Source organism: Paraburkholderia sediminicola, assembly GCF_046027355.1.
In the GTDB taxonomy this organism is placed as follows: domain Bacteria; phylum Pseudomonadota; class Gammaproteobacteria; order Burkholderiales; family Burkholderiaceae; genus Paraburkholderia; species Paraburkholderia sediminicola_B.
The window spans coordinates 1-227051 of the sequence record NZ_JAQQEK010000012.1 but is presented as its reverse complement, the minus strand read 5'-3'; the positions used below and the strand labels follow the sequence as shown (position 1 = coordinate 227051).

At 63.6% G+C, this 227051-nt stretch carries 199 protein-coding genes, 1 pseudogene and 2 riboswitches; of the genes and pseudogenes, 98 read left to right on the top strand and 102 right to left on the bottom strand.

Annotated elements, in window-relative coordinates; genetic code table 11:
• Positions 1-261 precede the first annotated feature (261 nt).
• Together PQR42_RS21890 and PQR42_RS21885 are read left to right on the top strand one after the other, a co-directional pair.
• Entirely contained in the window at positions 262-555 is a 294-nt protein-coding gene (locus PQR42_RS21890) for a type II toxin-antitoxin system Phd/YefM family antitoxin (protein ID WP_408206108.1), read from the top strand.
• 10 nt (positions 556-565) lie between these two features.
• Positions 566-817 carry a Txe/YoeB family addiction module toxin gene (locus tag PQR42_RS21885; protein WP_408387920.1) on the top strand — a complete coding sequence of 84 codons (252 nt, stop codon included), beginning with the start codon at positions 566-568 and terminating at the stop codon, positions 815-817.
• Between the two features lie 66 nt (positions 818-883).
• Here the strand turns inward: PQR42_RS21885 and PQR42_RS21880 are convergent, their stop codons facing one another.
• Positions 884-1804 (bottom strand): DMT family transporter, encoded by a 921-nt coding sequence (locus PQR42_RS21880; RefSeq protein ID WP_408387922.1) that lies wholly within the window; start codon positions 1802-1804, stop codon positions 884-886.
• A 114-nt stretch (positions 1805-1918) separates the two neighbouring features.
• On the opposite strand from PQR42_RS21880, the gene PQR42_RS21875 reads away from it, so the two are divergent.
• On the top strand, positions 1919-2797 hold the full coding sequence (locus PQR42_RS21875; RefSeq protein WP_408206101.1) for a LysR substrate-binding domain-containing protein: 879 nt from the start codon (positions 1919-1921) through the stop codon (positions 2795-2797).
• Here the strand turns inward: PQR42_RS21875 and PQR42_RS21870 are convergent.
• From PQR42_RS21870 to PQR42_RS21845, 6 genes are all read right to left on the bottom strand, one after another.
• Positions 2782-3840: an ABC transporter ATP-binding protein gene (locus tag PQR42_RS21870; protein WP_408387924.1), complete on the bottom strand. Its 1059-nt coding sequence runs from the start codon at positions 3838-3840 to the stop codon at positions 2782-2784. The genes PQR42_RS21875 and PQR42_RS21870 overlap by 16 nt on opposite strands.
• Positions 3841-3868: 28 nt before the next feature.
• Positions 3869-5473, bottom strand: a complete 1605-nt coding sequence (locus tag PQR42_RS21865) for an ABC transporter permease (RefSeq protein WP_408206097.1) — start codon at positions 5471-5473, stop codon at positions 3869-3871.
• Positions 5473-6504 carry an iron ABC transporter substrate-binding protein gene (locus PQR42_RS21860; protein ID WP_408206095.1) on the bottom strand — a complete coding sequence of 344 codons (1032 nt, stop codon included), beginning with the start codon at positions 6502-6504 and terminating at the stop codon, positions 5473-5475. Before PQR42_RS21860 ends, PQR42_RS21865 begins: the two co-directional genes overlap by 1 nt.
• A gap of 60 nt (positions 6505-6564) precedes the next feature.
• The gene (efeB, locus tag PQR42_RS21855) at positions 6565-7869 is read right to left on the bottom strand and encodes an iron uptake transporter deferrochelatase/peroxidase subunit (RefSeq protein ID WP_408387926.1); all 1305 of its coding nucleotides are present in this window, start codon (positions 7867-7869) and stop codon (positions 6565-6567) included.
• 37 nt (positions 7870-7906) lie between these two features.
• The gene (locus PQR42_RS21850; RefSeq protein ID WP_408493724.1) at positions 7907-9058 is read right to left on the bottom strand and encodes an NHL repeat-containing protein; all 1152 of its coding nucleotides are present in this window, start codon (positions 9056-9058) and stop codon (positions 7907-7909) included.
• 101 nt (positions 9059-9159) lie between these two features.
• A complete protein-coding gene (locus tag PQR42_RS21845) occupies positions 9160-10683 on the bottom strand; it encodes a carbohydrate porin (protein WP_408206089.1) in 1524 nt (507 codons plus the stop codon).
• Between PQR42_RS21845 and PQR42_RS21840 the strand changes: the two genes are divergently transcribed.
• The 10 genes from PQR42_RS21840 to hutC (PQR42_RS21795) all read left to right on the top strand — a co-directional run bounded on the left by PQR42_RS21840 (position 10583) and on the right by hutC (PQR42_RS21795) (position 19532).
• Positions 10583-10855: a hypothetical protein gene (locus PQR42_RS21840; RefSeq protein ID WP_408206193.1), complete on the top strand. Its 273-nt coding sequence runs from the start codon at positions 10583-10585 to the stop codon at positions 10853-10855. The genes PQR42_RS21845 and PQR42_RS21840 overlap by 101 nt on opposite strands.
• Positions 10856-11019: 164 nt before the next feature.
• Positions 11020-11703 (top strand): hypothetical protein, encoded by a 684-nt coding sequence (locus tag PQR42_RS21835; protein WP_408387932.1) that lies wholly within the window; start codon positions 11020-11022, stop codon positions 11701-11703.
• Between the two features lie 184 nt (positions 11704-11887).
• Positions 11888-12724, top strand: coding sequence for an arylamine N-acetyltransferase family protein (locus tag PQR42_RS21830; protein WP_408206085.1), 837 nt, complete (start codon positions 11888-11890; stop codon positions 12722-12724).
• Between the two features lie 12 nt (positions 12725-12736).
• Positions 12737-13417: a methyltransferase family protein gene (locus PQR42_RS21825; protein WP_408206083.1), complete on the top strand. Its 681-nt coding sequence runs from the start codon at positions 12737-12739 to the stop codon at positions 13415-13417.
• A gap of 291 nt (positions 13418-13708) precedes the next feature.
• The gene (locus PQR42_RS21820; RefSeq protein WP_408206081.1) at positions 13709-14569 is read left to right on the top strand and encodes a transporter substrate-binding domain-containing protein; all 861 of its coding nucleotides are present in this window, start codon (positions 13709-13711) and stop codon (positions 14567-14569) included.
• 101 nt (positions 14570-14670) lie between these two features.
• Positions 14671-15393, top strand: coding sequence for an ABC transporter permease (locus tag PQR42_RS21815; protein WP_106280532.1), 723 nt, complete (start codon positions 14671-14673; stop codon positions 15391-15393).
• 14 nt (positions 15394-15407) lie between these two features.
• Positions 15408-16163, top strand: a complete 756-nt coding sequence (locus tag PQR42_RS21810; protein WP_106280534.1) for an ABC transporter permease — start codon at positions 15408-15410, stop codon at positions 16161-16163.
• 35 nt (positions 16164-16198) lie between these two features.
• Positions 16199-16990 (top strand): ABC transporter ATP-binding protein, encoded by a 792-nt coding sequence (locus PQR42_RS21805; protein WP_012426714.1) that lies wholly within the window; start codon positions 16199-16201, stop codon positions 16988-16990.
• 38 nt (positions 16991-17028) lie between these two features.
• Entirely contained in the window at positions 17029-18678 is a 1650-nt protein-coding gene (locus PQR42_RS21800; protein WP_408206078.1) for an HAL/PAL/TAL family ammonia-lyase, read from the top strand.
• A 92-nt stretch (positions 18679-18770) separates the two neighbouring features.
• Positions 18771-19532, top strand: a complete 762-nt coding sequence (gene hutC / locus PQR42_RS21795) for a histidine utilization transcriptional repressor HutC (RefSeq protein WP_408206075.1) — start codon at positions 18771-18773, stop codon at positions 19530-19532.
• Between the two features lie 24 nt (positions 19533-19556).
• On the opposite strand, the gene hutC (PQR42_RS21790) is transcribed toward hutC (PQR42_RS21795), so the two are convergent.
• The 5 genes from hutC (PQR42_RS21790) to PQR42_RS21770 form a co-directional block, all read right to left on the bottom strand.
• Positions 19557-20360 carry a histidine utilization transcriptional repressor HutC gene (hutC, locus tag PQR42_RS21790; RefSeq protein WP_408387936.1) on the bottom strand — a complete coding sequence of 268 codons (804 nt, stop codon included), beginning with the start codon at positions 20358-20360 and terminating at the stop codon, positions 19557-19559.
• Between the two features lie 52 nt (positions 20361-20412).
• Positions 20413-21282, bottom strand: a complete 870-nt coding sequence (locus PQR42_RS21785; RefSeq protein WP_408206071.1) for an amino acid ABC transporter ATP-binding protein — start codon at positions 21280-21282, stop codon at positions 20413-20415.
• Positions 21283-21301: 19 nt separating this feature from the next.
• Positions 21302-21964, bottom strand: a complete 663-nt coding sequence (locus tag PQR42_RS21780; protein ID WP_132382801.1) for an amino acid ABC transporter permease — start codon at positions 21962-21964, stop codon at positions 21302-21304.
• Between the two features lie 21 nt (positions 21965-21985).
• On the bottom strand, positions 21986-22636 hold the full coding sequence (locus PQR42_RS21775; protein WP_408387938.1) for an amino acid ABC transporter permease: 651 nt from the start codon (positions 22634-22636) through the stop codon (positions 21986-21988).
• An 89-nt stretch (positions 22637-22725) separates the two neighbouring features.
• Positions 22726-23553: a transporter substrate-binding domain-containing protein gene (locus PQR42_RS21770; protein ID WP_408206066.1), complete on the bottom strand. Its 828-nt coding sequence runs from the start codon at positions 23551-23553 to the stop codon at positions 22726-22728.
• A 277-nt stretch (positions 23554-23830) separates the two neighbouring features.
• Here PQR42_RS21770 and PQR42_RS21765 point away from each other — a divergent pair, with 277 nt between their 5' ends.
• Positions 23831-24820 carry an isopenicillin N synthase family dioxygenase gene (locus tag PQR42_RS21765; RefSeq protein WP_408388076.1) on the top strand — a complete coding sequence of 330 codons (990 nt, stop codon included), beginning with the start codon at positions 23831-23833 and terminating at the stop codon, positions 24818-24820.
• Positions 24817-26229, top strand: coding sequence for an FAD-binding oxidoreductase (locus PQR42_RS21760; RefSeq protein ID WP_408387940.1), 1413 nt, complete (start codon positions 24817-24819; stop codon positions 26227-26229). The genes PQR42_RS21765 and PQR42_RS21760 overlap by 4 nt, the downstream gene beginning before the upstream one ends.
• 22 nt (positions 26230-26251) lie before the next feature.
• Here the strand turns inward: PQR42_RS21760 and PQR42_RS21755 are convergent, their stop codons facing one another.
• The 3 genes from PQR42_RS21755 to PQR42_RS21745 form a co-directional block, all read right to left on the bottom strand.
• On the bottom strand, positions 26252-27034 hold the full coding sequence (locus PQR42_RS21755; protein WP_408387942.1) for a substrate-binding domain-containing protein: 783 nt from the start codon (positions 27032-27034) through the stop codon (positions 26252-26254).
• A gap of 178 nt (positions 27035-27212) precedes the next feature.
• Complete coding sequence (locus PQR42_RS21750; protein ID WP_408387944.1) at positions 27213-30671, bottom strand: alpha/beta fold hydrolase; 3459 nt, start codon at positions 30669-30671, stop codon at positions 27213-27215.
• Positions 30672-30875: 204 nt separating this feature from the next.
• Positions 30876-31667, bottom strand: coding sequence for a hypothetical protein (locus tag PQR42_RS21745; protein WP_408206058.1), 792 nt, complete (start codon positions 31665-31667; stop codon positions 30876-30878).
• Positions 31668-32033: 366 nt separating this feature from the next.
• Between PQR42_RS21745 and PQR42_RS21740 the strand changes: the two genes are divergently transcribed.
• Positions 32034-34001, top strand: a complete 1968-nt coding sequence (locus PQR42_RS21740; RefSeq protein ID WP_408387946.1) for an ATP-binding response regulator — start codon at positions 32034-32036, stop codon at positions 33999-34001.
• Positions 34002-34200: 199 nt separating this feature from the next.
• Here the strand turns inward: PQR42_RS21740 and PQR42_RS21735 are convergent, their stop codons facing one another.
• The 4 genes from PQR42_RS21735 to PQR42_RS21720 all read right to left on the bottom strand — a co-directional run bounded on the left by PQR42_RS21735 (position 34201) and on the right by PQR42_RS21720 (position 37926).
• Complete coding sequence (locus tag PQR42_RS21735; protein ID WP_408206054.1) at positions 34201-34971, bottom strand: response regulator; 771 nt, start codon at positions 34969-34971, stop codon at positions 34201-34203.
• Positions 34972-35301: 330 nt separating this feature from the next.
• On the bottom strand, positions 35302-35493 hold the full coding sequence (locus PQR42_RS21730) for a hypothetical protein (RefSeq protein WP_408206052.1): 192 nt from the start codon (positions 35491-35493) through the stop codon (positions 35302-35304).
• Complete coding sequence (gene cydB / locus PQR42_RS21725) at positions 35468-36472, bottom strand: cytochrome d ubiquinol oxidase subunit II (RefSeq protein ID WP_408387948.1); 1005 nt, start codon at positions 36470-36472, stop codon at positions 35468-35470. Before cydB ends, PQR42_RS21730 begins: the two co-directional genes overlap by 26 nt.
• A 41-nt stretch (positions 36473-36513) precedes the next feature.
• Entirely contained in the window at positions 36514-37926 is a 1413-nt protein-coding gene (locus PQR42_RS21720; protein ID WP_408206048.1) for a cytochrome ubiquinol oxidase subunit I, read from the bottom strand.
• Between the two features lie 767 nt (positions 37927-38693).
• Here PQR42_RS21720 and PQR42_RS21715 point away from each other — a divergent pair.
• On the top strand, positions 38694-39515 hold the full coding sequence (locus PQR42_RS21715; RefSeq protein ID WP_408206046.1) for an alpha/beta fold hydrolase: 822 nt from the start codon (positions 38694-38696) through the stop codon (positions 39513-39515).
• 126 nt (positions 39516-39641) lie between these two features.
• Here PQR42_RS21715 and PQR42_RS21710 read toward each other — a convergent pair whose 3' ends face one another.
• On the bottom strand, positions 39642-40184 hold the full coding sequence (locus PQR42_RS21710; RefSeq protein ID WP_408387950.1) for a DUF2867 domain-containing protein: 543 nt from the start codon (positions 40182-40184) through the stop codon (positions 39642-39644).
• Between the two features lie 394 nt (positions 40185-40578).
• Between PQR42_RS21710 and PQR42_RS21705 the strand changes: the two genes are divergently transcribed.
• Both PQR42_RS21705 and PQR42_RS21700 read left to right on the top strand, forming a co-directional pair.
• A complete protein-coding gene (locus PQR42_RS21705; RefSeq protein WP_408206042.1) occupies positions 40579-41415 on the top strand; it encodes an NAD-dependent epimerase/dehydratase family protein in 837 nt (278 codons plus the stop codon).
• Between the two features lie 29 nt (positions 41416-41444).
• Complete coding sequence (locus PQR42_RS21700; protein ID WP_408206040.1) at positions 41445-42737, top strand: MFS transporter; 1293 nt, start codon at positions 41445-41447, stop codon at positions 42735-42737.
• Positions 42738-42895: 158 nt separating this feature from the next.
• Here PQR42_RS21700 and PQR42_RS21695 read toward each other — a convergent pair.
• The 3 genes and pseudogenes from PQR42_RS21695 to garL form a co-directional block, all read right to left on the bottom strand.
• Positions 42896-44910: pseudogene (locus PQR42_RS21695) on the bottom strand (glycoside hydrolase family 28 protein).
• Between the two features lie 240 nt (positions 44911-45150).
• Positions 45151-46044: a 2-hydroxy-3-oxopropionate reductase gene (locus PQR42_RS21690; protein ID WP_408206039.1), complete on the bottom strand. Its 894-nt coding sequence runs from the start codon at positions 46042-46044 to the stop codon at positions 45151-45153.
• A gap of 31 nt (positions 46045-46075) precedes the next feature.
• On the bottom strand, positions 46076-46876 hold the full coding sequence (gene garL / locus PQR42_RS21685) for a 2-dehydro-3-deoxyglucarate aldolase (RefSeq protein ID WP_408206037.1): 801 nt from the start codon (positions 46874-46876) through the stop codon (positions 46076-46078).
• Between the two features lie 222 nt (positions 46877-47098).
• Between garL and PQR42_RS21680 the strand changes: the two genes are divergently transcribed.
• Positions 47099-48682 carry an aldehyde dehydrogenase (NADP(+)) gene (locus PQR42_RS21680; protein ID WP_408206035.1) on the top strand — a complete coding sequence of 528 codons (1584 nt, stop codon included), beginning with the start codon at positions 47099-47101 and terminating at the stop codon, positions 48680-48682.
• A gap of 98 nt (positions 48683-48780) precedes the next feature.
• Here PQR42_RS21680 and PQR42_RS21675 read toward each other — a convergent pair whose 3' ends face one another.
• The 3 genes from PQR42_RS21675 to kdgD all read right to left on the bottom strand — a co-directional run bounded on the left by PQR42_RS21675 (position 48781) and on the right by kdgD (position 52201).
• Entirely contained in the window at positions 48781-49524 is a 744-nt protein-coding gene (locus tag PQR42_RS21675) for a FadR/GntR family transcriptional regulator (protein WP_054040224.1), read from the bottom strand.
• Between the two features lie 201 nt (positions 49525-49725).
• Positions 49726-51078, bottom strand: a complete 1353-nt coding sequence (locus PQR42_RS21670; RefSeq protein WP_408206032.1) for an MFS transporter — start codon at positions 51076-51078, stop codon at positions 49726-49728.
• 205 nt (positions 51079-51283) lie between these two features.
• A complete protein-coding gene (gene kdgD / locus PQR42_RS21665; protein ID WP_408206030.1) occupies positions 51284-52201 on the bottom strand; it encodes a 5-dehydro-4-deoxyglucarate dehydratase in 918 nt (305 codons plus the stop codon).
• 225 nt (positions 52202-52426) lie between these two features.
• Between kdgD and garD the strand changes: the two genes are divergently transcribed.
• From garD to PQR42_RS21630, 7 genes are all read left to right on the top strand, one after another.
• On the top strand, positions 52427-54016 hold the full coding sequence (gene garD, locus PQR42_RS21660; RefSeq protein WP_408387954.1) for a galactarate dehydratase: 1590 nt from the start codon (positions 52427-52429) through the stop codon (positions 54014-54016).
• A 51-nt stretch (positions 54017-54067) separates the two neighbouring features.
• Positions 54068-54910 carry an NAD-dependent epimerase/dehydratase family protein gene (locus PQR42_RS21655; RefSeq protein WP_408206026.1) on the top strand — a complete coding sequence of 281 codons (843 nt, stop codon included), beginning with the start codon at positions 54068-54070 and terminating at the stop codon, positions 54908-54910.
• Positions 54907-55836, top strand: a complete 930-nt coding sequence (locus PQR42_RS21650; RefSeq protein WP_408387956.1) for an SMP-30/gluconolactonase/LRE family protein — start codon at positions 54907-54909, stop codon at positions 55834-55836. The genes PQR42_RS21655 and PQR42_RS21650 overlap by 4 nt, the downstream gene beginning before the upstream one ends.
• A gap of 626 nt (positions 55837-56462) precedes the next feature.
• On the top strand, positions 56463-57455 hold the full coding sequence (locus PQR42_RS21645) for a TRAP transporter substrate-binding protein (RefSeq protein ID WP_408206022.1): 993 nt from the start codon (positions 56463-56465) through the stop codon (positions 57453-57455).
• Between the two features lie 147 nt (positions 57456-57602).
• On the top strand, positions 57603-58082 hold the full coding sequence (locus PQR42_RS21640) for a TRAP transporter small permease (RefSeq protein ID WP_408387958.1): 480 nt from the start codon (positions 57603-57605) through the stop codon (positions 58080-58082).
• A gap of 7 nt (positions 58083-58089) precedes the next feature.
• Positions 58090-59442 (top strand): TRAP transporter large permease, encoded by a 1353-nt coding sequence (locus PQR42_RS21635; RefSeq protein ID WP_095420608.1) that lies wholly within the window; start codon positions 58090-58092, stop codon positions 59440-59442.
• A gap of 98 nt (positions 59443-59540) precedes the next feature.
• Complete coding sequence (locus tag PQR42_RS21630; protein ID WP_408206017.1) at positions 59541-60740, top strand: porin; 1200 nt, start codon at positions 59541-59543, stop codon at positions 60738-60740.
• Between the two features lie 26 nt (positions 60741-60766).
• Here the strand turns inward: PQR42_RS21630 and PQR42_RS21625 are convergent, their stop codons facing one another.
• The gene (locus tag PQR42_RS21625; RefSeq protein ID WP_408387960.1) at positions 60767-61402 is read right to left on the bottom strand and encodes a TetR/AcrR family transcriptional regulator; all 636 of its coding nucleotides are present in this window, start codon (positions 61400-61402) and stop codon (positions 60767-60769) included.
• A 69-nt stretch (positions 61403-61471) separates the two neighbouring features.
• Here PQR42_RS21625 and PQR42_RS21620 point away from each other — a divergent pair, with 69 nt between their 5' ends.
• Positions 61472-62206 (top strand): SDR family oxidoreductase, encoded by a 735-nt coding sequence (locus PQR42_RS21620; protein WP_408387962.1) that lies wholly within the window; start codon positions 61472-61474, stop codon positions 62204-62206.
• 59 nt (positions 62207-62265) lie between these two features.
• Here the strand turns inward: PQR42_RS21620 and PQR42_RS21615 are convergent, their stop codons facing one another.
• The 3 genes from PQR42_RS21615 to PQR42_RS21605 all read right to left on the bottom strand — a co-directional run bounded on the left by PQR42_RS21615 (position 62266) and on the right by PQR42_RS21605 (position 64307).
• The gene (locus tag PQR42_RS21615; protein WP_106280598.1) at positions 62266-62451 is read right to left on the bottom strand and encodes a 4-oxalocrotonate tautomerase; all 186 of its coding nucleotides are present in this window, start codon (positions 62449-62451) and stop codon (positions 62266-62268) included.
• Positions 62452-62503: 52 nt separating this feature from the next.
• Positions 62504-63280, bottom strand: coding sequence for a class II aldolase/adducin family protein (locus tag PQR42_RS21610; protein ID WP_408387964.1), 777 nt, complete (start codon positions 63278-63280; stop codon positions 62504-62506).
• A 76-nt stretch (positions 63281-63356) separates the two neighbouring features.
• Positions 63357-64307, bottom strand: coding sequence for an urea transporter (locus PQR42_RS21605; protein ID WP_408387966.1), 951 nt, complete (start codon positions 64305-64307; stop codon positions 63357-63359).
• Positions 64308-64573: 266 nt separating this feature from the next.
• Here PQR42_RS21605 and PQR42_RS21600 point away from each other — a divergent pair, with 266 nt between their 5' ends.
• Positions 64574-65128: a putative glycolipid-binding domain-containing protein gene (locus PQR42_RS21600; RefSeq protein ID WP_408387968.1), complete on the top strand. Its 555-nt coding sequence runs from the start codon at positions 64574-64576 to the stop codon at positions 65126-65128.
• Here PQR42_RS21600 and PQR42_RS21595 read toward each other — a convergent pair.
• The 11 genes from PQR42_RS21595 to PQR42_RS21545 all read right to left on the bottom strand — a co-directional run bounded on the left by PQR42_RS21595 (position 65103) and on the right by PQR42_RS21545 (position 75475).
• The gene (locus PQR42_RS21595; RefSeq protein ID WP_408387970.1) at positions 65103-66068 is read right to left on the bottom strand and encodes an alpha/beta fold hydrolase; all 966 of its coding nucleotides are present in this window, start codon (positions 66066-66068) and stop codon (positions 65103-65105) included. The two genes, PQR42_RS21600 and PQR42_RS21595, sit on opposite strands and share 26 nt — an antisense overlap.
• Entirely contained in the window at positions 66065-66946 is an 882-nt protein-coding gene (locus PQR42_RS21590) for a metal-dependent hydrolase (RefSeq protein WP_408206003.1), read from the bottom strand. The genes PQR42_RS21595 and PQR42_RS21590 overlap by 4 nt, the downstream gene beginning before the upstream one ends.
• 81 nt (positions 66947-67027) lie before the next feature.
• Positions 67028-67936 carry an SDR family NAD(P)-dependent oxidoreductase gene (locus tag PQR42_RS21585; protein ID WP_408387972.1) on the bottom strand — a complete coding sequence of 303 codons (909 nt, stop codon included), beginning with the start codon at positions 67934-67936 and terminating at the stop codon, positions 67028-67030.
• 54 nt (positions 67937-67990) lie between these two features.
• Positions 67991-69592 (bottom strand): flavin-containing monooxygenase, encoded by a 1602-nt coding sequence (locus PQR42_RS21580; protein ID WP_408387974.1) that lies wholly within the window; start codon positions 69590-69592, stop codon positions 67991-67993.
• 124 nt (positions 69593-69716) lie between these two features.
• Complete coding sequence (locus tag PQR42_RS21575; RefSeq protein WP_408205997.1) at positions 69717-70712, bottom strand: sulfonate ABC transporter substrate-binding protein; 996 nt, start codon at positions 70710-70712, stop codon at positions 69717-69719.
• A gap of 255 nt (positions 70713-70967) precedes the next feature.
• Positions 70968-71825 carry a MerR family transcriptional regulator gene (locus PQR42_RS21570; RefSeq protein ID WP_408387976.1) on the bottom strand — a complete coding sequence of 286 codons (858 nt, stop codon included), beginning with the start codon at positions 71823-71825 and terminating at the stop codon, positions 70968-70970.
• Positions 71826-71835: 10 nt separating this feature from the next.
• On the bottom strand, positions 71836-72423 hold the full coding sequence (locus PQR42_RS21565; RefSeq protein ID WP_408387978.1) for a GNAT family N-acetyltransferase: 588 nt from the start codon (positions 72421-72423) through the stop codon (positions 71836-71838).
• A 176-nt stretch (positions 72424-72599) separates the two neighbouring features.
• Positions 72600-72878 carry a hypothetical protein gene (locus PQR42_RS21560; RefSeq protein ID WP_408205991.1) on the bottom strand — a complete coding sequence of 93 codons (279 nt, stop codon included), beginning with the start codon at positions 72876-72878 and terminating at the stop codon, positions 72600-72602.
• A gap of 56 nt (positions 72879-72934) precedes the next feature.
• Positions 72935-73498 (bottom strand): D-alanyl-D-alanine dipeptidase, encoded by a 564-nt coding sequence (gene ddpX / locus PQR42_RS21555; protein ID WP_408387980.1) that lies wholly within the window; start codon positions 73496-73498, stop codon positions 72935-72937.
• A 22-nt stretch (positions 73499-73520) separates the two neighbouring features.
• On the bottom strand, positions 73521-74417 hold the full coding sequence (sapR, locus tag PQR42_RS21550) for a sap1 transcriptional regulator SapR (protein WP_408205987.1): 897 nt from the start codon (positions 74415-74417) through the stop codon (positions 73521-73523).
• Positions 74418-74584: 167 nt separating this feature from the next.
• The gene (locus tag PQR42_RS21545) at positions 74585-75475 is read right to left on the bottom strand and encodes a DMT family transporter (RefSeq protein WP_408387982.1); all 891 of its coding nucleotides are present in this window, start codon (positions 75473-75475) and stop codon (positions 74585-74587) included.
• A gap of 285 nt (positions 75476-75760) precedes the next feature.
• Between PQR42_RS21545 and PQR42_RS21540 the strand changes: the two genes are divergently transcribed.
• Both PQR42_RS21540 and PQR42_RS21535 read left to right on the top strand, forming a co-directional pair.
• Positions 75761-79210, top strand: coding sequence for an autotransporter outer membrane beta-barrel domain-containing protein (locus tag PQR42_RS21540; protein WP_408493723.1), 3450 nt, complete (start codon positions 75761-75763; stop codon positions 79208-79210).
• Between the two features lie 128 nt (positions 79211-79338).
• The gene (locus PQR42_RS21535) at positions 79339-79866 is read left to right on the top strand and encodes a hypothetical protein (protein ID WP_408387986.1); all 528 of its coding nucleotides are present in this window, start codon (positions 79339-79341) and stop codon (positions 79864-79866) included.
• Between the two features lie 52 nt (positions 79867-79918).
• On the opposite strand, the gene PQR42_RS21530 is transcribed toward PQR42_RS21535, so the two are convergent.
• From PQR42_RS21530 to PQR42_RS21520, 3 genes are all read right to left on the bottom strand, one after another.
• Positions 79919-80995 (bottom strand): TAXI family TRAP transporter solute-binding subunit, encoded by a 1077-nt coding sequence (locus PQR42_RS21530; RefSeq protein WP_408205979.1) that lies wholly within the window; start codon positions 80993-80995, stop codon positions 79919-79921.
• A gap of 193 nt (positions 80996-81188) precedes the next feature.
• Positions 81189-82463 (bottom strand): hypothetical protein, encoded by a 1275-nt coding sequence (locus PQR42_RS21525; protein ID WP_408493722.1) that lies wholly within the window; start codon positions 82461-82463, stop codon positions 81189-81191.
• Positions 82464-82838: 375 nt separating this feature from the next.
• Positions 82839-84374 (bottom strand): MDR family MFS transporter, encoded by a 1536-nt coding sequence (locus tag PQR42_RS21520; RefSeq protein ID WP_408387988.1) that lies wholly within the window; start codon positions 84372-84374, stop codon positions 82839-82841.
• Between the two features lie 74 nt (positions 84375-84448).
• On the opposite strand from PQR42_RS21520, the gene PQR42_RS21515 reads away from it, so the two are divergent.
• Positions 84449-85243 (top strand): TetR/AcrR family transcriptional regulator, encoded by a 795-nt coding sequence (locus tag PQR42_RS21515; RefSeq protein ID WP_408387990.1) that lies wholly within the window; start codon positions 84449-84451, stop codon positions 85241-85243.
• A gap of 74 nt (positions 85244-85317) precedes the next feature.
• Here the strand turns inward: PQR42_RS21515 and PQR42_RS21510 are convergent, their stop codons facing one another.
• Positions 85318-86037, bottom strand: coding sequence for a ribonuclease activity regulator RraA (locus tag PQR42_RS21510; protein ID WP_408387992.1), 720 nt, complete (start codon positions 86035-86037; stop codon positions 85318-85320).
• 433 nt (positions 86038-86470) lie between these two features.
• On the opposite strand from PQR42_RS21510, the gene PQR42_RS21505 reads away from it, so the two are divergent.
• A complete protein-coding gene (locus PQR42_RS21505) occupies positions 86471-86983 on the top strand; it encodes a response regulator (protein ID WP_408387994.1) in 513 nt (170 codons plus the stop codon).
• A 124-nt stretch (positions 86984-87107) separates the two neighbouring features.
• Here the strand turns inward: PQR42_RS21505 and PQR42_RS21500 are convergent, their stop codons facing one another.
• Both PQR42_RS21500 and PQR42_RS21495 read right to left on the bottom strand, forming a co-directional pair.
• On the bottom strand, positions 87108-87683 hold the full coding sequence (locus tag PQR42_RS21500) for a Fur family transcriptional regulator (RefSeq protein ID WP_408387996.1): 576 nt from the start codon (positions 87681-87683) through the stop codon (positions 87108-87110).
• A gap of 132 nt (positions 87684-87815) precedes the next feature.
• The gene (locus tag PQR42_RS21495) at positions 87816-88442 is read right to left on the bottom strand and encodes a glutathione S-transferase family protein (RefSeq protein WP_408206183.1); all 627 of its coding nucleotides are present in this window, start codon (positions 88440-88442) and stop codon (positions 87816-87818) included.
• A gap of 215 nt (positions 88443-88657) precedes the next feature.
• Here PQR42_RS21495 and PQR42_RS21490 point away from each other — a divergent pair, with 215 nt between their 5' ends.
• On the top strand, positions 88658-90343 hold the full coding sequence (locus PQR42_RS21490) for an ATP-binding domain-containing protein (RefSeq protein ID WP_408387998.1): 1686 nt from the start codon (positions 88658-88660) through the stop codon (positions 90341-90343).
• Here the strand turns inward: PQR42_RS21490 and PQR42_RS21485 are convergent.
• Entirely contained in the window at positions 90340-91302 is a 963-nt protein-coding gene (locus PQR42_RS21485) for a phosphoribosyltransferase (RefSeq protein WP_408388000.1), read from the bottom strand. The two genes, PQR42_RS21490 and PQR42_RS21485, sit on opposite strands and share 4 nt — an antisense overlap.
• A gap of 274 nt (positions 91303-91576) precedes the next feature.
• Between PQR42_RS21485 and PQR42_RS21480 the strand changes: the two genes are divergently transcribed.
• Positions 91577-92119 carry a putative pterin-binding protein gene (locus PQR42_RS21480; protein WP_408205765.1) on the top strand — a complete coding sequence of 181 codons (543 nt, stop codon included), beginning with the start codon at positions 91577-91579 and terminating at the stop codon, positions 92117-92119.
• The gene (locus PQR42_RS21475) at positions 92089-93933 is read left to right on the top strand and encodes an ATP-binding protein (RefSeq protein WP_408388002.1); all 1845 of its coding nucleotides are present in this window, start codon (positions 92089-92091) and stop codon (positions 93931-93933) included. The genes PQR42_RS21480 and PQR42_RS21475 overlap by 31 nt, the downstream gene beginning before the upstream one ends.
• Before the next feature lie 82 nt (positions 93934-94015).
• Here the strand turns inward: PQR42_RS21475 and PQR42_RS21470 are convergent, their stop codons facing one another.
• From PQR42_RS21470 to PQR42_RS21460, 3 genes are all read right to left on the bottom strand, one after another.
• A complete protein-coding gene (locus tag PQR42_RS21470; RefSeq protein ID WP_408388004.1) occupies positions 94016-94870 on the bottom strand; it encodes a helix-turn-helix domain-containing protein in 855 nt (284 codons plus the stop codon).
• Between the two features lie 294 nt (positions 94871-95164).
• Positions 95165-96505: a type II toxin-antitoxin system HipA family toxin gene (locus PQR42_RS21465; protein WP_408442716.1), complete on the bottom strand. Its 1341-nt coding sequence runs from the start codon at positions 96503-96505 to the stop codon at positions 95165-95167.
• Positions 96506-96507: 2 nt separating this feature from the next.
• Entirely contained in the window at positions 96508-96762 is a 255-nt protein-coding gene (locus PQR42_RS21460) for a helix-turn-helix domain-containing protein (protein WP_408493721.1), read from the bottom strand.
• Between the two features lie 261 nt (positions 96763-97023).
• Here PQR42_RS21460 and PQR42_RS21455 point away from each other — a divergent pair, with 261 nt between their 5' ends.
• The 6 genes from PQR42_RS21455 to zwf all read left to right on the top strand — a co-directional run bounded on the left by PQR42_RS21455 (position 97024) and on the right by zwf (position 103446).
• The gene (locus PQR42_RS21455; protein ID WP_408205755.1) at positions 97024-98364 is read left to right on the top strand and encodes an NAD(P)/FAD-dependent oxidoreductase; all 1341 of its coding nucleotides are present in this window, start codon (positions 97024-97026) and stop codon (positions 98362-98364) included.
• A gap of 35 nt (positions 98365-98399) precedes the next feature.
• Complete coding sequence (locus PQR42_RS21450) at positions 98400-99032, top strand: C39 family peptidase (protein WP_408388008.1); 633 nt, start codon at positions 98400-98402, stop codon at positions 99030-99032.
• 96 nt (positions 99033-99128) lie between these two features.
• Positions 99129-99380 carry a hypothetical protein gene (locus tag PQR42_RS21445; RefSeq protein WP_408205751.1) on the top strand — a complete coding sequence of 84 codons (252 nt, stop codon included), beginning with the start codon at positions 99129-99131 and terminating at the stop codon, positions 99378-99380.
• Positions 99381-99600: 220 nt separating this feature from the next.
• Entirely contained in the window at positions 99601-100707 is a 1107-nt protein-coding gene (locus PQR42_RS21440) for a potassium channel family protein (protein WP_408205749.1), read from the top strand.
• Between the two features lie 45 nt (positions 100708-100752).
• The gene (lhpI, locus tag PQR42_RS21435; RefSeq protein ID WP_408388010.1) at positions 100753-101688 is read left to right on the top strand and encodes a bifunctional Delta(1)-pyrroline-2-carboxylate/Delta(1)-piperideine-2-carboxylate reductase; all 936 of its coding nucleotides are present in this window, start codon (positions 100753-100755) and stop codon (positions 101686-101688) included.
• 276 nt (positions 101689-101964) lie between these two features.
• Positions 101965-103446, top strand: a complete 1482-nt coding sequence (gene zwf / locus PQR42_RS21430; protein ID WP_408205745.1) for a glucose-6-phosphate dehydrogenase — start codon at positions 101965-101967, stop codon at positions 103444-103446.
• Between the two features lie 73 nt (positions 103447-103519).
• On the opposite strand, the gene icmH is transcribed toward zwf, so the two are convergent.
• The 3 genes from icmH to tssJ all read right to left on the bottom strand — a co-directional run bounded on the left by icmH (position 103520) and on the right by tssJ (position 106377).
• Positions 103520-104299 (bottom strand): type IVB secretion system protein IcmH/DotU, encoded by a 780-nt coding sequence (gene icmH, locus PQR42_RS21425; RefSeq protein ID WP_408388012.1) that lies wholly within the window; start codon positions 104297-104299, stop codon positions 103520-103522.
• Entirely contained in the window at positions 104296-105642 is a 1347-nt protein-coding gene (gene tssK / locus PQR42_RS21420; RefSeq protein WP_408388014.1) for a type VI secretion system baseplate subunit TssK, read from the bottom strand. Before tssK ends, icmH begins: the two co-directional genes overlap by 4 nt.
• 108 nt (positions 105643-105750) lie before the next feature.
• Complete coding sequence (gene tssJ, locus PQR42_RS21415) at positions 105751-106377, bottom strand: type VI secretion system lipoprotein TssJ (protein WP_408388080.1); 627 nt, start codon at positions 106375-106377, stop codon at positions 105751-105753.
• Positions 106378-106740: 363 nt separating this feature from the next.
• Between tssJ and PQR42_RS21410 the strand changes: the two genes are divergently transcribed.
• From PQR42_RS21410 to tssA, 9 genes are all read left to right on the top strand, one after another.
• A complete protein-coding gene (locus PQR42_RS21410) occupies positions 106741-107421 on the top strand; it encodes a tetratricopeptide repeat protein (protein ID WP_408205737.1) in 681 nt (226 codons plus the stop codon).
• A gap of 36 nt (positions 107422-107457) precedes the next feature.
• Positions 107458-108006: a type VI secretion system contractile sheath small subunit gene (tssB, locus tag PQR42_RS21405; protein ID WP_106280696.1), complete on the top strand. Its 549-nt coding sequence runs from the start codon at positions 107458-107460 to the stop codon at positions 108004-108006.
• A gap of 14 nt (positions 108007-108020) precedes the next feature.
• On the top strand, positions 108021-109511 hold the full coding sequence (gene tssC / locus PQR42_RS21400) for a type VI secretion system contractile sheath large subunit (RefSeq protein WP_408388016.1): 1491 nt from the start codon (positions 108021-108023) through the stop codon (positions 109509-109511).
• Positions 109512-109588: 77 nt separating this feature from the next.
• Positions 109589-110092, top strand: a complete 504-nt coding sequence (locus PQR42_RS21395) for an Hcp family type VI secretion system effector (RefSeq protein ID WP_020070381.1) — start codon at positions 109589-109591, stop codon at positions 110090-110092.
• Positions 110093-110177: 85 nt separating this feature from the next.
• Entirely contained in the window at positions 110178-110657 is a 480-nt protein-coding gene (gene tssE / locus PQR42_RS21390; protein ID WP_007176945.1) for a type VI secretion system baseplate subunit TssE, read from the top strand.
• Between the two features lie 135 nt (positions 110658-110792).
• Positions 110793-112631 carry a type VI secretion system baseplate subunit TssF gene (gene tssF / locus PQR42_RS21385; protein ID WP_408388018.1) on the top strand — a complete coding sequence of 613 codons (1839 nt, stop codon included), beginning with the start codon at positions 110793-110795 and terminating at the stop codon, positions 112629-112631.
• Positions 112595-113689 (top strand): type VI secretion system baseplate subunit TssG, encoded by a 1095-nt coding sequence (gene tssG, locus PQR42_RS21380; RefSeq protein WP_408388020.1) that lies wholly within the window; start codon positions 112595-112597, stop codon positions 113687-113689. Before tssF ends, tssG begins: the two co-directional genes overlap by 37 nt.
• 35 nt (positions 113690-113724) lie before the next feature.
• The gene (gene tssH, locus PQR42_RS21375; RefSeq protein ID WP_408388022.1) at positions 113725-116400 is read left to right on the top strand and encodes a type VI secretion system ATPase TssH; all 2676 of its coding nucleotides are present in this window, start codon (positions 113725-113727) and stop codon (positions 116398-116400) included.
• Between the two features lie 53 nt (positions 116401-116453).
• Positions 116454-117560, top strand: a complete 1107-nt coding sequence (tssA, locus tag PQR42_RS21370) for a type VI secretion system protein TssA (protein WP_408388024.1) — start codon at positions 116454-116456, stop codon at positions 117558-117560.
• A gap of 99 nt (positions 117561-117659) precedes the next feature.
• Here the strand turns inward: tssA and PQR42_RS21365 are convergent, their stop codons facing one another.
• The 4 genes from PQR42_RS21365 to PQR42_RS21350 form a co-directional block, all read right to left on the bottom strand.
• Positions 117660-118622 carry an OmpA family protein gene (locus tag PQR42_RS21365; protein WP_408388026.1) on the bottom strand — a complete coding sequence of 321 codons (963 nt, stop codon included), beginning with the start codon at positions 118620-118622 and terminating at the stop codon, positions 117660-117662.
• Positions 118623-118626: 4 nt separating this feature from the next.
• Complete coding sequence (gene tagF, locus PQR42_RS21360; protein ID WP_408205722.1) at positions 118627-119619, bottom strand: type VI secretion system-associated protein TagF; 993 nt, start codon at positions 119617-119619, stop codon at positions 118627-118629.
• A complete protein-coding gene (gene tssM, locus PQR42_RS21355) occupies positions 119616-123497 on the bottom strand; it encodes a type VI secretion system membrane subunit TssM (RefSeq protein ID WP_408388028.1) in 3882 nt (1293 codons plus the stop codon). The genes tagF and tssM overlap by 4 nt, the downstream gene beginning before the upstream one ends.
• Positions 123498-123756: 259 nt before the next feature.
• Positions 123757-124602: a M15 family metallopeptidase gene (locus tag PQR42_RS21350; RefSeq protein WP_408205718.1), complete on the bottom strand. Its 846-nt coding sequence runs from the start codon at positions 124600-124602 to the stop codon at positions 123757-123759.
• A 124-nt stretch (positions 124603-124726) separates the two neighbouring features.
• Here PQR42_RS21350 and PQR42_RS21345 point away from each other — a divergent pair, with 124 nt between their 5' ends.
• The gene (locus PQR42_RS21345; protein ID WP_408493720.1) at positions 124727-125665 is read left to right on the top strand and encodes a hypothetical protein; all 939 of its coding nucleotides are present in this window, start codon (positions 124727-124729) and stop codon (positions 125663-125665) included.
• A gap of 231 nt (positions 125666-125896) precedes the next feature.
• The gene (locus tag PQR42_RS21340) at positions 125897-127039 is read left to right on the top strand and encodes a nucleoside hydrolase (RefSeq protein ID WP_408493719.1); all 1143 of its coding nucleotides are present in this window, start codon (positions 125897-125899) and stop codon (positions 127037-127039) included.
• A gap of 41 nt (positions 127040-127080) precedes the next feature.
• On the opposite strand, the gene PQR42_RS21335 is transcribed toward PQR42_RS21340, so the two are convergent.
• Positions 127081-128037, bottom strand: coding sequence for a LysR family transcriptional regulator (locus PQR42_RS21335; RefSeq protein ID WP_408205712.1), 957 nt, complete (start codon positions 128035-128037; stop codon positions 127081-127083).
• 737 nt (positions 128038-128774) lie between these two features.
• Positions 128775-129827, bottom strand: coding sequence for an NAD(P)-dependent alcohol dehydrogenase (locus PQR42_RS21330; RefSeq protein ID WP_408217241.1), 1053 nt, complete (start codon positions 129825-129827; stop codon positions 128775-128777).
• 318 nt (positions 129828-130145) lie between these two features.
• On the opposite strand from PQR42_RS21330, the gene PQR42_RS21325 reads away from it, so the two are divergent.
• Positions 130146-131114 (top strand): AraC family transcriptional regulator, encoded by a 969-nt coding sequence (locus tag PQR42_RS21325; RefSeq protein WP_408217244.1) that lies wholly within the window; start codon positions 130146-130148, stop codon positions 131112-131114.
• An 18-nt stretch (positions 131115-131132) separates the two neighbouring features.
• On the opposite strand, the gene PQR42_RS21320 is transcribed toward PQR42_RS21325, so the two are convergent.
• From PQR42_RS21320 to PQR42_RS21310, 3 genes are all read right to left on the bottom strand, one after another.
• The gene (locus tag PQR42_RS21320) at positions 131133-131909 is read right to left on the bottom strand and encodes a molybdopterin-dependent oxidoreductase (RefSeq protein WP_408388034.1); all 777 of its coding nucleotides are present in this window, start codon (positions 131907-131909) and stop codon (positions 131133-131135) included.
• Positions 131906-132538: a cytochrome b/b6 domain-containing protein gene (locus PQR42_RS21315; RefSeq protein WP_408388036.1), complete on the bottom strand. Its 633-nt coding sequence runs from the start codon at positions 132536-132538 to the stop codon at positions 131906-131908. The genes PQR42_RS21320 and PQR42_RS21315 overlap by 4 nt, the downstream gene beginning before the upstream one ends.
• Before the next feature lie 92 nt (positions 132539-132630).
• Entirely contained in the window at positions 132631-133263 is a 633-nt protein-coding gene (locus tag PQR42_RS21310) for a hypothetical protein (protein ID WP_408217252.1), read from the bottom strand.
• Between the two features lie 193 nt (positions 133264-133456).
• On the opposite strand from PQR42_RS21310, the gene PQR42_RS21305 reads away from it, so the two are divergent.
• Positions 133457-134128, top strand: a complete 672-nt coding sequence (locus tag PQR42_RS21305) for a heavy metal response regulator transcription factor (protein WP_168790805.1) — start codon at positions 133457-133459, stop codon at positions 134126-134128.
• Complete coding sequence (locus PQR42_RS21300) at positions 134125-135525, top strand: heavy metal sensor histidine kinase (protein WP_408388038.1); 1401 nt, start codon at positions 134125-134127, stop codon at positions 135523-135525. The genes PQR42_RS21305 and PQR42_RS21300 overlap by 4 nt, the downstream gene beginning before the upstream one ends.
• Here the strand turns inward: PQR42_RS21300 and PQR42_RS21295 are convergent.
• Together PQR42_RS21295 and PQR42_RS21290 are read right to left on the bottom strand one after the other, a co-directional pair.
• Positions 135522-135938, bottom strand: a complete 417-nt coding sequence (locus PQR42_RS21295; RefSeq protein ID WP_408388040.1) for a VOC family protein — start codon at positions 135936-135938, stop codon at positions 135522-135524. The genes PQR42_RS21300 and PQR42_RS21295 overlap by 4 nt on opposite strands.
• A gap of 54 nt (positions 135939-135992) precedes the next feature.
• Positions 135993-136334 (bottom strand): zinc ribbon domain-containing protein YjdM, encoded by a 342-nt coding sequence (locus tag PQR42_RS21290; protein ID WP_408217261.1) that lies wholly within the window; start codon positions 136332-136334, stop codon positions 135993-135995.
• A 269-nt stretch (positions 136335-136603) separates the two neighbouring features.
• On the opposite strand from PQR42_RS21290, the gene PQR42_RS21285 reads away from it, so the two are divergent.
• Positions 136604-136906 carry a putative quinol monooxygenase gene (locus tag PQR42_RS21285; RefSeq protein WP_408388042.1) on the top strand — a complete coding sequence of 101 codons (303 nt, stop codon included), beginning with the start codon at positions 136604-136606 and terminating at the stop codon, positions 136904-136906.
• A gap of 125 nt (positions 136907-137031) precedes the next feature.
• Here the strand turns inward: PQR42_RS21285 and PQR42_RS21280 are convergent, their stop codons facing one another.
• Positions 137032-138519, bottom strand: coding sequence for a sensor domain-containing diguanylate cyclase (locus PQR42_RS21280; protein ID WP_408388044.1), 1488 nt, complete (start codon positions 138517-138519; stop codon positions 137032-137034).
• A gap of 257 nt (positions 138520-138776) precedes the next feature.
• Between PQR42_RS21280 and PQR42_RS21275 the strand changes: the two genes are divergently transcribed.
• The gene (locus tag PQR42_RS21275; RefSeq protein WP_408388046.1) at positions 138777-139709 is read left to right on the top strand and encodes a 2-hydroxyacid dehydrogenase; all 933 of its coding nucleotides are present in this window, start codon (positions 138777-138779) and stop codon (positions 139707-139709) included.
• Between the two features lie 21 nt (positions 139710-139730).
• Here PQR42_RS21275 and PQR42_RS21270 read toward each other — a convergent pair whose 3' ends face one another.
• Positions 139731-140489, bottom strand: a complete 759-nt coding sequence (locus PQR42_RS21270; protein WP_408388048.1) for a GntR family transcriptional regulator — start codon at positions 140487-140489, stop codon at positions 139731-139733.
• 256 nt (positions 140490-140745) lie between these two features.
• Between PQR42_RS21270 and PQR42_RS21265 the strand changes: the two genes are divergently transcribed.
• The 7 genes from PQR42_RS21265 (at position 140746) to PQR42_RS21235 (ending at position 149923) form a co-directional block, all read left to right on the top strand.
• Positions 140746-141090, top strand: coding sequence for a UxaA family hydrolase (locus tag PQR42_RS21265; protein ID WP_240975458.1), 345 nt, complete (start codon positions 140746-140748; stop codon positions 141088-141090).
• Positions 141091-141149: 59 nt separating this feature from the next.
• The gene (locus PQR42_RS21260; RefSeq protein WP_408217276.1) at positions 141150-142325 is read left to right on the top strand and encodes a UxaA family hydrolase; all 1176 of its coding nucleotides are present in this window, start codon (positions 141150-141152) and stop codon (positions 142323-142325) included.
• A gap of 185 nt (positions 142326-142510) precedes the next feature.
• Positions 142511-143881 carry a C4-dicarboxylate transporter DctA gene (gene dctA / locus PQR42_RS21255; protein WP_408388052.1) on the top strand — a complete coding sequence of 457 codons (1371 nt, stop codon included), beginning with the start codon at positions 142511-142513 and terminating at the stop codon, positions 143879-143881.
• 187 nt (positions 143882-144068) lie between these two features.
• Entirely contained in the window at positions 144069-145067 is a 999-nt protein-coding gene (locus PQR42_RS21250; RefSeq protein ID WP_408388054.1) for an Ldh family oxidoreductase, read from the top strand.
• Positions 145068-145244: 177 nt separating this feature from the next.
• Positions 145245-148169 carry a molybdopterin-dependent oxidoreductase gene (locus tag PQR42_RS21245; RefSeq protein WP_408388056.1) on the top strand — a complete coding sequence of 975 codons (2925 nt, stop codon included), beginning with the start codon at positions 145245-145247 and terminating at the stop codon, positions 148167-148169.
• 27 nt (positions 148170-148196) lie between these two features.
• On the top strand, positions 148197-148952 hold the full coding sequence (locus PQR42_RS21240) for a 4Fe-4S dicluster domain-containing protein (RefSeq protein ID WP_408388058.1): 756 nt from the start codon (positions 148197-148199) through the stop codon (positions 148950-148952).
• Positions 148953-148972: 20 nt separating this feature from the next.
• Positions 148973-149923: a dimethyl sulfoxide reductase anchor subunit family protein gene (locus PQR42_RS21235; protein ID WP_408388060.1), complete on the top strand. Its 951-nt coding sequence runs from the start codon at positions 148973-148975 to the stop codon at positions 149921-149923.
• Positions 149924-150079: 156 nt separating this feature from the next.
• Here PQR42_RS21235 and PQR42_RS21230 read toward each other — a convergent pair whose 3' ends face one another.
• Positions 150080-152656, bottom strand: coding sequence for an adenosylcobalamin-dependent ribonucleoside-diphosphate reductase (locus PQR42_RS21230; protein WP_408388062.1), 2577 nt, complete (start codon positions 152654-152656; stop codon positions 150080-150082).
• 275 nt (positions 152657-152931) lie between these two features.
• Entirely contained in the window at positions 152932-153213 is a 282-nt protein-coding gene (locus PQR42_RS21225; protein WP_012426819.1) for a DUF3331 domain-containing protein, read from the bottom strand.
• A 372-nt stretch (positions 153214-153585) separates the two neighbouring features.
• On the opposite strand from PQR42_RS21225, the gene PQR42_RS21220 reads away from it, so the two are divergent.
• A complete protein-coding gene (locus tag PQR42_RS21220; protein WP_408217297.1) occupies positions 153586-154668 on the top strand; it encodes an AI-2E family transporter in 1083 nt (360 codons plus the stop codon).
• A gap of 51 nt (positions 154669-154719) precedes the next feature.
• Here PQR42_RS21220 and PQR42_RS21215 read toward each other — a convergent pair whose 3' ends face one another.
• Positions 154720-155610: an alpha/beta hydrolase gene (locus tag PQR42_RS21215; protein WP_408217300.1), complete on the bottom strand. Its 891-nt coding sequence runs from the start codon at positions 155608-155610 to the stop codon at positions 154720-154722.
• A 176-nt stretch (positions 155611-155786) separates the two neighbouring features.
• Positions 155787-156896 carry an OpgC domain-containing protein gene (locus tag PQR42_RS21210; RefSeq protein ID WP_408388064.1) on the bottom strand — a complete coding sequence of 370 codons (1110 nt, stop codon included), beginning with the start codon at positions 156894-156896 and terminating at the stop codon, positions 155787-155789.
• A gap of 522 nt (positions 156897-157418) precedes the next feature.
• Here PQR42_RS21210 and PQR42_RS21205 point away from each other — a divergent pair.
• A complete protein-coding gene (locus PQR42_RS21205) occupies positions 157419-158579 on the top strand; it encodes a porin (protein ID WP_408217306.1) in 1161 nt (386 codons plus the stop codon).
• Between the two features lie 12 nt (positions 158580-158591).
• On the opposite strand, the gene PQR42_RS21200 is transcribed toward PQR42_RS21205, so the two are convergent.
• Complete coding sequence (locus tag PQR42_RS21200) at positions 158592-159539, bottom strand: LysR family transcriptional regulator (RefSeq protein ID WP_408217309.1); 948 nt, start codon at positions 159537-159539, stop codon at positions 158592-158594.
• A 229-nt stretch (positions 159540-159768) separates the two neighbouring features.
• On the opposite strand from PQR42_RS21200, the gene PQR42_RS21195 reads away from it, so the two are divergent.
• Positions 159769-160770: an aldo/keto reductase gene (locus PQR42_RS21195; RefSeq protein WP_408388066.1), complete on the top strand. Its 1002-nt coding sequence runs from the start codon at positions 159769-159771 to the stop codon at positions 160768-160770.
• Positions 160771-160912: 142 nt separating this feature from the next.
• Here the strand turns inward: PQR42_RS21195 and PQR42_RS21190 are convergent, their stop codons facing one another.
• On the bottom strand, positions 160913-161242 hold the full coding sequence (locus PQR42_RS21190; RefSeq protein ID WP_408388068.1) for a hypothetical protein: 330 nt from the start codon (positions 161240-161242) through the stop codon (positions 160913-160915).
• Between the two features lie 222 nt (positions 161243-161464).
• Positions 161465-162061: an NUDIX domain-containing protein gene (locus PQR42_RS21185; protein ID WP_408493718.1), complete on the bottom strand. Its 597-nt coding sequence runs from the start codon at positions 162059-162061 to the stop codon at positions 161465-161467.
• Positions 162062-162174: 113 nt separating this feature from the next.
• Here PQR42_RS21185 and PQR42_RS21180 point away from each other — a divergent pair, with 113 nt between their 5' ends.
• The 4 genes from PQR42_RS21180 (at position 162175) to PQR42_RS21165 (ending at position 168256) form a co-directional block, all read left to right on the top strand.
• On the top strand, positions 162175-162930 hold the full coding sequence (locus PQR42_RS21180; RefSeq protein ID WP_408388072.1) for a DeoR/GlpR family DNA-binding transcription regulator: 756 nt from the start codon (positions 162175-162177) through the stop codon (positions 162928-162930).
• Between the two features lie 459 nt (positions 162931-163389).
• On the top strand, positions 163390-166218 hold the full coding sequence (locus PQR42_RS21175) for a xanthine dehydrogenase family protein molybdopterin-binding subunit (protein ID WP_408391630.1): 2829 nt from the start codon (positions 163390-163392) through the stop codon (positions 166216-166218).
• Positions 166215-166997, top strand: coding sequence for a (2Fe-2S)-binding protein (locus PQR42_RS21170; protein WP_408217326.1), 783 nt, complete (start codon positions 166215-166217; stop codon positions 166995-166997). Before PQR42_RS21175 ends, PQR42_RS21170 begins: the two co-directional genes overlap by 4 nt.
• On the top strand, positions 166994-168256 hold the full coding sequence (locus PQR42_RS21165) for a c-type cytochrome (protein ID WP_408391627.1): 1263 nt from the start codon (positions 166994-166996) through the stop codon (positions 168254-168256). The genes PQR42_RS21170 and PQR42_RS21165 overlap by 4 nt, the downstream gene beginning before the upstream one ends.
• Positions 168257-168412: 156 nt before the next feature.
• Here the strand turns inward: PQR42_RS21165 and PQR42_RS21160 are convergent, their stop codons facing one another.
• Positions 168413-168820 carry an SRPBCC family protein gene (locus PQR42_RS21160; protein WP_408391625.1) on the bottom strand — a complete coding sequence of 136 codons (408 nt, stop codon included), beginning with the start codon at positions 168818-168820 and terminating at the stop codon, positions 168413-168415.
• A 131-nt stretch (positions 168821-168951) separates the two neighbouring features.
• Here PQR42_RS21160 and PQR42_RS21155 point away from each other — a divergent pair, with 131 nt between their 5' ends.
• Entirely contained in the window at positions 168952-169368 is a 417-nt protein-coding gene (locus PQR42_RS21155; protein WP_408391622.1) for a hypothetical protein, read from the top strand.
• A 626-nt stretch (positions 169369-169994) separates the two neighbouring features.
• Positions 169995-170963, top strand: a complete 969-nt coding sequence (locus tag PQR42_RS21150; protein WP_408391620.1) for a peptidoglycan DD-metalloendopeptidase family protein — start codon at positions 169995-169997, stop codon at positions 170961-170963.
• A 10-nt stretch (positions 170964-170973) separates the two neighbouring features.
• Here PQR42_RS21150 and PQR42_RS21145 read toward each other — a convergent pair whose 3' ends face one another.
• Both PQR42_RS21145 and PQR42_RS21140 read right to left on the bottom strand, forming a co-directional pair.
• Positions 170974-171792, bottom strand: a complete 819-nt coding sequence (locus PQR42_RS21145) for an alpha/beta fold hydrolase (protein WP_408391618.1) — start codon at positions 171790-171792, stop codon at positions 170974-170976.
• Between the two features lie 480 nt (positions 171793-172272).
• Positions 172273-172671 carry a hypothetical protein gene (locus tag PQR42_RS21140; RefSeq protein WP_132383021.1) on the bottom strand — a complete coding sequence of 133 codons (399 nt, stop codon included), beginning with the start codon at positions 172669-172671 and terminating at the stop codon, positions 172273-172275.
• Positions 172672-173081: 410 nt separating this feature from the next.
• On the opposite strand from PQR42_RS21140, the gene PQR42_RS21135 reads away from it, so the two are divergent.
• From PQR42_RS21135 to PQR42_RS21125, 3 genes are read left to right on the top strand one after another with little or no spacing between them, the layout of a single operon-like run.
• A complete protein-coding gene (locus PQR42_RS21135) occupies positions 173082-173537 on the top strand; it encodes a (2Fe-2S)-binding protein (protein WP_408391616.1) in 456 nt (151 codons plus the stop codon).
• Position 173538: 1 nt separating this feature from the next.
• A complete protein-coding gene (locus PQR42_RS21130) occupies positions 173539-175770 on the top strand; it encodes a xanthine dehydrogenase family protein molybdopterin-binding subunit (RefSeq protein ID WP_408391614.1) in 2232 nt (743 codons plus the stop codon).
• 12 nt (positions 175771-175782) lie between these two features.
• Positions 175783-177063, top strand: coding sequence for a c-type cytochrome (locus tag PQR42_RS21125; protein WP_408391612.1), 1281 nt, complete (start codon positions 175783-175785; stop codon positions 177061-177063).
• Positions 177064-177144: 81 nt separating this feature from the next.
• Here PQR42_RS21125 and PQR42_RS21120 read toward each other — a convergent pair whose 3' ends face one another.
• The 7 genes from PQR42_RS21120 to PQR42_RS21090 all read right to left on the bottom strand — a co-directional run bounded on the left by PQR42_RS21120 (position 177145) and on the right by PQR42_RS21090 (position 183562).
• The gene (locus PQR42_RS21120; protein ID WP_310815525.1) at positions 177145-177801 is read right to left on the bottom strand and encodes an amino acid ABC transporter permease; all 657 of its coding nucleotides are present in this window, start codon (positions 177799-177801) and stop codon (positions 177145-177147) included.
• Positions 177802-177803: 2 nt separating this feature from the next.
• On the bottom strand, positions 177804-178550 hold the full coding sequence (locus PQR42_RS21115) for an amino acid ABC transporter permease (protein WP_106277825.1): 747 nt from the start codon (positions 178548-178550) through the stop codon (positions 177804-177806).
• 67 nt (positions 178551-178617) lie between these two features.
• Complete coding sequence (locus tag PQR42_RS21110) at positions 178618-179442, bottom strand: transporter substrate-binding domain-containing protein (protein ID WP_408391610.1); 825 nt, start codon at positions 179440-179442, stop codon at positions 178618-178620.
• 65 nt (positions 179443-179507) lie between these two features.
• Positions 179508-180581 (bottom strand): ABC transporter ATP-binding protein, encoded by a 1074-nt coding sequence (locus tag PQR42_RS21105; protein ID WP_408391608.1) that lies wholly within the window; start codon positions 180579-180581, stop codon positions 179508-179510.
• Between the two features lie 49 nt (positions 180582-180630).
• Positions 180631-181512, bottom strand: coding sequence for an ABC transporter permease (locus tag PQR42_RS21100; RefSeq protein ID WP_408217355.1), 882 nt, complete (start codon positions 181510-181512; stop codon positions 180631-180633).
• The gene (locus tag PQR42_RS21095; RefSeq protein ID WP_408391606.1) at positions 181509-182471 is read right to left on the bottom strand and encodes an ABC transporter permease; all 963 of its coding nucleotides are present in this window, start codon (positions 182469-182471) and stop codon (positions 181509-181511) included. Before PQR42_RS21095 ends, PQR42_RS21100 begins: the two co-directional genes overlap by 4 nt.
• Positions 182468-183562, bottom strand: a complete 1095-nt coding sequence (locus tag PQR42_RS21090) for an ABC transporter substrate-binding protein (RefSeq protein WP_408391604.1) — start codon at positions 183560-183562, stop codon at positions 182468-182470. Before PQR42_RS21090 ends, PQR42_RS21095 begins: the two co-directional genes overlap by 4 nt.
• Before the next feature lie 533 nt (positions 183563-184095).
• On the opposite strand from PQR42_RS21090, the gene PQR42_RS21085 reads away from it, so the two are divergent.
• The gene (locus tag PQR42_RS21085) at positions 184096-184989 is read left to right on the top strand and encodes a LysR substrate-binding domain-containing protein (RefSeq protein ID WP_408217362.1); all 894 of its coding nucleotides are present in this window, start codon (positions 184096-184098) and stop codon (positions 184987-184989) included.
• 65 nt (positions 184990-185054) lie between these two features.
• Here PQR42_RS21085 and PQR42_RS21080 read toward each other — a convergent pair whose 3' ends face one another.
• A complete protein-coding gene (locus PQR42_RS21080; protein ID WP_408217365.1) occupies positions 185055-186137 on the bottom strand; it encodes a calcium:cation antiporter in 1083 nt (360 codons plus the stop codon).
• A 472-nt stretch (positions 186138-186609) separates the two neighbouring features.
• Complete coding sequence (locus tag PQR42_RS21075; RefSeq protein ID WP_408217367.1) at positions 186610-186960, bottom strand: BON domain-containing protein; 351 nt, start codon at positions 186958-186960, stop codon at positions 186610-186612.
• Between the two features lie 405 nt (positions 186961-187365).
• On the opposite strand from PQR42_RS21075, the gene PQR42_RS21070 reads away from it, so the two are divergent.
• Together PQR42_RS21070 and PQR42_RS21065 are read left to right on the top strand one after the other, a co-directional pair.
• Positions 187366-188007: a DNA-3-methyladenine glycosylase gene (locus tag PQR42_RS21070; RefSeq protein ID WP_408391602.1), complete on the top strand. Its 642-nt coding sequence runs from the start codon at positions 187366-187368 to the stop codon at positions 188005-188007.
• Positions 188008-188289: 282 nt separating this feature from the next.
• Positions 188290-188634, top strand: a complete 345-nt coding sequence (locus PQR42_RS21065) for a DUF4148 domain-containing protein (RefSeq protein WP_408217373.1) — start codon at positions 188290-188292, stop codon at positions 188632-188634.
• A 31-nt stretch (positions 188635-188665) separates the two neighbouring features.
• Here PQR42_RS21065 and PQR42_RS21060 read toward each other — a convergent pair whose 3' ends face one another.
• Together PQR42_RS21060 and PQR42_RS21055 are read right to left on the bottom strand one after the other, a co-directional pair.
• Positions 188666-188875 carry a hypothetical protein gene (locus PQR42_RS21060; RefSeq protein ID WP_408217376.1) on the bottom strand — a complete coding sequence of 70 codons (210 nt, stop codon included), beginning with the start codon at positions 188873-188875 and terminating at the stop codon, positions 188666-188668.
• 130 nt (positions 188876-189005) lie between these two features.
• Complete coding sequence (locus PQR42_RS21055) at positions 189006-189449, bottom strand: CBS domain-containing protein (protein ID WP_012426849.1); 444 nt, start codon at positions 189447-189449, stop codon at positions 189006-189008.
• Positions 189450-189719: 270 nt separating this feature from the next.
• Between PQR42_RS21055 and ribA the strand changes: the two genes are divergently transcribed.
• Complete coding sequence (gene ribA / locus PQR42_RS21050; protein ID WP_116121574.1) at positions 189720-190370, top strand: GTP cyclohydrolase II; 651 nt, start codon at positions 189720-189722, stop codon at positions 190368-190370.
• A gap of 133 nt (positions 190371-190503) precedes the next feature.
• Here the strand turns inward: ribA and PQR42_RS21045 are convergent, their stop codons facing one another.
• Positions 190504-190707: a hypothetical protein gene (locus PQR42_RS21045; protein WP_408217379.1), complete on the bottom strand. Its 204-nt coding sequence runs from the start codon at positions 190705-190707 to the stop codon at positions 190504-190506.
• A 14-nt stretch (positions 190708-190721) separates the two neighbouring features.
• Positions 190722-191645, bottom strand: a complete 924-nt coding sequence (locus tag PQR42_RS21040) for an NmrA family NAD(P)-binding protein (RefSeq protein WP_408391599.1) — start codon at positions 191643-191645, stop codon at positions 190722-190724.
• A 208-nt stretch (positions 191646-191853) separates the two neighbouring features.
• Between PQR42_RS21040 and PQR42_RS21035 the strand changes: the two genes are divergently transcribed.
• Positions 191854-192792, top strand: a complete 939-nt coding sequence (locus tag PQR42_RS21035) for a helix-turn-helix domain-containing protein (protein WP_408391597.1) — start codon at positions 191854-191856, stop codon at positions 192790-192792.
• Positions 192793-192880: 88 nt separating this feature from the next.
• Here the strand turns inward: PQR42_RS21035 and PQR42_RS21030 are convergent, their stop codons facing one another.
• From PQR42_RS21030 to PQR42_RS21020, 3 genes are all read right to left on the bottom strand, one after another.
• Positions 192881-193708, bottom strand: coding sequence for an anti-sigma factor family protein (locus PQR42_RS21030; protein WP_408391595.1), 828 nt, complete (start codon positions 193706-193708; stop codon positions 192881-192883).
• Positions 193705-194223: a sigma-70 family RNA polymerase sigma factor gene (locus tag PQR42_RS21025; protein WP_408217391.1), complete on the bottom strand. Its 519-nt coding sequence runs from the start codon at positions 194221-194223 to the stop codon at positions 193705-193707. Before PQR42_RS21025 ends, PQR42_RS21030 begins: the two co-directional genes overlap by 4 nt.
• A 149-nt stretch (positions 194224-194372) precedes the next feature.
• Positions 194373-195095: an anti-sigma factor family protein gene (locus tag PQR42_RS21020; RefSeq protein WP_408391592.1), complete on the bottom strand. Its 723-nt coding sequence runs from the start codon at positions 195093-195095 to the stop codon at positions 194373-194375.
• Between the two features lie 280 nt (positions 195096-195375).
• Between PQR42_RS21020 and PQR42_RS21015 the strand changes: the two genes are divergently transcribed.
• From PQR42_RS21015 to PQR42_RS21005, 3 genes are all read left to right on the top strand, one after another.
• Positions 195376-195645: a DUF4148 domain-containing protein gene (locus tag PQR42_RS21015; RefSeq protein ID WP_408391590.1), complete on the top strand. Its 270-nt coding sequence runs from the start codon at positions 195376-195378 to the stop codon at positions 195643-195645.
• Between the two features lie 111 nt (positions 195646-195756).
• On the top strand, positions 195757-196848 hold the full coding sequence (locus tag PQR42_RS21010) for a catalase family peroxidase (RefSeq protein ID WP_408391588.1): 1092 nt from the start codon (positions 195757-195759) through the stop codon (positions 196846-196848).
• Positions 196845-197384, top strand: coding sequence for a cytochrome b (locus PQR42_RS21005; RefSeq protein WP_408217403.1), 540 nt, complete (start codon positions 196845-196847; stop codon positions 197382-197384). Before PQR42_RS21010 ends, PQR42_RS21005 begins: the two co-directional genes overlap by 4 nt.
• A 4-nt stretch (positions 197385-197388) precedes the next feature.
• On the opposite strand, the gene PQR42_RS21000 is transcribed toward PQR42_RS21005, so the two are convergent.
• Positions 197389-199884, bottom strand: a complete 2496-nt coding sequence (locus PQR42_RS21000) for a GcvT family protein (protein WP_408391586.1) — start codon at positions 199882-199884, stop codon at positions 197389-197391.
• Between the two features lie 283 nt (positions 199885-200167).
• On the opposite strand from PQR42_RS21000, the gene PQR42_RS20995 reads away from it, so the two are divergent.
• The 3 genes from PQR42_RS20995 (at position 200168) to PQR42_RS20985 (ending at position 206216) form a co-directional block, all read left to right on the top strand.
• Positions 200168-200950, top strand: a complete 783-nt coding sequence (locus PQR42_RS20995; protein ID WP_408391584.1) for a DeoR/GlpR family DNA-binding transcription regulator — start codon at positions 200168-200170, stop codon at positions 200948-200950.
• A 124-nt stretch (positions 200951-201074) separates the two neighbouring features.
• Entirely contained in the window at positions 201075-204524 is a 3450-nt protein-coding gene (locus PQR42_RS20990) for a DEAD/DEAH box helicase (protein WP_408391582.1), read from the top strand.
• A 372-nt stretch (positions 204525-204896) separates the two neighbouring features.
• Positions 204897-206216: a DUF1996 domain-containing protein gene (locus PQR42_RS20985; protein WP_408391580.1), complete on the top strand. Its 1320-nt coding sequence runs from the start codon at positions 204897-204899 to the stop codon at positions 206214-206216.
• Positions 206217-206570: 354 nt separating this feature from the next.
• Here the strand turns inward: PQR42_RS20985 and PQR42_RS20980 are convergent, their stop codons facing one another.
• The gene (locus PQR42_RS20980; RefSeq protein ID WP_408391578.1) at positions 206571-206918 is read right to left on the bottom strand and encodes a hypothetical protein; all 348 of its coding nucleotides are present in this window, start codon (positions 206916-206918) and stop codon (positions 206571-206573) included.
• Here PQR42_RS20980 and PQR42_RS20975 point away from each other — a divergent pair.
• The 6 genes from PQR42_RS20975 to PQR42_RS20950 all read left to right on the top strand — a co-directional run bounded on the left by PQR42_RS20975 (position 206893) and on the right by PQR42_RS20950 (position 214188).
• Positions 206893-207228 (top strand): murein hydrolase activator EnvC family protein, encoded by a 336-nt coding sequence (locus tag PQR42_RS20975; protein ID WP_408391576.1) that lies wholly within the window; start codon positions 206893-206895, stop codon positions 207226-207228. The two genes, PQR42_RS20980 and PQR42_RS20975, sit on opposite strands and share 26 nt — an antisense overlap.
• Positions 207229-207334: 106 nt before the next feature.
• Positions 207335-207952 carry a septal ring lytic transglycosylase RlpA family protein gene (locus PQR42_RS20970; protein ID WP_408493717.1) on the top strand — a complete coding sequence of 206 codons (618 nt, stop codon included), beginning with the start codon at positions 207335-207337 and terminating at the stop codon, positions 207950-207952.
• Positions 207953-208805: 853 nt separating this feature from the next.
• The gene (locus tag PQR42_RS20965; RefSeq protein ID WP_408217423.1) at positions 208806-209543 is read left to right on the top strand and encodes a response regulator transcription factor; all 738 of its coding nucleotides are present in this window, start codon (positions 208806-208808) and stop codon (positions 209541-209543) included.
• Positions 209540-210994, top strand: a complete 1455-nt coding sequence (locus PQR42_RS20960) for a FecR family protein (protein WP_408391572.1) — start codon at positions 209540-209542, stop codon at positions 210992-210994. The genes PQR42_RS20965 and PQR42_RS20960 overlap by 4 nt, the downstream gene beginning before the upstream one ends.
• Before the next feature lie 66 nt (positions 210995-211060).
• Complete coding sequence (locus PQR42_RS20955; RefSeq protein ID WP_408391570.1) at positions 211061-213547, top strand: CHASE2 domain-containing protein; 2487 nt, start codon at positions 211061-211063, stop codon at positions 213545-213547.
• On the top strand, positions 213544-214188 hold the full coding sequence (locus PQR42_RS20950) for a DUF4136 domain-containing protein (RefSeq protein WP_408391568.1): 645 nt from the start codon (positions 213544-213546) through the stop codon (positions 214186-214188). The genes PQR42_RS20955 and PQR42_RS20950 overlap by 4 nt, the downstream gene beginning before the upstream one ends.
• A 10-nt stretch (positions 214189-214198) precedes the next feature.
• On the opposite strand, the gene bluB is transcribed toward PQR42_RS20950, so the two are convergent.
• Genes bluB through cobA form a run of 5 tightly spaced genes read right to left on the bottom strand, consistent with a single transcriptional unit; the run spans position 214199 to position 217973 of the window.
• Positions 214199-214858, bottom strand: a complete 660-nt coding sequence (gene bluB / locus PQR42_RS20945) for a 5,6-dimethylbenzimidazole synthase (RefSeq protein WP_408391566.1) — start codon at positions 214856-214858, stop codon at positions 214199-214201.
• Positions 214842-216140 carry a cobyrinic acid a,c-diamide synthase CobB gene (locus PQR42_RS20940; RefSeq protein WP_408391564.1) on the bottom strand — a complete coding sequence of 433 codons (1299 nt, stop codon included), beginning with the start codon at positions 216138-216140 and terminating at the stop codon, positions 214842-214844. The genes bluB and PQR42_RS20940 overlap by 17 nt, the downstream gene beginning before the upstream one ends.
• A 2-nt stretch (positions 216141-216142) precedes the next feature.
• Positions 216143-216745, bottom strand: coding sequence for a cob(I)yrinic acid a,c-diamide adenosyltransferase (gene cobO / locus PQR42_RS20935; protein ID WP_408391562.1), 603 nt, complete (start codon positions 216743-216745; stop codon positions 216143-216145).
• Entirely contained in the window at positions 216742-217200 is a 459-nt protein-coding gene (locus PQR42_RS20930) for a cobalamin biosynthesis protein (RefSeq protein WP_408391560.1), read from the bottom strand. Before PQR42_RS20930 ends, cobO begins: the two co-directional genes overlap by 4 nt.
• Positions 217197-217973, bottom strand: a complete 777-nt coding sequence (gene cobA, locus PQR42_RS20925) for a uroporphyrinogen-III C-methyltransferase (protein ID WP_408217460.1) — start codon at positions 217971-217973, stop codon at positions 217197-217199. The genes PQR42_RS20930 and cobA overlap by 4 nt, the downstream gene beginning before the upstream one ends.
• 227 nt (positions 217974-218200) lie before the next feature.
• A riboswitch (cobalamin riboswitch) is annotated at positions 218201-218453 on the bottom strand.
• Positions 218454-218520: 67 nt separating this feature from the next.
• Positions 218521-218801: riboswitch (cobalamin riboswitch) on the top strand.
• 199 nt (positions 218802-219000) lie between these two features.
• Here cobA and cobW point away from each other — a divergent pair.
• The 4 genes from cobW to PQR42_RS20905 all read left to right on the top strand — a co-directional run bounded on the left by cobW (position 219001) and on the right by PQR42_RS20905 (position 225643).
• Entirely contained in the window at positions 219001-220092 is a 1092-nt protein-coding gene (cobW, locus tag PQR42_RS20920; RefSeq protein ID WP_408391558.1) for a cobalamin biosynthesis protein CobW, read from the top strand.
• Positions 220093-220098: 6 nt separating this feature from the next.
• Positions 220099-223905, top strand: coding sequence for a cobaltochelatase subunit CobN (gene cobN / locus PQR42_RS20915; RefSeq protein WP_408391556.1), 3807 nt, complete (start codon positions 220099-220101; stop codon positions 223903-223905).
• Positions 223902-224972, top strand: a complete 1071-nt coding sequence (locus PQR42_RS20910; protein ID WP_408391553.1) for a magnesium chelatase ATPase subunit I — start codon at positions 223902-223904, stop codon at positions 224970-224972. The genes cobN and PQR42_RS20910 overlap by 4 nt, the downstream gene beginning before the upstream one ends.
• Before the next feature lie 131 nt (positions 224973-225103).
• Positions 225104-225643 carry a vWA domain-containing protein gene (locus PQR42_RS20905; protein WP_408391633.1) on the top strand — a complete coding sequence of 180 codons (540 nt, stop codon included), beginning with the start codon at positions 225104-225106 and terminating at the stop codon, positions 225641-225643.
• 35 nt (positions 225644-225678) lie between these two features.
• Here the strand turns inward: PQR42_RS20905 and PQR42_RS20900 are convergent, their stop codons facing one another.
• Positions 225679-226623: a flagellar brake protein gene (locus tag PQR42_RS20900; RefSeq protein ID WP_408217456.1), complete on the bottom strand. Its 945-nt coding sequence runs from the start codon at positions 226621-226623 to the stop codon at positions 225679-225681.
• A gap of 239 nt (positions 226624-226862) precedes the next feature.
• A partial coding sequence (locus PQR42_RS20895; RefSeq protein ID WP_408493716.1) for a hypothetical protein occupies positions 226863-227051 on the bottom strand: 189 nt, incomplete at its 5' end.

Genomic DNA, 227051 nt, shown 5'->3' with positions numbered 1-227051 from the left:
GGTTGGCCGTTTGGCTGAGTGGCGGGTGAGGCGACGAGCGGGCATCCTTTCTATCCGTTAGATGACGTATTTTTCCGCCGTTTCGAGTTTGCCGGTTTGTACAGAACTCCGTACAATGATTGCCGATGGCTCAGAGGCGTTTCCGCTCTGGGCCATCGGCTCACCCCGCGGTCCCGCAGTGCGGCCATCCGTTCGGCGGTGGAATCGTCCCTAACTTTTGACAGGAGCGACTGGAGGGCAACCTCTCAGGTCGAGAAACGAATGAACGTCCTTACTTACAGCGAGGCGCGTGCCGGCTTTAAGCAAGCGATGGACGACGTCTGCCGCGATCACACACCCATGCTGATCACGAGGCAGACCGGCGAAAACGTGGTCATGGTTTCGCTCGAGGATTTCAATGCGATGCAGGAGACCTTGTATCTATTGAGTTCGTCGAAGAATGCCCAGCGGCTCGCCAGGTCTATCGCCCAGTTGAATGCCGGCAGTGCGACTGCGCGCGAACTGCTGACCGATGAACAGACAGAAAAGCCGCAACGAGGAGGCCGCAAAGGCTGACAGTATTTTTATGTTCACCGACGACGCGTGGGACGACTACCTGTATTGGCAGGAGACCGACCGAAAGGTCTTGCGCAAGATCAATACGCTGCTGGAGGAATGCCGGCGCGATCCTTATCGCGGCACGGGGAAACCGGAGGCGCTGCTTGGGAGTTTGAGCGGATTGTGGTCGCGCCGTATCACGCTTGCCGACCGCCTCGTCTACTTGCCGCGAGACGGAAAGATCTACGTGATCGCCTGTCGCTTCCACTACGACCGCTGAGAGAAACCGGGCGCATGCGCCCGGTTTTGTTCAACGTTTCGACTTACGGCCGGGTGCTCCGAACTCTCAATCCACCTGCCGTCGCACCCGCCCGCCTGGCCGCAGCACCGAAAGCAACGGCCACCCGAGATTCACCCCCAGACTCGCAACCACGATCAGCACCATGCCCGCCAGTTGCGGCATCGACAGCGCCCGTCCATACACGAGCGCATCGACCACGATCGCCGTCAGCGGATACACGAACAGCAACACGGCGATGATCGGCGTGCTCAGCTTGGGCAACGCGCCGTAGATCAGCACATACGACAGCCCCGTATGCAGCACGCCCATGCCAACCAGCCAGAACCACTGCATCGGGCCGATATGTACGGCGGTGAGCGGCGCGATGAACGGCAGGCAGACCACACCGACCGCGCACTGCGCGAGCGTCAGCAGATGCGGGCGCAAATTGCCGAGCCCTTTGGCGATCAACGTGACGCTTGCATACAGCACCGAGCCCACCAGCGCTTCGCCGATGCCGATCAGATAGCTCGTATGGCCCTGTAAATTCTCCGTCGCCGCGACGCCCGACGCGAGCACGAGTCCCACGAAAGCGGTCGCAATCCAGCCGAGCCGGTCCACGCCGAGCCGCTCGTTGAACAACGCCGCGCCGATCAGCACGACCCAGAACGGCTGCACATGAAACACCACGGTTGCAACCGCGATGCTGGTGCGATGAATCGCATCGAAGAAACCGACCCACTGCGTGACCATCAGCACGCCTGTGATCAGCGCCAGCGTGACGGTGCGTCGCGTGAAATGCGCGCGCGTGAAGAAGCCTTTCCACGCGCAATACGCGGCGAGCGAGAGAAAGCCGAACAGGCAGCGAAAGAACACGAGCGTCAGCGCGCCGAGCCGCGCTTCCTCGACGAAGACCCCGAGCGTGCCCATCAAAAGCCCGCCGCTGGCCAGCGTGATGGCGCCTTGTTGACGTTGGGTGAGGGACATGCGCAACGGCTCCGCGAATTGACGTGATGAGGTGATGTCCCAAGTATTGCGCGGCTTGCACGGCACCGACAAACGAATTAAATTGAGCAATTCCATAAGCTGGATTGATAAATCATGCACCCCGAATTCGACGTCGATCTGCTGCGCACCTTCGTCGCGGTGGTGGAAACGGGCAGCTTCACGAAGGCGTCGGCGACCGTGCATCGGTCGCAGGCGGCGGTCAGCATGCAGATCAAGCGGCTCGAAACCATGCTCGGCACGACGCTGTTCGCCCGCAACACGCGCAATCTGTCGCTCACGCGGCCGGGCAATACGTTGCTCGAATACGCGCGGCGTGTGCTGGCGTTGCATGAGGAGGCGTGGTCGGCGATCGTGCGGCCGGAGGTCACCGGGCGCGTTGTGCTCGGCGCACCGGACGATTACGTGTCCTCGCTGTTGTCGCCCGTGTTGCGGCGCTTCTCGAATCTGTATCCGCACGTGGAGATCGAAATCGTCTGCGCGCAGAGCACGTCGCTCGCGCCGATGCTGGCCGACAACAAGATCGATCTCGCCTTCGTCACACGCGACCGCAAGCTGCGCGGCGAATTCGTGCGCAGCGAGCCCATGGTGTGGGTGGGCGCGTCGGTGGATACGCCGGTGCTGGCGGCGTCGCCGCTGCCGGTGGGACTCTATGAGCCGGGTTGCGTGGCCCGCCAGCATACGCTGGCCGCGCTCGACGGCGCGCGGATCCGCTATCGCGCGGCGTTCAGCAGCGCAAGCCTGATGGGACTGGTGGCGACCGTGGATGCAGGGTTGTCGGTGATTGCGCTCACGCGTTGCAGCGTGCCGCCGCGGCTTACGATTCTCGGTGAAGCGCAAGGCTTGCCGAAGATCGCGCCGCTGGAAATCGTGGTGGCGCGCAGCGCCAAATCGGATCGTCCGACCTGCGACTATCTGGCCGCGCAGATGATGCAGGATCTGTCGCTGCGGCCTCAGGCTCAACCGCGAGCGTAAGCCGTCACCTCGCCATCCACCGCGAGCCGCACCTGCTCGCCTGGTCGCGGGCAAAGGTAACCCGGCACGCGCGCGCGCACCATCGTCCGCGTGTCGGAACGCAATTGCAGCGCGACGCCCGCGTCCTGCCCCTGAAAAATCACTTCCGTGACGACAGCGTCATAGGCCGCCGCGCCGTTGGGCATCGTTTCTTCGGCGCGCAACAGACGGATCTGCTCGGGCCGCACCATCACATCGACAGCGCCCTGGCCCATCGGCCCGGACAACGGCAACTCGCCCAGTTCGCAACGCACGCGATCCTGCGTGGCCATGCCCGGCAACAGCACCGCCTCGCCGACGAACGATGCCAGCTCACGCGTCACCGGCCGGCGATAGAGCGTCTCCGGCGTCGCCGTCTGGATCAGCCGGCCGTTCCACAACACCGCCACTTCGTGCCCGAGCGACAACGCCTCGGATTGATCGTGCGTGACCAGCACGGCCGTCGCGCCGGTCGCGGCCAGCGCGCTGGCCACGGCTTGCCGGGTTTCGAGCCGCAACGCGGCGTCGAGCGACGAGAAGGGTTCGTCGAGCATCACCAGCGTCGGCGACGGCGCGAGCGCGCGCGCCAGCGCGACGCGCTGCTGCTGCCCGCCCGACAACTGCTGCGGCGCGCGTTCGCCGAAGTTCGCCGGCAAGCCGACCAGCTCCAGCAATTCGGCCACGCGATGCCGCGCGCGGCGCTGCGCGCGCGGCAAGCCGAACACGATGTTGTCCGCCACGGAGAGATGCGGAAACAGCGCGCCTTCCTGCGGCACATAGCCGATACGGCGCTGTTCGGACGGCACATGCAGATCGTCGCCGGCCACGCGCCGGCCGTCGATTTCCACACTGCCGCTATCGGCGCGTTCGAAACCGCATAGGAGACGCAGCAGCGTGGTCTTGCCGCTGCCCGACGGACCCAGCAACGCCAGCAGCGTGCCGCGTTCGACGGACAGATCGATACCGTGCAGCACGGGCGTGCCGTCGAATGATTTTTGCAGCCCGCGGATACGAAGTTCGCTCATGAAAATCCGATGGTGAAAGCGCGGCGCGTCAGCTGCGTTCGCCGAGTAGCGCCGATTTGCCGAGCAGTGCGAACAGGAGGCCCGAGGCGAACAGCGAAATGCCGGTCAGCAACGCCGCGTAGGGCGCCGCCGCGGCGAACGCCATCGTCGAAGTATCGGCCCAGACCTGGGTGGCGAGTGTTTGCGTGTCGAGCGGGGAGAGCAGCAGCGTTGCGTTCAGTTCGGTGACGACCGAGATGAACACCATCGCCGCGGCCGCGCCGAGTCCAGGTCCGGCGAGCGGCAACACCACGCGGAACAGCGTCTGCGACCAGCTCAGGCCGAGCGCGCGCGCGGTCTCCTCGAGGCGCGGCTGCGCCTGCATGAAGGCGGCGCGCACGCTGACCAGCGCTAGCGGCATGAACAGCATCGCATAGGCGATCACCAGCAGCGTCGCGCTCTGATAAAGCGGTTGCAGCGCGTGCACCGCGAGCGACACGATCGCCAGTGCGATGACCAGACCCGGCACGCCTTGCGCGAGAAACACGGTGCGTTCGAACAACGTCGCGAAACGCGTCGGATAGCGTACCAGCAGAAACGCGAGCGGCACGACCAGCAGCGTGGTCAGCAGTGCGGCGGCGAGGCCGAAACCGAGCGACGAGAGCGTGGCGTTGAACAGCAGTTCGGGCGACACATCAGCCGGTGTGACGGCCGCCGCACCCGGTTGCGTGAGCCAGTAGCCAATCATGCCGAGCGGTACGCCGAGCGTCGTGATCGACAGCAGCGCAAAACCGGCGACGACGATCCAGCGCCACACGCCGAGGTCGTAGCGCAAAACCGCGCGACGTGTGCCGCGATCGACGCGTTCATAACGCGCCGCGCCGCGCACGCGAAACTCGAATGCCAGCACGATCAGACAGATCACGATCAGCAGGCACGCGAGCAACGAGGCGCCGCCGCCATCGAAACTGGTGCGGAATTCCGCGTAAATCTGCGTGGTGAACGTGCGAAAACGCAGCAGCGTGAACGCGCCGAACTCGGACAGCACGCCGAGCGCCACTAGCAGCATGCCACCGAGCAACGCGGGACGCAGTTGCGGCAGCACCACGCGAATGAACGTGGTCCAACGGTTGCAACCCAGTGCGCGCGCGCTTTCTTCGAGCGCCGGATCCATGCCGCGCAGCGCGGCGGCGACCGGCAGATAGACGAGCGGAAAATACGCGCAGGTGAGCACGAGCAACGCACCCGTGAAGTCCTGCAAATCCTGACTCAACGACACCCACGCATAGCTCGAAATGAAAGCCGGCATGGCGAGCGGCGCGGCGCTCAATACGGCCCACGTGCGGCGTCCCGGCAAATGCGTGCGTTCGACGAACCACGCGGCAGCCGTGCCGATCACGGCCGACACCAGCGTGGTCGAGACGGTGATCATCAACGTGTTGATCAGCAGTTCGCCGACGAGCGGCCGGAAGATCAGGTCGACCGCCTCGCCGACGCCGAAGCTCGCGGCGCGCCAGAACGTAAACGCAATCGGCAGCAACACCAGCAATGCGCTGAGTGCTGCTGCCGCGAACAGACCGCGCGGCGCGCGCGAACGGGTGCGCGCCGGGACGGTGGGGACAGCCGGTGGTCCGGCTGACAAAGCTTCACTCATTACAGCAGGCCTGCCTGACGCAGCAGCTTGCCGGCCTGGCTGTCGTCGCCGAGTTGCTGGATCGTCAGCGGCGGCGGGCTCAGTTCGGCGAACGGCTTGAGGATCGGGTCCGGTGCGACGCCTGCGTGCAGCGGATACTCGAACATCACGTGGCTCTTCGCCATCAGCTCCTGCGCGCGGTCGCTGACCAGGTACGCGAGAAACTTCTGTGCGCCGTCCGTGTTGTGCGCGGACTTCAGCACCGCGGCGCCCGACACGTTCACGGCCGCGCCGGCGTCGCCGTTGCCGAAGTGATAGATCGCGCTGCGGGTTTTGCCGTCGCCGAGTTCGGCGTGCAGACGCGCCCAGTAGTAGTTGTTGATCAGACCCGTTGCGACACCGCCGCGGTTCACGGCGGCGACCACGCCTTCGTCGTCGTCGAAGATCTGCGCGTTGGCTTTGAGGCCCTTGAGCCATTGCACGGTTTGCGCTTCGCCCTTCAGCGCGAGCACGGCGCTCACGAGCGGCAGGAAGTCGCCGTCGCTCGGGGCAATGCCGATCTTGCCTTTCCATTCCGGCTTGGCGAGATCGAACAGCGATTGCGGCAGTTGCGACGCCTGGACCTTGGTGGTGTTGTAGGCGAGCACGTTTTCACGCGCGGTCACCGCGACCCATGCGCCGGTCGGCGAGTTGAAGCGCGCCGGCACGGTGGCGAGCGTCGAGCTGTCCACTTTGTTCAGCAGGCCTTTCTCTTCGAGCAGCATCAGCTCCGGCGAGTTTTCCGTGAAGTACACGTCGGCTGGCGTGGCGGCGCCTTCGGCGACGATCTGCGCGGCCATCGCCGGGCCTTCGCCGTTGCGGATCTTCACCGAGATGCCCGACTGCTTTTCGAAGTCCTTGGCGAGCAGATTGACGACCTGCTCATGCTGCGCGTTATACAGCGTGATCGACGCGGCCTGAGCCGCCGACGGCACCGTCGCGAAAGCGGCCAGCGTGAGGGCGACCGCGCTGCCCAGAAGACGCAGACGAGTGCCAAACGAGTTGTAAGCCATGATCCAAAGTCCGTTGTGGTGTTGTAGTTGATTTGTGTTTTGTTGACTGCGTGGCCTGCTTTACGTCTCGAACAATCCCGCGCCGATATACGAACCCGGCTTCGCGCCCGGCGGCACGGCGAAAATCGCGCTGCCGACGTGCGTCGTGAACTGGTTCATCATGTCGAACTTCGCGAGCCTGTCGTTGATCGGAATGAAGCCGCTGCGCGGGTCGCCCTGATGCGCGATGAAGATGAGCCCCGCGTCGTACTCCGTTTCCTGGCGCCATGGCGGCCAACGCTCGATGTAGAAGTTCGTGCCGTCGTTATACGAATACGAACGGCGCAGGATCTGCGCGCCGTTGTTGCTCGCCTGATTCGACAGACGCACATGCGAGTTCTCCGGAATCACCGGATTGCCGTCCTTGTCCTCTTCCTTCAGGTCCACGGCGTCGAACTCGTTCTTCTTGCCGATCGGCGCGCCGCTGTACTTGTGGCGTCCGAACACCTGTTCCTGGAAGTCCAGTTCGGTGTTGTCCCAGTGCTCCAGCGTGATGCGAATGCGCCGCACGACGGTATAGGTGCCGCCTTCCATCCACGGTGCGTCGGCGCTCGCGCCGGCCCACACGAACTGATTCATCAACGGCGGCTTCGCGGTGGACGGATTGTTGGTGCCGTCCTTGAAGCCCATCAGATTGCGCGGCGTCTGTCCGCGCGGACCCGACAGGAAACCGGACTGGCCCCAGCGCATCGCCGCCGTGCCGTACGCGAGGCGCGACAGTTGCCGGACCGCGTGAAACGCGACCTGCTGATCGTTCGCGCAAGCCTGGATGTACAGGTCGCCGCCGGTTTTTTCCTTGATCAACTGGTCGCCGTTAAAGCGCGGCAGATCGACGAGCGCGGCGGGGCGGCGCGCGGCGAGGCCGTAGCGATCCTTGCCTTCATGCGTGAAGAGACCGGGACCGAAGCCGAAGGTGATCGTCAGCCCGCAGGGGCCGAGGCCGAGCACGTCGCCGGAATCGGGCGCGGCCTTGTTGTCGCCGGCGGTGCCGGTCGGCAGCGGCGCAGCCGTGCCGCCTTGCGTGAGACGCGCGGCCGCATCGGTCCATGCGCGCAGCAGCGCGATCACGTCCTCGCGCTTCTCGGTGGTGAGATCGAGCGCGGCGACGTAAGTGTGACTTTGCTGCGGCGTGACGATGCCGCCTTGATGCGCGCCGTAGAACGGCTCGACGGCCGTCTGCGGATCGGCGGCATGCGCCTGCGTTTTGCCGAGCGCGTTCTGGGACGTCGCCAGACCCGAGCCGAGGCTCGCGCCCGCCGCGACCGCGGCGCCGCCCGCCTTGAGAAACCCGCGCCGTGACGGCCGTGGGGGTTGATCGTTTGCCATGGTTACTTCACCTTCGTTCGGCTTTGGAATATGCAACTTACTTCGCGAGCACCAGCGTGTTCACGTCGTCCTGCACGTAATAGAAACCGTCGCCTTCTGGGGTCATCGCGAGGCCGAACAGGTCGCCGTTGCCCGGGGGCGATTGCGCCTTGTCGGTGTCGATCCAGCGCGCGTAGATCTGCTTGCCGCTGGCCGGATCGATTTCGACGATCTGGCCATTCAGCGCGTTGGTGACGAGCAGGTGGCCGTTGGGAGCGGTCACCATCGCGAGCGGCCGGTGCAGCAGGCCGTCGGCGGTCAGTTGACGGCCGACGCCCGCGCTGGTGTCGCGCGTCATCGGGTCGTCGATTTCGGTGATGCGATTGCCGATCGCGTCGGACACGTACAGCAGTTTCTGATCGGGCGAGAGTGCGAGTCCGGTCGGGCCGACGAGGAACACGCCCTTGTCCGCCTGCGCGCCGAAGCCGCTGCCCACCACCGTTTCCTTCTTCACGACCGGCGGCTTGCCGGCCGGCACGTCGAGGTCCAGGCGCAGCACGGTGGCCTGTTTGAACACGGGCGGATTGCCGTCCGCGCCGCCCACGCCGAAGCCGGCGTTGCTGACGAACAGCGTCGCGCTATTGCCGTTGTCGACGACCGCCATGTTGCCCCACGGATCGTTGATGTTCGGGCTGCTGATGGTCGACGCGACCTTGCCTTGCGGATCGATCACGATCAGGCAGCCGGCGCCCTTGGTGCCGGTGGTGCCGTCGTTGCTCGGCGTGCTGCCGACGATCACGTAGCCGGACTTGAGCATCGTCATCGCGGTCGACAGGCCGATGCCGCCCGGGCATTCCTTCAGATCGCGCGGCACCGTCGCGAACACCGTCATCTCCCTGGTATCCGGGTGATAGTTGATGATCGTGCTGCCGGTGCCTTGCAGATTGGTCGAGTTATTGAAGTTGCCGACCAGCACGTCGCCTTGCTTGACCGTGCCGGCCGTGACCGGCGCGACCACCACCGCGTACGGATTCTGGTCGCCGTTGCCCGGCACCGTGTTGATCAGCGTGGTGTGGTGCTTGACGGTTTCGAGGAAACCTTGCGGATCGGCGTGCGCGCTTCCGGCGGTCGCGAGTGCGGCCGCGCTGATGGCGGCGGCGATCAGGGCCCGCGCGGCGCGCGGCGAAAACTGGCGCGTGGGAGTGTTCACGATTGAGCCTCCGTGCCTGCGCACAAAGCGGTGGTTGCGGTCATGATCGAAAGCATGGGATTCGATTGGGTCGGTAGCGTGTGAGTTGGGCGCGAACGTCATCAGAAGTTGATGTTGGTCCGCACGCCGATGACGAACGTGTTGCGCAGCGGCTGCGTCGGATCGTTCGGATTCTGGCCGGCGCCGGCGTTGAACGTGTATTGCGCGTCGGCTTGCAGTTGCCACCACGGATTGACCTGGTACTGGTAGGTCGCCTCGAGCGTGGTTTCGCTGGTGCGTATGCCGTACGGGCTGTTGCTGAATGCCCGCGCATCTGTATCGAGGCCGTTCACGTGATTGCCGACCTTGATGTAGGTCAGCGCGAGGCCGACGCTGTCGTTGTCGCGGCCGGCGAACGGCGCTTTCATCACGACGCCGAGGTTGGCGGCGAGGCTCACCAGGTTGCGGTCGCCGGGCGCGCCCATCACGCGCGCGAACACGCCGATGCTGCGCGGCTCGTCCGGGTCCGGACGCCAGATCATCTGGTCGGCCACGGCGTAGAAGCTGTAGTCGCCGTGATGATTCTGGGCGATGCCGCTGGTGGCCGGATTGGCGAGCGACAAGCCCGTGTTGTCGTAGCGCTGATCCGCGAAGCTGCCGTTGTTGTACCAGACGCCGAGCTTGTAGGTGCCGGGCAAACCGCCGCCGCCCGCGCCGACCATTTCGCCGTCGGCCGGCTGGTTGATCGCATACTGCAATTCGCCGATGAACAGCGTGCCGTTGTGCAGATTGAAGTTGGTGCCGCTCTTGTTGTCCGGGTTGTTGCCGAGCGGATCGCCGTCGAATACGCCGGCCAACGCTGTCAACGAAGGCGTGATCTGGCCGCGCACGCGCACGCCGAGGTCGGACAGCGGATACGCCGGCCCGCCCGACGGCATGTCGTATGAGGGCAGGGCAGGCCAGCCGAACATCGTGTTGACGAACAGCGCCGAGTACTGGCTCGTGATGAATTCCTGGTCGATACTTTGCTGACCGATTTTCACGTCGATGCGCTTGTTCAGGAACGACTGCTGATACCACAATTCCCACAGACGGGTCGTGTCATCCGCTTCGATGCCGCTCGCCGTATTCAGCGTGCCGAGCTTGTTGGCGCTGAGATTGGCGCCGTGGATCTGCAACGCGCTCACGTTGAACAGGCCGCCCGGCAGGCCGAACGCTTTTTGCGTGTCCAATTGCACGGTGCCGGTGGTCAGGCCGTCGTAATCGGCGCCGTGCGCGAGACCGCCGCGCAGGTTGGCGAGCACTTCGCTGGTTTCGGTGAGCGTGAAGGTCACGCCGTATTTGCCGAGCCAGGGGCGCAGCCCGCCGATGTCGCCGAGCATCTGCTGTCGATTCCAGAAGCCGGTCCACTGGTTCGTCTGGGTCGCCTGGATTTTCAGGTCGGCCTCGGGCGCTTCCGGCGCGGCGTCGGGATTGGCTTCGGCCATGGCGGCGCCGGCTGTCAGCGACGCCCACGCGAACGCCGTGCAAAGCGCGGCACGTCGCATGGAGGGCAAACGCGAACGGCGCGTGGTGTTGGCGCGCGGCGCGGAATCGCGAAACGGACGCGCTGTTGCGCCAGGTCCGTTGAAATGGGCGAACTTCATCGAAATCCTTATTGGTGTTGTATCGACTGATTTGAACCATCGCGGCGCGTCGCCGCATGCGCGCGATTTGCTGCGTCGGTTCGCGACGCCAACTGCAGCAGATGGCGAGATCGTACGCATGCGGAATTGGTGCGTCAACACAAATGAGAACGATTCGCATCAATATTACTGACATATAACTTTGCTCTTTACGTACTGCTACCAAAGGGCATTTGCACGTAATTCGCAGCGAATGTGAACGTAATGAAACTGTATGGTGGTGGTCATATGAACGCGTTCGGAGGCGAGGTGTCGAACTCGCACGAATAACCCGAAACGCCCATTCAGGAGAGGGATATGAACAAACGCAGAGTATTGATTTCGTTGCTGGCGAGCGGCGGTTTGCTGGTGAGTGGCGTCTCGAATGCGCAGTTGAATCTCAAACAGTTCGGCATAGGCGGCGACGACAGTTCCGCGGGCGCCGGGGCGACGGCGTCGTCCGGCGGCGTGTCGCAGTTGTTGCAGACCTACGTGGGCGCGAACCAGCAGGTGCTCAGCGGCCAGTCGAGTCTGGCCGCTGCGATGGGGATGAGCAGCGCGGCGGGGCAGGCGCAGCAGGCAGCGGGCTTGCTGAGCGGCGGCACGCCCTCGGTGAGTCAACTGACGCAGGCGGGCAGCACGCAGCAGTCGCTGTCGCAAACGCTGACCCAAGCCTTCGCGAGCCGCGCGAACGGCGGTGCGTCGGCTACGCCGATCAACAAGGAGGCTTTTACGGACGGCCTGTCGTCGCTGGGTAAAGGCGTGAGCCAGTATTCGAACCTGCAGTCGGGGCTCGGCAGCATCGGGCAGATGAACCCGTCGTCGCTGCTGCAGGCCGGCATGAATCCGCAGACGGCGCAGAGCGCGTCGTACATCGCGCAATCGGCGCCGGGCCAGTTGCAATCGTTGATGTCGACGCTGAGTTCGGCCGTGCAGTTCGCGTCGAGCCACGGCATCAGCGTGCCGTCGATTGCGACGTCGGCGCTGAAGGGCGGTCAATAAGAAGTGGCATGGGCGAGGAGCGCCGTCCTCGCACGAGGCGGCGTCTCGAGCGCCGACTACGAAAACAGGTAAAGGCCGCCGCAGCGAACGGACCACAAAAGCGGCTATGATCGATTTCCAAAACCGCACGGCCGCACATCATCAATAAGCGTCCAGCGCCCAAAACCATACCGGAACCCTGCTGATGTCTCACACAGTGAATCTGGACAACTACTTCGCCCGCATAGGCTACGAAGGTCCTCGCGCTGCAACGCTGGAAGTCCTACAGGCGCTTCACCGGTTGCACCCGCGCGCGATTCCGTTCGAGAACCTGAACCCGCTCACGCGGCGTCCGGTGAAACTGGATCTCGAATCGGTCGAGCGCAAACTCGTCACCGAGCACCGCGGCGGCTACTGTTTCGAGCAGAACGCGCTGTTCGCCGACGTGCTGATGCAGTTGGGCTTCACGGTCACACCCTTGCTCGGGCGCGTGCTCTGGGGCCGCGATTCGGACAGCCCGCCGCCGCGCACGCATATGGTGTTGCGCCTCGACATCGATAAAGAAGCCTGGATTGCCGACGTCGGCTTCGGCAGCGTGACGCTGACCGCGCCGCTGCGCCTGACCGCGGGCCTCGCGCAGCCCACCGAACTCGGCACGTTCCGTCTCGCCGACGCATCGCGCGACGCGCTTTACCTCGAAGTGCAGGCGCGCGACGAAAGCTGGGCGCGGGTCTACCGTTTCGACCTGCAGCCGGTCGAGTGGATCGATTACGAAACCTCGAACTGGTATACGTCGACCTCGCCGGAAGCGATTTTTGCGAACACGCTGATCGTATGCCGTGTGTTGCCCGAAGCGCGGCTCGCGCTGCTCAACGATCAACTGAGTGAACGCGCAGCCGATGGCCGGCTCATCAGCGAACGGCAACTCAAGAGCGCCAGCGAACTGGCGGCGTGCCTGCGCGATCAGTTCGGCTTGAACACCGGCGACATCGACATCGCCGAAATATTCGACCGCGTGCGCACGCCGGCGAAAACCGCGTAGCAACGAACCGCCATGGTCGCGCGCCTCATCTTTCAAACGGTGGTCTGGCTGGTGGGCATGGGCGCGCTGCTGTTCGGCGCGGCGGGCACTTTCGCATGGCCGGCCGCGTGGTGGTATGTGATCGAATTGGGCGTGCTGAGCCTATGGATCGGTTTGTGGCTGGCGCGCCATGATCCCGGCCTGCTCGCCGAGCGACTGTCGCCATTCGTGCAGGCGCAGCAAAGCCGCTGGGACCGCATTTTCATGGTGAGCGTTTCAGTGGCGTGGTGCGGCTGGCTCGTCCTGATGGCGTTCGACGCCATGCGCTTTCACTGGACCGCGCCATTGCCGGTCGCGCTGGTCAGCCTCGGCTCGCTCTGCGTGTTCCTCTGCCTCTTCATGTGCCGCTTCGTGTTCCAGGCCAATAGCTATGCCGCGCCGGTCGTGAAGATCCAGGCGAGCCGCGGGCATAAAGTGATCGACACCGGTCTTTACGCGCATGTCCGTCATCCCATGTATTCCGCCGCGCTGCTGCTGTTCGTCGGCACGCCCTTGCTGCTCGGATCGTGGTGGGGCCTCGCCTTCGTGCCGGTCATGGTGATCGGCATCGGCTGGCGCGCGGTGCGCGAAGAGCGCGTGCTGGCCGCGCAACTCGACGGTTACACGGACTACATGGCGCGCGTGCGCTATCGCTTCCTGCCGTTCATCTGGTAGGGCGCATCGAGCCGCCGTCTGCGCGAGCGTTTGCTCAGCTTGCATCAACCTGTCTAGACAAAACGAAATGCGCTTGCCCGTCGGGCGGCGTAGGTCATGCGTCGTTCACGCATTAAGAGCTCCCCGCAAAGCCGTGCTGCACGGCAACGTCTAGGGGCTTACCCGATGATTCCGTTAATTTCTCACAAATTCTCTTGCGACCGCTTTTTGACTCATGCAGACTTGTCTATACAAATTAAGCGGCGGTTAAACATTCGGCTCGACGGTTTCCTCAATCAAAGGAGTTTCGACGTGAAAGTGAAGCGCACGACGGCAGCAAAAGCATTGATCGGCGCCGTTCTCGGCGCCGCGGCGATTTTCGCGGCACCGGTGCAGGCCAAAGACTGGAAGACGGTGACCATCGCGCTCGAAGGCGGCTACGCCCCCTGGAATCTGACCTTGCCGGGCGGCAAGCTGGGCGGCTTCGAACCCGAACTGGTCGCCAACCTGTGCGAGCGCATCAAGCTGCAATGCAATCTGGTGGCGCAAGACTGGGACGGCATGATTCCCGGTTTGCAAGCGGGCAAGTTCGATGTCCTGATGGACGCGATCTCGATCACGCCGGAGCGTGAAAAGATCATCGCTTTCTCGAAACCGTACGCTGCCACGCCCGCCACGTTCGCCGTGGCTGATGCGAAAGTGCTGCCCAAGGCCGCGCCGGGCGCGAGCGTCGTCAAGCTGTCGGGCGACCCGAAGGCCGACCAGCCGACCGTCGACGCTTTGCGCAAGCAGTTGAAAGGCAAGACCATCGGCATCCAGTCGGGCACGGTCTACACCAAGTTCATCAATGACGGCTTCAAGGACATTGCCACGATCCGCGTCTACAAGACATCGCCCGAGCGCGATCTGGATCTGGCCAATGGACGCATCGACGCCTCGTTCGACGACGTGACCTACTACGCCGCCAACATCGACAAGAAAGAAACCGCCTCGATCGTAATGGCCGGCCCGAAGATCGGCGGTCCGATCTGGGGCCCGGGCGAAGGCCTCGCGTTCCGCAAGCAGGACGCCGACCTGAAAGCGAAGTTCGACACCGCGATCAGCGCCGCGCTTGCCGACGGCACCGTCAAGAAGCTCTCCGACAAGTGGTTCAAGACCGACGTCACGCCTTGATTCGCCTTCACGTCGAGAGGTAACGGCAGGCGCGCGCGGCGAAAACCTGCACGCGCCGGCCGGTTCGATCCGCCGTAACGGATGAAGATGAGAGGTAAGGAATGGCTCTGATACAGATGCTCGGCTTCGGGCCGGAAGGCTGGGGCGGCGTATTGCTGCTCGCGGCGTTAATGACGGTGGCGCTCACGCTCGCGGCGCTCGCGGTCGGCGCCGTGTTCGGCGCGCTGGTGGCGGCGGCCAAGCTGTCGCGTTTTCGTACGCTGCGTGTGATCGGCGATATCTACACCACCGTGTTTCGCGGCGTGCCTGAATTGCTCGTGATCTATCTGTTCTATTTCGGCGGCTCGACGCTCGTCACGACCGTCGGCCAGTGGTTCGGCGCGGAGGGTTTCGTCGGCGTGCCGCCGTTCGTGGTCGGCGCGCTGGCCGTGGGCATGATTTCAGGCGCCTATCAGGCCGAGGTGTACCGCTCGGCGGTGCTGGCGGTGTCGCGCGGCGAACTCGAAGCCGCGCGCTCGATCGGCATGCCGACGCTGACCATGGCGCGCCGCATCCTGATTCCGCAAGTGCTGCGTTTCGCGTTGCCCGGCATCGGCAACGTCTGGCAATTGAGCCTGAAGGATTCGGCGTTGATCTCCGTGACGGGGCTCGCCGAATTGCTGCGCACGAGCCAGGTGGCGGCGGGTTCCACGCATCAGTACTTCACGTTCTTCGTAGTGGGCGGCGCGCTCTATCTGCTCATGACCAGCATCTCGAACCGGGTCTTCAACCGTGCCGAAGCGCACGTGGGCCGGTCCTTCAAGCGCAACTTCGCGCGTAACTGACGAGGGCGGCCATCATGCATTTCGACTTCGACTTTCTGTTCGACACGATCAAGCAACTGCTCGGGGCCGTGCCCACCACGCTCGGCCTGTTCTTCTGCTCGCTGATTCTCGGCGGCCTGCTTTCGCTCGTGATCGTCACGATGCGCGTGTCGCCGCATTGGCTGCCGAATCGCTTCGCACGCGCTTATATCCTCGTGTTTCGCGGTTCGCCGCTGCTGATCCAGATGTTCCTCGTGTACTACGGCATGGGCCAGTTCGGCGTGATCCGCGAGAGTTTCCTGTGGCCGGTGCTGCGCGAGCCCTACATGTGCGCGGTGTTGTCGCTCGCGCTATGCACGGCCGGCTATACCGCCGAGATTATCCGCGGCGGGTTGATGGCCGTGCCGGTCGGTCAGATCGAGGCAGGTTATTCGATCGGCCTGTCGGGCTTCGCGCTGCTGCGCCGCGTGATCGGTCCGATCGCCTTGCGCCAGTGTTTGCCGGCGTATTCGACTGAAGCGGTGCTGCTCGTCAAATCGACGGCGCTCGCGAGCCTCGTCACCGTGTGGGAAGTGACCGGCGTCGCGCAGCAGATCATCCAGCAAACCTATCGCACGACGGAAGTCTTCATCTGCGCCGCGCTGATCTATCTGTTCCTGAATTTCGTCATCGTGCGGCTGCTCGGCATGCTCGAAACGCGTCTGTCGCGCCATCTGCGCGCGGCGCGCCCGCAGGCCGCGGCGAACCGCCCGGTTTCCGCCACCACCGAAGCACGCCGCGCCGCGCCTTGAACGGCCGCCCATCCTGGATGAATCTGGAGAATCCCATGAACGCTACGGCACCCGTTGCACTGTCGGTCAAGAACATTCACAAATCGTTCGGCGATCACCACGTGCTCAAAGGCATTTCGCTCGACGCCCATCAAGGCGACGTGATCTCGATTCTCGGCGCGAGCGGTTCGGGCAAGAGCACGTTTCTGCGCTGCCTGAACCTGCTCGAAACGCCCGATGACGGCTCGGTCTCGCTGGCCGGCGAAGAGTTGAAAATGAAGCGCCGCGGCGACGGCAAGCTGCAACCGAGCGACCGCCGCCAGGTGGATCGGGTGCGCTCGCAACTCGGCATGGTGTTCCAGAACTTCAATCTCTGGTCGCATATGACGGTGCTGGAGAATCTGATCGAAGGGCCGATGCGCGTGCAAAAACGCAGCCGCGCCGAATCGGTTGAAGAGGCGGAAGCGCTGCTGGCCAAAGTCGGTCTCGCGGAAAAGCGCGGCCACTATCCGGCGCATCTTTCAGGCGGTCAGCAACAACGCGTGGCGATTGCGCGCGCACTGGCGATGCATCCGAAAGTCATGCTGTTCGACGAGCCGACCTCGGCGCTCGATCCCGAACTGGTGGGCGAAGTGCTGCGCGTGATGCGCTCGCTGGCCGAAGAGGGCCGCACTATGCTGGTGGTCACGCACGAGATGGGTTTCGCGCGCCATGTGTCCAATCGTGTGATGTTCCTGCACCAGGGGCAAGTGGAAGCCGACGGCACGCCCGACGAAGTGTTCGTCGAATGCAAGTCGGATCGCTTCCGGCAATTCGTTTCGAGCCATCAGGACCGCACCACCAACTGATCAGCATCACCAGGTAATCTACTAAGCAGAGCACTGACATGGCCGTGATCCGTTCCAATCGTCCTCTCGACTGGGCTCAGGTGGCAGCGGTTGCCGCCGGCGAGCCGCTCGAACTTTCCGCCGACGCCCGTGCGCGCATCGCCGCGGCGCGCGTGCTCGTCGAACAGATCGTCGAGCGAGGGATTCGCGCGTATGGCGTGAATACTGGCGTAGGCGCGCTGTGCGACGTAATCGTCTCGCCGGGCGAACAGCGTACGTTGTCGCGCAACATCCTGATGAGCCACGCGGTCGGCGTCGGCGCGCCGCTCGGTGCCGCCGAAACGCGCGCGGTCATGGCCGCGGCCGTCAATAACTTCGCGCACGGCCACTCGGGTATTCGCCTCGAAGTCGCGGACCAACTGGTGGCGCTGCTCAATGCGGATTGCCTGCCGGAAGTGCCGGCGTTCGGTTCGGTCGGTTATCTGAGCCATATGGCGCATATCGCGCTCGTCTGCATCGGTGAGGGCTACGTGCGCTTTCGCGGCGAGCGGCTCAAAGGACGCGACGCGCTGCAACGCCTTGGGCTCGAACCGCTCGTACTCGAAGCCAAGGAAGGGCTGAGTCTCGTCAACGGCACGCCGTGCGTCACGGGCCTCGCCGCGTTGGCGCTCGCGCGTGCCGAACGCCTGCTCGATTGGACCGATATGGTCGCCTCGATGAGCTTCGAGAATCTGCGCGGTCAGCTTGCGGCTTTCGACGAAGATTCGCTGGCCTTGCGTATCTCGCCGGGCCTGAACCTGGTCGGCGGGCGGATGCGCGCCGCGCTGGCCGACAGCGGTATTCTCGCGGCGGTGGTCGGTCAACGCACGCAGGACCCGCTGAGCATGCGGACCATTCCGCACGTGCACGGCGCGGCGCGCGACGTGCTCACCGCGACCGCCGACGTGGTCAATCGCGAACTCGCATCGATTACCGACAACCCGATCGTCGCCGGCACGCCGGAAGAGCCGCGCGTGTATTCGCAGGCGCACGCCGTGGGCGCCTCGATCGCGCTGGCAATGGACAGCCTCGCCACCGCGATCGCACAAGTCGCCGCAATGGCCGAGCGGCGCCTCGACCGTCTGGTCAATCCGCTGGTGAGCGGCCTGCCGGCGTTTCTCGCCGAGCCGGGCGGCACCTGTTCCGGCTTCATGATCGCGCAGTACACGGCGGCGTCGCTGGTCGCGCAGAACCGGCGGCTCGCGCTGCCCGCGAGTCTCGACGGCGGCATCACCTCGGCCTTGCAGGAAGATCACCTGTGCCACGCGACGCCCGCCGCGCTGAAGGCGCTGGAAATCATCGACAACGCCGGGCGCATTGTCGCGATCGAATTGCTGGCGGCCGCGCAAGCCTACGACCTGCAAAGTATCGACGCGCCACGCGCACCGCACACCGGAGCGCTGTGGCAGCGCGTGCGCCGCGTCGTGCCGACTTACCGCGACGACCGTCCACTCGCGGACGATATGAGCGTCGCCTTTCGCATGATCGCCGACGAAGCGCCGCCGCCGTTGCCGAACCCTGGTAACATTGGCCCTCGGCCGCTCACGTCCGTCGACGGCGCGGACATGGTGGCACCCGCAACGCTCACGAATCTGGCGGCTGCGGGCCACGTTCGCGCAGCCGCGAGCATCGCCGTCAATGACGGGCAGGCCGCCGCGCACATGGCATGACACGGACAATGCCGGTGAGCGGGCTTACCCGCCGGCGAGCCGGCCAAGGTGTACCCACCAAGTACAACCCGCGTACCACCCACGAGGTCGGAGTGAACACAACTACAAACGCGCGAACCGCAGAGACACAGGACCGCCCTGATCGCGGCCAGGAGACACCCGCGAAAGCCATGCCTGCCTATGAGCAGATCAAACGCTACGTGATCAGGCGTATCAGTGAAGGGGACTGGAAGCCCGGCGGGTTGATCCCTTCCGAAACAGAACTGGTGAAGGAATTCGGCGTCGCGCGCATGACGGTGTCGCGCGCGCTGCGCGAATTGACCACCGAGCGCGTGCTCACGCGTGTGCAAGGCTCCGGCACGTTCGTCGCGCCGCAGCGCTACGAATCGACGGTGCTGGAAATCCGCAATATCGCCGACGAAATCGCCGCGCGCGGTCACCGCCATTCGGCGCGTGTGCTGACGCTCGAGCCGAGCGACGATCCGCAGGCGCTCGAAGCGCTCGGTCTCGCCAGCGGGCCGGCCTTTCACTCGTGCATCGTGCACAGCGAGGAGGGCGAGCCGATCCAGTACGAGGACCGCTACGTCAACCCGAAGGTGTTCCCCGATTATCTGGAGCAGGACTTCACGATCGAGACGCCGAATCACTACATGGTGCGGCTCGCGCCGATTCAGCGCGCCGAGTTTCGCATCTATGCGCAGAAGCCTGACGCCTATGTGCGCCGGCATCTGCTGATGGATATCGGCGAGCCGTGCCTGCAACTCTGGCGCCGTACGTGGGTGGGTGATGACGTGGCGACGTCGGTGCAGTTGTGGCACCCGGCGTCGCGGTTTCATCTCGCAGGCAACGTCTAACGCAGTACAACGCGAGCCGCGTTTTCAACCCTGGCGTTGCGACAGATCCGGCGAGAAGCGGCAGCCTAGCCGGTAACGCGAGCCAGGGTGCACGAAGCGCGCGAACGTGACCGCCACGCCGCTCGTCCACGTGCGGCGCATCAGCGTGAGGCACGGTTCTTCCGCGCGAATTTCGAGCAGTTCGGCTTCGGCGCGCGTGGGCAGGCCGGCGTCGACCACATGCTCGACGTCGTGCGCCGGCACGATCTCGAACAGATATTCCGACGGCCTCACCGCGGAAAAGTCCTGCAGCAGAAAATCCGGAGCGATAGCCGGATTCACATAGCGATCCTCGAGCTGCACCGGCAAGCCGTTTTCCCGATGCACGCAGATCACATGAAATACCGAAGCACCCGGCGCGAGCCCCAACGCGTTCGACACCATCACGGACGCCGTTTCGCGTTGCGACAGGACCGTGTCGCAGCGATATTCGTGGCCCCGCGAGCGGATCTCGTCGCCGATATGGGCGATCATCAGCAGCGTCGATTGCGGCTTGCTTTGCGCGACAAAGGTGCCGACACCCGAGACGCGCGTCACCAGTCCCTCTTCGGCAAGCTCACGCAGCGCGCGATTGACCGTCATGCGCGACACGCCGAGCGTCGCAACCAGATCGAGTTCGGACGGCAGACGGTCGCCCGCGCGGCGCTCGCCCGATTCGATGATGTGACGGATGTGGCTCTTGACCTGTTCGTAGCGCGCGGCCGGCGCGTCGGCCGCGGCGCGCGCGGCTTTCAGCGCCGACGCGGAAGGCGGCTTGTCGTGAGTGCGGCTGCGAACGGTGGAGGACATCGGCGGCCTTTGCGTCAGTGGCCGCGTGAGGCAGGCGGAATTCGGCGCGCTTTCATAGCGGCTGCGCGTCGTCGGGACCGCGCGTCCAGAACGCGTTGCGGTCGAAGTAGTTTTGCAGGAATTGCCGCAAGCGCGGCTGTCCGGCATCGTGAAAGACATCGCGTGGATTACCTTGCACGGCGATGCGGCCCTGGTCGATGAACATGACCTTGTCCGCGACCTGCGCGGCAAAGCCCATTTCGTGCGTGACCACCGCCATCGTCATGCCGTCGCGTGCGAGTTGCTTCATCACTTGCAGCACTTCGCCGACCAGTTCCGGATCGAGCGCCGAGGTGGGCTCGTCGAACAGCATGATGTGCGGCTCCATGGCGAGCGCTCGCGCAATCGCCACGCGCTGTTGCTGGCCGCCCGAGAGCTTGGCCGGATACGCGTCGCCTTTATGCGCGAGGCCGACTGTTTCGAGCATCGCGTTGGCGCGGCGGCGCGCTTCATCGCGTGATAGATGCCGTACGCGCAGCAGCGATTCCATCACGTTGCCGAGCGCTGTCATGTGCGGCCACAGATTGAACTGCTGAAACACCATGCCGACGTTGCGCCGCACGCGGTTGATTTCGCCTTGCGACGCGCGCACGCGTTTGCCGTTGCGCTCGCTGTAGCCGAGCAGTTCGCCTTCGATGCGCACGTCGCCGTGATCGTAGGTTTCGAGCGCGGCGAGGCAGCGCAGCAGCGTGCTTTTGCCCGAGCCCGATGGCCCGATGATGCACACCACTTCCGAGCGCGCGATCTCGAGATCGACGCCGCGCAGCACTTCGACTTCACCGAAGCGTTTGCGCAAATCGCGCACTTCGATCAGCGGCGCGGCGGCCGAGGGGCCGACGGTAGCAGTGGACGCGGAGGAGGGCATGTCGGCGATGGCGTTCATAAGAGGGTCCCGTTTCCGTTCATGCCATGAAGCGCGCGATGCGGGCCTCGGCCCACATGCCCGCCCGCGAAGTCAGCTCGACCAGCGCGAGATAGCACACGCACAGCACCAGCAGCGTTTCGACGAAAGCAAAGGTGGCCGAGCCGATGCCGGTCAGCACGAACGTGAGTTCGGGCACGGTGACGATGGACAAGACGGCCGTTTCCTTGCTCAGCACGATGATCAGATTGGTCAGCGCGGGCACGATCAGCACGAGCATTTGCGGCACCTGAATCCGCACGACCGCCTGCCAGCGCGTGAGGCCAAGACACGACGCCGCTTCCAGATGACCCGGCGGCACGGATTGAAAGCCGGAGCGAAAGGCTTCGGCGAAATACGCGCTGCCGTAAAGTCCCAGACCGAGCACGCCGGCGGTCATCGGTTCGAGCGTGAGACCGAAGGACGGTCCACCGTAATACAGCAAAAAGAGTTGCACGAGAAACGGCGTGCCGCGAAACAGTTCGATATAGAAGCGCAATATGCCGCGCACCCAGCGTCCGCAAAAGAGTTGCAGCACGGCAATCAGAAAGCCGATCAGGATACCGATCGCGACGCCCGCGGCCCAGGTGCCGAGCGTGGTGGCGAGCCCCGCGGCGATCGGCTGCAGGTTGTGGGTGATGACGGTGGGATCGAGCTTTTGCATGGCGTGGTGTCGATGTCGAACTCAGGCGTGCTGCAAGCGGTATTCGGCGGCGTGCGCGACGAGCGCGAGCGCACCGCAGATCACGAAGTAGATCAGCCCGGCCGCGACGTACGCTTCGAGCGGCCGATAGGTGCTGGCCGCGATGTTCTGCGCGGTGCGCGTCAACTCGGCCACGCCCACCACCGAGATCAGCGACGAAGCCTTGATCAACAGCACCATTTCATTGACGAGCGAGGGCAGCGTCAAACGGAACGCTTGCGGCACGAGAATGCGGCGCAGCATGTCGAACGGCGAAAGCCCGAGCATGCGCGCGGCTTCGAGATGGCCCGGTGGAACGCTGAGAAAACCGCCGCGCAATATTTCGGCGATATACGACGCGGAGCACAGCGACACAGCGCTGAGCGCCGCCACGATCGGCGACACGTTGATGCCCGCGAACGGCAACAGGTAATACACGAGCAGCAACTGCACCAGCATCGGCACGCCGCGAAAGAAGAACACATAGGCGCCGCCGAACACGCGTGCCGCGCGGTCCGGCGAGAGCCGTGCCGCGCACACGCCGATCGCGACGAAGAAACCGATCAGGAGACCCGTCAGCGAAATGCCGATGGTGGCGAGCGCCGCATGCAGTAGCAGTGGCAAGCCCTGGAGGAAGACGGTCGTGCTGAACATAAGCGTCGCACTCGCTGGAACGGGGAGGGCGATGCGGCTCGTTGCAAAGGCGGCATCGCGTGCATCAAGACACGTGCAACATCAGTCGCTCAATAGTTCGGCGCGGGCATGGTTGTCGGTGCATCCATCGCGACGCCGAACCATTTTTTCTGCAAGGCGGCGAGACGTCCGTCGTTATGCATTTTCACGAGCGCGGCGTTGAAGGCATCGGCGAGCGGTTTGCTGTCCGCATCTTTACGCAGGCAGTAGGCGAAGTACACCTTCGCGCCGAACGGCGGCTGCACCACCGCGAACGTTTCCGGGCGCTGCTTGGCCACGTACGCGATGTTGGTCATGGAGTTCGCGACCGCCGCGATCCGGCCGGCGGCAAGATCGGCGTAAGCCTGATTGTTGTCGACGTATTCGCGGATTTCAGGCGGCTTCGGCAACGTGGCGACGTAGGCCTTCAACTGATCGAGCTGCGCTGAGCCCTTGCCCGCGCCGACCGTCTTGCCCGCGATATCCGACGATTGCTTGACGGACGAATCGTTCGCGCGTTTGAGCAGCGCGTCGGTGGCGTCCGCGATCGGCAGCGTGTACGTGTAGCGCTCCATGCGCGCCTTGGTGACGGTGAGCGGGCCGCCCACCATGTCGAACTTGCCGGCTTCGAGACCCGGCAGCACGCTCGGCCACGGCAAGTCGATAAAGCGCACCTTCACGCCCATTTCCTTGCCGACCTCGGCGAACAGATCCTTGTTGAAGCCCGCTTGCTGACCGTTCTCGAGGAAGTCGAAGGGCGCGAACTGCATCTCGGTGCCGACCACCAGTTCGCCGGCTTTCTTCACTTTGGCGAGCTGGTCTTCCGCGTGGGCGGTGACGCTTGCCGCGCACAACGCCAGCATGACCAAACGACACTTCCAGCCTGCAAGGATGCTCATGGGATTCTCCGGTTGGCAAAGCGGTGTCGCGCGCAAGTGGTGCACGAAACGGATTCGGCGCGAGTCATGCGAGGCAGTATATACCGCAGTTTTCGCGCGAAATAAATAAACACGCGAGTAGAGAAAAGCCCTTATGCGAAGCGCTGCGAAGCAACTTGCGGGTGCGCTTTTGGCGGTATATACAACTGCAATGCATGAGGCGCGAATGCGTCTTCCCACAGACGATTCGAGCGCCACTTTCATCAGCCGATTCAGCCGCACCCTCAGGAGCAGCGCGATGCCCGTGACCCGCATTCCGATCATCGATCTCGCCGGCGTTCGCGCGGGCGACCCGCAGGCTTTACAGCGCGTGGCACAGGAAATCCGTGAAGCGTGCACGACGATCGGCTTCTTCTACATCATCAATCACGGTGTGCCGCAAGCGTCGATCGATGCCGCCGCGCTGGCCGCGCGCAACTTCTTCGCGTTTCCGGTGGAGACCAAGCGGCGCGCCGCGGTGAATCAGCGGCATCGCGGCTTCAATGCGCTCGGCGATGCGACCATGTACCAGGCCAAACGTCCGGACTACAAGGAGTTCTTCAGCATCGGCCTCGAGCTGCCGGAGGACGATCCCGACGTGCTGGCCGGCCAGGCGCTGCGCGGACCGAACAACTGGCCGGACTTCATGCCGGAGTTGCGTCCCGCGCTGTATGGCTACTACGAGGCGGTCGCCGCATGCGGCGCCGATCTGCTGCGCGCGGTGGCGGAAAGCCTCGGCGTCGATGAGCACTTCTTCGCGCCGCGCTACACGAAGCGGATGCAGCGCACGCAGATGGTCTACTATCCGCCGCAGCCGCCCCAATCGGACGACGATCAGTTCGGCGTCGCGCCGCATACCGACTACGGCTGCATCACGCTGTTGTGGCAGGATCAGGTGGGCGGCCTGCAGGTGCGCGAAATCGCCAACGATACGTGGGTGGATGCGCCGCCGGTCGACGGCAGCTTCGTGGTCAACGTCGGCGATCTGCTCGCGCGCTGGACCAACGACCGCTTCCGCTCCACCTTGCATCGTGTGATCAACACGTCGGGACGCGAGCGCTATTCGATCGCGACGTTTTATGATCCGACTTACGGCGCGCTGGTCGATCCGCGCGATCTCGGCACGAGCGACGCCGATCTCAAGTATCAGCCGGTCGCCGCGGGCGACTATATCCTCGGGCGTATCAACGACTCGATGGGCTATCGGAAGAAACGCGCCGTTGAAGGCGCGCAAGGAACCACTGCATGACAGATAACACGACGGCGAATCACGCAGCGCCGCTTTCGGCGACGCTCGACGCGCTGCGCGCCGCGCTCGGTGAAGACGGGGTACGCGTGGGCGAGCAGATCGGCGAACGCGCCATGACCGACTGGACGCGTCACGAACCGACGCGACCCGCCGCCTTGCTGCTGCCGCGCACCACGGAACAGGTGTCGCGCGCGCTCGCTATTTGCCACGCGGCTCATCAGCCGGTGGTGCCGCAGGGCGGCATGACCGGCCTCGCGGGCGGCGCGATTGCGCGCGCCACGGATATTGCGCTGTCGCTCGAACGGTTGGACGGCGTCGAAGAAGTGGATACCGCGTCGGCCACGCTGACCGTGCGCGCCGGCACTACGTTGCAAACCGCGCAGGAAGCCGCCGCTGAAGCCGGCTTCGAACTCGCGCTCGATCTCGGCGCGCGCGGTTCCTGCCAGATCGGCGGCAATCTCGCGACCAACGCGGGCGGCAACCGGGTGATCCAGTCGGGCACCGCGCGCGACCAGGTGCTCGGTCTCGAGGTCGTGCTGGCCAATGGCGACGTGCTCACGTCGCTCGGCAAGATGGTCAAGAACAACACCGGCTATGACCTGAAGCACTGGTTCATCGGCTCGGAGGGCACGCTCGGCGTGATCACGCGCGCGGTGCTGCGACTGCATCCGCAGCGCGCCGCGCGCCATACGGCGCTGGTCGCGCTCGACGGCTACGACGCCGCCGTGAGTCTGCTGCGCCGTTTGTCGACGCGCTTCGGCAACGATATCGGCGCGTTCGAAATCATGTGGCCGGACTTCTATGACTTCGGCGTGAAGCTGACGGGCACGCGCTCGCCGTTCGCCGACGCGCATCCGCTCTATGCACTGATCGAACACGCCAGCTTCGATTCGGCCGACGACGGCGAACGTTTCTCCGCCGCGCTGACCGAAGCGCTCGACGCGGGCGCGATCCGCGACGCGGTGATCGCGCAGTCGGTGGCCGACGTGCGCGCGCTATGGGCGATTCGCGAATGCACCGCGGAATTTCCGGTACGGCTCGACGCGATCAATTTCGACGTGAGCCTGCCGATCGGCGAGATCGGCGTCTTCGTTGACCGCTGTCGCGCGGCGCTCGATCAGCGCTGGCCGGGCAACGCGTCGTATTTCTTCGGGCACATCGGCGATTCGAATCTGCATGTCACCGTGGACGGCCATTCGATTCCTGGCGTCGATCATCATGCGGTGTACGCGTTCGTCTATGACATGCTCGGACCGTTGCACGGTTCGGTGTCGGCGGAACACGGCATAGGTTTGCTCAAGCGCGAGTTCTTGCCGATTTCGCGCTCGCCGGCGGAGCTGGCGGCGATGGCCGCAATCAAACATGCGCTCGACCCGCACGGCATTCTGAATCCGGGCAAGCTGTTCTGATCGCGCTACGCCACCACAAGCTTCAATGCGCGGCGACGGAATCCAGCCCGGTCGATCTGACCGCGGCTTGAGCGTCGGGCGAGGCGAGGTAGTCGAGTAGCGCTTTCGCTTCTTCCGGATGCTGTGCGCCGACCGGAATCCCCGCGGCATAGCGCGTGACCGATTGCACCGACTCCGGAATCTTGCCGACGAAGCTGGCGCCCGCGACCGGCAGCAATTCACTGACCTGCTGGAATCCCACTTCGTAATCGCCATTGGCCACGACCGAGGCGACCGGGATTTTCGGCACCATCTTCGCCTTGGCCTTGATCTGATCTTCGATGCCGAGCCGCTTGAAGAGCTCGCGCTCGATATAGACGCCGCTGGCGCTGTCCGAGTAAGCGATGGATTTCGTGTGCAGCAACGTCTCTTTCAGCGCATCGACTGAGCCGATGTCCGGCTTCGGCGCACCGTCGCGCACGGCCATGCCGATGCGCGAGTCCGCCAGCTCGACGCGCGAGCCGGGCATTACTTTGCCTTGCTTGATCAGATCGTCAAGCGCGTAGCCGACCATGATGACCACGTCCGCGTGTTCGCCGCGTTCGAGGCGCTTCGGAATGGCTTCCGGCGCTTGACCCATCGACGGCCCGAGTATGGTGTCGAGCGTATTGCCCGTCGACGCCGTGAACTTGGGACCGAGCAGTTTATAGGCGGCGGTGAAGCCACCCGAACTCATGACATGAAGCTCCGCCGCCTGCACAGGCGAGGCGGCAACCGTGCTGCCCAGCAAGCCGGCAGTCAACACGGACAGAAGCAAGGTTTTCATTGGCGTAAGCATTGAAGGTCTAACGTGCGCGATGGCGTGGCAGGTTATAGACCATACATGAACGGCGGCCAAACGAGAACCCGCCGAATGCTATTGAAACCCGGCGTGTGAGCGAGACGAAAGGAAGGAAGGCGCGCGAGGCTCGCGCGCGCCTTTCAGGTACCGCCAACGCGCTACCTCAATGCGCGTCCAGATACTTCACGATCACCGGATAGACATCCACGGCGGCATTCTTCCCGAAGATGCAGTCGATGTGTCCATAGCCGGGAATGATGGTCCGCTCGTAAGGTTGCTCGGGGAAATGCTCGACCAGCATCTCGTACGTGCGCTGCGTGCTGATAGGCAGATAGGTTTCGTTTTTATCGCCGTGGATGAACCCGATCGGCCGGCGCATGCCCTCCAGTCCTTTCATACCGTCCGCGCCGGTTAGATAGACATCCTTGCCTTCGGCATCGACCACCTTGTGTGCTCTCACCATCGCGGCCAGATGCTTGAATACGCCGACGTCGTGCACACCGAGGATTTCCTGCAGGTTCGAGTGAAGCGTCTGGTTCAACTGCTCATGTTCGTAGAGCAGGCCATACAGGAAGGTCGCGCGATGGCAGATCGGATTGCCGCAACCTTCCTTGTGATTGAGCGGGTAGAACTTGAGCGCTTCATCGAGCAGGTTCTGCGGCCACGACTTGTGTTCCGTATAGGCGGTCACGTCGAGCAGGCCAAGATGTTCCATGAAGTCTGGAATATGCAGGCCGGCCTTGATCTTCTCCAGCGTGCCCGGCACCGGATGCGCCGATACCTGCGAAATGAACACCGAGCGCACGCCCTCGAGTCCATACAGCAGCGACATGGTCAGCGCCACGCCGCCCATGCAGTGCCCGAGCGCCTGAATCTCCGGTGCGCCGGTCAGCTCGCGGATTTTGGCGACTGCCGACGGAATGTCCTCGCGTGCCACCTTATCGACGTTGGTCGGCACGAAGACGCTCGGCATTTCGATGCTGACGCGCAGATCCACGAGCCACACGTCATAGCCCGCCGCGTAAAGATACTCGACCATGTTGGTCGCGATCAGGTCGGTGGAGTAGATGCGGCTCGATACGCCCGAACCGTGAATCAGCAACACCGGGCGCGCCGCTTGGCGCGCGGGGTCGTGATAGCGGGTGAGCCTGAGCTTGGTGCCATCGGGCGTATCGAAGAAGACGATTTGCGGCGCCGGCGCGCGCAACGCACGCTTCAGACGCGGCTCCGCTTTCGGGTCGAAATACTGCAAGGGCGCGGCCACGCCGCCGTATTCGGTAAACAGCACGCCCGCGAAAAACTTGCCGAACTTCAGGGTCCATTCGAGACGCGTCTTCAGATCGGGCGCGTGGGTGACTTCGAGCGTGCGTTGCTGCTTGAGGAAATTCTCGGGCGTGATGATCAGCGTCGCCTTGCCGAGCAGCGGCGCATCGGCTTGCGCCGACTCGCGAACCTCCGCGTAGAGCGTGTTGGTCTGCTCCCACAGATTGACCGGCGAAGTGCGCGTGATGATCTTCTTGCCGTTCAGGAAGTACGTCTTGCCTTCAGTGGCGTTGAGCGTCATGCGGTAATTCATGTTGCGCTCGTCGACGTCCGACTCGTTGACCACGAACAGACTGAAGGTGCCGTCGGAGATCGTCATCGGCTGCGCGGAGAGCGCGGGGCAGGTCAGCGTGCCGGCCGTCTGCGCCAGATGCTGCGGATTGCTGATCATGTCGGCGAGATCTTCCGATTCGACGGTCAGCGTGAACTCCATCGGGCTCGTGGCCGCTTCGCCCGCCACGATCGGCGTATAGGTGCCGATCATCGTTTCGGTGAAATGCAGGCCGATCTTCTGCGGCGAGGACGGCGTCAGGGACGAGGACGCGGCCTGCGGCGTCGGCGCAGGCGGCAAGCTCGGCGTGGCGGCCGCGCCTTCAGCCGGCGCGGCGTTCAGCGGATGCGTGGCCACCAGCAGCTCGCAATTGCGTTCGGCCAGCGCGGAAATCGTCAGCAGCGGATTGACGCCGAGCGACATCGGCATGACGGCGCCGTCCATCACATACAGGCCCTCGTGCACCGCGTTGCCCGTGGCGCCGCTGAACACGCGGCCCATGTGGTCGACCACGCCGTGCTCGGCGTCCTCGCCCATGCCGCAGCCGCCGAGCGGATGCACGGTGACGGTGCGGTTGCCGAGAATATCGGTGGAAATCGGATTGCGCATGTATTTGCCGCCGAGCGGCACGGTCGCCTGCTTGAGCACTTCTTCGACCGCCAGGAAGATCGGCTGCTTGCCGGCGTTCTCCCACACGATGCGCGGCTGGCCTTTGTCGTCCACGTCGATCTCGCCGTTTTCGTCGTCATGCGCCATGACGAGGTAGCTTTGGGTGTGATGGAGCGCGCCGTGATACGGGCCGCGCAGAAAGCTGGTGGCCACGCGGGCGTCGTAAGCAAGTTGTTCCTCGAAAGAGCGCGGCGCGACATCCACGCCTTCGATCGGCGCGACGGCGCCGAGCAGGCCGACCAGCGCCGCGCCCACCGATCCGGCAAGCGAGCCTTCTTCGATCACGTAGCCGTCTCTGACGTTGGCGGTGTTGCGATGATCGATGAGGCCGGTAATGGTCGGCCCGACCGGAGGAATCTCGCCCTTCTCGTGCGCGCCCCAGCCGACGCCATTGATCACCGGCTCGGTGTTGTAGGCGAAGGCGAGCACGTCGCCATTGCCGGTGAAGTGCTTGCCGAGCATGCCGGAGACGCTCAACCCCTGCTTGCGTGAGCGCAACAGCAACGCGGTCGAGCCGATCGTGCCGGCCGACACGATGACGATATCGGTGCTCACGAACAGATCGGGCGCGCCAAAGCTTTCGCGGCCGAGGCTCACCAACTGGTAACCCACGACCCATTTCTGCGTGGCGGCGTCGCGCAGGACCGAATGAACGGCGGTACCCGTGAAAATCTGCGCACCGTGCGCGACGGCGTCGGGCAGATAGTTCATGTGCGTCGAATTCTTCGCGTCGTAATTGCAGCCGGAATTGCAGTCGCCGCAGCCAACGCAAGCCTTCTGCTCGACGCCCGCGGCATTCGTGCGGTCCTCGAAGGTGACGGTGATGTCCGGGCGCGAGAACTGGTCTTTCATGCCGAGCGCCTGCGCCGACAGTTCGAGTGCCTGCAGTTTCGGCAGTGTCGGATAGCTCTCGGGCACCGGCGACGGTTGCAGCATCGCACGCGCAAGCGCATAGCCTTTGTCCCGGCCCGCCTTGTCGGCGCGCAACGCGGCCGGCCAACGTGGGTCGTCCCACAGGCGCGGATCGGCTTCGAGCGCGACGTTCGCGTTAATCAGCGAGGTGCCGCCGAGACCGCAGCCGACTACCGCGTTCACATCGTCGTTCACATGCACTTCGAGCAGCGCCAGCGGTGAGCCGATATGCGCCAGCGCCGTGTTGTATTGCACCTCCTCGGTGCCCTGAAACGGCGTGCGGGGAAATTCCCCGGCCATGAATTCGCGCCCGCGTTCGAGCACGCACACCCGGCGCCTGGCACGCGCCATGCGGCTTGCAGCAATCGCGCCGCCGTAGCCGGAACCCACCACAACCACGTCGTAATGCGCCTGGATTGCAGTCACGGCGCTTGATAAGCGGTTCATCACGACCACCTCGTCTGGAATGGAATGCGGGGAGAGACAACCAGGACTTCGGAAGCAAGACGGCGTGCGGCGACGGCTTTTTTATCCTAGGCGGTGCGCGCTCACAAAAAAAGGCGCATCGTATGTGGCGCGCGGACCGGCCGTGCCGCGTCCGCGGCGTCGTGAGGGGGTGCCCAGGTCCGGAGGGCGCCCGGCCGCGGGTTATTACGCGGCCGCTTCATTCATTTCGCTGTCGCTCGATTCGGCGGCGAGCAGGTTCAGCGCGAGCAGAATCGCCGGGCGATTGTCGACGTCGATCTCGATGCCGAGCACGTCCGTGAGCCAGCGGCCGATCTTGGTATTGGAAAAATCTTCGGCGCCGGCCGTCTTCTTCATGGTGACGCCGAGCTTGACGGCGCGATAGTGATACGAGGGCACACGATGCTGCGCTGCGACTGCCGACAGACCGCCTTTACCTTCCGAGCACCAGCCGAGGCTGCCGGCCAGCACGATACGCTCCGGTTCGTCGAGGCTTTCGATAAAGGCGCGCGCCGAGAGCCGCACGCGTTGTTCGTCGAGGCCGTATTGCAGCAGCACGCTTTCCACCGGATCTTCCAGCGCTTGCGCGTGCAGATCGATTTCCTGCGCCATGCCGTCGTTTTCCATCGATACGTTGCGCTGATGGCCGGCGCTGCGCAGGCAGTCGATCAGGTAGCGGCGGAAATACGCGCACAGTGCGTAGCCGTTGGACGGCGCGCTGTCGGCGCAGGCGTGGGTTTCGGTATGGCCGGGCGCGAGGCGCAGCACCTTCGCGTAGATGAACTGGGCGACCAGTTCTTCCTTGTCCTCGCCGAGCGCCTGCAGTTCGAGCGGGTGATAGGTCCGCAAGGCCCGCTTGACCAGTTCGACCATCGACACCATTTCGTCGCCGGACAACCGGGTACGCCGGCGCCACAAATCCGGCAGGATTGCATCGTCGAGATTGCGGACGAACTCGTGGCTCGGAACTGCGCCCATGAAAACCTCCATAAGGGGAAAGGCAAGGAGCGCGGTGAGCCTGAAGTGCAGGCGGGGTGTGGATGTTGAAGATTTAAGGCCGCGCTGGAATGTGAACCCAGTATGGTTTCCAGCGGCGGCTTCGCCTATATGGATTAAGTGGTAGCTGATGGGTAAACTGCCGGGTAAACCATCCGACAAAGTGCATCTTATTCGTCTGAAGAGAAACGGGCTGCATTGGACCATTGCATCGCACTGCGGCTTCGCAGTTGCATCGCAGACGTAGCGCCACGCCGTATCCGAAGTGTCCGATGCGGTTTGCGCCGCTTGCGTCGCCGCGCTTCCGATCCACATAACCGAATTTGCCGAGTCTCAGGAGACCGCGTGATGCGGGCCGACCCGATCCAGCGTGCCATCGACGAAGACCTGGTGCGCGTGTTGTACGCGCAAGATCCGATTGCATTCTTTTCGCACTGGTTTTCGATCGCGGTGCTGGTGGCGATTTACTGGCCGAAAATTCCGTCGCCGCCGCTGTTCATCGCGTGTTTCGGTTTCTATGCCGCGGCCAATTGCGCCGGACTCGCGCTCTGGCTCTGCAACCGCCGTTACCCGAAACTCGTCTCGCCGCGCGGCTGGATCATTCTTCACGCGGTGCGCGGCATGCTGCTTTACAGTGGGCCGGGCATCGCCGTGTGGTTCGCGTTCCAGAGCCCGCAGTCCGACCTGCCGCTGCTGCACACGGTCATGCTCGTCACGCTGGCCGCCGGCGTGTTCATGTCGAATGGCTTCGACCTGCTGAATTTCTCGACCTCGATTCCATTTCTGCTGTTTCCGTCGATCGTCATGCACTTCGGCACGCACACGTTCGACCGTACGATTCTCGCTATCGTCCTCGCGTTTTTCTTCTGCGCGATCAACGTCTATGCGTTGAGTTATCGCAAGCTGTTCCAGCAGGTCGTGCAGGCGCGCGTCGATCAGCAATATCTCGCGGAGTCGCTGGCCGCGCAAAAACGGGTGGCCGAAGAGGCGAGCTTCGCCAAGACGCGCTTTTTCGCGGCCGCCAGTCACGACTTGCGTCAGCCGCTGCATGCTATCGGCCTGCTCGCGGCCTCGCTGAACGACACGACGGCGACGCCGGTGCAGCACGCGAAGACCGCCGAGCACATCGTCTACAACGTCGAGGCGTTGAACCAGTTGTTCAACCAGGTGCTCGATCTGGCGCGGCTCGAAAGCGGCGTGACCCAGGTGATCCGGCTGCATTTCCGGCTGTCCGAACTGTTCGAGCGGGTCGGCAGCCAGTATCGTCCGCAGGCGGCCGCCAAAGGGCTGGCGCTGCGCATCGCGCCGACCGCGATGGTCGTGCACGACGATCCGGTGCTGCTCGAGCGCGTGCTGAGCAATCTGCTGTCGAACGCGGTGCGTTACACCGAGGACGGCGCGATCTGGCTGGGCTTGCGCCGCGCCGGGCGGCAGACGGGCGGTTATATCGAAGTGCGCGACTCCGGCATCGGCATTCCCGTGGAGGAGCACGCGCGCATCTTCGAGGAGTTCTATCAGGTCGCCAATCCGCAACGCGACGCGCGCCAGGGTCACGGCCTCGGCTTGCCGACGGTGAAGCGGCTGGTCAGCATGCTCGGTGGCGAGTTGCAACTGCGCTCGGCGCCGGGCCGCGGGTCGGTGTTCCGCTTTCTGGTGCAGGCGGGCGACCCCGGCGGCATCGTCGCGAGCCTGAACGAAGCGGTAGCCGGCGGTCCGTCGGCGCAAGGGCGGCACGTGCTGTGCATCGACGACGATCCGTCGATTCTCGAAGGCCTCGTCAGTCTGCTGGGCCGCTGGGGTTGCAGCGTGCTCGGCGCGCGCGACGAGGTCGATGCGCTCGCGGCGCTCGAAGGCGGCTTCGTGCCGGACGCCGTGCTGTGCGATTACCAGTTGGCGAATCACCGCACCGGCGCGCAGGCGCTCACGGCCGTGCGCAATGTGCTCGCGCGCGCGGGGCACGATAACGTGGTGACGTTGCTGATCACGGGCGACATGGCGTCGGCGGAACTGGCGGCGCTCGCCTTGCAGGGAATTCCGGTGCTCCATAAGCCGGTCACGCCGGCGCGCTTGCGGCGCACGCTGGAGATGCTGTGGCAGCAGGCCGAGCAGGACAAGGGGCGGGCGGCCGCCGCAGTGGCATTGCGCGCGGATCAAGCGGGAAATGAAGTGGGAAAGGAAGCGGGCGGCCGGGTGATGAATGGCGCGATGCCGGCTGCCGGGAGCGCGGCGCAAGGGGACGCGAGAATGGGATCAAAGAGCCAGCCGCAAAGCACTCAGACCCAAAGCACCCAGTCGCAAAGCGAACCGCAAAAGTAGAGGCGTACCGGAAAGGAGAGGCGCACCGGAAAGGAGAGGCGCACCGGAAAGGAGAGGCGTACCGGAAAGGAGAGGCGAGCTGGAGAAGGAGAGGCGCGCCGGAAAGGAGCGGCGAGCTGGAAAAGGAGAGGCCCACCGCAAGAGTAAAGGCCCACCTAGTCGACAGGGCGGCGCGAAGGCCGCCGTTCCCAGCCTCGTGCTACAGGGTTTTCCCAGCTTCCAGCCAGCCGTTGATCACGGCGATCGCCGTCGACCGGTTATGCACGCCGAGCGCCCGGAAGATCACCGACAGATGCACCTTCACCGTGCCTTCCGCGACGCCCAGTTCGCGCGCGATCATCTTATTGGTCCAGCCGCGATGCACGAGCCGCATGATGTCCTGCTGACGCGGCGACAGATTCTCCAGCAGATGCTGCTGGTGCGGCTGCAAAGCCTGGATCTGCGTGAGCGGTTCCGTGAGCGTGGCGCCGCCTTGGCTGGGTGCGTGCGCGCCGCTCGGAGCCGCATGTTGCAGCGACGGATCAGCGAGCGCTTCGGCACGCGCGGGCGCGGCCTGCGTGTCGCGCGAACCCAGCAGGCTGAGGGCTTCCATCGGCACATACGCGCCGCCTGAGAGCACCAGCTCGATCGCCTTGAGCATGACGCTGGCGGGCTGGCGCTTCGGCACGAAGCCGAGCGCGCCGGCGGCCAGCACCGCGCGCATTTCATCGGGCGATTCCTCGGCGGAGAGGACGACGAGCGGCAACGCGGGGTTCGCCTTCAACAGCACTTCAAGCGACGAAGCGCCGCTCATGCCCGGCATATGCAAATCGACGATGGCGAGATCGTGATCGGCGTCGGGACGCGCGAGCAGCGCAAGCGTCTCCCAGTTGTCGGCTTCGTCGAACTGGGCGTCGGGATCGAGGCCGCGCAGCATGCCTTTGACGCCTTGCCGGATCAGTTCATGGTCGTCGGCTACAAGAAACTTCATGATGTCTCCGCGAGTCGGGCCTGCCCGATGTGGGCTACCGCCGTTATAGGGTCTCGTTTTACTTCTAGCCTCGTGAATCGCATCATTGCCGCCCACCCCGCGATCATATGCCTGATCGGTGGCGCGGCGCACCTTCCGGCGAACCGCTTATGTGACCGTTTATTTGTTAAATCGCCGTCTGCTCCGATGCACCGCATGATGTCTAAGGCAGGTCTCTCGCGCATAGGTTCCGGCTTGCTTGGTAGACGAGCCGAACGGTCCTTTTTTGAAGGCGTCCATGCAGGATTCCGAAGGTTATGCGCGCCGGATCGAAGCGTGCTGAAGCAGTCTCTATTTGACTGCAAATAACGTCGCATTCATCAGAATCTTGAATGCGAATCCGAGCGACATCGCCGAGCCCACGCCGAAGCACCACAGCGCGATGAACCAGAGCCAGCCCGGCAGCTTGCGCGCCGGCGCGGCCGATGCGCCAAGCGTCGCGTCCGGGTTAGTCTGCTTAGTGATAGTGATGTTGGTCGCCATGACGCACCTTGCCGCGAAATACCCAATAGCCCATCGTCGTGTAGGCGATGATGATCGGCAGAATCACCGCTGCGCCGGCCAGCGTGAACATCTGGCTCGAGCGCGGCGCGGCCGCTTCCCAGAGCGTCATGCTCGACGGAATCGCATACGGCCACAGGCTCACCAGCAGCCCCGCGTAGCCGAGCAGCACCAGCAGCAGTGCGAGCGCGAACGGCGTGTTGTGATGCCGCTCACGCACCGCGCGATGCATGAAGAATGCAGAGACCGCCACGAGGAAGGGCACCGGCAGCAGACGGTAGAAGAGGCCGTCGTGGAACCAGCGTTGCGCGATATTCGGATCCTGCAGCGGCGTCCACAGGCTGACCATCGCGACGAAGCCGAGCAGCACGACGGTCAGCGGCCAGACGACGCGATGCAGGCGGCGTTGCAGATCGCCTTCGGTCTTCGCCACCAGCCAGCAGCAGCCGAGCAGCGCATAAGTGACCACGAGTCCGAGACCGGTGAGCAGGCTGAACGGCGTGAGCCAGCCGAAGGCGTCGCCGGCATACGCGCCGTCGATCACGGGAATGCCTTGCAGGAACGCGCCCAGCGCAATGCCCTGAAAGAACGTCGCGCCCGCCGAGCCGCCGATGAACGCCAGGTCCCACAGATGCTTCGTCCGATTGGCCTTGGCGCGAATCTCGAACGACACGCCGCGAAAGATCAGACACACGAGCATGAAGATCAGCGGCAGATACAGCGCGGACAGCACGGTCGAGTAGACCGCGGGAAACACCGCGAAGAGACCGGCGCCGCCGAGCACCAGCCAGGTTTCGTTGCCGTCCCACACCGGCGCGACGGTGTTCATCATCAGGTCGCGTTCCTTCTCATCGGGGAAGAACGGGAAGACGATGCCGATGCCCAGATCGAAGCCGTCCAGCACCACATACATGAAAAGGCCCAGCGCGATGATCGCGGCCCACACTACGGTTACGTCCATGTTCTTTCTCTATCGCAAGTAGCTGGTGAAGAAGTGCAGGTTCAGGCGGCGTCGATCATGTGATCGGCGGCGGAGAGCGGGCGGCGCGCGGTCTGATTCGGCAAGCGCGCCGGCGCTTCGTGCGGCGTGTGTCCGGGCAGCGCCGGACCCGCGCGCATCAGCTTGAGCATGTAATAGACGCCGGTGCCGAACACGAGGAAGTACACGACCACGAAGGTCATCAGCGAGATGCCGACCTGCTGCGTGGTGAGCGGCGACACGGCCTGCGAAGTGCGCATCACGCCGTACACGACCCACGGCTGACGTCCCGCTTCGGTGGTGACCCAGCCGGCCAGCAGCGTGATGAAACCCGTCGGCCCCATCGCCACGGCGACGCGCTGAAACCACTTCGATTCGAACAGGCGTCCACGGCGGCGCAGCACCCAGGCGGCCACCGACATCACAATCATCAGCACGCCGAGGCCGGCCATGATGCGAAAGCTCCAGAACACCACCGTCGAGTTGGGCCGGTCTTGCGGCGGGAATTCCTTGAGGCCGCGAATTTCGCCATCCCAACTATGCGTGAGGATCAGGCTGCCCAGGTGCGGAATCGACACGGCGTAGCGCGTGGTTTCCGCCTGCATGTCGGGAATGCCGAACAGGTTCAGCGCGGTGCCGCCTTTCTCGGTGTCCCACAGACCTTCGATCGCCGCGATCTTGGCGGGCTGATATTCGCGCGTGTTCAGACCATGCTGATCGCCGACGAACGCCTGGATCGGCGTGAGGATCAAGAGGAGCCAGAGCGCCATCGAGAACATCTTCTTGACGGCTGGATCGCGCCGTCCGCGCAGCAGATGCCACGCGCCCACCGCCGACACCACCAGCGCCGCGACGATGAACGCCGCGAGCGCCATATGCGCGAGCCGGTATGGGAACGACGGATTGAATACGATCTTGAACCAGTCGAGCGGCACGACGCGGCCGTTCACGACTTCGAAGCCTTGCGGCGTTTGCATCCAGCTATTGGAGGCGAGAATCCAGAAGGTCGAAATCAGCGTGCCGATCGCCACCATCAGCGTGGCGCCGAAGTGCGCGCGTGGACTCACGCGCTGCCAGCCGAACAGCATGATGCCGAGGAAGCCCGCTTCGAGGAAGAACGCGGTCATCACTTCGTACATCAACAGCGGGCCGGTCACTGGGCCGGCGAAACTGGAGAAGCCCGACCAGTTGGTGCCGAACTGATAGCTCATCACCACGCCGGAAACCACGCCCATGCCGAAGGCCACTGCGAAGATCTTCGACCAGAACAGGCAAAGGTCTTTGTAGTACGCCTTGCGGGTTTTCAGCCAGCGCCATTCGAGGACGGCGATGAAGCTGGCGAGGCCGATGCTGAGCGCCGGAAAGACGATGTGGAACGAGACGGTGAACGCAAACTGGATGCGGGCGAGATCGAAGGCCGATAGAGCGGAGTTCATGAGCGTGAGGTGCTTGAAGTGCGTTGGGTCCGCGAGGGCGGACTACGCGCGTCGACCGTTGTCGGTGCGCACTGCGCTGGGCAGATGGCGCAAGAGTAGGGGATGGTCGTTTTTTTTGCTGCGACGCGACGTGCGTCAAAAAACCACGTTGTTTTGCGGCGATTTTTATTTTGAGACAGCAACTCGTTGATAGATATCAAGTTTTACTGATCGCCTTGGCGCGCGCGTCGGGCACGGTTTCGGTGCGCCGATGGTGCGACTGCGGCAATCGACCGCGCTGCAGCATTGTCGCGTGGGCGGGTTCGAACGCGTTTGATCTGCTCTCGGCATTTCCCTGGAGCAGGTTAAGGTCGCCGCCCGCGGGTTTGATCCGCGAGCCAATGTTCGGCAATTGGGATCGGCTTGTCATCAACCGACAATCACTCCGTCAGAACGGACTTTCCATGCGCCCGGCGGCTAGTCAACTGGCTCGATTGCTCATACCATGCAGGCAGCCAAACGGCAGCATTTTTCAAATGAGCGCATGCTACTCACGCATGCACGCCGTATAGCCAGTCCAGTATTTTTTCCCGTTATTCGCTTCGAATAGTCATAGCCGACGCGCCGGATGAATCGCCTGGGCGCGTCGCGAATCCGTCATCAACGTGTGGTGCAAGGCATGCCGTGCCTGGAACGGGCGTCGTGTCGCGTGCTGCGCGAATGGTTCGAGAGGGCACGCTTCATCCACCTGCCGGCGACGGCAGACTTCAACTAACAGGAGTCAGCAGATGAGCACGATCAAGACGAAAGACGGCACGCAGATTTTCTACAAGGACTGGGGCAAGGGCCGCCCGGTCGTCTTCTCGCACGGCTGGCCGTTGAGCGCGGATGCGTGGGACGCGCAGATGCTGTTTCTCGGCAGCAAAGGTTTTCGCGTGATCGCGCATGACCGGCGCGGGCATGGCCGGTCGGAGCAGACGTGGGACGGCAACGACATGGACACCTACGCCGACGATCTCGCCGCGCTGATCGAACAACTCGACCTGAAGGACGCCACGCTCGTCGGCCATTCGACGGGCGGCGGGGAAGTCGCGCATTACATCGGCCGGCATGGCACGCAACGCGTCGCGAAGGCCGTGCTGATCGGCGCGGTGCCGCCGTTGATGCTGAAGACCGAGAGCAATCCCGCCGGCACGCCGATCGACGTGTTCGACGGCATCCGCAAGGGCGTGGAAGACGATCGTTCGCAGTTTTTCAAGGATCTGGCGCTGCCGTTTTATGGCTACAACCGGCCGGGCGCGAAGGTGTCGCAAGGCGTGATCGATTCGTTCTGGGTCCAGGGCATGGCCGGCTCGATCAAGGGACTGTACGACTGCATCAAGCAGTTCTCCGAAGTCGACTATACGGAAGACCTGAAGAAGATCGACGTGCCGACCCTGGTGCTGCACGGCGACGACGACCAGATCGTGCCGATCGATGCAGCCGGCCGTCTGACCGCTAAGATCGTGAAGAACGCCACGCTCAAGGTCTATCCGGGCGGCCAGCATGGCATGTGCACCGTCGAGGCCGCCAAGGTGAACGGTGATTTGCTGGAGTTCATCGGGTCGTGATGTGGTGCTGCGGTGACGTGTGTTGATGCCGCGAGTGCGGGGCGCTGCGGGTAAGCAAGCGCGCCCCGGTTGCACTCGAATCCGAACCGCGGGCCGTGATCGTTCACGCGCCCGCGTTTCAACCGCTCAGGCAGTCGGCCAGCCGACGCGCGCCGCTCGCCGCAATGACGAGCGCACCACCAGCCGGTGGAACGGCGCGATCGCGAGAATATAGAAACGGCCGAGGCGGTTGTGGCAATGCACGACGGTCGACAGGATCAGATAGCGCGAGCGGTCTTCGCGCGTGCCACGGGTCTGCTGCAGCACTGAAACCCGGAAGTCGAGATGACGGTCGTTTTCGCCGAGAATGATCTCGTGCGCGCTACGCGTGTAGATCCTGAAGATGTCGAGGCGCTCCCGTGCGGCGGCAGGATCCTTGATGCTGCGTAACTGCTTGGCAGTCTTCAAGCCGATACGCGCGACGATCGCATCGCGCACGCTCATCAGCTTCGCGACCCATCCCGCCTGATGCGCGAACACGAAGCGCGCCAGCAACTCCGGATCGTCGATGGCGTTCTCGGGCAGGCGGACCGCGTACGCATCGGCCAGGTCCGGCGCGTCGTACAAACGGGCGACGCTCGACTCAGCCGGCAGGGCGACGGATTGCACGGGACAGTGGGCAGTGAGCATGGTGGCGTGCGGCGCTGAAAAATCAATGGAAGAGGGGCGCTGCGCCGGGTCATAACGGCAGTTCGGCTTGCGCGTGAGCGCATCAAGTCTACGCGCTTGTGTGCGTCTGCGCGGAGCCGGCCGACGCGGTTCTTCACATCATGGATTTCGGGTAAAAAACGTGTTTCTAGTTATACGATGTCACATAAATTGTGCCAGCTTATTCGCTTGTTTGTTATGGCAAAATTAGTCGAAACATCGTTGAGATAAGGGTAAGTGCCTAATTGAATTCCGGTCTAGTATCGCAGATAGTACGTTATCGTACAACTATCGCTGAATCGGCAGACACTGCCGTCATGACAGAAGCGACGGTTGCACCCAAGTTCGATTGCGCGCGGCGCAGGAAAGGAACCTTATGAAGAAGATTGCTCTGAGTGGAGCCGGTGGCCAGCTTGGCTCGGTGGTACGCGCTGCGTTGATCGCACGCGGCACGCCGTTGCGTTCGGCGGCGGGCTCGAAGGCCCTCGTGCCGCTCGTGGAAGGCGAGGACGTGATGCACGGCGACCTGCGTGATCCCGCGATCGTGGATCGTTTGCTGGAAGGCGTCGACGTCCTGATCCATTTCGCGGGTACGAGCGTGGAGCGTCCGCTGCCCGAGATCATCGAAAACAATCTGCGCGGTCTGGTCGAAGTGTACGAAGGCGCGCGCCGCCAAGGCGTGAAGCGCATCGTGTTCGCCAGCTCCAATCACGCGATCGGCATGTATCCAGTCACCGAGCATCTCAGCCTCGACTGCGAACTGCGCCCGGACGGTTTCTACGGCCTGAGCAAGGTGTGGGGCGAAGCACTCGCAAGAATGTACTGGGACAAGCACGGCATCGAGAGCGTGTGCGTGCGCATCGGCAGTTGCCTCGAGCGGCCGACCGAGCCCCGGCACCTGAGTACGTGGTTCGGTCATCGCGATCTGCTGCATTTCCTCGACCGCTGCGTCGAAGCGGAGAACGTGGGCTTCCTGACCATTTGGGGCGTGTCGGCCAACACACGTAGCTGGTGGGACAACAGCGGCGCCGAACGTCTGGGCTATCAGCCGACGCAGGATGCCGAGGCCTACGCCGAGGAAATTCTCGCGCGTCCCAACCCGCTCGACGCGCTGGGCCAGCGCTTCCAGGGCGGCGGCTTTGTGGGTATCGATTATTCGCGCGATGACGCCGCTCCGGACGGCTCGGCCGCTTCCGCTACGCGGCCTGTTTGAGCAGTTCAGGATCACGAGGAGACGCAGCAATGAAAATCAAGGGCATCCGCTGGTGGATGGTCAGTCTGGTCGCGGCCGGGCTCATTATCAATTACCTCGCGCGCAATACGCTGTCAGTCGCGGCGCCGACGTTGATGAAAGACCTCCACATCACCACGGAGCAGTATTCGCACGTGGTCGTGGCGTGGCAGCTTTGCTATGCATTCATGCAGCCGGTCGCCGGCTATCTGCTCGACACCGTCGGCACCAAGATCGGCTTTGCGGCGTTCGCGCTGGCATGGTCGCTGGCGTGCGCCGCGGCGGCGTGGTCGACGGGCTGGCGCAGCCTCGCGTTCTTCCGCGGCCTGCTCGGCATCGCCGAGGCGGCCGGCATTCCGGCCGGCGTCAAGGCGACGAGCGAGTGGTTCCCCGCCAAGGAGCGCTCGGTGGCGATCGGCTGGTTCAACATCGGCTCATCGATCGGTGCGTTGCTGGCGCCGCCGCTGGTGGTGTGGGCGTTGTTGCGCGGCGAGTGGCAGTTGGCCTTCGTGATCGTCGGCGTGGCAGGGATTGTCTGGAGTCTGCTGTGGATGGTGCTCTACAAACATCCGCGCAACCAGAAACTATTGGGCGACGCTGAACGCGACTACATTCTCAGCGGCCAGGAAGCGAAGCACAGCGACGCCGGCGCCGCCAAGCGCAGCTGGCTCGCCATGCTCGGCAGCCGCGACTTCTGGGCGATCGGCATTCCGCGCATGCTGTCCGAGCCGGCCTGGCAGACCTTCAACGCGTGGATTCCGCTGTACATGATGACCGAGCGTCACATGAACCTGAAGGAAGTCGCGCTGTATGCATGGATGCCGTTCCTGGCCGCCGATATCGGCTGCGTGTTGGGCGGTTATCTCAGCCCGCTGTTTCACAAGTACGCCAAGGTGTCGCTGTTCACGTCGCGGAAAATGGTGTTCGTAGTCGGCGCGCTCTTCATGATTGGACCGGCCTGCGTGGGTCTGGTGGCGAGTCCTTATGTGGCGGTGGCGTTGCTGTGCGTCGGCGGTTTTGCGCATCAGACCTTGTCGGGTGCGCTGTACGCGATCACGTCCGATATGTTCGGCAAGAACGAAGTCGCGACCGCGACCGGCATGGGCGGCATGGCGGGTTATCTGGGCGCTGCTGCATTCACGGCGCTGTTCGGCGTGCTGGTTACGCAGATCGGTTACAGCCCGCTGTTCGTGGTGCTGGCGGTGTTCGACATCATCGCCGCCGCTGTGGTGTGCCTGCTGGCGAAGAGCGCCGACAAGGCGCCCGAGCCGCGCTGGACGTCGGCGAGCGCGGTGGCCAAGTGAGTCTGGCGAGGTCACGATGAATTCCGGACGCTGATCAGTCGAGCCGGAAATGGAAATGGCGGCGCTTTCGAGCGTCGCCATTTTTTTGCCTTGTTCACTGCGTTGCTTCCAACTTCACGGCTGGACGAAGCTCGCGCTTCGCCCAGCCATTCAACCGCTTAACGCTTATCGACCACCGTCGTGTTGTAAGTCGTCGCGCCAATCACCACATTGCTCAACGTAATGCCGTTGACGTTGTACGCGTAGATCGGTCCAGGCGTGGTCGCGCTCGCGGGGCCGGCCGACACGGCGGTGCCCAGATTGCAGTTCGAGATCGTCACGCCGCTGATCGGCGGAATGGTCGGCGTCGGGGCCGCGCCGTTGTAGTCGAACGCGACGGGCCCTTGGGCGACGATTGCCTGAAAGCACGAGCCGGTCACGCCGTTAAGCGTCACGTTGCTCGCCTGCACGTTCGAAATGTTCACGTTCTGCACGACCGCCGGACGGATTCGAATCGCGTCGTTCGCCGGTTGATAGTCGCAGTCGAACGTGATCAGGCCGCCCTGTGCCGCCGACGGATTGGCCGCCGTCGCCGTCACGACGCCGAGCGGCACCGTGGCGTTGATCGGGCTGCCGCTCAGCAATGCGTTGCCGTAGCCCGCGCCTTTCAGGCTGACGCCGTTGGGCAGCGTGACCGTATCGACATAGAAGTTCTTCACGAAGCCGCCGCGATTCATATTCGTCTTGATGCGAATCGCGATGTTCAGCGGATTGGTCGCCCAGTTCTGGTTCAGCATCTGCAGCTTGCGGGCGTAGATGTTCTGCACGCCGCCGCCCATTTCGCTGCCGAGCGTGATGCCGCCGTGACCGCTGTTCATGATGCAGTTCTGGATCACGTGATTTTGCGCGGGGCCGTATTGCGTATCCAGATCCTTGCCCGACTTGATCGCAATGCAGTCGTCGCCGGTGTTGAACGTGACGCTGTCGCACAGCACGTTGTCGCACGCGTCCGGATCGAAGCCGTCGTTATTCGGGCCGATACTGTTGGTCGTCACGCCGCGAATCACGACATTCTTGCAATCGGTCGGATGATGCTGCCAGAACGGCGTGTTGTTGGTGCTGTAGTTCTCCATCAACACATTCGTGCAGCCGATGAACTCGACCATGCACGGGCGCAGATAGTGGCCGACGCCGAAGACGCGCTGCGCGATCGGCACGCCGGCTTCGGAGAGCGCGGGCAGGTAGTTCTGATCCTCCTGCCACGGTGTCGTGGGACTGGTCAGCTGCGCATAGAGCGCGTCGGAAATACCCGGTGCGGCGATTTTCAGATCGACGTTCTTCGGATTGAGATACGCCTGCGACGGTGTCGACGAATTGACGCAGCCGTACGCGCCATTCGATCCCTTGAAAGTCCACCAGCACGTCGCGGTGTTGCCGCTGCCGGCGAACGGCGTCATGGCTTGCCCGTTGAGCACCGAGGTCGCGTCTTCGCCGGTCAACGCGATGTTGGTCTGGTTGCGCGCATAGACCGGCGAGCCGTAGTTCAGGCAATCGTTCGCCTGCCAGCGGCTATAGAACAGATTGCCGTTGGCGCCGCAGGCGACCGGGCCGTCCTTGGCGTAGTCGGCGGGGTTCGGGCTGAAATAGATCGTGCAATTCGCGCTGAGGTGGAAGTTCACGTTGCTCAGCAGCACGATCGGTCCGGCGCAGTACCACGTGCCCGCCGGCACGACCACGCGTCCGCCGCCCGCGGCATTGCAGGCCTGGATGGCGGCGAGAAACGCGGGGCGCGAGTCGAACGAAGCGGCGGCGTTGGTCAGGTTCGAACCGGGACTCGCGACCGACGCCGAGCCCGTGTACGGATTGGCCGCGGCGACGACGGCGCACGGTGTGGCGCCGTACTGCGTGACCACGAAGTCGCGGGTGGGAAACATCGACTGCTTGATGCCTTGCAAGGACGCGATGATCTGCGTCGCGGCGCCCGAGGTGCCCCAGATCGGGTCCTGTACCACGGGCGGCGTGGTTGTGCCGCCGTTGACGGAGCCGCCGCAGGCGGACAAGCCGCCGAGCAGGGTCGCGCCCGCGGACGTACCCGCCAGCACGATAACGCGCGGCGAACGGGCGAATTCGGTTCAGCCTGACCGGACGTTTTCGATGTTGCCCGCTTGCCGTTGGTTTTATCTATGGTTGCCACGGATGTCTCCTTGCCCTTTGCGGGCGTTGTCAGTAATTGTTGCGACTTGGGGGAATGCAGCTCGTTGAAGCTGTTTCCTTAACGTAAGGTATCCTTAATGTTTGTAAAAAAACTTTGCCAATGGAGATGACTCAGCGCTTGTCAATTCGCAGTGAAGCCTGCGAACGCACGTATGCGCCGCTCCGTCCTGCCTATCTGCATCAGGCAAGCGGAGCGGCGCATCAAAAAGCGGCGTGCGGCTTAAGCGGTCTTCTGGCCGATCTCGTGATCGGCGAGGAATTCGAGCGCACGCACCATCGCCGAGTGGTCCCACGCCTTGCCACCGTGCGCGACGCAGGCGTTGAACAGCGCCTGGCAAGTGGCCGTATTCGGCAGCGATACGCCGAGCGATTGCGCGGTCGAAAGCGCGAGGTTCAGATCCTTCTGGTGCAGTTCGATGCGGAAGCCCGGATCGAAGGTGCGTTTGGTCATGCGTTCGCCGTGCACTTCGAGAATGCGCGAGGACGCAAAGCCGCCCATCAGCGCTTCACGCACGCGCGCCGGATCGACTCCGGCCTTGGAAGCGAGCAGCAGCGCCTCGCCGACAGCTTCGATCGTCGCGGCGACGATCACCTGATTGGCCACCTTACACACCTGGCCGGCGCCGACGCCGCCGATCAGCGTAACGTTCTTGCCCATCATGTCGAAGAGTGGCTTGACAGCATCGAAGGTCGCGGTTTCGCCGCCCACCATGATGGTCAGCGACCCCGCGTTGGCGCCGACTTCGCCGCCGGAAACCGGCGCATCCAGATAGTCCGCGCCGCTTTCGCGCACGCGGGCCGCGAACTCGCGGGTGGCCATCGGCGAAATCGAGCTCATGTCGACGACGGTTTGTCCCGCGCGCAACGATCCGGCGAGACCTTGTTCGCCGAACAGCACGCGCTCGACGTCGGGCGTGTCCGGCACCATGATGAAAATCACGTCGGCCTGCGCGGCTACGGCGGCCGGGCTGTCGCACGCGACGGCGCCCGCCTGGATGAGATCGTCGGGCACGCCGCTGCGCGTGAACGCTGCGAGCGCGACGCCGTTCTTGAGAAGGTTGGCGGCCATGGGCTTACCCATGATGCCGAGTCCGATAAAGCCTGCTTTTTGCATGGAATGCTCCGAAGATGTCATGACGGCCGGGTTATTGCTGGCCCGCCTGTTTCTGCATGAAGTGTTTTTGAACCGTCTGCGCGGCGGCTTTCAGCAGCCCCATATCCGCGCAGACCGCGACGACGCGGCAGCCCATGGAGATATAGCGCTCCGCGTCAGCCTGCACCGGGGCGAGAATGCCACTCGGCTTGCCGGCGGCCTGGGCGCGTTCGAACACGCGCGCGATCGCCGCCTGCACATCGGGGTGATTCGGATTGCCGAGATGGCCGTACGCGGCCGCGAGGTCGGACGGTCCGACGAATACGGCGTCCACGCCGTCCACGGCGAGAATGTCGTCGATTGCGTCGACGGCTTTACGGCTTTCAATCTGCACGATCACGCAGACGTTATCGTTGGCGACGTCGAAGTAGTCGGGCACCGTCGCGTAACGATTGCCGCGGTGGCTCACCGAGACGCCGCGAATGCCCTGCGGCGGGTAACGCGTGGCGGCGACGGCGCGGGCCGCGTCGTCGGCGCTTTCGACGAACGGCACCAGGAAATTCGAAAAGCCGCTGTCGAGGAGCCGCTTGATGAACACGCTGTCGTTGGCGGGCGGCCGCACGACCGGCGCGCTGGCGCTATCCTTGAGTGCCATCAACTGCGGGATCAGCGTGAGGACGTCGTTCGGCGCGTGCTCGGCGTCGAGCAGCATCCAGTCGAAGCCGACAATGCCGAGCAGTTCGGTGACGATCGGGCTGGCGAGCGACGCCCAGCAGCCAATCAGGGTTTCGCCGCCGCATACTGCTCGACGGAAACTATTGGGTAAGGGCTGGTAAGGCGTGACGGCTGGCATGGGCTGTTTTCCTCGAACGGCAATGGATCGGGCAAGCTCCGACGACGGCTCAACGCGAGTTATAGGTCGTCGTATGTCTTGATTGCAGATTAGCACCGGCCTCGGCGGTTGTAACGGTCACGTTAACCCGAATTCCTCGCCAGGCAAGCGTTTCAGGTTGCGCGCATGCCTCACAATGTTGTAGGATGACTTATATCTTAAGCCTTCACTCAAGGAAAGCAAATGACAATTACCGGCGAAATGTTGATCGGCCGCAAAGCGGTGCGCGGCGAGGAAAAACCATTGCATGCGTTCAATCCTGCCACGGGATCCGATATCGCGGAGCCGGTTTTCGGCAGCGGTTCGGTGGCCCTCGTCGGACAGGCGTGTGAGTTGGCGCAGCAAGCGTTCGATCCGTACCGCCACCTGCCGCTGACGGTGCGCGCCGAGTTTCTCGAGCGTATCGCCGACGGCATCACGGCGTTGGGCAACGCGCTGATCGAACGGGCGCACCAGGAATCGGGTCTGCCGAAGGCGCGTCTCGAAGGTGAACGCGGTCGCACGACCGGCCAGCTCAAGCTGTTCGCGCAAGTCGTGCGCGCCGGCCAGTGGCTCTCGGCCACGCTCGATTCGCCGCTGCCGGAGCGCAAGCCGCTGCCGCGCTCCGACCTGCGCATGCAAAAGATTCCGCTCGGCCCGGTCGCGGTGTTCGGCGCCAGCAATTTCCCGCTCGCGTTTTCGGTGGCGGGCGGCGACACGGCGGCGGCGCTCGCGGCCGGTTGCCCGGTGGTGGTGAAGGCGCACCGCGCTCACCTCGGCACGTCGGAGATGGTCGGCCGCGTGATCCAGCGAGTCGCGCAAGAGATGGACTTGCCTGAAGGCGTGTTCTCCATGATCGTCGGCGCGGGGAATTCCGTTGGCGAGGCGCTGGTCGCGCATCCGGCGATCAAGGCGGTCGGCTTCACCGGTTCGCGCGCGGGCGGCACGTCGCTAATGCGCGTGGCGGCGGCGCGTGCCGAGCCGATTCCGGTCTACGCGGAAATGAGCAGCATCAATCCGGTGTTCCTGCTGTCGAATGCGCTGGCTGGGCGCGGCGAGAGCATCGCGCGTGGTTTCGTCGATTCGCTGGTGCTCGGCGCCGGCCAGTTCTGTACCAATCCGGGCCTCGCGATTGCCGTCGATAGCGACGCGCTCAAGACGTTTGTCGCCACCGCATCCGACGCGCTGAGCGGCAAGCCCGCGCAGACCATGCTGACGTCCGGCATCTGCGCCGCTTACGAAGAAGGCGAGGGCAAGCTGGCGGCGACGAAGGGCGTCGAGGCCGTGGCTCGCGGTGTCGAGACAACCGGCCCGACCCAGGCGCGTGCGGCGTTGTTCGTAACCGATGCGCAGACGTTCCTCGCCACGCCGGCGCTGGAAGACGAGGTGTTCGGCCCGGCGTCGACCATCGTGCGTTGCAAGGACGAGCAGGAACTGCTCGCGGTTGCCGAGCACTTTGCCGGCCAGTTGACCGCCACGGTGCAGATGGACAGCGCCGACTTGGCAGCGGCGAAGAAGCTGGTGCCGATTCTGGAACGCAAGGCCGGCCGGATTCTGGTGAACGGCTTCCCGACGGGCGTCGAGGTGTCGCACGCGATGGTGCACGGCGGCCCGTTCCCGGCGACGTCCGATAGCCGCGCGACTTCGGTCGGCACGACGTCGATCGAGCGTTTCCTGCGTCCGGTGTGCTATCAGGATTTCCCGGCCGATCTGCTGCCGGAAGCGCTGACCGACAGCAATCCGCTGGATCTGTGGCGTCGTCGTGATGGCGAGATCACGCGCAGCTAAGCGGTGGGTGATCGAGTGAGATAAGAGAATGGCCGGGATATCCCGGCCATTTTTCTATTGCGCCCACCTTAGCGAACCCGAATTAGAAGCGAACCGACTCAGCTATTCGCCTCAGCAGCTTCGTTTGCTCGCCGCAAGCGCTCGCGACTGTTGGACAGATGCATGCGCATCGCCGCGCGCGCGCCTTCCGCGTCGTGCCGCGTGATCGCTTCGAGAATACTTTCGTGTTCGAGATTGACGAGCGACAGATACGCATCCGGTTCCGCGCGCGCAATGCCCGCCGAGTCGAGCCGGTTACGCGGAATCAGCGCGCTGCCCATCTGCGTGAGAATGTCGACGAAATAGCGGTTGCCGGTGGCGCGCGCTACCGAAATATGAAATTGCAGATCGGCGTCGACGCTGTCCAGCCCGTTATGGCGCGTGGCTTCGATCGCGTCGAGCGCGGCACGCATGCGCGCGAGGTCGTCCGGCTTGGCGCGCTGCGCCGCGAGACCCGCGCATTCCGTTTCCAGACTGATGCGCAGTTCCAGGATCGACAACACGTCGCGCAGGGTGGTGGCGGGCACCATGTCGATGCCCAGCTTTTCGCGCTGCGGTTCCAGCACGAAGCTGCCGATACCGTGCCGCGTCTCGATGATCTTGCCCGCCTGCAAACGCGAAATCGCCTCGCGAATGACGGTGCGGCTCACGCTCAGCGTGACCATGAGTTGCGATTCGGTCGGCAGTTTGTCGCCGGGCTTCAAGGCGTTGGACGCAATTTGCTCGGTGACGTAGCTGACGACGAACTCGGCAAGATTACGAGCGCGTCGTGGCGGTGCCGCGGATGCCAGTGGTGTAGCCATCGAAAACGCCCCTTGAATCAGATAGTTGCAGACACTTCATGCGTTTCATTATACCGTCGTCTGACGACTGATTATAACCACGCCATATCATTTTGCGGGCCGGCGGCCGATACGACGCCGACGTCCCTTTCCAGTCTGCGTTTTACGCTGCGACGGCGCTCATTTCGCCGTCCGCAGGGAAGTACGATAACCGCCGCGTGGTCAGCGCGGGCGCAACTCGACCCGTTTGATGTCTTTCACGATCACGAGATAGCTGAACACCGTGAGCAGGGCGTTGATGCCCACGAACACCAGCGCGCCGTTGAACGACCCGGTCTTCGCCACGAGATAGCCGATCACGATCGGCGTCACGATACCGGCGACGTTGCCGAACATATTGAAGATCGCACCCGAGAGACCGAGCGCTTCCTTCGGTGACGTATCGGCGACGACCGCCCAGCCGAGCGCCCCGATGCCTTTGCCGAAGAACGCGAGCGACATGAGCGCGACGACGACCCAATCGGTCGACACATAATTGCAGCCGATGATGCACACCGACAGCAGCATGCCGCCGACAATCGGCACCTTGCGCGCGATCGTGAGCGAATGGCCGCGACGGATCAGCCCGTCGGACAGGATGCCGCCGAGCACCCCGCCGGAGAATCCGCAGATCGCCGGCAGCGAAGCCACCAGACCCGCTTGGAGAATGGTCATGCCGCGCGCCTGCACGAGGTAGATCGGAAACCAGGTCAGGAAGAAGTAGGTCAGCACGTTGATGCAATACTGCGCGAGATAGACGCCGACCAGCATGCGGTTGCTCAGTAGTTGGCGAACCAGCGACCAGCCGCCGGTATGTTCGATCTTGTCAGTGGAGCGGGCTTTCTTTTGCCCATTGACCACGCCGCCGCCCTGTTCGATGTACTCCAGTTCAGCGCGCGAAACACGCGGATGATCGGCGGGATTCTTCATCACCTTCAGCCACGTGAGCGCGAGCAGAAGCCCCATCACGCCCATCACGACATAGACCATGTGCCAGCCGAACGCGTGGGTGAGCCATGCCATCAGCGGCGTGAACACGACTGCGGCAAAGTATTGCGCCGAATTGAAAATGGCCGACGCCGTACCGCGTTCGTTGGTCGGGAACCAGCTCGCCACGACCTTGGCATTGGCGGGAAACGCCGGCGATTCGGCCGCGCCCATCGCGAAGCGCAGCACGAACAGCGCGGTGACGGCGGCTGCCGCGCTGCCCAGCAGGCCGATGGAGCTTTGCAGCAGCGTGAAGAGCGACCAGAAGAAAATGCTCGCCGCGTAGACGCGCCGCGCGCCGAAGCGGTCCAGCAGCCAGCCGGCCGGCAGTTGCGACAGCACGTAGGCCCAACTGAACGCGGAGAAAATGTAGCCCATGCGGATCGCGTCGAAGCCGAACTCGGCGCGCATGGCCGAGCCGGTCACCGACAGCGTGGCGCGGTCCGCGTAGTTGAAAGTCGTGATCAGAAAGATCAGCAGCAGGATTCCGTAGCGGACTCGCGTGCGCTTTGCGACGTGGGCGGCACTCGCCGTGCGGCTCATTTCCATGGTCATCTCCTGAATCTTTTATGCAGGGGAGCGGGGCTGCCCCAGACGTCGTGGCGCAACAGTCGCCACAAGCCTTGTCGATACATTCGTGCGGCACAAAAACGCCCGGCGACGTTGCCGTCCCGGGCGCTCTTTGCGGTGCCGTTTACGCGGCCATCGTTCGCACGGCCGCCGGGTGTTGACTGGTTCTGTTACGCCAGCCGGATTATTGCGGGCCGAGCGTCTTGATGAGCGCGTCCAGCTTGCCCATTTCTTCTTCCGTCAGATCGGTCAGCGGCGCGCGCACCGGACCGGCGCTGTGGCCGACCAGCTTCGCGCCGGCCTTGACGATGCTGACCGCGTAGCCCGCGCGACGGTTGCGGATCGCCAGGTACGGCAGGAAGAATTCGTCGATCAGCTTGCCGACGGTCGCGTGGTCGTCCGCGGCGATGGCGCGGTAGAAGTCCATCGCGGTCTTCGGAATGAAGTTGAACACCGCCGACGAATACACCGGCACGCCCAGCGCCTTGTATGCAGCGGCATAGACTTCCGCGGTCGGCAGGCCGCCGAGATACGAGAAGCGGTCGCCGAGACGGCGGCGGATCGACACCATGTTCTCGATCTCGCCCACGCCGTCCTTGAAGCCGATCAGGTTCGGGCAGCGCTCAGCCAGCCCTTCGAGCATATCGGCGTTAAGCTTGGAGTTCGCGCGGTTGTAGATGATCACGCCCATGTTCGGCACGGACTTGCAAACCTCTTCAGCGTGCGCGGCGATACCTTCCTGGCAGGCTTCCGTCAGGTAATGCGGCATCAGCAGAATGCCGTTCGCGCCGTGGCGCTCGGCTTCCTGCGCGTAGGCGATCGCGACGCGCGTCGGGCCGCCCGCGCCGGCGAGAATCGGCACCTTGCCTTTGCAGACTTCGGCGGCCGTTTTGACGACGTTCGAATAATCGTTGTGCGTGAGCGAGAAGAACTCGCCCGTGCCGCCGGCGACGAACAGCGCCGAAGCGCCATAAGGAGCGAGCCATTCGAGGCGCTCAGCATAGGTGTCGGCGCGGAAATCGCCTTGTTCGTCGAAGTCGGTAACGGGGAAGGACAGGAGGCCTTCGGAAACGATCTGCTTCAGTTCCTGCGGTGTCGTCATGATGAGTATCCAGAGCGTCGGAATGGTTCGCGGGGGTTCAATTCAGTAGAAATTGAGATTTCTTATACGTCATCGTACAACAACAAATCGGCTAACTCAACGGTCATTTCACGGCATAATGCTTGTCCTAGGGTAAATACGGAACGTCTGCGCAATCTTTCATGTTGTAGGATGACGTATGAATAGCTGGCGCAGCAGGCGTAAAACGCCATAAGGATCGATGCAATGGAACAATCTCCGCTCTACATTCGCGTTCACCCCAATGACAATGTCGCGATCGTCGTCAACGACGGCGGGCTGGGTGAGGGCGCGGTATTTCCCGACGGTCTGGCGCTGCGCGAGCGCGTGCCGCAAGGGCACAAGGTCGCGCTGGCCGATCTGGCCGAGGGCGACGAGGTCATCCGGTATAACGTGGTGATCGGCTATGCGCTCAAGGCCCTGCCCAAGGGCAGCTGGATCAACGAACACGTGATCCGCATGCCGAGCCCGCCGGGGCTAGAGGATCTGCCGATCGCCACGATCAAGGCGCCGGAGATGCCGCCGCTCGAGGGCTACACGTTCGAGGGCTACCGCAACGCGGACGGCTCGGTCGGCTCGCGCAACATTCTCGCCATCACGACCACGGTGCAATGCGTGGCCGACGTGGTCCAGCATGCGGTCACCCGCATCAAGGCCGAGCTGCTGCCGAACTATCCGAATGTCGACGACGTGGTGAGCCTCGGCCACACCTACGGTTGCGGCGTCGCGATCGACGCGCCCGACGCGATGGTGCCGATCCGCACCGTGCGCAATATCAGCCTGAATCCGAATTTCGGCGGCGAGGTGATGATGGTCAGCCTCGGTTGCGAGAAGCTGCAACCCGAGCGCCTGATGCCGCCCGGCACGATTCCGATCGCCGCGGCCGCGAATGTCGCCGAAGTCGCGGACATCGGCGATATCGAGGCAGATATGAATGGCGACGTGGTCGTGCTTCAGGATGAATCACACGTCGGCTTCCAATCGATGATCGAGTCGATCATGAAGATGGCCGACGGTCATCTGAAGCGGCTCAACAATCGCCGTCGCGAGACCTGTCCCGCGTCCGATCTCGTGATCGGCGTGCAGTGCGGCGGCAGCGATGCATTTTCCGGCCTCACCGCGAACCCGGCAGTGGGCTACGCGACCGATTTGCTGGTGCGTGCCGGCGCCACGGTCATGTTCTCGGAAGTCACCGAAGTGCGCGACGGCGTCGATCAATTGACGGCGCGCGCGGCCAACCCGGAGGTCGCCGCGGCGATCATCCGCGAGATGCAGTGGTACGACGATTATCTGAAGCGCGGCGGCGCGGACCGCAGCGCCAATACCACGCCGGGCAACAAGAAGGGCGGCTTGTCGAACATCGTCGAGAAGGCGATGGGGTCGATCATCAAGTCGGGCAATTCGGCGATTTCCGGTGTGTTGTCGCCCGGCGAGAAGGTCCGCCAGAAAGGGCTGATTTACGCGGCCACGCCGGCGAGCGATTTCATCTGCGGTACGCTGCAAGTCGCGGCGGGTATCAACCTGCACGTTTTCACCACCGGCCGCGGCACGCCGTACAGCCTCGCCGAAGTGCCCGTCATCAAGGTCGCGACGCGCTCGGATCTGGCGCGCCGCTGGCATGACCTGATGGACATCAACGCCGGCACCATCGCGACCGGCGCGGCGACCATCGAAGAGGTGGGCTGGGAACTGTTCCGTCTGATGCTCGACGTCGCCAGCGGGCGCAAGGAAACCTGCGCTGAAAAACTCAAGCTCCACAATGCGTTGACGCTGTTCAATCCGGCGCCGGTGACCTGATTGGTTCGTCACGCGCGCTTGACCTGATCGCTCTTACACCAATACAGAAACATGACTGACTCGAATCTTGGCCGCAGCGCGGCGCAGAAACCCTTCCGCCGCCTGCTGCTGACCGGCGCCGCCGGCAACCTCGGCCAGCAATTGCGCGGCGCGTTGGCCGAGTGGGCCGATATCGTGCGCGTGAGCGACATCGCGCCGCTCGGTGACGTGGCGGCGCACGAGGAAGCCTCCACCGTCGATCTCGCGGACGAAGCCGCGGTTCACGCGCTACTCGAAGGCGTGGACGCCGTGATTCACCTCGGCGGTATTTCCGTCGAGGCGCCGTTCGAAGATCTGCTCGAAGCGAACATCCGCGGCCTGTACAACCTCTATTCGGCCGCGCAGAAGCAGGGCGTGAAGCGCATCGTGTATGCGAGCTCGAATCACGCGGTGGGTTTTCATCCGGTGACAGAGGTGGTCGATATCGATGCGCCGCTGCGTCCCGACAGCCTGTATGGCGTGACGAAGTGCTTCGGCGAATCGTTGTCGCGGTACTACTTCGATCGCTTCGGTCTGGAGACGGTGTGTCTGCGGATCGGTTCTTCGTTCGAGCAGCCGAAGAATCCGCGCATGCTCGTGACCTATCTGAGCTTTCGCGACTTTATCGAACTGGTGCGCTGCTCGCTGTTCACCAATCGCGTGGGTCACGCGATCGTGTACGGCGTGTCGGATAACCGGACCAAGTGGGTGGACAACACGAAGGCCGCGTTCCTCGGTTTTCGTCCGCAAGACAGTTCGGTCGAATTCGAGCATCTCTTTCCGGTCACCGCACCGACTGCCGAACTCGACGATCCGACGCAGCGTTTTCAGGGCGGACCGTTTGTGCTCGCCGGCCCGATGGAGCCGAAGCGGTGAGCGCCGCGGCGAACCCGCGCGTGGAGCGAGTCGAGGCGGCAGGGCAGGCGCCGGCTTCGGTTGGCGAAAGTCCGGTGTGGCGCGCGAAGGAACAGGCGCTCTACTGGGTGGACATTCCGGCGCAGAAGATCGTGCGGCTGCGGATCGATTCGGGCGAACGCTCCGAATGGCTGTTGCCGGAGAAAGTCGCGTGCATCGCGTTCGATCATCGCGGCACGGTGCTGGCCGGTTGCGAGACCGGGCTCTTTGCGGTCACGCTGACTGAGTCCTCGGCGAACGGCGAACCCGTGCGCGTGACAGGACGCAAGCTCGCCGCACCGGATTTCGCATGCGAAGACATGCGTTTCAACGACGGCCGTTGCGACCGGCAAGGGCGCTTCTGGGCCGGCACGATGGTGCAGGACATGGCGGCGGCCAAGCCGGCCGGCGCGCTTTATCGTTTCGACGAACGTGGCGTGTTGTCCGCGCCGGTCGTCGACGCGCTCATCACGCAGAACGGCCTCGCGTGGTCGCCGGACGGCACGACCATGTACCTGTCGGATTCGCATCCGTTGCGCAGGCAGATCTGGGCATTCGATTACAACGTCGAGACTGGCGAGCCGCGCAACCGTCGCGTGTTCGCCGATCTGAATCACCATGCGGGCCGTCCCGACGGCGCCGCGGTGGACGCCGACGGCTGCTACTGGATTTGCGCGAACGACGCGGGCCTGTTGCTGCGCTTCACGCCCGAAGGCAAGCTGGACCGGCAGATTGCCGTGCCGGCCGTCAAGCCGGCGATGTGTGCCTTCGGTGGACGCGATCTGGATACGCTGTTCGTCACGTCGATTCGTCCCGCAGCGAACGCAAGCGAGCACGACGGCCATCTTTTCGCCGTGCGTCCTGGTGTAACCGGGCTACCCGAGCCGGAGTTCGCGGGCGAGCTGTAAGCGGAGTTTGCGTGAGAAGGGCGCTGGGCACGCTGTCGTGGCCGGCGCCCTTTGTTCGTCTGCTCGATATTCATAGGTCGTCGTACAACATTGTGGCGTAAAGGCTACGGTCTCGTCACAATTCTGCTACGAAAAACAGCGTCTCCCGCGCATACCGGTTTTACCCCAGCAGCGCCGTGCCAGCTGGCGCGGACACTCGACACACGACGCGCCGGTCAGCCGTGCCGGATGCCTTGGCGGTGCGGGTAAATACCGTCTGTACAACTCAAACTCCGTTTTATAGACTTCATATGTCGTCGTACAACATATAAGCCCAAACAAATTCCTTTCTTTGAATTTCGAGTTTTCGGTATGAACGAGGCGGCGTCGACGTGCGCGACTACTCGCACACGAGATGCAAGCCGGTGCAGTTGAAGCAAAAGTAAAAGAGTCGAGTTGTCTGACAGGAGTGCTGAGCATCTGCGCCGGGGACGTTGCACAGACCAGCATGGCAAAGCGCTCGTGACCGCATACGGTGGCGAGCGTCGAGCCGGGAGACGCAGCAATCCATGTCGCATCCGCGGGCGGCCACCGCAAGCGGGCCCTCCGCAATCGATTGGATGGTCAATTTTTCAAGGAATTTCACGATGAATAAGAAGTTTGCCTCTTCCCGTGTTTCGATGATCGTCGCAGCCTCGGTGCTGGCATTCAGCACCGTGTCGGCACAAGCGCGTGTGTTCCGCGTGTCCGACGTGCACGGCGACACTTACCCGACCAACATGGCCGTGAAATACATGGGGGAACAGATCAAACAGGCAACCGGCGGCAAGGATTCCGTGAAGGTCTTCGGCAATAGCGCGCTGGGTTCCGAAAACGACACGATCGATCAGGTGCGCATTGGCGCACTGGACATGGCGCGCGCCAACGGCGCCGCATTCAACGAGATCGTGCCTGAATCCATGATCCCGTCGCTGCCGTTCCTGTTCCGCGACATCGACCATTTCCGCAAGGTGATGTACGGCCCGGAAGGCCAGAAGATTCTGGACGCCTTCAAGGCGAAGGGCATGATCGCGCTGACGTTCTACGAGAGCGGCGCGCGGTCCATCTACACGAAGAAGCCGATTCACACGCCGGCAGACATGAAGGGCCTCAAGGTTCGCGTGCAACCGTCCGATCTGATGGTCGACGAAATCCGCGCAATGGGCGGCACGCCCACGCCGATGCCGTTCGCCGAGGTCTACACGGGTCTGAAGACGGGTCTGGTGGATGCCGCTGAAAACAACCTGCCGTCGTACGAAGAAACCAAGCACTTCGAAGTCGCGCCGGTCTACTCCGAAACCCAGCATTCGATGACGCCGGAAGTGCTGGTGTTCTCGAAGAAAGTGTGGGACACGCTGACGCCGCAAGAGCAGGACATCATCAAGAAGGCTGCCGCGGACTCGGTGCCGTACTACCAGAAACTGTGGACGGCGCGCGAAGCCGACGCGAGCAAGACGGTCACGAAGGGCGGCGCGACCATCGTCGCCACGACGCAGATCGATCGTGCCGCGTTCGTCAAGGCCATGCAGCCGGTCTGGGCGAAGTACGAAAAGACCCCGCAAATGAAGCAGCTCGTCGACGAGATTCAGGCAGTCAAATAAGGTTCGCCTGAACGGAAGCACGGCAGCGGCGCAAGGAGCCTGCGAGAAGATTCGCGGGCTGTGCCGCTGCGCGCTTCCTGAATCGGATAAGTCGAACAGGATTGCTGACTATTAAAGACAGGTCGGTCGTATGCAAGGATGGGTTCAATGAGATTCATGAAGCGCCCAAATGATTTTCTGTTCCGCGCTCTAGTTATCGTGGCGTCGGTGGGTCTCGCCGTGCTGAGCCTGCTGGTGATCTACAGCGTCGTGATGCGCTACGTCTTCAGCGATGCACCGGATTTCGTCGAGCCCATCGCGCTCTTGCTGGTGATCGTGATCGCCATGTTCGGCGCCGCGCTCAAGGTGCGCGAAGGCGGCCATATCGGGCTCGATTCGCTCGTCAAGAAATTGCCGCCGAAAGGGCAGCTCATCGCCACGTCGTTTCAGCATATTTGCCTGATCGTGTTTGCGGTGATGGTTTTCTTCGGGTGTCTGCAGATGGTGGAGGCCACCGCCGAAGACCGGATTCCAATTGTCGGCTTGCCTGAATCGTTGCGTTACTGCATTCCGGTTATTGCCAGCGTCTGCATTGCAATGTTCTCGATTGAGAACCTGCTCGCGCTTTTCGCACAGAAACAGAAATAGAGCAATCATGGAACTTGCCATCCTCTCCGTTAGTTTTCTTGTTTTTCTCCTTCTCGGCGTTCCTGTTTCCTTCGGGCTCGGGCTCTCGTGTGTCCTGACTTATCTGTACGAAGGCTTGCCGGCGGCCACCGCCATGCAGTCGATGATTTCGGGCATCAACGGCTTCTCGTTCCTCGCGGTGCCGTTCTTCATTCTGTCTGGTGAGCTGATGCTGCACGGTGGCATCGCGGACCGCATCCTGCGTTTCGCGCAGGCCACGGTCGGGCATTTCCGCGGCGGCCTCGGCATGGCCAACGTGGTCGCCTGCACGCTGTTCGGCGGGGTCTCCGGTTCGCCTTCGGCGGATACGTCGGCCATGGGCGGGGTGGTGATTCCATTGATGAAGCGTGAAGGTTACAGCGCGGCCTACGCGGTCAACGTGACGACGCATTCGTCGCTGGCGGGCGCGCTGATGCCGACGTCGACCAACATGATCATCTATGCATTCGCGGCCCAGGGTATCACCGGCACGTTGAATGGACACCCGATGAGCGGCGTGTCGATCGGCGATCTGTTGTTTTCCGGTCTACTGCCGGTGTTGTGGGTGATGGGTTTCGTGCTGATCGCAGCGTACTGGCAAGCGGTCAAATACGGCTATCCGCGTCGCGCCGATGGTTCGACGGAACTGCAGAAATTCCCCGGCTGGTACGCCGTGGCCCGCACGTTCCTTGGCGCATTGCCCGGCTTGATGGTGATTGCAATCATTCTGGTTTGCGTGGCAAAGGGCATTGCTACAGCGACGGAAGCCGCCGCTATCGCCGTGTTTTATTCGCTGGTGCTGACGATCGTCGTGTATCGCTCGATGACGATGAAGAAGCTGTTCCACGCATTGTCCAAGGCGGCCAAAACCACCGGCGTGGTGCTGCTGCTGATTGGCGTGTCGAACATGCTGCGTTATCAGATGGCCTATCTGGAGATTCCGGATGCGATCGAACACATGCTCGATGGCGCAACCAGCCTGCCGTGGCTGATGCTGCTGTACATCAACCTGATCCAGATTTTCCTCGGCACGTTCGTCGACATGGCGGCGCACATCCTGATCACCACGCCGCTGTTCCTGCCGATGGCGATGCACGCCGGCGTGGGTCCGGTGCAGTTCGGGATCATGATCCTGCTGAATTGCGCATTGGGTCTTGTGCACCCACCGATTGGCTCGGTGCAGTTTATCGGGTGCGCGATTGGCAATGTGTCGATTGGTGAAACTACCAAGGTGGCGTGGCCTTATTACCTGGCTATCTTCAGCGCGATCAACATCGTCACTTACGTACCGATGTTCTCGACATGGTTGCCTAGCCTGATCAATGGTCACCCGGTATTTTGAAATCCTTAATTAATGCCGGGGCGTTCGAACAATATCCACACTCGGCGGCACTCGAAGCGTGCCGCGATCAAAGAATAATTTTTTAAAGAGGAGCAGAAATGAAAAAGGTATTGGCAACTTCGGCGCTTGGCTTGGTCGCCCTCGGCGCGCACGCTCAGAGCAGCGTGACGCTGTACGGGATCGTCGATACGGGGATCGGCTATCAGAGCAGCCAGACGTCGCTCGGCTCGACCAGCGGCGGCCGTTCGGTCGTGAAGATGGTCAACGGCATCTGGGCCGGCAGCCGTTTCGGCCTGAAAGGCGCCGAGGACCTGGGTGGCGGCACGAAGGCGATCTTCCAGTTGGAAGAGGGCTTTAACAGCGCGACCGGCGCACAGTCCGTGTCCGGTCTCGCGTTCAACCGCCAGGCTTATGTCGGCGTGGCGAATGCCAACTACGGTACGTTCACCGCAGGCCGCCAATATACGTCGTACTACACGCTGCTCTCCCCGTACAGCCCGACCACCTGGCTGACGGGCGCATACGGCGCGCACCCGGGCGATATCGACTCTCTGGATACGCTGTACCGCGTCAATAACTCGCTGGTGTACACGTCGCCGAAGCTGTATGGCTTCACGGCTAGTGGCTCGTATGCGCTGGGCGGCGTGCCGGGCAGCTTCAACGCCGGTTCGACATGGAGCGCGGCCTTGCAGTACCTGAACGGTCCGTTCGGCATTGCGGCAGGCTTCCAGCGCATCAACAACTCGACGCCTGGCGGTGGCGCATGGGGCGCAGACTCCACGACGCAGAACGCGGGCGCTCAGCCTGGCGTGTCGGGCATCAACAACGGCTATCAGCGTGCGCAGGCTCAGCAGCGCGTGGCGGTGACGGGCGGCTATGCGTTCACCCCGCAGTGGGACGTGTCGTTCTCGTACTCGAACGTGCAGTACATTCCGGGTATCAACTCGCCGTTCCACACCACCGCGATCTTCAACACGGGCGGCGCCGTGGTGCACTTCAAGCCTTTGACGGCACTGGACCTGGCTGCGGGCTACAGCTACACGCGTGCTACCAAAGCGAACGGCATCACGAGTTCGGCTAGCTACCAGCAGTTCAACCTCTCGCAGTACTACAGCCTCTCCAAGCGCACCGGGCTGTATGCGCTCGAGGCGTATCAACGCGCAGGCGGTCAGACCCTGGGCACGAACGGCGTGAGCATCATCAACGCGACGGCCGATATCGGCGACGGCCAGAACGGCCAGCCGTCCTCGTCACGCAGCCAGTTTGCCGCCGGTGTGGGCATCATCCACAAGTTCTGATGGCGTAACTTCGTGGCGGCGTGTTGTTATGCCGCCACGGCGATGCGTTTTAAATACGCTTCGCTGAGCATCACAAGCTGCGCGCGCAACGCGCGCAGCATCTTCGGCGGCGCCCGGCCTTCCAGCATGGCACGTGTCGGCCCGACCAGCGCGTTCAGCCAGATAAACGTCACCATCGGCAAATCGGCGAACTGCGCGTCAGCAGCCGTTTCCAGCATCGCGATGGCGGCCGAGCGCATGCGTTCCGACGCCTCCCGCACCAATTCCGTTGTGTTCAGTTCGGCCGCAATCGCGTACAACGCGCGCGATTCGTCCATGCGCGCCGTTTTCGCCTCGACGAACGCGGCGACCAGCGCCTCGATCATCGCGTCCAGCGGCTGACCGCGCTGCTGCCGGCTGGCGGCTTCGACCGCCTGCGCGACATGGTCCAGATGACGCTGCAACACCGCATACAGCAGCGATTCCTTGTTCGGATAGTACTGATAGATCGTGCCGACCGACACGCCGGCCCGCTCCGCCACGCGCGTCGTGGTCAACCGGCGCGGGCCGTCGTTGAGCAGAACCTGAAGGGTTGCCTCGAATACCGCGTCGACCGTCACCACCGAACGGGCCTGACGCGGCGTCTTTCTTGGCTCGCGGCCCGCGGTGCTATCGAGATCCATATGCGAATTCCAAAGCTGAAGGATTGTTCATAAACTGGATCGTAACTCAACGCTTCAGAAGGAGCAGGCATGGCAACCGACGCTAAACGCATCGCGCTCGTGAGCGGCGCCAACAAGGGTATTGGACTGGAGATCGCGCGTTCGCTGGCGCGCGCCGGATTGCTTGTGCTGCTCGGCGCGCGCAACCCGAGTCTCGGTGAGGCAGCGGCCGCGAAATTAGGCGACGATGGGCTCGATGTGCGCTTCATTGAACTCGACCTGACCGACGGGGCGACCGTGCAGGCGGCGGCGAATCGCATCGAGCGTGAATTCGGCCGGCTCGACGTGCTGGTCAACAACGCGGGGATCACGGACCCCGCCGACGGTTCGCCTGGCAACGCCGGCATCGACGCCGTGCGGCGCATCTTCGAGACGAATTTTTTCGGCGCGCTGAGCGTCACGCAGGCCATGCTGCCGCTGCTCAAACGCGCGAGCGATGCGCGCATCGTCAACGTGTCGAGCGGACTCGGCTCGCTGACGTGGAATAGCGACCCGCAGTGGGAGTTCGCGCGGGTCAAGCTGATTGGCTACAACGCGTCGAAGGCCGCGCTGAACATGCTGACCGTGCAGCTCGCCGACGAGTTGCGCGACACGTCGATCAAAGTGAATGCCGCCGATCCCGGCTTCACGGCGACCGATCTGAACGGACACCGCGGTTACCAGACCGTCGAGCAGGGCGCCGCGGAGGCGATCCGTCTCGCGGTACTGCCGGCGGACGGACCCACCGGCGGGTTCTTCAGTGCTCAAGGTAAGAACCCCTGGTAACGCGAGTTTGAAGCGCCAGTGCGCGGCAAGCGTCGTAGAGCATGCCGCGCGCTTGATGCTCAGGCGTCGGACCACAAACGCCCAGCCGTTGCCCAGTTTTCGCGTTTGACGTCGGTCAGAATGATATCCACCGAGTTCGGTTCGACGCCGAGCGATTCGCAGGTCGCCTTGGTAATGGCTTCGACGAACTGGCGTTTCTGTTCTACCGAGCGGCCTTCGAAGAGTTCGATATGAAACGTGGGCATGGTGTGACTCCGTTAAGAACGAGATTGGGATTGAAGTGAACGCGGCGCGAATTCAATCGCGATAGCTGGTGTCGAGGCGGTCGAGTTTGCGCAGCAAGGCAGGCCATTCGAGCGCGCCTTCAATGGCGCCGCCATCGTACAGTTGTTCCGCCGTGCGCGCGGCGACCGCATCGCTTGGCACCACGAGTTCCGCGCCGCATGCTTGCGCCTGCAACTGGATCTCGCATGCCTTGATCAGCGTTGCCATCAGCACGTAGGCTTCGGCGACCGTGCGGCCGGTGGTCAGTGTGCCGTGATTGCGCAACAGCATGGCGGGCTTGTCGCCGAGATGCGCGACGAGGCGCTCGCCTTCGGCCGGCGTGAACGCAAGGCCTTCGTAATCGTGGTAAGCGAGTTGGCCGTAAAAGCGCAGCGCGTGTTGCGAGGCGGGCAGCAAGCCGGCCGGTTGCGCGGAGACCGCCACGCCCGCCGTATTGTGCAGATGCATCACGCAGAAGGCATCGCTGCGCGCCGCGTGGACCGCCGCGTGCAGCGCGAAGCCGGTCGCGTTCACCGCATGTTCGCTCGTGCCGACGATGTTGCCCTCGATATCGATCTTCACGAGATTCGACGCGCGCACTTCATCGAAGGCGAGGCCGAATGGGTTGATCAGGAAGTGGCCGGGTTCGTCCGGAACGCTCGCCGAGATATGCGTGTAGACCAGATCGTCCCAGCCGTTGAGCGCCGCGAGCCGGTAGGCCGCGGCCAGGTCGACGCGGGTCTGCCGCTCGGCATCGGACAATGGCCCCGCCTCGGCGACGCGGCCAGCAGGGGTGTGAGTGAACGACATGTCTGTCTCCTGAAGTTGCTTGATCGCCGAAGCGCGTGCGTGCGGCGCGGACGTGTGGCGAAACCCGGCAGCGTAACTAGCCCGCGCGTCTGGTCTGAACCGGCGACGTCGCGGTGCGTGCGGCGTCCATAGATGGCGCTGGTTCGGCGGTGGCAGCGCTCACGCCGTGGGCCGAGCGCTGCTTGAGCCACTGCACGCTCCATGTTGCGAGGACGAAGGGCGCCGTCATGGCCGGCCAACCAAAGTGCGCCGCCGACCCTTGCAGCACGACCGACACGGCCACGCCGCCGAGCATCGTGACGAGGCCGCAGTCGGCCAGCGCGAGCGCGGTCAGCGCGCCGTTGAATCCTAACAGGCCCGCGTCAAACGAGGTTATCGTTGCGCCGAGCAGCAGCTGCGCAGCGCTTGCGAACGCCGCGCCGATCAGCGCCCACAGCGCATGCCTGCGCGACGCCGCCGCAATCCCGATCAACACCAGCAAACCGGGCAACGCGTCCGATGCAAAGCCGGTTTGCGCGAGACCGGCGAGCAGGCCGCTGCCCGCTTGCGTCGCGCTCAGCGCATGCGCCGGGGCCACGCTAGCGGACGGCGCGTTGACCATGACCATCGGCAGCCAAAGCCACGTGACGATCAGGCACGGGCTCGAGAAAAAGCCAAGTCCGCGCGCACGCAGCCAGCGCGACCACGGCTCCACAAACCACGCCGTGCACGTGGCGGCGAGAATCGCCACCGCGCCCGCCGTGGCATTGTCGGCGATGAAGTTAAAGGCGGCCAACCCCGCCAGCGCGCCGTTGAACCCGTGCAACCCGGCGCGCGTATCGTCCTCGCGATAGCCGGCCAATACCGCGCTCACGTTGGCCGCGACCGCGCCCATCAGCGCCGCGCAGGCGAGGCGCGGATCGTAGAGCAGCCAGGCGGCGAGCAGGCACGCGCCGGTGAAGGCGTTCGGTTGCAGCACGATCTGGCCGAGACTGCGCAGCAGCGTGCGCAAGGCGGCGGATTGAGCTTCGGTCGCGGCGGCGTGCATGATGGGAAGGCGGCGTGATTTCGATGATGCGCAAATCCGCCGCGCGAGCGTCGGGCGCGCGCCGGGTCGGATGACTGCGAACCGCGAGCATAGGCCAGCCAGGCCGTGCCGGGCATCGCCGTGCGTTGATAGTGGCTATTTGCGACACATGCCCGAGATGCCCGCAGTGCTCGACGCATCGCCGGAACGAAAGCTTTCGCGCTACGATATGAGCCCGGCAGAGCCAGACAGAACCCGGCTGCGCCGTCCAAAGAGGAGACAGGCAGATGCGTGAATTACGGTGGGCATCGGAAGAGGGCGACGGCATCGAACATCTGGCGTTCGACGCTCACGAGGACGGCTTCGCGGTGGAAAGCGTCGTGGTCGGGCAGCGCTACGGCAAGCCGTATGGGCTGCACTACAAGGTACGCTGCGACGCGCAATGGCGCACGCGCTACGCCTGGCTGAAGATCGTCGGCGGCGGCGAGCTGGAGTTGCATGGCGACGGTGCCGGCCATTGGCACGATGGGCATGGCCTCGCGCTGAGCGCGATCGAAGGCTGCATCGACATCGATATCGCGGCTACGCCGTTCACCAACACGCTGCCGATTCGTCGCTTGCAACTGGCCGAAGGCGAGCGTCAGCCGATTTCAGTGGCGTATATTTCGACGCCTGACTTGCAGGTCACACGCGTCGAGCAGGCGTACTCATGCATCGAGTTGCATCGCGAGTATCGCTACGAGGGCATCTTCCGCAACTTCACGGCGGATATGAAGGTGGACAACGACGGTCTCGTGATCGACTATCCGACGCTCTTCACACGCCTGCCCCGCGAGCGTTGAGTGTCGTCGGCGCCGCGGAGCCGTCATGGTCCGCGCGATGCCGCTCTGCGAAGCGTTCGATGCTGGCCGCAATCTGTTCGGGTTCGCGCAGCACGACCCAATGGCCCGCATCGATCTCGGTGCGCTCATACGCGCCGAGCCAGCCCTCCAGTCCGAGCGAGAGCGGCGGTCCGACGTAGCGGTCACGCAGCGGCACGATGAATTGCACCGGCGCGTGCGCATGACGCGCGCGCGGCCGCAGCAGCTTGTCGATGAAATTGGCGCGGTACAGGTTCAGGCCGTTGATCGCGTTGCGCATCTGCGCCGGATCGGGCGCCGGGCGCACGCGTTCCGTCACACGCAGCCACAGCGGCCACAGGCGTACGCCGCCGGCGCGCCACACCAGTTCGGGCAGCCACGGCAGATGAAAGAAGAAAATGTACCAGGACTTCAGCGTTTGCCGGACGCTGCTGCCGAAGGGGCGTTTCGTTGTTGGGTGTGCGGTTTGAGCGCCGCCGTCGCTCTCGCTCTTCTCGCCGCCGCGCAAGCCGAGAGACGCGTGATCGAGACACGGCCCCGAAATCGACGTGTACGAAGCAATGCGGCCCTTGAACGCCGAGTCGGTTACCGCTTCCCAGCTTTGAATCGAACCCCAGTCGTGCCCGACCAGATGAAACGGCCGCGCGCCGCAGGTCGCGTCGGCGACCGCCGCGAGATCGGCGGCAAGGCGTTCTAGCCGGTAAGCGTGGCGCGTGGCCGGCGCCTCGGAAGCGCCGGCGCCGCGCACGTCGTAGGCGATCACACGGTAGCGCGCATCCAGTTGCGCGCGCACCGGTTCCCACACGGCCGCCGAGTCGGGATAGCCGTGCACCAGCACGATCGGCAGCGCGTCGCGCGGTCCGCTGACGTAGACCGCGAGCCGCACGTCGCCGGCCTCGACCGACAGCGTGTCGCGTATCACGCGGCCGCCTGCACGCCGCGTCGCGCGGCTTTGCGGGCGCTCGGCGTGACCGCGTTGGTAGCATCGACCGCGGCAACCAGGCCGTCGATGCGCGCCAGTTGCGCGCGGTTGTCGTGATCCCACGGATGGAAGCCGGGCCGGAAAAAGCTCAGCCATTCACCGGCGATGCGCGGAAACACGCCGTGACGCGGGCCGTACAGATACTTCACGACGCACCACATGCCGCGCAGATGGCCGCCGCGTTTGCGGTCGGCGATGATGAGCCGCACGTGGTAATCGAACACGATCAGCCAGAACGTCAACGTGGTGGCGAGCATGGTGCCGGTGCGCAGCAGATAGCGGCCGGGGCCGGGTTTGAGCACGGCGTTCCATACGTCGTATGAAACGGACTTGTGCTCGGTTTCCTCGAGCGCATGCCAGGTCCACATGTGCGTATAGCCTTCCACCGAACCGCCGATGCGCGACGCGTCTTCCAGCAGCAGGCCGGCGAGCATCGCCGTGTAGTGTTCGAGGCAGACGGTGACGGCGAGCTGGTACGAATGCGGCAGGACTTTGCGGCCGAAGTTGAGAATCGCCCACAGCCGTTTGTCGAGCTTGTGCGCGGGCAGTCCGGCTGCCTGCAGCAGATCGTTGTATTCCACATGCTCGCGCGTATGCATGGCTTCCTGGCCGATGAAGCCGAGCACCTGCTTCTTCAGCACAGGGTCGTCGATCTGATCGCGGTAGTTACGCACGCTGTCCATGAAGAAACGCTCGCCGGCCGGAAAGAGCAGCGAAAGCGCGTTGAAGAAGTGTGTCACATGCGAGCCTTGCACGTGCCAATCGCAGGCACGTTCCTGCGGCAAGTTGAAACGAAGGTCGCGGCGAATCGGCATCATGGCCTTTCTCCTTGTGATTCTCGATATGTTGCTGATCGTGATCGGATGACCTGCGTGGCGCTGGCAAAGAAGGCCGGCGCGTCAGGCGCGCCAGCCGTCCACCTGCGCGGCGCGCCGCGCGCGTTTTTCCGCGATGCGTTTCATCCGGCGCGTTTGCATCACCACCAACGCCTGATAGGCCGCCGGCAACGTACGCGCCAGCCAGTCGGCGGCCCGCGCGTCGCGTCCGATCAGCACGCGCCGCTTGTTCCTGCGCACGCCGTCGAGAATCACGCGCGCGGCTTCGTCGGCGGTGGTGATGAAAAACTTTTCGAAGTCGTCCTTGCCTTGCTGTTCGGTTTCCAGCATGAAGCCGACCATGTTCGAGGCGATACGGCTCGATTGCGCGATGCCCGTGCGGATGCCGCCCGGATGCACGCAGGTCGCCGAGACGCCGCACTTCATCAGGTCGAGTTCCTGGCGCAGCGCTTCGGTAAAGCCACGCACCGCGAATTTGGTCGCGTTGTAGCCGCTCATGCCCGGCTGCGAGAAAAGGCCAAATACGCTCGACGTATTGACGATATGGCCCGCGCCGGAAGCCTTGAGATACGGCAGAAATGCCTTCGTGCCGTGCACCACGCCCCAGAAGTTGATGCCGACGATCCACTCCAGATCGGCGTATTCCATCCCTTCGATCGTGCTCGACAGCGCGACGCCCGCGTTGTTGAACACGAGATTGACGCGCTGATGTTGCGCGGCCGTTTCGGCAGCCCAGTCGAACATCGCGGCGCGGTCGGTGACATCGAGCACGCGCGTGGTGATGCGCAGCGGCGAGCCGACGATCTGTGGTGCCGCGGCCTGCGCAAGCTGTGCGGTTTCGGCGAGGCTCGCGGCATTGCGGTCGGCGAGCGCGAGGTGGCAGCCTTCGCGCGCCAGTTGAATCGCGAGCGAGCGGCCCATGCCCGAGCCTGCTCCGGTGATGGCGGCGACTCTGTCGGTAAAGTTCTTCATTGGCTTATCTCCAGTTCTCCCTGAACGGTGCCTTGTCGTTATCGTTATGTTTTGTCAGGCTGCTTCCACCGATGCGGAAGTTGCGCCGCCATTAGCATGCGTGCCGCGCGCTGAACCCATCGGCACGCTCGCCGCATGCAGCGCGGGCGAATACGCGAGGTAATCGTCCATGCTGAACGTGCTGGTCGCCTGGCGGAATTTGTACGCAAAGCCTGGCCACAGCGTGGTGTTCTTGCCGGTTGCCGGATCGAGATACCAACTCTTGCAGCCGCCCGTCGACCAGATCGCGCGGCCGAGTTTTTGCTGGATCTGCTCGTTGTAGGCGCGCTCCACTTGCGGGCGCACTTCGATGGCATCGGCCCTTTCCACACGCATCGTCTTCAGCGCGCGCAGGATGTACTCGACCTGCGACTCGATCATGAACACCATCGAGTTATGGCCGAGACCGGTGTTCGGTCCGACCACCATGAAGAAATTCGGATACCCCGGCAATGTCGTACCGAGGTACGCATGCGCACCGTCACGCCACGTATCGACGATATCGACGCCGCCGCGCCCGCGCACCACGCCACGCGGAAACGGATCGGCCACCTGGAAGCCGGTGCCGAAGATCAGGCAATCGGCGCGATGACGCGCACCGTCGGTAGTGACGATCGCGTCTTCCTCGATGCGGGCGATGCCGGCGGTCGTCACCGTCACGTTCTGGCGCGACAGGGCGGGGAAGTAGTCGTTCGAGATCAGCACGCGCTTGCAGCCCATCGTGTAGTTGGGCGTGAGCGTGGCGCGTAATTGCGGGTCGCGCACCTGGCGGCGCAGATGCCGCTCCGCGGCTTTCTGCGCGGTCTTCATCAGCGAAGGATGAATCGCAAAGCCGAAGGCGCGCGATTCGAGCATGCAGTAGAGCGCCGAGCGCATGATCTTCTGCGTGAACGGCAGGTGTTTGAACAGCCACTGTTCCAGCGGAGTCACGGCACGGTCGGCCTTCGGCATGATCCACGGCGGCGTTCGCTGGAACAGGTCGAGATGCGCGACACGCGGCGCGATCTGCGGGACGAACTGGATCGCGCTCGCGCCGGTGCCGATCACGGCGACGCGTTTGCCTTCGAGCGAATAGCTGTGATCCCACTGCTGCGAGTGGAACGTTTTGCCCTTGAATTTTTCGAGGCCGGGAATGCTCGGCACCGCTGCGCGCGACAGGCCGCCCATGCCTGAAATCAGCACGCGTGCCGACCATTGCTGGCCGTTCGCAAAGGTGAGTTGCCAGCGGTGGCGCGTCTCATCGTAGATCGCGGTCGCGAGTTCGTGACCGAACCGCAGATGCCGCTGGACGCCGAAACGCCGTGTGCAGTCCTCGAGGTAAGCGCGGATTTCCGGCTGGCGCGCGAACATGCGGGTCCAGCGCGGATTCGGCGCGAAGGAGAACGAATAGACGTGGGATTGGACGTCGCAGGCGCAACCGGGGTAATGGTTGTCGCGCCACGTGCCGCCAACCGAATCGGCTTTTTCGGCGACGATAAAGTCGGTGACGCCGGCCTGCCGCAGGCGGATCGCCATGCCGAGGCCCGCGAACCCGGACCCGATGATGGCGATATCGGTCTCGATAGGCGCGGACGCGTCGGGCGCCGCGGCGTCGTGGGGCATCATGCGTGCGTTCATCCGGTCCGTCTCCTCTTTAACCGTCTTAACTGTTACATTGGTTGATGTAACAATAGAGGCTGGTAACGGATGACGCAAGGGGGCGGTTAGACGCCCGCCTCTAGCCGTGGATGCCCGCTGGGCGCTATTTCGCGGCGAGGGCCGACGTGACTTCCCGGTTCTGCCAAACGCTGTCTTTCACGGTAATTTTCTGCGGGATCAGGTTGGCGCCGTAGAACGCATCGGCGACGACCTGCTGCGAACGCACGATTTCGTCCGTGACGGCGGTGGTGCCGTACGGATAGCGGCGCACCCACGTTTCGACCAGCTTCTGATCGAGTCCGACCTTCGGCGCGATCAGCGCGGCGGTTTCCACCGGGTGCGCATTGACCCACAGCCCGGCGGTGCGTAACTGTCCGAGAATCGCGCCGATCACGTCGGGATGCTGCTGCGCGAAGTCGCGCGTCGCTTCGTAGAAGTTGTACGGGGCGTTGAGCTCGGTGTAGTCGGCGAGTGTGCGCGCCTTCAGCGCCTGCTGCGCGGACGCATAGTACGGATCCCAGATCACCCATGCATCGACACTGCCGCTTTCGAAGGCGGCGCGGGCGTCGGCAGGCGGCAGATACACCGGACGAATATCCTCGTAGCGCAGGCCCGCTTTCTTGAGCGCTTCGAGTATCAGATAGTTCGAGCTCGAGCCTTTTTGCAGCGCGACGCGTTTGCCCTTCAGATCGGCCACGTTATGCAGTGGCGAGTCGCTTTTGACGAGGATCGCTTCGGCGTGGCTTCCCGAAGGCTCGGCGCCTACGTACACGAAGCGCACGCCACTCGCCTGCGCGAACACTGGCGGCGGCGCGCCCGTGTAGCCGAAGTCGATGCTGTTCGCGTTCAACGCCTCGAGCAGTTGCGGTCCCGCCGGGAACTCGAACCACTTGATGCTGTAGCCGAGCGGTTTGAGTTTTTCGTCGAGCGAGCCTTGTGCCTTGAGTACCGCGAGCAGGCCCGATTTCTGATAACCGATGCGCAATACGTTGGCCGGCTCGTTGCCGTTGCCGCCGGTCTGCGCGGTGGCGCTCAAGGTCGTGAATGCCGCGAGCAAACCGGCGGCGAGTTGAAGCGAATAACGGGCGTGACGGGCCATCCTGCGAATCTCCAGTGCGTTCGATTGGTGTGGCCGCCGTGGGTTGTCAGCGTGATTCGTTCGAGTCCGCGAAAGGTATGGCGCGGGCTTGCGGTTGCGGCTGAAAACGCGTTGCGGCGACGTTCGGGGATCGTCGCATGGACGTCCCGCCGTTCAAACGAAGCAATGCAGATTTGAATATGACGCGTGGAGGGACATGGCGCGGTGTCGGTGCGTGCGTCTAGCCGCGCAAGCGGGCGCGCGCATGAGCACGAGCTACTTCTTCGTTTTGTCCTTCTTCGCCGCGCCCGCAGCGCCTTCAGCAGGATGCCCCAGTTTCTTTTCCATGATCGCCGCGACACGGTCCCCAAGGTAATCGCCGGAGGCTTCTTCGAGCGCGCGGTTCATTTCGCTTTCCACCAGCACCATCGCCAGCGGCCGCACGCGCCAGATGGCGTCGACCAGCGCGGGCACATCGGCGGGCGGCGGCAGCGCGTCGGCATCGTAGCGGTCCAGTTGGCGGACCACCAGATCGACCAGCGCCTTGGCGACCGCGTTGAAATGCGGCCTCGCGATGCCCACGGCGTCGAGCAGATCGGCAAGCGGAATACCTTCCTTCGCCATGGTCGCGCCGGCGGCCAGCGCTGTCGGGCTGCCCGACACGAACGAGAGACCGTCGCGCTCCAGCAAGCCGAGGTCGACCGCTTTGCCGAGCGCGCTCGGCGAGGCCTTGTCGCCGAACATTTGCAGCAGTTCGATCAGCGAGTATTTTTTCGGCCGCTCGCGCGACCAGCGGCCGCCGATCGCCGTTTCCAGACCGAGGATCGAGCGCAGATCGTGGCCTTCGTCGACGGCCATGATCAGGTCCTGGATGTTCGCGAGCGTGTAGCCGCGTGCGAGCAGATGGTTGATCAGCTTGAGACGCGAAGCGTGCGTGTCGTCGTACACGCCGACGCGCCCGCGCTTTTCCGGTGGCGCGAGCAGGCCCCGGTCCTGATAGGCGCGCACGTTGCGCACGGTGGTGTCGGTGACGCGCGCGAGTTCGTCGACGGTGTATTCGTTGCGCGGCGTGGCGCCGGCCGGGTCGTGCGAGTCGGCGGGCAAGGGCGGGACAGGAGGCGGCGCGTTGGGCATGGGTGCGATTTTAACGCGGCGCCACGTCGTCCGGCACGCTCGAGTCACCCTTGCCGAGCGTGCGCTGCATCAACGTCGTGTCGAGCCAGCGGCCGTGTTTGAAGCCCACCGCTTTCAACGTGCCCGTCAATTCGAAACCCAACTGCGCATGCAGCGACAGCGAACCGCCGCTGCCGCCGTCTGCGATCACGGCGACCATCTGGCGCCACGGTCCGGTTTCGCAGCGCTCGATCAGCGCCTGCAGCAGCACGCGTCCCAAACCTCGGCCGCGGTAGGCGTCGTTCACATAGATCGAGTCTTCGATGGTGTTGCGATACGCGGCGCGCGGCCGGTAAGGCGTGGCGTAGCAATAGCCGGCGACTTCGCCGTCGATCTCCGCCACCATGTACGGCAGCCCGTGGCTGCGCACCGACGCGAGCCGCGTGCGCAGGTCATCGACGGAGGGCGGGATTTCTTCGAACGACGCGACGCCGGTCAGCACGTGGTGCGCGTAGATCGCCTGAATCGCGGGAAGGTCGGCTTCGGTGGCGTCGCGGATCAGCGGGGCCGCTGCGTTCGCTGATCCGGAAGTGCTGGGTGCGGGATGGGTGGTGCTCATACGTGTTCCTGTCGTGGCAATAAATCGGCGGATACGTTTTACTATGCCCGCCCCGCGCGCGAATTTGAAGCGAGTCAAAAATCGCCACCACGTATGGCGGGTATTGAGCCTTAACCTATGCGCGTCAGCAATCTTTAGCGAAGACGACTCGCCCTCGGTCACCCACCTCGCACCGCTCAGCTATGCGAGTACGTATCCGGCTGCGTCACATGCCCACGATGCTGCCGATGATGCTTCGCCTTATGTTTCGGCTTGGCCTCGGATGTCGGCGCATGCTGTTCGGCGGGTTGCTGCGGAACCTGTGCCTGTTGGGCCTGCGCGCGAGGCGCGGGCTGCGCATGACCGGACGGCAGCGAGCTTTGGCCCTCGCCGAAACGGAAGGTTTGCGAGGTCTGGGCGTACGCGCCGACAGAGAGCGTCAGGGCGGCAACCGCCAGGCAAATTGAAAACTTCATGGATACTCCTTCTGAACGAGCCGGTGAGGATACCCGTTTTCCTGGCAGTCGATCGATCACATCAGGCGCAGCGGCCCGCTCGCGCTGTTGTCGATCAGCGGCAACGCGCGCGAACCCGGCAACTCGTAGTGCCACCATTCGCTCTTGATGTGCGTGAAGCCCGCGCCATGCATCACGCCCAGCAACAGCATGCGATTGCGCTGCACCTCTAGCGGCAAGCCGGGATGAAAGTGCTCCGATTCGATCGTCATGGCGTCGAAGCCGGTGCCCATGTCGAGTTCCTCGCCGTGGGCGTCGAGCAATGTCAGGTCGAGCGCTGTGCCGCGGCTATGGTTCGAGCCGCGCGTCAGGTCCGCCACGTAAGTCGGGTCGGGCAGAAAATCCCACAGCACTTGCTGCGCTTGCGGCGGCCGGTACGCATCGAAAATGCGCAACGTCGTGCCGATCTGATTCGCCAGTTCGACCGCACGGCGCAGCGCCGCCTCCGCCGGTTCGAGCAGCAGACAATGCGCGGCCTTGTAGATTGGTTTGCCGGTGAGATTGCGCGCGGTGGCGTAGACGAGGTCGATATCGACGCCATGCGTGGCGGGCGTGATTTCGATGAGTCGATGGTCGGTCATGAGGCAAAGGACGTGGTGTGCATCAGAGGTCGTCGAACTGATCGAATTCGCTTTGCAGTTCCCGGTTGCGCGCGACGCGTTCGTCGATACGCGGTCCGAGTCTTTCGACGATCGCCGAGATCAGCAGGTTGAAGAGGCACGTGAGCGGTGCCAGCGAATCCCAGAACTGGCCGACGTCGGTTTTCACCTGCAGCAGATCGCCATCGAACTCTCGCGCCCACGGACAATAGATGTCGGTGATGAGCGCGAAGGGCAGGCCGCGGCGCGTGGCGGCTTCGCAATAGCGGCGCGCGACCTTCGAGTAAGCGCGGGTGTCGGTGACGATCAGATAGGGCGATTCGAAGCCCGAGTTCAGCGAATCGACGTACGAGCCCGACATGCCGTCGGAATAAAACACGCGCGGGCGGATGTATTCGAGGTAGCTGTAAAACGCGTTGCTGATGCCACGCGTGGACTGAATGCCGAGAATGTAGACGGCATCCGCGTTCGAGATGCGCTCGGCCACGCGCGCGAACATCGGCGATTGCGCGAGTTGATAGACATGCTGGATCGCACTGGTTTCGAGTTCGAGCGAACGGGCGAGTGCGGCGTTGGGCTCGGCAGGCGAATGTGCGTCCGGCGTTGCTTCGTCGTGTTGACCGGCGGCGCGGCGGAACGCGTCGAGCCGGTCCGTGATCAGCCACGGACGCTCCTGAGCACCGCGCAGTTCGCGTTTCAGGTCGTCGAGATTCTGATAGCCGACGCTGCGCAGGAACCGGCCGACCGAAATGCCGCTCGTGCCGGCTTGCTGGGCGATCTGATCGGCGGTTTCGAGCCCGAGCCGGTCGAGGTTGGCCAGCATGTAGCTGGCGACGCGCTTGGAGGTGGGCGTGAGTTCGGCAAAGCGGGCTTCGACGGTTTGAGCAAAAGCGGTCGGCATCGTAGTCGCGGCGCTGGGCAGTGGTTAGTCGATCACGGGAATGATGACATATTCAACCGGTCACCCGCGCCGCGCGGGCTCGGAAATCGATGAGACGTTTGCCAGTCGGATGCCGGCCGCAAGCGAGACGCAAACAGGAATCAGGCGACACGCAGTCAAAACACGCGTCAGATGGCCGGGCGCGCCGGCACCGGTGCCCGCGAGAAGTGCCGCGCGCCCGCCACGCAGCCCACCACGACGACAGTAACCACAATCATCGCCGGCGGCACCTGTTCGTGCAGCAGCAGCCCGGCAAGCAGCAGGCCGAAGAACGGCTGCAGCAACTGCAACTGCCCGACGCCCGCGATGCCGCCGAGCGCGAGGCCGCGATACCAGAACACGAAGCCGATCAGCATGCTGAAGAGCGACACATAGGCGAGGCCCCAGAGCGACGCGTGACTGACACCGTCGAATGATGCCGGCCGCGTCCACACCGCGAGCGGAAGCATGAGCGGCAGCGACAGCACGAGCGCCCACGAAATCACCTGCCAGCCGCCGAGATGGCGCGACAGGCGCGCGCCTTCGGCATAACCCAATCCGCATGCGACGATGGCGGCCAGCATCAGCGCGTCGCCGATCGGCGAGGCATCGAGCCCATGACGCAAGGCAAACGCCACCACCGCGCCGCTACCGAGCGCCGAAAACAGCCAGAACGCCGCTTGCGGGCGCTCGCCGCCGCGCAGCACGCCGAAGATCGCCGTGGCGAGCGGCAGGAGGCCGACGAACACGATGGCATGCGCCGCGCTGACGTGGCGCAGCGCCAGCGCGGTCAGCAGAGGAAAGCCGACCACCACGCCGAGTGCGACGATCACCAGCGGAATCAGATCGCGGCGGGATGGCCGCGCCTGGCGAAAGACGAGCAGGAGCAGCAGGCCGAGCGTACCGGCGATCGTCGCGCGGGCGACCGTGACGAATAGCGGGTCGAGGCCTTGCACGGCGACGCGCGTGGCCGGCAGCGAGCCGCTGAAGATCAATACTCCTATAAAGCCGCTCAGCCAGCCGTTTGTCGTTTTGTCCATCGGAAGAGTCCGTGCGCGTTGGGAGAGAGAGTCATAGCATCCTCTATCCGGCCATGGGCGGTAAGGTACGGATCAGTGCAAATCGTTCAAACTGTACCGAAGAATGGGGCGGTACAGCGGTCACATGGTGGCGATGTGTTCCTCACGGCAACCGGCCTTGTGGCAAGGCGAAGCAGGCCCGCGCCGGAAGTCCCCCAGGAATACAACCTGGCAAGAGTCTGTTTCGAATGCTATAAATCAGCGAGTTTGTCCACATGAAGTAATTCAGGGAAAAGGACAAGACGCATGCTGACGACGCTTGGGACCAGAGTTGGCTTTGCCGTGCTGCTGTACCGGGCGTTTTCTCCGTCTGCAATGGCGTCGTGCAGCGCTACTGCCCCGCCCAGCGGGACCACCGTGACGTGTACCGGAGCCGGCATCCCTGCAGTGGCTGCCCAGACGGGCAGCACGGGCGTCACGATCAATGTCGACCCGACCGCCGTGGGCAATTTTGCGCGGCCGGCGCATCCGGTGGCTCTGAGCGTCGACTCCAGCAGCGCGATCACGAGCAGCGGCAATCTTTCCCTCACCGGTGGCGGCGGTAGTGGGGGCGCACGCGGGGCGGTACTGCTCGGCGTGGGCAACGGAAACCTGATCAACAATGCGTCAGCGGGCGTGATCAGCACAACCGGCGCGTTCAACGACGGCATGGCCGCGAACGGCAGCAGCAACACGCTGACCAACAACGGTTCGATTACCACCAGCGGTCCCAACGCCTATGGCATATCCGCTGCCTGGGGGCAGACCAATCTCGGACAGGCCGGCAACACGGTCGTGAATACCGGCACGGTGTCCACCTCGGGCAGCAATGCCCGGGCTGCATCGATACTCGGCGGAAGTGGCACCGTCAACAACAGCGGCCAGTTGTCCACGACCGGCACGGCGGGGCAGACCGTCTACATGCAAGGGAACGCCGATCACCTGATCAACACGGGGACGATCACTGCGAGTGGCGCGAGCGTCGGTGGCACCACGGCTGACGCGGTGTTCTCCAACACCGCAGGCTCGAATTTCACGGCGCTGATCGAGAACCGCGCGGGTGGGCAGATCATCAGTCAGAACGGCTCCGGTATCCGCACGCTGAACGGCAATTCGACGGTCATCAACGCGGGGCTCGTGCAAAGCGGCGTCGGCACGGCCATTACGATGGGCAACGGCAACGACTCGCTGATCCTGCAAAGCGGGTCGGTCATCAACGGCAGTGCGAACGGCGGCGCCGGCTCGAACACGGTGACCTTGCAAGGGAGCGGGACGGCATCGAACGCATTCACGAATTTCCAGACCTTGCTCATGCAGGGCACGCTGTGGAACTGGACCGGCAGCGGCACCTTCACGCTCGCTCACGTGCAGACCGGCACACTGAACCTCACCGGAACACTCGGTGCGTCGGCGGCGGCGCTCGTCGATGCCGGTTCTACGCTGCAAGCCAATGCGCAGACCCTGCCGCAGAACGTCACGGACAATGGACTGGTCCGCTTTGCGCAAGACAGCGCGGGCACTTATGGCGGGCTGATCTCGGGCACGGGCTCGGTCGAAAAGGCCGGGACAGGGACATTGACGCTTGCGCCGGCCGCGGCCGGTGGCAACAGCTATGCGGGCGGCACCGTGCTGACTGAAGGGACGCTGTCGGCGTCGGCGGACAACGCGCTCGGCGCGGCGAGCGGCGGTGTGACATTCAACGGCGGCGCGCTGCAACTCGGCAGCAGCTTCGACCTCGCCGCGACGCGGGCCATCACGATTGCGGCCGGCGGCGGCACCATCGACACGCAAGACTTCCAGTCGACGATCACGCAGAACATCTCCGGAGCGGGCGCATTGAACAAACTCGGCGCCGGCACGCTGATTCTCGACGGCGCGAACTCGTATGGCGGCGGCACGACCGTTAGCGCGGGCACGTTGGTGGTAGGCGATGCCGCTAGCCCGGGCGCCGCGTTGGGGGGCGGCGGCGCGACGACGGTCGCGTCCGGCGCGACGCTCGGCGGCTATGGCAGCGTGACCGGCGATGTCACGAACAATGGCACGATCAGCGTCGCCAACGCGCTCGCACAGTTCGACGCTCAGCCTAGCGGGGCGTTGACCATCAATGGCCAGTTGGTCAACGCCGGCCTCGCGCAAATCGGCAACACCCGAAGCGTCGGCAACACACTGACGGTCAGCAACTACGTCGGCCAGAACGGCACGATCGCGCTGGGCGCCGTGCTCGCCGGCGACAACTCGGCGTCCGACAAACTCGTCGTCAACGGTGGCAAGGCAACGGGTTCGTCGATGTTGCAGGTCACTAATGTCGGAGGCGCGGGCGCGCCGACGTTCGCGGACGGCATTCAGATCGTGCAGGCAGCGAACGGCGCGACGACGGATCTGTCCGCGTTCAGACTCTCAGGAGGCGTGGTCTCGGCCGGTGCGTACGACTATTACCTCGCTAAAGGCGGCGTCACGAACGGCACGTCGGAGAACTGGTATTTGCGCAATACGGTGCCGCCTGCGCCGAGCACGACGACCGGTACGACGACGGGAGCGCCCCCGACGGGAACGCCTCCGACCGGAACACCTCCGACCGGAACACCTCCGACCGGAACACCTCCGACCGGAACACCTCCGACCGGAACACCCCCGACAGGAACACCCCCGACAGGAACACCGCCAACGGGAACGCCAACCGGCGCGACGCCAACCGGCACCCCAATCGCCGCGGCCGGCACGCCGCCGCTTCCAGGCCTGCCGCCGAGCGCCGCTCCCGTGCCCCTATACCGCCCCGAGGTCGCGATCTATGCCGAGGTCCCAAGCGTCGCGCGTCAACTCGGCATTCTGCAGGTCGACAACTTTCACGACCGTCAAGGCGAGCAGTCGTTGCTCTCCGAAAACGGCACGTTGCCCGCTGCATGGGGCCGCGTGTGGGGCGGTCACAGCACGCTGAGTCAAAGCGGCGACGTGAATCCTGAATTCGATGGCTCCGTGCTCGGCGTGCAGGCCGGGCACGACATTTACGCCGACACCACGGCGAGTGGCCAGCGCAACCATTTCGGCTTCTTCGTCGGCTTCGCGCGCGCAACCGGTGACGTCAGCGGTCTGGCGGACGCCACGCCGAACGCCGACGTCGGGCATCTCGCGATCAACGCATACAGCCTGGGCGGATACTGGACGCATATCGGCGCCGGCGGCTGGTACACCGACGCGGTCGTGATGGGCAGTTCGCTGGTGGTCGATCCGTCGTCACGCAACGGCATCGCGACGACGACGCACGGCAATGCAGTGACCGGTTCGCTCGAAGGCGGTTTGCCACTCGCGATCGGCTACGGTTTGACGCTCGAACCGCAGGCGCAACTGATCTGGCAACACCTGTCGATCGACGATCTCAACGACGGCATCTCGACGGTGACGTTCAACAACGGCAACACATTCGTCGGGCGCTTTGGCGTGCGGCTCGCGGGTCACTACGATGTCGAGCACACGACTTTACAACCCTACCTGCGCCTGAGCGTATTGCGTTCGTTCGGCAGTGACGACAAGGCGACCTTCGCCGGCGTGACGCCGATCGTGACGTCGGTGGGCCAAACCGCCGGGCAGATTGGCGCGGGAGTAGTGGCGAAACTCACGAAGCAGGGCAGCGCGTTCGCCACGGTCAGTTACATCACGAATCTTGGTGGCGAACATCAACGGACGATCATCGGCAACGCGGGCGTTCGTTGGGCGTGGTGAGGTCGGCGGCGCTGCGTCGAATCACGCCATTCGGATAGGTGTCTATCATGAACTTGCGAGTCCACCGCAGCCGGTCGACAGCTAAAGCGCCAACTCCGGTCGGCCGCTTTGGGTGGGAGGAGACGAACATGAGCAAACTGACCGCAAAGATCAAGCACGAATTCTTGGAGATGCTTCCGCCGACGATCTACTTCTTCGTCATCCTGCATATTGTCTCGATCACGCGCGCGCTGATCAGCCGAGGCTACGACGTCACGCTACCGGCGTCGGTCTCCGTGACCATCGCCGCGTTGATTCTCGGCAAGTCGGTGTTGATCGCCAACATGCTGCCGTTCATCAACCGTTTCCCCCAGAAACCGCTGATCTGGAATGTCGGCTGGAAGACGGTGATCTATACGCTGGTGGCCTTGATCGTGCACTACCTGGAGCATCTCTATGAATACTGGAAGGAGGCGCCGAGTCTCGCCGCCGCCAACCAGAAACTGCTCGCCGATCTGAACTGGCCGCATTTCTGGGCGATCCAGATCTTGCTGGTAACGCTGATCGCCATCTATTGCGTGGTCGCCGAACTGGTCCGCGTGATCGGCCGTGACAAGTTCATGGCGATGTTCTTCGGCCCAATGCCACCGAAGCCGGCTGGTCAGGCTGCCGACTAGTTCAGTCATTGCCGATGGCGCGCCTGAACATGCCCTTGCCAATGCGCCGAACTTACTTGCACAGCAGAAGCAAGCGCTCCTGATCCGTACACGTCGGACGCGGTTTCGGCGCGGCCTGCTGGACCGCCGTGGCGCTCATCGCGGCGCTCTTGTTCACGAGACACGCGCGCAGATGCTTCTCGACCGGCGAGTAGTATTTCCACCCGCGCACGAGGGGCGGCAACTCCAGTTTCACCTGCTTCCATTTCGGATGCCCGTGCTCCTGAAGATTGTCGAAGTTGGCGCATAGCGAGTCGGCAAAACGATTCAGATTGCCGACGGTATCGCGCAGGCCATAGTCATAGGTGACGAGAAACGCCTTGACGGTCAGCGCGGGCACATCTTCCTTCAGCCAGGTTGGATAGCTGGTCGCGCGAATCGTCGTAGGGAAATAGGTTTGTTTGGCGCGAGTGGTTTCGGGCGCGGCAGGCTCGGCCCTCAGCAGGCGGATCTGCGCCAGCAGGTCGGGGTTCATGTCGTTGAACAGTTTCGCCGGCTGTCCGACCACGATGATCGCGACGTCCACTTTCTTCACGATCAACGCGGCCAACGCATCTTCGTTGCTGAGATGCTGGATGTTCTGCTCGGGAATCGCCTGACCGAACATCAGGTGATAGAGCGTCGTGGCCGACTGCGCGGTGCCGCTGCCGATCAGGCCGACACTGATGCTTTTGTCCTTGATATCGGCGAGGGTTTTCAGCGGTGAGTCCGCGCGCACCACGACGTTAATTTCCTCGTCGTAGAGCGGCATGATGAGCCGCAGCGGCCGGATCGCCGTGCCGGCGTCGGCATTGCCTGCGTTGGCCATGTCGATGTAAGCCTGGTACACGTCGGATTGCACGAGCGCCAGTTTCACGCCAGGCTCGAAGCGCATGCGTTGCACGTTTTCAGCCGAGCCCTTGGACGACATCACTTCCAGGTCGATGCCCGCCGGTTGCGCCACCCATTTCGACAGATCCTGGCCGATCTGAATATACGTGCCCCGCTCCGGACCGGTGACGATCTTGTAATGCGCCGGCTCCGCGCAGGCCAGTGAAGATACGACCATCAGCGCCAGCCCCAGCCATCCCGCCAGAAGTCTCTTCAGCATGGTCTATCTACCTATCGGTCAGGTTCGTACGACTTCGCGCGTCGACGCGCGTGAAGCACCAGTGAGCCGGATTGCCATGTCATGTTCTATGTGCCGCGCCTGCCGCGTCCGTCTGTTACCTCTCAGACGACACGCGCTGATGCGTGCGATTCTCGGGCAGATTAATTATACGATTCGGTATCCAAACTAACTGTCACTGGCTCGGTGAGCCACCCGCGGAGGGCTTCGCGGCATTCGTCGCCGAACGTTTCCAGCCGGAGTCCTTGATGGCGCGTTCGCGTGCCTCGACGCTATTGCCGTCGAGCGTCGTGGCGGCGGAGCGCGGGGCGGCCACCACGACTTCGCTGTTCGGGGGCATGCCTTTGGGCAGCGGAGTCTGTAGTTGAACCACCGGCTGCGACGAGAGTCCGGCTTGCGCTTGCGCCGACGGTTTGACTTGTGACGGCGTGCCTGCCGCGGCACGCGGGTTGAGCGGCGCCCAACCGGTCTCGCGAATTACGCGTTCAAGAATCGACTTCGCCGCGTCGTTGCCGGTATCGATCGCGAGCGCTTCGTTGGCGTGCTGACGTGCGCAAGGCCACGACTGCTGCGCGGCACAAGTTTGCGCTGCCTGCAATGCGGCGTCGCGGCGGGCGGTCAGCGGCTTCAATTCTGCCGCGAGGTCTTGTGCGTCGGAACTGTCCGGTTGCATTGTTTGCGCGGCGCCGAGCGCGGCTTGTGCCAAGGAGAGGTCGTTGGCGCGGAAAGCGAGGCGCGCAGCCTGCAAAGCTTGCGCGGCATCGCGGAACTGCGGCGCGGGTTTGGCGGGCGCAGCGGCCACCGGCGGCGCGACGGGCGTCGCCGGCATCGCCTGGACCGGCCTGGCGGGATTGACCGGCATGGCGGGTTTGCCCGCGGTGCCGCCCTGGTTGGCCGACTGAGTCGGCGTATACAGTGCGATCGTGCCGGTCGTCGTTCTGGCATCCTGAGTAGTTTCGGTTTCGGCGGACTGGTCGCTACTGCCGTTCGGCGAATCGTGATCGCTGAATAGCGCATATCCGACATACGCCAGGCCGATTACGCCAACTGCGCCGATGGCATAGAGCACCTTGCGAAGCGGGATTGCGCCGCGACCCGCCGCATTGGGCAGTGCGGGAAGACGCGGAATCGGCGTGTCCGGTGACACGAGTGCGGACGCAGGCATCGCTGCCTCGCCACGAGCAGGTTCGCTCGCGAACGTGGCACGCGTCGTGGGGTCGGTCTCGTCGGCTGTCGCCGCGTCGAGGCTGTTCTCGAGGCTGGCCTTTGGCGCGGCTTTATTCGTGGCGCTGGCGCGACTGCCGGGAATCACAGTGCGCTTGTGCGGACCCGCGTCGAGTGGATGCACCGCGCCGCAATACGGGCAAAAGTCGACTTGCCGGTACAGTGCGCCGCCACACCGCTTGCAAGGCGTCGGAAAACTGTGGCCGAGTAGTGTCTGGGTGGACATGCTGTGGACCCACCTTTGTATAACGATGCCATTACGGCATGTTCCGGATCATGTTGAAGCGGGAGCAATGTCCGCGGAATTCACGATCCACATGCGCCGGAGAGTCTTGAGCGGCAAGCCCACGCTTGCGGTGCCGCTGCTTGCAATATGTGGCGTTTCAATGAGAACGTCAATCGACGTTGGTACCTAGGTTATGTGCGCTAGCGAACATTTGTAGGTACGACGAAATACCCGCCATATCGGCAGGACGAACGGGCGCGAAGGTTTTTTCACACCACTTGGAGAGTGCTGAAAATAGAACGAGGTCGGCGCGCATGGCGTCCGACCTCGTCATTAAGCGCTTGCATCAAGCGCGTGAAGAAAGCAGGAAAATAATCAATGCTTGCGCAGCGGATGATCCTTCAGCAGCCACGCGAGCGCGAACGCCAGCACCACCACGCACGCAGCCGCAAGATACACCGTGTGCAGCGCGCCCGCGAATGCTTGCAGATAATCGTCGCGCAACGCTTGCGGCAACTCATGGATCGCGGCAGGTCCGAGCGCATGCGGCAACTCGGTGTCGGGCGGGATCAGCTTTTCGAGGCGCGCGGCGAGACCGTTGGAGAACACCGCGCCGAAGCTGGCCACGCCAATCGAACCACCGATCGAGCGGAATAGTGTGGCGCCCGAAGTCGCCACGCCCATATGCTTGAACTCCACGGTGTTCTGCACCGCGAGAATCAGTACCTGCATCACCATGCCGAGCCCGCAGCCGAGAATGCCCATGTCGATATACATCACATGAATCGGCGTGCTGATCTGCAGGCGTGCGAGCAGCAGCATGGCGACCGCCACGAGAAACGTGCCCGCGATCGGGAACATGCGGTATTTGCCGATCTTGCTGATCACCCGGCCGGTCACCATCGACATCAGGAACAGGCCGCCCATCATCGGCAGCATCTGGATGCCGGCTTCCGTTGGCGTCGAGCCTTTGACCACCTGCAAATACAACGGCAGAAACGTCACCGAGCCGAACAGCGATACCCCGATGATGAAGCCGATCAGGCTGCTCAGCAAAAACGTGCGCTCTTTGAAGAGTTCGAGCGGCATGATCGGTTCGACCGCGCTGCGTTCTTCGTGAATGAAACCCCAGATCGCCACGAGCCCCATGCCCAGCGTGAACCACAGTTGCGGCGACGACCACGGCAGGATCGTGCCGCCCTGGCTCGTGAACAGGATGATGCAGGTGAGGGCGCCGGCGAGAAACGCGGCGCCCATGTAGTCGATGGTGTGCTTCACGTGGCGAACGTGCGGCCTGAACACCGCGCCGATCACGACGAGCGAAATGATGCCGAGCGGCAGGTTGATGTAGAAGATCCAGCGCCACGTCAGGTGCTCGACGAGAAAGCCGCCGAGCAACGGACCGATCACGGTCGCCAGACCGAACACGCCGCCGAACACGCCCTGATAGCGGCCGCGCTCAGCCGGCGGAATCACATCGGCGATGGCGGCCATCGTCACCACCAGCAGGCCGCCGCCGCCGAGACCTTGCAGCGCGCGCAGCACGATGAGCTGCGTCATGTCCTGCGCGACGCCGCACAACGCCGAGCCGACCAGGAACACGATGATCGCCGTCTGCAGCACGATCTTGCGGCCGAACAGATCGCCGAATTTGCCGTACAGCGGCACGACGATGGTCGAGCTGAGCAGGTAGGCGGTCACCACCCATGACAGATTATTGAGCCCGCCCAGTTCGCCGACGATGGTCGGCAGCGCCGTCGAGACGATCGTCTGATCGAGCGCGGCGAGCAGCATGACCAGCAGCAGTGCCGGAAACAGCAGACGGATCGGCGGGTGATCGGCTGCGTGCGCGCTCGCCTGCGCGCGGGGCTGCGTCAGTTCGGCGGGTTGTGTCGTGGTCGATTGGTCCATGGCATCGCGGGTTGAAATTAATTAATTCGGAGATTAATATATTCGACATCGCGTCACCAGTCAAATTGAATGCAATGGCAAGGATTCCGTCAGATGGTCGAAGGGTGAAAAACACGGTGCCTGATACGGCTGCCGTGAAGGTTCGCAAGGCGCGTTCCGCGCCTGGCCAGGCTGTTGAAACCCACGCAGGCGCGTCGTCGGTGAAACCGGAGGCGGCGGCCGCGCCCGCGCGGCGGCCGGGCAGGCCTTCCGGCGCCGCGCGCGGACCGGAGCAGCGCAACCGCTTGCTCGACGCCGCGCTCGTGCTGTTCGCGCGGCAGGGCATTGTCGACACCACGCTCGGGGAGATCGCCCGCGAGGCTGGTTTCACGCCGGCAATGATGCATTACTACTTCAAGACACGCGATCAACTGCTCGACGTGCTGATCGACGAACGTTTCGCGCCGCTGCGCGCGGGGCTCGGCGTGCCGTTCCAGGAAAATCCCGACGATCCGGTGGCGGCGATCACACAACTCGCTCGGCGACTGGTGCAGGTGGCCGCCGACAATCCGTGGTTTCCTTCGCTGTGGGTGCGCGAAGTGATCAGCGACGGCGGTCTGTTGCGCCAGCGCATGCACGAGCGCTTCGGCAACGCGCATCAGAAGGCGTCGCTGTCGGCCATTGCTCGCTGGCAGAAGGAAGGGCGGCTGAACGCCGGACTGGAACCCGCGCTCGTATTCGTCACGCTGCTAGGGCTGACGATTTTGCCGCTGGCCACCTCGAAGCTGTGGTGCAACGACCCCGTGCGTCGCAATATCGGGGGCGAGGAAATCGCGCGGCATGCCGTGGCCTTGCTGGTGCAGGGCATCGGTCCGAAGAAAGCCGATTGATGGCCGCTGCTCGCTGAACCGCGCCGGTGCCACGCGGAGCGCAATCATCCGCCGCCGCGCCGCGCCGCGCTGCCTTACGCTTTCCCTTTTTCCTTCCACGCCTCATAAGCGGCTTTCGTCGTTTCGTTCGGCGGGTAAGTGCCGGGCAAGGCCGCGCCGTCACGAATCCGCTCGGTGAGAAACGCTTCGAGTTGCTCCTGTTCGGCAGCGGCTTGCGCGACCTCTGCCGCCATTTTCAGCGGAATCACCACCACACCGTCCGCATCGCCGACGATCACGTCGCCTGGAAACACCGCGACGCCGCCGCAGCCGATGGGCACATTGATATCCACCGCGTGATGGCGAATCAGATTGGGCGGCGCGCTCGCGCCCGCGCAGAACACGGGAATGCCGAGCGCCGCGATCGTCGTGCTGTCTCGCACCGGGCCGTCGGACACCATGCCCGCCACGCCGCGAACCTGCAAGCGTTGCGTCAGGATCGAACCGAACGACGCGCTGCCGCGCTCGCCGCGGCAATCCTGCACGAGCACATGGCCGGCCGGAATCGTTTCGACACATTTGCGCTGCGCGTACTCGGGATCGGCAAATAGTTCGAGCACGTCGATGTCTTCCCGCGACGGAATGTTGCGCAGCGTGAACGCCGGCCCGACCAGATTCGCGCCGCTGGGCGCGGCGAGCGGCGCGACGCCTTGCATGAACGTATTGCGCAGGCCGCGCTTGAACAATTGAGTCGTCAGCGTGGCGGTGCTGACCTGGCGAAGTGCTTCGAGCGTGGCGGAGTCGAGATCGGACATGGTGTCGGGCGGCCTCAAGGTGGGAAGCGGAAAACGGGACATGGCAAGCGCACACGATGATAGCGCCCCACGTAACCATCGTAGCAAAGCCGCACACCGCGACGTACTCATACGAGACCGAAACCGGCGAGGCACGCAACGTGCTGCTGATGGGTTGGACGTAAATGCTGGCGGCATCAATCAGGTCGCCGGCTTTGCAAAAGAACAGGAATGTGAAAGGAGACGCCAGGCGGGAAGGGCCGTGCCATGGGGTTTGCACGGGCCGCCGCGGCGAATCGGGAGTCCACATCGGTCAACCATGACTGTGGCGCCGAGGGCCGGTTTTTCTTTGGCGTGCAATTTTGGCGCGTTACTGTGCGCGCATTGGCGCTCGGGCCATGTTTTACAATGTTGGGCCTGTTTGCAACTCGGCGCATGAAATCGAGTCGGAACCATGAACAGCAATATCGCAGCCGCGCGGATCGGCGGCAAACAGCAGGGCGAAACGTTGGCCAAGTCGGACGGCCTAACCGGTTTTTTAGAGCAACAACGGAAAATGAACGGAGCATTGAGACTCGATCAGGCCACGATCGTGCTCGTGGAAGACGACCCGGACAGCCGGGAATCGTTGACCTTACTACTCGAAGCAGAAGGCGCGCATGTCGTCGCCGTGGCGGATGCGGAAGAGGGTGTGGAGGCGGCGCTGCGGTTGTTACCCGACGCCGTGGTGTGCGATCTGGAACTGCCCGCCATGGATGGGTTCTACCTGATCCAACGCTTGCGCGACCACGAGATTCGCGGCGACCACCCGCCGTCGGTGGCGGTGGCGCTCACCGGCCACACTGACGACGCTTACCGCTTGCGCAGCATCGGCGAAGGCTTCCAGCATTTCATGACCAAGCCGGCGTCGCCCGATGACCTCGTGACGCTGCTGCACGACGCGATTCACGCTCGCGCGGCGGGCTGAAGCAGGGCTTCGAGTTAGGCGAGGGATTCAAAGCGCGGCTTGACAGCCGCGCCGCGACGCCCGCATCTTCAGATGCCTGGCTTGATGGCAAAGCAGGAACGAGTGCGGTTCGCGCACGTTGCCGTTACTTGACGGCGACGACGGGTGTTCCCGAACCCTTGCTCGACGCCGCGGCTTCCAACGCCTGACAGGCAGAGCACAATCCCTTCAATTCGATTTCATCGCTCGCAAGACGGTAGCCCGAGTCTTCGATCTGGGCGACGAGTGCCTGGCGCAGTTTCGGCTGATGCAATTCGGTGACGTTGCCGCATTGCTGGCACACCACCAGGATGCCGTGCTGGCATTGCGTCAGATCGTGGCAGACGGTGAAGGCATTGATCGATTCGATCCGATGCACGAGCCCCGCCGAGAGCAGGAAGTCCAGCGCGCGGTACACGGTGGGCGGCGCCGACCCGGGATGGATCTGGCGCATCTCGTCGAGCAGTGAATACGCTTTGGTGGCGCGCCCCGAATTCAGCAGCAATTCGAGCACTTTGCGGCGGATCGGCGTGAGTTTTTCGCCGCGTTCGCGGCAATATTCTTCCGCGAGTGTCAGTGCGGCTTCCTGCGAAACGCCGTGGGTGTGCCCCGGCTCATCGGGGTGAGCGGAGGCGGCGGAGGTGGTTTTGTCGGCGGTCGCGGCGGGCTTGGCGGTCTTCATGCGTCGATTATAAAGGCCATCGCGTCTTGCCGTGCCGGCACGCGACGCGTCTGCCCGCCGCCTTCGCCGTATGCGCCACGATCAGGCAGCAGGGCGCGTGGCCAGGGCGCGGGCCACGCGCCGCTCGATAGCTCAGGTCAGCGGGAAGTCGACGTACTTCTTGAACCCCGTGCGCGTCGCAATACGCGAATACCAGCGCTCCAGATTCGGCAGCGGCGGGCGCGCCACGCCATCCAGCCCGAACCAGCGTTTGGCATAGGCGCCGATCACGATGTCGGCCAGCGTGAACTTCTCGCCTTCGAGAAAGAAACGCCCTTGCAAATGCGTGTCCAGCATGCGCCACAGCGCGGTGACGGCGTCGAGGTCGGTGGCGAGCTTGGCGGCGTCGCGCTCGGCGGCGGGCGTGCGCACGAGCGCCCAGAACACCGGACGCTCGGCGGGTTGCAGCGTGGACAGCGACCAGTCCAGCCAGCGGTCGATGCTGGCGCGCGCTTTCGGCTCCGACGGATACAACAGACTGCCTTCGCCGTATTGCATGACGAGATAGCGCAGGATCGAGTTCGATTCCCACAGCACGAAGTCGTTGTCGACCAGCGTCGGGATCTTGCCGGTCGGGTTCATCGCGAGATAGTCGGCTTCGTTGTTACGGCCGAATTGCAGGCCGGCGTCGACACGGTCATACGGCAGCACCAGCTCATCGCAGCACCACAACACTTTCTGGACGTTGACCGAATTGGCGCGTCCCCAGATCGTAATCATCCGGTAAATCCTTTTCTTTACGTTGGTAAGCCGCGCCCGTCGCGCGGCGTTCAGCCAGTAACGATACACGATGAGCGCGATGTTGCGCGCCGCGGCGCCGCAACCGGCCGCATGAAACATGGCGGCAGTCACGTCCGAAAACGACGCCCCGGCAGCCATTCGGCAATGCGTGCGCGTTGCGTACAATGAGCCCACCCGAATCCGACGAGGCACGCATGGCCCGCATTGTTCCCGACGACTGGAAGAGCCTCGCCGCCACCGGCGCGGCGGCCCGCGAACGCGAAACGCTGGCGTTGCTCGAAGAAGCGCTGCCCGATGGCTATACCGTTTATCACGGCGTGCACTGGACGCGCCTGAACCAGAACTTCTCGGTGTTCGGCGAAGCCGACTTCGTGATTGTCAGCCCTGCGGGGCGCGTGATGATCGTCGAACAGAAAACCGGCTTTCTGCGCGAAACGCCGAAAGGGCTCGTCAACGTCTATCTGCAGACCGAGCGCAATGTGGCGATCGCACTCGCGCACACCATCGAAAGTCTGCATCGGCGCTTTACCGCGGCATTCGGTGCGGGCACGTATTTCGTCGAGGAACTGCTGTATTGCCCAGACCACATCGTCAAGGACGCGGCGATCGCCGGCGTGAACCCCGCGCGGATCGTCGACGCGACGCGCAAGGACAGGCTCGCGGCGATCATCCGCGAAGCATTGCCGGCCGACGAACCGCGCCTTGCCTGCGCGCCGAAAATCCACCACTTTCTCGCCGACGAACTGGCGCTCACGCCCGACGCCAGCGCACTGGTCGGGCAGGCGGGCACGCTCGTCACGCGGCTCGCGGGCGGTCTGGCGACATGGGCGCGGCGGCTCGAGTTCGCGCCGTTCCGGTTGCGCGTGATCGGCACGGCCGGCTCCGGCAAGACGCAACTCGCGGTGCAGGTCATGAAGGACGCGGTGGCGCGCGGCCAGACGCCGTTATACGTGTGCTTCAACCGGCCGCTGGCGGACCACATCGCACGGGTCGCGCCGCCCGAGGCGAAGGTGGCGAACTATCACCAGCTGTGCGACTGGATCGCGCGCGACGCGGGGCGCGCACCGGATTTCCAGGCGGGCGACGTGTTCGATCAGCTCGAAACCACTTTCGCCGAAACGCCGATCGATCCGCGCTGGCAATTCGACGTGCTGATCGTCGACGAAGGCCAGGACTTCCAGCAGCCGTGGGTCGCCGCACTCGAGCGTCTGTTGCGCCCCGGTGCCGCGTGGTGGTGGCTCGAAGACCCGCTGCAGAATCTGTATATGCGTGAACCCGTCGCGCTGCCCGGCTGGACCACGTTGAAAGAAACCACCAACTATCGCAGCCCGCGCGACATTCTCGATTACGTGCGCGACGTGGTCGGCGCCTCGGTGCCGTTGGCCGCGGCGCTCGCGTCGGGCAGTCCGTTCGACGGCTCCGATATTTCGCTCTCGGTCTACGACGAAGCGAATGCCGCCGAAGGCAGCATCGAGGCCACCAAGCGCGCGATCACGCAGGCGCTCTCGCTCGGTTTTCGCAAGCAGGACATTGTGGTGCTGTCGTTTCGCGGCCGCGAGGGCTCGGCGATGACCGCGCTGGATCAGCTCGGGCCGCATCGGCTGCGCAGTTTCACGGGCAAGTACGATCTGTTCGGCAACCCGGAATACCGCGAAGGCGACGTGCTGTTCGAGTCGATCTACCGCTTCAAGGGGCAAGCGGCGCCGTGCGTGATTTTCACCGAGGTCGACTTTGAGACTTTCGACGAACGCATCGCACGCAAGCTGTTCGTCGGCGCCACACGCGCGACGATGAAGCTGATCGTCGTCGCGTCGCAGCGGGCCGCGCGGCATCTGCACTTGCGCGACGGCAAGGAGATCAGGGAAGCGAAAGAAGGCTAGCGCTCAGACACGCCGGTCCACGCACGCGCGCCGACCAGCATGCCGGTTTGCGTGGCCGCGTCCCACCAGATCACACGCAACAGCGGCGCTTGCTGTGCGATCAGCAGCGCCTGCACCGGATCGCTCTCGATGAAATGCGTGACGCCGCCGCGCAATGCGGCCGCGGCTTTGTGCGCGGCGCTGCCGGTGGGACTTTCATCGTGCGTGCCGGGCGTGCGCATCACCAGTTGCAGATGGCCGAAGCCGTGGCGCGTCAACCACGTTTCGGTGCGCGCGCGATCCAGTTCCGGCCGGCCGGTGATGATCGTGCGAACCCGCTGCAAGTCGATCTCCGGCAGCACCTCGAACGGCAGCAATGCATCGCGTTCGGCGAGCGCGGCGGCCAGATCCTCGTCATAACGCGCGAGCGGCACGTCGGGCAGCAGAATGCCGTCGAGGTCGATCGCGTAGGTGGCGTATTCGTGATCGTCAGCCATCGCAGGGGCGGCGCCTGATTCGACGCGCGCCCAGTCGTCGCGATACCGCTCGGTGTACGCCTGGCGCTCCCACGGAAATAACGCGAAGTAGCCGCGCGCGTCGATCGCGTAGTCGGGTTGCGTGCGGCTCAGGTCGTCGACGGCGCCGGTCAGCGTCCTCACCACGAGGCCGTGCTGCTGAAGAAACGCGATGCAATCGGTCAGCGTAAAACCGCGCCCGGCGATGTCCTCGCACAGCAGCACGGTCGAACCCGCGGGCGGGATCGGCAGCGTCGAATCCCAGGCCGCCGCGCGCGTCTGGCGGTCGTAGCGCAGGAAGGCGACGGGCGTGCCGACGGCATGCGAGACCATCAGCGCAAGCGGCGCGCCGCCGCGCAGAATGCCGATCGCCATCGTGAAGCGCTCCGCCAGCAAGGCAGGCTGCAGCGATTCGATCCAATGATCGAGTTGTTCGTACGTCAGGGGCAAAACCGGCTTGTTCATGACTCGTAGGGCGTCGCGTGGCGCGTGTGGGGCGAGCGTCTCTGGCGCGGGCGTGGCAAGCGGTGCGCGCGCGGCCGCGGGACCTCGTTTTTGAGACAAAGAATTTTGGCGATATTATGCATGCGGTTCAAAGATCGCGCGTCGGGGTGACGCGCGGCAGCCCGACGCGCGACGCGAGACCGCGGCCGGGGCGAGGGGCGGCGGGCCGGTAATAGACCGAGCCGGCGACTGTCAGGCCGCCCGCAAGAAAACAGATAACGGAATAAAAAAGCAGATGACCAGATCGACCACCCGGGTGAATGACCGAAAACGCGCCGTCGCGGGCGCACGCTGGGCTGCGGGCCTCGTGCTCGCGCTGGCCGCGTGGAGCGCGCAGGCTCAGTCGGGGCCGTCACTTTTGGCGCTCGACGTGCAAGGCAAGATCGGCAAGACCACCGATGCCGCGCACAAGACTTACCACCTCACCGAAGCCCAACTGCTCGCGTTGCCGGTCCACTCGATCACGACCTCGACCACCTGGACGCCACGCTCCACCTTCACAGGACCGCTGCTGGCGGATATTCTGAAGACCGTCGGCGCGTATGGCAGCCAGGTCGAGATCCATACGCTCGACGACTATACCTACACCATTCCGGTGTCGGACTGCGATCGCTATGGCGTGGTCGTTGCGTACAGCATGAACGGCCGGCGTCTGAAGATCAGCGACTTCGGGCCGCTGTTCCTTATCTACCCGCGCGATGCGTTCCCGGATGAACTCACGGGCGCCTCGGGCGATTCGAAATTCGTATGGCAGATCAAGGCCCTCATCGTCAAATAATGCGCCATCCGTGGCGCCGTGCGCTCTACGTGCTGATCTGGCTGACCGCGCTCGCGGCGCCGGCCGGCGCGATCGGCTATCTGTTGTACGCGAATCTGCTCAACCCGCGCGCCACTGAACAGTTGACCGGCTCGTACGACGGCTTCTACTGGGACGCCGCGCAACTGCAAATCGCCTACGCGCGCTTCGAGAATCAGCTGCTGTTGTATCAGTCGGGTGTCGACGACGACTATCAGCGGCTCATGCTGCGTTATCAGTTGCTGCAATCCAAGCTGCATGTGATGGCCGGTTCCACGCGCCGGCTGACCACGCAGCTCTCGCTGCTGCAAAGGCAACTGGACGAAATCCATTCGCTCGATCAGTTGCTGGGCGGCATCGAACCTGAAGTCGACGCGCTGCCGAAAGACCGCAGCCAGGCCAACCGGATCGTCGCGCAACTGCGTCAGCACTGGAACGAGGTCAACGATCTCGCGCTGAGCCGCCGTTTCGCCGACGTCGCCGATCGTGAAGCGATGAACCGCGACTTCATCGACAAGCGCCGCATCCTGTTCGCCGGCGGCATGTTGCTGCTGTTGCTGTCGGCGGCGGCGACGCTGTTGCTCGTGTTGAACGGACGGCGCCGGACGCGGCTGATGCATCAGCAGCACGCGGCGCTCGAGGCCGAGCATCAGGCGAGCCGCGCCGCGCGCGAGGCGAGTCATGCCAAGGACGCGTTTCTCGGCATGATCAGCCACGAACTGCGCACGCCGCTGCATGCGATCGTGTCGTCGATCGAATTGCTGGGCTTCAACTATCACTCCGAGGCGGACCGCAAGGTGATCCAGCGGCTCGAAACCGCTGGGCGGCATCTGGAAGCGCAGATGAAAGACCTGACCGACTATGCGCGCCTCGGCGCCGGCAAGCTCGAGTTGCGTCACGAGCATTTCGAGCCGCGCGAACTGCTCGCGTCGATCGTCGACGAACACGCGATGTCGGCCGCCGCGCGCGGTCTGCAACTGGAGAGCGAGGCGAGCGGCATGAGCGGCCTCGTCGATTCCGATCCGCACCGCATCCGTCAGATCGTCAACAACCTCGTCACCAACGCGATCCGCTACACCGAGACCGGCACGGTGCGCGTGCAGTTGCGGCAGCGGCCGGCGATGCTGATCTTCGTCGTCAGCGATACGGGGCCCGGCGTGCCGCATGCGCAAATTCCGCTCATCTTCCAGGAGTTCACCCAACTGGACGCATCGCGCACGCGCCGCTTCGAAGGCGCGGGCATGGGGCTGACGATCGTGCAAGGGCTGGTCAAACTGTTCGGCGGCACCGTCGAGGTGGCGAGCAAGGTGGGCGAGGGCACCACCTTCACCGTGACGATTCCGGTCTCGCCGGTCGCGGCCGCGCAGCCGCAGGAGGTGGCGGCGCGCGCCGAGCCGGGTGGCGCGCGTCCGTGCGTGCTGATCGTCGACGACAACCGCCTGATCCGCGAGTCGCTCAGCGAAATGATCGCGCACATGGAGTTCGACGCGCACGCCGTCGCGAACGCCGACGATGCACTCGCGTGGCTCGACGCGCGCCGCTGCGACGTGGTGTTGCTCGATCTGCATATGCCCGAGCGCGACGGCTATACGTTTCTCGCGGACTTCGCCACGCGGGGCGGGCCGTCCGCAGGTGTGCCGGTGATCGTGGTCAGCGCGTATGCGCCGGAGGCGGGCGTGGCGGGAGAAGGAGAAGCCGGCTCGCAGCCGTTCTTCGAAGCGTTATTAAAGCCGGTACATTACGAGGAGCTCCGCAGCGCGTTGCAGCGGGCTTTGGCTTCGCGGCATACGGTGTGATGCGAAGCGTGGGCGGCCGGGCGAAGGTGGGCATCAACCTGAGCACACGCCTTCAGCCGTTTGCCGGCGCGGGTGGATCCGCTTAAGGCCGGTTCAGCCGCTTCGACAGATCGGCGACCAGGATCGCCATGCGCGCGGGCTTTTCATAGCACGCGACGTCGTAATTGCGGATCACCTGGCTGATCTCCGATTCGCTGGCCTTGCCGGTCAGCAATTCGCCGGTCAGCACGAAGATCGGCGCGTCCGGATTTTCCGAGGCGCGTACCGCGCGAATCGCGTTCGCCGAAGTCTGCGCGCCGAACAACCAGTCGATCACGATGCCGTCGAACACCTGCGATTGCAATTGGTCGGTAAAAGCCGCGAGTCCGTAGATCGCCACCGCCGCGAAACCGCTGCGCTCCAGATAGTCGCGCAGGTTGTCGGCGCTGGCCTGATCGTCGTCGACGACGGCGATGGTCGGCTTGTCGGTTTCGGCGCGGCGCGGATAGATCTCGATCTTGTGGACTTCGTACGCGCTTTGGTAAAGCGTGCCGTCGTGGCGCGCCACGCGCCATTGACCGAGCCGGGAGTACGCGACGAATTCCGGGCGGCTGCCCGCCTCGAGCGCGGCGCCGACCCAGGCCGTGCAGGCCAGTTCGATCGCGCCGATGCTGAACACGGCTTCCTGGGCGATCGCGCCGACCATGCCGGGATCGAGCGATTGCGCGCCGAATAGCTGGGCGGCAGGTTCGCCGAACACCTCGGCGACCTTCTTGATCTGCGAGAGCGTCCACGGGCTGTTGCCGCGCAACTTGCGGTGCCCCTGTGAAAAACTCAGATCGAGGATGCGGCACAGTTCCGTGGTCTGCTGGCGTTTGCCGATTCCGTGCCGGCTCATCAACTCGCGCACGCGCTCGGCGACTGCGATGGAGTCAGGTGAGTGTGTTTCGTTGGCCATACTGCGTGAGAATCCGCCGTCTTAAAGGGTACTGGGGAGTGCGATACGACAGGCGCAGCGCGACCATGCACATGCAATGCGCAAAGACGCGGCGACGCAGGGGACAGCAAATGTACCGTAAAAAGTATCGCAGTCTGTAGTTTTGTACGACCGCCGCCGAGCCCCTCCGTGCGAGAGTCGAATAGGACCGGTTTGGCGATCTTTTTATGCATTAAGCATCAATGTATTTTACCGATGAAACCTCGCTGCATCTGAAGAGAAATATGTCGCGCGATGCCAGCCGCCCGAAAACGTCTAGCCAGCAGACATCGTGCCGAGCTTCGCCGCCGAGTTTTTCAGGCCTTTGAAAATCCGCTCGGCGACCTTGGCCGGAAAGCGTTCGGGCAATTCCGCCGAGACCCGCTCGATCACGCCGGGCGTCTGTTCGATCATCCGCTGGATCAGCGGTTCCGCGTCCGCGCCGTACGAGCACTTCAGCGCCATGGTGTTGAAGTGGCGCCGCTGCACGTCGCGAAACGCGTCGTGCTTGCTGCGCGACCACATGCCCATGGCGAGCCTCGCCTTGAACCACGACCACTGGTTCGGGCCGCTGCCTTCCACCGGCCAGATCGACATCACGTCGTAAAGCGGCGTGAGGCGGTAGTGGCCACCCGCCAGCAGGCGGATGCTGAAGTTTTTCGCGTGGCCGTCCGGCGCCGCCAGCATCCAGAACAGAATCTGGCTCGCCAGCAGCGTCTCGATGTCCTGCCGCGCCTCGACCGATTGCTGCAGGATCCGCGCGAGGTCGAGCACGCCCGGGCCGCCTTCGTTTTCGTATTTGCGATGCGACGGCACGCCGTACACCTGGCAGAAGTCTTCCTGCGGCAGGCGCAACAGCCATTGGCCGCTCGAATGCATTTGCCGGTCGAAGCGCTCGACGCTCAACACCCGCTGCTTGCCGAACGTCATGATCTCCGTGTTGGCGACCGGCAGGCCGTAGGCGTGCAGAATCCGCAGGCAGAGCCACTCGTTTTCAACCGAGGTGCTGAGATCGGCGAGCTTGTTGCCGACCAGGCCGAGCGGCAACTTGAAAATGTGCGTGGTGGGCGTGGCGCCATGCGGCCGCTGCCACTTGCCGTCGTGCCACAGCAGCGCGGTTTTCTCCTGCGCGCCGGCGAGCGAGATGCGGAAATCGTCCGTCTCGTCGGGCGCGCCGAGCGCGGGGTTGCTGACCGTGCGCGCCAGCATGGTCTCGATCTCGCCGTCCGTGAGCGGTGTGCCCTCGATCCGTTCGACGCCTTGCGGCGTGTCGTCTTCGGCGAGCAACTGGACGGCGCCCACGCAATCGCGGCCGATGGCTTGCAGCAGATCGAACGCATCGAGCGTCTCGGTCTGGTAGCGTTGGCCGATGCGCTTTCTGATCGCCTCGCTGTCGGGCAGCAGATTGTCGAAATAGTTGAGGACGCGCGGGCCTTTTTGCGCCAGGTTGCCCGGCGTGAACGGCAGCGACAACGACAGCGGCCGTCCCGCGGGCGAGGCTACCCACGCGGGATCGTAGGCGAACTCCATGGGCCCGCGCGCGGGCAGGCGCCAGACGCCGACGCGCTCGCCGTTGGCCCATACCGATAGCGCGCGTGTGTGAGTTTGGCGGCCCATGCTCACCACTCGATCAACGGCGCCGGGCCCGGTAGCGCCTGGCTCTTGTCGCGCAACTGCAATTGCAGGCCGTAGACACCGCACAAGGCCAGCAATTGCGCGAGGGTGAGAGCGGCGGCGTCGGTTTCGAAGGCCGAAATGCGGCTCTGGCTGACGCCGATCCGCGCGGCGGCCTCGGCCTGCGTGAGGCCGGCTTGCCGCCGGCTGGCGGCAAGCAGCTGGGCGGTCTGGTCCGGCGTGGCGATGAGGTGGAGCATGGCAGATTATCCGCGACACGAATAAATGCATTTTATGCGTCACACGAATATTAGTCAAATATTCGTATGACGCATATTTTACGAATATCTGTTTGGCGAATAAAATGCAGATATCTGCGTGGCGAATAAATCGCGCGAATGGATGAGAGCCCTGCGGACGCGCTTCAACGCGCTTGCACCGTTGGTCTTCAGGCACTGCGGCATTGCGGACAATCGTGCTGCCTGCGAAGATTACGCCCACACTTAAAACCTGCCCGTCCGATGACCACGACTTACCCGCTGCACGCGAGCCTCACTTCCGCCGACCAGGTGTTCCCGAAACATGCCGATGTGGTGATCGCCGGCGCCGGCATCATGGGCTGCGCGGCCGCCTATTATCTGGCGCGCCGTGGCCTTTCGGTGGTGGTGCTCGACAAATCGCGGATCGCCGGGCAGCAGTCGTCGCGGGCGTGGGGATTTGTGCGCCAGCAGGGCCGTGAATCCGCCGAAGTGCCGCTGATGATGGCCGGCATCCCGATGTGGAAAAAACTCGAGAGCGAGCTGAATTTCGATCTCGAATGGCGTCAGGGCGGCTGTCTATACGTGGCGACCGGCGAGGAGGACTGGGCCTCGTTCCAGCAATGGATGGACGTCGCGCGTCAGCACGGGCTCGACACGCGCACGCTCGACCGCAAGCAGATCGACACGGTGGTGACTGGCATGCACGCGCCCGCGCTCGGCGGCCTCTACACGCCGAGCGACGGCCAGGCGGAACCGCGCCGCGCCGCGGCCGCTTTCGCGGCGCGGGCGGCGGAAGCCGGCGCGCTGTTTTTCGAAGGCTGCGGCGTGATCGGCGTAGAACGCGCGGGCGGCGCGATTGCCGGTGTGGTCACCGAGCGCGGCACGCTGCGCACCTCGCGTTTCATCTGCGCGGCCGGCGCCAGCAGCTGGCGTCTGCTCAAAACGCTTGGGCTCGAACTGCCGCAGCAGGCGGTGCGCGGCACCTGCATGCGCACCAATCCGCTGCCGCGCATCACCGCCTCGACGTTCTGGGGCCACGGCCTCGGCGTGCGGCAACGCGCGAACGGCGCGATCAATCTCGCCGACGACATGCAGGTCGACGTCGACATGACGCTCGGCCATTTTCGCGCGCTCAAGTGGTTCCTGCCGGAATTGTGGTCGCAGCGCGAGAAGTTCAGCTTCCATCTGAACGGCGCATGTCTGCGTGATCTGCGCGAGCGTTTGCCGGGTGGCGTGCCGAACAGCGAACGTGTGCTGCATCCGCGCGATCCGCATCCGCAGCCGAACGTGGGCCATGCGCCGCGTGCGTTGAAAAAACTGCGCGCCTTGTTCCCCGCGTTGAAAGACGCTCAGGTGGTCGAATCGTGGGCCGGCCTGATCGACGTGCTGCCCGACGGCATTCCGGTGATCGACGCGCCGCCGCAGGTCAGCGGGTTGACGATCGCCACCGGCTTTTGCGGTCACGGTTTCGCGATGGGGCCGATCGTCGGCAAGCTGCTCGCGGAATTGAACGATGGCGGCCAGGCGTCGCTCGATCTGTCGGCGTTCCGTCTGCAACGTTTCTTCGACGGCACGATGCAACGGCCTCGCAGCATGCTGTAAAAAGCTTCTGTCTCAATCTTCTTCCCGCACCCCCGATGAACCAACCGACCTTGCGCCACGCCGGCGTGCCGTACTACACGCAATGGGGCAGTCCCGAATGGGTCGGCCGGATCGTCGAGCAGCACGGCGACCCGTGCGCCGATCCCGGCTGGCAGCGCAGCGGCTTCTCCGATCCCGAGCGTTACCGCTTCTGGGCCAAGCGCCTGTGCGGCCTGACGTGCCTTGAGTCGGCGCTCGACTATTGGCGCATCGAACACGCACCGCGCGCCGCGCTGCTCGACGAAGCGTTGCGGCATGGCGTGTACCGCATGCGCGAGGATGGCGGCGTCGACGGTTTGATCTACCGGCCGTTTGCCGATTGGGTGGCCGGCGCGTTCGGTGTTCAGGTCGACGTGCTGCCGCAGGCGTCCATCGAAGACATGGCCGCGCGCCTGAACACCGAGACGCTGGCGATCGTCTCCGTGAGCCCCGAAATCCGCTATCCCGAGCGGCCCAATCAGCGCCAAGGCGGCCATCTGGTCCTGCTGCACGGACGCGGCCGCGATGGTGTGTGGTTTCACAATCCCTCGGGCATCGCGCCGCATCAGGCCGATGTGTATCTACCGTTCGACACCATGACGCGTTTCTACGCGGGGCGCGGCATGACGCTCAGCCGGATCGCGCGCTAGCCACGGCGGGCCGCGGGTGGGTCGTCCGGTGAGCGCGGTGATCGGGCCCGTTTTCTGCTGCGTAGCCGGTACCGACTTTGCGCTACCGGAACCGCCATGAACCGAACCTACGCCCTGCTTGCTGCCAGCTTGATTGCTCTTGGTTCCGCCGCCTCGGCGGACGCTGCCAGCCGCGACGATCAGGCCAAGGCCTGCCGTGGCGACGCCATGCATTTCTGCGCCGCCGACATTCCCAACGAAGACAAGATCACCGCCTGCATGAAGCAGCACGTCGATGAACTCAGCCCGGCGTGCCGCGCGATGTTCAAGGGCGGCAAGAAGGGCGGCGGCAAAGACACGTCGCAGTGATGGCGGCGCGGCTGGCTTTGGGTTGAGCAGGCTTCCACGTACGGTTTTGCGCGCGGCTGATCAGGCTGTGCCGATACGATCTTCAACCGTGCGTTAAGCCGCCACTAGCCGCCTCTAAGCCGTCCGCCGCCTCGCGAGTTGCCGTCGCGCTTTCCCGATCCGGCCCCACGGCGCGCCCGGCGTCGTAGAATCGCTTGTCCTCGACTGCTGGAGCCGCCGCGTGCCTGATTCGCCCAAGCCGGAGCCACGTCCGCCGCGCTTCCGTTTGCCGCGCCGCGCCCGCACGCCATGGCAGGCGCCGCGCGCCCGCACGCTGTTCACGCGGCCCGCGGCGTCGCCGCAGCGCATGCTGCTGCAACGCGTCTATCTGGTGGTCGGACTGTGCGTGCTCGCCTTCGCCGTGCTCTATCTCGATCGGGACGGACTGCGCGACGCCAACCGCAAAGTCCTCGGCATCGTCGATCTGATGTACTTCACGATGGTGACCGTGGCCACCGTCGGCTATGGCGACATCGTGCCGGTGACCGCCCGCGCGCGGCTCATCGACGCCTTTTTCATCGTGCCGATCCGCATCGTCATCTGGTTCGTGTTTCTCGGCACCGCCTATCAGTTCGTCATTCAACGCGTCATCGAGGAATTCCGCATGAAACGCCTGCAAAAGCAGTTGCGCGATCACGTCGTGGTCTGCGGTTATGGATTGAGCGGATCGGTCGCGGTGCGCGAGTTGCTGGAAAGCGGTTTCGTCGCGGAATCGATCGTTGTGATCGATCCGCAGCAGGCGGCGCTCGAAGCGGCCACGGCGCTGGGCGTCGCCGGCCTGCTCGGCGATCCGTCGCGCGAAGATCTGTTGCAGCAGGCGCAGGTGCACATTGCCCGCGCGGTCATCATCTCCGTCACCGACGACGCCACCGCGATCCTGCTCACGCTGACCGTGCGCAGCGTCGCGCCGCAGACCAAGATCGTCGTGCGGATTCAGGAGCAGACCTATCAGCGCCAGTTGCGCCAGGCCGGGGCGAACGTGATCGTTTCCTCGACCAAGATCGGCGGCTTGCTGCTCGCCGACGCGGTCGACAGCGAATATATCGTGCCCTTCGTGAACGATCTTTTGTCGGCACGCGGCCGCGTCAACCTGGTCGAACGTCAGGCGACGGCGCAGGAAGTCGGCCGCTGGAGCAATGCGCTGCCGGGCGCGGTGGTGGTGGGTCTCGTGCGCGCGGGGCGCGTGCTGTCGTTTTACGAAGACGAGCCGTGTCCGATCGAAGCGGGCGATCTGCTGATGGTGATCCAATCGTCGCGCCAGCCGAACGAAACGCCCGCCGCCTGTTAACCCATTCGAACTCAATCTTCTGCCAAGGACTGGAACGACCTGCCCATGACCCACCCGACCACGCAGACTTTCGACGCCGCCGCGACCACGCGGCTGATTCCCTATGCCGCGCTCGTCGACGCACTCAAGCGCGCGACTATCGACTACGCACAGCAGCGCATCGCGAGTCCGGAGCGGCTCGTCGTGCCGCTCAACGAAGACGGCATCATGCTGTCGATGCCGGCAACCGCGCCCGATCTCGCGATCCATAAACTGGTCAACGTGTGCCCGGCCAACGGCGCACGCGGGCTGCCGACCATCCACGGCAAAGTGATGGCGTTCGACGCCGACACCGGCGAGACGCTTTTCATCCTCGACGGCCCGACCGTGACGGGACGCCGCACCGCGGCGATCTCGATGCTCGGCGTCGACACCTTCGCCGCCGGCACGCCACGCGAATTCCTGTTGATCGGCACCGGCACGCAGGCGCTCAACCATCTGGAGGCAATCGGCGAACTGTTCCCCGACGCGCGCGTGTGGGTGAAGGGCAGTGCGCCCGCGCGCGCCGAGACGTTTTGCGCCGCGCATCAGGGCAAGGCGCGTGATCTTCAACCGCTGATGCAACCCGGCGCCACGATCCCCGATTCGGTCGACGTGGTGATCGCGCTGACCACGAGCAGACAGCCCGTCTACGACGAAGCGGCGCGCGCGGAGCGGCTCGTGATCGGCGTCGGCGCATTCACGCCTGCGATGGTCGAGATCGGCGCGCGCACCCTCGGCGAAAGCGCGCTTTTCGTCGACGACGAAGCCGGCGCGCGTCACGAAGCCGGTGACTTCATTCAGGCAGGTGTGGACTGGGCTCGGGTCGGCGGCATCGCTTCGGTGCTCGACAATGCAGCGCTATTGCCGCAAAAAAAACCGATCGTATTTAAAAGCGTCGGCTGTGCGGCGTGGGATCTGGCGGCGTGCCGCGTGGCGCGCGAGGCGTTGTCAGGTGGTTGAAGGCTTGGCGAAAAAACGTGCGTGAGCGGCCTACGGGTGTGCTTTGCAACAGGCGAAGGCGTGCCCGCGAACGCCGGAAAAGGTCTTGAAAACAGGCCCTTACCGCACAAGGTTGGCATATTGCGCTAACCTGAGGCACATGTTGCCGTGCAAACAATCTCAAAACGTTGCAACATAAGCGTTTGCCAGAAAAAGTGCCGGTCCGCCGGCACGGCACTGCTGCTTTTTTCTGCCCGTTGACCGACGCCTTATCCATCACGACGCTGCGACCGCGCTATGACGACCCACCACGCTTCTGCCACTCCCGACCTGCCGCTCGACATGATCATCTTCGGCGGCACCGGCGACCTGTCGTTTCGCAAGCTGCTGCCCGCGCTCTACATGGCGCATCTGCACTGCAATCTGCCGCCGGACACCCGCATTCTCACGATTGGCCGCAAGCCCTGGTCGCGTGAGGAGTACATCAATGAATTCATGGAGCTGAAGGCGAAGCCCTTCATCGAAAAGAAAGCGTTCGATGCCGGCGCCTGGGACAAATTTCTCGCACTGTTCGAATACGTGCGCATGGACGTCGACTCGGTCGAGGACTATCAGCGCCTGAAAGAAGTGTCGCGTGAAGGCGTGCGCCGCGTGTTCTATCTCGCGACGTCGCCGGATCTGTTCACTAACATCTGCGATAACCTCGCCGCGGCGGGATTGATCGACGGCAATTCGCGCGTCGTGCTCGAGAAGCCGCTGGGCCACGATCTGGCTTCCGCGCAGGAAATCAACACGGCGGTCGGAAAGCATTTCAGCGAAGCGCAGATCTACCGGATCGACCACTACCTCGGCAAGGAAACGGTGCAGAACCTGATGGTGCTGCGCTTCGGCAATCCGATTTTCGGTCCGCTGTGGCAAGCGCCGTATATCAAGAGCGTGCAGATCACGGTGGCGGAAACGGTCGGCGTGGGCAGCCGCGCGGGCTTCTACGATAAAACCGGCGCGCTGCGCGACATGGTGCAGAACCACTTGCTGCAACTGCTGTGCATTGTTGCGATGGAGCCGCCGGTGTCGCTCGACCCGGACGCGGTCCGCGACGAAAAGCTCAAGGTGCTGCGTTCGCTGCGGCCCATGACGCCCGAGGACATCGCGCGCGATACCGTGCGCGGCCAGTACACCGCCGGCGCCGTGGACGGCGAGGCAGTGAAGGGCTATCAGGAGGAAGACAACGTGCCGGCGGGCAGCCGCGCCGAAACCTTCGTTGCGTTGCGCGCGCATATCAACAACTGGCGCTGGGCGCACGTGCCGTTTTTCCTGCGCACCGGCAAGCGGATGCAGAAGAAGGTGTCGGAGATCGTCATCGAGTTCGCCGAACTGCCGTTCTCGATCTTTCCGAAGGGCGGGCGCAATTACGGCAATCGTCTGGTGATCCAGTTGCAGCCGGAAGAATCGATCCAGTTGCAGGTGCTCGCGAAAGAGCCGGGCAGCGGCATGCACATGCTGCCGGTGAATCTGAATCTGGATTTGCAGCAGGCCTTCACCGAGCGTCGCGCGGAAGCGTATGAGCGCTTGCTGATCGACGTGATTCGCGGACGCCTCACGCATTTCATGCGGCGCGACGAACTCGAAGCGGCATGGGCGTGGGCCGAACCGATTCTGGAAGGCTGGGGCAAATCGGGCGAAAAGCCGCGCGGTTATACGGCGGGCACGTTTGGACCGGCAGCGTCGACGGCGCTGATGGCGCGCGAAAATGCGGTGTGGGCGGAAGAGTCGCAGTAAGCGGTTCTTGAGCGCTGTAAAAAAGCCCGCGAATTAGCGGGCTTTTTTATTCCTTCGATCAACGCACTCAGGCTTAAGGCAACGAAATCGTCAACGTAGCCGATTGCGGCCCGAGTTTGACCACCTGCGAATACGGCGCGAGCGAGCGCAAGGTCTGATCGCGTAGATAGGTATTCAGGCCGAGATAAGCCAGCAATCCAACCAGCGCGAACACCGCGCTGATCGACCACAACGGCACCTCGCGTTTCAGACGATGCGCGACCTGATCGGGCAGCGGCCAATGCGGCGCGAACTGCGCGCGCTTGCCCTTCAAATGCGCGATTTCGTCGCCGATGCGCGCGGTCAGATACGCCAGCTTCTCCGGTCCTTCGAGCAGATACTTGCCCTGGTAACCGAGCAGCAGGCACATATGAAACACCTCGAGCGACTGCAAACGCGCCCCGCCTTGTGCGCGGCACTCCTCGAGATACTGGAAGAATTTCTCGCCCGCCAGCTGCTCGCCGAACAGCACCAGTTGCAGCGGCCGGCGCTCCCACTCCGTGCGGATCCTGAAGGTGGACGACAACACCGACTCGTCGATGGCCGCGCAGAACGCAAACTTCGACGCGTAGACATCTTCCGCCGACGCATTGAGCTTCTTCGCGCCGCGCTCGAAGTCGCCGAGGAACTGCTGGATGCGCTGGCTGAATTCCTGCGCGTCGCCGGGCTCGCGGCCGTTCTTCAACAGGAACAGCATGAAAAAGCCGTCGTACAGCAGATCGAGCAGCGAGCGGACCTGATAGCTCGGCTCGGTGATCGGTGCGGGCGCGGCGGTAGGCGTGCTGCCGCCAAAGAGGGATGGCGCGTAGCTCATGATGTGACGGCGATCAGTTCGAGTTGAAGATCGTTGATGCCCGACGGCGCGTAGATCATTGCCGATTGGGCCTGCAACATACGGTCATATAGCGCGCCGCGCGATTCGAACGAGAAGTAACACGCGCCCGGACGGACCGGAATGGCGGGCGGCACCTGCGGCGTGTAGACGAGCCGCACGCCCGGCATGGCCGAGAGTACGAGCTTGTCGACGTCGTCCGGCGCGCCGACCTTGAAGCGCGCGGGCACGGCTTCCACGAGTTCGGCGGTGGGCATGTCCGCCGACACCGCGATGTAGAACAGGGTTTTGTCGTCGATCTTGCCCGAGTCGAGGCGGCCCGCATGGAACGACGGACGCACTTCCTCGAGCGCGATCGCGAAGTAGCGCGTGGAGATCACGGTTTCGAGCAGATCGCGCAGGATCGTGTCGAGACGCGCGAAACCGGGGCCCGGATCGTCGTGGCGGTAAGCCGGCAAGTCGGACAGCGCGTAGCCCTTCGAAAACGTCATCAACTGCCCGGCGAGGCGCAGCAGTTCCTGGAACAGACGTTCGGGATGCAGCGCCGAATGCTGATACAGATGCGCGAGCGAAGCGAACGCCGCGCTCGCGGTATGCAGCAGCCAGAACGACGCGATATCGCCGGAACGGAACTCGATGATGTTCTTGGTCGGCTCGCGGTGAAAACCGTACAGCGCGTTGACCTTGGCCTGCAATGCGTCGATCAGTTGGCGCAGGCGCTGATGCAGGATCGGCGATGCGTCGATGGCGAGGCAGGGCGGCACGAACGTGTCGTCGATTTCGAAACCGCTCGTAGCGGTGCGGCGTACACGCACGAGCGGCACCGAGAGCAGTTGATCCCGCGGCTCGCTATGCGCGATCAGCTTGACGCTGGTCTTCAGGAAGGTGATGTCGGCTTCGGCTGCATCGGTGAAATGATCGGCCACCGGTGTCTGCTCACTGACGTAACGTGACACGAAACCGGCGCTGCTGTCCTGCGCATAGTTCGCGCCGGTTTCGCGCAGCGGATGCAGCGCGAGATAAAACGTGAATTCGTTGACGCCGTCGGGCAGCGTATCCAGTGCGATGGGCGGCGGCAGGTCGTCGGCTTGCGGCGCGGAGTAGAGCGCGCCGTCGGGAAACACCAGCGAGAGTTCGCTCACGCGCAGCACGTTGCTGCCGAGCGCGTCGCGGTCGAAGCGCGCCGAACGCACGCCCCAGTTGTACGGCTGGATCGCCTGGATCGATTCGAACAGGCGCGCCTCATGATAGGCGTCCTGACGCTGAAAATGCTGCGGCCTTAGAAACAGGCCTTCCCCCCAGAGCACTTTTGCGGAATAACTCATCTCAAACCTGTTATATGCGTTCAGCGTGTGGCGCACCCGGAGATAACCGATTCGAGCGCCGCATTGTTAATTCTCTAAAAACTGTTAAATCGTATTTGGCCGGCATCTTTATCCGCAGCTTACCGAAGAAAGCATATTCAGCGGCTGCGCGGGCAATCCCTGTTCTGGCGGGATCACAGTGCCATTGGTCACCGTCATTGCACAGTTATGCAGGCCGATCATTATGCCGGATTTCTCCGACTTCGCCGGGTCGAAGGCGAATTTCCAGCGCTGCATCGCCGGATCGCGGAATAGCGCGACGATACCGAATGCCTGCGCTTCACGCGAGACTTTTTCGGTAACAACGTAGCGCTGGCCCGGGATCAATGTGACTTCACGCACGCCCAGCAAATCGCCGCCCAATGTGGTCTTCTCCTTGGCCGGATCGGTAAATGCGTCGAATGGCGCCTGTTGGAATGAAGTCGGGTCTTTCAGGACGTAAAGCCGTACCACCAGCGCCAATGGCCGTTTGTCATTCGCGGCATTCAGATTCGGCGCGGCATATAAGGTAAGGCCGACATTGCGTGGCGGTTTCTGGGCATCCGGCAGGTCCGGCTTGCCGAGGCCGCTTGCCTGCAAAGCCGCGTTGGCAGCGGCTCCGAGCACCGTCACGCCGGCCGCGCAGCCGCCCAGCAGCGCGCAGGCGGCCGCATTGGCAATCAATACCGATGCATGGCGAATAACACGCGAATTCATATACATCGACCGGCTCCGCGCCGTCCCCCGTCAAAACACCAATAACGAAATCAATCCGGCAAATTTGCAGCCACGCTATGCCGCGTAATGCCGCTTTATGCAAAGTGCATGTAACTACCGGTGCTCCTGCGTTTGCGGCCGATGAGTGGAAATTTTTTCCGCTACTCACATTGTCGCTATTGCAACAGGAAACAATTTCTGCATGTTTCGTTTAAATGATCCACATGCATTTTTTTTGTGCAATCCTTCTTCACACGAAAGTTGAATTATCGAAAATTGGCCTGTACTATACCCGCGCACTTGAAGCAAAGCAAAACTCCGGTTTCTCCTTGAATTAAAAAATTCGCACGTCGGTGAAAAACGATGAATGAGCGTCTGTTAGTAAAACTATCTGGGGTTGTGTTGGCATGCGGCGTGATGGCCGGTTGCGCGACACAAGGCAACGTGGCGACCACACCGGAGGCTTTTAATAAGCAACTCGCGGATGCCGATACCGTCGCAAAGGGCGGTGATCAGGATCGCGCTATCGCGCTTTATCAGCAACTTTCCAAATCCGATCCGACGCGTGAAGAACCGTGGTCGCGTATTGCGCAGATTCAGTTCACACAGGGTCATTACGGTCAGGCAATCGTGGCGGCGCAAGAAGCGCTGCAACGCGACCAGACCGATCGTCAGGCCAAGAGTGTGCTGGCCGTAGCCGGCCTGCGCGTCGCCACGCAATCGCTCGGTGAATTGCGTCAGGACGCGTCGCTCGCGGGTGACGCGAAGTCGGACGCGCAAGCGCTCGCCAAGCAGCTGCGCGACACGCTCGGCGAGGCCACGCTGTTCCCGCCCGACCCGAGCGACAAGCAGGCGGTGAAGAAGAAGCGCGTCATTCGTCACGTTGCAAAGGGCAAGCCTGCCGCGGATACGCCGGACGCCACGACCAGCGCCGCGGCGCCCGCCGCCACGCCGGCTGCTCCCGCCGCCCCGGCAGCGCCTGCCGCACCCGCCAAAGCCGCGCAAAGCGGCGGCGCGTCCGATCCGTTCAGCGCGCTGCGCTGATCCACACGCCTGATCCATCAGCACCGGGAGCCGACGATGGCGAAGAAAGAAAGCATTCAAAAACGTTTGCAAAAAGTGCGGCCGCCCCGCGTTCAATTGACCTATGAGGTCGAGCGCGGCGATGCGATCGAGGTGAAGGAGTTGCCGTTCGTCGTCGGCGTGGTGGCCGATCTGGCGGGGCAGTCCGAAGTCGAGCAGCCGAAGCTGCGCGATCGCAAGTTCGTCAATATCGACCGCGATAATTTCGACGACGTGATGAAAGCGATCGAGCCGCGCGCCGCGTTTCAGGTGGAAAACCGTCTAAGCGAAGCCGGCGGCAAATTCGCCGTCGACCTGCGCTTCAAGTCGATGGCCGATTTCAATCCGGACGAAGTGGTCGCGCAAATCGAACCGCTGCGGCGCCTGCTCGAAGCGCGCTCGAAACTCGCCGATCTGCGTAACAAGCTGGCCGGTAACGACAAACTCGAAGACCTGCTGAGCGAAGTGCTCAACAATACGCAGCAGTTGCAAACGCTGGCGAAAGACCAGAGCAACGCGGCGGACCAGCACGGCGGCGCGCCGGACCACGACAAGCAGGGCGAATAAGCACGGGGTGTGAGATGAATCAGCAAACGGCAGCAGCCCAACTCGCTACCGCGCAAGGCGGTACGGAATCCACGCTGCTCGACGAAATCGTCGAGAAAAGCCGCGTGGCGAAGTCCGATTCCGAGCACGCGCGCGCGAAAGACCTGATCGGCGAACTCGTGCATCAGGTGCTCGACGGCACGGTGGTGGTGTCCGACAACCTGTCGGCCACCATCGACGCACGCGTCGCCGAACTCGACCGCCTGATCTCCGCGCAGTTGAGCGCGGTGATGCACGCGCCGCAATTCCAGCGCATGGAAAGCACGTGGCGCGGTCTGGACTATCTGTGCAAGGAAAGCAACACCGGCTCAACGGTCAAGATCAAGGCGCTGCATGCACCCAAGCGCGACCTGGTGCGCGACTTCAAGACCGCGATCGAATTCGATCAGAGCGCACTCTTCAAGAAGATCTACGAAGAAGAATTCGGCACCTTCGGCGGCTCGCCGTTCGGTACGATCATCGGCGACTTCGAAGTGACGCGCCAGCCGGAAGATGTGTATTTCATCGAACAGATGTCGCACGTCGCGGCGGCCGCGCATGCGCCGTTCATCGCCTCGGCGTCGCCTGAACTGCTGGGCCTCGAAACCTTCGCCGATCTCGGCAAGCCGCGGGACCTCGGCAAGGTGTTCGACACGGTCGAATACGCGAAGTGGAAGTCGTTTCGCGACGCTGAAGATTCGCGCTACGTCGGCCTCACGCTGCCGCGTTTTCTCGGCCGCCTGCCGTTCAATCCGAAAGACGGCGCCACGGCCGAGGGCTTCAACTTCGTCGAAGACGTGGACGGCACGGATCACAGCAAATACCTGTGGTGTAACGCGGCGTGGGCGTTCGCCGCACGCCTGACGGCGGCATTCGACGACTTCGGCTGGTGCGCGGCGATTCGCGGCGTGGAAGGCGGCGGTCTGGTGGAAGATCTGCCCACCCACACGTTCAAGACCGACGACGGCGAAGTCGCACTGAAATGCCCGACCGAAATCGCGATTACCGATCGCCGCGAAAAGGAACTGAGCGACCTTGGTTTCATTCCGCTCGTGCACTGCAAGAACTCGGACTACGCCGCGTTCTTCGCCGCGCAATCGGTGCAGAAACCCAAGAAATACAGCACCGACAGCGCGAATGCCAACGCGGTCCTGTCCGCGCAATTGCAGTACATCTTCTCGGTATCGCGCGTCGCGCACTACCTGAAGGCGATGATGCGCGACAAGATCGGCAGTTTTGCATCGGCACAGAACGTCGAAGTATTCCTGAACCGTTGGATCTCGCAATACGTGCTGCTGGACGACAACGCGACGCAGGAGCAGAAGGCGCAGTTCCCGCTGCGCGAGGCATCGATACAGGTCTCGGAGATTCCGGGCAAGCCTGGTGCGTATCGTTCGGTCGCGTTCCTGCGTCCGCACTTTCAACTGGACGAGCTGTCGATCTCTTTGCGGCTTGTCGCTGACCTGCCGAAACCGGCTAATTCATAAAGCAAAGCAAGTCAGCTAACCCGGGCTGGCCGCCCGGGTTAGCTGTTAAAACCACCTCTTTGGGGAGTCGATGAGTTATGAAGGATATCTATTTAAAATTCGGCAATCCGGCGATCAAGGGCGAGTCCGCCGATAAGGATCATGCTGGCTGGATCGAAATCGATTCGTGGAGCCACTCGATCACGCAACCGCGTTCGGCAACGGCTTCCACGGCAGGTGGTCACACCTCCGAGCGCTGCGAACATGCCGACATGCAGTTCACGAAGGACATCGACGTGGTCAGCCCGTTGATCTACCAACACGCGTCGGGCGGCACGACGTTCGACGAAGTCACGATCGACTTCATGCGTTCGGATGGCGAAGGCAATCGCATCAAGTACCTGGAAGTCAAGCTCAAGTACGTGATCATTTCGAGCGTGACGCCGAGCGTGGTGGGCGAAGGCCTGCCGACCGAGCAGTTCTCGCTGAAGTACGCTGCCGTTCAGTGGAAGTACACGCAGCAGAAGATCGGCGGCAACCAGGGCGGCAACGCGCAAGGCGCGTGGAGCTTGACGAAGAACGACAAGACGTACGCGGTCTGATGCACGGGTACACGCGGCGCGCGCGGCTCGAAAGGGCTGTCGCGCGCGGCGTGTGCCTTGCATCGATCCGTTTCTTCGGACGCTGATGAAACGCTTCGAACCCAGCTTTCTCGACAAGCTGTTCGACGACGAACCGCATCTACCGGCTTCCCCGGCGATGCGGCAATTGTCGTTGGATGAATTGAAGAGTACCGTCGCGCGCGACGTCGAAGCGATCCTGAATACGCGCATCGCGCTGACCGAGCACGAACTGGCGGCGCTGCCGGAATGCCAGCGCTCGGTGCTCACGTACGGCCTGAACGATTTTGCTGGCCTGAGCCTCGCGAGCCATTACGATCGCACCTTCATTTGCAAATCGATTCAACAGGCCATTGCACGGCATGAGCCGCGCTTGCAGCAGGTAGCGGTCACGCTCGAATTGAACGAACAATCGACCAATGCGCTGAACTTCGCGATTCAGGCGCTGCTGGTCGTGCATCCGGCGGAAGAACCGGTGAGTTTCGATGCGATGCTGCAGCCTTCCACGTTGCAATACTCGGTGACGCGCGCACGCGCGAAGCTGTAGTGGCAGAATTTTCAACTGCCGCATTCGCGTTGCGGTGTTGTCTAGCAGTTGCTTTTAGTACCGCTTTGCCGCAGCCGTTACGCGCAACGGTGGCGATAGTTTGGGCGGAGAGGCTTCAGGTCCGGGGATAGATCGATGGAAGAATTGCTGCCGTATTACGAGCGCGAGTTGTCATTTCTGCGGCGCTATTCGCGCGACTTCGCCGAGCGCTACCCGAAGATCGCGGCGCGTCTGGCCATGTCCGGCGAGCACTGCGAGGACCCGCACGTCGAGCGGATGATCGAATCGTTCGCGCTGCTCGGCGCGCGCATCAACAAGAAACTCGACGACGATTACCCCGAATTCACCGAAGCGCTGCTGGAAGTGCTCTATCCGCACTACCTGCGGCCATTTCCGTCGTGCTCGATCGCGCAGTTGGGCACGTCCGCCGCGCTGAGTCATCTGATCGAACCGGTTCTGGTTGAACGCGGCACCGAACTCAAGTCGCGGCCCATTCGCGGCGTGCAATGCCGTTTTCGCACCGCCTACGACGTGACGCTGGCGCCGATCCGCATCTCGGAGGCGAAGTACACGTCGGTGGCGATGGCGCCGAGCGCGACCGTGCTGCCGGGCAATGCCACGGCAATCGTGTCGATCACTTTTGAATCGACGGCGGCGCAACTCGATCTTTCCGCGCTGAAGGTCGGCACACTGCGCACACATCTGCACGGCGAGCAGTCTTTTATCGCTGCGCTGGCGGACTGTCTATTCATCAACGGGATGGCCACTTATGTGGAAGCCGATCGTCGCGGCGTGTGGAAACAGTTGCGCGAATCGCCAGTCGTGCAAGCCGGCTTCGACGAAGAAGACGCGCTGATCGACTATCCGGCCAAATCGCACCCGGCGTACCGGTTGCTGACCGAATACTTCGCGTTCCCCGAGAAGTTCAATTTCGCCGACTTCGATCTGGCGGCGATGACACGCGCGAGCGGCCGCTGCCAGCGTTTGACGCTGCATGTCGTGTTGAAGGAAGTACGCAGCGACTCGCACATTGCGCGTCTGCTGGATTCCCTGGCCGCGCATCATTTCCGCCTGTTCTGCACGCCGGTGGTGAATCTGTTCGAACAGCACGGCGAGCCGATTCGTATCAGCCATCAGGCGATTTCGTATCCGGTGATTGCCGAAGCGCGTCGCGCGTTCGCCTACGAGGTCTATTCCATCGATTCGGTGAAACTCATCAGGCAGCAGGCGCATGAAGAATCGGTGATCGAGTTCCGGCCGTTCTATTCATTGCATCACGGCGAAGCGGCGCGCGCGGGTCACTACTGGTTCGCGCGGCGCAACGACTGGGTCGCACAGAAAAGTCCCGGCTACGAGACGGAAATCTCGATCGTCGACATCGACTTCGAGCCGGCCGCGCCGCAAACCGATACCTTGAGTCTCGATCTGACGTGTACCAATCGCGATTTGCCCGCGGGTCTCGCAGTGGGGCTGGAAGGCGGCGATCTGTTTCTCGAAGGCGGCTCGCTGACCGGCAGCATTTCGATGCTACGCCGGCCCACGCCGAGCGTGCGTTTCGAGCGCGGACGCGCCGCGCATTGGCGGCTGATCTCGCATCTGGCGTTGAATCATGTGTCGCTCGCGAATAGCGGCTTGTCGGCGCTCAAGGAAATGCTCGTGCTCTACGACTTGCGGCGCACGGCGGTGTCCGCGCGGCATATCGACGGGCTGGTCGGCATCGAACAGCGTGCTGCCGTGCAATGGCTGCCGGGCAAACCGTTCGCCACTTTCGTGCGCGGCATCGAGATTCGTTTGACGATCGACGAAGAGCATTTCGTCGGCACGAGTCTCGCGTCGTTCGTGCGGGTGATCGACACGTTTTTTGGGCTGTACGTGCATCTGAACAGCTTTGTACAACTGGTCGTCGTGTCGAAGCGCACCGGTGAGGAGATCCTGCGATGCAAACCGCGCAGCGGCGAATCGATCCTGGCGTAGTCGAGCAGCTTCTCGACGAGCCGCATCGCTTTGAATTTTTCCAGGCGGTGCGGATTCTCGAGAAGTGGTTCGCGCAGCAATCGCCATCTCACACCGGACGTCCCGGTGAAATCGTCGCGCAGCGGATTGCGTTTCGCAATTCTCTGTCGATGTCGTTTCCGCCGAGCGAGATTCACGGTGCGCAGTCTTACGACGAGGCAGGCGCGGCGCTGAAGGAGAAAGCGCAACGCACCGCGGCGCTCGAAGACGGCTCGCTCGACAAAGTCGATATCACGCCGGCGTTTTTCGGTTTGCTCGGCGGGCAGGGCGCCTTGCCGCTGCATTACACCGAGCAGATCATCGCGCGTGAGCAGATCAAACGGGATCGCGCCGCGCGTGAGTTCTTCGACGTGTTCTCGAATCGCGCGACGGCATTGTTCTACGCGGCGTGGAAGAAATACCGTCTGCCGTTTCATTACGAGCTGGATCGCGACGAACGCTATTTGCCTTTGCTGCTCGCGCTCGCCGGCGTCGCCGACGACGACACGCGCAACAGCCTGCAAAGCGGCGACGGCGCGTTGTTCGACGAGGCGATTGCAGGTTACGCGCTGGCCGCGCGGCATCGGCCGGTATCGGCGGCTTATTTGCAACGCACGCTGTCGGAGTACTTCAAGGTGCGGGTGCGCGTCGAGCAGTTCATCGGCAAATGGTACGACGTGCCACGCGACCAGTTGACCTTGCTCGGCAGCGTCAACGCGACGCTCGGCGCGACTGCGCTGGCGGGAGAATGCGTCTGGCAGCGCGACATGCGCGCGCGTCTCGTGATCGGTCCGCTCGACAAGGCCGACTACGAAGCGTTTTTACCGGGCGCCGATCGCGCGGTGGCGCTCGAACGCATGCTCACGCTGCTGGCCGGCGTCACGCTCGAATACGAGGTTTCGCTGGTGCTGCGCCGCGAGGCCGTCGGACCGAGCCTGTTGAGCAAGGGCGCACGCCTCGGCTGGGACGCGTTTCTCTGCACGAAAAAAGCCGACCGTGACCGCGCGGATGCCCGCTATGAATTGCATGTGATTCACTGACTATAACGACAGAACCTGGACCCGGATCGCACGACATGAGCACGTCCCTCAATACCCTGATCGCCAAACTGAATCCGACCTGCCGGCAGGCGGCTTTGCTGGCGGCGAACAATTGTCTTGCGCGCGGTCACTACGAGGTCGACCTCGAGCATCTTCTGCTGGCATTGCTGGACGAGCCGGCTAGCGACGTCGCGCTGGTGCTGCGGGCGAGTAGGATCGACGCGCATGCGTTGCGCGCGGATCTCGAGCGCGAGTTGCAGCGTTTGAAAACGGGCAACACGCGCACGCCGGTGTTTTCCAAACATCTGATCGAATTGCTCGAGCAGGCGTGGTTGATTGCGTCGCTCGATTCGCAGATCGGGCGGATCCGTTCAGGGCACCTGTTGCTGGCGCTGCTGAGCGCGCCGGACCTTGCGCAATTCGCCGAGCGTATGTCGCCGTTGCTGCGCGACGTGCGCGTGACCGACCTGAAGCACAAGTTCGATGAGCTGACCGCGGGCTCGCGCGAAGTCGAGCGCAGCAACGAGACGGAAATCGCGCGAGATAACGCGAGCGACCCAGCGGCGTCCGCTACCGCGCCGGGCGCACCGTCGAAAACGCCCGCGCTCGATATGTACACGAGCAACCTCACGCAGCGTGCGCGTGAAGGCAAGATCGATCCGGTGATCGGCCGTGAAGGCGAGATCCGCCAGACCATCGACATTCTGATGCGCCGCCGGCAGAACAACCCGATCATGACGGGCGAGGCGGGCGTCGGTAAAACGGCCGTGGTCGAAGGTCTCGCGCTGTGCATTGCCGCCGACGACGTGCCCGCGCCGCTCAAAGGCGTGGCGCTGCACGTGCTCGACATGGGTTTGCTGCAAGCCGGCGCGAGCGTGAAAGGCGAGTTCGAAAACCGCCTGAAGAACGTGATCGATGAGGTGAAGAAGAGTCCGCACCCGATCATTCTCTTTATCGACGAAGCGCACACCATCATCGGCGCTGGTGGCCAGGCCGGACAGAACGACGCGGCCAATCTGCTGAAGCCGGCCTTGGCGCGCGGCGAATTGCGCACCATCGCGGCCACGACATGGAGCGAATACAAGAAGTACTTCGAGAAAGACGCGGCGCTCGCGCGGCGTTTCCAGGTCGTGAAGATCGAGGAGCCGAGCGAGACGCTCGCCGCGGCCATGTTGCGCGGCATGGCCGCGTTGATGGAAAAGCACTTCAACGTGCGCGTGCTCGACGATGCGATCACTGAAGCGGTGCGTCTGTCGCATCGCTACATCAGCGGCCGGCAACTGCCGGACAAAGCGATCAGCGTGCTCGACACCGCTTGTGCGAAAGTCGCGCTCGCGCACAGTTCGACACCTGCTGCGATCGACGACACGAAGAAACGTCTCGAACGTATCGACGCTGAAATCGCCGCGCTGGAGCGCGAAGTGGCAAGTGGCGCGCTGCACGACGAACGGCTCGCTGAATTGCGCGGCTTGCGTGAAGAAGACCTCAAGGATCTCGCCGAAGACGAAGCGCGCTATGACAAGGAACGCGCATTGGTGACGGAGATCGTCGGCTTGCGCGCGGACATCGACGCGGCGCGCGTGAGCAGTGCGGACCCCGAACAGGCCGACAAGGCGCAGCAGGCGCGCGAAACGCTTGCCACGCGCGTGGCTGAATTGCACGCCTTGCAAGGCGGTCAGCCGATGGTGCCGTTGCAGGTCGACGCTCACGTGGTCGCCGAAATCGTCGCCTCGTGGACCGGCATTCCGCTCGGCCGCATGGTCAAGGACGAGATCCAGACCGTGCTGAACCTTCAGCCGCTGCTGGCCGCGCGCGTGATCGGCCAGGACCACGCGCTCGACGCGATTGCGCAGCGTGTGCGCACGGCGAGCGCGAATCTCGAAGACCCGAACAAGCCGCGTGGCGTGTTCATGTTCGTGGGACCGTCGGGCGTCGGCAAGACCGAAACCGCGCTCGCGCTCGCCGATGTGTTGTACGGCGGCGAACGCAAGATGGTCACGATCAACATGAGCGAGTATCAGGAAGCGCACAGCGTGTCTGGTCTGAAAGGCTCGCCGCCGGGCTATGTTGGTTACGGCGAGGGCGGTGTGCTGACCGAAGCGGTACGCCGCAATCCGTATTCCGTGGTGCTGCTCGACGAAGTCGAAAAGGCGCATCCCGATGTGCTCGAAATGTTCTTCCAGGTGTTCGACAAAGGCACGATGGATGATGCCGAAGGCCGCGAGATCGATTTCCGCAACACGCTGATCATTCTGACTTCGAACGTCGGCTCGCAGGCTGTGATGCAGGCGTGCCTGAACAAGAGCGCGGAAGAGTTGCCCGACGCCGACGAACTCGCCGAGACCTTGCGCCCGCAACTGTATAAAGCGTTCAAGCCGGCATTTCTCGGCCGTATGAAAGTGGTGCCGTACTATCCGATTTCCGACGATGTGCTCGCCGAAATCATCGAGTTGAAGCTTGAGCGGATTCGCCGCCGCATCGAGTCGAATCACAAGGCGGTGTTCGAGTGGGACGAGTCGCTGGTCGATGCGGTGCTCGCGCGTTGCACCGAGGTAGACTCCGGCGCGCGCAATGTCGATCACATTCTGAATGGCACGCTGTTGCCCGAAGTCGCGCAGCAGGTGCTGGAGCGTGTGGCGAACGGCGCTTCGCTCGAACGCATTGCCGTGCGGGCGAGCGAAGCGGGTGAATTCGACTACACGGTGGTGTGAAGGGATGCGCCAATCTGTTTTAATGCCGTACCGGATACTTATTGCTTTCTTTCATGCCGATTAATCTAGACACCTTACTGACTCCGCTCAGCGAAACCTCGCCCTGTGGCGAAGATCTGCTGTTTTCAGCGGATTTCGACGCGATCCAGCACGCGCGCCGTTTCGAAGACCCGTCGCTGGATCAAGGCGAATGGGTCACGGAGATCAAGGAGGCCGATTGGGCTTTCGTGGTCGAGCGTTCGGCTGGCCTGCTGCAAACGCAGACCAAGGATTTGCGCCTCGCCGTCTGGCTCACTGAAGCACTCGCGATCGACGAGGGCATCAACGGTCTTTCGCAGGGTTACGCGTTATTGACGGGGCTTTGCGAGCGCTACTGGGATCACGTGCATCCGCTGCCGGAAGGCGACGACACCGAGTATCGCCTCGGCAACGTAGCGTGGCTGGTTGGGCGCACAGGCGATCTGCTGCGCGCCATGCCGCTCACGTCATCGCAAGGCAATGCGTACAGCACCATCGATTGGGACGTGGCCACGCACGTCGCGCAAGCCGTCAAGCGCGATCCGGATCACGCCGACGATATCGCGCGCGGCAAGCCATCGATCGACCAGATCGAGGCCTCCAAGCGCGCCACGCCGCCGGCGTTTTACTCGGCGCTGCTGCTCGATCTTAAAGCGTTCGAAGCGGCCATGCTCGCACTCGAACAGGAACTGGACCGGCGAGCCGCCGACTCCGCGCCGAGTTTCCGTCAGGCGAAGGATGCGTACGAAAGCGTCTACCGCCTGGCCGAGCGCTTTGCGCGCGAATTAGGCGTGAACGCCGAAGCGCCGCCTCCCGCGAAAGCGCCTGCGCCGAACGAACACGAACGCGCCGAGCCCACCTTCAAGAGCGCACCGCAACGCGAGGAACCTGTGTTGACGACCATGCCGACGAGCCCGATTGCAGGAATCCAGAGCCGTGCGCAGGCCGTCGCGCAGCTGCGTGCGGTGGCCAAGTTCTTTCGCGCGACGGAGCCGCACAATCCTGCCGCGTATTTCGCAGACAAAGCTGCGGAGGCAGCGGATATGCCATTGCATCAATGGCTTTCGACAGTGGTGAAAGACGACGGATCGCTCGCGCATATTCGCGAGTTACTGGGCGTGAAGCCGGAAGAAAACAGCTAGATAAAAGTCTCAATGCGCAGCAAACAAAAAAGCCTGGTTTCGGTGGAAAGATAACCGAAGCCAGGCTTTTTTCATGCACGCTGCGCAAACAGCAACGGCTCAAGACCCCGCACGAAACTCAATCCGCCGATTTCGCGCCCGCCCATCGGTCGTGTCGTTCGACGCGATCGGCTGATCCGGACCGACGCCGGTCGTCGTCATCTGTTGCGGCGGGATGCCCTTCGCGACCAGATAGCCCTTCACCGCATCCGCGCGCGCCTGGCTCAGCGCGATATTCGACGTGCGGTTGCCCGAGTTGTCGGTGTGCCCGATGATCGCGACGGTCTTGGTCGTCATCTTCCCCATCGCGGCGGCCATCTGATCGAGAATCGCGCGGCCTTGCGGTGTGAGCGTCGCGCTGCCGGTTTCGAATTCGATCGTGCGATTCGCGAGCGTCTGATCGAGCAGGCCTTGCTCAGAAGCGCTTACGCGCAGACCGTTCTTGATCGTGTAAGTCGGGTTCAGTGCATTCGCCATGTCGCTCGCGAGCTGCTGGCGCTGCGATTCGTTGTGCACTTCGCCTTTCACGTCGATCTGCGTGCCGTCGATTTTCAACTGGCCTTTGCTGATCTGCTTCAACTGCGGGCCGATCAGCTTTTGCACGTTGGCGGACCAGTTCGGCGGCGTCGCCACATCGGCGACTTCGATCTGGTCGACCACGTTGGCCGCGCCGTACGTGTCGCGCAAGCGCGCGAGCACGGCCGCCTTGGTCGCTTCGTCCGGCACCTTGCCGCCGACCACCACCTGGCCCGGCGTCGCGTTGGCGGGCGGCGGCGCCGCGGTGATCGCGCCGGTGCCGGCGCCGGTCGTGCCGCTTGCGAGTCCGGCCGCGGTCACCGCGGGCCCCGCATTGCCAACGGAGGCCAAAGCAGCCGGCGGCAGGATCGTGGTGTGAATCGAAACGCCGCTGTTGTCGACCGGCGTGACGCGAGCGGGGCCGTCGTTGTCGGCATGCGCAAACGCGCTGAGCAGAAGACCCGCGAGCAGCGCCGTCATGCGCGCGGTGGATGTGTTTTTCAGCATCGTGTCACGCTCCCGTGAATGCTTCGCGGAACGTGTCGATGCTGACGCGCAGCGACAGTTGCGGTTGGTCGAGGTAACTGACGAGCTTGCTGATGCCATGATCGTTTTGTGCGTGTTCGTCGATCCACTCGGGATCGTCGATATCGATGTTGTGCGCCGCGTACGACTGCGGATCGACCACGCTGTGCAGCGTTTTGGCCGAGGCGCCGTTAAAGCCGATGATGAGCCGCTCGCGCTCGGCGATCGTGCCGATAAAAATCGCCAGTTCGAAATCCGCCTGCGCGACGAACGGCGCAATCAGTTCGAGCCAGAACGCGGCAACGAGACTGCGGTAGAACGGATCGTTCGGCAGCGGCAAGGTCAGCCCGCGTTCGAGATGCGACGAGCCGCTTTGCATCACCGGACGCAGCAGCGAGCCGAGCGCCAGCATCGCGCCACGCAGACGCACCGGGTGGCCGCTCGCGAGCAGCATCTGTTCGAGTCCGGCGAGTGTCTGGTGCTCGACGAAATCGTTAAACGTGCCGTCGTGCGGATTGCCGGGACCACCGCCGATCTCGATCGGCACCTGTGTTTCGCCGAGCGCCTGCAGCGCGCCGGGCGGCTCGCTGGCGCCGAGCAGCGGCTTCATCTGCGCCGCGACGCGCGACCAGAGGCGCGCGAAGGCGAGCGGGCTGTGCGCCAGGAACGTCAGCGGCTTTTCGACTTCCAGCGCGGTCGCGGCAAGAAACGGAAAGCGCCGCGACGATTGATCGTGGCTCGCCATCATGTGCCCGGCAATCGCCAGCTTGCTGCGCGAACCGAGGAACGCGAAGTGCATCGGCTTGGCGTTTTCGTAGACGATCTTCCAGCGCGGATCGTCCGTGAGCAGTTCCATGGCTTCGGCGATCCAGCGGTCGAGCGTGGCCAGCAATTGCGGGTTATGCGCGCTCTTCACGAAGTCGCCGCGCGACGGGATCTTGCCGAAGTAGGCGATTTGCGCCTGCACGGTTTGCGTCATTGCGCACCCCCTGTATTCGAAACCGCGGTGGCGGCCGTCGCGGGCCGTGCCGCGGGCGTTGCCGGCGCGGTGACGGGCGTGGCGCCCGGTGCGCCCGCGGTGGTCGCGTTGACCGAATTCGCCGCCGCGCTCACATCCGCCACCGAGGATGGCAGACGCAAGCCGCGCAGGCTCTGCTGTTGCGGCGCATCGCTGCTGCCGCTCGAAGCCTGCGACGTGCTGATGATGCGCATGCTGACCGCTACCGTCACGCTGCCTTGCGTCCACGACAGATCGAACGTGCCGTCCGGGCGGCGCTTGCGCTGCGCCGAGTTGATCAGCTTCTCCAGCCCGTAGCGGCCCGGTTCGTTGACCAGTTGCAGCGTGCGGCCGTCGAAGGTCGTGGCGCTCAATGTCGCGCCAGGCGAGCCCGACGGATTCGGCCACACGAAGTTGGTCCACTGCGGCGGCGTATTGCGGTAGCGCATCTGCTGGCCGTCGATCGCCAGCGTGTATTCCGTCGTGCCGCTACTCGGCTGCGGCAGGATCTGGAACACGGTCTGCGGTTCGGCCGAGCTCTGACCCGACGCACCGGCCGCGCCACCGGCGAGCGGCGCCACCCAGCGTGCGAAGCCGTTGGTGAAGTCGGGCGTGAGGGCGAGACCCATATCGCCCCACGTGCGGGCCGTCAGCGTGTCGCCACGGCGCACCGCGAGCGGCCCGAGCGTGGTGCCGACGAACTTGGCGATCGCGCCGTCCGGGCCGAACACCTGGGCGATTTCGCCGGCGCCGGCTTCGACCTTCGCGTCGCTGGCAAACGGATATTTGTTTGCAAGCGAACCCTGGAAGCTCTGATACACCTGCGCATTCCACACTTTGTTGACTTCGACGCTGGCCGGTTGGATCACCACCGCATACGCCGCCATCAACGGACGCACGAGCAGCGGACGCAGGGCTTTGCGCTGCGAGTCGGTGAGGCCCGTGAGCATCTGTTCGTCGACGTACTTGAGCGAATCGGCGAGTTCGGAGCCGCTGCCGTCGAGCGTCTGCTGCATCAACTGACGCGCGCCCGGTCCCGGATCGCCCTGATTCTTGATCACGTTAAAGCGCGTGCGGACTTTCGACAGCGTGTCCATATAGCCCTTGAGCATCGAACCGTTGTCGCCGCTCACGACGATGCGGCCCAACGCCGAGAACTCCTGGCCGATCGGACCCATCGGCACTTCAACCGGATTGCCGTTGATATCGATGTTCGCGTTGAGCTGGCCAGTCGGCGCACGCGAGAACCAGTTCTTGAACCAACTCGTGACGCCGGTTTGCGCGCGTTTCAGGTTCGCGTTGAAGAGCGACGGGTTGTCCCACGAAGTCTGGTCGTACGCGGTTTCGAGCACCTTGCGGATCGGCGAGTCCTGCGGATCGCCGAGACGGTTCATCGCATCCACCGCCTGGCCGAAGCTGCCGAAGCTCTGCACCGCAATGCCTTGCATGAACTTCTGCCAGTGCATCGCGTACTCGGTCTTGTACATCGCGACGAGCGCTTTCTGGATCTGCTCGGGGCTGCCTTCCAGCGTCAGGTCGTCGTGTGCGGACGTGTTGAGCACCCAGTCCTTCGCCTGCAACTCTTTCGTCGCGGCGTCGCGAATGGCGGGCTGCACGTACTGGAACCACGCTTCACGCGTGAAGGTGCCGGGGATCGCATAGCTGCCCGCCACCAGCGCCGTATTGTTTTCGCCGACGATGCGCGCGATCGTCATCGGCGCGAAACGGGTCGATGCGCGCGCCTTGATTTCCTCGTAGACACGCTGACGGGCCGGCATGCCGCGCACCACGCGGCGCAGGTTCTCACGTGTCTGATCGACGAGACCGAGGTTCTGATCGATCATCGGCCAGTCGTCGTCGGAGACGCGCGCGAGATAGAACGTGATCATTCGCTCGGCGCTGCGGATCATCTCGTCGCGCGGCATGTTGCCGCGATTCGTTTCGAGCCAGCCGCGCCAGAAACGCGCCACCTGGTCGGTGAGGTGAGCCGTTTCCACATGACGCTTGTCGCTCAGCATCAGGTAGGTCTTGAGCGCGTTGTACGCATCTTCGACGTTGGTCGGCGAGGCGTCGCTATATAGACCGCCCTGACTGTTCGCGGTCATGGCCGAATGCGTGGAGACCGGAATCGCGGCGGCGTCCGGCGCGCGGTTCAACGGCGCGAGCTGATCGGGATGCGCGTTGACATCCTTCAGGAACGACGCGAGATTCTGCGAGACCGGATCGAGCAGGATCTGACGCACGCCGTTGTAGTACTCGGTGAGCAGGCGCTGTTCGAGGCGATCGCCCTGATAGAGGCCGAGCGATACCGCGAGCGGCCGGTCGCGGCGGAACTGCTCCAGCTGGTCGATGCGGTCCTCGAGCACGTCCATGGCCTGCAGGCGCGATTGCAGATCGTTGCGGTTCTGCTGCAGGCGCACGACATTGTCGAGGTCGGCCTGCACGTTCGCCGTGAGCTGCTGGTTGTTGACCGTCGACCAGGTCCAGCCGCCGAGCGCCAACGCGAGCACCGCGACGAAGCCGAAGAAGGTCGCATAGCGCATGCGCGTCTTGGCGGGACTGGCGAACTGCTTGACCGTTTGCCGATCGGCGAAGATCACCTTCGAGAAGAGATCGCGCAGAAAGAAGCCGTTCTTCGAGAACGCGCTATGCGGCTTGGGCAGGCTGTCTGAACTCAGGCCGAAACGGTTCGCGATGCGCGTGGCCGCGGCGCTATTGGTTTCGCCTTCCTGCAAGGCGCTGGTGAAATAGAAGCCGCGGAAAATCGGCTTGTACTGGAACGGGTTGGTCTCGAACAGCGTGGCGAGAAACGCGCGTAACGCGGGTTTGATGGTCGAGAATTCGAGCGGAAAGCTCAGTTGGCCCGGCGAGAGCTTGTTGCCGCGGTTGATCGACATCTGCGCGACGCTGATCTCTTTCAGGCCGTCGTACAGGTCCTCGAAGTGCTCGTCGAAGAGACCGACCACGTCGCGCTTTTCGTCCGGCTCGTAGGGCAGGGTGGCGCCCCACACGCGGTCGTATTCATGGCGCTCGCTGCCGCTGAAGAATTCGGTGAAGCCGGTAATCAGGTCGGCCTTGGTGAACATCACATACACCGGCGCGAACACTTCGAGCTTCTCAGTCAACTCTTGCACGCGCTGGCGCAGGTTCTTCGCGAGATTGATCGCGAATTCGGGCTTGCTGTTGGTCAGTTCCGCAATGCTCGCCGTGACGATGATGCCGTTGATCGGCGCCTTCGGCCGGAAACGTTTGAGCAGGCCGAGAAAGCCGAGCCATTCGGTGCGGTCTTCCTCATGCACGGAATAGCGGCCGGCCGTGTCGAGAAGAATGCCTTCGGTTGTGAAGAACCAGTCGCAGTTACGTGTACCGCCGATGCCGTGAATCACCGCGTTGTTCTTGTCGGCGAACGGGAATTGCAGACCCGAATTCAGCACCGCGCTACTTTTGCCCGCGGCGGGGTTGCCGATCACGATGTACCACGGCAACTCGTACAGTGCCGAACCGCCCGACACCTGGCCGATCTTCGAGGTCTTGATGGTCTTCACCGCATCGACGAGGCGCGTGCGCAGCACGTCGAGTTCGGCCTGACGCGCGGGCGTGGGCGCGGGACCGGTCTCGGCCTGCTTCTCCGCCTGCTGCTCGAGCATTTCGCCGAGCTTGCGATTCGCGCGGCGCGCGCGCAGGCGGCGCAGGATCCACACGAGCAGCCACAGCGCGATCACGGCGCCGAGCACGATGGCCGGCCACATCGGGTCGATCTGCAAGGTATCGGCGCCGATGAACAAAACAGCAGCGAGCGCGAGCAAGCCGATGATCGAGAGCGTGCGTGTGTGGGTCAACACGTTGAGAATGCGTCGCATAAGCCGTTCAGGTCTTGATGATGAGTGTTGTGGCGCGTGGTGTGGCAGGCCGCATGGTGCGCGTACGCCGTTTGAAATAAAACGAAAGCATATTCAGGCGAAAGCGAATGCGGCCGAATTGTTAAATCGGCAATAGCCGACCGTGGCGACAGTGAGCGAAGCAATGCCGTTATGCGCGCGGCATTGCCGCTTTTTGCCAGAAAAATTGATTGAACGCCCCATGTCAACCTCTTTATTACCCGGTTTTGCCCATTGCGCCTTAATGGCCGCGCCCGAGGACGAAGCCGGGTTTGTGATATTCGACGTGCCCGAGATCCATCATTTTCCAACGGCCACCCCACGTCAGACCGACCTGTTCGGCTGTTTGCCCGTATAACTGATAACCTCGCATGGCCCAGGGATCTTTTTCTGAAATGACGAGCTTGCCGTCGCGCAAAAACGCATTGTCCGCGGCGAGACCGTATTGGTGATAGCTTTGAAACGCTGCGGCATTGGTGACGTTGCCCCCCATTTGCGCCAGCCGGTTTTGCCGCTCCGGACTGCGATAACCTTCCAGCAAAGCCATTTCATACCCGTATTGCTCGTGCATGATTTTGTACACGAGCAATAAACGCGTTCTGAAATCGGTATCGAGCAAATTCCAGTCGCGGCTCGCGTCTTTAAGCGCGGGCCGGATCTGCTCGACTTCCTGCGTTGCGAATACCTCCGGCGGCAACGGTGGCGGGGGCACAAGCTGTTCGCCGTTCAATAACGCAGCAATTTTCTCGTCCGGAACCCGTGCGGTGTCATCGAATTGGAATAATTGCCGGCCGCGTAAAGCCAATGCCACCAATGGAGGCGTCGCAAGAATACCTGTCGTGGTAAAAATCAGCAAGCGCCGCTTTACCAGTAACTTTTGCATATCGACTGCCGTCGATTGCGAAATTTTTGCCGAGCGTGCTAATTGACCGCGAGCGCGCGATGCGCCACGCGATGCCCCACGCATAACACGGCCGTGAATAGTGAGCGCCGCGCCTAATAAAGAGGCGCGTACCGCCGGCAATAGCAGCATTGCAGCGATCACAACGGCGATGGCGAAATAGGCGAGAAGTACTACGGCAATCAAAGGCAACCCCGGAAATTGGAAACAATTGTATTTTGTAATGCTTGCTCTTAGAATCAGGCCTGCTCGGAGACGAGCCGGAACGTATTATCACGGCGAAATAATCCAGGATTCAATGAGACAGTGAATGAGTGCGCCGGAAAGTTCGAATTCCAAAGCCCCGCCTAGCCTGTTATCTGATAAGGCTAAAGGCGCTGATGGCAATGGTTCGCGAATTCTTGCGAACCTCGAAGGCCGCGTTGCGCCGCCTACGGAAAAACCACGCCGGTCGAAAGCGCCGTTTCTATTGGCCGCCCTGCTCGTGATCGCGGCAGGCGGCTGGGGTGCGTGGCATATGCAGCAGCGTACACAGAGCGAGTCGCTGGCAGCGGCCACGCCGGCAAGGGCAGAGAAGACGGCTGCGCCGGCTGCTGCGAGCGCTGCGCCGCAGGTGGTCGCCAAAGCAGAGGCGCCGGTTCCGGCGTCGTCACAAGCGGCGACGATCGTTGCCGACGATAGCGACAGCAAAACCGCCGCCGCTTCCGCTACGGCGCCCGCCAGCGACGGCAGCCGTTTGTCGCGCGCGCTCGCCGACGGCGCGGAGCCGAGCAGTGCACCCGCACCGGTTGCATCCGCAACGGCCGCTTCCGCGGTCACGGTGCCGGCGGCGAAGCACGGCAAAAGCGCAACGGCTGTGGCCAGCAAGGAGAAGCACGAGAGCGCGGCCCACGGCAAGAAGGAGAGCGCCACTGCCAGCAATCGTCGTGCGAGCGGGCCGACCGCGGTCGCTCAGTCGAAGAAAACGCACGCGAGCGGTAGTGCTTCGAAAGATGATTCGGATGCCGATCTATTGGCCGCGCTCGTTGCGCGGACCAAACCGGCGGACGCCAAACCCGCGGCAGGCAACACCGCGACCAAGGTCAGCGCATCGGCCACGGCTGGGAACGCCAAGCTGGCCGAGCGTGTGAAAGAGTGCGGACAGCGCGGCTTTTTCGAAGACCAGTTGTGCCGCTGGCGCGTATGTGACGGCCACTGGGGCAAGGATCCGGCGTGCCCGGGTTCGGCACAGCAGGCTCGTCAGCCGTAGGCGCGCTTCATCATTCAATCAGCCTGACGCTCTGCATGAGCGTTATCGACCGCAACAGACTTTGTTCTGTTGCGACTCGTCTTGCGCGTCATCCGACGCGCATGCGTTCCATCAGTCGCCGCAAACTGATTCCGTGAACTACCCATTCGACATGACGATTTGATTTCATCTGGATTACGTCTATGATGAGCCTCCTTCGCGCGGCACAGCGCTATAAAAAAGGAGACATCAGTGAAGCGACTTCTCGTGGCATTGACGTGTGTGGCAAGCGTGGCGACCGTCACGGCGCTCTCGGCGTGCGGTGGTAGCGAGATCAATGCGCAGGACCCGCCCAAAGTGATTATCGACAGCGACTACAACACGCTGAGCGACGACGGCCAACTAAGCGTCATGGCCGCGCAATTGGAGGCGCAAGGTTCGTTGAAAGTGCTGGGCATTACGGTGGTTTCCGGCAATCAATGGTTGAAGCAGGGCGTCGCGGATGCGTTGAAATCGGTCGAACGTCTGGGCGTTGAAAATCAGATCGGCGTGTATGCGGGCGCCAACTACGCGCTGTCTCACGACTTCGCCACCATTCAGGCCGAGCAGAAGCAATTCCCCGGCGGCGACGGCTATCTCGGCGCATGGAATACACCCGAGCCGAAATCCGATAGTGACCTGGTCGCGCCACCTGACGGCTTCGCCACGCACACCAAGGTGCAGAGCAAGAGCGCGGTGGATTTCATCGTCGACTCGGTGAAGCAGTATCCCGGCGAGGTGACGATTCTCGCGATCGGCCCGCTGACCAACATTGCGCTCGCCACGCGTCAGCATCCGGAGATCGTGCCGTTGATCAAGCAGATCATTTACATGGGCGGTGCGATCGACGTGCCGGGCAATACCACGCCGATAGCCGAGTTCAACTGGTGGTTCGATCCGGAAGCGGCTAAAACCGTGTTGCGTCTGCCTATCAAACAGGTGGTGATTCCGCTCGATGTGACGGACACCGTGAAGATGGACAAAGCGCTGTACGATCGAGTCGCGCACGACCCGACGAAGCAGACCATCATCACGCAATTGTTCAAGACGTTGAACGGTTATGGTTTCGACGGCAAGAACGGCTTCGAGACCAACCCGAACTACACGACGAACATCTGGGACACGCTGACGCTGGCGTATCTGATGCATCCTTCGTTCGCCACGCAGACCGTGGAGGAGTGGGTGGATGTGGATATGAGCTTCGGTGCGAATGACGGCAAGGCTACCGGTTATACGAGTTCGCCGCCGGCGGGATTGCAGAAGATGACGGTGGTGAAACGCTTCGACAATCCGAATTTCTTTAACTTCTATGTTGATCTGCTGACGCGGCCGGTGCCGGTCAAGTTAGCTAACTGACGCGGTTCTCTACCGCGCTGCGCGTCTGCATCCAACCCGCCTCAGGCGGGATGCAGGCCGCGCAGCAATTGACGGACACGCGAGAGATCCTGATCGACGTGCTCCGCTTTCTCGAACAACTCCGCCAGCCAATCCACGAACGCGCGCACGCGCGGCGACACGCGGCGGTTCTTCACATACGCAACCGAGACCGGCATCGGCACGGGTTTCCATTGCGGCATGACTTCGCGCAATAGTCCCGAGTCGAGATACGGTTGCGCGGCGATCCGCGCGGGCTGGATCAAGCCGAGGCCTTGCAGGCCGCAGGTGAGATAGGCCTGTTCGTCGCTGACCTTGACGAAGCCTTTTACCTTGACGTTTTGCGCTTCGCCATCCACTTCGAAATCGAAGTCCACTTCGCGGCCGTTATGCGGCGACATGCAATTGACGGCCACATGTCCCCGCAGATCGTCGAGGTCCGCGGGCGTGCCGTAGCGGGCCAGGTAGGCCGGACTCGCGCAGGTCACGTGCTCGAGGGTGCCGAGTTGGCGCGCGACCAGATTCGAGTCTGGCAATTCGCCGAGCTGGATGCTGCAGTCGATGGCTTCGGTGATCAGATCGACGGTGCGGTTGCTGATGCCGATGGCGAGATCGAGGTTAGGGTAGCGGGTGTGGAAGTCGTCCAGTGCCGGCAGGACGATGGCGCTGGCTACTGCGCCGGGCATTTCGATGCGTAGACGGCCGGTCAGGTTATCTGTCGCGTGGCGGATGCTGGCTTCCATTTCGTCGATGTCGGCGAGGATTTGCGCGCAGCGTTCGTAGTAGGCGGCGCCTTCGGGTGTGACGCTTAGGCGCCGCGTTGTGCGGGCTAGCAGGACGGTGCCTAGCAGGGCTTCCAGATTCTGGACGATGGTGGTCGCCGTGGCGCGCGGAATGTTTAATGATTCCGCTGCGCGGGTGAAGCTGTTGGTGTCCACGATTCGGATGAATGTGCGCATTGCAGTTATTCTGTCAATCACGGTTTCATGCTCCAGTCGAGGGTTTAAGGTCTTGGCGGTTCTATTGCCTGTGCGGCGCTTTTGGGTGTGTTCTTTGGGTGTTGGCCTTTCCTTGCTTTGTTAGTGGTCTATTAGCGTTGCCCCTGTGCGGGGCGGCACTCACTTCTCTTTGCCGCCGCAAAGAGAAGTAAGCAAGAGAAAGCGGCTCAAACCGCTAATTCTTAAGCGGGTCCCCCGCGCAGTCGCGGTAGTGGTGCATCTGGAATCTGTGTTCTCGCACATTCGGCGCGAGTGACACAGCAGTCATACTTCCCGCCTCGCGCTACGCGCTCGTCGGAGCCGTCCACTTAAAATCGGTGGCTTCGTTTGTGCGGGTGGGGGCCATCGGCTTCGCCTCGGCGATACGCCGAAGAAGACCGGTGGGGTTAATGAAGTACCGCGGGGGCGCGCGCAGCGCCGCCGGAAGAATGACTGCTTTGTCACTAGCGCGGAATGTGCGAAGACACTAATTCCAGATGCGCCACTACCGCCGTTGTGCGGGGGGCCCGCTTATGAGTTAGCGGTTTGAGCCGCTTTCTCTTGCTTACTTCTCTTTGCGGCGGCAAAGAGAAGTAAGTGCCGCCCCGCACAGGGGCAACACTAATAGACCACTAACAAAGCAAGGAAAGGCCAAAACCCCAAAGAACACAGCCAAAAAAAACTACAAAAAACCCACGCCACAGCCCCCAAAAAAACCGCGGCGCGAGCCAAAAAAACCATCACTTCCGCAAGGAATCCAAATCAACCACAAACCGATACTTAACATCACTCTTCAGCATCCGTTCATAAGCCTCATTAATCCCTTGCATAGGAATCACTTCAACATCAGAAGTAATCCCATGTTCCCCGCAGAAGTCCAACATCTCCTGCGTCTCGGCAATCCCACCAATCAGCGACCCAGCCAACCGGCGACGCTTGAAAATCAGATTAAACACTTGCGGCGACGGATGATCATGCTCCGGCGCGCCGACCAGCGTCATAGTCCCATCGCGCTTGAGCAGATTCAGAAACGGATTCAAATCGTGTTGGGCAGCAACCGTATTCAAAATGAAGTCGAAGCTATTCAAGTGCGCTTCCATCTCCGCAGCATTCTTCGAAATCACGACTTCATGCGCACCCAACCGCTTCGCATCTTCAATCTTGGAAGGCGACGTCGTGAACAGCACAACATGCGCACCCATCGCACGCGCGAGCTTCACCCCCATATGCCCTAAACCGCCAAGGCCAACAATGCCGACCTTCTTGCCAGGACCGGCCCCCCAGGTCCGCAGGGGCGAATACGTCGTGATACCCGCGCACAGCAAAGGCGCCACACCAGCAGGATCGAGATTCCCCGGCACACGCAGCGTGAACGCTTCATCCACGACGAGTTGCGTGGAATAGCCACCGTAAGTGATCTGACCGTCGACGCGATCAACACCGTTATACGTGCCGACAAAACCATTCTCGCAATACTGCTCGAGATCTTCCTTGCAACTCGCACACGTGCGGCACGAATCGACCAGACAGCCGACGCCGACCAGATCGCCCGCCTTGTATTTCGTCACGTCCGGCCCGACCGCGGTCACGCGGCCGACAATTTCATGGCCCGGCACGACCGGAAACACGGTGTTCTTCCATTCGTTGCGCGCCTGATGCAAATCGGAATGGCACACACCGCAAAACAGAACTTCCATCTGCACGTCATGGGCGCGCAATTCGCGGCGCTGGATTTCGAACGGGGCGAGCGGCGCGGTAGCGTCAGTCGCTGCATAGGCATAGGTCGTGCTCATGGGTAGCTCCAGCAAAGAGGGTGAAGTCGCAAGGCGCCGGCGATGGGCGACGCATGTCGCCGATGTGGCCAACCTCGTCATGAACCGGGATCACGGCGCGGGCGGTGGCTGGCAAATTCGTCAAACTGGGAATTGGCAACCGAGCCCGGCGCAGCGCGGAAAAGGATGATCCGGCAGGGTTCCCATCATAGGAGCGGGCGGGGAGCCCGGGAATACCTGAATGTCTTGAAGATTTGCCTAAAACTCCTGGCGAGGAGCGCGATAGGTCGTTTGGTGCTAAATTTCAAGCATTATTCTCTCGCACGTCACTATACCGTCATGTCAACCCGTTCCGCTGAACCCGTCCCGGTCGACCCCGCCCAGCAGCGCGTGGTCGAGTTATTCGATGTGCTCGCACCCACTCCGGGCCTCACGCGCACGAGCCTCGAAGGCGTCAACCTGATGCGCGCGAATAGTCCCATGCCGCGTATGCCGGTCATGTACGAGCCGAGCATCGTGATCGTCTGCCAGGGCCGCAAGCGCGGCTTTCTCGGCGATCAGGTGTTCCAGTACGACGCGCAGCAGTACCTCGTGCTCTCGGTGCCCTTGCCATTCGAATGCGAGACCGAGGCGAGCGCGGAAGAGCCGTTCCTGGCCATCTCGGTGCGCGTCGATCTGACCATGGTGGCCGAATTGCTGATGGCGTTGAACGAAACGCAGGGCGCCGCGCAGAACGAACCCGTCGGCATCTATTCGACACCGCTCGACCCCGCGTTATGCAATGCGGTGCAACGTCTGATGGACGCGCTGGCGTCGCCGCTCGACGCGCGCATTCTCGCGCCCGGCGTGGTGCGGGAAATCTGTTATCGCGTGCTGACTGGCGAGCAGGGCGATGCGATTCGCGCGGCGCTCACGCATCAGAATCATTTCGGCCGCATCGCCAAGGCGCTGCGGCGAATTCATGCCGACTACCACGGCGTACTCGACGTCGATACGCTCGCGTCCGAGGCGGGCATGAGCCTCGCCGTGTTTCATGCGCAGTTCAAAGCGGTCACCGCCACTTCGCCGATGCAATACGTGAAGACCACGCGCTTGCATCACGCACGTTTGCTGATGGTGCAGGATGGGTTGAATGCGGGCGCGGCCGCGGCGCGCGTCGGTTATGAAAGCGCGTCGCAATTCAGCCGTGAGTTCAAGCGTCTGTTCGGGCTGAGTCCGGTCGACGAAGTCAAACGCATGCGCGCCGTCTACGATGCGCCGCCGCCGCGCGTGGTCAAGCCGGTGGCGCGTTACGTCACCGCAGTGTGATCGGGCGGGTGACGCGCGTCACAAACCGCTGAACCAGTTGTACCCCTGGTCTTCCCAATAGCCGCCGGGATTCGTGTTGGTCACGAAGATCGCGGCGATATGCTTGGGATTCTTGAAGCCGAGTTTGGTCGGCACGCGCAGCTTCAACGGGTAGCCGTATTTGGCCGGCAGCGGCTCATTGCGGAAGTCGAGCGTGAGTTGCGTCTGCGGATGCAAGGCCGTTGCCATATCGAGGCTGGAGTAATAGCGGTCCGCGCATTTGAAGCCGACGTAGCGCGCGTTCAGATCGGCGCCGATGCGCTCCAGAAACGCGCGAAACGGCACGCCGCGCCATTGTCCGATCGCGCTCCATCCTTCGATGCAGATGTGGCGTGTGATCTGCGAAGCCTGCGGCAATGCGCGTAGCTGATCGAGATTCCAGGTGCGCTTGTCCGACACGAGCCCGGACACTTCCAGTTGATACGTCGAGCCGTCGATGTCCGGCGCGTCGAACTCCGGATAAAACGCGTTGAACGGGAACGGGTCGGTGATTTCGCGTGCCGAATAGGTCGGTGCGAGCTTGTTGCGATCGAATAACCAGCCCTGCACGCGATCGTTCCAGCGCGACATCGCCCAGAGTACCTTGTCGACCGAATCGCCGTCCTGCATGTTGCAGCCCGAGAGCATCGCCAGTGCGCCGATGGAGAGCGACGAGCGCAGGAACAGGCGCCGTTGCAGCCGCTCGATCTGCGGCTGATGATCGGCAAGCACGATGCGGGATCGGCGCGCGTCGCCGTTGGGTTTGGATGCGCTCATGCCTGGCTCCCTTCATGCGCCGAATGCCGTGCGCGCCCGGTCAGCATTGGCAGCAACGTGCGCGGCACGAGCAGCACCAGCGCCAGATGCACGACCACAAAACCGACTACGCCTGCCATCGCGATGAAATGCACGCGCCGAGCGAAGTCGAAGCCGCCGAATAGCGCGGTGAGCCACGAGAATTGCACCGGCTTCCAGATGGACAGCCCCGACGCCACCAGCAACACACCAAGACATAGCACGAGCAGATACAGCGCACGCTGCACCGCGTTATATTTGCCGGTATCGTGCGGCAGCTTGAAGCGCAGCGCGAGGCTTGCGTCATGCACCACGTCGCGCGGATGAACCGGCAACAGCTTGCGCCGGAAATGTCCCCGTCCGAGGCCATACGCGAAATACAGCAGCCCGTTCGCGCAGAGCAGCCACATCGCCGCGAAATGCCACGCGATCGAGCCGCCCAGCCATCCGCCGACGGTCGCCCAAACCGGAAACCGGAACGGGAAAAATGGCGACGCGTTATAGATGGCCCAGCCGCTCATCACCATGCAGACCATCGCGAACGCGTTGATCCAGTGCGTGATTCGCACGACGAGCGGGTGAACGAGCAGACGCGTTTGTGATTCGGGCATGGTGCGAAGGTCACGAGACAAACAGGAAATCGAAAAGCCGCGTCATGCAAGAACGCGGCCATTCGACTCAATGAGAAAACGGCAACGCCGTATTACATCGGCGGCGTCACGCCATGTTCGCCCGCGGAGATGAAGTTGGCGGCCATCGAGCCGTCGGCTTCCTTGTGGGCGAACAGCACGACTTTCGCGCCCGGCACCAGCAGCGAACGGTCACCCGGTTCCAACGCGACGATAGGCACGTCTTGCGGAATCACGATTTTCTTTTCGCCGTCCTTGTACTTCACGGTGATGGTGCGGCCGTTGCTGACCACGAGCGAACCCACGGTGCCGTTGGTCATCGAGCTGTTGCCGCCGAGATCCCACGGGCGATGGCCTTCGCCGGAGCCGCGCATGCTGGCCGGGAACACGTGTACTTCGAGCGCCTTCAGCGTGCCGTCCGCTTGCGGAATCGCGGCGGTGCCGACGTAGCTGTCCGGCTTGATGTCGTTCACGTTGGCGAGCACGACGCCGCGAATCGGCGTGTCCTTGGCGAGCTTCACGTCGACGTCCTTGCCGTCGCGCGTGTGGATCTTGAGCAGATCGCCCGACAGCGACGTCACTGTGCCACGCACGCCGGTGGGCGCGGCGGTCTGGGCCTGGGCCGCCGGTCCGGCGGCGAGCAAAGCAGCGGCAACGAGCGCGGGGGCGACGAAGGCGCGCAACGCGTGCGCGGAAACGATCTTCATGAATCTGCTCCAGGTGGTGAAGGATGGGGGCAGATTAGACCCGGGACCGGCTCCGGCGAGTGACAGGCGGATGACAAAAACGTCATGAATGGCGCGCCGCAGCCACGTAAAATGGCCGGCATATCCACGTCCAGGTTTCGGCGAGCGGCAGGGCGAAGCTCTGAGCCAAAGCCGAATCGGAGCACCGAGCACCATGAGCATCCTCGTCATTGAAGACGATCCGAAAACCGGCGACTACCTGAAGAAAGGTTTGCGCGAGAGCGGCTATGCCGTCGATCTCGCGCGCACCGGCACGGACGGCCTGCACATGGCGCTCGAAAACGCGTACGACCTCGTGGTGCTGGACGTGATGCTGCCCGGCATCGACGGTTGGGAAATCATGCGCGCGCTGCGGGCGCGGCGCGATCTGCCGGTGATTTTCCTGACCGCGCGTGATCATGTCAGCGATCGTATTCGCGGTCTCGAACTCGGTGCGGACGATTATCTCGTCAAGCCGTTTTCATTTACGGAACTTGTGCTGCGTATCCGCACGCTGCTGCGCCGCGGCGTGATCCGCGAAAGCGACGTATTCGAAATCGCCGACCTGAAGCTCGACGTGCTGCGCCGCAAGGTGACGCGTGAAGGCGTGGAGATTCCGCTCACCAACAAGGAATTCATGCTGCTGCATCTGCTGGTGCGCCGCCAGGGCGAAGCGCTGTCGCGCACGCAGATCGCCTCCGAAGTGTGGGACATGAACTTCGACAGCGACACCAACGTGGTCGACGTGGCCATCAAGCGGCTGCGCGCCAAGGTCGATCATCCGTTCGAAAAGAAGCTGATTCATACGGTGCGCAGCATCGGCTACACCTTCGGCGACGGCTCATGAAATTCTGGACCGGGCGCTCGCTCACGGCTCGCACCACGGTGCTGTTCGCGGCGATCGCGTGCGTGGTGATCGGCACGCTCGGTGCGTATTTCTATCACTCCGCGGAGGTGTCGTTGCAGCGCCGCGCCGACGTGGTGCTGACCGCCCGTGTCGAGCATTTCAGCCGCATCGTGCGCGATCTCTATTCGGTCAGCGAATTGAAGAGCCGGCCGTTGCTGTTCGAGACCATGCTCGGCGCGGAACAGGACGTACTGCTGTTTCGCCGTCCGGGCGAAGCGCCGTTCATCGACGTGAACCCGGCGGGCGTCGTGGTGCCCGCGCTGCAAGCTGGCGTGGAGGGCCGCTTGCCGACCTTCGCCGACATCCGCCAGACGCGGCTGGCCAACGGTGTGCCAGTGCATTGGGCGATCGCCACCGCCAAAGCGCGCGAGGACGGCACCGAAGTCGAAGTGATCGCCGGCCATCCGATGACGCAGGAAGTGCGCATGCTGGCCGCGTACCGCAACCGCATCGTGCTGGCCACGCTGATCGGCATGCTGGCCGCGACGCTGCTCGCCTGGTACGTGCTGCGCCGCGCGTTGCGCCCGGTTCGCGAGATTGCCACGCGGGCCGCGCAGATCAGTCCCACGAGCCTGTCCGTGCGGCTCGACAGCGAGGCGGCGCCGCTCGAATTGCGCCAGCTCACGCACGCGTTCAACGCCATGCTCGACCGTCTCGCCGATGGTTATCAACGGCTCTCGCAGTTCTCCGCCGATCTGGCGCACGAAATCCGCACGCCGGTCGGCGCGTTGATCGGGCAGACCCAGGTGACGCTAGCCCGGACCCGCGAGCCCGACGAATATCAGCAGGTGCTCGAATCGAATCTTGAAGAACTGAGCCGCCTGAGCCATATTGCGGAGAACATTCTGTTTCTCGCGCATGCGGACCATGCGGCGCTTTCAGTGGAACGCGAGCCGGTCGACCTGCGCGAGGAACTCGTCAGGATCGCAGATTATTTCGAAGGTCTCGCCGACGAACGCGGCATGCGCTTCGTGGTCGAGGCCGCGGGGGTGGCATCGGTCAATCCGATGCTGTGCCGCCGCGCGATCAACAACCTGGTCGTCAATGCCGTGCGTTACGGCGCGAGCGATACGGTGGTGCGTCTGCGTGGCACGCAGGACGAAGCGGGCGCCACCGTGGTGGTCGAAAACGACGGCGCGCCGATTCCCGAAGAGCAGCTAGGCCGTCTGTTCGATCGTTTCTATCGCGCAGACGCGGCGCGCAGCGCGTTCACCGAATCAAGCGGTCTGGGTCTTGCGATCGTCAAGGCGATCATGCATCTGCATGGCGGCACGGCGCGCGTGGCGTGTCCGGCGCCGGGCGTGGTGCGCTTCGAGCTACGCTTTCCGGGCGCTTAACTGCTGGGCGCGGTGGCCGGGGTTTCCGGTTCGTGACAGCACACGCAGAGCTTGTTGCCGTCCGGATCGCGAAAGTAAGCACCGTAGTAGTTCGCGTGATACTGCGGACGCAAACCCGGCGGCCCCTCGCACGTGCCGCCGTGAGCGAGCGCCGCGGCGTGCGCGTGATCGACCGTGGCGCGATCGGCGGCGAGCAGGGCGATCATCTGACCGTTGCCGGCCGACGCAGGTTGGCCGTCGTAAGGCTTGCCGATCACGAACAGCGGACGCGGCGCATCCGCTGCCATCCAACCGGACCAGCATGCTTCCGGATCGCGGAACTTGAGCCGTAGGTCGAGCGTGTCCATCAGTGAGTCGTAAAAGCTGCAAGCACGCTCGAAATCGCCGATACCGATGAAAACGTGGGAAAGCATGGCTGTCGCTCCTCGCGAATACTGGCTGTGCCGGCCAGCGCCGTTCGTTCAGACTCAGACCTTCTTCAGATACGCGGCCTTCAGCATGAAGTTGCCGGCGTCCATCTTGCAGTCCACTTCATGATCGCCGCCGACAAGGCGAATGCTCTTCACCTTGGTGCCCATTTTCAGGGTGATCGACGAGCCTTTCACTTTCAGGTCCTTGATCAGCACGACGGCATCGCCATCGGCCAACCGGTTGCCGTTGGCGTCCTTGACCACGCGTTCGTCGGCGTCGTCGGCGGACGCGGCGGCGTTCATCGGCCATTCATGCGCGCAGTCGGGGCAGACGTAGTTGTCGCCGTCGGGGTAGGTGTTTTCCATCGCGCACTGCGGGCAGGCGGGAATTGTCGACATGATTTTTCCAAACCGCGGCGCCGGGCCGCGGAAAACTTCAGGGTCGGCGAGTATAGCGGACGCGCGCCGGGCGGCCGGCGTCCGCAACGCGGGATGCTGCGCTAGCGCAAACCGGCGTGTGCGGATCTTGGCACGAAGAGCGCGTGCCGACGCTATATGGCCAGCGGACTATACTTTTTCGATAGCCCGGCGGTCCCGGATGTCTCGTCACGCTTTGCAAAGCCTTGCAAAGCACACCATTGCTCGAATCTCACAGCAGGAGTTCTGTCATGGTCAAACTCGCACTGTACGTTCATCTCGAAGCCAAGCCCGGCAAGGAAAAAGAGGTCGAAGCGTTTCTGCTTGGCGGCTTGCCGCTCGTCGAGGAGGAGCCGGGCACCGTCGCGTGGTTCGGTTTGAAGCTGGGGCCGTCCACTTTCGGTATCTTCGACGCCTTTCCGGATGAGGGCGGCCGTGACGCGCACCTGAACGGCAAGGTGGCCGCCGCGTTGATGGCGAAGGCGGGCGAACTGTTCGCCTCGCCGCCCACGATCGAAAAGGTCGATGTGCTGGCCGCCAAATTGCCGGGCTGAACGAGCCGCTGACGGCGCAGTTTGATAAGCGCGGTCTTCCAGTTTGCTGACACTGCAATGCGGAATACTGCGCTTATCGTACCGACGCCGCGCCGCGCCGCGCCGCGATCCGGCGCGTCCATTTCTCAGCCGCCTGCCGCGTCGCCCGCGTTCGCAGCCGGCTGGTTCGCGTAGGTCGCGCGCTTTTCCTCGTACATCAGCAGATCGGCGTGCTGCACGCCCGCTTCGAGCCGGTCGCCGCGCTGGCAGGTGGCCGCGCCCATCGAGAAGCTGAGCGGCGAGCCCGGATAAAACTGATTGTTCAGTTCCACCAGTTGCCTGATCGCATCGACCATCGCGGCGCCGCCGCGCTCGTCGGTGTCCGGCATCAGGATCGCGAACTCGTCGCCGCCGATTCGTGCCGCATGAAACGGCGCGTCGGTCGCCTTGGCGAGCACCTCGCCGGCACGCCTCAGCAGCGCATCGCCCGCAGCGTGGCCGAGCTGATCGTTCACGCGTTTCAAACCGTTCAGATCGGCCATGATGATCGTCACGGGCCATGGGCCCTTGCGTTCGAGCCGGTTCAGTTCGTCCACATAGAACGAGCGGTTGCGCAGTTTGGTCAGCACGTCGTGTTTGCCGAGGAACTCGAGGTAGGCTTCGGCCTTCTTGCGCGCCGTGATGTCCGTGAGCGCCACCAGCACCAGATCCCAAGTCTTCTCATGGCCCGGCAGGACAGAGAACTGCAGGTGCACGTGCACCTCGCTGCCGTCGAGCGAATAGTTGAGCACTTCGCGCTGCTGGAACAGCTTGCCGTCCCAAAGATCGACCAACTGCTCGCGGAAATGCGGACGCATGTCGTCACGGAACACGTCGGCGAGATGCGCCAGCAGCGTTTTCTTGTCTTTCGCCGCGAACATGTCGAGCGTGTGCTGGTTCACGTCGAGCACGTGGATTTCCTGCATGCAGCGTTCGACGAACTCGGGATGCACGTCCGTGAACACGCGGAAATCGTTGATGCCGGCCGCGCGCGCTTCGTCGAGCAGACGCTTGACCGCGCTGAAATCCTCCACCCAGAGCGACACCGGCGAATACTCGAACAGGCCGCGCACGTACTGCTCGGCAAGCGTCACGCGATGCCGAGCGCCTTCCAGTTCCGTAATATCTTCGACCGACACCAGCACGCGGTCCCAGCGTGCCTCGTGGCCGGGCAGCACGGCGCCCTTGAGCAGCACGTCGAGGCGTCGTCCGCCGAGCGTGTAGTTGACCGTCTGGCTGGTGAACTGCGATTGCCCGGCCCACAACTGGCATAGCTCTTCGAGGTGGGTCTTGAGCATGTCGTCGCGGAACACCGAGGCGAGATTGCCGGTGAGCGCCTCGAAATCGGCGGCTTCGAATTGCGTCAGCGTCTTCTGATTGACCTTGATGACACGGATGCTGTGCGCGCATTGCGCGACGCAGCCCGGATTGGCGGCGAAATGCGCGCGCAGATCGGTCACGCCGTCTGCTCGCCATGCGTCGAACAAGGTGCGCACGCCGCTGAAGTCTTCGAGCCAGAGCGAGACGGGTGCGAGTTCGAACATCTCGGAATCGTCGTTGGCGGGCGCAGGGCCGCGCGGGAGGATGTCCAGCATGAGGTTCTCAGGATCGGAAGTGCCGCTATTTTAAGACGGGTTGGCCTGTGGCTGAAAAGAAAGACCGGTTACGCATCATTTTTTGCGTCAGGCCATCCAACAAGATAACGGCGGGGTTCCGATGGACTTGAGGTGCGCCGGGGCCCACCCGGCAGGGCATCCAGCCTCGGGACGCTTGTCGGCAAGCCTTCTGGAGCCTTGTTACACTGACCTGAAAACTTGTCCGGTCCATCCACGTTGCCAAGAAAACCGCCGCCATGAAGCCATCCCTGCTGGTTCTGATCCATCTCAACGATGCAAGCCGCGCCAGGATCGAGGCCGCGTTCGACGTCGTCTACGCACCCGACGCCGCCGAGCGAGCCGCCGCGCTCGACGCGCACGGCGAGACGATTCGTGCCGTGCTGACCAACGGCACGACCGGGCTCGCCGCCGCGGACATCGACCGCATGCCGCAACTCGAACTGGTCAGTGCGCTGGGCGCCGGCTATGAAAACCTCGCCGTCGACCATGCCCGCTCGCGCGGCATCGTGCTGATCAACGGCGCAGGCACCAACGATCATTGCGTGGCCGATCATGCGTTCGCCTTGCTGCTCGCGGTGGTGCGCGACGTGCCACAACTCGATCAGGCCACGCGCGAAGGCGTCTGGCGCGACACCTTGCCGATGCACCCGAACGTCTCCGGCAAGCGCCTCGGCATTGTCGGGCTCGGCAACATCGGCGAGAAGGTCGCGCGCCGCGGCGCGGGCTTCGAGATGGAAATCGGCTATCACAACCGTAAGCCGCGTGAAGGCTCGCCGCATCGGTACTTCGACAGCGTGGAAGGCCTCGCGCGCTGGAGCGACTTTTTGATCGTCGCGACGCCGGGCGGTGCGGGTACGCGTCATCTGATCGGCGCGGCGGTGTTTGACGCGCTTGGTCCGCACGGCTTCGTGGTCAACGTCTCGCGCGGCAGCGTTCTCGACACGGCGGCGCTCGCGCAGGCGCTTACAGCGGGCACGATTGCCGGCGCCGCGCTCGACGTCTACGAGGGCGAGCCCAATCCTCCCGAAGCCTTGCTGGCGCTGCGCAACGTGGTGTTGACGCCGCACGTGGGCGGCCGCTCGCCGGAAGCGATCACGGGCTCAGTCGACAACTTTCTGAACAACGCCAGGCGGCATTTTGCGGGCGAGCCGGTGTTGACGCCGATCTGACGTCGCAAGCGCGATCCGCGGTTACTTCTCTTCGTTGCCGCCCGGCCGGTTGCCGATGTATTCGTACTCTTCGGTATTGAGCCGCGAAACGCGCAGCTCGACCACGCTGCGGTGATACGAGTAGGCGATACGCCGGATCTCCAGCAACGGCGCGCCCACCTCGACGCCGAGTTGCGCGCTTTCCAGTTCGCTCGCGAGACCCACGCTCACGCGTTCATCGGTCTCGACCACGTTGATGCCGAAGCCGTCCTGATAGAAGTTGTACAGCGTGTTCGGCCGGTTGCGCAGTTTCGTTTCGGTGAGACCTGGAAAGTGCGCCTCCGGCACGGTGATATGTTCGATGAGCACCGTCTTGCCATGCAGCGCCAGACCGTTGACGAACTGGAACACGCGCGCGCCGGTTTCCACGCCGAACACGGCCGCCACTTCGCGCGAGGCACGGGTCTTTTTGAAATCGATCAGCGTGACGACGGGATAGGCCTTGTCGCCGTCGCGCCGCACGATCCGGAAGAAACGGAAAAAATGCCGGTCGCGCTGATGCATGGACACAAACGTGCCCAAGCCCTGATGACGGATCAGGATGTTCTCGGCACAGAGTTCGTCGATCGCTTTGCGCAGCGTGCCGATGGACACCCCGAAGCGCTCGGCGAGCCGCTTCTCCGAAGGAATGCATTCGCCGCCTTTCCATTCGCCTGCCGAGAGCGCGGCGAGAATCGCGCTCTTGACCTCTTTGTACCGCGTACCGCCCAGCGCGGGCGGATTGATGGCGAGCGTGCTCATGAAAACCTCTGAAATGCGCGAGTCGCGCGACGCCGCTCGCGAAGGTTAAACCTGTTCGGATTTTAAACGACAAACTCATCCAGTCCATCTGGATGATATGGATTCTGTGGTCCTACTGGAAAACACTCATGTAACACATATAGATGACCTAGTTGACATCCGACGATAGGCCGCCTAATATCGATTCACAGCAGCGCATCTGGCTGCGCTTTCCCGGCGGCACGACACCGCATTCAATACACGAACGGAGACGCTAATGAGCAATCCCACGGCAGACATCAAGGGCACCGCGGCAGCGGGCGCGTCGCCCGAACGCAAGACGATTCACATCGTGTTGCATGAGGCGAAGGACACAGTCGGTGTGGCGGTCGTCGAGGGCATCAAGGCGGGCACGCAACTCAACGCGTGGATCATGGACGACGACGAGATCGTGACCTTCCCGGCCAAGCAGGACATTCCGATTGGTCACAAGGTGGCGCTCAAGGACATGGCGGTGGGTGACACGGTGTTCAAGTACGGCGTCGATATCGGCAAGGTGGTCGCGCCGATCAGCGCCGGCGAACATGCCCACGTGCACAACATCAAGACGAAGCGCTGGTAAGTCGCGTTGCCCGGACTGCCGCAATCGAATCGCCCCCACACCTGAACGAGAGATACACCATGAGCGTGATTGACCTGGATACGACTTTCCGCGGCTATCGTCGCGACAATGGCCGCGTTGGCGTACGCAACCACGTGATCATCCTGCCGGTCGACGATCTGTCGAACGCCGCGGCGCAAGCCGTCGAGCACAACATCAAGGGCACCATGGCGCTGCCGCATCCGTATGGGCGGCTGCAGTTCGGCGCCGACCTCGACCTGCACTTTCGCACGCTGATCGGCGCGGGCAGCAATCCGAACGTCGCGGCGGTGGTTGTGATCGGCATCGAGGAAGGCTGGACCAAGCGCGTGGTGGACGGCATTGCGAAAACCGGCAAGCCGGTGATGGGCTTCGGCATCGAACTGCACGGCGACCACGACACCATCATGCGCGCCTCGAAGGCGGCGAAGGAAATGGTGCAGTACGCCACGTCGCTCGATCGCGAGGAGTGTCCGATCTCGGATCTGTGGGTCTCCACCAAATGCGGCGAGTCGGATACAACCTCGGGCTGCGGCGCCAATCCGACTGTCGGCAATGCTTTCGACAAGCTGTACGGACTCGGCACCACGCTCGTGTTCGGCGAGACCTCGGAGTTGACCGGCGGCGAGCAGATCGTCGCGGCGCGCTGCGCCAACGACGGCGTGCGCGAGCGCTTCCAGTTCATGTTCGACCGCTATCAGGACATGATCAACCGCTGGAAGACGGACGATCTTTCCGAGTCGCAACCGACCAAGGGCAATATCGCGGGCGGTCTCACGACCATCGAGGAAAAGGCGCTCGGCAATATCCAGAAGATCGGCAAGAAGTGTATGGTCGACGGCGTGCTTGACAAAGCCGAGGAACCGACGCACTCGGGCCTGTGGTTCATGGATTCGTCGTCGGCGGCGGCCGAGATGGTGACCTTGTGCGCGGCGTCCGGCTTCGCGGTGCATTTCTTCCCGACGGGGCAAGGCAACGTGATCGGTAATCCGATCGTGCCGGTCATCAAGATCTGCGCGAACCCGCGTACGGTGCGCACCATGGGCGAGCATATCGACGTCGATGTGACCGGCATCCTGCAGCGCGAACAGAACCTCGATCAGAGCGGCGATAAACTGCTCGAATGCATGATGGCCACGATCAACGGCCGCTTCACCGCGGCGGAAGCGCTCGGTCATCGCGAGTTCGTGCTGACCCGGCTGTTCGAAAGCGCCTGAGTCTGGCGGCCAGGCAAAGCGTGGTTGGAGCGGTTGCCGCGCTTGCCTGGTAAGATCGCAGTGGACCCCCAAATCCCGGCGCGCGCCGGCACGGAGAACGGCCACGACGCCGCCCGTTGCCGGCAAGCCATGCCGCTACGGCGCCGGTTCGACATCTGGCGGCAGCGAGTGGAGGAGACACCATCTTGCGCGTGCTCAAATATCTCTACGTGCAGGTCCTGATCGGACTTGCAGCCGGAATTCTCGTCGGTTACTTCGCGCCCGCGTTCGGCGTCGAAATGAAACCGCTCGGCGACACCTTCATCCGCCTCATCAAAATGCTGATCACGCTGGTGATCTTCTGCACCGTGTCAGTCGGCATCGCGCGGATGGAAAGCCTGAAGCAGGTCGGCCGCGTCGGTTTCAAAACATTGCTCTACTTCGAGGTGGTGACCACCATCGCGCTCGTGATCGGGCTGGTCGTGGCGAACGTGCTGCATCCGGGCGCGGGGCTGAACATCGATCCCGCCACGCTCGACGCGCACGCCGTGACGCACTACGTGGCGGACGCGCATTCGGCGTCCTCGAGCTTCTTCGATATGATCGTGCCGAATTCGGTGGTCGGTGCGTTCGCACGGGGCGATCTGCTGCAGGTGCTGCTGTTCTCGGTACTGTTCGGCATCGCGCTGTCGATCATGTCGCAGCGCAGCCGGTTGCTCATGCGCGGCATCGAACAGTTCGGCGACACACTCATGCGCATCGTCGAGATGATCATGCGGCTCGCGCCGCTCGGCGCATTCGGCGCGATCGCCTTCACGGTCGGCAAATACGGTATCGGCACCTTGCAGCAACTCGGTCTGCTGATTCTGTGCTTCTACATCACCAGCATCCTGTTCATCGTCGTCGTGCTCGGTGCGGCGGCGCGCTGGGCGGGCGTCGGACTCTGGCCGCTCCTGCGCTACTTCCGCGAGGAACTGCTGATCGTGCTGGGCACGTCCACCACGGAGTCCGTGCTGCCGCGCCTGATGGAGAAGCTCGAACGCATGGGCTGCCCGCGGGCAATCGTCGGGCTCGTGCTGCCCACGGGCTACTCGTTCAACCTCGACGGCGCCGCGATCTATCTGACGATGACTTCGCTCTTCATCGCGCAGGCCACCAACACGCATCTCTCGCTGATGCAGCAACTGGGTTTGCTGGCGATTCTGATGCTGACGTCGAAGGGCGGCGCGGGCGTGGCGGGCGCGGCGCTGGTCGCGTTGACGGCGACGCTCTCGACGCACAACATCATTCCCGTGGCGGGCATCACGCTGATTCTCGGCGTCGACCGCGTGCTCAACGAAATCCGCGCGCTGACCAATATGATCGGCAATGTGGTGGCGACGCTGGTGGTCGCGCGCTGGGAAGGCGCGTTCGATGCGCGCGCGGCAAGGGAATTCCTCGCGGCGCCGCGCGAAGTGCGGGATCAGGTGCAGCCGCAGTCGCAGTCGAAACCGCAGGCTCAGCCGTCGTCGGCTCAACCTGGTCTCGAGGAGAGACGCCCGGCTGCAGGCACGACACTTTTGGAAAAGGGCGGCTAGGTAGGACAATCACGACAGCGATCGGAATGAGGATCGTCATGGGCAATGCCGCAATCGATACATTGCGGCATTGCTTCGTGTGCGCTTCGATCGCATGCTCGTCGCGCAGCGCGTGGCTGCGTTCCCGGCTGAACGGTTCACTGCGGCGCCCGACCAACACCAACACAACAACTTGAGGAATGACCCGATGGCCCGATTGTCTCCCGACGCGCTCACCACGCTTGCCGTCGACTCGCTGCGCCGCGCGGGCGCGTTGCCCGCCACTGCCGAGTCCACGGCTCGCGCGTTGGTCTATGCCGACTTGCGCGGTTTGCCGTCGCACGGCGTATCGCGTCTGCCGATGTATTGCGCGCAGTTGCGCAACGGCCGCGTCGACCCTGCCGCGCAAGCGGCGATCGTCGCGGATCGCGGCGCGGCGATCCTGATCGACGGCGCGGACGGTTTGGCCTATCCCGCGTGCGACCTTGCGGTCTCCACGCTGGCCGAGCGTACCAAGCAATTCGGCAGCGCGGTCGCGGGCGTGAAGCGCAGCCACCATTTCGGCGTGGGCGCAGCCCATCTGGCCGCGCTCGGCACGGCGGGCATGGTCGCGCTTGCGTTCAGCAATTCGCCGGCGGCGATGCCCGCGTGGGGCGGCCGCCGCGCCCTGTTCGGGACCAACCCGATCGCCGCCGTGTTCCCGCGTCGCCATGGCGAGCCGCTCGTGATCGACCTCGCGCTGTCGCAGATCGCGCGCGGCAAGATCGCGCTGGCCGCGCGCGACGGCAAGCCGATTCCCGAAGGCTGGGCGACCACCCGCGACGGCCAGCCGACCACCGACGCCCGCGCGGCCCTCGACGGCATGATGCTGCCGTTCGGCGGTGCCAAAGGCGCGATGCTGGCGCTGGTCGTCGAGCTGCTGGCGGCGGCCCTGACAGGCGCGAACTTCGGCTACGAAGCCGGTTCGTTCCTGACCGAGGAGGGGGAGCGCTCGCGCATCGGCCATCTGTTCTGGGCAATCGATCCAGGCGCGCTCGCCGGCGACGAAACCTATCTGTCGCGCGTGGAAGCGCTGATCGACATGATGCTCGCGGACGACGACGTGCGCTTGCCCGGCGATCGAAGAGAGCGTCTCGCCGACACGGCGCAGAAAGACGGCGTGGAGATTCCGGACGCGCTGATCGCACAGCTGGAAGGTCGCAGCTAGCCGCCTTTGGGCAAGGCGCGTGGACCGACGCGCCACTGAAAGCCAAACGGAAACTATCGGCGCAGCGGATAGTTTCTCTCGAAAATGGCGATTTCCCTTGTGGGGCGGCGGCGCATAGGATGGGCGGTATGCATCACCACCGCTTCGGCCCAGCCGGAGCAGCGACGGAGATCCCGCATGGAACACCAGGCCCGCACGCAGAACGAACGGCTCGACATCAAAACGACCACCTGCTACATGTGCGCCTGCCGTTGCGGCATTCGTGTGCATCTGCGCGAAGGTGAGGTGCGCTACATCGACGGCAACCCGGAGCATCCGCTCAACCAGGGCGTGATCTGCGCGAAGGGCGCGTCGGGCATCATGAAGCAGTACTCGCCCGCGCGCCTCACTCAACCGTTGATGCGCAAGCCGGGCGCGGAGCGCGGCAGCGCGCAGTTCGAGCCGGTGTCGTGGGAACATGCGTTCGACGTGCTCGAAAAGCGCCTCGGCCACATTCGCGCCACCGACCCGAAAAAATTCGCGCTGTTCACCGGCCGCGACCAGATGCAGGCGTTGACCGGGCTCTTCGCCAAACAGTTCGGTACGCCTAATTACGCGGCGCACGGCGGCTTCTGCTCGGCCAACATGGCGGCCGGCATGATCTATACGATCGGTGGCTCGTTCTGGGAATTCGGCGGCCCGGACCTCGACAGCGCCAAGCTCTTCTTCATGATCGGCACGGCGGAAGATCATCATTCGAATCCGCTCAAGATCGCCATTTCGAAGTTCAAGCGCGCGGGCGGCCGGTTCATCGCGATCAATCCAATCCGCACCGGCTACGCGGCGATCGCCGACGAATGGGTGCCGATCAAACCTGGCACCGACGGCGCGCTCTTCATGGCATTTCTGCACGAACTGATTGCCGCCGATGCATGGGATCACGAGTTCGTGCGCCGCTACACCAACGCGGCGGAACTCGTCGATCTCGACGAGGCCAGCGAAAACTTCGGCCTGTTCGTGCGCGATCCCGAGCGGGCGGCAGGCAATCCGCTGTTTCCGCAGAATCATCTCTGGTGGGACGCTCAAGCCGCGCGCGCCGTGCCGCATCACGCGCCCGGCGTCGATCCCGCACTCGACGGCCGCTATACGCTGGACGACGGCACGCCAGTCACGCCGTCGTTCGCTTTGCTGCGCGAACGCGTGGCCGATTGCACGCCCGAGTGGGCTGCCGGCATCACCGGCATTTCGGCCGACACGATTCGCCGCCTCGCCGGTGAAATGATCCAGACGAGCCGCGATCACCGCATCACCTTGCCGATCCGCTGGACCGACGCGTGGGGCGAGACGCACGAAACGGTCACCGGCAACCCGGTCGCCTTTCACGCGATGCGCGGCCTCGCGGCGCACTCCAACGGCTTCCAGTCGATCCGCGCGCTAGCCGTGCTGATGTCGCTGCTCGGCACGATCGACACGCCCGGCGGCTTTCGTCACAAGTCGCCGTTTCCGCGCGCCGTGCCGCCGTCGGCGAAACCGCCGAACAGCCCCGACGCCGTCAAGCCGAACACGCCGCTCGCCACCGGTCCGCTCGGCTGGCCCGCCGCGCCCGAGGACCTGTTCATCGACGAACAGGGCGGCCCGGTGCGGATCGACAAGGCCTTCTCGTGGGAATATCCGCTCGCCGTGCATGGCGTGATGCACAGCGTGATCACCAACGCGTGGCGCGGCGACCCGTATCCGATCGACACGCTGATGATCTTCATGGCCAACATGGCGTGGAATTCGTCGATGAATACGATGAAGGTGCGCGAGATGCTGGCCGACAAGCACGCCAACGGCGAGTACAAGATTCCGTTTCTGGTGGTGTGCGACGCGTTCCAGTCGGAGATGACCGCGTTCGCCGATCTGATCCTGCCCGACACGACGTATCTGGAACGGCACGACGCGATGTCAATGCTCGACCGGCCGATCTCCGAATTCGACGGCCCGGTGGATTCGGTGCGCGTACCGGTCGTGCCGCCTACCGGCGAATGCAAGCCGTTCCAGGAAGTGCTGATCGAGCTTGCGTCGCGTTTGAAGTTTCCTGCCTTCACCACCGCCGAGGGCGCACGGCGTTATCGCGACTATCCCGACTTCGTCGTCAATTTCACGACTTCGCCTGATTCCGGGGTGGGCTTTCTGATCGGCTGGCGCGGCAAGGATGGCGACAAGGCGCTGGTCGGCGAACCGAACCCGAAGCAGTGGGAGCAGTACGCGAAGAACAATTGCGTGTTCCATTACCGGCTGCCCGAGACGCTGCAGTACATGCGCAACTGCAATGGGCCGTATCTCGACTGGGCCGTCAAGCACGGCTTTCGCAAGTTCAGCGAGCCCATTCTGATCCAGCTTTACTCCGATGTGATGCAGAAGTTCAGGCTCGCCGCGCAGGGTCGCACGAGCGGCAGGCAGCCGCCGGATCACTTGCGTGCGCGGGTCGAAAAGTACTTTGATCCGCTGCCGTTCTGGTATGCGCCGCTCGAAAGCGCGGCGACCGACCTCGACCGGTTTCCGCTCGCCGCGGTGACCCAGCGGCCGATGGCGATGTACCACTCGTGGGACTCGCAGAACGCGTGGCTGCGGCAGATTCACGGCGAGAACTATCTGTACATGAATCCGTTGATGGCGGCCGAAAACGGTATCGCCGACGGCGCCTGGATCTACGCCGAATCGCAATGGGGCCGCGTGCGTTGCATGGCGCGCTTCAGCGAGACCGTCGAGCCGGGCACGGTATGGACATGGAATGCGATCGGCAAGGCGTCGGGTGCATGGAACCTCGGCCCGGGCGCGAATGAATCGCAACGCGGTTTCCTGCTCAATCACCTCATCACCGACGAGTTGCCCGGCTGCGACGACGACGTGGCGCGACGCATGTCGAACTCCGATCCGGTGACGGGCCAGGCCGCGTGGTACGACGTGCGCGTACGCATCTATCCGGCTGAAGTGGACGCACGGCACACGCTGCCGCAATTCGCGGCGATGCCCGCGGTACCGGGAGAGAACGGCGTGATCTCGCGGATCGTGCAGACCTACTTCGCGGGACGCGGGGAGTTCGCGGCGCGGCTGCGCGGCGCGACGGGGCGCAAATAGCATCGAGACAGCCGCAAGGAGCCTTTGATGACACAGATGGCATTGGTAATCGACCTGAACGTGTGCGTGGGGTGCCATGCTTGCGTGACGAGTTGCAAGGAGTGGAACACGTCGGGCGAATCCGGCAGTCTCGCCGATATGAATCCGTACGACGCGGATCCATCCGGCACCTTCTTCAACCGGGTACAGAGTTTTGAAGCCGGCAGTTTTCCCAACGCCGAGACGATCCATTTTCCGAAGTCGTGTCTGCACTGCGAGGACCCGCCGTGCGTGCCGGTCTGTCCGACCGGTGCGAGCTATAAGCGCAAGGAAGACGGGCTCGTGCTGGTGGACTTCGACCGCTGTATCGGCTGCAAATATTGCGCGTGGGCGTGCCCGTACGGCGCGCGCGAACTCGACGAAAGCCGCAAGGAGATGACCAAGTGCACGCTGTGCGTCGATCGGATCCATGATGAAAATCTGTCCGAGCGCGACCGCCAGCCGGCCTGTGTGCTCGCGTGCCCGACTTCGGCGCGGTTGTTCGGCGATATTCATGATCCGGAGTCGGTGGTGTCGAAGGCCATCGAGGAGCGCGGCGGCTATCAGTTGATGCCCGAGTGGAATACGCGGCCCGCGAATCACTATTTGCCGCGCGTGCCGACGGAGGCCGCGGGCTGCGGCAGTGGTTCCTGTTCATGCAAATCGTCCGGCTCTGTTCAGGAGCCAGGCCAGTCGCCGGAATCGCTCGATGCGCAATTCGAGCGCGGTGAATTGCATCTTGCGTCGATGGCGACGCGTATCTAATGAACCGATAGGACCTCACAATGAATCCCGCATTCTCCGTGGTTTTTCTGACCACTTTGAGCGGCGCGGCACAGGGTCTGCTGATCGCGCTCGTCGGCGTGGAAACTGCCGCGCATCTAGGCCTGCTCGCGTCGCCTGTCGAGGCGTTCTATGTCGCTGGCGCGGGCGTGTCGGTGGTGTTGGGCGGGCTCGGACTGCTCGCATCGTTTTTCCATCTTGGCCATCCCGAACGCGCATGGCGCGCGATCGCCATGTGGCGGACCTCGTGGTTGTCGCGTGAATGTCTGTGCCTGCCGGCGTTTCTCGCTTGCGCGTTTTTCTACGGAGTCACGCATTGGTTCGGCTCGCCGTGGTCGCTCGCGATCGGCTGGCTTGGCGTGCTGGCGAGCGCCGTGCTGTTCGTCTGCACGGCGATGATCTACGCGTGTCTGCGTTTTCTGCAGGAGTGGGCCACGCCGCTCACGCTGGTCAATTTCGCGCTGCTTGGTTGCGCGTCAGGTTTCACGCTGGCGACGGCTTTGACCGCGTGGTTTGCGCCTGAGTGGACCGCCGGGCTCGCCATCTGCGCGTGCGTGCTGACCCTCGCGGGCTTCGCGAGCCGCTCGGCGTCGCTCGTGCGCAATGCGCGCTTGCGGCCGAAGTCGACAGTGCAGAGCGCCACCGGCATTCACAATCCGAAGCTGGTGCAGGTGTCGCGCGGCTTTACCGCCGGTGCGTTCAATCTGCGCGAGTTCTTTCACGGTAAATCGGCGGGGACGCTGCGCGGCGTTAAGTGGGGGTTTCTCGCGACGGCGTTCGTCGCGCCGGTCGTGTTGATGGCGCTCGGCGCGAGCCTGCATTCGATCGGTGTTTCGCTCGGTTTGCTGGCTGCGGCGTGTCTCGTGCAATATGCGGGTCTGGTGGCGGAGCGCTGGTTTTTCTTTGCCGAAGCGAAACACCCGCAGAATCTTTATTACGCGAGGGTTGGTTAAGGCGCTGGGTCGCGGTCGTGCCGTATGCGATCAACTCAATCGGCAGCGTGCCGCGGGACGCGAGTCGGTTGATGACGGCGCGTGCGGCGATCTCAGGTGGTGCAAAAATAGCGGCCGCCAGGAATAGCGGCCGCGACGTTTTTCAGGCAGAACAATCTACCCGCACGCCCCCACCTCACCACACGCGGTACAAAAGTCGCACCCATCCTTGCGAATCACCGCGTTCGCTCCGCACGACCCGCACTTACGCCCGAGCATCGTATGGAGCCCTTGCGCTCCGCCGGGCTGCGTCAACGCGAGCGCGTCGGCATCAGTTTCGACGGGATGCGGCCGGATGCCGAAATCCGCCGGCAACGCCGTCTCGGCCCGCATCTGTCCGCGCGGCAACCGCGCCAGCATGCGTGAAGGCACCTGATTGCCTTCGGCATCGAGAAAGCCGCGCCGATGCAGAATCTGCTGGATCGCAAAGGCGAGGGCGGCCACTTCCGAATCGTGCCAACGCGGCGTGCGATGTCCGTCCAGACGCTGCACCTCGCCGAGCCGCACCTGGCCGCGATCCCACGAAACCTTGCGCATGTCCTGCAGGTTGCGCGCGACAAAACCGCCGCGCGCCGCCAGCGACAGCGAACGCATTGTCGCCGTGATCCATTGCTGCGATTCGTCGCGCTGACCGGTCGGAATGAAGAACTCGATAGGCCGCTCGATCGTGACGTCTTCACCGCCAAGCCGTCCGGTGACTTCGATGAACGACACCGCCACGTAGAGCGATTTTTTACCCGCCTGCGTCAGATATTCGACCTTCTCGATGATCGCCGGCAGCTCGCCTTTGGGCCGATGATCGATCGCGATACGCAGTGGATCGAGATCGCTCTCGGCCAGCGTGTCGTCGGCTTGCGGCGGGCTCACGCTGAGCACCGCGCCAAGCGTTTCGTTGGGTCGATAGGTGGCGAGACCCTTGAGGCCGTTTTTCCACGCATCGAAGTAGAGACTTTCGAACGCTTCGAACGGATAGTCGGCGGGCACGTTCACCGTCTTCGAGATCGACGTGTCCACATACGGTTGCACGGCCGCCATCATGTCGAGATGGTCGCGCGCCGACATTTCCAGCGCGCTGACGAAATAGTCCGGCAGCCTGTTGATGTCGCCGCCTAGCTCGCGATAAAGCCGATACGCGTAGTCTTCGACATCGAAGGATTCGCGGCCGCCGTCGGCCATCACCTTCATGCGCGTGTAGGTCCACGAGAAGGCCGGCTCGATGCCGTTCGACGCGTTGTCCGCGAAGGCGAGACTCACCGTGCCGGTCGGCGCGATGGAGAGCAGATGGCTGTTGCGAATGCCGTCGCGACGGATTGCCTCTTTGATGTCCTCGGGCAAACGCGAGGCGAACGTGCCGGCTTCCAGATAACGCGCCGCGTCGAAAAGCGGAAACGCGCCGCGCTCGCGCGCCAGTTCCACCGAAGCGCGATACGCCTCGTCGCGCATCAGTTGCGCGATGCGCACGGCGAAGTCGCGGCCTTCCTGCGAGTTGTAGCGCAAGCCGAGCATGACGAGCGTATCGCCGAGGCCGGTGAAACCCACACCGATGCGCCGCTTGGCGCGCGACTCGTCGTATTGCTGCTGCAGTGGCCACAGCGTGACGTCGAGCACGTTGTCGAGAAAGCGCACTTGCGTGCGCGTGCGTTTGGCGAGGCCGTCCCAGTCGAACGAAGGCTTGCGGCCTTTCATCTGCGCGAACGGGTCGATCACGAAGCGCGTGAGGTTCAGCGGCCCGAGGTTGCAGCAGCCGTACGCCGGCAGCGGTTGTTCGCCGCACGGATTGGTGGCGCGGATGGTTTCGACGGCGCGCAGATTGTTGTCCTCGTTCATGCGCGAGATGAACACGATGCCGGGTTCCGCGACGTCGTAAGTGGAGCGCATGATGCGATCCCAGATCGCGCGCGCCGGGCGTTCGCTGTACACCCACAGGCCGTCTTCGCGTTGCCGCACGTCGTCGGCCGCGCGTTGGGCCGGCGATGGCTCGGCGCGATGCACGAGTTGCCAGGGCTGATCTTCCTCGACGGCGCGCATGAATTCATCCGTCACGCCGACCGAGACGTTGAAGTTGTTCCAGCGGCCCTTCGAATGCTTGGCCTCGATGAACTCCAGCAAATCGGGGTGATTGCAGTCGAGCACGGCCATCTGCGCGCCGCGCCGCGAACCGGCGCTCTCGACGGTGCGGCACGACGCGTCGAACACGTCCATATAACTGCACGGACCGGACGCCGACGAACTGGTGGTGTGAACGCGCGCGCCCTTGGGACGGATCGCGGAGAAGTTGTAGCCGACTCCACCGCCGCGGCGCATGGTTTCGGCTGCCTGCAGCAATGCAACGTAAATGCCGGGCAGGCCTTGTTCATCGACGCCCTGGATCGCGTCGCCCACGGGTTGCACGAAGCAATTGATCAGCGTGGCCGCAATGCCGGTGCCCGCCGCGCTCATGATGCGGCCGGCGCCGAGCGCGCCGTGCCGCAGGTTGTCGACGAAGAGCGCTTCGACCGATTCGCGCAACGCTGGCGGCTCCGCCTCGGCGACGCCGTGCGCGACGCGCTTGTACACATCGTCGGCCGATTGCTCGTCGCCTTTCGCGTATTTCTCGAGCAGGACGTCGAGGGAGAATTGTTGCGGCGCGACGAGTGGAGCGGGAGGCGCGGGGGGCGCTGTTTGCGCGCGGGTTTCCGGCGTGTCTTCGGCCATGGCATGCCCTCAATCGGCGCCGCAAGGGGCACGGCGCGGTGGGTGGAAGTGCGGGTCACGATAGCGCCGTGCGTGGAGCCGGCGGGGTGACTTGACGCAACGACGTCCACCTTAACGCACGTGGCGAAGGGCCGCAATCAGAGGGTGTTTTACCCACGGCGCGGAGCGGGTCGCGCGATGCGCGTGCCGCTATGTGGGTTGATCCGCCGGGCAGATCGGGCGCGTCAGGCACGTTGTGCAGAACGCACGCGCGACGCTGGCAGGGAGACTGAAGCTCAGGCCTCGACGCACTCCAGCAGTTCAGCGCAGATCATGGCGGAAGCGTTCAAAGGCGCCGGCCGCTCGGCCGGTTTGAACACCGCGTCGCCGCGGCGGATCTTGCGGCGCGATACCGCACATGTGCCCGAGGTATGCGCCGACCTGCGCCGCCACCGCTGCTCGCCGTAATGACATTTACCCGGCTCGACCCAGCGAATCACCAGCGTGGTGTCCGAGCGCTCGAGAATCTCGATGCGTACGCCATGGGTACCGTCAAGGGGGATGGACTCTAAGGTCATCGTCGTCGGCTCCGTATTGTGTGGTGTGCCGAATGTAGTCCCGCGCGCGCCGGATAGCCATTGTGCCGCGGTTGAAACACTGTTCTTCAAACAGCAACAATGAAACTTGACATTCGCGCTATCCCGAAAAGACGGGCCTTCGCGGGCCATTGTTAAGCTGAATTTACGATAGGGCGGATTTTTGCAACGCAGTGTTGTACGCAGTGAGACAAGCGTGCCACCCGCAAAGGGCGCCGGTGCTTCCTTTAAGATGTGGTTATTGATGAGCGACCGTGCAACGGCAGTGTAGCGGTTTTGCATTTTTCTGGTCGGCTCGCGCACACACCGAAGGAAGTCCCTTGGGGGCACCTTCACAAAACCATAAGAGCTCACATGAATTCACGCCCGCCTGTCGCACCTCCTGAATCGCCTGACGCGTCGGACTGCCTGAAGAAACAGAAAGCGGCCTCGCTCGTGTTGTACATCGGACTGGTGCTGCTGGCGTTGTGGGTCGCGCGCGATTTCATCGCGGTGGTGGCATGGGCCGCCGTGATTGCGATCGCACTCTGGCCATTGCTGCGCAGGGTCGAGGGCAACCGCTGGTTCACCGGACGCACGACGCTGATCGCGGCAGTGTTGACGCTGGCGATCGCGTTGCTGGTCGTGCTGCCGGTGGGCATCGGCATTGCCCAGGCGCTACGCGAAGCGCATGACATGAACGAGTGGTTCAAAGACGCGCAGGAAAACGGCATTCCGTTGCCGGATTTCATCCAGCATCTGCCGTTCGGCGTGCAGCAGGCTTCCACCTGGTGGCAGGCCAACCTCGCTCAGCCGCTGCGCGAATCAGCCGCCATGAAGGGACTGCACAGCACCACGGTGATGACGCTCGGCCGCCACTTCGGCGCGCGCGCGGTGCATGCCGTGGCGGTGTTCGGCTTCATGCTGATCACGCTGTTCGTGATCTTTCAGGCGGGGCCGCGCTTGTCGGGCTCGCTGCTCAAGGGCATGCGGCGCGGTTTTGGCGACGACGGCGCGCAGCTTCTGCTACGTATGGCCACGGCGGTGCGCGGCACGGTGTCGGGGCTGGTCGTGGTCGGACTCGGCGAGGGCGCGTTGATGGGCGTCGCCTATTTCGTGACGGGCTTGCCGCATGTCGCGCTGCTCGCGCTCGTCACCGCGATCGCCGCGATGCTGCCGTTCTGCGCGCCGATCACCTTTGGTCTCGCGGCCTTGTGGCTGGTCGCGCAAGGCTCGGTGGCGGCGGGCATCGGCCTTGCCGTGTTCGGCTCGGTCGTGGTGTTCATCGCCGAGCACTTCGTGCGGCCGGTGCTGATCGGCAACTCGACGCGTTTGCCGTTCCTGCTCGTGCTGTTCGGCATTCTCGGCGGCGCGGAAACGTTCGGGCTGCTCGGCATCTTCATCGGTCCCGCGTTGATGACCGTGCTGATGGTGTTGTGGACCGACCTCGTGCAATAGTTGCACGGGTTTTTCAGGCCCGTCCCATTTCAGCCAGTACTGCTGAACCGTTCAGGGCCGCTGATACGAAGGATGTTCCAGCGGCGGCTGCTGCTGCGGTTGCGGTTTCACGCAGCCGAGCGTGTATTTGAGCGCGGCGGGCAGCAGCGCGCTCCAGACGTCCCACGTGTGGCCGCCGTCGATAATGCGCAGCGCCGCCGGATTGCCCGCCAGCCGCAGGTGCGTGTAAAGCGATGACGCATCGGCCTGGATCGCGAGGTCGTCGTCGCCGGCAGCGATGAACATCGGCAGACGGTACGGCCGACTCATGTAGCGATCCCACTGCGCCGGATAGTTGAGCTCGTGCCAGACCCGCGCGTCGAACTCGCGCTCACCGAACACGCCGACGCGGCGCGCAGCCGACGCGCGCGGCGGCTCGTTCGGATAGATCGCGGGGCTCATTAGCAGCGCGCCGCAAAAGCGCTCCGGTTGCGTCATCGCATAGCGCAGCGCGCCGAAGCCGCCCATCGAGACGCCGCCGATCATCCGTCCGCCGCGTTGCGTCGAGACCGCGTAGCGCGTTTCGATCTCGGGCAGCAGATCGTCGAAGAACGCGGTCTCCATCTTCTCCTTGCGATCGACGTACCAGTCCGTGCCGCCTTGCGGCATCACGATCACGACGGGCGGCATGTCCTTGTGCTCGATCAGCGCGTCGGCGGCGCTCTGCAGGTGGCCTTGCGTGATCCAGTCGTTGGCGTCGCCGTTGTTGCCGTGCAGGAGATACAGCACGGGCAGGCGGCCGGCGTCATGGCGATAGCCGGTCGGCAGATAGATCGTGTAGGCCCAGTCGCGGCCGAGGGCGTCGGAATGGAAGCTGCGGCTGATCACGGTGCTGGCGAGCACCGGCGCGCTGCTCGAGGCCGCGCAGAGCGCAACGAAGGCGGAACGTAGGAATAGACGCATGTCAGAGTGGGAGGCTGCGGCGTGGGTCGCGCGCGGCCGTCATGCTATCAGGATCAGCAGTGGATTTTGAGCTTTGGCGAGTTCAGCGGACAGGTAGCGTGGCAAGTGGCCGAGCGGCCAGAAAATGGACCGTGGCCTCCAGACGGTAGCGCACGCCTCTCTCGTTCGCGCGCCGCTCAGGGCGACGTCCGCAGCCGCCCGGCATACAGCCGGCCGGCCAGACGCTTGAGCGGTTCCACGCCTAGTGCCACCGCGAACAGTGCGCCGATCGCGACCGCATCCGCGAGCAGTCCGAGCGGATAGTTCAGATAGCCGTCCGTCGCCGCGTATAGCACGGAATCGACCACGAGCGAGATCACCGCGCCGGCGATAAAGCACAGCAGTCCCTTGCGGCCGATCACGCCGACCCACGGCACCCATTGCGCGAGCTTCCTGGCCCAGCCGAGCTGAATCAGATTCGCGACGAGCCACGCGATGGCGAGGAAATTGACCGCGCGCAGGTACGAGAGGTTTTGCTTGAGGCTGGCATCGAGCGGCTCGTGCTCGATAAAGAGCTTGTAGTAAGCGGCGGCCGCGACCACCGCAATCGCCAGCAGGCTGACGAGCCAGCTCAGACGGTGCGCGCTCACGCGCTGATAGACCGGCTGGCAACGGGCCAGCACGCCGAGCACGAACAGCAATTGCCAGGCGAACGGATTGAAATCCCAATGCATGTCCGGCGCGGCGGGCAGGTAGGCGTCGATGGCCGGCGCGCCGGCCCACAGCGCGACGCTGCCGGCCAGCAGCAGCCACGGCTTGCTGCGCGCGAGCGGCAGGATCATCGGCACCAGCAGGGCGAAGAACGCGTACATCGGCAGCACCGAGGCCAGATACGGCTGGCGGCGGAACAGCAGGATGTCGCCGAGCGCCGCGAGCGGGGTGTCCATGAGGTCGTCGAGATCGGTGGTGGCGAGATTCGGCCCGTCGATGCTGAAGGCGGTGAGCACGGCGCTGACCAGCAGCATCAGCGCGGCGGTGACGAGGAACGCCCGATAGATTTCCAGCGAGCGCCGCAGGAAGCGGCTGCGCGCGATCGTCTCGTTGCGCCGTTCGGCCAGCGCCGCGTAGGCCGTGGCGGTCGCGAAGCCGCCGAGGAACACGAAGACCTCGGCGGCATCGCACAGCGCGTAGGCGTGCAGCGTGACGCGCGACAGAATGCTGCCGCCGATGTGATCGACTACGATGATCAAAAGGACCAGCCCTCGAAAAAAATCGAGTTCGATCAGGCGGGACTGCGACTTTTGCATTGTGTGGCGCCAAAAGCAAACCCCGTGCGACGGCGCGCTGGTTCAGCGCGGCAGGCGTCTCACAAGGCTTTTAGAAATTGGATTGGATGCTGCGGCGGATACGCGACCCGCGTCGCCGCTTTCAACCGGCCGGACGTGGCGCGGTTGCAGGGGGCAGTAAAAATGACCCGCGTGGCGGCGCGGAGTTCCGCTGCGCCGCCGCAAGAAGCTTGCGATTATATTTCTTTTCGTGACAAATCTGCTTGAGGCAGGGCAAGTCAGCGTGCGTCATCCGCGGGCGGTATCAAGTCCGCGCGGCGTTGCGCCGTTTACCTGAATGAACGCCGTGACAAAAGGGCCCACCGCACCAAGTGGAGATTTCGCAACGTTTTGAGATATCGACACGACACCCAATGGACGGCGGGCTAACGGCGTGTGAGGATTTCTGTAAAGCGCGTCAAGGTCGGTGCAGCACCTTGAGAGGCGCAAAGAACAAAGCGGCCGGATCGAGTTGTCCCATTGCTCGAGTGCAGGGAGATCGTCATGAACAAGCAAGTGCTCGCGCTAGCTGTCTCCACCGCTATGACCGCCGCTTTTGCCGCGCCCGCCCTGGCGCAGACGAGCGTGACGCTGTACGGCGTGCTCGACGAAGGCATCAACTACACCAACAATGTCGGCCGCGGCCATGTCTATGAACTGGCGAGCGGCTACGCGCAAGGCAGCCGCTGGGGGCTGAAGGGCGCCGAGGAACTGGGCGGCGGCCTGAAGGCGATCTTCCAGCTGGAAAACGGTTTCGACGTGAGTTCCGGGCGGCTCAACCAGGGCGGTCGGATGTTCGGCCGCCAGGCCTTCGTCGGCTTGAGCGCGGAGCGATACGGCACGTTGACGTTCGGCCGCCAGTACGATTCGGTGGTCGACTATCTGGCGCAGACCACGGCCAACGGCAACTGGGCCGGCTCGCTGTTCTCACACCCGTTCGACAACGACAATACGGATAACTCGTTTCGGCTCGACAACTCGGTCAAGTACACGAGTCCGTCGCTGTCCGGCTTCCAGTTCGGCGGCGTCTACAGCTTCAGCAACGACACCAACTTCGCCAACAACCGCGCGTACAGTTTCGGCGGCCAGTATGCCTATGGCGGCCTGCTGGTGGCTGCGGCCTATCTGCAGGCCGACAATCCCGGCAATGGCGCGAACGGCGCGATCACGGCAAACGACGCCAGCTTCATCGCCGCCCGCATGCGCGTGTTCGGCGGCGGCATCACGTATACGTTCGGTCCGGCGACGGCCGGCTTCGTCTATACCAACTCGAACTATCTGGACCCGACCGGCAACGGCTATCTCGGCGTGACGCCGCTCGTGCCGCCGGGCGTATTGCTGAACTCGCTGAAGTATCAGAACTTCGAGGTGAACGGCAAGTATCAGATCTCGCCGATGCTGTTCGTCGGCGCGCAGTACGTGTACACGATGGAAACCTACGACGCCTCGACCGGCGGCGTGAAGCCGAAAATCCACTCGTTCGGCCTGATGGCGGATTACAACCTGTCCAAACGCACCGACGTCTATATCCAGGGCGAGTATCAGCAGGTGACCGGCGACTCGACGTATTCGATTCTGGACGATGCCTTCAACGTCGGCACGCAGTCTCCTTCATCGACGTCGAAGCAGGTCGTGGTGCGCGCGGCGATCCGGCACAAGTTCTGATTTCGCTTTACTTTACCTAGCCGTGCCGCGCGGCCGTTTGCTTTTAGACGCTGCCGCGGCGGGCGTCTTTGTGCCGATCAATTCCGCCACCCAATCGACAAAAATCCGCACCCGCGGCGCCAGATGCCGGCCGTGCGGAAATACCACCGACACCGGCAGCGGCGGCGCTTTCCAGTCCTTCAGCACTTCGACGAGTTCGCCGCTCTCGAACAGCGGCGCGTCCACGCTGCCGACCGGCCCCTGAATCATGCCGAGTCCGGCGAGGCAACAGCCGATATAGGCATGCGCGCTGTTGACCGAGACGGCGCTGCGCATCGCCACCGTCTTCAGTTCGCCTTGCTCCATATATTCCCAGTCGAGATCGCGCCCGCTGCGGCTGGAGAAAAAGCCGACGGCGACATGGTCGTCCAGATCGGCGGGCGTACGCGGCAGGCCGTATTTCTCGATGTACCCGCGCGACGCGCAATTGACCTGCTCGAACTCGCCGATGCGCCGTGCGACCAGCGTCGTGTCGCCCATGCTGCCGACCCGCACCGCGCAATCCACGCCGTCCTCGATCAGATCGATCATGCGGTCGGTCGCGCTCAGCACGACGCGAATGTCCGGATACCGCGCGAAGAAGTCCGGCAGCGCGGGGATCACCACGTGTAGCGCCAGCCGCTCCGGCAGGTCGACGCGGATCACGCCGCGCGGGCCGGTGGCGACATCGGCGAACAGCGCCTCGGCGTCGTCGATATCGGCCAGCACCTGGACGCAGCGCTCGTGATAGGCGGCGCCTTCGGGCGTGAGCGCGACGCGCCGCGTGGTGCGCTGAAGCAGCCGCACGCGCAGATGGCTTTCCAGGTATTGGATCGCGTTACTCACGGTGGGGCGCGGCAATTGCATCTGCTCGGCAGCTTTGGTGAAGCTGCCGAGTTGCGCGACGCGCGCGAAGACTTTCATGGCTTGCAAGTGATCCATCGACAACGCTCTCCGTCTGAGACCCGGTCGGACCGGGTTCGGGTGGCTTTCCATTGCCCCGATTGTTAACCGTTTTCGACCAATCTGATCGAACGCCGCGCCTTTATCGCTTTTCAGCTCGGGCGCAGAATGCCGCTCAGGCGTGGCGAACCCGGCTTCAAACGCGGCTTCGAGCAGGCCGGTTCGCCGTCATCCTCAACGCGATCAAACGACTTCGGGAATGCACGCAATGAATACACGTCAACTGGGCCAGCAAGGCCCGCGAGTTTCCGCCATCGGCCTCGGCTGCATGGGCATGTCCGATCTGTACGGGCCGGCCGACCGCGACGAAGGCATCGCCACGATTCACGCGGCGCTCGACGCCGGCATCACGCTGCTCGATACCGGCGACTTCTACGGCATGGGCCACAACGAAATGCTGATCCGCGACGCGCTGCAAGGGCGCCAGCGCGAGAACGTGGTGATCAGCGTGAAATTCGGCGGGATGCGCGATCCGGCCGGCGGCTGGATCGGCTTCGACGCCCGGCCGGCGGCGGTGCGCAACTTCCTCGCGTACACGCTGCGGCGACTCGGCACCGACTATATCGACATTTACCGCCCGGCGCGACTCGACCCGGCGGTGCCTGTTGAAGAGACCGTCGGCGCCATCGCCGACCTGGTCAAGGAAGGCTACGTGCGCCAGATCGGTTTGTCGGAGGTCGGCGCGCAGACGCTGCGCCGCGCGCGGGCCGTCGCGCCGATTGCCGATCTGCAGATCGAATACTCGCTGATGTCGCGTGGCATCGAGGCCGAGATTTTGCCGGTGTGCCGTGAACTCGGCATCGGCATCACCGCGTACGGCGTGTTGTCGCGCGGTCTGCTGAGCGGCGCTTGGTCGAAAGAGCGCAGCACGCAGAAGGATTTCCGCAGCGTGAGCCCGCGCTTTCAGGGCGAGAACCTCGAACGCAATCTGGCGCTGGTCGAAACGTTGCGCGCCATCGCCGACGCGCGCGGCACCAATCCGGCGCAACTGGCGATTGCCTGGGCCTTGTCACGCGGCGACGACATCGTGCCGCTGGTCGGCGCGCGGCGCCGCAACCAGTTGACGGACGCGCTCGCCGCGACCGAGTTGAGCCTGAGCGCCGACGAGTTGGGTCGCATCGAAGCTGCGATTCCGCCTGAAGCCGTGGCGGGCTCGCGCTACAACGAGGTGCAGATGGCGCATCTGGACAGCGAACGCAGCGGGCATTGAATGGCTAATCGGCTATTCGATCAACCCGCAGCGGAAAAAGGGGAGAGGTAAATGAATCGCGCGCCTTGGATAACGGATTATCACAAGGCGCGCGAATTGAAGATGCTCGAATATCGAGCGGCGTATTAAAACGGATTAACGCTTAATTCATCACGTAATTCTGAATCAGGATGCCGACGATCACGCCGAACGGAATGCCGAAAGTGCGGCCGCGCAGGGTGGCGTTGATGTCTTCATCGAGGACGAATCTGCAGCGGCGCTCGCGCCATACGGTTTTATAGGCCAACGGTTTTGCATCGACGATCACGATCGAAATCAGCGCGGTCACGACAACCTGTTCCAGCGCATGCAGTTTGGCCATGAACGGCGAAAATTCGCCGGCATTGCACAACAGCACCATGATGACGGCGGCAATCAGGGTGCCGAAGAAAAAACCACTCATGAATCGGTTTGCTGAACTGAGAGAATCCATTTGAACCTCGGTTTCATCCGCCGCCTTGATAAAGGTGGCGAATTAAAAATATTCTGACGGAAAGGGCTTTCCATTCGATAAACCAGCGCCGCCTTGACTGCGACGCCGGTCAACCTCAATGGGATGCGTAAGAATATTTTTATTACCTTGTCCAACCTATCGTCCTTTTCCTAATGGCAGGTAGGATGAGTCCGAAAAGCGCATGAATTCGCCATGTTCCGGCTACGTGTCGAACAGATTCAGCCTGGCGTATTGCAACAGCATAATGGTCTTTCCGTCGACGATCTCGCCGCGTTCGATCATCGCCAGCGCATCTTCCACCGGCAGTTCCAGCACCTCGATATCCTCACCTTCGTCGGCGAGGCCGCCGCCCGCGCCGACTTTCGCCACCGCATCGTATTCAGCGACGAAAAAGTGCAGTTTCTCCGTGACCGAACCCGGGCTCATGAAGGCCTCGAATACCTTGCGGACGTCGTGAACGCGGTAGCCGGTTTCCTCCTCGACTTCCGCGCGAATCCGTTCTTCCGGCGACGCGGCTTCCAGCAGTCCGGCCGGCGTCTCGATCAGCATGCCGTGATGACCGTTGACGAACGCCGGCAGGCGGAATTGCCGTGTCAGCACGACCGAGCGCTGGTGCGGTTCGTAGAGCAGCAGCGTCGCGCCGTTGCCGCGGTCGTAGGTTTCGCGGCTCTGGCGTTGCCAACTGCCGTCGGCGCGCCGGTAATCGAAGGTGGTTTTTTTCAGCACGTACCAGTCGTCCGACAGCACCTCGACGTCGACAATCCTTACCCGCTCGGCGATTTCGTTCACGGCTCGCATCCTTTCCCATGGGAAACGCGGTTCGTCCCGCATGCGAATCATGGTATCGTGCGATATCGTGCAAAAACAAGTAATTTCGTGCAAATCGTTGAAACTCGGTAAGGACCGCCGCCGTGCTCACATCGCAAAGAAAGCAGCTGATACTCGACGCGCTCAAGCGCAACGGGCAAGTGGTCGCCAAAACCTTGAGCGCCGAATTCGAGGTGTCCGAAGACACGATTCGCCGCGATCTGCGCGAGCTTGCCGCCGAGGGCCAGCTTCAGCGCGTGCATGGCGGCGCACTGCCGGCGTCGCCGGCGGCGGTGGATTTTGCCGGGCGCGAGCGTATCGAATCGGCGTCGAAGGCGGCGATCGGACGGGCGGCGGCGGGCATGATCGCGCGCGGCCAGATTGCGTTCGTCGACGGCGGCACGACCGCGGTGCAACTCGCGCGTCATCTGCCGCGTGACTTGCGGGCGACGATCGTCACACATAGCCCGAGCATCGCTGTCGAACTCGCGGAGCATGCCGAACTCGAGATCGTGATGATCGGCGGCCGCCTGTTCAGGCATTCGATGGTCAACGTCGGCGCCGCGGCGATCGAAGCGCTCAGCCACATTCGCGCGGATCTGTATTTCATGGGCGTGACCGGCGTGCATCCGCAAGCGGGGCTGAGCACCGGCGATAGGGAAGAGGCGTACGTGAAACGCGCGTTCGCGGCACACGCGGCGGAGACGGTGGTGCTGGCGTCGGCGGAAAAACTCCATGCGGCCTCGCCGTACAAGATCGCGGATGTGACGGCGGCGAGCACGATCGTCGTCGAACGGAATACGGACGAGGCGTTGATTGCGCCGTTCGAGGCGTTGGGTATCACGATCGTGCGGGCATAGTTCGGCATGCAGATTAAAAAGTAAAAAAATCGCCAAAAACCGCTGTAAACCCGCGAATACAGCGACCTATACCAGATTCGTTATTTGCGAGATAGGGCACAAAATTTGACGCACCCCGCGCCGAATCAGCGCGATAATCCCGCCCCTTGCCCTCTGTGGGGCGAGGAAAGGCAACTCACGGTAGTTCAAGGTCAATCAGATCGACTGCGACACGACCGAAGTGACGGTCGTCGCAGGTCGTCGGTACGCCCGGGCGTTAGATGGCGTCCGCGGTTCGAACACCTCCCTCGTGGTGACAGCCGTCCAGCGCAGGTTCGTCGCGTGCACGCACGCGGCCACGCGCGCGTGACGGTCCGTGCCCGCGTCTTTCTGACGACGCGCGATGGAAGTCCCTTGGGAGCGCCTTGAAGGAAGTCCCCCGCAGCCGGGTTGCCGCCGTATTCACTAAAGGAGAAGTCCATGGGGAAACTCGACCTTTCGCGTCGTAGTTTTCTGAAGGCCAGCGTGTTGGCGGGTGTGTCGGTGTATATCGCGCCGATCGGCAGCCGCGCATTCGCTGCGTTGTTCGAAGAAAAAATCCTGACGCCAGTGCAGTGGGATGCGGCCAACGGTCAGGCAAAGTTCCGCATCGACGGGATTGCCAAGGTGACCGGCTCGAAAGTGTTCGCCCGCGACATTCGCGCCACGGACATGCCGCACTGGCCGCAGCAGCAATCGCACGCTTTCATTCTGCGCACGACACAAGCCGACCGCAGCTATGAAGGCTTCGACCTGACGCTGCCCGGCGACGAACTGAAGCCCGACCGCGTGATCACCGCCGCCGATCTGGCGCGCGACGGCCTGATCTTCCCGGCCTTCTATGGCGACGACATGCTGCTGCCGCCGGGCAAGACGCCGGCATATCTCGGCCAGGCGGTGGCGATCCTGATCTATCACGACTTCGCGCGCTTCCGCTTCGCGAAAGACAAGCTCAAGTTCCAGGATCAGATCATCCGTTACGGCGCGCAAACCGGCGCGCCCGAACGCGACCCGTGGGGCACGTTCCGCTTCGTGCGCGTCGGCGGCAAGACGCCGTACGACGACGACACCTTCTCCAGTCTGAAAGACGCACCCGTTTTCCCGAGCATGATGCGCAAGCATCAGCCGGTGTGGCCGGACGGCGTCGAACACGGCAAGCTCGGCGAGCAGGGCATGTTCCACGCCGCGCGGATCCAGCAGGAGCTGGATCATCCGTCGGCGGACTGGCTCGTGATGGAGCGCGAGTACAACACGCAGTCGATCGACACGGCCGCGCTCGAGCCCGACAACGCGAACTGCTGGTACGACGCGGCGACGCAATCGCTGCATATGGTCGTGCCGACCCAGGCGCCGTCCGAAGTGGCCGACAGCGCCGCCGAGATGGTCGCGAAGTGTGCGTTCCCGGTGAAGCACCTGTTCATCCACCCGTGCTACACGGTGGGCTACGGTTCCAAGGACCACTTCAACGTGCCGTTCTACGGCCTCGTCTGCGCGATGTACGCCGACGGCCGTCCCGTGCGCCTCGCCAACGATCGCTACGAGCAATTCCAGACTTCGTTGAAGCGCCATGCGTTCAAGATGAACTACCGCATCGCCGTCGACAAAAAAACCGGTCTGCTGCAATCGTTCAAGGCGGAGATGGAAGCGAACGGCGGCGGACGCTGCAACTTCTCGCCGTCGGTGGCGATGGTCGGCGCGACGGCCGCGCAGTCGATCTACTACTTCCCGAAGAACGATCTGTCGGCGGTGGCGATTGCATCGCGCGCCATCGACGCTGGTTCCGCACGCGGCTACGGCACGCTGCAGAGCATGGCCGCGACCGAGATGATGGTCGATGAAATCGCCGCGCAACTCGAACTCGATCCGATCGAGTTCCGCCTGAAAAACGCGCTGCGCTCCGGCATGAAGAACACGCAAGGCGCGGTGCCGGCCGGCGCGATTCGCGTCGACGATGTGTTGAACAAAGCGCGTGTGCATCCGCTGTGGCTGAACCGCGCGAAGCGCAAGGCCGAGTTCGAAGCGGCGCATCCGGGCAAGCGCTACGGCGTCGGCTTCGCGTGCGTGCAGAAGGACTTCGGTACCGGCGCGGAGACTTCGTTCGCGAAGGTCGAATTCAGCGCCGACGGCAAGATCAGCCTGCAACACACGGCGGCCGAAATCGGCACCGGCATGTCGACCTCGCAGGCCGTCGCGGTGGCGAAGTGGCTCGGCAAGCCGGCCACCGACGTGCATGTCGCCATCACCGACTGGCCGGATCTGCCGGTCGTCACGAGCGGCGATCCGTACATGATGTCGCAAGCCGATCAGGACAAGCTCGCGGCGAATCCGCGCTGGTCGCCGGGTTACGCATCGCCGTCGAGCGCGACGAATTCCGCTTACTACTTCACGCACAGCACGCGTGAAGCGGCGCGCGTCGTATTCGCGCATGGCCTGTGGCCGGCGGCGATGTCGATCTGGAGCCAGGGCACGGGCGGCGGTCAGGCCGCGCCGCTGGTGGTGCGTATCGAAGACGCGCGCTGGGTCGACGGCAAGCTCTCCGCGGAAGGCCTCGAAGCGCTGCCGTTCGAACAGCTCGCGAAGAAGGCGCACGAACTCGGACTCGTGACCGGCGCGACCGTGCACGTGTTCAACCGCTGGCAATGGACCGAAGCGGACTTCGAGATCGACGGCAGCGTCGAGCGTTGGCCGCTCGACGGGCTTGCGGTGCGCTACGGCGACAACGCGTCGGCCGACAAACAGAAGACGCAGACCACGCCGAATCGTTATCGCGTGCTGGATCGTCAGCGCGTGTTCATTCCGCCGGTTCAGCGCAACAACGCGGCCGTGACGTATTACAGCGCGGTCGGCACGCTGGTCGAACTGTCGGTGCATGAGGCGAGCGGCAAGGTCGATCTGCTCGCGCATCATTCGATCATGGAGTGCGGCAATCAGATCTCGCCACAACTCGTGTCGGGTCAGTTGCAAGGCGGTCTGGCGATGGGAATCGGCCACGCGCTGCATGAATATCTGCCGCTCTATGAAGACGGCCCCGGCAACGGTACGTGGAACTTCAATCGTTACCACTTGCCGCGCGCGACGGATGTCGCCGTCTGGACCCAGACCGGCGAAGTGTTGCCTCCGCTGACCGAGACCGATCCACCGAAGGGCATCGCCGAAGTGGTGATGATTCCGGTGGTCGGCGCCATCGTGAATGGCATCGCACACGCGATCGGACATCGCTTTACCGACCTGCCGGTCACCCCGCAACGTATTCAGGAAGTGCTCGCATGACGGCCCCCAATCAAATCAACGCTAACGGCGCTAGTGGCGCGGTGAGCACTGCTGCAGCGAGTGGCGCTTCCGTAGCTCGCGGCGCGGCTCCCGCAAGCAGCGCTTCCGCAGCTTCTGCAAGCGCCTCTTCTGCCGCTCCCGCCAGCGGCGTTGCCGGGGCTTCGGCCGCCGTCGCTGGGAGCGCGCCTGCCGCCGCGTCCGGTGCCGCCGTGGTCGAGCGTCCGCTGACGCATTTCCGTTCGATGCCGCTGTCGATCAAGGTGAACGGCGAGATCGTCGGTCCGACGGATGTGCCCGCCGGGCTGATGATGATCGACTACCTGCACGAGTACCTGCACCTGACCGGCTCGCGCCTCGGCTGCGGCCAGGGCATCTGTCACGCGTGCGTGGTGATCGTCGACAAACCGGACGGCACCAGTGAAGAAGTCCGCACCTGCATCACCGGCGCGAATTTTTTCCACGGCAAGTCGATTCGCACGATCGAAGGCCACGCGAAGCGCAACGAAGCGGGCGAGGTCGTCGAACTGTCGCCGATCCAGCAGAAGTTTCTCGAGCACTTCAGTTTTCAGTGCGGCTACTGCACGCCGGGCTTCGTCAATGCGGCGACAGTGTTGATCGAACGCCTGAAGCGTCAGCCGGTTGCCAAGGACACGGTCGAGGCGACCATTACCGAAGCGCTGAACGATCACATCTGCCGCTGTACGGGCTACGTGCGCTATTACGAAGCCGTGAAGGAAGTCGTGCTGACGACGCCGGGCCTCGTAAAGGACGCCGCATGATGAGCCGACCGATTACCTTGCGCCGCGCGCTGCTGCTGCTCGGCACGGCGCTCGCGCTGAGCGCGTGCGGCGGTAAGCACGACGACTCCGCCGCATTGGCCGCGGCTGCCGCATTGGGACCGCAATCCACCGCCGCCGATCCGCTCGCGCGCGGCCGCTACCTCGTCAAGGCCGCCGATTGCGCCGCCTGCCACACCACCGCCGACGGCGCGCCGTTCGCCGGTGGCGTGAAGCTCGCTTCGCCGTTCGGCACCTTCTACGGCACCAACATCACGCCGGATAAGGACCACGGAATCGGCAGCTGGAGCGCGGACGATCTGTACAAGGCGCTGCACGACGGCGTCACGCCGGACAAGCAGCTTTATCCGGCGATGCCGTACACGTCGTACCGTCAATTGTCGCGCGCGGACAGCGATGCGATCTACGCGTACCTGATGGCGCAGAAGCCGGCCCCGGTGGCGAATCACGAGCCCGAGCTGTCGTTCCCGTTTAACCTGCGTTTCGGCGTGCGTTTCTGGAACTGGGTGTTCCTGAAAGACGCGTTGCCGGATGCATCGAAGGGACAGTCCGCGGAGTGGAATCGCGGCCGCTATCTGGCGAGCGCGCTCGGCCATTGCGCCGAGTGTCACACGTCACGCGGCACGTTCGGCCAGCTCGACGGCGCGAAGCCGCTGACCGGCGCGGCACTCGGCCGGATCGCGGCGCCGGATATCACGCCGCACGGTCTCGCGGCGCGAGGCTGGAACGCGGCCGATCTGCAGACGTTCTTCGCCACCGGCATCGCGCCGCAGGGCTCGGCATTCGGCGAGATGTATCCCGTGGTGCATCTGAGCAGCCAGTACCTGACGCACGACGACTTGCGCGCCATGTCGACCTATCTGCTCGGCGATCAGGCGCCCGCGCCGCAACCGCTGCAGTCGGTTTCCGCGGACGCCGCTCAGCTCGAAGCCGGGCGCAACGTGTACCTCGCCGTGTGCGCGGGCTGTCATGGTCTGAACGGCGACGGCAAGCCGCATGTCGCCGTGCCGATGCACGGCAACTCGACGCTGCGTCAAGGCGATGCCCACAATCTGATCGTGGCGATGCTCGACGGCATCGGCGCGCAGGATTTTCCGGGCCTCGAACGGATGCAGGATATGCCGGGCTTCGCCACGCAACTCAGCGATGCGGAACTCGCGCAGCTCGCCAATTATTTGCGCGCGACGTGGGGCGGCCAGCCTGCTGATGTGACGGCGGATGCGGTGAAAGCGCTGCGCTGAACTCTAGCCGCACTTCTGGCGTTTGGTATCAGGCGTCAGGCAGCGTTCAAAGAAACCGGTGCTCTTTCGTTAAGGGCGCCGGTTTTTTTACGCGCGGTGGTGATGCGCAGGTGACGTGGGGGAGAACCGTCAAGGCCACGCATGCGCGTACTTTCGTCAATCGCGCTCTTCGACCAACGCCTTCAGCTTGCGCAAATCCCGCTCGACCCATTGCGCGTCGGCGGCAAATTTCTCGTCCGTCATGCCGGGCACGCGAAACAGCGTGAATTGCACATCGCAGCCGCCGCCGTTTGCGATTACCCGCAGCGGTATATAGATCTCACTGCCGTCGGGCAAGAGGACGTAGTGGTCGAGCACGCCATACTCGTTCGGCGCGGAAAAGCGCACGGTCGTTGCGCCTTCGCTGCCTTCGAAGCGCCATGTCGCACCTTCATGGCCCAACGGCCGGCCCAGTCCTGATGCCCACTCAGGAAATGCCTCCGGATCCGATGTGAAAGCGTAAACCTCGCGCCAGTCGCGCGCGATGTGGACGCTGATGATTTGCGCCTGCGCAGGCTGAGTCATGATGTCTCCTGTGAACGGCGCGCAATGAACTCGTGCGCGACGGTCTGCTCAAATGGTATCGCGCCGCTGCCGGCTTGCGGCGCGCCTTACGTTTCGCCGTAGGCAAGACAGATTCCTTTCACGGAGACTTCATGAGCAATCGCGCGACGCAGATCCTTCCTCATCATAGTTACGTTTATTCGCTGGGTGCGCCGCTGGCCTGCGTGCAAGGCACGATCAGCAAGGTGTTCGCCAGCCCGGAGAATCACAACGGCGCCAATCACCAGCACCTCATCATCAAGATCGACACGGTCGTGAAGTTCGAAGGCGGTACGGAACATCTCGTGGGCACCGAGGTCTTCGTCGCCGTGCGTTTCGGCGACAACGAGGGCCTCGCGCACGAGATCCCCAATTTGAAAGCGGGGCAGCCGATCGAAGCCCAAGGTGAATACATCCCCGACGCCAGCGCCTATCCCACCGAAGACAATCGCAATCCCGTTCTGCCGGTACTGCACTTCACGCATCATCCGATTGGCTACGTGAAGTACCAGGGGCAGTACTACAGCTAGCCGCGTTCCATCGAGCCGGACGGACACCGCTCGATCCGCGCGCCGACACGATTCTTACTCCACGCCGGTGGCCGCCGCCGCTGGCGATTCAAGTTTCGACGCCAGTCTGCCGTTATTGCAAACGTTATCGTGCGCTTGCCTGGGCTTCGACATGCGTGCGTCTTGCATGGCTTGCAGACGCACGGGTTGATCCGCCAGCGGCGCATGAAACGCAGTTCGGTAATCACAGACTTGCGGCGGCCACGCGGATGCCTGATGGGCACGTGACGTCGCCGTACACGTTGCACGCGCAACGATGTCCGCAATACCGTGCGTAAGGTTTGTATCAGAGTGTGTGGGTTGACGCGTTTTTATAAAACGCACTTTACAATTCCGCTTGAATTTTAATCGGCAGTCTGGCCCTTTTCGTGGAAGATGGGCTGTTTTGGCGGGCGGCATGTACGCGTCCCGGCCATCCGGCAGCTTGTGACGGCGAGGGGTTGGGTTGGTCGGCAGGGCATGGGTGAGCGCCGCACGAGGCGGCTTTGCCGTGTCGCAGGGGAAAGCAGCGCGCCGTTCGGGCGCGCGCATCGCACGCGACAAGGCGGCATCCGGCTCGCCAATGAACGAGGCAGGAGTCGAACAAGATGGGAAAGCGCTTCGACAGAACAAAGATGGCCAGTCTGGCTGGCGTATGGGTCGCGCTGGCGGTCAGCGGTTGTGCGAATGTGGGCCAGCAGGGCGCGCAAACAGGCGCGGCAGCTGCGTCCGGCGTGCCGGCGGCAAGCTCGCCGGCATCCGATGCGACAGCGGCCGCGCCGCCCGGAATCACCCCCGACCAGAGCGCGCTGCTCAAGAAATCGCCGCCACTGGTGTATCGCGTCAAGCGTGGCGACACCCTGGCGCGCATCGCGCAGCATCATCATTGCAGCGTGAAGCAGTTGCAGGCCTGGAATGGATTGAAGGCGTCCTCGCGCTTGAAGTCGGGACAGGTCTTGCACGTCGCGTCGCCGGAAACGGTGCGGGCGGTGAACGCGGCCAATGCGGCAGCGAAGGCCGCGGCGGCGGCCGCGCCGGCTGCTTCGGTTGCGGCGCAGCAGACGGCAGCGCCGGGGTCCGCGCCGGGTTCGACACAGTCACAGTCGCCGTCGCAGCCCGCCCAGTCCGCGCAGGCCGCGCAGTCGCCGACGCTCAGTGCCGCTGAAGCACGCGAAGTGGCGCAACAAACCGCGCGGCACGCGAACCACGTATCACTAGCCTGGCCGGCGGGCGGGCGCGTGGTCGAAGGCTTCCAGCCGGGCGAAACGCGCGGCATCGAAATCGGCGGTAAGCCCGGTGACCCGGTGCGGGCCGCGGCCGACGGCAAGGTGATGTACGCCGGCACGGGCCTGAACAGCTACGGCAGCCTGATCATCGTCCAGCACAACAAGGACTTTCTGACCGCCTACTCGCACAACCGCAAGCTGCTGGTCAAAACCGGCGATATCGTCGTGCAAGGACAGCAGATCGCCGAGATGGGCGACGAAAACAATTCGCGCGTTTCCGTGGGTTTCGAATTGCGCCGCGACGGCAAGCCCATCGATCCCATGCCGTACCTCCCGCAAGGACGCGGCTAGCCACGCGCCTTCAATCCAGCCACTGCAGCGCCGCGGCGACGATCGCTTCCGGCGCGTCTTCCTGCATCAGGTGGCCGGCTTTCGGCACTGCCTGAAAGCGTGCCTCCGGTATGGCCGCGGCCAGTTGACGGCCGCGCGCCAGCGGAATCCACTGGTCCTCCTCGCCCCACAGAATTTGCACCGGGCAGCGTAGCTGCGGATAGCGCGCTTCGACCTCGTCGGTGTAGCGCTGATCCATTTGCGCGATCTGCCGGTAAAACGCGGGCTGGCCGGTTGCGCCAAGCCAGGGCGTCACATAGGGCGCGAGTTCGTCGTCCGGAATCTCGCGCGCGATCGCGCCGCGCACGTACGCTTTAACCACCGCTTCGTGGATGTAGGCCGGCAATCCGGCGAACGCGTCGCCGTGTTCGCGCACGTGCCGCACGAACGGCGAACCCCACGGCGCGACCGCCACAGGATCGATCAGCGTCAGGCTCCGATAGTCGCAACCATCGATCAGATGCGCGCGCAATGAAGTCGCGCCGCCGAAATCGTGCGCGATGACATCCGGGCTTGTCAGCTGCCAATGCGTGAGCAATTCCGCCAGCAAACCATTCTGCACGCCGAGCGAGACGTCCTGGCCGTCGCGTTGTTCGGATTGCCCGTAGCCGAGCAGGTCGTAGTAATAGACGGTGCGCGTCTGCGCGAGATGCGCAGCAATGCGGTGCCACACATACGAAGAAAACGGCGTGCCGTGAACCAGCACCAGCGGCGGACCATTGCCGGTCACGTTAAAGCGCACGGCTTGATCGCGGAAGGTATAGCTTTCGGGGAGCGGCCAGTTTTGCATAGCGATGAGCGTCGCAAGAAAGTCTGCTTACCTTAGCAGGGCTTCGTGAAGCATGCTGACCGGCTTTTCGTAGGCTGCTCAGAACGCATCCCGCAGAAGCTCACCTTTGTTTTATTCAGCAAAGCCAGGCAAATTGAATCGTGGCTTGATCGCGCACGCGTTTCAACGGCAAACGAACCGTCCACGCAACACGCACTCTTACGAATCGCGCATAAATTGGCCTGGAATAAGGCCTCGTTGTGTTGGCCGCATTCAAAAAGCCTGGTAATCGTCAGCGACGCCGCCGTTCCGCCATTATGCAGACGAGTCTCGTGAGATCGAAACGCGCGCTTTTCAAGGGTGAGGAAATTCGGGAGCCGAGGCGGCATGAACGCTGCGCACCGCGCTCGCGATCACGCCGACAGCAAATCGCAAACAACGCGCAATCAAAGCGCGGCCCGAACCCGCACCACGCGAGCACACGAAGCCGCGCGCAACCGGCTACTTCGATTCAATCCCGCGCAACAACTGCGACACCTGACCGTGCTGATGCAGGATCGCCGGATCGGCCTGCAACAGCGGCAGATAGCGCGGCAGAAAAGCATTGTTCGGCTGGTCGGGCGAGAACAGTCCCGTTACCGCTTCGGCCGCGGCGGTGCGGTCGGCGGCTTCGGCTTCCTTATCGTCGAGAATTTCGTCGACGTTCGCAATGATCGTCGAGAGCGGCGTGAGCCAGCGGAACCCCGAGCCGTTGATGAGCACCTGCAGGAAAGCCGCCGGCGTGACCGGGCCGAATTCCTTTTCGTACACGGCACGCTCGTGATCGAGAATGGCTTTGTGCAGCGCCAAAAGCGGTCGGCGAATGTCCGAGAGGAATTGAGTGCATTGCGAGTCGTTCATGTGTGCTGCTCCTTCGGATAGTCAGTCAGACCGGATCCATGCTAACAAAATCGCCCGGCATTGATTCAAGAACATTCACTGCTCGTATAAAGGCCGGCCGCTCGGGCCGACGCGCGGATAGTCTCCCATCGATTAAAAACAGCTTTCAGCCGCGCGATCAGCACCCGCGAGATTTTTCCCGCCGGCCAGCGGCATGCAGCTTCGAGGCGAACTTTTTAAAGCGCGTCTACAATTCGCCGGTCAGTATCGGCGCGTTCGCGCCCATGCATTAACCGCCGTTTTCAACGACTGGAAAGCCGCAGCGCGTATTAGTCCGGCTTGTCGAATAAACGCGGCGAGTCTTTACGTTTTGGTTCGACGTCTCTGTCTAAACAGCCTGATAAACAATAAGCCCCACTCGGAGCCGCTCAATGACAACGCTGAATATCAATGGCCAGACGCATACCGTCGACGCGCCGCCCGACATGCCCCTGCTGTGGGTCCTGCGTGATCTTGTCGGTCTGACCGGCACGAAGTTCGGTTGCGGCATCGCGCAATGCGGCGCCTGCACCGTGCACCTCGACGGCGTGGCGGTACGCTCGTGCGTGTTGCCGGCGGCGGCTGTCGGTGACCGGAAGATCACCACGATCGAATCGGTCGGCAGCACGCCGGCCGGTCAGAAAGTGCAGCAGGCCTGGCGTCAACTGGACGTGGTGCAATGCGGCTACTGTCAGTCGGGGCAGGTGATGTCGGCGGCTTCGCTGCTGGCGAGCAACCCCAATCCTACCGATGCGGACATCGACGCCGCCATGGCCGGCAATATCTGCCGCTGTGGGACCTATAACCGCATCCGCGCGGCGATCAAGCAAGCCGCCAAGGGGGCATGACATGTCCCAGGGATTGCTCGATGCACACAACGGCGCGCGTGCCGCAGCCGGATTTTCACGGCGCAACTTTCTGAAATTCGGCGTGACGGTCGGCGCCGCCGTTGGCGGTGGCCTGTTGCTCGGCTTCAGCATGCCGGCCGCCAGCCAGGATCAGAAGGCCGCCAAATCGGTGATCGGCGGCGACGGTGTAGAAACGCCGCAAAGCGGCGTGTTCGCGCCGAACGCGTTCATCCAGATCGATACCGCGGGCAAGGTCACGCTCGTGATTCCGAAGGTCGAGATGGGCCAGGGCGTCTACACGTCGATTCCGATGCTGATCGCCGAAGAACTCGAAGTGCCGCTCGACGCGGTCACCATCGATCACGCGCCGCCGAACGAAAAGCTCTTCATGGACCCGCTGCTCGGCGGCCAGCTCACGGGCGGCTCGACCTCGATCCGCTATGCGTGGGAGCCGATGCGCAAAGCGGGCGCCACCGCGCGCACCATCCTGATCAGCGCGGCCGCGCAGCAATGGCAGGTCGATCCGGCAAGCTGTCATGCGCAGGCCGGGCAGGTGATTCACGAGGCCAGCAAGCGCAGCATCGGCTATGGCCAACTGGTGACCGTGGCCGCCGGTCTGCCCGCACCGCAAGACGTCAAGCTCAAGGATCCGAAGGACTTCAAGCTGATCGGCACGGCGGCCAAGCGGCTCGATTCACCGGAGAAAGTGGACGGCACCGCGATGTTTGGCCTCGACGTGCGCGTGCCCGACATGGTCTACGCGGCGATTGCGAACTGCCCGGTGTTCGGCGGGACGCTCGCCAGCGTCGACGATACCAACGCGAGAAAAATCCCCGGCGTGCGCCAGGTCATCAAGATCGACAACGCGGTCGCGGTGATCGGCGACCACACGTGGGCCGCCAAACGCGGCGTGCAGGCGCTCGTCATCAAGTGGAACGAAGGGGCGGGCGCGACTCTGTCGATGAAGCAGATCGTCGACGATCTCGCCAACGCCTCGCAGCGCAATGGCGCGGTGGCGCGCAAGGACGGCGACGTCGGCAACGCTTTTTCCAATGCGAAGACGCGCGTCGACGCCGTGTATCAACAGCCGTTCCTCGCGCACGCCACCATGGAACCGATCAACTGCACGGTGCACGTGCGCCCCGACGGTTGCGATGTCTGGCTCGGCTCGCAGGTGCCGACGCGCGTGGTGGATGCCGCCGCGGCGGTCACGGGCTTGCCGGCCGACAAGATCGTCGTGCACAACCATCTGATCGGCGGCGGTTTTGGGCGGCGGCTCGAGTTCGACATGGTCACGCAAGCCGTGAAGGTCGCCAGGCAAGTGTCGACGCCGGTGAAGGTGGTCTGGACGCGCGAAGAAGACATTCAGCACGACATGTACCGCCCGTATTACTACGACAAGATTTCGGCCGGGCTCGATGCCAACGGCAAACCAGTCGCGTGGCAGCATCGGATCGTCGGTTCGTCGATATTGGCGCGTTTTGCACCGCCTGCTTTCAAGAACGGCATCGATCCGGATGCGGTCGAAGTCGCGTCGGATCTGCCGTACGACCTGCCCAACCAGTTGATCGACTACGTCCGCCAGGAGCCGCACGCGGTGCCCACCGCATTCTGGCGCGGCGTGGGACCGACGCGCGGCACCTTCGTGGTGGAGAGTTTCATCGACGAGCTCGCGGCGCAGGCCAAAGTCGATCCCGTCAAATACCGTCAGGATCTGCTCGGCAAAACCCCGCGCGCGCTGAACGTGCTGAACGTCGCCACCCAGGCGGCGAATTGGGGCAGCGCGCTGCCGAAGGGGCAAGGGCGCGGCGTGTCGGTCATGCATGCGTTCGGCAGCTTCTTTGCGATCGTGGTCGACGTCGCGGTGGATCAGGGCGAGGTGGCGGTCAAGCACGTGGTGTGCGCGGTCGATTGCGGCATGGTGGTCAATCCGAACACGATCGAAGCGCAGGTGCAGGGCGGCATCATCTTCGGCATCACGGCGGCGCTCTATAGCGAGATCACGATCAAGGACGGCCGCGTCGAGCAGAACAACTTCACCGATTACCGGATGCTGCGGATCGATCAGACGCCGCCCATCGAGGTGCATATCGTGAAGAGCAGCGAGGCGCCCGGCGGTATCGGCGAACCCGGCACCGCGGCGCTCGCGCCCGCGCTGACCAACGCGATTTATGCGGCCACCGGCAAGCGGCTGCGGCAATTGCCGGTCGGCAGCCAACTGCAAACCGCCTGACCGGAGTCCGACATGAAAAACACTCTGAAGGGTTTCGGTGCGGCGTTGTGCGTGACGCTGCCGTTGTTCGCGCAGACTCCGGCGCGGGCGGCAGATCCGGCGCTGGTGCAACGCGGCGCTTATCTGGCGAAGGTCGGCGATTGCGTCGCCTGTCATACGGCGCCCAAGGGCAAGCCGTTTGCGGGCGGCCTGCCGATGACCACGCCGATGGGCCAGATCTACACCACCAACATCACGCCCGACCCGCAGACCGGCATCGGCGGCTATACGGAAGAGGACTTCGCGCGGGCGATGCGCGAAGGTGTCGCGAAAGACGGCCACAACCTCTATCCGGCGATGCCGTATCCGTCGTACGCCAAGGTCAACGACGACGACATGAAGGCGCTGTACGCGTATTTCATGAGCGGCGTGGCGCCGGTGCAGCAGGCGAATCGCGAACCCGACATCAAGTGGCCGATGAACATGCGGTGGCCGCTGAAGTTCTGGAACATGGTGTTTCTGGATAAAGGCGTCTATCAGGACAAGCCGGGCAAGGACGTGGCCTGGAATCGCGGCGCGTATCTGATTCAGGGGCTTGGGCACTGCGGCTCGTGCCACACGCCGCGCGGCATCGCGTTCCAGGAGAAGGCGCTCGATGAAAGCGGCAGCGCATTCCTGACCGGTGGCCTGCTCGACGGCTGGTTCGCGGCGAACCTCACCGGCGAGCAGAACGCGGGTTTGGGTCGCTGGAACGATCAGGACCTGCAGGCGTTTCTGAAGACCGGCGCGAATCGCCATGCCTCGGCGTTCGGTTCGATGACCAGCGTGATCAACAACAGCACGCAGGGCATGAACGACACGGACATCGCCGCCATGTCGACGTATCTGAAGTCGCTACCGCCGGCAGGCGGCAGCGGTGCGCCGCCTTACAAGTACGACCCGCAGGCGACCAAGGTGTCGCTCAACCGTCCCGCGAACGATGCCGGCGCGCGGGTCTATACGGCGTATTGCATGCACTGCCACGGTGTCGATGGACGCGGCTTCGCACCGATGCTGGCGCCGTTGTCCGGCAATCCGAATGTGCTGGAGAAGGATCCGTCGTCGCTGATCAACGTGACGCTGAACGGCACCGAGGACCTGGTGATCGGCGGCATTCCCGCGCCGTATCCGATGCCGAAGTACGCGCCGGTGCTCAACGACCAGCAGATCGCGGATGTACTCACTTTTGTGCGGGCCGGGTGGAACAACGGCGCATCGGCGGTGACGGCGGACGACGTGGCGAAGTTGCGCAAGTCTACGCACGCGACTCGCTAGTCTTGCAAGGTGAGCAACAAAAAAACGGCAACCGTTCCACACGGTTGCCGTTTTTCTTCATTCACGCGCCGCAGCGAAATCTCAGCGATGCTGGCCCACCTTCTGCCGCTTCTCCAGCACCCGCGCGTACCACGTCAACGGGAAGCACATCGCGAAGTAAATCATCGCGACCATGCCGTAGATCGGAAACGGGCGGAACGCGGCGTTGGTGATCATGGTGCCGGTCTTGGTCAATTCGGTGAAGCCGATGATCGACGCGAGCGCCGTGCTTTTCACCACTTGGACGAGAAACCCGACCGTCGGCGCCACCGCGATTTTCCGCGCCTGCGGCCACACGATATAGCGCAACTGCTGGCCGAACGTCATGCCGAGACTCGCGCCCGCGGCCCACTGACCGCGCGGCACGGCTTCGACGCAGCCGCGCCAGATATCGACCAGATACGCGCTCGTGTAGAGCGTCAAGGTGACGGTGGCCGCGACCCACGGCGACACATCGACGCCGAGCAGCGGCAAACCGAAAAACGCCAGAAAGAGCTGCATCAGCAGCGGCGTGCCCTGAAACACTTCCACATACACCACGACGATGCGGCGCAGCCAGGCGATCGGCGACACGCGCATCGCGAGCAGAATCAGCCCGACAATGCCGCCACCGACAAACGCGATCAACGACAGCAGCACCGTCCAGCGCGCGGCGAGCAACAGATTGCGGGCAATGTCCCACAGCGTGAATTCAACCATGATCAACGCTCCGTGGGCAGGGTGCGGGCGCCGCGCCACATCAGGCGGTTGCGCCAGTTACGCGGTGCGCTCTCGTTGCCGCGCGCCGCACGGCCCGCGAACAGACCGCGCCCGAGCCGGTTGAGGATTTGCCGCAACACGATCGACAGCACCAGATACGTCGCGGTGATGATCAGGTAGCTCTCGAACGAGCGGAAGTTGCGCGACTGAATGAAGTTGGCCGCGTACGTGAGATCGGGCACGGAGATCTGCGAGACCACGGCCGAGCCGAGCATCACGATCAGCACCTGGCTCAGCAGCGCGGGAAACACGTTGGCGATGGCCTGCGGCAGCACGATGAAGCGAAACACTTGCCGCCCATGCAGACCGAGCGCTTGCGCCGCCTGCACCTGACCACGTGAAATCGAATCGATGCCGGCGCGCACGATCTCGATGGCGTAAGCGCCGAGATTGACGGTCATGGCGAGAATCGCGGCCTGCACTTCATCGATATGAATGCCGAGGCTCGGCAAGCCGAAGAACACGAAGAACAACTGCACGATGAACGGCGTGTTGCGGATCAACTCCACATAACTCGCCACCACCCAGCGCGCCCATTTCGGCCCGGCCACCGCCACGCTCGCTCCGGCAATGCCGACGATTCCGCCGAGCACGGTCGAGACGGCCGTCAGCCCCAAGGTCACGGCGACGCCGCGCGCGAGCATCCCCGCATAGAGGCCGAAGCCGCTGAAATCGAACGCATAGGTCATGGCGTGGCGCTCATCGTGAGGTCAAACTCCGGCGCGGACCACGCTGCGTGGTCCGCGCAAAAAAGGTTCAGAGGTCGGCCGGCAGCGGCGCACGCAGCCACTTCTGCGAAATCGCGTTCATGGTGCCGTCCTTGCGGGCCTTGGCAATCGTTTCGTCGACCTTCTGCTTCAGACGCGGCTCGTTCTTGTTCAAACCGACATGATCCGGCGAGCTGAACAGCGAGAACTTCTGCTCGGGATCGTTGGCGGGATGACGCGCGAGAATCGTGGCGCCGACGTCGTTGCCGACTACCATCAACTGTACCTGACCAGAAAGAAACGCCGAAATTGCGCCGTTAGGATCGTCGAAACGTTTGATGTTCGCCGTGGGCGGCGCGATCTTGGTCACGCTCAGGTCTTCCAGCGTGCCGCGCGCGACCGAAATCGACTTGCCGGCGAGGTCGGCGGCGTTCTTCACGGGCAGCGCTTTCGGGCCGAACACGGCGAGGTAGTACGGCGCATACGGCTGCGAGAAGTCGATCACCTTTTCGCGTTCCGGCGTCTGGCCGACCGACAACAGCATGTCCGCCTTGTGGTCGGCGAGGTAGGCCATGCGGTTGTCGCCCGTCACCTGCACGAGTTCGACCTTGGCGTTGAGCGCCTTGCCGATCAGGTTGGCGACGTCGATGTCGTAGCCCATCGGCTTCATGTCCGGGCCGATCGAGCCGAACGGCGGATAGTCCTCGAACACGCCGATGCGCACCGTGCCCGATTTGGCGATGTTGTCGAGCGCATCCGCATGCGCGGCCGACGGCAACGCGCACAGTGCGCCGAGGGCGGTGAAGGCGAGCGTCGCGGCGAGCGTGGCGAACACCCGGCGGGTGCGGGAGTGGGCGGCGGGGCGGTGGTTCATGATCTTTCCTCTGTCGAAAATGTCGGTATTGGAATGGGTTTTAGTGGCGTGCGATTCAGTGCGCTTCAATGCGCGGCGCGTGCGGCGATCAGTTTGCACGCGTGCGGCGGCAATTCCGCTAGCACCGGCATGCCGAGCGTGAGCCCCGGCGTTTCGCGCGGCGTCGTAGCGGCGGTCAAGATGAAGCCGGCGCAATCGATGGTCGCTTCGAGCGACGCACCGACGTCGCGGATAAACGTCACGGTGCCTTGCAGCCGGTTCGGACCCGCTGCGTCGGACGCCGCTTTCACGCACACGTCTTCCGGGCGGATCAGCAGTCGGATATCGCTGCTGGACTCCGGCACGCGCGCCGGTTGCACCACGCTGATGCGCCGGCCGCCCGGCAGGCTCACGTTGCCCGCGCCGTCGTAGGTGACCGGCAGGATATTGCCGAGGCCGATGAAGTCGGCGACGAATTCGCTGACCGGATCGCGATAGATATCGAGCGGCTTGCCGACCTGTGCGATGCGGCCTTTCTCCATCACGACGATCTCGTCGGCCATGGTCATCGCTTCGCGCTGGTCGTGCGTGACCATGATCGTCGTGATGCCCAGACGCTGCTGCAGCAGGCGGATTTCCACCTGCATCGCCTCGCGCAGCTTGGCGTCGAGCGCGGAGAGCGGCTCGTCGAGCAGCAGCAGTTTCGGCTGCGAGGCGATCGCGCGCGCAATCGCCACGCGCTGGCGCTGGCCGCCGGAAAGTTGCGTGACCGGCCGGTTCGCCATGTGCGGCAACTGGATCAGCTCCAGCAACTCGGCCACGCGGCGCGTCTGCTGGTCCTTCGCGGTCTTGCGCAGCTTCAGCGGATACGCGATGTTTTGCGCGACCGTCATGTGCGGAAACAGCGCGAGCGACTGGAACACCATGCCGAAGTCGCGCTGGTTCGCAGGCAGACGCGTGATGTCGCGCCCGGCGAAATGGATGTTGCCCGAGGTCGGCGTTTCCAGGCCGGCGATCATCCGCAGCAGCGTGGTCTTGCCGCAGCCGGACGGGCCGAGAAAACACACCAGCTTGCCGTCGGGCACGCTCAGATCGACGCTGTCGACGGCATGGGCCGCACCGAAGCGCCGGGTCACGGCCTGCAACGTTAAATGGGTCATCGGAAGCTCCAGCAATTGGGCGTCATGGGCGCGTGTTCAAAAGAGGCGGTCACAGCGCGACGCCTTCGTCGCCGATCAGCTTTTCGAGCAGCCAGATCAGCGCGAAATCGATCGCGACGATGAACACGGCGAAACAGAACACGGTCGGATCGAGCGACGACACCGTGCGGCTGTAGAGCCACACCGGCAGCGTCATCGTATCGATGCCGTAGAGAAAGAACGTCACCGTGAATTCGTTGAACGAGATGATGAACGCGAACAGCATGCCGGCGAGAATGCCGGGGCGCATCAGCGGCAGGATCACGTCGACGAGCGCGCGGCTCGGGCTCGCGCCCATCACGCACGCTGCCTCTTCGAACTCCGGACCAATCGAGGCGACCGACGCCGCGCAATTCTTCACGGTGAACGGCAGCGCCAGAATCACGTGCGCGATGATCAGGCGGAACACGCCGAGTTCGACCGGCAGCACGTTGAACACCAGCAGCAGCGACAGGCCGAGCATCACGAGCGGATAGACGAGTGGCAACGCGACCAGTTGTTCGACCGCGGGCTTGCCGCGAAAGCGGTAGCGGCTCAACGCGTAAGCGGCGGGCACCGAGACGAGCGTGGCGATGACCATCGTCGACAGCGCGACGATCAGGCTCGTGCGCAAGGCGGCGCCCATCGACAGCGAGTCGCTCGCGTCCGGCGACACGAAGCTGTGCCACGCGGCGCGATACCAGTGCAAGCCGTAGGCGTGCGGCGGGAATTCGAGCGTGTCGGCTGCGCTGAACGACATCGTGATCATCGTGAGGATCGGCAGCGCGGCGAGGAACAGAACGATCGCCGCCAGCAGGGCGGTGGCCTTGCCGAGCTGGCCGGGCATGACGGCCGGCAAGCGTGGTGCACGCGGTTGCAAGCGCGGCGGCGCGGTTTGAATAGGCGTGCTCATGCGTGAGGCTCCTCGGCGAGACGCTGCGTACGGCGCACGAGGCGCTGCGACAGCGCCATCACCGTCAACGTGGCGATCATCAAAACGACTCCCGACGCGGAGGCTGCCGGCCAGTTCAGCAAAGGCGCGACCTGATCGTGCACCAGCACGGCCAGCATCGGCACACGTCGTCCGCCGAGCAGCAGCGGTACGGCGAACGCGCTGGCGTTGTAGGCGAACACGAGCAGCGCGCCGGACACGAGACCGGGCATGGCGAGCGGCAACAGCACGTGACGCAGCGTTTGCCAGCGCGTCGCGCCGAGCGTGGCGGCGGCTTCTTCGTAGGAACTGGAGACCGCGCGCATCGCGCTCGAAAGCGGCAGCACGGCGAGCGGAAAGGCGGTCTGGATCAGGCCGAGCAGCACGCCGTTTTCGCGGTACAGCCACATCAACGGACGTTGCACGAGGCCGCTGCCGAGCAGCGCGTGATTGAGCAGACCGGCCGGCCCGAGAATGATCAGCCAGCCATAGCCTTGCAGCAGCAGATTGACGAGCAGCGGCAGTAATACGCCTGCGAGCAGAAGCCGCCGTGCGAGCCGCGACTTCGTGCGCGCCATCGCCAGTGCGACCGGAATCGCCAGCAGCACCGCGCAGATCATGCTTTGGAACGCGAGCTTCAACGTGAGCCACAACGACTTCATGAAGTAGCCGTCGAGCAGGTCCGCGTAGTTTTGCAGCGTGAAGCCGCGCCACTCGTTGCCTTGCGTGCCGAAGCTCATGCGCAGCACGACCAGCGCCGCCGCGCCGAGGATGGCGAGAAACAGCAGGATCGGCGCGAGCAGCAGCCACGGCCGCGCCTTTGCCATCGCGTTGGCGGCAGGCGTGTCCGGTCCGAGACTGGACGCGCCCGTCGCGGCGTCCGAGGCCGGATCGGACGCCGACGAAGCACGCCGCGAAAAGCGCGCGAGCATCGCGGTCATGCCGAGAAGATTTCGGTGTAGCGCTTGATCCACGCCGGTTGCACCACGGCGAGCGCCTTGTCGTCATGCAGCACGGCTTTCTCGGCGATCTGCTGCGGACTCGGCACGAACGCGCGGCTCTCGGCGGGAATCACCGCTTTCGAGTTGACCGGGCCGTTCAGCACGTCGGCGGCCATGCGGCCTTGCACGCCCGCGTCGAGCGAATGGTTGATGAAGGCGTGGATCAGATCGCTGTCGCCCGGATGCGCTTTGGGGATCACGGTGAACATCAGCTGCGTGGCGAAGCCTTCCTTCATGCCGTAGGTCACGCCCATCTTGTACTCGGGCTTGCGGATCTGGTTGGGGAAGAACGCCGGCGAATAGATGCCGCCGATATCGAGCGAGCCGGTGCGGAACAGATCGGCCACCTGGTTCGGGTTCTCGCCGAGCGTCATCACGCGATCCTTCAACAGCATCAGTTTCTGAAAGCCCGGCTCGATGTTCTGTTGCGAGCCGCCGTTCATCTTCGCGGCGATGATCGCGAGATCCACCGCTTCGGCCCACTCGGGCGGCGGCAGGAACAGGCGTCCGGCGTATTTGGGATCCCACAGTGCTTCGTACGATGCCGGCGCGGTCTTGACCGTCGACGTGTTGTAGATCAACCCGTCCGACCACAGCAGATAGCCGACGCCGAAGCCGTTCGCGCCCGTGCGGTATTGCGCCGCGACGTCTTTCAGGTTCGGCAGCTTGTCCAGATCGGGCTTCATCAGCAGCCCGGCGTCGCCGAGACCGGCCGCGCCGACGCCGGCCAATGTGATCACATCGTAAGTGGGGCGATCGCCCGCGGCCTTGACCTTCGCGACCATGCCGGAGGTGCCGTCGGCGCGGTCGGCAATGACTTTCGCGCCGGTTTTCGCCGTGAACGTGGCGGCGATATTGCGCAAAGCGGCAGCGCCCGTGTCGTCCGACCAGGTCAAGAGACGCAGCGTCTTGCCGCTGAAGTTGTGTTCCTGTGCGCGCAGATTGATGAACGGCATCGGCAAAGTGGATGCCGCGAGTGCCGCGCCGATCGACTTGATGGCCTGCCTTCTACCCCGTTTGATCTCTTCCATGGCGGTCTCCTGTGTTGAACGCCTGTTGCCTGGTGATATCGCTGTGACCGCCGCCGCTGCATCGCTCGTTTGCGTTGCTTGCATGCGCTGCGTGTGAATGCACTCTAGGTTTGCCAAAATCCCTCAACAAACGAAATATGCGCATGAGGGGCATGACGTAATCTCATGCGAAGGCCGTCGCGCGACCGGGGCGGCGCGCGCCCGTCAGAGGGCGGGAGCGCCGAGGCAGTAGCGCATGCGGGTTAACGTCCATGTTTCGTCGACGATTCGCGCCCTCGCGGAGGTATGAGGAAAGCTCGGTTCTGGTGCGGTTGTCGACGTGTTTTGCCCTGTGCCGGTGCATGCTGGTCTGGATAACGGCAGGTTTTGGCATCGGCATGAGCCGAATGCATGACCGTCGCGTTGTCCGTTTCTCGTGCGGCAATTTGTGATCGCGTATCCTGTAGGCTCGCGAGAGGCGTTTTGGCGGCAGGCGACGACCCGCGCCGCGACGCTCGCGCAATGACTTTTCCTGATCGTACTGGACACCCACGATGCGCCGCCTACCGCCGCTCAACGCGTTGCAGATTTTCGAAACCGTGGCGCGGCATCGCAGTTTCACGCGCGCCGCCGACCATCTATGCCTGACGCAGGGCGCGGTCAGCCGGCAAATCATCGCGCTCGAGGACTACTACAAGTTTCCGCTCTTCAAGCGCCATGCGAAAGGCCTGACGCTCACCGCCGAAGGGGAATTGTTGCTGCCGGCCGTAAAGGAGAGCTTCGCGCGCATCGAGGAAATTTCGCTGCGCCTCACCCGGCAGCGCACCGATCTCGCGCTGAAAGTGCCGACCTGTGTGATGCGCTGGATGCTGCCGAAGATCATGCGCTTCCAGGCCGAGTATCCCGAACTGCACGTGCAGATCACGACCACGTGGCAGCACGACGTCGATTTCCAACTCGAACCGTTCGATGCCGCGATCATTTACGGCTCGTCGCCGGGGGCGGACGTGCAGGCGGTGCCGTTGTTCGAGGAGCGTCTGACGCCGGTGTGCGCGCCCGATCTGCTGAAAGACAAGCCGCTTGCCGAGGTGGCCGACCTCGCGCGCCACACGCTGCTGCATCCCACTCGCGATCATCGCGACTGGAAGATGTGGCTCGCCAAGGTAACCGAGATCGATGCCGCGAAGGCGGCGGCGATCGACGCCGAGCACGGCCCGAGCTTCGACACGCTCGATATGGCGACCAACGCCGCGTTACAGGGGTTCGGTGTCGCGATCAGCGATCTTGCGCTGATCGACGAGGACGTGGCGGCCAAGCGTCTCGTGCGGCCGTTCGATACGGTGCTCAAGACCGGGTGGCGGTATTACTTCGTCTACCCGGACTCGGTCGCGCATCAGCAGAAGCTGAATCTGTTTCGCGACTGGATCGCGGCGCATTGGGAAGAGTAGTAGGCGCGCCGTTTCGGCGGCGTCGACCGCCTGACCGCCGCGGTTGCAAAATCAGCGCCCAAGGCTCAAGGCGCGAACGACAGAAACAGATACGCCGCGAACAGCGACAGATGCACGGCGCCTTGAAGAATCGTCGTGCGGCCGGAGCTGAGCGTGAGCGTGCCGACTATCAGCGTGAGGACGAGCAGCACGGTTTCCTTGCCGTCGATGCCGAGCACCAGCGGCTGGCCGGTGTACAGAAAGACGCAGGCGACGGTGGGAATGGTCAGGCCGATACTGGCCAGCGCCGAGCCGAGCGCGAGATTCAGGCTGTTCTGCAAGCGGTCGGCACGCGCCGCGCGCACGGCGGCCAGCCCTTCAGGCAGCAGCACGAGCGCGGCAATCACGATGCCGACCACGGCGGCCGGCGCGCCCGCATTCTTGACCGCGGTTTCGACCACCGGCGAGAGCACCTTCGCAAGCAATACCACCGCGACGAGACACACCAGCAGCAAGCCGCCGGCCGCCAGCGCCTGGCCGGCGCTCGGCGGCGCGGCGTGGACGTCCTCATCCGGCGTGCCAGCCAGGAAGTAATCGCGATGGCGAACGGTTTGCACGAACACGAACACGCCGTACAGCACCAGCGACGACACCCCGGCAAACGCCAGTTGCGAAGACGAGAGGAGCGGGCCGAGGCTGGTGGTCGTGTAGTTCGGCATGACCAGCGTCAGCACCGACAGCGACGCCAGCACGGCCAGCGCCGCAGCGGCGCCACGGCTTTGAAAATCCTGCTCACGATGGCGGATGCCGCCCACCAGCAGGCAAATCCCGACAATGCCGTTGCAGACGATCATCACTGCGGCGAATACCGTATCGCGCGCGAGACCGGCCTTTTCCGGACCGGACGTGAGCATGACCGAGACGATCAGCGCGACTTCGATCACCGTGACGGCCACCGCCAGCACCAGCGTGCCGAACGGTTCGCCGACCCGATGCGCGACCACTTCCGCGTGATGCACCGCCGTGAAGACCGCCGCGCACAACGCCACGCCGACCAGCACGAGCAGCAGCGCATTGCCCGGCATGGCATACGTGATGCCGAGCACGATCCACGCGACGAATGGCGCGGCAATGGTCCAGCGGGGCAGAACGATCGCAGGCGTGGTCATTGGGCTTCCTTTTAATGCTTGTAGTGAGTGGCCCGGCGGGACGTGAACGGCTTCCGCCTTGGCTTGGAGCGAGCGCGCATGTTCATGCATCTTCTAAACAATACGCTCTAACGCATTAAATTATAAAGGATAGTTGTTCGTGGACGGCGCTTTGTCGATTCGCAAGGACACATGACGACGGCGTGCGTCCGGCATGCTGTAGAGCAAACGGCGACTGCTGGAGAAAGGGATCGGGTCACGCAGAATTGCGCGGATAACGCATGGCGGACGTGGCCGGTGCGTGGCTAATGCGCGGTGGCTACGGCGACCGGTATGCATTGAGGTTCCGTCGGCTGAACGCGGGATGTCGGGCAACCCCGGCGTGTCGAGGATACTACGGGTGCGCCGCGTCCGGCGAAACCGCTCCGGTTGCGCCAATGCCTTGCGAGAAGGCATTGGCGTCCGGCTATGTCGTTACAGCAGGTTCACTCGATTACTGGCCGACCGGACGAATCGTCAGGGCGTTCTTGACCGACGTCACGCCGGCCACGCCTTGCGCCGCCTGAGTGGCCAGGTCGACTTGCGGTTGCTCGGGCACGGAGCCAGCCAGCGTCACTGCGCCGCCGCGTGCGCGCACGGTGATGTTCGCCACGCTCAGGCCTTTCGTCTTCGACAGAGCGCTGCGGACCTTGCGTCCCAAAGCGCGGTCGGTCGCCTTGGTCTGCTTGGCCGTCGGCGCTGCCGCTGCCGGGGCTGCGGCATCGCTGCTTTGCGCATACGCATTGAGGGACGCGAGAACGATCAGCGCGCTGCCGATCATCTTGATTGCCGGGAATGCTTTCATTCAACTCTCTCCTATTGTCATGGGTACAACCGCCCCCGAATGAGGCAGTGCGCTACACCAGCAGGTACATCGGGATCAAAACTGAATGGAACGGTGCTGCGGATCGTGCGAATGCTTTCAATCTGTATGCTGATTCGGGCGGGCCGAAACACACGCGAGCCGGCAAAGGCTGTGCTGCAGGCCGGAAACACACGATACTCCAATTAGTGCCATGGTGATGGCGGCGCAGCACGGAAGTGAGGTTTTGGTACAACGAATGGGCCGATGAAAACTGACCGATGGCGCTCAACCGCTGGAACCAATGCGTTGCCTCGCGCCGTTTGCGCGGCTCGATTCCACGCATCCCATACCGTTCGCCTATCTTTTGAGTCCCACTCCATGCGCTTTAAAAATAAGGCCTGACGCATGCGCAAACATCAACTTCCCATCCTGCCATTGCTTCGTGACGAATTACCGCTCGATACTGTCGAACTCGCGCGCTTCATGATCGGCAAATACCTCGTGCACGATCTGCCCGAAGGGCGCATGAGCGGACGAGTCGTCGAGACTGAGGCGTATCCGCTCGGCGATTCGACCAGTCATGCGTTCATGGGCCGTCGTCCGTATAACGGTTCGATGTTTCTCGCGCCGGGTCATGCGTATGTGCGGCTGACCTATGGCCTGTCGTACATGCTCAACATGTCCGCCGAAGCGGAAGAGGTCGGCGCCGGCATTCTGTTGCGCGCGATCGAGCCGCTCGAAGGCCTGCCGCTCATGGAAGCGCGGCGGCCCGGCGTGCCGCTGCGCGATCTCGCGCGCGGACCCGGCCGGCTCACGATGGCGCTCGGCATCGGCCCGACCTTCGACGGCTGGGATCTGTGCTCGGGCCGCGGCTTGTGGATCGGCGTCATCGAGCGGGGCGAAGTGCCGGTGGGGGTGACGACGCGCATTGGCTTGTCGCGCGAAATGCATCGGCCGCTCAGGTTTTTCGAACCCGGCAGCGCCTTTGTCAGCGGGCCGCGCAAACTCCTGGTAACGCCCCAGTCCGGTGCGCCGAAGAGGGCGTAAATTTGCCCGCCGATCACGCGTATCCCGGCAGAACACGCTCAGATCAGACGTATTTTTGAAACTTCAGACACAACAGGTTACGATCCCGACAATTATTACGCCAAAGATGCGATTTGGATCGAAGCATGCGGTAATTTTCGGATCATTCTTGCGATTCCGACAATTATCTATCTCGAAATCAAGGGTTTTCCCTTGGCGATCTGATGACTAGACTGAAATCACTCGCTTCTCACATGGTGTGGCAAGCGTCGCAAATAAAACCAGGTCTGGAGGTAAATCATCATGAAATCGCTCATCAAGGCAGTCGCCATTGCAGCCGTTCTCGCCGCTCCGATCGCTTCGTTCGCTCAGTCGAGCCAACAGCCCGTCACCCGCGCGGAAGTGCGCGCCGATCTGATCCGGGTTGAACAAGCCGGCTATAACCCAGGCGCGTCCAACGACCCGACGTATCCGGCCGACATTCAGGCAGCTGAACGGCGCGTACAGGCGCAAAATCCGGCTGTCGCGCAGACCCAGGAACCGGTCGCCGATACCAGCGGTTACGGTGGCGCGACGAGTGGTTCGTCGCAAGCCGGCGGCGTGGTTCAACCGATGACGGGTTCGAAGTCGGTGTACTTCGGTAACTAAGCCAGCGAGGGAGCCGGTTGCGGGCCTGAACTCAAGCCTTGGAGGCCGGCCCTTGCACAACGTCGATCGAGGCGAAAACGCGCGGGTCAACCGAGTAGCGTTTCGCCTCGAGCGAGATGCAGTAGTCAGTCAGCAAGCAGTGTGAAGTTGCTATCGGCGTGCGCGCCGCATTCATGGCGCGCACGGTTTCAAACGGCGAATTGATCCGGGCGCGACGCGGCAGCAGCGCCGCGAGCGCCACAAAAAAAGCCGTGCCGCGCGAGTCGCGCTCAACAAATCAAGGAACCTCCGCTGCCGCAAGGTAGCTTCGCCCAACCGTTTCACGGATTGGGCTTTTTTTGCGCGTCGGGTTCCGCTGCATGCACCTTAGATCAGGGCCGCTCGCCGTGAATGTAGAACTCGAGCTGCTGAATGGTGAACTGCTGTTCGGCGATGATGTTCTTCACCAGGTCGCCGATCGATACCATGCCGACCAGCCGGTCATTCTCGATTACCGGCAAGTGGCGCATGCGCCGCTCTGTCATGAGGGCCATGCAGTCGTCGGTGGTCTGATCGGGACGGACAAAGCGCACGGCCTTGCTCATGATGTCGCGCACCGGCGTGGCCTTCGACGACCGGTCCATCAGCACGACCTTGCGCGCATAGTCGCGCTCCGTGACGATTCCGGCGATGCTGTCGCCGTCCGTGACGACCAGCGCGCCGATGCCCTTTTCGGCCATCAGCTTGATCGCTTCGTAGACTGAGTCGTCGGCCCCGACAGTGAAAACGGTGGTGTTGTTCGGTTTCGTTTTAAGAAGTTGTGCAACGCTTGTCATGGAGCGGCTCCGTTTCGCAGTGCAGCACGCCGGCGCGGCGCGCTGTCGTGAGGGACAGGCCATTCCAGTATAGGCGTGACGCGGCAGCGAGGTACTTCGGGAATACCTGTGGCGCGCGCTACGTTTAACTCGGGTAGCGGCGCGCCGCGACGGCGGTTCCGTGCGGCATGCAAGGGCATACGGGTGCGGGACGCCGATTAGCGGTAAACTCCCAGTCCGTACCTTATTCCCGGTTTGATCGGGTTCATGTCAGCACCATTGTCTAACGCCATGCTCACGTCTCACGATCCGTCGCCCGCAGTAGACGGCGCACCCAACGGCGAATGCGTCATTCTCGACGCCACCGCCACGCTTCCCACGCGCTACGGCACGTTCACTTCCTACGTGTTCCGCGTATGCGAGAGCGGCGCCGAACATCTCGCGCTCGTGATGGGCGACGTCGCCAACCAGTCGTCCGTGTTGACCCGGCTGCATTCCGAGTGCCTCACCGGCGACGTGCTCGGCTCGTACCGCTGCGACTGCGGCGAGCAGCTCGACCTCGCGCTGCGCTACATCGCGGCGGAAGGCTGCGGCGTGCTGCTCTATCTGCGCGGCCACGAAGGGCGCGGCATCGGCCTGTCGAACAAGATTCGCGCGTATGCGCTGCAGGAGCAGGGACGCGACACCGTCGAGGCGAATCTCGATCTCGGCTTGCCGGACGACTCACGCGAATACGATTCGGCCGCGGGCATTCTGCGCACGCTGAAGGTCACGTCGGTGCGCCTGATGAGCAACAATCCGGAGAAGTTCGACACGCTGTCCAAGCACGGCATTCCGGTGTGCGAGCGGGTCGCGCTGGCGATTCCGATGCGCGAGGAAAACGAGCGTTATATCCGCACCAAGCAGGTGAAGTTCGGTCATTACTTCGATGAGAACGAATGAGCCACGCGCATGCACCGGCCGCCGTGTGTGAACGGCAGCCGGCGTTGTAGCGGCGGATTCGTCGATATCTTGCGCCCGGGGTTGCATCTCGGGCGTTTTGCTTTGCGCGTCCGCTGTATCGAAGTGCGGCGGTTCAGAACAGGCTGAAGTCGTCGTTGCTGTCGGGAATTGCATTGAGCACGTCCCGCAGCGCGCGCCAGCCTAGCCATCCCACAAGACTTGCCGATATCGCCAGCCAGCGACGCGCGCGCTTGCTCATGCGCGTCGACTGCGTTCGATGTTGGGGCGTGACCTTGCGCGCGTCGATCGATGCGCGTAGCAAAGGGCAGGTATGCATGCGGTCTCTCCTCTTTAACGAGCACGAGCGGTGTCGTCGGCAGTTGCCGCAGCAGCGGCCACGCGCGGCAGAATCGCCGCCAATACTTCGGCTAGCGTCGTCGCGCCGAAACGCCGCTCGCTGATGTCGGCTTCAACGTCGATACGCCCCGCGTTGTGCGCGTCGTAGAGATCGGTGATCAAACGCGCGTGATGTTCGCCGAGCCCCGCGCCTTGCAGCACCGCGGCCCATTCGCCGCGCGGCACTTCGCGTGCCACGACGGCGCGGCCCGCCAGTTCGCCGAGCGTGCGCGCCACGTCCAATGCGCTGACGCGCTCATCGCTTTCGATGCTCACGACACGCGGCGAAACCGGCTGCACGCTATCGTCGAGTAGCAACTCGGCGGCCAGCACGCCCACGTCCTGTGCGGCGACGGTCGGAAAGCGCTTGCTCAACGGATGATGCAGACTCGGCAGCGCGCCTTTCGCGAGCGCGATCGGCAGCACGCGAGCCCAGTTGTGCATGTGTTCGGCGGCGCGTAGAAACGTCAACCGCGAGTCCACCGTTCGCAGTTGCGTTTCAAACTCGTGAAACAGCGTGGTGATGCCCGTGCCGGCCGCATGTTCCGCGCCGTAATCGGAGAGCGCGAGAATGCGCGGCGGCGGATCGGCGCGCAATGCCGCGACGCTCACGTCGATCATGCGTCGCATAGTCTGTGCGGGATCGGCGTGCCCACGCGGCACTGGACATAGCAGCTGCACGGCATGCGCGCCTTCGATTGCGCGCGCCACCGTCGCGGCGTCGAGCAGATCGGCGACGGCGATCTCGCAGCCGATCCCGGCGAGGAATTCACCCTGTTTTTTATCGCGGACCACCGCACGCACGTTGCGGCCCGCCCGGCGCAATGCCGCCGCGCTCACTGCGCCGACATTGCCGGCTGCTCCAAAAATCACGAACACGTTGCGCTCCTTGTTGGCTCGGTATGGCCTCATCTTAGGGACACAGCGATCACGAGGCGCGCGGGCAAGGATCGCGCCGCGCAGATTCGGATGATGGTTTTATCCGCCGCGGCGCCGCAGCGGGAGCGATGAAACACGTAGAGTCGAGCGAAGCCGCGGAAAACGCCGCACAATGTACTCACATTGGCCGCCGTCCACGAGGGAAGCAATGAACGCAGTGACACCGATACCCATACTGCAACCGCAGCCGCATAGCGGTTCCCGCGTCGTATTGCGTTCGAGCAGGCCGCTCGGCTGGCAAGGCTTCGGCGCGGAACTGGTCAACGTGTCGGCCGGGCTGCACCGTATTCCCGCGTTCAAATTTCACCGGGTGGGCGTGCATGTCGGCGCGCCGGTCAAGGCACGCTGCCTGTGCAACGAGCGCCGCTACTCGCGAATCCAGGCGCATGGCGATGCCGACGTGATTCCCGCCGGACTCGATGGGCAGTGGAGCGATGAAGCCGCCTGCACGATTTTCAGCGTATGGATCAGCGAGGCGTTCGCGCAGCGGACCGTCGAGCAACTGTCGTTGAAGTCAAGCGACGCGCAACTGCGCCCGCAATTCCAGTTGCGCGATCCGCGCTTTCAATATCTCGCATGGGCTCTACGCGCCGAGCTCGAAGCGGACGAGGCATCCGATCCGCTCTACGCCGAAAGCCTGTGTACGGCGATGGTGGTGCGGCTGATCGGCGGTGCACCGACGCTCGACAACAAGCGGCGTACGCTCGCGCCGAAAACGGCCGCGCGCGTGATCGAGTTCATCGAAACGAATCTAGACCAGCGTCTCACGCTGAGCGAACTGGCCGCGCTCGCCGAATTGAGCGTGCCGCATTTCAAGGTGTTGTTTCGCGAGACGCTCGGCATGCCGGTGCATCAATACGTGGTGCAGCGGCGCGTGGAGCGCGCGCGGACGCTGCTGCTGCAAGGCAAGCTCAACGCGAGTCAGATCGCGCTCGATACGGGCTTCGCGCATCAGAGCCATATGGCGCATTGGATGGGCCGCATATTGGGTGTGACGCCGCGCGAACTGATCAGGTCGAGTGCGAATGCAGGCAACATTGTCGAGCTCGATTCGAGCCATTCCCGCCGCATTGCTACATCGCGCTAGACCCTCGAATGACGCCGCGCGCGCGGCCTCACTGAATCGAGGCCGCACGCCCGGAAGCTGAGGCGCAAACCGTAGTGGAGGGCCGCGATCAGCCCGGCGCCGCGCCCGTCAACTGCGAATAGACGTCATGCGACAGTTGCAGCAACTGCTTGCGTTCGATTCCGCCCGACACCGCATAGCCGAAGTCGCCGTCGATCCAGTAGAACACGTTCACCGGGCCGTCCTGATACAGCTTGAACGCGGTCGTGTTCGAATTCTGCTGACGACGCGAGATGCACAGCGTGACGCGCTCGCCGTTGGGCCCGCGATACATGAACTGCGCGGTCGGTCCATCGGCGCCAGGCAGCAGGCGTCCGCCCGAGAGGTTGAAGCCGCTCTTTGACAGAATGGGCGGATGCACGTTGGTGCCGAGCCGGTTCGAGAGCCACTGCACGAAATCCTGTTCGTGATCGTCGGTGCTCAACTCGGTCGGCCGGTCGACGGCGGGCATGTAGACCACATGCGCCACCGCCGCTTGCCGAGCGAACATTTCCGAGCCGTCCGCGCTCACAGGACGCGTGTCCGAGTGGCCGCCCGCGACCGGCGCGATCACGTCCTGTCCCATATGCGTGCCCACGCCGATGCCCACGCCCATCACCAGCGCCGCCGCCATTCCGGCGAACTGCGGCCAGTTGGCGGCAATCCGCCAGCGGCGCGGCGCGGGCGCCTGCAGGCGCTTCGGCACGGGCTCGCTCAGCACGCGGTCGTAGCGCTCATGGAACATGCTGTTCAGCGAAAAATAATCGCTGACGCGCGCGGCCAGCTCGGGGTTCTGTTCGAGCGCGCGCTCCACATCGGCACGGCGTTCGTCGGACAGCGTGCCGTCCACGTACGCATGCAGGTCTTCTTCGCCGATCGGCATAGTTTGGTCGCTCATCGCACCACCTGTAATTTTGCACCGGGCTGCGTGCCCGCCATCAACGCCCGCAACCGTTCGCGTCCGCGCGACAGCCGCGACATCACCGTGCCGAGCGGAATGTTCAGCGCGAGCGCCACGTCGGCGTAGCTCATTTCCTCGAGTCCCACCAGCAGCACGACTTCGCGCTGCTCCATGGGCAGGCGCTGCAACGCGTAGTCGAGGTCGCGCATTTCCAGCGAGCGGGTCTGCTCGGAGGGCACGGCGAATTCGCTTTCGTGCACGCTTTCGTCGTCGACCGCCACGTGGACGGCGCGCGCGGAAGCCTTGCGCGCCTGATTGGCGAACACGTTGTGCATGATCGTAAACAGCCACGCGCGCAGGTCGGTGCCCGGCTGGAACATGCCGGTGCGGCCGAGCGCGCGCTCGAGCGTGTCCTGCACCAGATCGTCGGCGAGGTCGCGATTGTTGATCAACGCTCGCGCATAGCGTCGCAAGCGCGGCACATGCTCCATCAACTCGTCACGGACATCCATTTTTCATCCCGATCGTGGGGTTTTTCGCGCGCAAGGAGGCGCACTCCTGTCGCGCGAAAAGACGCATTTGAGGTGCGAACACACGTGCGTGCACTTTATTCCCTTGTGGTGGGTGAGATCGTGAAATGCGTGCCGCAGTCAACACCCCGTCATCGCATGGTCATCGCGTCGGCCGCGCGCATCAGGCCGTGGGTGCGGGCGTCGCCGGCGACCACGAAACGCTGCCGCTGCGCGGTCCACAACAACAGGCGAATCTCGCCGATGCGTCTCGCGGACCACTGCGTCTGCGCCGGCGCGAACAGCGCCAGAGCCGACAGCAGCACCACCGGTTGATTGTCGCCGTTCAGATAGATGAATTCGCTGACCCGCTGAAGCGGGCCCAGCGCCACCACTCTTTGGTCCACGAGGCGCAACCCGATAGCCGAAAGATTCGGCGCGGACGGATCGACGCGCGTCGGCGACGCAGCGGAAACTTGCCCGGCGGCGCTTTCGGCCAGCGCCATCACCGCGGCGTTGTTCAGCGCCTGCGCGGACACCTGGGTCGCGGCGAGCCAGCCGCTCGCCACCGCCAGCGTCAGCGCGAGCGCCGCCAGCGTGTTGACCACCTTGCGGGTGCGTTTTCCCGTGTTGATGCGCTCCAACACGCGGCGCCACCTTTTGACGCGACCCGGCACGGGTTCGTCGGTTGTTTGAAAAGCCTGCTGAATCTGCGCGTTCAGCCTGCCGTAAAACGCCACCCGACGCGCCTCCGCCGGATCCTTGCCCAGATAGTCCCGCAGAAATGCCGCGCGCTCCGGCGTCAGCGTGCCGTCGGCGTAGGCCTGAATGTCCGCTTCGGAAAGCGGCGAATCGGAAGGGGCGTCAGTGGTCATGGAGTCGGCGTGCGTTGGAGTTCGGCTAGCGAAGGGGCGAACACGCACACACCCAAGTTTATTCCATATGTTCGCACGTCAATTTCATCGCCGCAGGGCTGGCGCGAGCGTACTTTCATGCGGCCTTCACCGCGCCGCCGAAGTGCGAGCTAACCCGATTGCGCGCCGGTTTATTCCCGCTTCCGGATATGTTTTTTCTGACGCTTCGAGGCAGGAATAAAAGCTGTGGACCTGTGGTTCTCCTTCATGCAAACCCGCACAAAACTCACTGGAGTTCATCATGAAGAAGATCGCTTTTGCCGCATTGTCCGTCGTCGTTCTCGCCGCTTCGTCGAGCGCTTTTGCGCAAGGCAAGACGCGTGCTGAGGTGTACCAGGAGTTGATCCAGGCCGAGCAGAACGGCCTGAATTACGTCACCGATGCATCGTATCCCGACGTGAGCCCGGTGTTCGCGCAGCAGGTCGCGCAGCACAAGGAAGCGCTCGCCAAAGAAGCGGCGGCCGCCAACCATGTTGCGAGCCAGGACGCGCAGGCGGGCAGCGTCAATTGAAGTGCCGGTACCCGGCGCGCAACTGGAACGGGCGCGCCGGATATCGAATGGAATAGATCGCTGCATCGCGTGTTAGCCCGGTAAGCGCATCTATCCGAGAGAGGAGTTTTCGTGGCAAAACCATCCGTTCCCAATCCCGGGCCTGTCTGCGTGCCCTGCCGACTCGCCGCGATCGGCGCGGCCGTGCTGGTGCTCGCCGGCGGCTTCGCCTACACGGCAGGCTGGCTGACGCCGGCGCGTCTGAGCGCACCGCGTTTCATCAATACATTCGAAGCCGTGGCCGGCCAGCCGCATCCCGGTTATCGGCGCAATCATGCCAAGGGCCTGTGTATCGAGGGCTATTTCGACAGCAACGGCGCTGGCGCGGCGCTGTCCAGCGCGGCGGTGTTCGCGCCCGGCCGCACGCCGGTCACGGGCCGCTTCGCGGTGCCCGGCGGCAACCCGTCCGCGTCGGATACCAGTTCGCCAGTGCGCAGCCTCGCATTGCTGTTCCAGCTCCAAAACGGCGAGCAGTGGCGCACCGGGATGAATTCGACGCCCGTTTTCGCGGTGCATACGCCCGAGCAGTTCTATCAGCAACTGAGCGCCGCGAAGCCCGATCCGGCGACCGGCAAACCGGACCCCGCCAAGCTCAAGGCGTTCTATGCCGCGAATCCCGAGACCCAGCCATTTCAGGCGTGGGTGAAGGCGCATCCGCCTTCGTCGAGTCTGGCGAATGCCGCGTACTACAGCATCAACGCATTCCGTTTCACCGACGGCGCCGGCAATACGCGCGCCGTGCGCTGGGCGATGGTGCCCGAGACGCCGTACGCGCCGATCACGGACGCGGAAAAGGCCGAGAAGAATTTCCTCGAGGCCGACCTCGATCAGCGCCTGCAAGACGGGCCTTTGCGCTGGCATCTGATCCTGACGGTCGCGAAGCCCGGCGACCCCACGAACGATGCCACGCTGCAATGGCCCGACGATCGTCAACATATCGACGCGGGCACACTCGTGATCGATCACACGACGTCGCAGGCCAACGGCACGTGCCGCGACGTCAACTTCGATCCGACGATCCTGCCTTCAGGCATCAAGCCATCGGACGATCCCTTGCTGGCCGCGCGTTCGGCCGCGTACGCACTATCCTACAAGCGCCGCACACGCGAGGAAGCCTTGCATCCGGCGGTTCATCAAGCTCAGACAAACGGAGACCACTCATGAGGCCGACGCGCACCCATTTCAGTCCGCTCGCGCGCCTGTTGCACTGGACGATGGCGCCCCTGATCATCGCGATGCTGTTCATCGGCGTGGGCATGGTCGCCACCGTCTCGAGCGCGCACAACACGCTGATCGCGATTCACCGGCCGCTCGGCATTGCGTTGCTGCTGCTGGTGGTGCTGCGCGTGGGCGTGCGCATCACACGCGGCAGCCCGCCGTTGCCCGACGATATGCCCACGCCGCAGCGGTTCGCGGCGAAGGCCTCGCATCTGGTGCTGTATGTGTTGATGGCGGCAATGCCGTTGATCGGCTGGGCGATGCTGTCCGCCGCGGGTTATCCGATCACGCTCTACGGTCCACTTCATCTGCCGCCGATCGCGCCGCATAACGTCGAACTGTTCGCGTTGCTGCGTGCATTGCACACGTGGCTCGCGTTCGCCTTGTTCGCCACTGTGCTGCTGCATCTCGCGGCCGCGTTGTTTCATGGGCTGATCCGACGCGACGGCGTGTTTTCGAGCATGGCGCGCGGCGAGCGTTAGTTCTTTAGCGCTTCACGCGTTCCGAACGCGGATCGTAAGGCGCCTTCAGATGCAGGGTTGCCGGCAGCAGTTCGCCGGCGACGTCGATAGCATAGCTGCCGCTGTTCAGATAGGCAGTGTCTGCTGCGCCGTCGGGATTGTTCACATAACCCATTGCCACCGGACAGCCGAGCGTGTGGCCAAACGCCGCCGAACTCACGAAGCCGACCGGTTGACCGTCGCGCAGAATCGCTTCACCGCCCCATAGCATGCGATCCGCGGCGCCATCGGCGGTCAGCACGACCATGCGGCGGCGCGGCGGTTCGGCGCGCAATTTCAGCAGCGCGTCGCGGCCGCGAAACGCAATGTCCTTGTCGAGCTTGCACGCGAACGAGAGGCCCGCTTCGAACGGGTTCGTATCCGGCGTGAGTTCGCGGCCCCATGCGCGATAGCCTTTCTCGATGCGCAAGGAGTCGATCGCGTAGTAACCCGCGTTGACGAGGTCGAACGCTTTACCCGCCGCGTGCAGCGTCTCGTACACGCCGACCGCGAATTCCACCGGCACGTACAGTTCCCAGCCGAGCTCGCCGACGTAGGTGAGGCGAGTGGCTCGCACCGTCGCATAGCCGAGGTCGACCTCGTGACTCTGGCCGAATGCGAACGCTTCGTTGCTCCAATCCGCTTTCGACACGCTTTGCAGCAGCTCGCGCGAACGCGGGCCCATCACGGCGAGCACGGCATATTGGCCGGTCACGTCGACGAGCGTGCAGTGCTTGTCGTGCGGAATCAACCGTTCGATGCTGTCGAAATCGCGCGTGGTTTGCGCGGTGCCGGTGACGAGCAGGTATTGATCGTCGGCGAGGCGCGTGAGCGTGAAGTCCGATTCGTAGCCGCCGCGCTCGTTGAGCATGCCGGTGTAGACGGTGGTGCCGGTCGGCACATCCACGTCGTTGGCGACCATGCCTTGCAGCACGCTTTGCGCGTCGCGTCCCTTGACGAGAAATTTGGAGAACGACGTCATGTCGAACAACGCGACGCCGTCGCGGCACGCTCGGTGTTCCGCGCCGCTCCAGGGCAGCCAGTTCTGCTGGCCGAACGCGTACTCGATCCTGGCTTCTTCAGGCGAAGGCGCAAAAAAGTTGGCGCGCTCCCAGCCCATCTTGCTGCCGAAACACGCGCCTTCGTCACGCAGCAGCGAATACAGCGGCGAACGGCGAAACGGACGCGCGCTGTCGAGTTCGCGATTCGGCCACGGCATCGCGTAATGCAGGCCGAGCGTTTCCTTCACGCGATCGTGCAGCCACGTGTCGTTGCCGTTGAAGCGCGCGAAGCGGCGAATGTCGACCGGCCACAGATCCATGGTCGGCTCGCCCGCCACGATCCATTCCGCGAGCGCCATGCCGGCGCCGCCCGCCGACGCGATTCCCATGGAATTGAAACCCGCGCCGACGAAAAAGCGCCGCAGTTCGGGCGCTTCGCCCAGCATGAAGTTGTTGTCCGGCGTGAACGATTCGGGGCCGTTATAGAACTGCTTCACCTGAGCCGTTTCGAGCGCGGGTACGCGCTGCAGCGCGTTTTCCATCAGGATTTCGAACTGATCCCAATCGTCCGGCAGCAGTTGAAACTCGAAATTCTCGGGGATGCCGTTCATGCCCCACGGCTTCGCATCCGGCTCGAAGCCGCCCATCACGAGGCCGCCCACTTCCTCCTTGAAGTAGATGAAGCCGTCCGGGTCGCGCATCACCGGCAGGTCCGGATGCACGCCGGCAATCCGTTCCGTGACGATGTAGTAGTGCTCGGCCGAATGCAGCGGCACTGTCACGCCGCACAAGCGTCCGACCGCCTTGGCCCACTGACCCGCGCAATTCACGACGATGTCCGCGCCGAGCGTGCCTTCGTCGCCGTCCTTGTTGCGCCACGCGAGGCCGCTGACTTCGCGCGCGCCGCTCGCGTTGCCGTCCTGCGCGGTGCGGGTGTGGATCGCCGTCACACGGGTGTTTTCGACGATCCGCGCGCCGCGCTGGCGGGCGCCGCGGGCGAGGGCCTGGGTCAGATCGGTGGGATTCGCCTTACCGTCGCCGGGCAGCCAGACGGCGCCGAGTAGGTCGTCGGTGCGCATGACCGGCCACAGGTCGCCGGCTTCGCGCGGGCTGATTACGTCGCAGGCCACGCCGTAGGCGCGCGCGACGGCGGCGGTGCGCTTGAGTTGCGTCATCCGCTCGGCCGTGCGGGCCACCGAGAGCGAGCCGCATTGTTTCCAGCCGGTGGCAAGGCCGGTATCGGCTTCGAGTTCGGCATAGAGCGCGGTCGAATAGCGGATCAGCTTCGTCATGCTCTCCTGGGCGCGTAACTGGCCGACGAGCCCGGCTGCATGCCAGGTCGTGCCGCACGACAGTTGGCCCTGTTCGAGCAGCACCACGTCGGTCCAGCCCAGTTTCGTCAGATGGTAGGCGACCGAGCAGCCGATGATCCCGCCGCCGACAATGACGACGCGAGCGTGAGTGGGAATGGATGTGGACATGTGTGGAATTACGTGGAGAGAGTGCGCGTAGATTGCCGCAAAAAGACACGAAATGCAACGAGTGTGCAGCCTTGTTGTGATTGGAGCGGCGTCATGCGGCGGTCACATAAACATGGTTTTACGCAAAGGCATTGTGGCCGCCGCGGACATTTTCAGACGAAGAAAGGAGAAAACTCGTCACGATCACCACGGAAATGTGGTTTTAGTTGGAAACGTGTGGCTATCCAGCCCGCGAAATCGTGACTTTTGCTAGACTCCAGTGAACCGTCACCGCCCAATCCTCATGTTCTCCAGCCAGCGCCAAGCCGAAATCCTGCGACTCGTCCGCGAGCAGCGCACCTGCACGATCACCGATCTAGCCGGCCGTTTCGACGTCTCCGACGAGACCATCCGCCGCAACATCAAGCCGTTGATCGCGGACGGCCTGCTGATCAAGGTCCACGGCGGCATCATGCTGCCCGAGCGTCTCGACGAGCCGCCGTTCCAGCGGCGCATGACGGCGAGCCTCGAGGGCAAGCGGGCAATTGGCGCGCGCATCGGCGAACTGGTGCGGGACGGCGATTCGCTGATCCTCGAGGGCGGCACGACGTGTCTGCATATCGCGCAGGCGCTCGCCGCCCGCTCGCGGCTCACGGTCGTGACCAATTCCATCGAAGTCGCGCGCGTGCTGGCGCCGCGCAATGGCAACCGGGTGTTCGTCGCGGGCGGCGAGTTGCGGGCGGACGACTGCGCCGCGGTTGGCGACAGCGTGCTGGCTTTCCTACGGCAGTTCCACGTGCGCTATGCGATCGTCTCGGTCACCGCGATTGATATGCAGGGGCGGTTCATGGACGCGCTACCCGCCGATGTGGCGTTTTCGCTGGCGGCCTTCGCGCAGGCCGAACGGCGCGTGGTCGCGGCGGATCACGCGAAATTCGGCCACAGCGCGCTGGTGCACGCATTCGGCGCGGACGCCGTCGATCTGCTGGTAACGGATGAAGCACCGGCGCCCGCATTGGCTCAGGTGTTCGCGGCGGCGGGGGTGGATGTGGAGGTGGGCACACAGCCAATGTCGTCCAACGCGTAAAATGGCCGGTTACCACAGGCAATCGATGCTGCACAGACACTCACCGGCCGGCGCCATCCGCGCTCTGTCGAGTTGATTCTGTCCGCGCGCTTGCCCAAGCCGGCTTGAATAGGATTGGACGCTGATGTCGTCAGTTTTCTTTGATCGGGAACGGATTGCAGAATGGCTGGGGGACCACACCGTCGCCAAGGCGCGCTCGGTCGGCCCTGTCGCGAACGTGAAATGGCACGGCGCCACGCTTAGCGGCGACGTGCAGGGCACCCGGCCGATACCCTACAAAACGCGGGTGCGGTTCCGCACCGACGGCGGTTCGCCGTGGGCGCAGGGCGACTGCACGTGTCCGGTCGGCCGCAACTGCAAGCATGTCGCCGCACTGCTGCTCGCCGAGCTCGACTATCACGACGAGATGGACCACATCACCCATGTCGAACTGGACGACGGCGAGACGGCGCGCGACCTGCCGCCGAAGCCGATGGCGCACATGGGGCAGCCGTCAGGCGTGCGGCCCGAACTGGTCAGTTGGCTCGAACGTTTTCGCGCCCGCGCCGAGGCTGCGGGCGCCGACGCCCAGAAGGCGAGCGCGCCGCGCACCCAGACGCTCGCATACCGGCTGAACTGGTCCAACTTCCACATGCGCCACGAGGTGGTGCTGTACCGCGCGCGCTGCAATCCGGACGGCGTGATCGTCGAAGTCGACGAGCCTTGGGGCAATGTGGAAACGGCGCTGCTCAAGCAGCCGAAATTCGTCTCTGACGAAGACCTGTCGATCCTGCGCGGCCTGTGGCTTGGCCGCTCACGTGAGGACTTCGGCCAGTTCATCCTGCGCGGCACGAGCGGCGCGGAGATGCTGCAGAAACTGATTGCAACAGGGCGGCTCTTCTGCGACTTCAACCCGGCGCCGGGTCAAGCGGCACCAACGGCGCTCTCGCGCGGCGCCGACCGGCCCGGCCGGATCGAATGGGAGCCGCTCGCCGACGAGCGCCTGCGGCCCGTGTTGTGCACCGAGCCGCGCGCCAGCATGGTGCTGCCGACCGAGCCGGTCTGGTACGTGGACGGCGTCGCGAATGAGGCGGGCATCGTTCAGTCGTCGCTGCCGTTCCAGCAGTTGCCCGATTACCTCGCCATGCCGCCCATCTCGCTCGCCGAAGCGCCGCTGGTCGCCTCGGTGCTGCGCGAGATCGCACCCGAGTTGCCGCTGCCGCCCACGCACGACGCGTCGGCGATTCGCGTGATCGACGTCGAGCCCGTGCCCGTGCTCTCGCTTAACAGTCACGCGCTGCCGTCGTCGACGAGCAAGGCGGGGCTGCGGCAATCCGGAGCGGTCGAGCTGGCCGGCGTGAGTTTCGATTACGACGGCGTGAGCATCAACGTGGACAGCAGCGTGACGCTCGTGCCGATGCCGGGCGGCGACGTCATTCATATACGCCGCCGCTACGAGGCCGAGAAAAAACGTTTGCTCGAACTGCGCAAGACCGGTTTGCAGAAGGTGCCGACCAGCCGCGTCTACGCATCGCGCCTGCTGCCCGACACGATGCTCGGCCTGCCCGACGCCGAGGCATGGTCCGCGTTCGTCAACGACGCCGTGCCGGAGCTTGTGAGCAAAGGCTGGCGCGTGACGATGGCGCCGGAGTTCCGCTACAACGTCATCGAGATCGACGCGATCGAAGGCACCGCGCATCAGGCCGGCGACGGCTGGTTCGATCTGGAGATGGGCATCCGCATCGGCGAGCGTAACGTGCGGCTCGAACCGCTGCTCGCCGACCTGTTCCGGCGCGACCGGCGCTGGCTGAACGGTGCGCTCGAAAGCATCGCCGACGACGAGCCGATCGAGCTGAAGACCGAGGAGAACAAGCGTCTGCGCTTGCGCGCCGATCGTCTGAAGCCGGTGGTGCGTGTACTCGTCGATCTGTTCGACGCCCTAGGCGGCTCGCTCGCCGATGGTGCGCCGCTGCGCGTGGCATCCGTCGACGCCGGTCGACTGGAGGCGTTGAACGGCACGGGCCGCTGGCAATTTCGCGGCGAAGATTCGATCCGGCAACTCGCGCAGCGTCTGCAAGCCGGTCCCGGACTGCGCGAGGTGCCGGTGCCGCGCGGCCTGAAGGCCGAACTGCGGACCTATCAGCACCAAGGCCTGAACTGGATGCAGTTTTTGCGCGAGCAGAACCTTGCCGGCGTGCTCGCCGACGACATGGGCTTGGGCAAGACCGTGCAGACGCTCGCGCATATCCTCGCGGAAAAAGAAGCGGGGCGTCTGACGCGGCCGGCGCTGATCGTCGTGCCGACCACGCTCGTGCACAACTGGCGCGAGGAAGCGCGCCGCTTCGCGCCCGAACTGAAAGTGCTGGTGCTCAACGGTCCGCAGCGCAAGGAGCGCTTCGAGCAGATCGCCGGGCACGAACTGATTCTGACCACGTATGCGCTGCTCTGGCGCGATCAGAAGGTGCTCGCCGAGCATGACTATCACTTGCTGATTCTCGACGAGGCGCAGTACGTGAAGAACGCCACCACCAAAGCCGCGCAGGCGATTCGCGGGCTGCGCGCGCGGCATCGGCTGTGTTTGACGGGCACGCCGCTGGAGAATCATCTCGGCGAGCTGTGGTCGCAGTTCGATTTTCTGTTGCCGGGCTTTCTCGGCAGCCAGAAAGACTTCACCAAACGCTGGCGCAATCCGATCGAGAAGAACGGCGACGGCGTGCGCCGCGCGTTGCTGGCACGCCGCATCCGGCCGTTCATGCTGCGCCGTCGCAAGGACGAGGTCGCCAAGGAGTTGCCGGCCAAGACCACGATCCTGTGTTCGGTGGATCTGGAAGGCGCGCAACGTGATCTCTACGAAACCGTGCGCACGGCGATGCAGGAGAAAGTGCGCGCCGCCGTCAGCGCGCAAGGTCTCGCGCGCAGCCACATCATCGTGCTCGACGCTTTGCTGAAGCTGCGCCAGGTGTGCTGCGATCCGCGACTCCTGAGGACACTCAAGGCGGCCGGCGAGGCAGGCGATAAGCGCGACAAGACGGACCGGGTCGAGAAGGGCGCGCGCGCCATGCGTTCGGCCAAGCTCGACCTGCTCCTGTCGATGCTGCCGGAACTGATCGAGGAAGGGCGCCGCGTGCTGCTGTTCTCGCAGTTCACCGGCATGTTGTCGCTGATCGCGGAAGCACTCGAAGAAGCCGCGATTCCCTATGTGCTGCTCACCGGCGACACGACGGATCGCGTCACGCCGGTCGAGCGTTTTCAGCAGGGCGAGGTGCCGTTGTTCCTGATCAGCCTGAAGGCGGGCGGCGTCGGCCTGAATCTGACCGCCGCCGACACGGTGATCCACTACGACCCGTGGTGGAACCCCGCGGCAGAGAATCAGGCGACCGATCGCGCGCATCGGCTGGGGCAGGACAAGCCTGTGTTCGTCTACAAGCTGATTGCGGCGGGCAGCATCGAGGAAAAGATCGTGGAGTTGCAGGAGCAGAAGGCCGGGCTTGCGGACAGCATTCTTTCCGAAGACGCCGCCGGCGCCGCCAAGTTCTCGGACGACGATCTCGACGCGCTGTTCGCGCCGATGCCTGAGATCGAGGGCGGTAGATAAGGCGTGTTGCGTCAGCGCCAGCGTTGGCTCTGCTGGATAAACATTCGCGACCGTCTCGGTCGCGATTTCATTTAGGCGTGTCATTCGCGCCGAACCTCGTGTCACACACGAGGCATCATATTCGCGCAGGCTAGTGGTGCCTGCGCGAGCTAATAGTTTTATTCAACCCTCACTGCGGCGATACGACTCATTCGTGTAACGGACTAAAAGCGGAAAATCCATTGGAGTGGCGTTGCGCGTGTCCTAGAATGAATTCGCGGCCTTGAAGAAATCACTGATCGAATATGAAAAACGCATATTAAATTTTCATGTAATCAGGATTCCTATGATCGTCGAATGACATCGGTATTTCACGGGAAATGGAGAAGAACGATGAAAAACATGATCACGGTCACGCGCTTCTTATTGCTGTCGCTGCTGATGGCAGGAGCCAACGCGGCATGGGCCGGTCAATTCAGTGTGCAATGCGCCTATTCCCATACGCTGCCTGATGATTCAATCGTCCGTTACGGACTGCCCGGCTTCGCGATGCAACACGACTTCTTCGGCAACACGAAGACGGATGCCTATACCGAGCTAGCCGCGCTGCAGGCCAACAAGGTCACGACCTGCAATAGCGCGGCGGACATATCCGCGTATTGGGCACCGCAATTGAAGCGGGCTACCGGCATCGTGGTCCCGGATTTTCAGAAGACCTACTACAAGAATGGTTCGGCAAGCCAACCTCTCACGGCAATCCCTCAAGGCCTGGAGATGCTGGCAGGCAACCATCATGGGACGGGTCCCAGCGCACCCATTTCGTACTTCTGCGCCAACGTCGGGTATACGCAAAACGCGCCAACCAGTTGCCCCGTTGTCAATGGCAATGCGCAACTCGACATCGTCGTATGGTTTCCGGACTGTTGGGATGGTGTGAACATCAAGCCGGATTTTTCCGCTGGCGTCCAGAATATGGCCTACAACAACGCCGGTGTTTGCCCGCCGGGATATCCGGTAAAAATCCAGCAGTTGAACATGAACATACAGTACACGTTGGGTAATAACGGCGACCTGACGGGTGCGCAATTGTCGATGGATCCGATCTTGGTGAACGGTGTGTTGACGCCGCAGTGGGGCAGCTTGTACACGGCCCATGCCGACTTCATCAATGGGTGGAAGCCCGACAGCCTGCAATATGCGACCGACAACTGCTCGAACACCGACAACGCCTGCGGCTACAACATTCCCACCTACTATTCGAAGGCGATCGCGGATACATGGTTGGACTCGGCCGGTACGCCTCACAACGGCGATCAGGCGCTGCGGGCGGGTCCGGGCGACATCATCTTCCTGAAATTTCCGACGCCGGCGAATACGACTGACTATCCGTGGACAAGCGCGAATTTGCAGACCCAGGGCCACAACACAACGAACTCGACAGCCGAGTATTTGAACTTGTATGCGGCCACGACTTCCTGGGACGACGCCAACAATGCACCGAACGCAAGTGCCTGTACGTCCACATCGATCGGCGGGATATATCTGGATAACGTCGATCAACTCCGGCTGAACGGAGTGGACAGTTACGTGAAGCAGCAAATTGCGGCTAGTGCGCCCGAGACGGCAATTTGCATCAAAAATAATACGGGTACGGTAGTCGAGTTCAATTCACGCGAGAAGAATATTGGAGTGCCCGCGTTGTATCTGAAATAGAAATTGTCGACATCGAGAGAAGCGAGTTGCCACCGACTTGCTTATCGTTCATGCGCAAATCGTGCGCATCATTCCGGATGCTTTGGAATCCAGAAAAATTATCTCGAAACGTCGAGCGTGCATGGCACGCTACGCGATGTTGTACCCGTTCGTGCGCGCGCAAATATCCCTATATTTGATGCTTTCGTGTGCGGAAGTGTGGCAAATCGTCAAGGAATGTCCTATTCCCGGCGGTGCCGTCAACGCTTTGTCCTGACTCTCGTTGAATACGCGACCGTGAAGTGGTCCGTCAACGCAGTTCGTTAAGGAAACACCGTCCATTACACCCCATCCAGGAGGACGCGCGAACCGCGGCTAGCCACCCACGCGATTTACCCGGATCTCCCCGATGAAAACCTGTTTGTGCCGATTTGCGAAATCGGGCTCTTCCATGCTGTTTGCGTTGTTGCTAGCTGTGTCGTTGGCTGGCTGTGCGTTGCCCAGGTCTGCCGTGTCGCCGGCGGCTCCGGCCTGTGCCGTTGACGTACCCGCGCCCGTGTCCGCGTCTGCACCTTTGTCCACGCCCGCAACCAGCGCGCCATCGAACTCACTCGCGCAAGCGCGCGCGATCTTCGCGGATGGCCCGAGCGAGCCTGCGTCCACAAAGGCACGAATCGCGTGGCCGGTGAGCGGCCCCGTGACCGCGCCGTTCGTGTCGGGCAAGACGAAGGGGATCGTCATGGGCGGGCGTGTCGGCGAACCGGTGCGGGCGGCGTCGGGCGGCCGCGTCGTTTATGCGGGCGGCCGAATCGCGGCGTACGGCAAGCTGATCATCATCAAGCACGACGCGCATGTGTTGACGGCGTACGGCAACAACCGCGCGTTGCTCGTCAAGGAAGGCGCGATCGTCAAGGCAGGCGAGGTGATCGCCGAAATGGGCGTGGACGACAAAGGCCAGGCGTCGTTGCGCTTCGAGGTGCGCGCGGACGGCACACCTGTCGATCCGCTCAAGTACCTCCCGAAACGCCAGTAGCGCGGCGCGCTCGCGGCTTCGCCGCTCATCTGACATTGACCTTGAACTCGAACTCGAACTCGAACGCGACGCGGAGCCTGCCGCCTGCAGTGCGCCGCGCGACTTGATGCCTATGATCTTCTATCTACATTGCTTTGGTGCGGGCCGGCGCGTTTCGACCGCCGTGCTGCTCGGCGCACTGCTCACGCTTGCCGGATGCGCGCAACCGGGCGTCGGCCGCGATTCGCCGAGTGGCGGCGCTGCCGTCGCACGCAGCAATCAACGTGCAACACAGTACGCGGCGCAAACCGGCGACATTGACGCATGGCGCGCATCAGACGCAGCGAGCGACGAACCGCCGCCCAATCAGATCGCAAACGATGACGCCTCATCGTCGACGCCCGCCTGCGCATGCAGCAGTACCTTCCGGCAAACGGGCGTGGCGACGTGGTATGGCAAGCAGTTCCACGGACGCCGCACCGCGAGCGGCGAGCGCTACGACATGCACGCGCTCACGGCGGCGCATCGTACTTTGCCGTTGGGCGCCTGCGTACGCGTGACGGCGCTTGGCGGCGCGCGCTCGGTGATCGTTCGCATCAACGATCGTGGTCCGTTCGTGCGCGGACGGATCATCGATTTATCGTATGCCGCCGCACAGGCGCTCGGCGTCGGTTCGGCAGGCAACGCGCAGGTCACGCTGGAACGCGTCGCTGCAGCACGCCGCTGCATGGAAGCCGGCGCCTGATGCAGATCGTGATTACCAAAGACGGAAGCCTGAACATGGGGCCACTTGATTAAAGGTCGCCGTAATATTCCGACAACCGCGCCGACTGTAACAAAACCTCTGCGTATGTAAATTACCCGTTGCGGACGCTTCAATTCATACGATTTTCGGCCCAGATGGCGCAACGTTTCTATCCCGCCTCGGATTACGTCCGACGTAATAACTACCTGGCCTCAGTTACAAAGGCAGTTCTTTCATCTTGAGGTCGATTTTCTGACCGGCTAATTTATGTTCACTCGTGCGGCTAGACCCCCGGCGAGCGTGTGATGTTTTGAGCGGCGTCGGCCTCCGGATTGGGGCGACGCCGCATTTTTTTGTCCGGATCGCGAGCCCTGCGATTTAACAATCTTTAAACGATTTATTTTGAGACTGTTTCTATACTGACTCGCAAATTGTCAAATCGCCGTAACCTGAATGCGGAACGCGGCCTGAAAGGACAACGGCGAACGGGGCCAATCACCGTGCGAGCGAGACCAGCCGACCCGAACGACGACCCGTGCGGTCGATACCAATAAATGGCGTCGCATAGCCGGACCGGATAGCGGCTTAATCGCATCCGGAAAACAGCGGCCGTTTTTCGATTATGATGACCTTCCCCCTTTCGGTACCCGACGCGATAAAGCCAATCACGCGTCTCAATATCGAGACGGCGGCGGCAAGACCGGACAAAGGCGCAAGGCAAAGGACCACTAGTCGAAAAATGTGCAGCCGAAGATGAAATTGGAAGCCGGATCGTCGGTGCTTACGCCGTCATCCCGGTCATCTGCCGGCTCGCCGGCCACCAGTTACGAAGGATGTCGCGTTGCGGGGTGTTATGAGAATTGCTGTCCTGGATGATGATTCGGCTCAGGCCGACCTGGTTTGCCAAACGCTGTCGGCGGCGGGCCATATCTGTCACGCATACGGTGCGGGCCGCGAACTGGTGCGGCAGTTGCGGCGCCAGACGTTCGATCTGCTGGTGCTCGACTGGAACGTGCCCGACATGTCGGGCGAAGAGGTGCTGCGCTGGGTGCGCGAGAGCCTCTCCGAGCGCCTGCCGGTGCTGTTCATGACGAGCCGCGGCCGCGAAACCGACATCACGTCGATTCTCAACACGGGCGCGGACGACTATGTCGTCAAACCGGTGTCCGCCGCGGTCTTGCTGGCGCGCGTCGGCTCACTCCTGCGCCGCGCGTACCACCTCAAGCCGCCCGCGGCGAAGGAAGTCTTCGGCGAATTCGAATTCGATCTGGGCGCCAAGCACGTGGTGGTGCGCGGCACGGCGGTGGCCGTCACGCAGAAGGAATTCGAACTCGCGCTCCTGCTGTTCCAGCATCTGAGCCGGCCGCTGTCGCGCGCGCATATTCTCGACGTGATCTGGAAGCAGGCGACCGACATTCCGTCGCGCACCATGGACACCCACGTGTCGATGCTGCGCAGCAAGCTCGGTCTGCGCCCGGAGCACGGCTATCGCCTGACGCCGATTTACGGTTATGGCTACCGTCTCGAGCGGATGGATTCCGCCACGCCGCCGGCAGCGGCCGGCGAACGCCCCGAAGCGGGGGACGCGTGACGTTTTCCGTCGATAGGGCAACGCGCGGCAGCGCGGTTTCGCCGGGGCGCCGCAGTGGCGCATGGCTGGCGGCAGCCGGCCTGCTCGCGATGACCTGTTTCGCGCCGGTGTCGGCGTCCGCGCAAGCGTCGCGCGCGCCGAAGCCGCGTGCGAAAGCGGCCATGCCGGCTTACGTCTCGTATCTGACCCACGAAGGCGACACGCTGTACGACATCGCGGGCCGCTATATGCGCGACCCGAATGATTGGGCCGTGCTGAGCCGCCTGAATCATGTGCCCGCGCCACGCCGCATGCCGGCCGGCATCGCCTTGCTTCTGCCCGCCGACAAGCTCAAACAGGAACAGGAATCGGCCCGCGTGATCGCGACCAGCGGACCGGCCGAGCACGCGTTCGGCAAGAACCCTTACGTGCCGCTCGCGGAAGGCACGACGCTCGGCGAGGGCGACCGCATCCGCACCGGGGACAACGGCTTTGTGACGCTGGAGCTGCCGGACGGCTCGCACGTCACGGTGGGGCAGAACGGCCTGCTGGATATCGGCACGCTGCGACGCACCATGCTGACCGGCGCCGGCGATCGCATGCTCCAACTGAAGAACGGCGAAGTCGAAAGCCAGGTCACGCACGCGACGAAAAAGGACGACCGCTTCCAGATCCGCTCGCCGTCGGTCGTGGCGGGTGTGCGCGGGACGCGCTTCAAGGTCGCCTACGACGGCGACGCGCGAACCACCGCGGTGGAAGTGCTGGACGGCGCAGTCGGCGTCGACCCGGCCGCGCCGGGCGGCCGCGCTTCGGCGCCGCCGCCCGGCGTGCCGCTGCAGGCGTCCGCGCAGCTCGTGAAGGCGCGCTTCGGCAGTGTGACGCGGGCCGGCGGAGCGATCGGCGGACCGGTCGAGTTGCTGCCCGCACCTGCGCTCACTCAGCCGGCCAAAGTGCAGGATGGCAAGACCGTCGCGTTCGATCTCGTGCCGGCCGACCATGCCGTGGCCTACCGCGTACAAATCGCGCGCGACGCCGACCAGCTCGACCTGATCCGCGACCAGCGCGTGAGCGAGCCGCATGCGGATTTCGGCGACCTGGCCGACGGCACCTATTTCGTACGCATCGCCGCGATCGACGCCAACGGCCTCGATGGTCTGCCGCAGGTGTACGCGTTCGAACGCCGCCAGATCGGGCTGGCCGCGTCGGCAACGCAGCGGGCCGGCAGCCGCGACTATGAATTCCGCTGGTTCGTCAGCCGCGCCACGGTCGAGACACGCTTTCGTTTCGTGCTGGCGAGCACGGCGGATCTGCGTCATCCGCTCGTGGATCGCACCGATCTGTCGGGCGGCCAACTGGTCGTGAGCGATCTGCCGGCCGGCGTCTACTATTGGACGATCGTCGCCGAGCAGTTCGAGAACGGCCGCTTCTACGAAAAGAGCAACGCGGTGCGCTCGTTTACGCTTGCGCGCTGACGCTGGTAGATTCACGGGGCTGAGCCGTGCATCAGCCCGCTTCCTGGCTTCGAACCAAGCAACCCTTTGCCGACCACACCTACGCGCCTGAGCCTCGATCCGCGCGCCCGTCTCGGACGGCGCGCCGGCCGCCGCTTCCTGATCGAATGGGTGGGCATCGGCTGTCTGGGCATCGTGGTGATTCTGCTCAGTTCGCTCGGCCGTCTGAGCGCGAGCGTCGATCAACTGGTCTACGACCGCTTTCTGAGCCTGCATGCGCAGCCATTGCTGCGCGATATCGTGGTGCTCGAAATCGATAACGCGAGCATCGCCCAACTCGGCCGCTGGCCGTGGCCGCGAAGTGTTCACGCGAAGCTGCTCGAAGAGATCGCCAAGGCGAAGCCCGCCGCGGTGATCTACGACGTGCTGTTCACCGAGGCCAATCCGCACGACGCCGAACTTGGCCGCGCCATCGCGCTGAGTCCGACCTATCTGCCGGTATTGCTCACCGCGGCCGATGACAGCGGGCGCCGCGTCGTGGTCGAGCCGGTGGCGCCGCTCGCGCATGCGGCGGCGGGACTCGGTCATATCAATCTCGAAGTCGACAGCGACGGCATCGTGCGCAGCGTCGCGCGGTTCGAGGGCGACGCCGATTCACGCTGGCCGCAATTGATGGTGCCGGTCGCCCAGGCGATAGAGCATGGCTCGCTCCATCTGAACGGCTGGCAACCCAGCCACGCTTTCACGGAGGCCTTCGCCGCAGCCGACGACGGCGAAGGCCGTTTCCTGATTCCCTTCGGTCCGAACGCGCAGAACTACACGAAGCTGAGTTTCGCCCGCGTGCTCGCCGGCGACGTGACACCGGACCAGTTGCGCGGCCGCATCGTGCTGATCGGCGTGACCGCGTCCGGCTTGTACGACCGTTTCGCGACGCCGGTGTCCGGCAAACTCGGCCCGCTGCCCGGCGTGTATATCCACGCTAACGTGCTCGATACGCTGCTCACCGGCCGCGAGATCGAGCCGGTCTATCCGTGGATTCTGTTCGCGGTGTCGCTCGCGCCGCTTGCCGCGCTGCTGGCCGGATTTCTTGTGTTGTCGCCCCGCCGTTCGTTGCTGCTGACCGGCGCACTGTGTCTGCTTGCGGCGGCCAGCAGCGCCGCCTTGCTGTACGGCGCGCGGCTGTGGATGTCGCCGGTGCCGGCGATCGTGGGTCTGGTGGCCGTCTATCCGATCTGGAACTGGCGGCGCCTTGAAATGACGATGGCGTATCTGCGCAAAGAACTGCAGCGTCTCGCCGACGAACCCCATCTGCTGCCGGAAACGCCGCAGCGCCGCCGCGAGTTCGGCGGCGACGTGCTGGAGCAGCACATGGCGCTGATGGCGCAGGCGGCGCAGCGCGTGCAGGACATGAAGCGTTTCGTATGGGACAGCCTCGACAGCATGCCCGAGCCGATCCTTGTGAGCGACGTGCGCGGCGTCGTGCTGATCGCGAACCATGCCGCCAAGGCGCATTTCGCGCGTCTCGGCGCGCCGCTGCCCGAAGGCCGTCCGATGCAGGCCGTGCTGGGCGGCCTGACGCTCGTGAAGACGATCGACGGCAACACCGCGTCGGATGCCGAAAACAATCTGCTCGCCCGCACGCACTGGCCGGCGCCACTCGATCCGGCGCGCCGCGAATTCGCCGCGCTGATGGCGCACGGCGTCGAAGTGCGTGACGCCCACGAGCGCGATCACTTGCTGCGCTACGCCAACTGCACGAACGAGCAGGGCGAGACCACCGGCTGGATCGCGGGCCTTGTCGACGTGTCGGCCTTGCATGCGGCCGAGCGTCAGCGGGAAGACGCGCTGCGGCTTCTGTCACACGACATGCGCTCGCCGCAGGCGTCGATCCTCGCACTGGTGGAGATCGAGCGCGCCCGCGGCGACCCGGGGCTCGCGCGCGGCTTGCTGGAGCGCATCGAACGCTATGCGCAGCGCGCGCTCACGCTGGCCGACGACTTCGTGCAACTGGCGCGCGCCGAATCGCAAACCTATGTGCTGGAACCGGTGAGCCTGGCCGAATTGCTGATCGACGCGAGCGACGAAGTCTGGCCGCAGGCGCACGCCAAACGCATCACGCTGTACACGGAGACCGGCACGGCCGATGCAGCCGACGACGGCCACTGGATCTGCGCCGACCGTTCGCTGATGACGCGCGCGCTCGTCAACATTCTGAACAACGCGGTCAAGTACAGTCCGCCGGATACGCGGATCGTGTGCAGCCTCGCGAGCCTGACGCCGAAGGGCGTGCCGGGCGCGGCCAGGCGCGTGTCGTGCACGATTCGCGATCAGGGCTACGGCATTCCCAAGGAACAGCAGGCGGGGCTGTTCGAGCGCTTCCGGCGGTTTCACGAAACCGAGCGGCCGGAAGTGGGCGGCGCGGGGCTCGGCATGGCCTTCGTCAAGACGGTCGTCACGCGCCACGGCGGCGACGTCGAGGTGGCCAGCGAGCCCGGCCAGGGCACGGCGTTTACGATCTGCCTGCCGGTGCTCGAAGACGCGCAATCCGGCGCCTCCCTCACGCCGCGCACATGACGTATGAATACGCACCTTATCGAAGCGAGAAGATGGTGAAAGCAATCCTGATCTGTGCCGCGCTGGCCGCGGCGAGTCTCACCGGTTGCGCGGGCCTGAGCGCCGACGTGCATACTGCCGACGCCGCGAACGCGGCCGCCGCGCTGCAAGGCGAACGGACCTACACGATCGCGCGCATGGCGTCGCAAGAGGCCAGCGCGGATCATCCACAATTCGAAAGCCTGTTGGTGGACGAGTTGACGAAACAGGGTTTCGTCGAAACGACGGGGCAACCCGCGCGTTATCTGCTCTCAGTTGCCTACGACACGCGGCCGGCGACGATCGGCGTCGGAGAAAAAGGCTGCACGTCGGGAGACTGTGCCCGACCGCCCGGAACACCGTTCTCGCTGTTCGGCGGCCCTGCGTACCAGCATGCGCTGACGCTGCGGTTTTTCGAGCGCGCGAGCGGACTGGAGGTCTACAAAGTCAGCGCAACGAGCATCGACCGCGATGCGGATCCGCTGCATGCCATGCCGACGCTCGTCAAAAGCGCGCTGGCCAGGTTTCCCTTCGATGCGCCGCCGGATTGGCGCGTGAAGTTGCGCGCCGACGAGACGAGTGGCGTGCCGAAAGTGATGTCGGTGAAGCCGCTTCAGCCGTAACGTTTGGGGCTCATTCCGCCGCGCTGTGGTCTTCCGGCCAGCGGTTTTCGAAAACACAGTCGGCGAGCGGCAGGCGGCTCGCCCAGCGTTCGGTTTCCAGCATCGGCTCGCTATAAAACCGGTCGACGTGGCCCAGACACAGAATCGCCACGGGCCGCGCGCCCTCCGGCATGTGCAGCAGTTGGCGAACCACGTCGACGTCGAACAGCGACACCCAGCCCATGCCGAGACCTTCGGCACGCGCGGCCAGCCACATGTTCTGGATCGCGCACGCCACCGACGCGAGGTCCATCTCCGGCAAGGTGCGGCGGCCGAAGATGTGGCGCTCGCGTCCGTCCATCAACGCCATCACCAGCAACTCGCCGCAGTCCAGCATGCCTTCCACTTTCAGCTTCATGAACTCTTCGCGGCGTTTACCGAGCGCGTCGGCGGTGGCGAGACGCTCGCTTTCCACGGTGTCATGCAAGGCCGTCCGCAGCGCGGGATCGGTGATCCGCGCGATTCGCCACGGCTGCATGAAGCCGACGCTCGGCGCGTGATGCGCCGCGTCGAGCAGGCGCTGCAGCACGGCGGGATCGACCGGATCGCGCACGAAATGGCGCATGTCGCGTCGTTCGTAGATCGCGCGGTAGACGGCGTCGCGCTCGGAATCGTTAAAAGGCTTCGCCATGGAACAGGGCGGCCGTGAAGGCCGGGTTGGAGGGCCAATAAGCGTGCATGTAGGTCGCCACGATCGAGCCGGCGCGATAGACGGCCTCGCCGGGTGCGTCGCCCTGTGGCCGGGTGGCTGAACGCAGCGGCGTGAGCGAGGTGTTCAGCTTCGAGTAGTGAAACGTGTGGCCGGTCATCGGCCCGTGCAGGCTGTCGATCTGCTGCATGCCGAGGGCGGTGAAGCGCGTTTGCATGGTCGCATGGCCGGGCAGCAGGCCGAGCATCGGCGTGCTCACGCCGTGCGTGTCGGTGAGCTGGTCGAGCAGATAGAGCATGCCGCCGCATTCGGCGACGAGCGGTTTGCCGGCGGCCGCGTGCGCGTGAACGCTTGCGGCGCTGCGCGTGTTGCTGGTCAGCGTGGCCGCGTGCAGCTCAGGGTAGCCGCCTGGAAGATACAAAGCGTCGGCGTGTTCGGGCAGTGCTTCGTTCGCGAGCGGCGAGAAGAACGCGACTTGCGCGCCGAGCGCTTCCAGTAGCGCGATGTTCGCCGGATAGATGAACGAGAATGCGGCGTCGCGCGCAATCGCAATCGTCTTGCCGTCCAGCAGGCGCGGCAGTATTTCCGGTGCGGGCGTGCTGAACTCGACAGGCGGCGGCAATTCGGCGAGCGCGGTATGACCTACAGTGTCAGCGGCACGATCCAGCCGCGCGTCGAGATCGTCGATTTCGTCCGCCTGATGCAGGCCGAGGTGACGATCGGGCAACGCGATTTCATCGCTGGCGGCAATGTGCCCGCACCAGCGCAACTCCGGCGGCAATGCTTCTTCTAGCATCTGCGCATGCCGCGCCGAGCCGACGCGATTGGCGAGCACGCCGTAAAACGGCACCTGCGGCCGGAATTGCGCGAGACCGAAGGCGACCGCGCCGAAGGTCTGCGCCATCGCCTTCGCTGAAATCACCGCGAGCACCGGCACGCCGAACGTGGTGGCGAGATCGGCGCTGCTCGGCGTCCCGTCGAACAGACCCATCACGCCTTCGATCAGGATCAGATCGGCTTCGGCGGCCGCTTGCGCGAGCAGCGTGCGGCAGGCGGCTTCGCCCACCATCCACAGATCGAGCGAGAGCACGGGCGCGCCGCTCGCGCGCGCCAGAATCATCGGATCGAGAAAGTCCGGTCCGGTCTTGAAGACCCGCACCCGTCGCCCCAGCCGCCGATGGTAGCGCGCGAGACCCGCGGTGATCGTGGTCTTGCCTTGGCCCGAAGCGGGCGCGCTGATGAACAGGGCGGGGCACGCGGCCATCGTCAGAACTCCACGCCGCGTTGCGCCTTCACGCCTTGCTCGCGATACGGATGCTTGACGATGCGCATTTCGGTGACGAGATCGGCCACTTCGATCAATGCGTCCGGCGCGTGACGGCCGGTTACCACCACGTGCAGCATCGGCGCGCGCGCGGTGAGCACGGCGAGGACTTCGTCGAGCGGCAGGTATTCGTACTTGAGCACCGTGTTCAACTCATCGAGGATCACCATCTGGTAGTCGCCGCTTTCGATCATGCGGCGCGCTTCGTCCCAGCCTTTGCGCGCGGTCGCGATGTCGGCGTCGCGGTTCTGCGTGTTCCAGGTGTAGCCGTCGCCCATCGTGACGAAATCGCAATTGGCGATCGCGCCGAGAAAGTCGCGCTCCGACGTGTGCAGCGCGCCTTTGATGAACTGCACGACGCCGAGGCGCATGCCGTGGCCCAGCACGCGCACGGCCATGCCGAACGCGGCGGTGGTTTTGCCTTTGCCTGTGCCGGTATTCACGATCAGCAGGCCTTTTTCGACGGTGGCGTTGGCCTGTTTTTTCTCGTGGCCTTCGCGGCGGCGCTCGGTCATGCGTTGATGCGATTCGGGGTCGGTCTTCATGGCAGGTCCTGTTGCTGAGTGTCGTTGTTTGGGTGTTCGCGGTTGGCGTTTGCAGCGGTGGAAGCGATTGCCACGGTGATGCCCGCATGGATGGTTTTGCGCACGAGGAGCCGGGCTTGAGGCGCATTGGCCGCGGTCGATTCGTCGAAGCCGGCCGTCGCGGCAAGCAGCGCACACGGCTCGCAGACGCCGTCCACGCCGAGATGCTCGCGCACTGTCGCCGAAGGTTCCGCCACGCGTATCGACGCGATCTGTTCAAGGCTGAAGAATGTCAACGGCAGCGCATGACGTGCGCAGAATTCGAGCAAGCCTGCTTCGCGGGTTTTGGCATCGATGGAAGCCACGGTGCGGATTTCGTCGAACGAATGCGCACCGAGCGCGGCGCGCACCGCCGCTTCGATCTGCTCGGCCGGGCTGTGCAAACGGCAACCGACGCCGACGCTCAGTGTTTTCATTGTGTGTCCGCTCCGTCCACTGAAGGCTTTGCGGCGTCGGCATGCGCCGCCGCCGCGCGCGCCAACGCGAGCGACGCCACACCGCCGATCACCACGATCGCCGGCGAGCCAAGGCCGGCACGCGCAACAGTGTCGGCAAACTCGCCGAGGCGCGCGAGCACGTGACGTTGTTCGGGACGCGTGGCCGATTCGATCGCCGCGCACGGCGTGTCGGCGCTCATGCCGGCCGCGAGCAGCGCGCCGACGATATCGTTCAACCGCCGCATGCCCATATAGATCACGAGCGTCATGCGCGTGGCCACGAGCGCGGCCCAGTCGGGTTCGCCGCTGCCCGCGCCGTGTCCGGTGACGAATACCACGCCTTGCGCGTGATCGCGATGCGTGACCGGAATGCCGATCGCCGCGGGCGCCGCGATCCCCGCCGTAATGCCGTTGATGACTTCCACTTCGATACCCGCCGCGTGCAGCGCCTGCTGTTCTTCGCCACCACGGCCGAATACGAACGGATCGCCGCCTTTCAAACGCGCGACGCTGCGCCCGGCCCGAACATGCTCGAGCAACTGCGCGACGATGCCGTCCTGCGGTGTCGACGGATGCCCACCGCGTTTGCCGACGTAGACGACGAGCGCATCGGCGCGCGCGAACTGCAGCACCTCGGGATTCACCAGATCGTCGACCAGCACCACATCGGCTTGCGCCAATGCGCGGGTGGCCTTGATGGTCATGAGTTCGACGTCGCCGGGGCCGGCGCCGATCAGCCAGGCGCGGGTCATCGTGGCATGCATGGCGGGCGCCATGTCGTGACGAGTGGGAAAGAGTAAAGCGCGAAGGGTCGCCTGATGGTGGACTTTGGGGTCATGCAGTGCTACGGATTCAGGCACGGCGCAATGCGCGACTCGTAGCGGTTCCACACAGAACCTGCGTACGCGAACGCGCCACGTCGTGCTTCAGCGCCTTCACATCCGTCCCTCGCGGATTCCGGCGGCCGGCGGCGTGACGCTTGCCGCCTCCGCGTCTGGCCGGTATCCGGGCTGGCGGCCTCATGCGCTTTGCCTTCCCGTCCGCATTCGTTGGAATGTGCCGGACAGTGGCATCGAAAAAACGCATGCGCGGCGCAAGACAACTCAACTTTGCGCCGCAGGTCGCTTACCGTTGCGGGGACAGCACAGGTTGAGCGCATGGAGCGCTGCCTGTTTCCCGTTTAACTGCACACGCGGAATGCATGTGCGGGCACCAAACGCGCGCATACGATAGCACATGGCGCCCCGTCCGATAAGCGCTTGCGGCCTGTGTTTCCTTGACGGCACCGGGCCGCGGGCCTACACTCGCACGCACTTTGGTGCTCGTGTGCGCGCTCGTGCGCATGCAGTTAAACGGGAAACAGGGTGCCCGCCTGCCATGGATCGGGTCAACCTGTGCTGCCCCCGCAACGGTAAGCGAAATGTGGTGCTAAGTTCAGTCGATTAGCGCCGCGGAGCCGGCTTCGATGTCCACGCGCAAGGCCGCGTCGGCATATCACCACTGGGCGAGAAACCACTCGTCCGGGAAGGGGAAGCGGCGCTTTCGCCAGCCCGGATACCGGCCAGAATACGAAGGACGAACGCCGCGGGGATGCGGCGCTGCGTTCATGACCTCATTCCCGCTTTCTGTTTTTCTGTTGTCGCGGCAACGCCGTCGTTCGTCCCCGTGTTTTGTCATTGTCGTGGCTGGCTGGGCGTGTGCCCCGTTTTGCCCGGCGTATGCAGGCAGACATACAGACACAGCGGCGTGCATGTGCAACTCCTACGGATGGACCTCACGATGCAAACTCAAATGCGCAAGATTCCCGTCACCATCGTCACGGGCTTTCTCGGCAGCGGCAAAACCACGCTGCTGCGGCACATTCTTCAGCATGCGGGCGGCAAGCGCATCGCGGTGATCGTCAACGAGTTCGGCGAGCTCGGCATCGATGGGGAAATCCTCAAGGGTTGTGGAATCGGTTGCGACGAAAACGGCGTCGAAACCGAAGGCCAACTGTATGAACTGGCAAACGGCTGCTTGTGCTGCACCGTGCAGGAAGAGTTTTTTCCGGTGATGGAAAAGCTCGTGGAACGCCGTGATCAGATCGATCACGTGCTGATCGAGACGTCGGGACTCGCGTTGCCGAAACCGCTGGTACAGGCTTTCAACTGGCCGCAGATCAAGAACAGCTTCACCGTCGACGCCGTGGTCACCGTGGTGGACGGCCCGGCCGCGGCGAGCGGTCAGTTCGCGGACAACCCGGTCGCCGTGGACGCGCAACGCAAAGCCGATCCGAATCTCGATCACGAGTCGCCGCTGCACGAATTGTTCGAAGACCAGTTGTCCGCCGCCGATCTGGTGATTCTGAATAAAACGGATTTGCTCGACGAGGCGCAGCAAAGCGCGGTTGAAGTTTCGATCCGCGAAGAAATTCCGCCGCAAGTGAAGATCGTGCGCGCGCACATGGGGCAACTCGATCTGCACACATTGCTGGGCCTCGAAGCGGCCTCGGAAGACACGATTCATTTGCGCCACGATCACCACGGCTCCGCTGACGACGCCGACCACCATCACGACGAGTTCGATTCGGTGGTCGTGCAGGCGGATGTGTTGTCGCGCGAGGCGGTGATCGCCGCGCTGCAACAGCTCGTCGAAGCGAACACGATTTATCGCGTCAAAGGTTTCGCGGCGCTGCCGGGCGCGGCGATGCGTCTGGTGATCCAGGGCGTGGGCCGCCGCTTCGACAGCTATTTCGATCGACGCTGGCAAGCCGGCGAAAGCGGTCCGAGCCGCTTCGTGCTGATCGGCGAGGACCTCGATCAGCCCGCGTTGCAACGCGCGTTCGATGCGGCGCTGGGCGTGCCGTCGAGCGTCGAAACGCAACAGGCGTAAGCGCTCATGCATCTGCTGCGCACCACGCCGGGCGGTTTTGTCGACGATACGCAAGGCGTGATCCGTATCGATCAGCAGCCCGCGGATATCGTGGTGCTCAGTTCCGCCGATACCACGCTGTTGCTGCTCGCGAGCGTTTTTCCGCGCCTGGGGGAAGGCTTCCCGAGCGTGCGGCTCGCCAACGTCACGTATTTGCGGCAACCGGCGTCGGTGGATTTTTATCTCGAAGACGTCTTGCAGCATGCACGTGTGGTGGTGGTCGATCATCTCGGCGGCGAGGCGTATTGGCCTTACGGTATCGAACAGGTGGTGGCGCTCGCCGAGCGCAAGCAGCAGACGCTCGCGATGTTCTCCGGCGATCTGCAGGAAGATCCGAACCTGCTCGCGCGCAGCACCGCGAGCGCCGATCTGTGCCATCAGCTCTGGCGCTATCTGCGTGAAGGCGGCCCGCAAAATGCGGAGGCGTTTCTGCGCTGTATCGCGCACCGTGCCTTCGGTTGGGGACGCGATACAGCGCCGCCGCGCGCGTTGCCCGCCGCCACGCTCTACCATCCCGAGCGCGACACGCCGACGGTCGCCGACTGGCAGGCGCGCTGGCGGCAGAATGCGCCGGTCGCGGCGATCCTGTTCTACAAGGCGCATCTGCAGGCGGCCAATACGGCCGTATTCGACGCGCTGATCGACGCGCTCGAGTCGCAAGGTCTGAATCCGCTGCCGATTGCGATTACCTCGCTGAAAGATGCGATGAGCCGCGATGTCGTGCAATCGCTGTGCGCACAGCACGATGTCGCGCTGGTGCTGAATACGACGGCCTTCGCCGCGTCCGCGATCGACGACCCCGAGCCACTTGCGCTCGCCGGCGACGCGCCGGTGTTCCAGGTGATCCTGAGCGGCGGCAATCGCGACGATTGGGTCAAGGACAATCAAGGCCTCAATTCGCGCGATATCGCCATGCATATTGCGCTGCCGGAAGTGGATGGCCGCATCATCACGCGCGCGATCAGTTTCAAGGGACTTGCGTACCGTTGTCCGCACACTCAGGTTGATGTGGTGCGTTATCAGCCGGACGCCGAGCGAGTGGGTTTTCTCGCCGAACTGAGCCGACGCTGGTGCCGTCTGCGTTCACTCGATAACGCGGACAAGAAACTCGCGCTGATCCTCGCCAACTATCCGATGAGCGAAGGGCGCATCGGCAATGGCGTGGGCCTCGATACGCCCGCCTCGGTAGTCGGCATTCTGTCGATGCTGCGTGACGAGGGTTATCGTCTCGCCGACTTGCCCGCGAACGGCGACGCGCTGTTGAAGAAGCTCACCGAAGGCGTGACCAACGATCCGGTCGTGCGTGACCTGCGTCCCGCGTTGCAAAGCCTCGCGCTCGACGACTATCTTGCGCACTTCAATGCATTGCCTGCCGAGGCGCGCCAGGCGCTGAACGCGCGTTGGGGCGCGCCCGAGCAGGACCCGACGCTGCGGCGCGGCCGTTTCATGATCGCGGGCTGGCGTTGCGGACAGGTGTTCGTCGGCATTCAACCGTCGCGTTCACGCGAGCAGGGCGACTACGCGAGCTATCACGACGCCGAACTTGTGCCGCCGCATGCGTATCTGGCGTTCTATTTCTGGTTGCGGCACCAGTTCGGCATCGACGCGATCGTGCATGTCGGCAAGCACGGTAATCTCGAATGGCTGCCCGGCAAGAGCGTCGCGTTGAGCAACGCCTGCTGGCCCGATCTGATTCTCGGGCCGATGCCGCATCTGTACCCGTTCATCGTCAACGATCCGGGCGAGGGCAGCCAGGCGAAACGCCGCGCGCAGGCCGTCATCATCGATCACCTGATGCCGCCGCTCACGCGCGCTGAAAGTTACGGACCGTTGCAGGATCTCGAGCGCCAGGTCGACGAATACTATGAAGCGCTGATGGTCGACCCGCGCCGCTCGAAACTGTTGCGGCGCACGATTCTGGCGACCATCGTCGAACATAAGTTGCATGAGGAGTTGAGTCTCGCGGCGCCGAACGGGCAGGACGACGAAGACGCGCTGCTCACGCGTGTCGATGCGTGGCTGTGCGAGTTGAAGGAGGCGCAGATTCGCGATGGCTTGCATACGTTTGGGCAATCGCCTGATGGCGTGCAGCGGCGCGATACGTTGCTGGCGTTGGGGCGTTTTCCTGTCGGCGATGGGCAAGGCGGCAAGGCCGGGTTGATCGATGCGTTGGCGCGCGATCTGCAGATGGATCATCGGTTCGATCCGCTGTCGGTGGATTGGTCGGCGGTGTGGGACGGTCCGCGCCCCGACGTGCTGCAACGTGTGAGCGATGCGCCGTGGCGGCACTGCGGCGATACGCGTGAACGTTTGGAATTGCTGGCGGCGGAGTTGCTGCGCGGCGTGTGCGGTGATCAAGCGGATGTATCGGCAGCGCCGTTTTTCGCGGCCAACTTGCCGCAAGCGCAGCAAGTGATCGAGCGTCTGCGTAACGATGTGTTGCCGCGGCTCGACGCTTGCGGTCCGCAGGAAATGCTTCAATTGAAGCGTGGGCTCGAAGGGCGTTTCGTGCCGCCGGGGCCGAGCGGTTCGCCGTCGCGTGGCCGGCCCGATGTGCTGCCCACCGGCCGCAACTTCTATTCGGTCGACACGCGCGCCATTCCCACGCAAGCCGCCTGGTCGCTCGGATTGAAATCCGCCCAGCAACTGATCGAACGGCATTTGCAGGAGAAGGGCGACTATCCGCGCGCCATCGGCCTGTCCGTCTGGGGCACCGCGACCATGCGCACCGGTGGCGACGATATCGCCCAGGCGCTCGCGTTGCTCGGCGTGCGGCCGAAGTGGGCACCGGGCAGCCATCGCGTGACCGATTTCGAAATCATGCCGATCGAGGTGTTCGACCGGCCGCGGATTGACGTCACCTTGCGGGTTTCGGGTTTCTTCCGCGACGCCTTCGCCAACGTCATGCATCTGTTCGATGCCGCCGTGCAGGCCGTCGCCGAACTCGACGAACCCGAGGACCTGAATCCGATTCGCGCACGCGTGCTGCGCGAACGCGATGCGTTGATCGCGCGCGGCATGGACGCCGCCGAAGCGCGTAAGCGCGCCGGCTGGCGCGTGTTCAGCGCAAGGCCCGGCGCGTACGGCGCGGGTCTGCAGGACATGATCGACTCGCAGCAATGGCAAACCGACGCCGATCTCGCGAACGCGTATCAGGCGTGGGGCGGTTATGCGTACACGCAAAAGAGCGCGGGCGAAGAAGCGCGTCACGCGTTCGGCACACGTCTCGCCGCGCTGGACGTGGTGCTGCAGAACCAGGACAACCGCGAACACGATCTGCTCGATTCGAATGACTACTACCAGTTTCAGGGCGGCATGGTCGCCGCGGTGCGGCATCTGGCCGGCGATCAGCCGAGCGTGTATCACGCCGATCACAGCAATCCGGCAGCGCCGCGCGTGCGCACGCTGCATGAGGAGATTGCGCGCGTGATCCGCTCGCGCGTGGTCAATCCGAAATGGCTGGATGGCGTGAAGCGTCATGGCTATAAGGGCGCGGCGGAAATCGCCGCGACCGTCGATTATCTGTACGGTTACGATGCGACCGCGCGCGTGATCGCCGATCATCAATATGCGCTTGTGACCGATGCCTATCTGAACGACGCGGACACTCGCGAGTTTTTGCAGCGTCACAACCCACACGCGTTGCATTCGATTTGCGAGCGCCTGCTCGAAGCCATGCAGCGCGGTTTGTGGCAGGCGCCCGGCGACTACCGCGCGCAAGTCGAACAGCATCTGCTCGCGAGCGAGCAGCAGATCGAAGGAATGCAAACATGAATCTAGCGATGAGCGCGACCGCTGCGCGGCCCGTTTTTCCCTTTGCCGCGTTGATCGGCCAGGCGCCGTTGCAACAGGCGCTGCTGCTGGCCGCCATCGATCCGGGGCTGGGTGGCGTGCTGGTCACCGGTCCGCGCGGCACGGCGAAGTCGACCGCGGCGCGCGCGCTCGCTGAGTTGTTGCCGGAAGGGCAATTGGTAAATCTGCCGCTTGGCGCCAGCGAAGATCGTTTGATCGGCACGCTCGATATCGAAACCGTGTTGCGCGACGGTTCGGTGCGCTTCTCGCCGGGTCTGCTCGCGAAGGCGCACCGCGGCGTGCTTTATGTCGATGAAGTCAACCTGCTGCCCGACGCGCTCGTCGATGCCTTGCTCGACGCGGCCGCGAGCGGTGTGAATACCATCGAACGCGATGGTGTGTCGCATAGCCATGACGCGAGCTTCGTGCTGATCGGCACGATGAATCCTGAAGAGGGCGAACTGCGGCCGCAATTGATTGACCGTTTCGGCTTGATGGTCGAGTTGCAGAACTGTTTCGAGCCGCGCGTGCGTCAGGCGATCGTGAAGGCGCGGCTGGCGTTCGATCTGGATCCGCAGGGGTTTCGTGCCGGCTATGCGCAACAGCAGGCGGCTTACGTCGAGCAGATTCGAGCGGCGCGCGAAGCGCTGCCGGAGCTCGTATTCGACGACGCCGTGCACGCACACGTCAGCGCGCTGTGCATCGACGCCGCCGTGGATGGTTTGCGCGCCGATCTCGTGATGCTGCGCGCGGCGCGTGCGGTGGCGGCGCTCGAACAAGCGGCCGCGGTGACGGCGGAGCATGTCGATCGGGTGGCTGAGGCGGTGTTGGTTCATCGGCGGCATGCTCGCGGGTCGCAGGCCGAAGGTGACGCGCGTGAGGGTGGCGCCGAGCGGGAGGCTTCTTCCGATAGCCGCTCTTCATCTGAGGCAGGAAATGCGCCGCCGGCCGCCGCTGCCGTCGATAGCGATTGGGGCTACCTCGCGCCCGAACCGGCCGCGACCACGCACGTCAAAGGCGTCATTCCCCTTAACGTAAAAAAACGCTGAGCCATCGGAAGGGCGCCGCCGCTGACTCGCGCAGCGGTTTTCGATGGCGGCAAGGCGCGGGCGCAGGTGCGCGCAGCCGCTTGAGCGGGGAACCGGGCAAGCGCATCGACTGGCCGCCGACACTTGCCGCGATGCGCCAGGGCGCGTTACGCGCCGAGCATCTGCGTTTCGTGCGCGAGGCGCCGCGCGGCGGTGTGCTGCATTGTTTCGTACTCGATTGCTCCGGTTCCATGCTGGCCGGGCAGCGTCTCGCGCTCGCCAAGGGATTGCTGATCGCCTTGTTCGACCGCGCGAGCGCCGCGCGTGCCGAGGCGGCGCTGGTCTGTTTCGGCGGCGCCGGTGCGGATGTGCGTTTCGGTCCCGCTGTGCCACGCTGGTGGAATGAGCGGTGGCTGAGGCCCGTGGGAGGCGGAGGCGGCACGCCGTTGGCGGCAGGCGTTCGGCGAGCAACCCAGTTGCTGGAGCGCTGCGCGCGCCGCAAGCCCGGGCAGCAACGCTGGCTATGGATTCTGACCGATGGCCGCACGCATGATATGCCGGTGCGGCCGCTCGATGTGGACGAAGTCGTATTCGTCGATTTCGAGCGCGAGGCGATCCGGCTGGGCCGCTGCGAAGTGCTCGCCGATGCGTGGGGCGCGCGGCGTTTCACGCCGGAAGAACTGATGGGCTGAGCGGCGCGTGGGCCGTCCCGCTCACGGCCCTGCGCTTATTTCAGGCCGCTCGACCAATACACGACGTCGTCCTGGCGGTCGAACACGAAGACTTTCATCGCCATCTGCTGGGACGGGTCGAGCTGATCGAGTTCGAGCCCGTGAGTCGACGGCTCGCCGGGGCCGCTGCCTTTCTGCACGTTGCGGATCACCGCCGTGGTTTCGATCTCCGTGTCGAGATCCTTCGATTTCAGGCGGAACGCAACGCGCAACCGGTCGCCGACGGCGCCCAGGGTCCACGAGGCGTCCAGCGACATGCCGAGTGCGCTGATGCCTTTCGCGAGTCCGAGGCCTTCATAGGATTCGCCGGTTTCGCCGATGCCGAAACGCACCGCGAGGTGCGCGCGGACGCGGATCGACTTGCGTTCGCGCAGGCGACGGATCACGCCGGGCTTCGACAGCACGACGTAGTCGAACGGCGCGCGGCAGATCGCTTCGATCGTGCAGACGAAACGAAACACCGCATGGCTGGCGATCGCGACAATTTCGATGTTTTCGCCGACGCCCAGCGGGAGCATGCGGCCCTCGTGCATCGGCGGAGTGACGAAGAGCGAATGATTCGGCGCGAAACCGATGATGCGGCACGGATGCATGGGCGCGCCGCTGCCGAGCTGCGAGCGCACACCGATCAATGCACCGATTTCCAGATGCATGTCCTTGAGCGTCAGCTCGCCGTTGGGATCCGCTTGTGGCTCGGCCTGGAGCGGCGGTTGCGTGGCCGCGCCCGCCAAGTCGCCGCGCTGCGGATGGAAGTGTCCGAACAGGAATTTGCGCTCGTCCGTGGTCGCGAGGATGGTGCCGCTGGCGAACAGGAGCGTGCCGTCGGCGTCGACGATCGGCCAGTCGAGAGGCGTGCCTACCGGCACCTTCTCCGGATTCAGAGCTGGCGTGTGGGCTGCGAGTGAGGCTTCCTCGACGTGTTCCTCAACTGGGTTATCCATGGTCGGCGGCCATTTAAGTGACGGGATATCTTGGTTGACGGCTGGCGAGAGGGAAACTTTAGTTTTTTGGGCGCTGCCGGTTTTCCAGTTCTTACGACGCTTCGTTCGGGTGTGCGCCGGATGTGTCTCGTGGCTCTATATATAGTGAGGAGGCTCGTTTGGCTGGTTGGCGGCGGAGGAGGTGTGGTAGCTGATCACTGTCCGGCCGTCGCGAGTGCGATTGCCTCATGAGTAGCCGATTAAATCGGATGGCTAACTAATTTGACGGCGTTGTGGTGGTGGTCTGTTTCGATGCTTCTCAACTTTCTGAAAAATATTGCGCGAAGGGGGTTGACGACCTGTCGCTCGCTCTCCATAATCTCGTTTCTCTGCTGCTGATGCAGCGACGCAGAACGAAGCGGTGCCGGGTGGTTGTGATGTTGACGACG

What these genes read in the sequence shown, in the direction of transcription:
- PQR42_RS21885 (WP_408387920.1), top strand. Translation starts at nt 566, where the DNA reads ATGTTCACCGACGACGCGTGGGACGACTACCTGTATTGGCAGGAGACC.
- PQR42_RS20900 (WP_408217456.1), bottom strand. Translation starts at nt 226,623, where the DNA reads ATGGATAACCCAGTTGAGGAACACGTCGAGGAAGCCTCACTCGCAGCC.
- PQR42_RS21630 (WP_408206017.1), top strand. Translation starts at nt 59,541, where the DNA reads ATGAAAAAGGTATTGGCAACTTCGGCGCTTGGCTTGGTCGCCCTCGGC.
- PQR42_RS21580 (WP_408387974.1), bottom strand. Translation starts at nt 69,592, where the DNA reads ATGAACGCACGCATGATGCCCCACGACGCCGCGGCGCCCGACGCGTCC.
- PQR42_RS21590 (WP_408206003.1), bottom strand. Translation starts at nt 66,946, where the DNA reads ATGATGCCGATTCGCCGCGACCTTCGTTTCAACTTGCCGCAGGAACGT.
- hutC (WP_408387936.1), bottom strand. Translation starts at nt 20,360, where the DNA reads ATGTCCTCCACCGTTCGCAGCCGCACTCACGACAAGCCGCCTTCCGCG.
- ddpX (WP_408387980.1), bottom strand. Translation starts at nt 73,498, where the DNA reads ATGACCGACCATCGACTCATCGAAATCACGCCCGCCACGCATGGCGTC.
- garL (WP_408206037.1), bottom strand. Translation starts at nt 46,876, where the DNA reads ATGCCAGCCGTCACGCCTTACCAGCCCTTACCCAATAGTTTCCGTCGA.
- PQR42_RS21490 (WP_408387998.1), top strand. Translation starts at nt 88,658, where the DNA reads ATGGCCCGCATTGTTCCCGACGACTGGAAGAGCCTCGCCGCCACCGGC.
- PQR42_RS21115 (WP_106277825.1), bottom strand. Translation starts at nt 178,550, where the DNA reads ATGACCTATGCGTTCGATTTCAGCGGCTTCGGCCTCTATGCGGGGATG.
- PQR42_RS21165 (WP_408391627.1), top strand. Translation starts at nt 166,994, where the DNA reads ATGATGAGCCGACCGATTACCTTGCGCCGCGCGCTGCTGCTGCTCGGC.
- PQR42_RS21670 (WP_408206032.1), bottom strand. Translation starts at nt 51,078, where the DNA reads ATGGAAATGAGCCGCACGGCGAGTGCCGCCCACGTCGCAAAGCGCACG.
- cobA (WP_408217460.1), bottom strand. Translation starts at nt 217,973, where the DNA reads ATGACCCGCGCCTGGCTGATCGGCGCCGGCCCCGGCGACGTCGAACTC.
- tssE (WP_007176945.1), top strand. Translation starts at nt 110,178, where the DNA reads ATGAAACGCTTCGAACCCAGCTTTCTCGACAAGCTGTTCGACGACGAA.
- PQR42_RS21805 (WP_012426714.1), top strand. Translation starts at nt 16,199, where the DNA reads ATGAACGCTACGGCACCCGTTGCACTGTCGGTCAAGAACATTCACAAA.
- PQR42_RS21310 (WP_408217252.1), bottom strand. Translation starts at nt 133,263, where the DNA reads ATGAAGATCGTTTCCGCGCACGCGTTGCGCGCCTTCGTCGCCCCCGCG.
- PQR42_RS21125 (WP_408391612.1), top strand. Translation starts at nt 175,783, where the DNA reads ATGAAAAACACTCTGAAGGGTTTCGGTGCGGCGTTGTGCGTGACGCTG.
- PQR42_RS21170 (WP_408217326.1), top strand. Translation starts at nt 166,215, where the DNA reads ATGACGGCCCCCAATCAAATCAACGCTAACGGCGCTAGTGGCGCGGTG.
- efeB (WP_408387926.1), bottom strand. Translation starts at nt 7,869, where the DNA reads ATGGCAAACGATCAACCCCCACGGCCGTCACGGCGCGGGTTTCTCAAG.
- sapR (WP_408205987.1), bottom strand. Translation starts at nt 74,417, where the DNA reads ATGCCGACCGCTTTTGCTCAAACCGTCGAAGCCCGCTTTGCCGAACTC.
- PQR42_RS21540 (WP_408493723.1), top strand. Translation starts at nt 75,761, where the DNA reads ATGCTGACGACGCTTGGGACCAGAGTTGGCTTTGCCGTGCTGCTGTAC.
- PQR42_RS21455 (WP_408205755.1), top strand. Translation starts at nt 97,024, where the DNA reads ATGACCACGACTTACCCGCTGCACGCGAGCCTCACTTCCGCCGACCAG.
- PQR42_RS21530 (WP_408205979.1), bottom strand. Translation starts at nt 80,995, where the DNA reads ATGCTGAAGAGACTTCTGGCGGGATGGCTGGGGCTGGCGCTGATGGTC.
- PQR42_RS21105 (WP_408391608.1), bottom strand. Translation starts at nt 180,581, where the DNA reads ATGACCCATTTAACGTTGCAGGCCGTGACCCGGCGCTTCGGTGCGGCC.
- PQR42_RS21210 (WP_408388064.1), bottom strand. Translation starts at nt 156,896, where the DNA reads ATGCAAAAGTCGCAGTCCCGCCTGATCGAACTCGATTTTTTTCGAGGG.
- PQR42_RS21745 (WP_408206058.1), bottom strand. Translation starts at nt 31,667, where the DNA reads ATGGGCGCAGTTCCGAGCCACGAGTTCGTCCGCAATCTCGACGATGCA.
- PQR42_RS21265 (WP_240975458.1), top strand. Translation starts at nt 140,746, where the DNA reads ATGAGCAATCCCACGGCAGACATCAAGGGCACCGCGGCAGCGGGCGCG.
- PQR42_RS21280 (WP_408388044.1), bottom strand. Translation starts at nt 138,519, where the DNA reads ATGCTGGACATCCTCCCGCGCGGCCCTGCGCCCGCCAACGACGATTCC.
- PQR42_RS21815 (WP_106280532.1), top strand. Translation starts at nt 14,671, where the DNA reads ATGGCTCTGATACAGATGCTCGGCTTCGGGCCGGAAGGCTGGGGCGGC.
- PQR42_RS21145 (WP_408391618.1), bottom strand. Translation starts at nt 171,792, where the DNA reads ATGCAAAACTGGCCGCTCCCCGAAAGCTATACCTTCCGCGATCAAGCC.
- PQR42_RS21485 (WP_408388000.1), bottom strand. Translation starts at nt 91,302, where the DNA reads ATGAACAAGCCGGTTTTGCCCCTGACGTACGAACAACTCGATCATTGG.
- PQR42_RS21775 (WP_408387938.1), bottom strand. Translation starts at nt 22,636, where the DNA reads ATGTTCAGCACGACCGTCTTCCTCCAGGGCTTGCCACTGCTACTGCAT.
- PQR42_RS21080 (WP_408217365.1), bottom strand. Translation starts at nt 186,137, where the DNA reads ATGACCACGCCTGCGATCGTTCTGCCCCGCTGGACCATTGCCGCGCCA.
- PQR42_RS21500 (WP_408387996.1), bottom strand. Translation starts at nt 87,683, where the DNA reads ATGAAGACCGCCAAGCCCGCCGCGACCGCCGACAAAACCACCTCCGCC.
- PQR42_RS21035 (WP_408391597.1), top strand. Translation starts at nt 191,854, where the DNA reads ATGAACGCAGTGACACCGATACCCATACTGCAACCGCAGCCGCATAGC.
- PQR42_RS21070 (WP_408391602.1), top strand. Translation starts at nt 187,366, where the DNA reads ATGCGCAAACATCAACTTCCCATCCTGCCATTGCTTCGTGACGAATTA.
- PQR42_RS21770 (WP_408206066.1), bottom strand. Translation starts at nt 23,553, where the DNA reads ATGAGCATCCTTGCAGGCTGGAAGTGTCGTTTGGTCATGCTGGCGTTG.
- PQR42_RS21305 (WP_168790805.1), top strand. Translation starts at nt 133,457, where the DNA reads ATGAGCATCCTCGTCATTGAAGACGATCCGAAAACCGGCGACTACCTG.
- PQR42_RS21700 (WP_408206040.1), top strand. Translation starts at nt 41,445, where the DNA reads ATGAAAATCAAGGGCATCCGCTGGTGGATGGTCAGTCTGGTCGCGGCC.
- PQR42_RS21810 (WP_106280534.1), top strand. Translation starts at nt 15,408, where the DNA reads ATGCATTTCGACTTCGACTTTCTGTTCGACACGATCAAGCAACTGCTC.
- PQR42_RS21635 (WP_095420608.1), top strand. Translation starts at nt 58,090, where the DNA reads ATGGAACTTGCCATCCTCTCCGTTAGTTTTCTTGTTTTTCTCCTTCTC.
- cydB (WP_408387948.1), bottom strand. Translation starts at nt 36,472, where the DNA reads ATGGACGTAACCGTAGTGTGGGCCGCGATCATCGCGCTGGGCCTTTTC.
- PQR42_RS21710 (WP_408387950.1), bottom strand. Translation starts at nt 40,184, where the DNA reads ATGCTCACTGCCCACTGTCCCGTGCAATCCGTCGCCCTGCCGGCTGAG.
- PQR42_RS21005 (WP_408217403.1), top strand. Translation starts at nt 196,845, where the DNA reads ATGAGGCCGACGCGCACCCATTTCAGTCCGCTCGCGCGCCTGTTGCAC.
- PQR42_RS21565 (WP_408387978.1), bottom strand. Translation starts at nt 72,423, where the DNA reads ATGAGCACCACCCATCCCGCACCCAGCACTTCCGGATCAGCGAACGCA.
- PQR42_RS21880 (WP_408387922.1), bottom strand. Translation starts at nt 1,804, where the DNA reads ATGTCCCTCACCCAACGTCAACAAGGCGCCATCACGCTGGCCAGCGGC.
- PQR42_RS20985 (WP_408391580.1), top strand. Translation starts at nt 204,897, where the DNA reads ATGAAAAACATGATCACGGTCACGCGCTTCTTATTGCTGTCGCTGCTG.
- PQR42_RS21130 (WP_408391614.1), top strand. Translation starts at nt 173,539, where the DNA reads ATGTCCCAGGGATTGCTCGATGCACACAACGGCGCGCGTGCCGCAGCC.
- PQR42_RS21460 (WP_408493721.1), bottom strand. Translation starts at nt 96,762, where the DNA reads ATGCTCCACCTCATCGCCACGCCGGACCAGACCGCCCAGCTGCTTGCC.
- PQR42_RS21865 (WP_408206097.1), bottom strand. Translation starts at nt 5,473, where the DNA reads ATGAGTGAAGCTTTGTCAGCCGGACCACCGGCTGTCCCCACCGTCCCG.
- lhpI (WP_408388010.1), top strand. Translation starts at nt 100,753, where the DNA reads ATGACCCACCCGACCACGCAGACTTTCGACGCCGCCGCGACCACGCGG.
- PQR42_RS21610 (WP_408387964.1), bottom strand. Translation starts at nt 63,280, where the DNA reads ATGTCGTTCACTCACACCCCTGCTGGCCGCGTCGCCGAGGCGGGGCCA.
- PQR42_RS21830 (WP_408206085.1), top strand. Translation starts at nt 11,888, where the DNA reads ATGTCTCACACAGTGAATCTGGACAACTACTTCGCCCGCATAGGCTAC.
- PQR42_RS21755 (WP_408387942.1), bottom strand. Translation starts at nt 27,034, where the DNA reads ATGAAAACCTTGCTTCTGTCCGTGTTGACTGCCGGCTTGCTGGGCAGC.
- PQR42_RS21090 (WP_408391604.1), bottom strand. Translation starts at nt 183,562, where the DNA reads ATGGAAGAGATCAAACGGGGTAGAAGGCAGGCCATCAAGTCGATCGGC.
- PQR42_RS21890 (WP_408206108.1), top strand. Translation starts at nt 262, where the DNA reads ATGAACGTCCTTACTTACAGCGAGGCGCGTGCCGGCTTTAAGCAAGCG.
- PQR42_RS21285 (WP_408388042.1), top strand. Translation starts at nt 136,604, where the DNA reads ATGGTCAAACTCGCACTGTACGTTCATCTCGAAGCCAAGCCCGGCAAG.
- PQR42_RS21300 (WP_408388038.1), top strand. Translation starts at nt 134,125, where the DNA reads ATGAAATTCTGGACCGGGCGCTCGCTCACGGCTCGCACCACGGTGCTG.
- PQR42_RS21785 (WP_408206071.1), bottom strand. Translation starts at nt 21,282, where the DNA reads ATGAACGCCATCGCCGACATGCCCTCCTCCGCGTCCACTGCTACCGTC.
- PQR42_RS21315 (WP_408388036.1), bottom strand. Translation starts at nt 132,538, where the DNA reads ATGCCCGAATCACAAACGCGTCTGCTCGTTCACCCGCTCGTCGTGCGA.
- PQR42_RS21225 (WP_012426819.1), bottom strand. Translation starts at nt 153,213, where the DNA reads ATGACCTTAGAGTCCATCCCCCTTGACGGTACCCATGGCGTACGCATC.
- tssB (WP_106280696.1), top strand. Translation starts at nt 107,458, where the DNA reads ATGGCGAAGAAAGAAAGCATTCAAAAACGTTTGCAAAAAGTGCGGCCG.
- zwf (WP_408205745.1), top strand. Translation starts at nt 101,965, where the DNA reads ATGACGACCCACCACGCTTCTGCCACTCCCGACCTGCCGCTCGACATG.
- PQR42_RS21135 (WP_408391616.1), top strand. Translation starts at nt 173,082, where the DNA reads ATGACAACGCTGAATATCAATGGCCAGACGCATACCGTCGACGCGCCG.
- PQR42_RS21470 (WP_408388004.1), bottom strand. Translation starts at nt 94,870, where the DNA reads ATGGCCAACGAAACACACTCACCTGACTCCATCGCAGTCGCCGAGCGC.
- PQR42_RS21680 (WP_408206035.1), top strand. Translation starts at nt 47,099, where the DNA reads ATGACAATTACCGGCGAAATGTTGATCGGCCGCAAAGCGGTGCGCGGC.
- PQR42_RS21560 (WP_408205991.1), bottom strand. Translation starts at nt 72,878, where the DNA reads ATGAAGTTTTCAATTTGCCTGGCGGTTGCCGCCCTGACGCTCTCTGTC.
- PQR42_RS21075 (WP_408217367.1), bottom strand. Translation starts at nt 186,960, where the DNA reads ATGAAAGCATTCCCGGCAATCAAGATGATCGGCAGCGCGCTGATCGTT.
- garD (WP_408387954.1), top strand. Translation starts at nt 52,427, where the DNA reads ATGGAACAATCTCCGCTCTACATTCGCGTTCACCCCAATGACAATGTC.
- PQR42_RS21450 (WP_408388008.1), top strand. Translation starts at nt 98,400, where the DNA reads ATGAACCAACCGACCTTGCGCCACGCCGGCGTGCCGTACTACACGCAA.
- PQR42_RS21605 (WP_408387966.1), bottom strand. Translation starts at nt 64,307, where the DNA reads ATGCACGCCGCCGCGACCGAAGCTCAATCCGCCGCCTTGCGCACGCTG.
- PQR42_RS21715 (WP_408206046.1), top strand. Translation starts at nt 38,694, where the DNA reads ATGAGCACGATCAAGACGAAAGACGGCACGCAGATTTTCTACAAGGAC.
- PQR42_RS21495 (WP_408206183.1), bottom strand. Translation starts at nt 88,442, where the DNA reads ATGATTACGATCTGGGGACGCGCCAATTCGGTCAACGTCCAGAAAGTG.
- PQR42_RS21215 (WP_408217300.1), bottom strand. Translation starts at nt 155,610, where the DNA reads ATGCGTCTATTCCTACGTTCCGCCTTCGTTGCGCTCTGCGCGGCCTCG.
- PQR42_RS21575 (WP_408205997.1), bottom strand. Translation starts at nt 70,712, where the DNA reads ATGGCCCGTCACGCCCGTTATTCGCTTCAACTCGCCGCCGGTTTGCTC.
- PQR42_RS21330 (WP_408217241.1), bottom strand. Translation starts at nt 129,827, where the DNA reads ATGAGCACGACCTATGCCTATGCAGCGACTGACGCTACCGCGCCGCTC.
- PQR42_RS21655 (WP_408206026.1), top strand. Translation starts at nt 54,068, where the DNA reads ATGACTGACTCGAATCTTGGCCGCAGCGCGGCGCAGAAACCCTTCCGC.
- tssG (WP_408388020.1), top strand. Translation starts at nt 112,595, where the DNA reads ATGCAAACCGCGCAGCGGCGAATCGATCCTGGCGTAGTCGAGCAGCTT.
- PQR42_RS21110 (WP_408391610.1), bottom strand. Translation starts at nt 179,442, where the DNA reads ATGAACCACCGCCCCGCCGCCCACTCCCGCACCCGCCGGGTGTTCGCC.
- PQR42_RS21275 (WP_408388046.1), top strand. Translation starts at nt 138,777, where the DNA reads ATGAAGCCATCCCTGCTGGTTCTGATCCATCTCAACGATGCAAGCCGC.
- PQR42_RS20995 (WP_408391584.1), top strand. Translation starts at nt 200,168, where the DNA reads ATGTTCTCCAGCCAGCGCCAAGCCGAAATCCTGCGACTCGTCCGCGAG.
- PQR42_RS20970 (WP_408493717.1), top strand. Translation starts at nt 207,335, where the DNA reads ATGCCTATGATCTTCTATCTACATTGCTTTGGTGCGGGCCGGCGCGTT.
- PQR42_RS21345 (WP_408493720.1), top strand. Translation starts at nt 124,727, where the DNA reads ATGAGTGCGCCGGAAAGTTCGAATTCCAAAGCCCCGCCTAGCCTGTTA.
- PQR42_RS20905 (WP_408391633.1), top strand. Translation starts at nt 225,104, where the DNA reads ATGCGCCAGGGCGCGTTACGCGCCGAGCATCTGCGTTTCGTGCGCGAG.
- PQR42_RS21780 (WP_132382801.1), bottom strand. Translation starts at nt 21,964, where the DNA reads ATGCAAAAGCTCGATCCCACCGTCATCACCCACAACCTGCAGCCGATC.
- PQR42_RS21220 (WP_408217297.1), top strand. Translation starts at nt 153,586, where the DNA reads ATGAATTCACGCCCGCCTGTCGCACCTCCTGAATCGCCTGACGCGTCG.
- PQR42_RS21765 (WP_408388076.1), top strand. Translation starts at nt 23,831, where the DNA reads ATGCCCGTGACCCGCATTCCGATCATCGATCTCGCCGGCGTTCGCGCG.
- tssK (WP_408388014.1), bottom strand. Translation starts at nt 105,642, where the DNA reads ATGAGTTATTCCGCAAAAGTGCTCTGGGGGGAAGGCCTGTTTCTAAGG.
- PQR42_RS21045 (WP_408217379.1), bottom strand. Translation starts at nt 190,707, where the DNA reads ATGCATACCTGCCCTTTGCTACGCGCATCGATCGACGCGCGCAAGGTC.
- PQR42_RS21015 (WP_408391590.1), top strand. Translation starts at nt 195,376, where the DNA reads ATGAAGAAGATCGCTTTTGCCGCATTGTCCGTCGTCGTTCTCGCCGCT.
- PQR42_RS21095 (WP_408391606.1), bottom strand. Translation starts at nt 182,471, where the DNA reads ATGACCGCGATGCTCGCGCGCTTTTCGCGGCGTGCTTCGTCGGCGTCC.
- PQR42_RS20930 (WP_408391560.1), bottom strand. Translation starts at nt 217,200, where the DNA reads ATGAAAACACTGAGCGTCGGCGTCGGTTGCCGTTTGCACAGCCCGGCC.
- PQR42_RS21395 (WP_020070381.1), top strand. Translation starts at nt 109,589, where the DNA reads ATGAAGGATATCTATTTAAAATTCGGCAATCCGGCGATCAAGGGCGAG.
- PQR42_RS21260 (WP_408217276.1), top strand. Translation starts at nt 141,150, where the DNA reads ATGAGCGTGATTGACCTGGATACGACTTTCCGCGGCTATCGTCGCGAC.
- PQR42_RS21205 (WP_408217306.1), top strand. Translation starts at nt 157,419, where the DNA reads ATGAACAAGCAAGTGCTCGCGCTAGCTGTCTCCACCGCTATGACCGCC.
- PQR42_RS20950 (WP_408391568.1), top strand. Translation starts at nt 213,544, where the DNA reads ATGACGTATGAATACGCACCTTATCGAAGCGAGAAGATGGTGAAAGCA.
- PQR42_RS21175 (WP_408391630.1), top strand. Translation starts at nt 163,390, where the DNA reads ATGGGGAAACTCGACCTTTCGCGTCGTAGTTTTCTGAAGGCCAGCGTG.
- PQR42_RS21505 (WP_408387994.1), top strand. Translation starts at nt 86,471, where the DNA reads ATGAACAGCAATATCGCAGCCGCGCGGATCGGCGGCAAACAGCAGGGC.
- PQR42_RS21475 (WP_408388002.1), top strand. Translation starts at nt 92,089, where the DNA reads ATGGCAGATCAAGGCCCTCATCGTCAAATAATGCGCCATCCGTGGCGC.
- PQR42_RS21030 (WP_408391595.1), bottom strand. Translation starts at nt 193,708, where the DNA reads ATGAGCGACCAAACTATGCCGATCGGCGAAGAAGACCTGCATGCGTAC.
- PQR42_RS21870 (WP_408387924.1), bottom strand. Translation starts at nt 3,840, where the DNA reads ATGAGCGAACTTCGTATCCGCGGGCTGCAAAAATCATTCGACGGCACG.
- PQR42_RS21055 (WP_012426849.1), bottom strand. Translation starts at nt 189,449, where the DNA reads ATGACAAGCGTTGCACAACTTCTTAAAACGAAACCGAACAACACCACC.
- PQR42_RS21760 (WP_408387940.1), top strand. Translation starts at nt 24,817, where the DNA reads ATGACAGATAACACGACGGCGAATCACGCAGCGCCGCTTTCGGCGACG.
- PQR42_RS21625 (WP_408387960.1), bottom strand. Translation starts at nt 61,402, where the DNA reads ATGGATCTCGATAGCACCGCGGGCCGCGAGCCAAGAAAGACGCCGCGT.
- PQR42_RS21615 (WP_106280598.1), bottom strand. Translation starts at nt 62,451, where the DNA reads ATGCCCACGTTTCATATCGAACTCTTCGAAGGCCGCTCGGTAGAACAG.
- PQR42_RS21120 (WP_310815525.1), bottom strand. Translation starts at nt 177,801, where the DNA reads ATGGTTGAATTCACGCTGTGGGACATTGCCCGCAATCTGTTGCTCGCC.
- PQR42_RS21240 (WP_408388058.1), top strand. Translation starts at nt 148,197, where the DNA reads ATGACACAGATGGCATTGGTAATCGACCTGAACGTGTGCGTGGGGTGC.
- PQR42_RS21730 (WP_408206052.1), bottom strand. Translation starts at nt 35,493, where the DNA reads ATGGCGACCAACATCACTATCACTAAGCAGACTAACCCGGACGCGACG.
- PQR42_RS21675 (WP_054040224.1), bottom strand. Translation starts at nt 49,524, where the DNA reads ATGGCTACACCACTGGCATCCGCGGCACCGCCACGACGCGCTCGTAAT.
- PQR42_RS21510 (WP_408387992.1), bottom strand. Translation starts at nt 86,037, where the DNA reads ATGTCCGATCTCGACTCCGCCACGCTCGAAGCACTTCGCCAGGTCAGC.
- PQR42_RS21825 (WP_408206083.1), top strand. Translation starts at nt 12,737, where the DNA reads ATGGTCGCGCGCCTCATCTTTCAAACGGTGGTCTGGCTGGTGGGCATG.
- PQR42_RS21600 (WP_408387968.1), top strand. Translation starts at nt 64,574, where the DNA reads ATGCGTGAATTACGGTGGGCATCGGAAGAGGGCGACGGCATCGAACAT.
- PQR42_RS21840 (WP_408206193.1), top strand. Translation starts at nt 10,583, where the DNA reads ATGGAGGGCAAACGCGAACGGCGCGTGGTGTTGGCGCGCGGCGCGGAA.
- icmH (WP_408388012.1), bottom strand. Translation starts at nt 104,299, where the DNA reads ATGAGCTACGCGCCATCCCTCTTTGGCGGCAGCACGCCTACCGCCGCG.
- PQR42_RS20965 (WP_408217423.1), top strand. Translation starts at nt 208,806, where the DNA reads ATGAGAATTGCTGTCCTGGATGATGATTCGGCTCAGGCCGACCTGGTT.
- PQR42_RS21250 (WP_408388054.1), top strand. Translation starts at nt 144,069, where the DNA reads ATGGCCCGATTGTCTCCCGACGCGCTCACCACGCTTGCCGTCGACTCG.
- PQR42_RS21065 (WP_408217373.1), top strand. Translation starts at nt 188,290, where the DNA reads ATGAAATCGCTCATCAAGGCAGTCGCCATTGCAGCCGTTCTCGCCGCT.
- PQR42_RS21190 (WP_408388068.1), bottom strand. Translation starts at nt 161,242, where the DNA reads ATGGATTCTCTCAGTTCAGCAAACCGATTCATGAGTGGTTTTTTCTTC.
- PQR42_RS21570 (WP_408387976.1), bottom strand. Translation starts at nt 71,825, where the DNA reads ATGCCCAACGCGCCGCCTCCTGTCCCGCCCTTGCCCGCCGACTCGCAC.
- PQR42_RS21295 (WP_408388040.1), bottom strand. Translation starts at nt 135,938, where the DNA reads ATGCTTTCCCACGTTTTCATCGGTATCGGCGATTTCGAGCGTGCTTGC.
- PQR42_RS21640 (WP_408387958.1), top strand. Translation starts at nt 57,603, where the DNA reads ATGAGATTCATGAAGCGCCCAAATGATTTTCTGTTCCGCGCTCTAGTT.
- PQR42_RS21085 (WP_408217362.1), top strand. Translation starts at nt 184,096, where the DNA reads ATGCGCCGCCTACCGCCGCTCAACGCGTTGCAGATTTTCGAAACCGTG.
- PQR42_RS20940 (WP_408391564.1), bottom strand. Translation starts at nt 216,140, where the DNA reads ATGGCCGCGTGCCCCGCCCTGTTCATCAGCGCGCCCGCTTCGGGCCAA.
- ribA (WP_116121574.1), top strand. Translation starts at nt 189,720, where the DNA reads ATGCTCACGTCTCACGATCCGTCGCCCGCAGTAGACGGCGCACCCAAC.
- PQR42_RS20990 (WP_408391582.1), top strand. Translation starts at nt 201,075, where the DNA reads ATGTCGTCAGTTTTCTTTGATCGGGAACGGATTGCAGAATGGCTGGGG.
- cobN (WP_408391556.1), top strand. Translation starts at nt 220,099, where the DNA reads ATGCATCTGCTGCGCACCACGCCGGGCGGTTTTGTCGACGATACGCAA.
- tssA (WP_408388024.1), top strand. Translation starts at nt 116,454, where the DNA reads ATGCCGATTAATCTAGACACCTTACTGACTCCGCTCAGCGAAACCTCG.
- PQR42_RS21290 (WP_408217261.1), bottom strand. Translation starts at nt 136,334, where the DNA reads ATGTCGACAATTCCCGCCTGCCCGCAGTGCGCGATGGAAAACACCTAC.
- PQR42_RS21860 (WP_408206095.1), bottom strand. Translation starts at nt 6,504, where the DNA reads ATGGCTTACAACTCGTTTGGCACTCGTCTGCGTCTTCTGGGCAGCGCG.
- PQR42_RS21320 (WP_408388034.1), bottom strand. Translation starts at nt 131,909, where the DNA reads ATGAGCGCATCCAAACCCAACGGCGACGCGCGCCGATCCCGCATCGTG.
- PQR42_RS21480 (WP_408205765.1), top strand. Translation starts at nt 91,577, where the DNA reads ATGACCAGATCGACCACCCGGGTGAATGACCGAAAACGCGCCGTCGCG.
- PQR42_RS21545 (WP_408387982.1), bottom strand. Translation starts at nt 75,475, where the DNA reads ATGGACAAAACGACAAACGGCTGGCTGAGCGGCTTTATAGGAGTATTG.
- PQR42_RS21645 (WP_408206022.1), top strand. Translation starts at nt 56,463, where the DNA reads ATGAATAAGAAGTTTGCCTCTTCCCGTGTTTCGATGATCGTCGCAGCC.
- PQR42_RS21235 (WP_408388060.1), top strand. Translation starts at nt 148,973, where the DNA reads ATGAATCCCGCATTCTCCGTGGTTTTTCTGACCACTTTGAGCGGCGCG.
- PQR42_RS21620 (WP_408387962.1), top strand. Translation starts at nt 61,472, where the DNA reads ATGGCAACCGACGCTAAACGCATCGCGCTCGTGAGCGGCGCCAACAAG.
- PQR42_RS21245 (WP_408388056.1), top strand. Translation starts at nt 145,245, where the DNA reads ATGGAACACCAGGCCCGCACGCAGAACGAACGGCTCGACATCAAAACG.
- PQR42_RS21020 (WP_408391592.1), bottom strand. Translation starts at nt 195,095, where the DNA reads ATGACCACTGACGCCCCTTCCGATTCGCCGCTTTCCGAAGCGGACATT.
- cobO (WP_408391562.1), bottom strand. Translation starts at nt 216,745, where the DNA reads ATGAAGACCGACCCCGAATCGCATCAACGCATGACCGAGCGCCGCCGC.
- PQR42_RS21740 (WP_408387946.1), top strand. Translation starts at nt 32,034, where the DNA reads ATGCGGGCCGACCCGATCCAGCGTGCCATCGACGAAGACCTGGTGCGC.
- PQR42_RS21025 (WP_408217391.1), bottom strand. Translation starts at nt 194,223, where the DNA reads ATGGATGTCCGTGACGAGTTGATGGAGCATGTGCCGCGCTTGCGACGC.
- tagF (WP_408205722.1), bottom strand. Translation starts at nt 119,619, where the DNA reads ATGACGCAAACCGTGCAGGCGCAAATCGCCTACTTCGGCAAGATCCCG.
- PQR42_RS21445 (WP_408205751.1), top strand. Translation starts at nt 99,129, where the DNA reads ATGAACCGAACCTACGCCCTGCTTGCTGCCAGCTTGATTGCTCTTGGT.
- PQR42_RS21845 (WP_408206089.1), bottom strand. Translation starts at nt 10,683, where the DNA reads ATGAAGTTCGCCCATTTCAACGGACCTGGCGCAACAGCGCGTCCGTTT.
- PQR42_RS21515 (WP_408387990.1), top strand. Translation starts at nt 84,449, where the DNA reads ATGGCAAGGATTCCGTCAGATGGTCGAAGGGTGAAAAACACGGTGCCT.
- PQR42_RS21140 (WP_132383021.1), bottom strand. Translation starts at nt 172,671, where the DNA reads ATGAACGACTCGCAATGCACTCAATTCCTCTCGGACATTCGCCGACCG.
- PQR42_RS21585 (WP_408387972.1), bottom strand. Translation starts at nt 67,936, where the DNA reads ATGAAGAACTTTACCGACAGAGTCGCCGCCATCACCGGAGCAGGCTCG.
- tssJ (WP_408388080.1), bottom strand. Translation starts at nt 106,377, where the DNA reads ATGAATTCGCGTGTTATTCGCCATGCATCGGTATTGATTGCCAATGCG.
- tssF (WP_408388018.1), top strand. Translation starts at nt 110,793, where the DNA reads ATGGAAGAATTGCTGCCGTATTACGAGCGCGAGTTGTCATTTCTGCGG.
- PQR42_RS21465 (WP_408442716.1), bottom strand. Translation starts at nt 96,505, where the DNA reads ATGGGCCGCCAAACTCACACACGCGCGCTATCGGTATGGGCCAACGGC.
- PQR42_RS21365 (WP_408388026.1), bottom strand. Translation starts at nt 118,622, where the DNA reads ATGCTGAAAAACACATCCACCGCGCGCATGACGGCGCTGCTCGCGGGT.
- PQR42_RS21200 (WP_408217309.1), bottom strand. Translation starts at nt 159,539, where the DNA reads ATGGATCACTTGCAAGCCATGAAAGTCTTCGCGCGCGTCGCGCAACTC.
- PQR42_RS21535 (WP_408387986.1), top strand. Translation starts at nt 79,339, where the DNA reads ATGAGCAAACTGACCGCAAAGATCAAGCACGAATTCTTGGAGATGCTT.
- PQR42_RS21800 (WP_408206078.1), top strand. Translation starts at nt 17,029, where the DNA reads ATGGCCGTGATCCGTTCCAATCGTCCTCTCGACTGGGCTCAGGTGGCA.
- tssM (WP_408388028.1), bottom strand. Translation starts at nt 123,497, where the DNA reads ATGCGACGCATTCTCAACGTGTTGACCCACACACGCACGCTCTCGATC.
- PQR42_RS21100 (WP_408217355.1), bottom strand. Translation starts at nt 181,512, where the DNA reads ATGAGCACGCCTATTCAAACCGCGCCGCCGCGCTTGCAACCGCGTGCA.
- cobW (WP_408391558.1), top strand. Translation starts at nt 219,001, where the DNA reads ATGCAAACTCAAATGCGCAAGATTCCCGTCACCATCGTCACGGGCTTT.
- PQR42_RS21750 (WP_408387944.1), bottom strand. Translation starts at nt 30,671, where the DNA reads ATGAACCGCTTATCAAGCGCCGTGACTGCAATCCAGGCGCATTACGAC.
- PQR42_RS21735 (WP_408206054.1), bottom strand. Translation starts at nt 34,971, where the DNA reads ATGAAGTTTCTTGTAGCCGACGACCATGAACTGATCCGGCAAGGCGTC.
- PQR42_RS21150 (WP_408391620.1), top strand. Translation starts at nt 169,995, where the DNA reads ATGGGAAAGCGCTTCGACAGAACAAAGATGGCCAGTCTGGCTGGCGTA.
- PQR42_RS21705 (WP_408206042.1), top strand. Translation starts at nt 40,579, where the DNA reads ATGAAGAAGATTGCTCTGAGTGGAGCCGGTGGCCAGCTTGGCTCGGTG.
- PQR42_RS21720 (WP_408206048.1), bottom strand. Translation starts at nt 37,926, where the DNA reads ATGAACTCCGCTCTATCGGCCTTCGATCTCGCCCGCATCCAGTTTGCG.
- PQR42_RS21195 (WP_408388066.1), top strand. Translation starts at nt 159,769, where the DNA reads ATGAATACACGTCAACTGGGCCAGCAAGGCCCGCGAGTTTCCGCCATC.
- PQR42_RS21875 (WP_408206101.1), top strand. Translation starts at nt 1,919, where the DNA reads ATGCACCCCGAATTCGACGTCGATCTGCTGCGCACCTTCGTCGCGGTG.
- tssC (WP_408388016.1), top strand. Translation starts at nt 108,021, where the DNA reads ATGAATCAGCAAACGGCAGCAGCCCAACTCGCTACCGCGCAAGGCGGT.
- PQR42_RS21410 (WP_408205737.1), top strand. Translation starts at nt 106,741, where the DNA reads ATGAATGAGCGTCTGTTAGTAAAACTATCTGGGGTTGTGTTGGCATGC.
- tssH (WP_408388022.1), top strand. Translation starts at nt 113,725, where the DNA reads ATGAGCACGTCCCTCAATACCCTGATCGCCAAACTGAATCCGACCTGC.
- PQR42_RS20910 (WP_408391553.1), top strand. Translation starts at nt 223,902, where the DNA reads ATGAATCTAGCGATGAGCGCGACCGCTGCGCGGCCCGTTTTTCCCTTT.
- PQR42_RS21185 (WP_408493718.1), bottom strand. Translation starts at nt 162,061, where the DNA reads ATGCGAGCCGTGAACGAAATCGCCGAGCGGGTAAGGATTGTCGACGTC.
- PQR42_RS21835 (WP_408387932.1), top strand. Translation starts at nt 11,020, where the DNA reads ATGAACAAACGCAGAGTATTGATTTCGTTGCTGGCGAGCGGCGGTTTG.
- PQR42_RS21270 (WP_408388048.1), bottom strand. Translation starts at nt 140,489, where the DNA reads ATGAGCACGCTCGCCATCAATCCGCCCGCGCTGGGCGGTACGCGGTAC.
- PQR42_RS21690 (WP_408206039.1), bottom strand. Translation starts at nt 46,044, where the DNA reads ATGCAAAAAGCAGGCTTTATCGGACTCGGCATCATGGGTAAGCCCATG.
- PQR42_RS21520 (WP_408387988.1), bottom strand. Translation starts at nt 84,374, where the DNA reads ATGGACCAATCGACCACGACACAACCCGCCGAACTGACGCAGCCCCGC.
- PQR42_RS21155 (WP_408391622.1), top strand. Translation starts at nt 168,952, where the DNA reads ATGAGCAATCGCGCGACGCAGATCCTTCCTCATCATAGTTACGTTTAT.
- PQR42_RS21230 (WP_408388062.1), bottom strand. Translation starts at nt 152,656, where the DNA reads ATGGCCGAAGACACGCCGGAAACCCGCGCGCAAACAGCGCCCCCCGCG.
- PQR42_RS21000 (WP_408391586.1), bottom strand. Translation starts at nt 199,884, where the DNA reads ATGTCCACATCCATTCCCACTCACGCTCGCGTCGTCATTGTCGGCGGC.
- PQR42_RS21160 (WP_408391625.1), bottom strand. Translation starts at nt 168,820, where the DNA reads ATGACTCAGCCTGCGCAGGCGCAAATCATCAGCGTCCACATCGCGCGC.
- bluB (WP_408391566.1), bottom strand. Translation starts at nt 214,858, where the DNA reads ATGGCGAAGCCTTTTAACGATTCCGAGCGCGACGCCGTCTACCGCGCG.
- PQR42_RS21325 (WP_408217244.1), top strand. Translation starts at nt 130,146, where the DNA reads ATGTCAACCCGTTCCGCTGAACCCGTCCCGGTCGACCCCGCCCAGCAG.
- kdgD (WP_408206030.1), bottom strand. Translation starts at nt 52,201, where the DNA reads ATGACGACACCGCAGGAACTGAAGCAGATCGTTTCCGAAGGCCTCCTG.
- PQR42_RS21525 (WP_408493722.1), bottom strand. Translation starts at nt 82,463, where the DNA reads ATGTCCACCCAGACACTACTCGGCCACAGTTTTCCGACGCCTTGCAAG.